Origin of the sequence: Flavobacterium sp. FlaQc-57, from assembly GCF_044007395.1 — a bacterium.
Classification (GTDB): domain Bacteria; phylum Bacteroidota; class Bacteroidia; order Flavobacteriales; family Flavobacteriaceae; genus Flavobacterium.
Genome location: NZ_JBIPDA010000004.1, coordinates 173,015 through 403,700, shown reverse-complemented (window position 1 = coordinate 403,700; position 230,686 = coordinate 173,015). Strand labels below are relative to the sequence as shown.

Below are 230,686 nucleotides of genomic sequence, written 5' to 3'. Positions count from 1 at the left end.
TTCGCGACAGCTTCATAAGCCGGCAAAGAATAAGGATCATTTGCACCGTTACTCGCAACCGGATTGGATGCAAAGCGTACAATAACCATATCTGCTTTCGGATCTATGTAAATAACCTGTCCGTGAACACCACGCGCGCAAAATGCTCCATGATCATTATTTGTTATCCACCACATATCTCTATAACTCCAGCCTTTTAAAAGAGGATAACCTCCTTTAGCAAATGCTTCTTTACTTCCCCCTTTTCTTATATCATCGATCGCCGATTTAGGAATAATTTGCTCAGCACCAGCTTTACCATCATTTAGAATTAATTGACCAAAACGTGCCAAATCTCTCAAACCAAGGCTTAGACCACCACCGGCAAAAGGCGTTCCGATTCCATCAACCAAATAATAACCATCTTGTTCTGTTCCTAGTTTTCTCCATATTTTTTCAGATAAAACCTCTGCTACCGTTTTTCCAGTAACTTTGGCAATAATCCATCCCATAACATCTGAGTTAACCGTTTTATATCCAAAAGCTTCACCATGAACTCCTTTTTTCTTAACCGTTGGAAGATATTCATAATACGTTTTGGGGCCATCAAAATCTTTTGGTTTTGGCAACGGGTTACCAGCCGCAGAGAACTTCCATATATCAGCATTAGGATCTGCATAGTCTTCGCTAAATTGTAAAGAAGTCGTCATATCCAACACCTGCCTTACTGTAGCATCACCAAATGCCGAGTTTTTAAGCTCCGGAACATAGTGAGATACCAGTTTTTCAGGATCGATTAGCCCTTCCTTAACCAGCATAATACCAAGCGTTCCCGTAAATGATTTTGTAACAGACATTGCGGCGTGCTGCCCATCAACAGTCAACGCGCCAAAGTATTTTTCATATACAATTTTTCCGCGATGCATAACAATCACACCATCGGCATATACTTTTTGCAGAGATTCAGCCCATGTAATTGCTTTTGTTTCCCCCAGAGGTACAAATTTGACTTTATCAATACCATTATTAATACTTGATGATAATGGTTTAGAAGCTTCAAGTCCGCGGGACACATTTAAACTAGGTGCAAATTGACGCATATGAGCAACACTCCAACGAAGACCGGGAAACTGAAAAAAACTTCCATCCTCAAAACGAAGAATTCGATCTTCTGGCGGCGGTGAACCTTTCATCCAGCCCATTTTTATCGGATCACTTTGTTCTGCATCTAAATACTTTGTTTTTTCCTGAGCAATCGTAGTATTATCAGATAGTAAAACCAATCCAAAAAATAACACTTGCGAATAAAAATAGACCTGTTTCATATTAAATTAATTTACATTAATGCCGAATAAAAATTCAATTTGGGGTTGAATATATTTTCATACTAAAACAAATAGTCTTGAAGAGAATATTAGAACTACGCTAAGTTAATGACTTAATTTCGAAAGTAACCTTTTTATTACAAATATAATTTTTAGAAAATAATCGTTATTTCACAAAAGAAGTTTCCCTACAAAACAAAACTTTACTAAATTCGTTTCAGATTTAAACAACCTACTAACCTAATCCCAAATTGGTTTATGAAAAAATTATTATTACTATCATTTCTTATCATCACTTGCTCTACTTGGGCACAATCTGCAACTGGCTATTTTGACAAAGCCATGAAAAAGGCCGAAGCCGGAAACACGAAAGGTGCAATAGCCGATTATACAAAAGCCATAAGCATGAATTCTAAATTTGTGGAAGCTTATCAAAATCGCGGAGTTGCCAAACTAAAACTAAACGATCTAAAAGGTGCTCTTGCCGATTTTAGCAAAACAATCGATTTAGATACTATGAACGCAGACGCTTTTACAGGAAGAGCTAATGTAAACTACAAATTACAAAACTATCAGGGAGCAATAGATGACTGTACAGCTTCTCTTGGTCTAAATCCAAAAGATTATATTGCTTACAATCTAAGAGCATTAGCGTATAACAAAATAGGCGATAAGAAAAATGCCTGCAAAGATTTCTCTAAAGCAATTGAATTAGGTAGCCAGAGCGCCATTAAAAACAAAGCTACTTTTTGTAAATAGTAAAAAACGACAAGCAATAAATACAAAAGCAATCTGTAAAAGTGATATTTTACAGATTGCTTTTTTCGTTCCAATAGTATCATAACTTCATTTAAAAGATATCCTTACATTTGTTTTATAAACCAAATTTAATGGCACTTTTAAGAAAAATAAACCATAACGCGCAAACCGATAAAAACTCAGGTTTTGGAACCAATGCAAATAGTTACGGAGGTCGATTTGTAAATAAAAACGGAACTCCTAATATCGAGAAAAGAGGAATGCATTTGCTACGCCGCATCAGTTGGTATCATACTATGATTGATATGCCAAACTGGAAGTTCATGACGATCTTGTTTACTTTTTATATTGTAATCAATTTTGTTTTTGCAATTGCCTATTACGCAATCGGAATTGAACATCTTGACGGAATCGAACAATCACAAAGTGTCCTAACGCAATTTGGACAAGCCTACTTTTTTAGCGCACAGACCTTTACAACTGTTGGTTACGGACACATTAGTCCAACTGGTTTTTTGACTAGTGCACTTTCATCTGCCGAAGCTTTAATTGGTTTATTGAGTTTTGCCATTGCAACGGGTTTATTTTTTGGAAGATTCAGTAAACCAACAGCCTTTTTAAAGTTTTCTCATCACGCATTGATTTCGCCTTATGGAGAAAACAAAGCACTGATGATTCGCCTTGCTCCTTTTAAAAACACCAATTTTACCGATGCTAAAGCCAAAGTCACATTAGGAATGAGCGTGGAAGAAAATGGATTCAAAACCAATAAATTCTACAGCTTAGATTTGGAATTAGATCGAATAAATGCACTTTCTTTAAGCTGGACATTAGTACATCCTATAACAGAAAATAGTCCTTTATATAATTTTACCGAAGAAGACTTCAGAAAAATACATGGAGAAATACTGGTTTTCATTACCACTTTTGATGATATGTTCAGCAATACAGTGGCCGCAAGAACATCGTACACTTTTGATGAAGTAATTTACGGCGCAAAATTCGAAACCATGTACAACAGAAGTAAAGACAACTCAAAAACGATCTTGCATTTAGACAAATTAAACAGTTACGAATCGGTAAGTCTCTAGTAATCTATCATTTTAATCAAGTTTTAAACGTTTTTTCATATTTTGTTCTATTTTTGTTTACCAAATAGCCAATAATGATCAACAACATTAAAACTGTTTTCAGCATAAAAGATCTTGAAAACTTATCAGGGATAAAAGCGCACACAATACGGATCTGGGAAAAAAGATACAACATCTTAGAACCAATGCGAACGGATACTAACATTAGACTTTATAATTTACAAAATCTACAAAAGCTTTTAAACATAACATTACTTCATGAATACGGGTATAAAATTTCTAAAATTGCTACCTATTCTGAAGAAAAAATTCCACAATTAGTACGCGAAATTATTTCAAAGAAAAACTCTCAGAATTATGCCATTACTTCGTTCAAGATGGCAATGATGAATTTTGATCAGGAAATATTTTTCAACACTTTTGATTGGCTGATTTCAGAAAAATCGTTTAAAGAAGTTTTCAAAGACCATTTTCTTCCTTTATTGAAAGAATTAGGTCTACTATGGCAATCCGAGACCATTACTCCTGCAAATGAACATTTCATGAGTCATTTAATCAAACAAAAAATATTAATTTATACAGAGAATCTTCAAATTCAAAAACCTACCAAAACCAATAGGGTTTTTGTACTCTCATTGCCCTTAAATGAAATTCATAATATTGGATTGCTGTATTTGCAATATGAGATTTTATTAAAAGGATACAAAACTATTTATTTAGGAGAAAGTATGCCTATTGAAAACTTGCAGGATTTAACCAAGCATTTTGAGAACATTACTTTTGTTTCTTTTATGACCATTCAACCTGATCGTAGTGTAATCAACCAATACGTAAAATCAATGGGACAAAAATTGCTTCAAAAAAACAATGAGATTTGGTTAATGGGTAATATGACAGAGTATATTGACGACATAAATTTACCTGAACGAATAAAGATTTTTGACTCAATGGAAGAAACAATTAGCATGTTATAATTTTTGTTTAAAGTTTTTGTATATTTGTTAAACAAATGAAAAAAACGATAGCAATAATAGGATCAGGCTTTTCTGCTTTAGCCGCTGCATGTTACTTGGCACAACAAGGAAACAAGGTGACCGTTTACGAAAAAAATGAAACTATAGGCGGTCGCGCCAGACAGTTCAAAAAAGACGGATTTACCTTTGATATGGGACCAAGTTGGTACTGGATGCCCGATGTTTTTGAACGTTTTTTTCAGGATTTCGACAAAAGAACTGCTGATTATTATGAGCTTGTAAAGCTAAATCCGGCGTATCGTGTTTATTTTGGAGTCGATGATTTCATCAATATTTATGATAATTTAGAAGAAATAAAAAGCACTTTTGAAAACATTGAGAAAGGAAGCGGCAACCAACTGGAAGCTTTCATTAAACAAGCCAAAAGCAATTATGATATTGCGATTAAAGACTTGGTGTATCGTCCCGGAGTTTCTCCGCTCGAATTAATCACACGCGAAACAATCTTAAAACTAGATCAGTTTTGCGGTACTGTCAGCAATGATATTCGCAAAAAATTTAAAAACGAAAAACTGATTCAGATTCTCGAATTTCCTGTTTTGTTTCTAGGAGCAAAACCTACTAAAACACCGTCTTTTTATAATTTTATGAATTATGCCGATTTTGGATTAGGCACCTGGCATCCTAAAACCGGAATGTTTGATGTGGTTCGCGGTATCCAAAATCTCGCTTTAGAACTTGGAGTTTCAATTGAAACTAATGCTCCGGTAACAAAAATAATTGTAGAAGATAAAATTGCAACCGGAATTATAATTGACGGAAAACCAATAAAAGCTGATATCGTTTTAAGTGGTGCTGATTATCATCATACCGAAACTTTATTAGAAAAAGAAAACCGAGTATATTCTTCCAACTATTGGGAAAGCCGCGTTTTCGCCCCTTCATCGCTCTTGTTTTTCGTTGGCTTTAACAAAAAGATAGAGAACATTACACATCACGCATTATTTTTTGATGTCGATTTCAATCAGCATGCAGCTGATATATACGACAATCCAAAATGGCCTGACGCACCTTTATTTTATGCCAATTTTCCATCAAAAACAGATGAAACTGCCGCGCCGGCCGGAATGGAAAGCGGATTTTTCCTCATTCCGTTAGCTCCCGGAATAAATGACAGCGAAGAACTTCGAGAGGAATATTTCGAAAAAATCATTTCCCGTTTCGAAAAGCTTACGAATCAAAAAATTAAAAATAATATTATCTTTAAAAGATCATTTTGCAAACAAGACTTTGTAACCGATTATAATGCGTACAAAGGAAACGCCTACGGAATGGCAAATACCTTGTTGCAAACCGCTTTTTTAAGACCAAAACTAAAGAGTAAAAAAGTTCGTAACTTATATTTTACGGGACAATTAACCGTTCCCGGTCCAGGTGTTCCACCTGCTTTAATTTCAGGAAAATTAGTAGCTGAGTTAATTCAGAAATCTTTTAGATCTTAAAAAATGAAATCACTATTCGACTCCGTTTCTTTCAAATGTAGTAAGTTGATAACACAAAACTACAGTACTTCTTTTGCCTTAGCCGTCAAAATGTTGTCACCAAGCATTCGTGACGCTATTTACAGTGTTTACGGTTTTGTACGTTTTGCAGACGAAATTGTCGATTCGTTTCATGATTACAATAAGGAAAACCTCATCAATGATTTCGAGAAAGAATATTACAAAGCCATAGAAATGGGAATCAGCCTCAACCCTATTCTTAACTCATTTCAGCATACGGTTAAACAATATAATATAACTGATGATCTTGTTCAGGCTTTTTTAAAAAGTATGAAACTTGATCTCATCAAATCAAACTACAACACTCAAACCGAATATGAAGATTATATTTACGGTTCTGCCGATGTTGTGGGTTTAATGTGTTTGAAAGTTTTTGTTAAAGGAAACAATCAAAAATACGAGCAGCTTAAAAATGAAGCCATGCGATTAGGATCGGCTTTTCAAAAAGTCAATTTCTTAAGAGATCTAAAAGATGATAATTTGGTTTTAAACCGTAACTATTTTCCAGGTGTCGATTTAAACTCTTTTGATGAAAATGCAAAATCGGCAATTATAAAAGAAATCGAGGACGATTTTAGAGTTGCCTATCAAGGAATTATAAAACTGCCTATAGAAGCCCAATTTGGCGTTTACACGGCTTACATATATTACAAAAAACTGCTGCAAAAACTAAAAAACACACCGTATTACGAAATTGGTAATTCCAGAATCAGAGTTTCTAATTATACTAAAGCCGGGCTTTTAGCACAATCATTTGTAACTTATAAACTGAAGCTTGTGTAATTTTTATGTCATTTCGACGAAGGAGAAATCACACTCGTTGATCGACAAAAATTGATGCTTTTCTTTACGGAGTTTCTATTGCGATTTCTCCTTCGTCGAAATGACAAGAACATATAATAATTATAACAATTCAAAACATACAAAATGATTTCTTTTTTAATCTTTTTAAGCGTTTTTCTGTTCATGGAATGTGTCACTTGGCTTACACACAAGTACATAATGCACGGCCTTATGTGGTATTTTCACGAAGATCACCATCAACCTAAATACGAGGACACTTTTGAACGCAACGATATTTTCTTTGTCATTTTTGCCATTCCAAGTATTATTCTTTTCTATTATGGTGTCGAAGGCGGATTCAACTATCTGTTTTTTATTGCTTGCGGAGTTACCACGTATGGCGCATGTTACTTTTTAATTCACGATGTATTAATTCATCAGCGTTTTAAATGGTTTAAAAACACAAAAAACAAATACTTAATTGGCCTACGAAAAGCACATAAAATACACCACAAACATTTAGGCAAAGAACACGGAGAATGTTTCGGAATGTTATTCGTTCCTTTTAAATATTACAAAATGTAAAAGAATTTGGGCGTTCCCTTCGGTCGGGTCTTCCGTTCCCGCTTTTTTGCAGCAGAAAAAAATCTGCCACAAAAAGAGCTCCACTACAACCCCTAACGCAAACGTATTTCGAGAACATTCGTAATAATTGATTTTTATGAAAGTATATAAATTAGAAACAGTACAGCATATAAATTCCAATATCGAAGAATGTTGGAACTTTTTTTCGAGTCCAAAAAACCTTCAAATCATAACGCCTGACAATATGAATTTTGAAATTCAGGATTTCGATGGCAAACGTATGTATCCCGGACAAGTAATTACGTATACTTTAAAACCTCTCTTGGGAATCAAAATCAACTGGATGACTATTATTACTGTTGTACAAGAGAACGAATATTTTGTAGACGAGCAACGTTTCGGTCCTTACACATTATGGCATCACAAACACTATTTTGAGTCAACAGAAAGTGGTACAAAAATGACCGATGTTGTACATTATGCTTTACCGTTTGGGTATTTAGGTCAACTCGCGAATAAGATAATGGTGAAAAATAAACTAAAATCCATTTTTGAATATCGCTATAAAAAAATTGAAGAAACATTTAATTCTTCAAAAAGCAACAAAGATTTCTCCAATTAGTCCAGAATAATTAAACACATAGAAACATAGTTTTTATATAAATAAAAAAGAATTATGAAAGAAAACACGTTTTCTACACATAACCTAACTATGTGCTTTTTAATAAGTGAAACGCCTATTTAAATTTACAAGATCTATGTTTCTATGTGTTTAAAATCTTTCCAATTATAGTAATAAAATAACTTCCACAAAACGGATTTTAATACAATGACAAAACAAAAAGCAACCTTTTTCTGGTTTCGACGTGATTTACGTCTCGATGATAATATTGGATTATTCAATGCCTTGCAATCTGATTTTCCCGTTATTCCATTATTTATTTTTGATGAAGACATCTTAGAAAATCTCCCAAAAAATGATGCGAGAGTTAGTTTTATTTACGATTCACTTCAAAAAATAAACACTGAATTATCTGTAATTGATTCTACTGTTTTAATTAAAAAAGGAAAAACAATTGACGTTTGGAAATCTCTTTTAGAAGAATACGACATTCAACAAATCTTCTTTAATAAAGATTATGAACCGTTTGCGATTCAGCGTGATTTATCAATTTCTTCTTTATTAAAACAAAACAATATCGAAGTGCTTTCATTTAAAGATCATGTTGTTTTTGAAGAAAAAGAAATCACAAAAGCCGACGGACTTCCTTATACCGTTTATACTCCTTATAAGAACAAGTGGATTGAGAAATACCACTTATCAGGACAAGCTGCGGAATACGACACTAAACCGTACTTTTCTAATTTTGCTAAAAACGAGTTCAAGTTTCCAGAATTAAATGAAATTGGTTTTGAGAAAAGTTCTATAAAAGTTCTGCCTCATAACTTAACTCAAATTTCGAATTACAAAGAAACACGAGATTTCCCGGCTCTAGACAGCACTTCATATCTTTCTCCACATTTGCGTTTTGGAACTGTTAGTATTCGGAAATTAGTAAATTGGGCAAACCATAAAAATCAAACTTTTTTAAGTGAATTAATCTGGAGGGAATTCTTTATTCAGATTCTATTTAATTTCCCTAATTGTGTTAATCACAATTTCAAATCAGCTTACGACGGAATTCAATGGAGAAATAACGAAGACGATTTTAAACGCTGGTGTTCCGGAACAACAGGTTACCCAATGGTCGACGCCGGAATGCGACAACTCAATGAAACCGGTTATATGCACAATCGAGTTCGTATGGTTGTGGCGAGCTTTTTATGCAAACATTTATTGATAAACTGGCAATGGGGCGAAGCTTATTTTGCCGAAAAATTATTGGATTTTGAATTGGCCTCAAACGTAGGAAACTGGCAATGGGCAGCTGGAACAGGTTGTGACGCCGCGCCCTATTTTAGAGTTTTTAATCCCGAAATTCAGCAGAAAAAATTTGACGAAAAAGGAATCTACATTCGTAAATGGATTCCTGAGTTTGATTTAGGTTATAATGAACCAATGGTCGATCACGCTTTTGCAAGAGATCGTGCTATTGCAACTTATAAAGCAGGAATTTTGAAGTAGTTCTCTTCGTTTCAGGTTTACTTTGTTTCAGGTTCAGGTTACGTAACTTGAAACCTGAAACTAAATATTTAATACTTCTTAAAATTCTCTACTACAATCTTCGCTTTTAAATCGAACATTAAGTTGTACAAGCCAAAGAAGGTCCTATTCATATAAATAAAATGTTTTGAACCACGATTCCCGTTCATTTTTTTAAGATTCGTATCATTAGAGAAACGCTCTCCTAATTTGGCAATGTTTTCGAAAAAAGTTTCATCGGCAAAATCAAAAGTTTCATCTTGAAATGGTTTCGTGAAAAGTGATAATAAATCATGAAACATTTCAGTAAAATATTCAACTTCAGAAGGTGAATCATCAGGACGAAGAATTTCTAATTCGAACAACTTCTGATTAAAAAGTGTCGGATCTGTGATTACATTTTTATTAATTAATTCGAAATACGGAATATAAAAATCATCTGGAATTTGTTTCATACAGCCAAAATCCAACGCAATTAATTGGTTTTGATCATCAACTAGAAAATTTCCCGGATGCGGATCAGCGTGAACTTTTTTCAAAACATGAATCTGATACATGTAAAAATCCCAAAGAGCCTGACCAATTTTATCACCAACTTCTTGATTCGTATTTAAAGCTGTAAATTCAGAAAGGTGAATTCCTGTCATCCAATCCATTGTAATAATTTTCTCTGATGAAAATTCAGGATAATAACTCGGGAATAATATATTTTCGATTTTACCACAGGCAGCAACAACTTCCTGACTTTGTTTTAATTCTAATAAATAATTGGTTTCTTCAATGAGCTTGTCTTCTACTTCTTTAAAATATTTATCAGAATCTTTTCCTTGCAGATTAAACATTCTGATCGCGATGGGTTTCACCAAAGCTAAATCTGACGAAATACTGTTGGCAACGCCAGGATATTGAATTTTAACAGCTAGTTTTTTACCGTCTTTCTTAGCCAAATGAACCTGACCAATACTTGCCGCATTTACTGAATTTGCATTGAATTCATCAAAGATTTCATAAGGTGTTTTACCAAAATTGGTTTTGAAAGTTTTTAAAACCAAAGGCGCAGAAAGTGGTGGAACTGAAAACTGTGACAACGAAAATTTTTCCACATAAGCCTGTGGCAAAAAATTCTTGTCCATACTCAACATTTGAGCTACTTTTAGTGCACTTCCTTTTAGACTTTTTAATCCGTCATAAATATCTTCTGCATTATTTTCATTCAGTTTATCGCGGGTCAAATCCGGATTCACTATTTTTTCAGCATAATGCTTCACATAATTCACTCCTATTTTTGCACCGGTCTGGACTAATTTACTGGCTCTTTCAATTTTTGACGTTGGTATATAATCGATCGTTTTCATTGTTTGCTGTATATTTTTTCTTTAAACAGAAATTTTCCAAAATCTATCAAATGATTCATTGGCGCAACATTCATTAATTCAAAAGAAGCGTTGACTGATTTTTCGATAAAAATATCTGTTTTCTCAAAAGCGGCTGAAGAATCATCCAACCAGAATTTTATGGTCATCATTAATTGCAGCCAAGCAGATTCCTTAAGGGCTTTTTCCTGAAATTTTTGAAATTTTTCTTGTTCAAGTCTATAATCATCGGTCAGGATTTCAGCAACGTATTCTTTAAATCCTTCACGCAGCGAAGTCAATTGTACTAAATTTTTTATTGGATTTTTGTCAAGTTTTAATGCTTGCAAAACGTAACTTCTGTTGGCGGTTAAAATTTCAAAAAATGTAAAGTAAAAACTCAACATTTTGTTCTTCATATCATATTCGGCATAATCATTATTCTTATGCAATAAATCAATTGTATTGACAAAAAACAGTCTAAAAATCTCTTTTTCTAAACCTTCTAATGTTCCAAAAAAAGTATAAAACTCAGCTTCTGTAAAATCATTTTCTTTGGCAAAATGATAAACCGACTTTGGTTTTTGTCCTTTTTCTAAAACTTCATCCATATATTTTGAAACGATTTCATCTCTTGTAATAGTCTTTTTTTTAGTTGCCATTTCATTAAAATTTAGAATTTGCCTTAAAGGTAAGCAATGTTTAAGTACCTTTACTTTGCCTTAAACAAAATGCACTGTTAAATATATTATAAACTATCATGGCAAAAAATGTTTTATTAACCGGAGGCACTGGATTCATAGGCAAGCATTTAACCAATGTACTTATTGATAATGGTTTTACGGTATCTGTTTTAAGCCGTTCTGCCAGAGAAAACACTCCTTTGATTACTTATTATAAGTGGAATTTAAAAAGTAATTATATCAATGAAAATGCAATTCTAAAAGCTGATTACATCATTCATTTGGCGGGCGAAGGAATTGTCGAAAAAAGATGGTCCAAAAGACGCAAAAGGATTCTTCTGGAAAGCCGTACAAAACCTATTGATCTTATTTTTTCTGTGTTAGAGAAAAACGAAAAAACTTTAGATGCTTTTGTATCTGCTTCGGCAATTGGAATTTATGGCGCTATTACAAGCCATAAAATATGCACTGAAAATACGCCTCCCGCAAATGATTTTTTAGGCACTACTTGTCAGGAATGGGAAAATAGTGTCGATAAATTAAATACTTTGGGTATTCGAACTGCAAAAATTAGAACTGGAATTGTTTTTGGAAAAGACCAAGGTTTTCTTAAAAAAATTGTTCCCAGTTTTAAAGCTGGTTTTGGTGCAGTTTTAGGAACCGGGAAACAATATTTACCTTGGATTCATGTTGAAGATTTATGTCAAATTTATGTCAAAGCAATTGTAGACGAACGATTAGAAGGTCCGTATAATGCTTGTGTTACGGATAATACAACAAACTCAAGATTCTCCAGAACGCTGTCGAATTTGTTCGGATATGCCATTTGGCTTCCTAAAGTACCATCGTTTGTTTTAAAAATTGTTTTAGGCGAAATGAGTGAAGCCGTTTTAAAAGGACAAAGGGTTTCATCTGAAAAAATACAAAAAACAGGCTTTGAATTTCAATTTACTGATTTAGAAAAAGTACTTGTCAGCTGTCTGAATTAATTTTCATTTTAAAGTTACATACACTAAATCTGTGCTTCTTACAACTCCTATAAGCTCGGTGTTTGCCGTTTTTGAAATTTTACCTGCAATTCTGCTGGGAATTCGGATATTAAAATCAGAATAAGAAATTGGAAAATCAGACGTTATTTGAATTCCGTCTCCGATTTTTTTAATCAAAGCGCTGACAACGATTTCCTTCGATTTTCCTTTTAATATAAGTTTGCCTTTTATTTGATATTCTTTCTCCTGTTCGTTTATATCCTTTAAATCAAATTTTTCAATTTTGCCTTTAAAAACGGCTTTAGGATAACGATGACTTTCCATGTAATTTTCGTTAAAGTGATCTTGCATCATATCTAACTTAAAACGAAAATCTTTAACAATAACAGTACAAATAAATGTACTTGTTCTAGGCTCTAAAACAATTGCAACTTGTCTGTTTACAGCTTTTACTTCCTCAAAAAATGGTACAGAAGCTTCAAAATTTATTGTTCCTGTATTGGTGAAAAATTTATCCTGAGCAAGCAAAGAATACGCTGTAAAGAGCAAAATAAATAAAGTAGATTTTTTCATAATCGTCAATAATTAAACAATTATGTCAATCGATTTTCTTGTTTTAAGAAGAGAAAAAAAACTGGACTTAATGTAATAGCGTAAAAATCGAATGGCAGTACTCCGTGAAAAGGTGATAACCAAATGCTTGTACTTAAAGTTACGAAAATTTACTGCTTTTAGTTGCTGCTTTTATGCTAAATATTTGTGAAAAGTTTTTTGGTGTAAGAGATAAAATGTTGTCTGTAAAATGATTGATCTTGGAAACTTATAATTATCCTTTTACTTCAGTACAAATCTCTATTAAAAAACCATCGATATCGCGCACATACGCTACAATTTGTCCCCACGGTTTTTGCTTTGGCTCGGTAATTAATGTTGCGCCTTGTGCCATTGCATTCTGCACTAATTCTTCGACATTATCAGTTATAAACCCAATTTCGATTGCAAAAGGTTTATTTTCTAATTTGCTTTCAATAAAACCTTCTTTTAAATTTTGATTTGCCAGATTTTTTGATGCAAATGAAAGTGTTGTTTCACCAGTGATTAATTCTCCATAATCATTATCCGGACTTATAAATTTTCGCGAAAAACCAAATGTATTTTCATAAAACACAATTGACTTTTCTACATCTTGCACATATAAAATTGTATATCCAAACTTTACCATTTTACTTTATTTTAATTTGATGAAATCTTTAACTAATCTCCAAAAGAACATTGTACTGATCGAGACTTGCTAAATCTTCAATCGAATTGATATTGGCTAATTTTTCGTGTTTGTCGACCTCTTTTTTCAGCTCAATATGTATAATGGCTTTTCTAAAACGGCGAACTTCTTCAAGACTTGATAAAATAAGTCCCGGAACCTGAACACTTTTACCTTCACTGTCTTTGGCAACCATTGTAAAATAAGAGGAATTACAATGCTTTACTACACCAGTCTGAATATTTTCGGCCTCAACACGAATACCAACAATCATAGAACTTCTTCCCACATAGTTTACTGAAGCTTTCATGGTAACTAATTCTCCAACTTCAATTGGTTTCAAAAAATTTACTGTATCAACCGAAGCCGTTACGCAATAGTTTCCTGAAAATTTTGAGGCACTCGCAAAAGCAATTTGATCGAGTAATTGCAAAATATAACCTCCGTGAATTTTGCCGCTAAAATTGGTATGTGACGGTAACATTAATTCTGAAATACTTATTTTTGATGAAGAAACGGGTTTAAAATCTGTAGTCATATTATTTATATTTAAATGGGGAATTCTCTTTTTGGACAGCGGTAATAAAAAAACGGGAATCACCCCACCAGCTGAATGTTTTATATCGCTCAACGTATGTCAATTTCACATACTGCCCCTGAAGTTGATTCAAATCGTCAATTACTTTTTTATCACTATCCAAAACTGAAAATCTAAAGATTTGCGATCCTGAAACGCCCTGACTTAGTTCTCCTTCCCAGGTTTTCATCAGAACACCTTTATGGCTCAATCTGATCAATTCTCCAGAGCGATATCCTTCACTATAGGGAACATAATAAATAAAGGCAAAATAGATTGTAAAAACAAGAACACAAAGGGCGGCAATTATTAATAAAACTCTTTTCATAAAATCTTAATTTAAAGATTGATTTTCATCAGAATTTGAAGCTCTGGCCACTATATTTTCCGGAAGTGCTTTTTTTGCTTTGGCTCCCATTTTCTTTAATTTTTCGACACTCGAAATCAGGTTTCCTCTCCCGTCTACCAATTTACTCATGGCACTTTCGTACTCGGTTTTGGTATCTTTAATTTTATTTCCAATTCTAACTAAATCAGATACAAAACCTTCAAACTTATCGTATAAAGCTCCGGCTTGTCTGGCAATTTCAAAAGCATTTTCTTGCTGTTTCTGATTGGTCCACATGCTATCGATTGTTCGTAAAGTCGCTAATAATGTTGTTGGCGTTACAATGACAATATTCTTATCAAATGCTTTGTTGTATAAAGCTGGGTCATCATTTAATGCGATTGCGAAAGCGGGTTCAATTGGAATAAAAAGTAAAACGAAATCAGGACTTTCTATTTGGTACAAATCATGATAATTTTTGCTTCCAAGTTGTTCTACGTGTCTCTTAATTGAGTTTACGTGCTCTTTAAGGAAATCTATTTTAAGAATCTCAGATTCTTCGTTGATCCATTTTTCGTATGCTACTAAAGAAACTTTCGAATCGACAATCATTTTTTTACCATCTGGCAAATTGATCACAACGTCTGGAAAAACTCTATTACCTTCATTATTGGTAAAACTTTGCTGCACTTCGTATTCGCGTCCTTTCTCTAAACCTGATTTTTCTAAAACGCGTTCCAAAACCAACTCTCCCCAATTTCCCTGCATTTTACTATCACCTTTTAAAGCTTTAGTCAGGTTTAAGGTTTCCTTACTCATTTGCGCATTCATTTCACTTAAACCAACAATCTGCTGACGTAAAGCGGCGTGATAATCGATGCTTTCTTTGTGTGTCTGTTCTACTTTTTTCTCAAAGCCTTGAATTTTATCTTGTAATGGTAACAAGATATTTTTCATGTTTTCACTATTCTGTTCTGTGAATTTAGCCGATTTTTCTTCGAGAATTTTATTCGCCAGATTTTCAAATTCTTTAGTGAATTTTTCCTGCAACTCTGTTATTTCATTCTTTTGCTCTTTATGGCGTTCCCACAAATTCTCAAAATCGACTTCTTTCTTAGAAAGCTGAATTGCTAAACTGTCTTTTTCTGTTCGAATATATTCTTTTTCTGAATTGATCGAATGCACTTGTTTTTCGAAATTTCTTCTTTCATTTTCAAATTGCTCCTTTTGCAGCTGAAGCTGATTTACATTCGCATTTAATCTTTCTTCAAGACTTACTTTCTCTGATTGAAATCTGGCAGAAAACAACAACTTTCCTAAGTATATACCAACAAATAGTGCGATAGCAAAAGCAAACAAATAGGGAAGGAAATCGAACATAACTAGTTTTTTTATTAAGTAAAAGTACGCAATAATACGTAGAAGAAAATCTTAAAAATTGAAATATCACGAATTAGTTCTGATTTGGAACTAAATAAAACATTAAAAAAAAATCAAATAAAAATATTTTTCACGCAACCATTTCAAAAAGAATGCATCTAGTATAATATAACCTAATTTAAAATTTTATCATGAAAAAATTAATGTTAAGCTTGTTTATAGCTTTTGGATTTAGTGCTTGCTCTCTTAATAATGAAGATGTAAATACTGATTGCGGTGCAAGTGAAGATATGGCTTTTACAGGAATTCCACTTTTATGTTCTTACAGTGCTAAAACATTATATACTGAACCAACTGTTCTTTTAATTGGTTCTGAAGAGCGATTGCTTACTACTTTTACACAGAATGACAACACTTGCCCAAACAGCACAAATACACCTATAGATTTTACAAAAGATGCTTTGCTTGCTCTTTTTGCAGGTGTTAAACCTACAAGTGGATATTCTATAAAAATAGCTAGTATTGTACAAAACAAGTGTGATATTTTGGTCAACTATTATGAAAAAGCACCTCAACCTGGTGAAGTTGTAACGGGAGGAACAAGTTACCCTTCAGATTTTATTTTGATTCCAAGAACTTCAAAAGCAGTATTTTTTAAACGCATCACACCAGAAACAACGAACAATATTGTAATTGGTAGTTTTAATAATCAATGTACAGGTGCTGATTGTCAAAAATTCTTTCAAATCAATGATTTTAATATTTTGAAATTCCAAAATGTTGTGGCTGGAGGATATGATTTTAAACAATACAGATATACTGCTGCAACTAAAAAAGGAGATTACACTTTATTCTTGCAAAATGTACCGGCTGAAATTTTAAACTTAGACGGAGAAGCTAAAACTTACGGAACGCCAAATGAAGCGAATCATGGTGGTGTTTATTTTGAATTACGTCAAGGTGCAACTATTACTAAAGTCACAATTGACAATGTAGATACTGCTGATCAAAGTACTGAAATAAAGGCTTTCAAAAAAGCGATTCAGGATAAAATTACAAATCTAAAATAATCTAAATTATGAAAAAGCTATTCTTACTTATTGTTGTGTGTTGTCTTTTTTCAAGTGCATATTCGTTAGAGTCAAATACTACGAATTCTGGTTTGATAATAAACACATGGATTTGGGAAAAATCAATTGGAGGAAACAGTAATCCTTACACGGCAACTCCCAAAACGATCGGATTCAATAAAAAAGTTGTTTTTACAAATAATGGAAGAGTAATCACCTATAAAAACAATGTTGAAATTAGAAATAGCACATATACAATAGAAAAAGGAGTCGGCTTTTTTGACCAATTAGAACACGACTTAATTACTTTTGAAGGGAAGACCTATGTTATAGAAAACATTGACAATCAAAACCTAACAATTGTAAGCAATAACCCAGATGCGTCTCGTACTATTTACAAAAGATAGTTTTATAAGCTTATAAGACCTATTTTTGCCAAACCAAACAATACCACTTTTTGAAAGACGATTTAGAAAAATACATTCGCCTGTGCATAAAAAATGACAGAGAGGGACAACTGAAAATTTATCAGTTGTTCTCTCCTGTTTTATATGGTATTTGCCTAAAGTATATGAAAAATGAAGACGATGCGAAAGATGTTTTTCAAGAAGCATTTGTCATTGTTTTTCAAAAAATCAGGCAATATAAATTTGAAGGAAGCTTTGAAGGCTGGCTAAAACGTATTTTCATTAATAAACTTATTGAAACCTTAAATAAGAAGAAAAAAGAAAGTTTCTTTTTGGATGTTTTTGATCCCGATACAGATTTTATTGAAGAAGAAGAATTAGACGCTATTCCGATAGAACAAGAAAAATTATTAGAATACATTCGAGACTTACCTGATCAATACCGAACGGTTTTTAATTTATATGTTTTTGAAAAAATGAAACATAAGGAAATCGCTGAATTATTAAAGATCTCTGAGGGAACATCAAAATCAAACTTAAATAGGGCCAAGCACATTTTGCAAAAAAGAATACTGAGCATAAAAAATTTTAAAATAGCATGAAAAAGCAAAATATAGAAGATATTTTTTCATCAATGGAAGACTTTTCAAGTGTTCCGCCTCCTGAATTATGGGGTCAGATTGAAGAAAAATTAGACAAACCAAAAAAGAAAAAAAGAGCTATTCTTTGGTGGTCGGCTGCTGCATGCTTATTACTAGGCTTGTTACTCCCTTCTGTTTTACATTTTAATTCTACATCAGGAATCAAAACCATACAAAATAGCGCTGTAGAAAATAATAGCGTTGTTCTTGATGAGAAAAAAGACAATTTAAATACAAACAAAGCAATTGCAGATCCTGAAAATAATTCAGAAAAAATTACGCCTGAACAAAAATCAATTGTTGTTGATGACAACAACTCTTCTGTAAACAATACAAATCAATCTGATAATTCTAAAGAAAATCAAAAAACGGCAGTTGCTTCTTCTGTTAAAGAGAATAGCTTTAAATCAAAGCCTGCTAATACTTTTAATTCGTCTTCAAAAAATCCAGTTTTAAGTAATGATATCAAAGCGGCCAATAAAGCTTTAGCCGAAAAAACTTTTAATTCAGGCAAAACAAATTCATTCAATTCGAATTCAAGAAATAAATTGTCCAATTCTATTTTTGAAGATAAATTGACATCTAAAAACGGTAACAATATTGCATTCAATTCTTCGAACTCATTTTTGAACGAGAATCAGAAAGCGACAGACAAAAATGCTGTAAAACAAAAGAACGAGAATGTATTCCCAAGTAAAGAAATTGCAAGTAATCAAACCAGTAATTCAAAATTTAAAGATGTTTTAAGCAAACAAGATTCTGTACAATTGGCAGAACTTCAAAATTTAGAAAAAGGTATTGTAATAGCTGAAAATCCTTCAGAGAAGAAAAACAAAGCTACTTCGAAAGCTGAAAAATGGGCTGTTGAAGTTTTTGCCGGAGTTGCAAATTCTGAAAATTATAAAAATGACAAAACTTTAGGCAACGTAAATGAATCTAAACAAGGAAGCACTTACGGAGTTAAAACAAAATATAAAATCAACAAAAAATGGGCTGTTGGTTCTGGTTTTAAAATCAATGAATTGGGTCAGAGTATTGCCAATATATCTTATATGGGCACAAAAAATACTGCGTTATTAAGTTCCAGTGACTATTTTAATCAAAACATTACAACTGCCACTCCGCAGATTAGTACCAACTCGGGCTATGTTTTCGTTTCAACAGTTACGACAAATGCGTTAAAACAAAACAACATTCAAAGTAATAATATTCAGACTGGAAACTTAGATCAAAGTTTACGATATGTCGAAATGCCTTTGGAGGTTTCGTATGCTATTTTTACCAAAAACAAAGCAAGTATCAATTTGAATACAGGAGGTTTTGTAGGTAAATTGATTTCTAATAATATGGCTCTTGACGGAAATTCGATTGGTGAAAATGTGAATGCAAATGATTTTGTATATGGTTCAACTTTAAGCAGTACAATACAATATCGCGTATACAAAAAAACAAATGTTTTTGTTGAACCTGCAATGAATTACTATATGAATCCATTAAACAATCAGTCTTTTAATCAATTTCAATGGGGATTAAATTTCGGGCTGAATGTTTCTTTTTAGCGTTCTTTTTATAGTAGTTTTGCAACAAACAACTTCGGAAACATTCGCATAAATGACATTCAACAACAATTGGATTAATCCAGATTCATTACCCAAAGAACTTATTATTGCTAAAGAATCTATCTACGATTCTTGTGGTTTTGAGTGTACACAACCTCAACAAGAAACAGAAAGCAGCGATTACGATGCCTATGTTTTTCAGTTAAACCAAAAGCATATTTGTTATAGATTGGCTAAAATTACACCAACAAAAACGGGTCAGTTTGTAACTTTATGGAAACGAAACAAATCCGGAACAATTGAACCTTTTGATTTTTCAGATGCGATTGATTTCGTTATTGTAAGTGTTCAAAAAGAGGATTTATTGGGGCAATTCGTTTTTCCGAAAGCTGTTTTATTAGAAAAAGGAATCTTTTCTACGGCAGCAAAAGAAGGCAAAAGAGCCACAAGAGTTTATCCGCCTTGGGACGAAACAACGAGCAAGCAAGCGCAGAAAACGCAACAATGGCAGCTGCACTATTTTCATCAAATAACACCTGATTTGGATTTAGATAAATTCAAAGTTTTATTTTAAAAGCATATCATTTTTAAACATAAAAAAAGGCAGTTCAAAATTGAACTGCCTTTTCTGTTTTTTATTTTCTACTTATTTTTTGATGATCTTTCCTTTATAAACCACTTTATTATTTTCTGTCAACGTATAAACATATATTCCGGATGGTAAATAATTTACCGGAATTGCCGTTGTGCTAAAATCTTGCGATGAATTTACTTCAATAGGATTTCCAACTAAATGCCCTGTAATATCATAAAGTTTAAACTTTAGTTCTTTGTCATTGCTGGTTTTAACAAGAACATTGACAACATCTGTTGAAGGATTAGGGAATGCTTGCACAAAATACCCGTTTTTAGTTTCAAAATCAATTGTAGATAGATTATCTGCCTTTAAGTTAAAACGTGCAATTACTGGTCCGTGGTCAGAAGTTGTATTGACATAGTCAGCGATATCTGCTCGTGGATCATATACGGCAATCGAATTTGAGATATACTGATCGTTCAATTCATTAGAAATCATAATATGATCTAAAAATCCGCTAGAACTTAAGTAACTAAAAGCACCAGCCTTACTAATTTCTAAAGTAAGTGCAGTATAATTAGCCGTATCATCAACAAACATTTTATAAGAAGAAGGATTTGGCGTAATTACTGATGCTTTAACATCATCATTATAATCGCCTAAAATGATTAAATTAGAATTTGGATAATATTGATCTAAACTGTCTTTTAATACTTGAGAATCGTATTTACGCATGTTGTATTTACTTATATCAGTTCCGCTATTGGCACGTGCATGAATATCAATCAGATTGATTTCTTTTGTAACTCCGGCAATATTCGTTTCAATTTTCACCATATAAGGCAAACGTCCTGATGAGAAGAAACTTTTACTATTACCACCTGGATAATTTGGTAAAGTTGTTGTTCCTGCTTGCACCTGATCGTATAAATCCTTAAACATTACACGAGTCTTTTTTACAGTTGTAGTTTTAGTATTATAAAGAACAACTAATTTTTGAGGCGGAAAATAGGGATCTGGTACTGTCTCAAAAGAATAAGACCATGATGTTGAGATTGTTTTATCAAATGTTTTTCCGTTAATGCTTATCTTGTCTATCAAATCTTTTAGAGACTGTTCGTCTGAAACTTCCTGAACTACATAAACGTCAGCATCTAGTTTATTCATTACTTTGGCAACATTTTCAACTTGTAGCCCATTATTTGTTGGGCCAAATTCTACATCTTTAGCATCTTTTACTGCAGTACCAAAGAACTCTAAATTGTAAGTTACAACATCAAACGTATCTGCTTTTGGTATAGAAGAACCTGTGAAAGACCCGATTTGTTGATTAATAGAACTTCCTGCTACTGTTAAAACTCCAGAAATGGTTAATGCTTTTACAGAAGGTGCAAATCTTGCATAAATTGTTTTGGTTGCTAATGCATCAGCCGCTGTAACCACAACACTTGACTGAAATACACTATTGTCTAAAGATAATTGATAATCTGCAGGAGCTGTAAGTGTAATATTTCCCTGTCCTTCGGCCTTAAGAGTAAATGTTTGACTTGCAGAAACTGCATTAACATTTACATCTCCAAAATCTAAAACTGGTTTTGTGTCAATGTAACCAGGCTCATTAGTAATAGATATATCATCTAGTGACCATTCGGCAGCATTGTTTAATCCACCAGCTGTTGTGGCATAAACCCACGCCAAATATGTATGACTTGTTTTGTAAGCGTCTAACTTAATAAATTGAGATTTTGTGTATGTTCCCGTTGTAGTTGGAAAATTACCATTAATCTCTACCCAAGTAGCATTTTCAGGATTGCTTTTACCATCATAATCAGTAGAAACCATTAATTTTAAATTAGCACCTGCGTAAAACTTTCGGGAATAAAACGAAAGCAAAGCAAATTTGTCAAAATTCTCTAAATGTAATTTTGGAGAAATCAACCAATCTTTACTCGCTACCGTATCAGAATATCCATTTATCAAAACAGCTCCAGTTCCAGAATTTACATTTCTTGTAACTGTTGTTGCTGCCCATTTGTTTACAGGCCCTGCTAAATCAAATTGTGTCCATCCACTATTTGTTAAAACATTTAGATCGTTAAAACCTTGCTGATAAGCATTAATTCCAACTCCGCTAAGTGTTACAATTCTAGTAGGTCCGCCAGTTGTTGCATGCGCTATTTGTCCTGAAAAACCAGTAAGAGCATTTGGTGTAAACTTTACATAAACCGTTGGTGTTGCATTTGAAGCTAAATCAACAACAGTAAAAGTTACAGAAGAACCAAAAGTAGTATTGTCTTTGGATATTGAAAAATTTGCCGTTGAAGTTAAAACTACATCATTCGTAAGGTTTACAGCCTGAATTTTATAACTTAAAACATCTGACGCAAAATTAGACTGTGAAAAACCTAAATCTAAAGAAGCCACTGAAGGAGATACTAAAGGAGTTGGAACACTTGCAGTAGTAGCATCAACTTTGTTAATTACAGACTGAATGTTTCCGTAAGGATCTTCAGAAACAGAAAAAACAGAATATGAAGTTCCTAAACTTAATCCTGCGAAATTTTTAACAACAGCCTCAGCTGGATTTGTAATATCTAAAAAACCAGACTGTAAAGCAGCTGTTCCGGTTGCATTTTGACCGGCTTTTAATTGTGGAACTGTTGGTTGTGCACTTCCTGACGGTACTAAAACGTAATACGTTTTTGCTACTTCGTTTAGTTTGTTAGAAAAATCAAAACTTTCGCCATAAATATTTTCTGCTTTTGGATAACCCGAAGCTGCAATTGGTACAGTAACATCGCTTCCAATTACAATATTATCGATTGCAAAAGAAGGTCTTGAACCTCCTCCAGACTCTTGTTTTGAAATCCATCTAATTTGAACTAAGTCTTTGTTTTCACATTCAACAGGTAAAACAACTGTTATTGTTTTCAAATTTTGATCTGCTACCCCACTTAGTTGATTATCTGTATTATTTTTATACGCCGTATCTAGTAGATTAATAAAAGGGGCATTATCTCCAATTCTATATTGCAGAATCATTTCATTGATTCGTGTATTACCAGTTTTTGGAGGCACGTCGTAAGGATTTCTAATCGTAATTGCGTCATACTGAACTTTAATATCTGTTTGTCCAATACTTGAAAAAGCAAACCCAAGTGCAAAATTAAATGTTCCTGTATTTAGAAAACCTATTTTTCCGCCATAATTATAAAAGCTTCCTGCACTATTTGCCGCATCTTTACCCGCAATTATTGTTGCATTGGCAGTTAAAGTAGCATCTGTAATATATTGAGTTGGACCAGAAACATTTGCTCCTGCAACCCATCCTTGAAAACCTGGCAAAAAGCTGGTTGCCTCGGGCGTTGCATCATTTGGCCAAGTATCAAATTTTTGCTTGTAAGGCAATGTTTGTTTTGCTGGCATTATTATCTGAGCAAAAAGACTCCCAGAACAACAATAAAAAAAACTTAATAAAGCCATGAGATGGCGAACAGAGTAATTGTTTTTCATACGTTAAAAAAAATAAAGTTTTTAGAAATCAAATTTATGTCGTTTAAAGTTAAGCGAATATTGCGAAAACTTAAACTTATTGTATTTCATTTTATAAACATTCTCTAACAAAACTCAATTTAATTCGGTATTAATTTAAAAATCATCAGGCATATATCGCCTTTACAAAATTATATACTATTGTACGAATTAACGTAATTAAAAAATTTAATAAAACAAATCTTATAATTAATTTTATTAAATGTAATTTATGTAACAAAAAAAGCCATCTCAAATCGAGATAGCTTTTAAATTTTAAATCTAAGTATAAGAAACTTAGCAAAATCCAGAATAGTAAAAAACATCACTCATCTAGTTTCATGTTCCCTCTATCTTCATGATTATCCGGATGTGAATTTGGATAACGATTTGGAGCAACATCAGAATTTCTATCTTTATTTTCAACCGTTTTCTGTGCTTCTTCATCTGTAGCAACACCTCGGTTGACGTTCGGATTATTTGGATCTATTTCATTTGAAATTTCTACAATCTTTTCGTTTACATTTCGTGCCCGATCAACAATTTCTTTATTTCCAGCGGCATCAATTACTATTTCTTTTTTAAGTTTTTCAGCATCTAATTCTGTATTATGAGAAACATTTTTGCCTTTCACTGTATCGTTATCTTTTTGCGTTCCATTTATCTTCTTAGAACCTAAATTATTATTTTCCATGACGTTATATTTTTCATTACTATATAATATTACGAATTTTAATACGAAGAAATAAGTTCTTTAACATAGCTTTTGGTTTAAATGAGGATTTCTAAAAATCCAAAAAACATACGAATCAAAATCGTCATCACTTTACATTGTACACCATTAATCAAAACCTTATTTTTATACGTAACTCTAAAATCAAGTATTATGAATTTTTTCAAAATCAAAACGAGCTGGTCAAATGCCGAATTTTCAATAATAAAACTCTGTATGGCATCTGCCTATATTTTAATTGGAAGTTATTTTCATGATTTTTTCAAAGATTATTATACACCGCTATTAATCGTTTTTGGAGTAACTGTAATCTGGTTTGTTTATCTATGGTTGACAAAAATGAAAAAGGATAAACAGGAATAGTTTAAATTGGTTTTACTTCTGAAACAAAACTATCTTTGCATTCTAAAAAATACAATATGCATCGCCACTTCATTCTTTTTAAACCTTACGGCTATTTGAGTCAATTTATATATGAATTAAAAAGGAAGAAAAAACTTTTAGGTGAATTACACGATTTTCCGCAAGGTACGATGGCAATTGGAAGGCTCGATGAAGATTCTGAAGGATTACTTTTATTAACCACCGACGGAAAAGTAAGCGAACAAGTAAGAAGTAAAAAAGTCGACAAAGAATATTATGTTCAAGTCGATGGCATCATAACTCCGGAAGCCATTGAACAATTGCAAAAAGGTGTCGAAATTGGCTTTGATGGCGGAAAATACATCACCAAACCATGTTCTGCTTTTATAGTAAACGATATACCTGATTTTGGCCCAAGAGCCAAGAAAATACGAGATGAACGTCACGGCCCCACTTCCTGGGCCTCGATAACGGTGAATGAAGGAAAATTTCGTCAGGTTCGTAAAATGACTGCTGCAGTTGGCTTTCCAACATTACGATTAGTCCGTGTTCGTATAGGAAATGTATATTTGCAGAACCTAAAAGCCGGAGAAGTTCTAGAAGTTCTAGATTTTAAAGTAGAAAATTAATTAGATAATGTGTCAATTTGAAAATTAGATAATTTAAATAATTCTCAAATAAACGAATAAACAAATAAACGATAATGCTAAACGTTGTTCTTGTTGAACCTGAAATACCAAATAATACTGGAAATATAGGACGATTATGTGTAGGTACCGAAAGCCGTCTGCATTTAATTCATCCTTTTGGTTTTGTAATTAATGATAAAAACCTGAAACGTTCAGGTTTGGATTATTGGGTACATCTTGATGTTACTGAATATCAAAATATCGAAGAATGGATTCAGCAAATTCCAGATCAATCACGTGTTTTTCTGATGAGTTCTCATGCTGAAAAATCATACCTGGAAACTGATTTTCAAGATGGAGACTGGTTGGTTTTTGGAAAAGAAAGTGTTGGTTTAAGCGCAGAAGTTTTAGCTCGTTTTGAAAATCATTTAACGATTCCGATGTCGAAATTAATTCGAAGTTTTAATATTGCCAATTCGGTGGCTTTTGTGATTGGTGAGGCGAAGAGACAGATTGGGTTGAAAGTTTAATTGTCAAACCGGTTTCCTGCAAGGTTTCTTAACCTTGTAGGATTGGCAAATCGAAATTTAAGTAATTACAAACTTCCCTTTTTCAGCATCAAAAGTAATATGTTCGTCTTTGAACAATGTTGCGAAACTACCTTTCGAAATTAAGTTACAAGGCTCGTCCTGAACTACTAAATCTGATGTCATAATAATCATTTCATCACTTAACTGAATTGCCAAATCGATATCGTGAGTCGAAAATAAAATACATTTTTGAGTTTCCTGAGTCAATTTCTTAAGCAGTTTAAACAGTGAAACTTTGTGTAACAAATCAAGATGTGTTGTAGGCTCATCCAAAATAATTAATGGAGTATCTTGTGCTAAAGCTCTTGCAATTAGAACTTTTTGCAATTGTCCGTCGCTGATTTCAAAATGCTTTTTCTGAGCCAAATGTTCGATTTGAGTCAATTCTAAAGCTTCCTGAACTTTCTCAATATCTGTTTGGTTTAAAGTTCCAATCCAATTTGTGTAAGGCTGACGTCCCAATGCGACTAACTCAAAAACAGACAAATTACTCGGCGGAAGTTTCTCGGTTAAAACTAAACTTAAATTTTGAGCTAAATCTAAGGGCTTAAAACTATTTATATTTTTATCATTCAAAAAAACATTCCCTGATAGCGGCTGCTGAATTCCAGTAATCGTTCTTAACAAAGTCGATTTTCCAATTCCGTTTGCACCTATTAATGAAATCAGTTTTCCTGAAGCTAAATTCAAATTTAGATTTTCAGCAATGGTCACAATCGATTTCTTGGACTTATAGCCAATAGTTAAGTTTGAGGTTTTTAAAATAATTTTCATTTCTTTAAACTTGCTGATTTTTTTTGCCACAGATTTAGATGATTTAAATGATTTAAAAATCTGTGAGAATCTTTTAAATCTGTGGCTAAATTATTTTACTGAAAATTTCTTTTTCTCATTAGCAAATAAACCACAACCGGCGCACCAATTATAGATGTGATTGCATTGATTGGCAATGTGGTGTCTAATCCCGGTAATTGTGAGGCAATATCACAAAACAGCATAATTATTCCGCCATAAAAAAAAGTGCTCCAATATAAGATCGCGTGATTACTGGTTTGAAAAGTTAGCTTTGCAATGTGCGGCACGGCTAAACCAATAAAAGCAATTGGACCCGCAAAAGCGGTTATACTTCCGGCCAAAATACTCGTTGCAAATATGATAACAAGTCGTGCTTTTTTATAATTTAAACCCATACTTTTTGCATAATTTTCGCCAAGAAGTAATGCATTTAAAGGTTTAATACTACTCGCACTCAAGAGCAAACCAAAACCCACACAAACAGCCAAAATAGAAATAGACGTCCAGGAAAGATTTCCAAGACTTCCTAATGACCAAAAAGTAAATTTCTGTAACTGTTCTGCCGAACTAAAATAGGTTAAAACACCCACAATAGCGCTGGTAAAACTGCCAAACATAAGTCCTACTATTAAAATCGCCATTGTATTGCGCAACTTTTGTGCGACTAATAAAACGAGCATCAAAACCGAAATACTTCCTAATGTCGACGCAAGCACAATCCCGTATGGAGATAACAAAACTGAATTTAAAAATGACGGTAAAAAACCTGCGCCCAAAATTACAATTGCTACAGCTAAAATAGCTCCTGAACTCAATCCTAAAACATCAGGACCTGCCAGCGGATTTCGAAATAATGTCTGCATCAACAATCCGCTGATAGCCAATCCAACACCAACCAAGATGGCTGTAATTGCTTTTGGCAGACGATAATTAATAATAATGTATTCCCAAGTTGTTTTGCTTGCCTGACCGCCTGTTAAGCTGGTATAAACTTCTTTGAACGGAATGGTGATCGATCCTAAACTAATGTCTAGAAAAAACATGAACAAAAGTGCTAAACCGAGTACTGAAAACAGGATTATATTTCGCTTTTTATTTATCAATGAACTTAGTTTAATTTAGACGCAAAAGTAAATTCATAGCTCGGTAAAAGATCAGGATGAAAAATCTTAATATAATCTTTTAAAACTAAATCCGGACGGCTTGGCGCCAATTCATAATAAACAGTTCCACCGGTTGCTCCGTATTTACCTTCGAATGTGTACACATTTTTGTTTTTAAAAGCATCAAATTGACTGTAATGCGGATTCGCTTTTTCTACTTCTGCCAAGCTTTTAAATGAACCCGAAGCAATCCAGAAATTTGCAGATTTTGCTTTAACCAATATTTTCTCAAAAGACAAACCTTCGCTTCCGGTTCCTTTCAAATCTGCCCATAAATAATTGGCGTGCGCATCTTTCATAAATTGTGCCACCCAACTATTTCCTTTAGCAACATACCAAACATCTTCATACATAGAACCGTATAAAACTGTCGAAGTTGCAGGTTTATCAGCCACCAATTTTTTAGCCTGATCGTAGCTCAAAACAATTTTATCAAATAGCTCTTTTGCTTTATCTTCTTTGCCAAATAAAGCTCCATAAAGCTTAATCCATTCTGCTTTTCCTAGTGGAGATTGTTCCATCCAATCGGCTTGAATCAAAACACTTAATCCGCTTTTCTTTAAATTATCTAACGCAGGGTTATTATTATCTACTCCAAATGTCACAATTAAATCTGGCGATAATTCTATAAGCTGTTCAATGTTTAATTTTTCATTCTCCCCTACATTTTTTACAGAACCTTTATCTATTAAAGCTCTGGTTTTTTCTGAAGAAATATAATCGGTATGAGGAAAACCAACTAATTTATTTTCAACTTCCAACATTTCTAAAAACGGAATATTTGTAGTCGAAGTCACAACAATAGATTCTAAGGGAACTTTTATTGTAGTATATGATTTTAGGCTATCCGGAACTTTGGCATCTTTTTCTTTTAAGACGTAGGTGAATTTTGCATTGGCATTTGGCCACGGTTCTGTAACTGTTACAATTGAGTACCCTTCTTGTTTTACAATAGAAAGTCCTGAAGCGTATTCGATACTGTTTTTGGCAATTTCAGATTTTCCGACAACTGTAGTTTCATTTTTTTTACATCCGACAAGAAGAAAAAAAGGTAAAATAAAAATCAATTTAGGTAGTAAATGTCTCATATATAGGTTCTATAGTTTTTTAAAGGAAATTCGTTTCGTTTATCTTAATTATGGCATATAATTTGAATCTTTTAAAATTCAAATTTACATTTTCATTAATCGCAAAGGTAACGCAATTTCTATTTTTTTTGTCTACCTTTATTCTTACAAAACACAACAAATACCATATTTGCCCCATGAATACCCTAAAAACAAAAAACTGCTCGAGTTGTGAATCTTCATTTAGTTGTGGAGATATTTCCGAAGAAAGCAAATGTTGGTGTAATGACTTCCCTCCTATTTTTAACATGTCAGAAGGAGGAGATTGTCTTTGTCCAGTTTGCTTTAAGGAAGCTTGCGAAGATAAAATTGACGCTTATGTTGAAACACTTACTCCACAAAGAGCACTAAAAAACAAAGCAATATCTTTGCCCAAACAAGAAAAATTAATAGAAGGAATTGACTATTATATTGAAAACGGAAATTACGTTTTTAAACCCTGGTTTCACCTTAAACGAGGAACTTGCTGCGGAAATGATTGTCGTCATTGTCCGTATTAATAATTATGAATTATAAATTGTTAGTTGTTAATTATGAAAAATAACATTGTAAAAAATAAGACTTTCAATTTTGCTATTCGAATTGTCAAACTATATCAATATTTATGTACTGAGAAAAAAGAATTCACTCTTTCTAAACAACTTTTAAGATCTGGAACAAGTATTGGCGCAATGGCGCGTGAGGCAGAACATGCCGAAAGCAAAAATGACTTCATCCACAAATTTGCAATTGCTCAAAAAGAAGCCAATGAAACAGTTTATTGGTTAGAATTATTAAAAGCTACTGATTATTTAAATGAAAAAGAGTTTGAAAATATTTCCAATGATGCAATTGAAATATTAAAACTAATAACCAGCATCATTAAAACCACTAAAAATCAAATCAACAATAAACAACCTCTTCTTAAAATTAACAACTAACAATTTATAATTAACAATTAACATGATTTACTTAATTACCGGAGGCGAGCGTTCAGGAAAAAGCAGTTATGCTCAAAATCTGGCTTTAGAACTTTCAGATTCTCCAATTTATGTAGCAACTGCCAGAAAATGGGATTCCGATTTTCAGAATAGAATTGACCGCCACCAACTCGAACGCGATGAACGCTGGACAAATATTGAAGAAGAAAAACATTTAAGTAATATTGATTTTTCGGGAAAAGTAGCTTTGATTGACTGTGTAACACTTTGGCTGACTAACTTTTTTGTTGATACAAAAAATGACGTTTCTTTAAGTTTAGAAGAGGCAAAAAAAGAATTTCTATCAATTGCCAATCAAGAAAATGCAACATTGATAATTGTTACCAATGAAATTGGAATGGGTGTTCATGCCGAAACTCATATTGGAAGAAAATTTACTGAATTGCAAGGCTGGATGAATCAGTTTTTGGCATCGAAAGCAGATGAAGTGGTTTTGATGATTTCTGGAATTCCGGTTAAAATAAAAGGGTAGCAATTGCAAAAATCAATTGCAAGACCAAAAAACCATAAGAAGGAAATTCTACTATTTAAATTCTAAATTCCAATAACGTGAAGTATCTTTACATAAATCTTCAATATTGTAATTGATTTTTGTAACTGACATTGAAACTTATGAGCCATTTAGACGATATTTTAAAATCCCGACGCGACACTCGACATTTTACAACTGATAAAGTTCCTGATGAAGTAATCCAAAAAGCATTGCAAGCGGGACATTGGGCACCTTCGGTTGGACTTACAGATGCCACGAGATATTATATCATTAAATCTGAAGAGGTTAAAAAGGCTGTAAAAGATCTATTTTTAGATTACAATAAAAAAGCGGAGGAACTAACTGATAATCCGGAACAAAAGGAGCGTTATAAATCTTTGAAATTGGAAGCGATTGAAGAAGCTCCAATTGGACTTATTATTGCTTACGACCGATCTGTTCTCAACCAATTTACGATTGGAACTGTAGGAAGTAACGAAGCCGTAAAATTTAGTTCAGTTTGTGCTGCACAAAATATCTGGCTTTCGCTTACTGAACAAGGTTACGGAATGGGCTGGGTTTCGATCTTGAATTATTATCAATTTAAAAAAATACTTGATTTACCTGAAAACATTGAGCCTTTGGGTTATTTTTGCATCGGAAAACCAGCAACAAATTATGACAATCAGCCAATGTTGCAACAGCTGAATTGGAAACAAAAATCGGAAACTCCTGATTGCAAAGAGATAAAAAATATATCTGAGAATCCTATTTCAGACTTTCCTAAAAAATCTCAAAATAGAGAAATAACGAAAAGTGATTTCAATACTCTTTTACAAGAAAAAATTGATTCTAAAACCAAACCTATTGGCGCTTTAGGAACTTTAGAAACATTGGCGTTTCAGATCGCAACGATTTTTGAAACTTTAAATCCAAAAATAATAAATCCAAATATTGTCGTTTTTGCAGCTGACCACGGAATTGCAAATCACGGCGTAAGTGCCTACCCGCAAGATGTTACGCGACAAATGGTTGGTAATTTTCTTGATGGTGGCGCGGCAATCAATGTTTTTTGCAAACAAAATAACATAGAATTATCTATTGTTGACGCAGGTGTCAATTATGATTTTCCAACAAATGCTAAATTAATTAATGCAAAAATTGCCAAAGGAACGCAATCATTTTTGCATATTCCTGCAATGAGCGAAACTGAACTGCAATTGTGTTTTGAAAAAGGAAAATTGATTGTTGAAGAAATTGCCAAAACAGGTTCAAACTGTATTGGATTTGGCGAAATGGGAATCGGCAATACCTCAACAGCATCTGTTTTAATGAGTCTTTTTACTGGTTTACCAATTGAAGAATGTGTAGGGAAAGGAACCGGAGTTGAAAACAATAAATTACTCGAAAAACAAAACTTACTTAAAAAAGCTATCGAAAACTATTCTGGTCCAGCCGAATTAAAAGAACAACTTGCCTATTTTGGAGGTTTCGAAATTATACAAATGGCAAGCGGAATGCTAACTGCTTTTGAAAATAAAATGATTATTTTGATTGACGGTTTTATTTGCAGTGTCGCATTTTTAATTGCTTCAAAAATAAATCCCGATATTATAAAAAATACTGTTTTTTGTCATTGTTCTGCTGAACAAGCACATCAAAAACTACTTGATTATTTACATGCAAAACCAATTTTAAATTTAGATTTACGCCTGGGCGAAGGAACGGGCTGCGCAATAGCATTTCCAATTTTGAAATCAGCTGAAGTTTTTTTGAATGATATGGCTAGTTTTGAAAGTGCGGGAATTAGCAGGAAGTAAAAGCTCTGTTTGTCATTAAAAAAGCAAGTTTTTTTCGCAATCTGTATCATTTCGACGAAGGAGAAATCACATTAGAAACTCCGCACAAATGGTCGCCAATCTTTATCGAATTACGGGTCTAATTTCTCCTTCGTCGAAATGACAAAACAAATAAATTTTATATCAAAATCAATGAAAAAAGAACTACATATCTTCTTCACTTCTTTAATGTTTTATACTAGAATTCCTTGCCCAAAAAACATTGATCATCATCCTGATTATTTAAATAAGGCAACACGTTATTTTCCTTTAATTGGGTGGATTGTTGGAAGCATTTCTTTTTTTGCATTCTATCTTTTTTCTCTTTTTCTATCCACAGAAATAGCGGTAATTTTTGCCCTTGTTATTTCTGTTCTTACAACCGGAGCTTTTCACGAAGATGGTTTTGCAGATGTTTGTGATGGTTTTGGCGGTGGATGGACTAAAGAAAAAATCCTGATCATTATGAAAGACAGTGCCATTGGCGCTTACGGAGCAATTGGTATTGTTTTATTATTTTTACTGAAATTTAAATTACTATCTGAATCGATTTTGATTTTTAAGATGGATACTTCTATTTCAATTCTTCAAGTTTTCCTTTTATTTATCTCTGCACATGCTTTGAGCCGATTGGCAGCAATTTCGATAATTTTTACACATGAATATTCCAGAGATGATGCTACAAGCAAAAGTAAACCTATAGCAAAAAATCACACCTGGAAAGAGATTTTAGGTTCATTTTCTTTCGGATTAATTCCATTATTTGTTTTCTCTTATTTTCATTATCAGTTTCTTTTTGCAATTGTTCCGGTTTTTATTACGCGTTATTTTTTAGCTCGATATTTTCAAAAATGGATCGATGGTTACACAGGTGATTGTTTGGGTGCAACACAGCAAGTTTGCGAAGTAGTTTATTATTTAAGCATTCTTTTTATATGGAAATTTATCTAGTACGCCATACTGAGACCATTTGCGAAAAAGGCATTTGCTATGGACAATCTGATGTAGGGTTAATGCAGCCCTTTGAAAGTATTTTTGAAAACATCATCTCGCAATTACCCTCAGAAATAGTACTTTTTTCCAGTCCGTTAAAACGTTGTGTTATTCTGGCAGATTATATTCAAAATAAAACCAACACCGTATCATTCGAAAAAGACGATCGATTAATGGAAATGGATTTTGGTGATTGGGAAATGAAAAACTGGAATGATATTCCTCCCGAACAACTTAATCCGTGGATGGAAGACTTTGTCAATATTACTGTTTCAAACGGTGAATCTTTTGTAAAATTACATGAAAGAGTTGGAGGTTTCTTATCTGATATCATTTCTAAAAACACAACAAAACCAATTGTTGTCGTTGCTCACGCCGGAGTAATAAGAAGTATATTATGTCATCACACTTCATTACCACTAAAAGATGCCTTTAACAATAAAGTAGATTTTGGACAAGTCATCAAAATTGAGGCTTAAAGACGTTTTTGTTTAGAATTTGATTTAAAAAGCAAAACATATTTGAAAATTCGACAATTTTAACTTTATCTTTGCACGAAATTAAGGTTGTGTTATAATTATAAAAAAACACATTAAAAGGGAATCAAGTAGAATTAAAAATCTTGAGCTGTACCCGCAACTGTAAGCTTTGTTCTGAAAAGAATGCTTGTTGTTATCTACAAAACCACTGCTCGCCCCGGCGAATGGGAAGGTAAACAACAAGACGCAAGCCAGGAGACCTGCCTTTGTAACTAATATCGAGCTCTCGGGAAAAAGAGTGTAGAAATTATGACTTTAAATAAACGTTTTGCTTTTTTCTTATTGCTATTGTGCCAGATTATTTCGGCGCAGAATGACTCTATTAATAAACTTAAAGAAGTTGTAGTTTCAGATGCCAATCTTAAGAAATACTCCAACTCTCAATCGGTTCTAAAACTTAATGATTCTGTTATTAATAAGAATGAGGCTCTACTTACTGATTTATTAAACTTCAATTCTACTATTTATTTTAAGGAATATGGACGCGGAATGCTTTCGACAGTTGCTTTTAGAGGCACAACCGCATCGCAAACAGCTGTAATCTGGAACGGAATCAATATTAATTCGCAAATGAACGGAAGTACTGATTTTAATACGATTTCAGGTTCTGATTATAATTCGATTAGTGTAAAAGCCGGTGGAGGAAGTGTACTTTACGGAAGTGGTGCAGTTGGCGGAACTGTGCACCTTAATAATGATTTAGGTTTTTATAAAAGATTCGAAAACAATTTAAAATTAGATTATGGCAGCTTCAATACTATCGGAATCAATTATAAAACTAATATTTCGAACGAGAAATGGAGTGCGCAAATTGGTTTTTCTAAAAACAGTTCGACTAATGATTATAAGTATTTAAACCAATACAATTGGAAAGGTGAACAACGCTGGAACCAAAACGGACAATATGACGTCATTACAATGAGCGCGAATGTTGGTTACAAATTCAATGCAAAGAATAGCCTGAAATTATACAGTCAAACTTCAAATACTGATCGAAATACGTCTTTATTATCAGAATCGGAAACTAAAACACGATATGTAAATGGCTTTAACCGAAACTTATTAGAATACGATGGCGATTTTGGCAAATTTACCACCAATTTAAAAGCGGCTTATATATTCGAAAACTACCAATATTACCCTAATAACGCTATTAATTTTTTCACCTACGGAAAGACGGAAAGCATGATTACAAAAGCAGATTTAGGCTATCAGCTTTCTAAATCGACACAAGTAAATGCAATTCTGGACTACAACAGAACTAAAGGTTACGGAAGTGGTTTTGGTGATCATATTAGAGAAATTAGCTCTGCTGCTTTATTAGTAAAACAAGATCTTTCAGCAGATTGGAAAAATGAATTTGGTATCCGAAAAGAGTTTACAGATAATTACGAATCCCCTGTTTTATTCTCACTGGGATCTTCTTATCAATTTAGCAAATTGTACAATTTAAAATTGAATCTGTCCCGAAATTTCAGAATTCCAACTTTTAATGATTTGTATTGGGAAGAAGGTGGAAATCCGGACTTAAAACCCGAAAGTTCTTATCAGGCAGAAATTGGTAACGTTTTTACTTTTAAAAACATTTCGCTTACACAGACCTTTTATTACATGAAAATAAAAGATCTATTGCAATGGGTTCCTGGGAATAACGGAATTTGGTCGCCAAAAAACACAGATAACGTTAATAGCTACGGTGCAGAAACTTTACTAAGCTGGAAAAAACATTTTGGTAAAAACTACTTTGCTGCAAATGCCACTTACGCCTACACCATTTCTAAAGATGAAGAAACTGAAAAACAGCTCTTTTTTGTACCCTTTCACAAAGCAACGGCATCTGTTTCTTATTCTAGAAATAACATTTCTGCTTATTATCAATTTATGTATAATGGTTTTGTTTACACCACAGGCGATAATAATCCAAAAGACATTGTAAATGATTATAACGTTTCGAACATCGGAATCGATTATGATTTTAAATTTCTCGATTCTTTCAAACTTGGATTCCAGGTATTAAACCTGTTTAACAAAGCGTATGAAAGTCTGGAGTACAGACCTATGCCGGGTCGCAATTTTAATATGTATTTAACCTTAAAATTTTAATATAATGAAGTTTAGCAAATTATTTTTAATAGCACTTAGCGCCTCGTTATTTGTTTCTTGTTCAAATGATGATAACGACGATGCTCCAAAAGGAGTTTATGATAATGGTTTCTTTGTTCTGAATGAAGGAACTACACAAGGTTCTGTTTCGTTTTCAAGTAATGATTTAACTTCTTTTACTAAAGACGTTTATTCGACTGTAAATGGGAATGATATCCTTGGGAAATTTGCCCAAAATATCTTTTTTAGCGGAGACAACGCTTATATTATTTCTGGTGGCGCCAACAACATTACAGTAGTTAACCGTTATACTTTTAAGTTAATTACAAAAATCGAAACTGGTTTAAAAAACCCAAGATACGGAGTTGTTAAAGACGGTAAAGCATATGTTACCAACGCAAATACGTATTCATACGAAAATGCAGCAACAGGAAATACAGATGATTATGTTGCGGTAATTAACCTGGCAACTAACACTTTTGAATCTAAAATCGATTTGAATTCTACTGCTAACAGAGTAGTTTTAGAAAACGGAAAACTTTACATCACAGATTCATATAATGACAAATTATTGATCGTTGATATCGCAACAAAAAAACTGGACGCTCCTGTACAAATTGGTCTTAACGCTGATTGTATTGAAGAAGAAAATGGCGTTTTATACATTTTAAAAGGAGGTTTTGGAAATGCCAGCGAACTTGTAAAAATAAAAATAGCAGACAAAACAACTACTAAAGTTACTTTTCCTGAAAGCTTAAGTGGAGCCGGATTCATGGATATTGAAGACAACAAAATTTATTACACAGTAGGAAGTTCTGTTTATGCGATGAACCTAAATGCTACCGCTGCATCAACAACTGCAATTATCACAACTCCTGCAACATATATATACGGATTCGCAGTTAACGACGCTCGTATTTATGTTGCTCAAGGAAACTTTACGTCTGATGGTAAAGCTTACATTTATAATTTAACCGGAGCATTACAAAAAGAATTAACTACCGGTATAGGAACAAACGGTTTTTACTTTAATGATTAATATCATTATTGTTTTTTAGAAGTAGTTTTTGGATGAGACATTTCTAATAAAAAAGGCTTTCATTTCTGAAAGCCTTTTTTGTTGTTTTTATTTTAATGATCTTAAAAGTCCTTCGGGAGCTTTTTCAAGATACATTTGATTCTTAATTCCACTCATTCCTTTAGAATCTGTAAAAGCTTTTAAAGCAACACCTTTATCCAATTGCACTTTTTTAGAAGTTGCTCCTGTAATTTTAGAAATCGCAACATTCAGCAATGGTTCAGATGCATCACCTAAAACACCCAGATTCGTTATACGTTCTAATTGCTCAAAAGTTGGTGGCAAACCATTAGTATATTCACCAAAATCAGCCGAATTCACAATTTTTAAAACTAAAGGTTGCATCGCATATTTATGATTTGGATTTCTTCCTGCTTTTCCAAAAGTTGGAGAATCATATATTGTAATAGAACCTACATTTTTACCAACCGTTGTCTCCCCTATTTGAGTCACAGAAATATAAGGCGCTAAACCATTTATAACTAATTCACTTGCCGAAGCGGTTCCGCTAGTTGTTAGAATATATATTTTAGTTAAATTTAAACTGTTAATCGCAGCTCCATCCATTTTATCTACAAACCTATTATTTAGCGATTCAGGATCATTAATTTCAAAATAGCCATTAATTTTTGCATTCCATTTTTCTTTAGCAAAAATTTTAGTGGTAAACTGCCCTGTAATCATACTTGCTAAACGTGTTGCCGTTTGTATCGAACCTCCTCCGTTATATCTTAAATCTAAAACAAAATCAGTAATACCTTGTGCTTTTAAATCTGCAAAAGCAGCATTAAGCTGTGCGTCATAATTAGCATAAAAGCCGTTATACATTAAGTAGCCAATTTTATGACTTCCCGAGGTAATTACTTTATTAATAAAAATAGGATTTTCGTCTAAAATTGTTTTTACAAGTGCTACAGATTTTCCGTTCGACTCAAAAGCCACAGTGGTTGCATTAAAGTTAACCATATTTAATGTATAACTATCAGCTGCCAAAAGTGATTGATAATTAGAAACCGTTAATTGTGTTCCATTTACGGCAGTAAAAAGATCTCCACGTTTGATATCTTTTTTAGAAGCATCAGAATTAGGAATTATATATCGAACATAACCTACTAACTCTGTGTTACTGTTTGGCTTATAACTCAATCTAAAATCTACTCCATTATTTTTTGAAGTTCCCTGTAGTTCCTGCTCTAAAACCGTATAATCATCAACAAGCCAGCTAAAACGATCAATCGCTTGTCCTTTTGGAAATTTGCTAATTGGTTTATTCAATAAATCCTGAAACAAATCTTCCGGTTTAGAATATCCTCTTAAAAAAGAATTTAATGCTTCCTGATTATTAAAACGAGTATCTGCCAAATTAGGAACATCGGCTTGCCACAAATAATATTGGTTCAAACCTTTCCAGATAAAATCATCAACTTGTAAAGCTGCCGGAGACTCCACATCGTCTTGATCTTCGCAGGATTGCAAAGAAAAAGCAAGTAAAAATAATAACAGTACGTTCTTAAATATTGTTTTCATATAGTGGTATCTATGTAGTATTAACGTAAAAATAGTATCTTTAGTTTTAACAGTAATTATTTTTTTATGTTTTTTTTAATAAAAAAAACATACACCCTTGTAACAAAAATAATAGTGCCTCGTCTTGACTATATAAGCTAACGAATAACCAATAGATTTTATGAATCAGAATGTGTTTATAGAATTAATAAATCCTTTTAAAGACAAAGTTTTTCGTCTGGCAAAACGATTATTAACCAGCACCGAAGAGGCTGAAGATGCTACTCAGGAAGTAATGGTTAAACTATGGAATAAGAAAGACAATTTAGACGCTTATAATAATATTGAAGCAGTTGCAATGACAATGACAAAAAATTATTGCCTCGATCAACTGAAATCAAAAAGAGCCGGTAATCTAAAAATCGTTCATAATAATTTTACAGATCGTGAGCCGCAATTGGATAAAAAACTGGAAGATTCGAATAGTTTAGAATGGGTCGAAAAAATAATAGGTCAGTTGCCTGAACAACTACAAATTTTAATTCAGTTACGCGATGTTGAACAATATGAATTTGATGAAATTGCGAAAATTGTCAACATGAATGAAACGGCTATTCGGGTAGCACTTTCAAGAGCGAGAAAAAAAATAAGAGAATCAATGGTTAACACACACAGTTATGGAATTAGATAAAATAGAAAATATATTAGAAAAGTACTTTCAGGGAGAAACAAGTATTGCCGAAGAAAATCAATTAAAAGAATATTTTTCTTCATCAGATGTTGCGCAGCATTTAGAACAATACAAATCAATGTTTGGTTATTTCTCTCAGGTAAAACAACAAAAATCGACGCAAGAAATACCACTAAAAGCTAAAAAACGAAATGTAGCGTGGTTATCAATTGCAGCCTCAGTTGTTGTTTTACTAGGAATTGGAACCTATTTTTTTGTGAGCGAAAAAAATGCAGCTCCAGCTGTAGCACAATCAGAACTAGGAACCTACGATGATCCGGAAGAAGCACTTGCCGCAACGCAAAAAGCTTTGGCCTTATTATCAAACAAAGTGAATGTAGGTATTGAAAGTGTACAATACATTCAAGAATACGAACAATCAAAAAACAAAATTTTTAAACAGTAATTAAATCAATCAAAATGAAAAATTTCATCATAACACTAGTTTTAGCATTCGTTACCACAACTTTTTATGCTCAAGGGGCATTTGACAAATTTGATGGTCAGGACGATGTAACATCAGTAATTGTAAACAAAAAAATGTTCGATTTAATGAGCAAAGTAAAAGTTGATGCTTCTGATAAAGAAACACAACAATATATTAATCTGATTAAAAAATTAGATTACTTAAAAGTGTTTACAACGAAAAACCCTAAAATTGAAGCTGACATGAAAGCTTCTGCAGACAAATACGTAAAAACTGCCGGTTTAGAAGAATTAATGCGAGTTAATGACGGCGGAAAAAACGTTAGAATAATGGTAAAATCAGGTGCAATCGACACACAAATTAAGGAGTTACTAATGTTTGTTGACGGCGCAAAAAATGATGAAACTGTTTTGCTTTCTCTAACCGGAAATTTTGACTTAAACGAAATTTCAGTACTAACAGACAAAATGCAACTTCCTGGTGGTTCTGATTTAAAAAAAGCCTCTAAAGGCAAAAAATAAGATGAAAATAAACGTTTTTACCTCAGCCCTTTTAGTTTTAGTAACTTTAATTAGTTGCAAATCTGAACCTTCATTGCAAAAGTATTTTGTAGAGAATACTGACAACAAAGACTTTATTGCGCTTGATCTTTCGTCTAGCATTTTAAACCTTGAAAAAGCAAAGTTGTCAGCACAGCAAAATGAAGCTTTAAAATCATTCGATAAAATGAACATCTTAGCTTTTAAAGCTAATGACAAAAACCAAGCTCAATTTGAAACAGAAAGAGCGAAAGTAAAAGCGATTCTAAAAGATCCAAAATACCAACAATTAATGTCATTTGGTTCAGGTAAAGATGGCGCTTCGGTAAGTTATGTTGGTGCTGATGATAACATTAAAGAATTTATCATTTTCGCGAACAGAAAAGAAAACGGTTTTGCAGTTGTACGTGTATTAGGAGAAAACATGAATCCGAATAACATTATGACTATAATGTCTGTTTTGAAAGAATCAAAAATCGACATGGAACAACTAAAACCTTTACAGGAATTGGTTAAATAATATCATCAATCTTACTTTAAATCAAGAAAGCTCCATAATTGGAGCTTTTTTTTATTTACTGCTTTTTGCTTTTTCATATCGCATCTTCAAACCTTCCAAATAAGGTGCTTTTTGTTCTTCTGCTAGGACTATCGATTTTTCAAAATTAGTTAATGCTAAATTTTTCTTGCCATTGGATTCAAGCATATCACCATAAGCCAGATAAGTCATAGGAGATTTGGGATATAAAACAGTATTACTTTTAAGAATAGATTCTGCTATAAGAGGATTTTTTTTGATATTTTGAGAACCAAAAAAATTAATCTCACTTTCGCCAAATAAATTTAAATCAACTCCTTTTCTAAAAATATCAATTATTTGTTGATCTATTTTTGCAGTATCATTTTCTGAATATTGAGTCTGTTTATCAATAATACGCTGTAATTCTTCATATATGTTTTTTGATTCTGATCCTTTTTTCTTTCTGTAGATTTCTGCTGCCTGACTTGCCAATTCAACAGCTTTAGAATAGGCATTTTCACCTGAAGTTTTGATCTCCGGAATAACGCCGGTTCCTTCCCAATTTGTTTTTGTTATCGAATTTGTACCCGTACCTGTCGGAATAAAGATTTCTAAATCAGAATTTATCTTGAAAACATCTCCTGGGTTTGCGGCACCTCCAGTAACTTCTCCAACTAATGTAGCTCTTTTTTGACTTTGCATGTTATAACTAAATTCCTCAGCTCCCGAAAAAGTTTTTGAACCAGTAATTATAAATAAAGGAATATCAATCATTTTTTTTCCATTAACTTCATGAGTAATAACTTCATTCTTTCGATTTCCTTGTCTAAAATAAAGCGTATTAATCAATAGATTACTCTCTAAAAAATAACTGCATAAATAATTTACCGTATTAGGATTACCACCACCATTATCCTGTAAATCAACAATTACAGCATCTGTATTTACCAGGAGATACATGTACGCGTCAATAGTTTTAGTGGTTTCCGCAAGAAAAAAGTTGATATTTAGATAACCTATATTTCCATTAATTATTTTTACCTCTTTAAAACCGTTGGCTTGTTTTCTGGCATCTGTATAGTTTTTTAAATACATTTGATAATCATCATTTGAATTTTCCTGTTCTTTTACAGGAGCAAAGGCAGGCCATATTCCTAGATGCTTATCCTTATTAACAACTCTGACTTCTTTAGTTAAGGCATGCGCAAACGAATCAAGTAATTCATATTTTTTAAACTTCCCTTCCTTTAGACTTTTATTCAAATGGTCCGCTATTAATTTGGCTTGATCAGGAAAAACGTAATTTTCTTGTAGCAATAAATCAATTTTACCGACAGTTTCTTTTTTAAACTTCTCATTTATTTTTTTCTGTGCAAAGACATCAACTTTAAAAACAATGATAAACAATAGAATATAGATGAAAAATGATTTCATATTTTTCCTTTAGATTTAGTTACAATAAAAATTTTGGAATTGAATTTGTTGCTTATCAAATATAGTTAAATATTTCATTAGCAAATTCAACGTGAAAAAGGTCATAAAAAAGCTTCTTTTTCATGGAGCATTTTAATCGTTTCTATAGCAATACACAGATAAAAAATTAAGAATTTAGCTATATTTGAAAAATCGAAACAAACCACTAACCTTATTTTGCAAGTTAAATTCATGAAACTCAAACTAACTATTTTTTTTCTTTTTTCAGCTCTAACAATATTTGGCCAATCACCAGACGGCTTAAAAGAAATATTGACAATAAAATCAAAAATCTATAACAAAGAAAGAAAAATTGCTATTTATCTTCCTCCAAATTATCAAGAAGTAAAAAATGAAAAACTTCAAGTAGTTTATGTATTTGATGCACAATGGGAACCAATGTTTAACTATGTTTCAAACTCCATAAGCTACTTGTCTGCGATTGGCGAATTAAACAAAATGATTGTGGTAGGAATATATACTGAAAACAGACCAAAAGAATTCGTTCCGATGCCTACCAGTGAAGAAGAAAAAAAGAATTGGGACGAAAAACCTAGTTTTGGGTTCTCAACCCTTCTAGATCAACATTTAACTGAAGAAGTTTTCCCTCTAATTAAGGAAAAGTACAACACTAACGATTACAAATTAGCAATTGGGCATTCTTTAGGAGGAACATATTTACTTAATTCTTTTGCAGAAAACAAACACATCTTCAATTCATATATCGCAATAAGTCCCAATCTGACTTATGATGAAAATGAAATTCAAAAAAAGATCAAAAGATTAATAAACAGTACAAGTGAGATTAATTCTTTTTTAAATATTTCTGTGGGAGATACTGATAAAACAGAAAAATCATTTACAGCCGGAATCAGATTATTGGATACCATTTTACAATCTAAAAAAGTAAACGGACTTAAATTTAAATTCGACTATTTAAAAGATGCTACACACATGTCATCACCTTTTAAAGAAATTCCATTAGCCTTAATCGAATTTTCAAAGACACTACGACAGCCAAATGCTGAAGAAATCTCTAAAATGTTAGAAAACAAAGAGATTACGTTTACTCTTCAATTAAAATCTTATTACCAAAATATATCCAATTGGGTTGGCTATAGCTATTTACCATATGAAGGACAATTGAACAATCTGGCTTATTCTATACTCCTTAAAGATCCTGATGAAGGACTAAATATTATAAATTGGGCTTTAGAATTATATCCAAACGGGATTAATCTATACGACAGCAAAGCTGAGATATTAGAGCAGTTAAATAGAAATCAAGAAGCAAAAGAAACTTTAAAAGTAGGTTTGCAAAAACTAGAAAAACTAAAAATTGATAAAACAGAGTATTCAAATTTCAAGAACATACTTGAAAAGCATTTGAACAAAAATTAGCAATACTTAAACCAAAAAAAAAGCTCCAATTACTTGGAGCTTTTTTTATATCAGGATTTGAGATTATTTACTCAAATACATTTTTCTTCTAGAGTACAATTCGTAGAATTGATCGTCTTTTAAGTCATCAATAAACAAAATACTTTCTCCTGTTGATTTCATTTCCGGTCCTAATGCTTTGTTTACATTATGGAATTTACTGAAAGAGAAAACCGGTTGTTTTATCGCGTATCCCTTTAATTGCGGATTAAAATCAAAGTCTGTTACCTTATTGTGTCCTAACATTACTTTTGTAGCGTAGTTTACATATGGCTCTCCGTAAGCTTTTGCAATAAACGGTACTGTTCTAGAAGCTCTAGGATTTGCCTCAATAATGTAAACTGTATCATCTTTAATCGCAAACTGAATGTTGATTAAACCAACTGTTTTTAAAGCTCTGGCAATTTTAAAAGTATGGTCTTTTATTTGCTGCATTACGAATTCTCCTAAGTTAAAAGGAGGCAATGTAGCATTACTATCTCCAGAGTGAACTCCGCAAGGTTCGATATGCTCCATTATTCCTATGATATACACATTTCCGTCAGCATCACAAATTGCATCAGCTTCAGCCTCAATTGCTCCGGCTAAATAGTGATCCAAAAGCAATTTATTTCCTGGAATTGTTTTCAATAAATTGATAACGTGCTCTTCTAATTCTTTTTTGTTGATTACAATTTTCATTCCCTGACCTCCTAATACATAAGAAGGACGAATCAATAATGGAAAATCTAAAGTATCTGCAAGAGCAGAAGCTTCGTCAGCAGTTTCAGCAATTCCGAATTGAGGGAAAGGAATATGTAATTCTCTCAATAAGTCAGAGAAACGACCTCTATCTTCAGCTAAATCAAGAGCATCAAAACTAGTTCCGATGATTTTCACTCCGTACTTAGATAATTTTTCAGCCAATTTCAAAGCGGTTTGTCCACCTAACTGAACAATAACACCTTCTGGTTTTTCGTGCTGAATGATGTCATAAATATGTTCCCAGAAAACTGGCTCGAAATATAATTTATCAGCTGTATCAAAATCAGTCGAAACTGTTTCAGGGTTACAGTTAATCATAATGGTTTCATAACCACATTCTTTAGCTGCTAAAACTCCGTGCACACAAGAATAATCAAATTCAATTCCTTGTCCAATTCTGTTTGGTCCTGAACCTAGAACTATAATTTTCTTTTTATCTGTTACAATACTTTCATTATCTACATAACGCTCACCATTTGCTTTTTCAATTTCAGCTTCAAAAGTTGAGTAGTAATAAGGTGTTTTTGCCTTAAACTCAGCAGCACAAGTATCAACCAATTTAAACACACGGTTAATATTTTGATCCATACGCAAAGTATGTACTTCGCTTTCAAGACAGTTTACCATGTGAGCAATTTGTCTGTCGGCAAAACCTTTTTGTTTCGCTTCAAGCAAAAGTTCTTTTGGAAGATTTGAGATTTTATAGTTCGAAATTTCTTTCTCTAAAGTATAAAGCTCTTCGTATTGTTTCAAGAACCACATATCGATTTTTGTGATTTCATGAATACGGCTCAACGGGATTCCCATTGCGATTGCATCATAAATTACAAAAACACGATCCCAACTTGCAAAAGTTAGTTTCTCGATAATCTCTTCGTAGTTTTTATATCCTTTTCCGTCAGCACCTAACCCGTTTCTCTTAATTTCTAAAGATTGAGTTGCTTTGTGTAAAGCTTCCTGGAATGAACGTCCAATTCCCATAACTTCACCAACAGATTTCATCTGAAGTCCTAAAGTTCTGTCAGCACCTTCAAATTTATCAAAGTTCCAACGAGGAATTTTTACAATTACATAATCCAAAGTCGGTTCAAAAAGAGCCGAAGTTGATTTTGTAATTTGATTTTGCAATTCATCAAGATTGTATCCTAAAGCAAGTTTAGAAGCAATTTTAGCAATTGGATAACCCGTTGCTTTTGATGCTAAAGCAGATGAACGAGACACACGAGGGTTAATCTCGATGGCAACGATGTCTTCTTTGTCGTCTGGTGAAACTGCGAATTGTACATTACAACCTCCAGCAAAATTTCCGATACTACGCATCATTAAGATGGCATAGTCACGTAATTTCTGGAAAGTAGTATCAGATAATGTCATCGCTGGTGCAACTGTAATCGAATCTCCAGTATGAATTCCCATTGGATCCATATTTTCAATCGAACAGATAATTACAACATTATCATTTTTATCTCTTAAAAGTTCTAACTCATATTCTTTCCATCCCATTAAAGCTTTATCAATTAAAACTTCGTGAATTGGAGAAGCTTCAAGTCCGCGAGTTAAAAGCTCATCAAAATCTTCTTTTTTGTAAACAATCGCTGCTCCTGTTCCTCCAAGTGTAAACGAAGGACGAATAACAAGTGGAAAACCAAATTCCTGAGCAATTTCTTTTCCTTCTAAGTAAGAAGTAGCTGTTTTTGCAGGTGCAGTTGGTACATTAATTCTTTCTAAAAGTTGTTTAAACTGCTCTCTGTCTTCAGTAATATTGATCGCGTTTACATCAACTCCAATTAATTTTACTCCAAAATCCTGCCAGATTCCTTTTTCTTCAGCTTCCAAACATAAATTTAATGCAGTTTGACCTCCCATTGTAGGCAAAACAGCATCAATTTGTGGATGTTCTTTCAGAATTTCAATAATCGATTTTGTAGTTAAAGGTTTCAAATATACATGATCGGCCATTGTAGGGTCGGTCATAATAGTCGCTGGATTTGAGTTTATCAAGATAACTTCAATTCCTTCTTCACGGATAGAACGTGCAGATTGAGAACCTGCATAATCAAATTCGCAAGCTTGACCAATAACAATAGGTCCTGAACCTATTATTAAAACGGATTTTATTGATGTGTCTTTAGGCATTTTGTATGTATTGTGTAGTTATTATATGTATTCAAAAACATTCACAGTGCTTTAGAAACTAGAATGTTACAAATTTTTTACCGACAAGGTATAAAAAAAGGCGATACTAAAAAAGTAATCGCCTTATGTATGTTTATACAAACATTATTTTTTGTGTCTAGGCTCGCTAGAAACAGTTAATTTATGTCTTCCTTTTGCTCTTCTACGCGCTAGAACTTTTCTTCCATTCGCAGAAGCCATTCTGTCCATAAATCCGTGCTTATTTCTTCTTTTTCTTTTCGATGGTTGAAACGTTCTTTTGCTCATTGCTTTGTATCTTTAAAATGGTATCTAATATCTCTTTTTCTGTTTTGGAATATCGTTATTCCAAAACCGAGTGCAAATATACAAAGACTTTTTTTTCTGGCAAGTACTTTAATAAAAATATTTTTAATTCATTTTACTATATTTGCAATCACAAATATACATCTATTATGTTTCACAAAAATATTAAACTTATTTTAGCCGGACTTCTTGTAGTTGCTGGCGTTTGGCAATTTACAGAAAGTAATATCGGGAATGGTATTTTCCTTATTTTACTTACTGCAATTCCAATTTTTCTTTACTTTAAAAACGAATTCATCCTTTTAGCTTTCCTTAAATTAAGAAAACAAGACTTTGAAGGTGCTAAAAAATGGCTGGCATACATTAAAAATCCGGAAGCTGCATTAGTAAGAAAGCAACAAGGATACTTTAATTATCTTCACGGAATCATGTTGTCTCAGACAAATATTAACCAAGCTGAGAAACATTTCAAGAAAGCAATCGAACTTGGACTATCTATGGATATGGATTTAGCAGTAGCAAAATTAAACCTTGCAGGAGTTGCAATGTCACGTCGTAGAAAACTTGAAGCAACTAATTTACTTAACGAAGCTAAGAAATTAGACAAACAAGGAATGCTGAAAGAGCAAATCACAATGATGAAAGATCAAATGAAGAAAATCTAAATTTCTTTAAATAACAATATTCTAAATCCCAAATTCTAATTAATTAGAATTTGGGATTTTTTTTGTCGTTGCGAGAAATGAAGCAATCTCTTTTTTAAATTTAAATTTTTAGCAAGGAGCTATTTCCTGCTATCCGCTTGTATCTTTTATGGCGAACCCCGCCATAAAAGGATACCGCTCCTATCAGGGCTAGGCACTCATTTTCATAAGAAGTTACTTTACGTGTCGTTTGTCATTTCGACCAAAGGGAGAAATCACACTCGTAGATCGACAAAGATTGGTTCTATTCGTTGCAGAACATCTTGTGTGATTTCTCCCTTTGGTCGAAATGACAAGATTGTGCGAAATAACTTTGTGCAAAGATTGCGTTTAAAACTTTGACAAAGGTTACTTACCGTAAAATATTTGAAATTTAATCTTCCAATATAATCGAAGGCAAATTCTCATTCAGCCATTTGTATTTATTGAGAATCATAACATGAGTTCCGCCTTTTACAACAATGCAACTGTTTATATACTTTATAGGAAAAACATCATCCTGATCTCCGTGAACATGAATAACGTTTTTATCAATTTCAGTTCTGTCCCAAAGAATTACTGATTCTACTGCCCATTGCAAATATTTAAGATCACGGACAGCAAGGAATTTCTCGTACAACTTAATACGCTTATTGATTTTTTCTCCAAAAGAATATTTCGCAAGATTTTCAATATTCAAAATCAACTTCATCGGAATCAGCTTGTAAGCTTTTGTAGTTTTTCCGATTTTCATTCTTCTGGGGAATTCTGTATTACTCTTAACACTCGAAATAATAATCACTTTTCGGGTTTCAATATGTTTTGCCATTTCCTGAACTAAGATTCCTCCAAAAGAAACTCCAATCAAAACCGGATTATCATGCTTAATATTCTTAGTAATTCGAAGTGCATAATCAGACAATGCTTCTTTTGGCTTCGGAATTTCCCATTCTAACAAACACATTTCAAAAATAGATTCATCTAATTTGATTCTTTCAAAGATAGCCGGACTTGCAGCCAAACCAGGCATAAAATATACAGGGATTTTACTCATTTGCTAGAAAAGGAATTATGATTACAGATATTAATTCAAGCTAAAATTACTTTTTTTACTAACAAGCACAGCAAATCTTACACCACAATTATTTTTTGAACCAAATAAAATCAAAAAAAAAGCAGATAACCTAAGTAAATAGGCCATTCACAAAAAATAATTCCATATTGAAAATCAAATGATTACCTTTGTTATCCAATCAACTACAATGCAGAACTCTTTTAACAAGAAATTCTACAATGTATTTTTCACTTGTTCTTTTCTATTATTTTTTAAACCTACCGCAAAAAAACATGACTATTATGGAGCCTATTGAAACAACTATGGAAATCAAAGACAACACTTTTGCAAGACAATTTGAAACCATAGTCCCCGAAGGACTACTTTCTGTTGAATATTCTTTTCAGGAAAAGAAAATCTTCTTAACAAAAATCAACACACCTGAGGGTTTTGAAAATCAAGTTTTAATTGATGCATTACTCAAAAACATCATGGAAATCATCATTGAAAAGAAATTCAAACTAATGCCAATTTTTCCAAGAATCGTACTTTTTATCAAAAAAAATCCTGAGTACAAAGAATTACTTCCTCCTGGAATCAGAATTTAAAAATAACCAATAATTCGGAGCCATAAGCCTCCAATTACCATATAGATCAAGAGCATAACCAATCCGGTTATCAATCCTTTGACCCACCAGCTTTTTAAATCGACATATCCGCTGCCGAAGAAAACTGGAGCAGGTCCGTGTCCATAATGCGTTAAAGTTCCGTAGAGTGATCCCACAAAACCAAGCATAAAAGCCAGAAGTAATCCTGGGATCCCAAGAGAAACACCTACACCAAGCAAGGCAGCATACATCGCTGCCACATGTGCTGTCGCGCTCGCAAAAAGGTAATGACTAAAAAAGTACACCAAAACAATAATAGGAAAAGCCATTTGCCAGCTTAAACCTCCTATTTCTGCTTTTACCAAATCACTAAACCAACCTATAAAACCAAGCTCGTTAAGAGAACTTGCCATCATTACTAAAACTGAAAACCAAACAATGGTATCCCAAGCGCCTTTTTCGCCTTTTACATCATCCCAAGTTAGAACTGAGGTTAAAAGTAAAATTACTAAACCTATAAATGCCGTTGTTGTTGCATCAATAGAAAACAAATCACTAGTCATCCAAAGAAACAACAAGATAAAGAAAGTCAACAACATCATCCATTCATTTCGAGTTATTGCACCCATTTCTTTTAACTTTTGAGCAGCAATTTGTGGAGCGTCGCCCGTTTTTTTCAATTCTGGCGGATAGATTTTATACAACACTAAAGGAATTATAAAAAATGCTACTAAACCCGGAACTATAGCGGCTATTGCCCAGGACATCCAAGTAATTTTAATTCCTAAATTAAGAGCAAATTTTTGACACATAGGATTACTCGCCGTTCCTGTTAAGAACATTGACGATGCAATCAAATTTGCATTATAACTACTCAAAGTAAGGTAAGATCCTAATTTTCGATGTGTTTCCGGTTGATCCGGCATTGAGCCAAAACTCATTGACATTGATTTCATAATTGGATAAATAATCCCTCCTCCTCTCGCCGTGTTACTTGGTACAGCCGGCGCCAGAACTAAATCTGCCAGTCCTAAACCATATGCGAGTCCTAGTGAGCTTTTTCCAAATATTCGAATGAATAAAAAAGCAATTCTATTTCCTAAACCCGTTTTTATAAATCCTCTCGCAATAAAAAACGAAATTCCTATAAGCCATATTACCTTATCACCAAAACCTCTTAACGCAAGTGTTATTGATTTTCCTGCATCTCCAGGAGCCAGAACCTGCGAAAATGCCGTTACAGCAATTGCAATCATACACATAGTTCCCATTGGAGCAGCTTTTAAAATAATACCAAGAATTGTCGCTACAAAAATGGCAAACAAATGCCAAGCTTCTACTTTTACTCCTACTGGAGCCGGAATTAGCCATATTGCAATTCCAACTGCTAGAGTAATTAAGGTTTGAGGAATTTTTACTTCTTTCATAAAATAAAATTAGATTAAAGTCTGCACTGAAACTGAATTATAAATAAGTTATCATTGTAACTTGATGTATCTGGAATATTTTTATCGAATCTATCAATTTCGAATCCTAATGAAATACGTCCCGTATAAGCTTTGCCAAACTCAAGACTTGCCATTGGCGTATAAGTCTGCTTCAAATTTGAATCAATTTTATAGCTCGGATCGAAAGATTCGTAACGACAAGACATTTCTAAAGAAGTCAATTTTCCGTAATTGACTGCATATCTAAAATTAGGCATAATGTAATAACCTCTCATTTGATAATCAGAAACATTTGCAGTTCTTGCATCTGTAGGCAGAGAGAAATATAAATTATGATTGGTTCCTTGCTTGTATTCTATCTGAACATCAAAACTCAAATCATCTGTAACTTTAAAATCACCGGCAATATCAGCCCCTAAAGCAAAAACCTCCTGCGTAAAAACCTTTCCTATTCCTCCGTTTAATCCCAAGTTAATTTTATATTTCTGAGACAACCCCAAAACCCATCTTGTAGAATATTGTTTTCCGTTATCTTTATCTTTTTCCTGATTTTTCCCATTTCCATTTAAGATTGAAAAAGCATAATTTAAAGGAATCTTTCCAACATCAAAAGCTCCAGTTGCAGAAGCTCCAATTTGAAAACTAGTCCATCCATTTTTCCCAAATTCGTAATATTGATTTGAGAAATCGAATGATTTTATAATATCCACAGGAACTAATTCTTCGATACCAAAAGCAGGTCTGAATTGACCGCCGGTTACCGCAATATATTTACTAAAAGTATATTTAGCGTATGCATTTTCAAGAACTTTAGTTTTAGGATCTGATTTAAAATCAGCCAAATTCACCAAAATAACAACTTCAGTCTCTTTACTCAGTTTTGTATTAAGCCCAACCCGCATTCTTTTAACATCAAATGAACTTCTGACAACTTCACCTGATGAATGCTGTACGCCCGAAACATCAACATCATCTACAAGACTTTCTAAAAACCGTGCTTGAAAAAGTCCTTTAAATTGAAATTGCGGATATGCTACCTCCTTTTCTTTGGTCTTTTCCTTCAGCGCAACACTTACTGTGTCTTTTGCTGATTGTGCATTCAGAAAAGAAGGCATTATCAAAAGCAGATATACAATTCTAATAAATATAGTTTTCCCCATAAACTTCTTAAATAAAAAATTAACCCTTTATTAATCCTGTATTTAAAATTCAAACTTTAATTTCCTCACCTTCTTCCACCACTTGGAGAGGCTGTTCCCCTACTTGGTGCAGGACTTGCTGCAGGGCGTGTTGGCGCTGGCCTTGTAACAGGAGCTGCAGGACGAGTTGTCGGGCGAGTTGCCGGTATTACCGGACGCGTGGTTGGCGTCACAGGACGTGTCGTTGGCTGCGTTGGTCGCGTAACCGGTCGCGTTGTTGGATTAGTTGGAGTTACTGGTCTGGTCGTCGGATTAGTTGGACGTGTTACTGGCCTTGTTGTCCCTCCAGGCCTCGTCGTTGGATTTGTTGGACGCGTTACTGGTCTCGTTGTCCCTCCAGGTCTGGTCGACGGATTTGTCGGACGTGTTGCTGGTCTTGTTGTAGATGGTCTGCTTGGCCTTGTAGACGTTACAGGAGCCGGTCTTTTATAATCCCTTCCATTATATGTTGTATTATAACGTCCGTTGGCTCTGTTATTTCTAACTACAACTGACGTATTTCTTCTTGACGAATACGTTCTATAATATCTTGGATTTCTTATTGTAGCAGTTCTTCTGTAATAATTATTGCGGTAATAATGTCCGTGATATCCCCAGTAATCATGATAATAAACTGGACGCCAAGGACGCCAGTAAGGAGGATAATAACCCCAATGCCATGGAGATCGATACACTACATAAACAGGAGAAAACAAAAACAGCACTACTGGCCATGCACTTACACTAGTAGTTACATAACTTGGACTAGTTGTGGTATTATAATTATTGGTTGTGTTGTTATTTACGATTACCGTAGCATCTCCTTTATATCCCGGATTTGGCGTTCCTGCAACAGAATCTGCAGGCTCAACTATATAATTTTTTCCATACAAATCTTTATCTCCAATAATCTGAACATGTACATTGTTCTTTTTATCCTTAGTGACTTCAATAACTGCAACGTCTTGTTTCTCTGTAGCACTTACTGCAACCTGAAGAATAATTGCATGAGTATTTCCTTCTTTCTGACTCTCAATTTCAATATAATCTATTTCGCCGTCATTATTTAAGTCTAAATTATTGACTTTACTGTCCTGTTCATTTAGTACTTTTTCAAAATCTTCTAATGTTTTAGATTTTTGAAAAATATCCAATACAGCATATAAATTAAGATTATCTCCCGGTAAACCTAGTGCTACCGGTTCATCATCTGTTTGAGATAATACAGGTTGACTAAACAATCCCGTTATTAAAATAGCAAAAAATAAGACAGTCTTTTTCATACTAATATTTAGTTAATTTCACAATACGCATACTAAGGTATGAAAAAACAGACAATGTCCAACATCACATAATAACTTTACAAAAGATTCTATTTTCCTACTATAAAATACTAAAAAAATATTAATACAATCCTATCTTTTCTTTACCACCAAGGCATTACTGTAAGATTTATATTCTTAACTTTGTAAATACCCGCTTTTTACAGATAGCAATCTCTTTGCCTATCTTACAAAATTTATCTTAGAATTTGTTAATTATAATAGATACAGAATTGCAATGAAAAAACACTTACCTATTTTCCTTTTTTTCCTCTCTTTTACTTATGGATACGGCCAAATAGAAGTTTCTTCAACTCTGGAAGATGCTATTCATAAGGCTATTGAAAAAAGTGCCTCTTTAAAAAACAAGGATTTAGAAATTGAAAAATTAAATCTTCAGGAAAAAGGCGTCTGGAATAAATACATCCCAACGGTTGAAGCCTCTGCCCTGTATTCATATTTCGATAATAAACTAACTGTTGATCTTCCTACGGCCACCATACCCATTGTTAACTATCCTTTATTTGATGGAAAAACGGCTTTCAAAAATTACGGAAACATCTTTAATGGAAGTGTTATGGCTAAAACGGTTCTATTTAGCGGAATGCAAATTCCGAATGGAGCGAAGGCAATTGAAGAAAAAACGAAAGGAACTGTCTTTTTAAAAGAATCAGAGAAAGATCAAATCACAAAAGATGTTATCAATACTTTTGATCAATTAGAATTATTAAAAGAAATTGATAAACTAATAAAAGAAAGCGAAAACAGATTAGAAACCGAAACCAAACGTGTAACTAAAGCTATAGAACAAGGACTTGCAATTCCGTACGATAGAGACAAAATTAAATTGGCATCACTGGAATTATCTTCTAAAAAAATTGAACTTGACGGAAAAAGAAAGCTAGTTTATAAAAAAATACAGTACTTAACCGGTTATTCTATTTCTGAAATAGAGAATGTTCATTACGATTTAACTCCTTATTTAATTACTGATGAAAAATTAAGCGCTCAAAACAAGCAAGAGATAAAGGCTTTAGAATCATTCAAAACCGCTTACGAATATTTATTAAAAAAAGAAAAAGGCACATACCTGCCCACTTTAGGAGCTTTTGGAGGAGTTTCGTATTCCAGCTTGTTTAATGCCAATGCCACAACACCAATAATTACCGGCATCAATCAAGCTTTATATTTAGGATTGAACGAAGCAACTATAAGTAATAATTGGGTTGTAGGCGCCGCAATGAAATGGGAAGTTTTTTCAGGCTTTGAGAGAAAACACAAAGTACATGAAGCCAAAATAAACATTGAACAGGTACAAAACCAAATTGACGACACAAAAGAAAAACTAGAACTGCTCTTAGAAAAAAATCTTGTCGACTACAGTGTGTTAACTCAAAAAATTGACATTACTCAGCAACAGGAAAAAGTGGCAAGTAATAATTTGAATCTCGCCATAAAACAATACAAAGAGGGCCTTATTAATATATCTGAACGTCTTGAAGCCGAAAATGATTCATATAAAGCATCTGTTAATAAAACCACAACTTTGATTGAACAAAGGTTGGCCGCTATTGAAACTATAATTACCACTGGTGATTTATCTAAAAAACTATCCAAATAAAAATTTCTATTTATGAAAAAAGCAATAATCATCATCACTATACTTTTCTTTTTTATTGGATGTCAAGAAGCTAAAAAAGAAAAATTAATTCAGGGAAAAATAGAAAAAGAACAAATTGCTGTTGTTAGTAAGATACCTGGTAAAATTTTAAAAATATTTGTCAAAGAAGGAGACATCGTTAAAAAAGGAGATACTCTTGCCATTCTTGATATCCCAGAAGTTGACGCGAAAAAAAATCAGGCTGAAGGAGCAGTTACATCAGCAAAAGCTCAATATAAAATGGCAGTAAAAGGAGCAACTGAAAATCAAATTAAACAGCTCGAAGCCAAAAAAATGGGATTAAAAGAACAATATGAGTTCGCTCAAAAATCGATTAAGCGATTGACAAATATGCTTAAAGACTCTTTAATATCTCAACAAACCTACGATGAAACTTTTGCTAAATATCAAGGAGCACAAGCCCAATACAATGCTGTTATTGCAGAACTGGATGATGCAAAAAAAGGAGCACGTATCGAACAGCAAACAATGGCGTTAGGACAACAAGATCGAGCTCTTGGAGCTTTGCAAGAAGTTGAAACCGCAGACAAGGAGCGTTATATTATTGCACCTCAAGAAATGAGTATTGAAACCATAACCTTAAACATTGGCGAGCTGGCATTACCTGGTTACACTTTGTTTAATGGCTATATTGCCAACAGCACCTATTTCCGTTTTACAATACCTGAAAACCAACTAGGAAAATTCAAAAAAGGACAAGAACTAACAGTACATGTTCCTTATAAAAAAGAAGATATTAAAGGAACAATTACCACCATAAAACAACTTGGCGCTTATGGAAATATAGCAACTGCATATCCAGATTACGAAATGCAGGAAAGTTTATTTGAAATAAAAATAACACCATCTGCCAACGACGAAACAAAAGATCTGATTACAAAAACAACTGTTACTTTATCTCTTTAACTATGCAAGATTTTTTTTCATTACTTAAAAGAGAGTTCAAATTATTTTGGAGCAACAAAGTCCTCCGATTGCTATTTATTGGTGCGCCAATACTCTATGGCGTTTTGTTAGGATATGTTTACGGCAAAGGAAAAGTGACCGATTTACCTATAATTCTTGTTGATCAGGATCGATCTGAATTGAGCTCAAAAGCAATTCAGATGTTTGAGGATAACGAAGTTCTTCATATTGCTTCAATTCTATATGACCAGAATAATCTTTCTCAAATTGCCATTCAAAAAGAAGCCACTTGCGTTGTTATTATTCCAAAGGATTTTGAAAAAATGACATTGACAAAAAAATATCCGGAAATCACCACTATTGTAAACACCTCAAATGTATTAACAGCAAATTATGCGTCGACTGCAATTCAGGTTTGTCTTGGAACATTAAAAGCCGGAGTACAAATTGAAACTTTAAGAAAACAGGGAGTTCCAGAAAATCTTCTGACCTCACAGTACGAACCTTTCAAAACAACTTTTATAAAAAAATACAACCGAAGTACCAATTACATGTATTTTCTTTGGCCAGGCGTTTTGGCAACAGTTTTACAACAAGTTCTTTTATTAGGTTTAGCACTTTCTTTTGCATCAGAATTTGAAAACGGCACTTTTAGAGGTTTAGTAAAAAGATGTCCTTCCGTTTTAAAACTTCTAACTGTAAAAATTGTTCCTTATTTGATTATGAGTTTTGGAGTTTGGCTTATCTATTGGCTCTTCACTTTTTGGTTTAGACTTCCTTTTTATGAAAATTTGCTTCCGCTTACCTTTATTGCGGGAATTTTTGTGCTCTCAGTTTCTTTCATCGGAATATTAGTGAGCATAGTTGTTCCTAATCAATTAAAAGCAACAGAAATTTTGATGGTAATTGCCACTCCAAGTTTTATATTAAGTGGTTTCACCTGGCCGTTAAGTCAGATGCCACAAGCTGTTCAAGCTATTGCAAACGTAATTCCGTTAACTCATTTTCTAAAAGCTTTTAGAATATTGATTATTGAAAATGGAACTTTTTCGCAAACCACTAAACCAATCTGGAATATGATTATTATAGGTTTAGTTTGTTCGATTGCGGCTTATATTGCCTTATATTTCAAAAAGAAAAAAGTTTCAAAAGAAGCTTAAATCTATCTCATTTAAAACCAAAAAAAAGCACAAGAATGAACTTGTGCTTTTTTATTTTATAATTAAAAATTACTTTTCAATTTCTCTCATAGAGTCCATTTTTTTATGCGCTAAGAAACCGGCAACATCTTCAAAATGTTCTTTCACACGTTTGTTTCCAAATTCGAAAACCTTAGTTGCTAATCCGTCAAGGAAATCACGATCGTGAGAAACCAAGATTAAAGTTCCGTCAAAATCACGCAAAGCATCTTTGATAATATCCTTAGTTTTCATATCTAAGTGATTTGAAGGCTCATCCAGAATCAATAAATTCACTGGCTCCAACAATAATTTAATCATTGCTAAACGTGTTTTTTCCCCTCCAGACAGTACTTTTACTTTCTTGGTAATATCATCCCCCTGAAACATAAAGGCTCCCAAAATATTTTTAATTTGAGTTCTAACATCTCCAACAGCAATATTATCAATCGTTTCGAAAATTGTAGCATTTTCATCTAATAAAGAAGCTTGGTTTTGAGCAAAATATCCAATTTGGGAATTATGCCCAATTTCAACACTTCCTTCATCAATACCAATTTCTTTCATGATCGCTTTGATCATAGTCGATTTTCCTTCACCATTTTTACCTACAAAAGCAACTTTTTCTCCTCTTTCGATCACAATATTAGCATCTTTAAAAACCACATGATCCCCATATGATTTAGAAAGCTCTTTTACTACAACCGGATATTGTCCTGAACGTGCCGCTGGCGGAAACTTCAATTTTAATGCCGAGTTATCTACTTCATCAACCTGAACGATAACTAATTTTTCAAGCATTTTAACACGAGATTGTACTGCATCAGTTTTAGAAAACGTTCCTTTAAAACGATCAATAAATGTTCTGTTGTCAGCAATCATTTTTTGTTGCTCATCGTATGCTTTCTGTTGGTGAATACGACGGTCTTTTCTTAACTCTAAGTAGTGAGAATACTTTGCTTTGTAATCATAAATTCTTCCCATTGTCACCTCAATAGTACGATTCGTAATATTATCTACGAATGCTCTATCGTGCGAAATAACAACAACTGCTTTCGCAGAATTAATCAAAAAATCTTCTAACCATTGAATACTTTCGATATCCATGTGGTTGGTTGGCTCATCCAGTAAAATTAAATCCGGTTTTTGCAATAAGATTTTAGCAAGCTCAATACGCATTCTCCAACCTCCTGAAAACTCAGAAGTCTGACGTGCAAAATCTTCACGTTCAAAACCTAAACCAACTAAAATTTTCTCAACTTCAGCTTCGTAATTAATCTCTTCAATAGCATAGAATTTCTCACTTAAGTCAGAAACTCTTTCAATCAATTTCATATAAGCATCGCTTTCGTAATCTGTACGAACAGTAAGTTGCTCATTAATTTCATCGATTTCAGCTTTCATACTAAAAATTTCACCAAAAGCTTTTGAAGCCTCTTCCATTACAGTCGAACCGTCTTTAGTCAATAAATGCTGAGGCAAATAAGCCACAACTGCATCTTTTGGAGTCGAAATACTTCCGGTAGAAGGTTTGCTTTGACCTGCAATTATTTTTAGAAGTGTCGATTTTCCCGCACCATTTTTACCCATAAGGGCAATTTTATCATTTTCATTTATAGCAAAAGAAACATCGCTAAATAATGTCGTTCCACCAAACTGAACTGAAATATCGTTAACTGTAATCATTTAGATTTTTAGATTTTTATCCCGAAACTTCGGGATTAGATTTTTAGATTTCTTAGCAAGTATTTTTTTAAAAGCGCAAAGATAGATTAATTAGAGTATTAGACAATATTATTTAGATTACTGATGTATCAGTTTTTACAATTTACACCAATATTCCTACATCTTTTAAATTTTAATCTTACCTTGTATAAGAATTTAAAAATCAGTAAAATATGAGAACGAAATTAAACTTGACCGTTTGCCTAATTGCAGGATTACTATTTGGTCTTTCTGCAAATGCACAAAAAACTGTAATAAAAAAAGAAGCTTTACCGGCAAATGCACAAACTTTTTTAAAGACTCACTTTGGATCAAAAAAGCCGAGCTACATCATACAGGACAAAGAAATCCTTTCTACCGAATATAAAGTTCAATTTGATAATAAAATAGAAATTGAATTTGATAAAAAAGGAAACTGGAAAGAGGTTGATGGCAAAAGCGCTAAAATCCCCTCCTCTATTATCCCAAAAAAAATTGCTTCTTACGTAAAAACAAATTTCCCTAAAGAAAAAATAACCAAAATAGAACTAGGAACTTTTGGTTACGAAACAAAACTGACCAACGGTTTAGAATTAAAGTTCAATCTAAAAGGAGATTTTACTAAAATTGATAAATAACATTAATCAAAAAAACAAAACCCGACAAATTTTAAAAATTTGTCGGGTTTGCTATATTATCTAATTTTCAAATTGCCTAATTATCTAATTAAATCAATCTTTTCTCCACTTTTTTGTTTCCTCGAAAATGTGTTCTAATATTGCTGATTCAGTTTCGTCAAAATCTATATTTCTTCGTCCCATAACCAACTTTGCTGTTTCAAAAGCTTTTTTGGTAACATAAGTTGTAAAACCTGCTGCTCCACCCCAAGAAAAACTCGGAACAAAATTGCGCGGAAAACCACTTCCAAAAATATTCGCGCTCACTCCTACTACAGTTCCAGTATTGAACATAGTATTAATTCCGCATTTACTATGATCTCCCATCATTAAACCACAAAACTGAAGTCCCGTTTTTGCAAAACCTTCTGTTTCATAGCTCCATAATTTCACCTCCTCATAGTTATTTTTTAGGTTTGAATTGTTAGTATCAGCTCCAATATTACACCATTCGCCTAAAACAGAATCACCCAAAAATCCATCATGCCCTTTGTTTGAATTTGCAAAAAGTACTGAATTTTTAACCTCTCCACCAATTCTTGATCCTGGTCCAACTGTTGTTGCACCATAAATCTTGGCGTTTAGTTTTACAGATGCATTCTCGCATAAAGCAAAAGGTCCGCGGATTACTGTTCCTTCCATAATTTCAGTATTCCTACCTATATATATAGGTCCGCTTGAAGCATTTAATGTCACAAATTCTAATTTTGCACCTTCTTCAATAAAAATATTTTCGGGCGCAATTGTATTAACGCTTTTTGGGACAGGTTGTGATTTTCTATCTTCTGTTAAAAAATTAAAATCTTCACGAATAGCTGCATCGTTTTTAGAGAAAATATCCCAAGTATGTTCAACCGTCAAACAGTCGTCATTGTATTGAATTATTTCGTAGGAATCAAAATCAACTTCTTCTTGATTTTCAGTTGTAAAAAAAGCAATTACATCATCACCTTTAAAAATTGCCTGATTTTCTTTCAAATCAGAAACCATATCTGCAAGCTTATCATTTGGTAAATATGCTGCATTTATCATTACATTTTCTTCCATTTCTACCATCGGGAATTTGGCAGACAAGTAATCTTCAGTAATTGTTGTTATGGTTGAACCTAAACGTGCTTCCCATTTCTGACGAATCGTCATGATTCCTATTAATATATCAGCAACAGGTCTTGTAAAAGTAAAAGGTAATAAAGCATTCCGGACGGGACCGTCAAAAAGAATGTAATTCATAAATTAAAAAATTTGATACTTGTTAAAATCTTGATTTGGTTATCGGGTTCAAAGTTACAAATATTTTATTTGTTTCATTAAGGGCATTGTTCAACAAATTAATATGGATCAAGACCAAATGTTGTGGGGAAATACAAAAATATATTGCTTAATTATTTTTTACCGCAGAGAACACAAAGATTCTTATCAAAGAATGCTTCTAAAAGCACAAAGTTCACAAAGCTAAGTCAATAAAAAGCTTTGTGAACTTTACTTTTTTATAAAGGCTAAGAGTAAAAAAACTTAGTGCCCTTTGCGGTATTTTTTTTTCTCACTCCACGGCTTTTTGCTTTGACCTATTAATATCAGATAATAAAGAGGCAAAAAAAAGCCTTCCGATTGGAAGGCTTTTGTATAAATAAAAACAGCTTTTATTATTTAGCGTGTTTTGCATATTTAGTTTTGAATTTATCAATACGTCCTGCAGTATCGATAAGTTTAGATTTACCTGTGTAAAAAGGGTGAGATGTTCTAGAAATCTCCATTTTTACAACTGGATACTCAACTCCGTCAACTTCAATTGTTTCTTTTGTATCTGCAGTAGATTTAGTGATAAAAACGTCATCATTTGACATGTCTTTAAATGCAACTAATCTGTAATTCTCTGGGTGGATTCCTTTTTTCATCTTTCTTTTTATTTATTGTTTAGAGCATTTTTATTTTGAAGCTTTTCCATGGTTAGAAAAAGGTGTAAACAAAGGATACTCTTTTTTGTTTAAAAATTTAATTATTTTTGAGTGTGCAAATTTACAATTCTTTTTTAATAAACAAACATTTAGCTCACTTTTTTTAGTAAAATTCAAAAAGCTTTTTTTATCTGTCATATATTGGGAATTGCTATATTTGTGGATTAATTTTAAAACATATAGAAATATGATTAATGAAGTTATAAAAAAGAATGGAATTACTTACGGTATTGTATTAGGCGTTGTTTTAGCTTTAATCACAGCAACCATGTATGCTATTGACTTAAAACTATTTGTCTCGGGCTGGATTGGCGGTCTAACATTTGCTATCTATTTGGTCATTGGTATTTTATTATTGATAAAAACCAGAAACGAAATAAAAGGTATTTTCTCTTTTAAAGACGCGTTCACCACTTTTTTTATAGCTACTATAATAGGTGTTGGTATATCAACAACTTTTAGCATCATATTATTTAACGTGATCGATCCTGAAGCAAAAGCAACTTTAAACGATTTACTTATTCGCTATATGGCCGAAACGTTACAGAAATTTGGAACTCCATCTTCTGCCATAAACGAAGCATTAACCAAAATGAAAGAAAACAGCCCTTTCTCTACTCTAGAACAGTTGAAGGCATTAGTTTTCAGTATTGTTGGTTATTCAATTTTAGGATTAATTTTGGCTGCCTTTTTCAAAAGCAAAACTACTACACAAGAATAAAAATATAAATGAATTTATCTATACTTATACCGCTTCTAAATGAAGAGGAATCACTAAAAGAACTCTACACGTGGATTATTAAAGTGATGCAATCTAACAATTACTCTTATGAAATCATTTTTGTAGATGATGGTAGTACGGATGATTCTTGGAATATTATTGAAAGTTTTTCTAACGAAAATCCTAATGTAAAAGGGATTCGTTTCATGAAGAATTTCGGAAAATCTCAGGCTTTGCATGCTGGTTTTGCAAAAGCACAAGGAGACGTTATTATTACTATGGATGCCGATTTGCAGGATAGTCCGGATGAGATTCCTGGTCTGTATGAAATGATTACGGCTCAAAAATTTGATTTGGTTTCCGGATGGAAAAAGAAACGTTACGACTCTGTTGTAGCAAAAAATCTTCCGTCTAAATTATTTAACTGGGCTGCCAGAAAAACTTCAGGAGTTGAACTGAATGATTTTAACTGCGGATTAAAAGCATACAAAAATACTGTTGTAAAAAACATAGAGGTTTCAGGTGAAATGCACCGATACATTCCTGTTTTGGCAAAAAATGCCGGTTTTAATAAAATTGGTGAGAAAGTTGTAATTCACCAAGCTCGTAAATACGGTGAAACCAAATTTGGAATGGAACGTTTTATAAACGGTTTTCTGGATTTGATTACGATTTGGTTTTTATCCCGATTCGGAAAAAGACCAATGCACTTATTTGGTGCAATGGGTTCACTAATGTTTATTATCGGTTTTTTATCGGCGGGATATATTGGTATTTCAAAATTATACCATATGTATAACGGAATGAAATATAGCCTGGTAACCAGCAACCCTTGGTTCTTTATCGCTTTAACAACTATGATTTTAGGAACTCAATTATTCTTGGCAGGTTTTCTTGGTGAGATTATTTTGAGAACTAAAAGCAACGAAGCGCGTTATAAAGTTGCCCGAGAGGTTAATTTTTAACATGTAACCCTGGCTGATAGCAGAAATCAGCTCCTAAAAAAAAGCTTTTGAAAATGATTATTTTTTTAATATAAATATAAAATGTAAGGATGATGAATATAGCAACGAATATATTAAATGCTGTAAATGAATGGCTAACACCTACGTTCGATGACGAAACACAAGCTGCAGTTAAGGAATTAATGACAACGTCACCAAAAGAACTAGAAGAAAGTTTTTATAGAAATTTGGAATTTGGAACTGGCGGAATGCGCGGTGTTATGGGCGTTGGAAACAATAGAATCAACAAATATACACTCGGAAAAAATACTCAGGGATTATCTGATTATTTACATGAAGTTTTTCCAAATCAACCTTTAAAAGTAGTAATCGCTTATGATTGTCGCCATAATAGCGACACTTTAGCAAAAGTAGTTGCCGATGTTTTTTCGGCAAATGGAATCCACGTTTATTTGTTTTCAGATTTACGACCAACTCCAGAATTATCTTTTGCACTTAAATATTTAGGTTGTCAATGTGGGATCGTATTAACTGCTTCTCATAATCCACCGGAATATAACGGATACAAAGTTTATTGGGAAGACGGAGGACAAATTGTACCTCCACAGGACACTGCTATCATTAATATTATTGAAAACTTAGGTTACGATAAGATTAAATTTAATGCTAACGAAAGCCTGATTCAATATATCGATACTGAAATTGACAAAGCTTTCATAAAGTCATCTATCGAAAACGCAAGTTTTAATACTCCGGCTGAAGCTAAAGACAACTTACAAATTGTATTTACTTCATTACACGGAACTTCTATAAAATCTGTTCCTGACACTTTATCTCAGGCAGGTTACAAAAATGTTCATATTGTACCTGAACAAGCAATTCCTGACGGAAATTTTCCAACGGTAAAATCTCCAAATCCGGAAGAGCCTGAAGCTTTGACTATGGCATTGGCATTAGCAGACAAAACAAACTCTGATATTGTTGTTGGAACTGATCCTGATTGCGATCGTCTTGGTGTTGCAGTTAGAAATAATGAGGGCAAAATGATTTTACTTAACGGAAATCAAACCATGATTTTAATGACTTCTTTTCTATTGAAACAATGGAAAAAAGCAGGTAAAATCAATGGCAAGCAATTCGTTGGATCTACGATTGTTTCTACTCCAATGATGATGGAATTAGCAACAAACTATGGCGTAGAATGTAAAGTTGGCTTGACCGGTTTTAAATGGATCGCCAAAATGATCAAAGATTTCCCTGAACTTGAATTTATTGGAGGAGGAGAAGAAAGTTTTGGTTTTATGGTTGGTGATGCTGTTAGAGACAAAGATGCTGTTGCTGCTACCTTATTAATATGCGAAGTTGCTGCTCAGGCAAAAGCTGCCGGAAGCAGTGTCTATAAAGAACTTTTACAACTTTATGTTGAAAATGGTTTCTACAAAGAATACTTAGTTTCTTTAACTAAAAAAGGAATGGAAGGTTTACAGGAAATCAATCAGATGATGATTGACTTGCGCGAAAATCCTTTGAAAGAAATCAGCGGACAACGTGTAATTATGGTTGAGGATTATCAATCATCAATTGCTTTGAATTTATTGACTGGTGAAGAATCCACAATGGACATTCCGAAATCTAATGTATTAATTTATTATACTGAAGACGGTTCTAAAATTTGCGCAAGACCAAGTGGAACTGAGCCTAAAATCAAATTCTACATTAGTGTAAATGCAGAATTAGATTCAGTTCAAAATTTTAACGCCACAGAAAGTTTCTTAGACGAAAAAATACAAAATATCATTGCAGGAATGCAATTGAAGTAATAAAATACAAGTTCCATAAAAAAAACCCGACGTTGTAAAAAACTGTCGGGTTTTAATGGTAAAATAACATCCATAATAAATGAGTAATTTTAAAAAAATAGTTCCTTTTATATATCCGTATAAAAAATACGCCTATTTAAACATCTTTTTCAATGTTTTATATGCCCTTTTTAGTACACTTTCGTTTGTTGCCTTAATACCAATGCTTCAGGTTTTATTTGATAAAACAAAAGAAAACAGGATAAAACCGGTATTTCAAGGAATTTTAGAACTCCCAAAATACGGCGAAGATTATTTAAGCTATTACATTACCACAACAAAAGGTACACACGAATCTGGCTACATTCTATCCGTAATGGTCGCGATCATAATTTCGATCTTTTTACTTAAAAACTTAGCCGATTATTTAGCTATGTTTTTTATTAATTTTTTACGAAACGGTGTTTTAAGAGACATGCGAAATGCATTGTATAAAAAAACACTTGAACTGCCTTTGGCTTTTTATTCTGAAAAAAGAAAAGGAGATGTAATTTCAAGAATTTCAGCCGATGTAAACGAAGTACAAAACTCATTTTTAGCAATTCTAGAACTTATTGTAAAAGAGCCTTTAACGATTATTTTCACAATAGCTACGATGTTAATCATCAGTCCAAAATTGACTTTATTTGTTTTTATATTCATTCCTGTTTCAGGTTACATAATTTCTTTAATTGGAAAACAACTTAAAAAACAATCTACAAAAGCACAGCAAGAACAAGGTACTTTCTTATCGACTATAGAAGAAACTATTGGCGGATTAAAAGTTGTAAAAGGCTACAATTCTGAAAATTACTTCAATACTGTTTTCCAGAATTCAACTGAACGTTTTTTCAAATTATCAAACAGCATTGGCAATCGCCAAAATTTAGCATCTCCTGCAAGTGAATTTATGGGAATTACCGTAATTGCAATTTTACTATGGTATGGAGGTCAAATGGTTTTAATTGAAAAAACGCTAGACGGGGCTAAATTTATTGCTTATATGGGATTAGCATATAACATTTTAACACCTGCAAAAGCAATCTCTAAAGCTTCATACGGTGTGAAAAGAGGAAATGCCGCTGCCGAACGTGTTCTTGAAATTCTAGAACAGGAAAATACAATTGTTTCTAAAGAAAACGCTATAGAAAAGACAACTTTCGACGACAATATTAGCATCCAAAATATCAACTTTAAGTATGAAGAAACAAGTATTCTAAAAGATTTTTCTCTTCAAATTAAAAAAGGGCAAACTGTTGCTTTGGTTGGACAATCGGGAAGTGGAAAAAGTACCATTGCTAATTTATTGACTCGCTTTTATGATGTGAATGAAGGAACTATTTCTATTGACGGAATCAACATCAAAGACATGAATCTTCAGTCTCTTCGCAGCTTGATGGGATTAGTTACTCAAGATAGTATTTTATTTAATGATACAATTAAAGCAAATATTTCTTTAGGAAAATTAGACGCTACAGACGACGAAATTATCGAAGCGTTAAAAATTGCCAACGCTTATGAGTTTGTAAAAGATCTACCGAAAGGAATTTATACCAATATTGGAGACAGTGGAAGCAAAATTTCAGGCGGTCAAAAACAACGTTTATCGATTGCTCGTGCTGTATTGAAGAATCCTCCAATTATGATCTTGGACGAAGCTACATCTGCATTAGATACTGAAAGCGAAAAATTTGTTCAAATTGCTTTAGAGAATATGATGCAAAACAGAACTTCGATTGTAATTGCACACCGTCTTTCGACAATCCAGAAAGCAGACGTAATTGTAGTAATGCAAAAAGGAAAAATCGTTGAACAAGGAACTCACGACGAATTAATAGCTCTTAATGGTACTTACAACAAATTAGTAACCATGCAATCTTTTGAAGCTTAGATAAAGTTTTCAGCCACAGATTACACGAATTAGCATAGATTTTTTTAAACTTTGAAATAAATCATTTTAATCCGTGTAATCTGTGGCATTTTTTTTAAATTTAATATCAAACTTTAAGAAATGTATCTCAACAATCCGAACATAAAGCTTCCAGATGATCCAGATACAATTGTATGGAAATATCTCGACTTGTCTAAATTTTTAGATTTATTAATGTCTAAGAAATTATTCATGTCCCGTTCTGATAAATTTGAAGATCAATACGAAGGTACTTTTAGCGAACCTACATTTGAAGAGATTAAGAAACTGGCCATAGACAATCCTGACTTTTTAAAATATTACAAAACACATCGCGAACAAGTAGCCATAAGCAGCTGGCATATCAACGAATACGAATCGTTTGCTATGTGGCAGATTTTCACTCAAAACAGTGAAGGATTAGCTATTCAGTCAACAATTGGTAGACTACAGAAAGCACTGAACCCTGAGAATAATTTTGACCAATATATTGGCGAGGTTAATTACATCGACTACAAAAAAGAATATATTCCGTTTGACGATTTATTTTTCCCTTTTCTGTTTAAACGAAAAAGTTTTCAGTACGAGCGTGAAGTTCGTATTATTACAGATACCTCAAAAAGCGTTATAAAACTAAACGACGGTTTAAAAATCAATGTAGATCTTAAACAATTAATTGAGAAGATTTACATTCATCCAAAATCTGAAAACTGGTACAAAAAGCTGGTAATTCAATTGGTAGAACGTTTAGGTTTTGGTTTTGAAATCGAGAAATCTGATCTGGAAAGCGATATTTTGATTTAGTTTCTTTAAAGATTCAAAGTTGCTAAGATTCTAAGGTTCTAAGGTTAAAAGAATCTTCAAAACATGATATAAAGTAAAAAGCCAATTGAGAATTTATAAAATTTTTCAATTGGCTTTTTACTTTATTAAAATTCCAAAAATCTTAGAACCTTAGAATCTTAATCCCTTAGAACCTTAAATAGGTTTATAACTTTTAACTTCCCACTTTTTAACACCCAAGTCAATGTAGTTATAATGCAAAACATCGTTTTTATCGAATTGCCCATTTTGATTGGTATCTTCAATAGTTCTAAAATACAAACGATTTTTAGATTCTATCAAACTCCAATCAACTAATTCCTGAAGATCTTCAGAAACTTTAGTAAAATGCTCTCCGCTGATATCACTTAAATACAATGTTTTAATATCACTTGTATCGATTTTACCATCTTTATTTGTATCAGAATCAGTCAGAGTATAAACCATTACTTTATTCTGAGTTTTATCTGCTACGGTCTTTAAATAAGTTGCTGTTAAGATCAAAACTGGCTTATCTGACAAAGGACGAATGGAATCAGAATCTACTTTTTGAAATTTCAAATTTTGTAAATAACCTGTGATTTCGTACTCTCCCAAATTAGAAATTGTAAAACTCACATCGTTCACACTCGAAGATCCGTAACGTGCTTTTGAACCTTTTTCAAAAACGCGTAAATCTCCTACAGGATGAATTAAATAATTCGTTCCTTCCATCTGAATAGGTAAATCAGCTATTTCAATCTGCGTTGAATCTGTTTTCGCAACAACATTCGTTTTATTGGCAGCATCATAAATCACTTTTGGTTTTTGAGCTTCATCTCTACAACTCACTAATGTTCCGATGATTACTAAGGCTATATATTTTAAGGAATTTTTCATGTATGCGAATTATATTAGAATATCAAATATAGTATTTTTGATTGTATTATTTATTTTTATTGAATTTTACTAAGGCAAAGATATTGAGAAATACAATCACAAGATAACCTAGAAAAATAATCCATTGCTGCCTTAAAAAAGAAACTTGAAAAATGGAGCGTTCTTTTTTTCGGTTTTCTTCCTCCATTCGAAGCGTATTTTTTTCTGAATATACTCCAGTATCACAAAAAAACCTATGATCTTGTTTCTGTTTTGGTTTGCCACTTGCTAACACATATATGTCATCTTTAAATGGAGCCCAAGTTGGAACTTTTTCAGTGGCCAAAATATTAATAACATTTACAAAAGTATTATAATCTGTTTTTAGTCCAAAATGAATTTTGGCGCCATTTATTGTATCATATTTTCTAACTAAATCTCGCACAAAAAACTTTAATTCTTGCATTTTTGGTTCTTGCGTTTTTTCACCGTTAAAAACAAAATCTTTGTACTTTCTTAAGTCTTTAACATTATACTTTTCAAATTCTTCTTTATTCGGAACTAAAGAAATATCTAAGGAACTATAAACTTTAAAAGCGTCTACCTTATAAAAATGATAATAACATAAAACAGGAATAAAAACCAACGAAATCAATCCCGGAACGTAAAAAATTTTCTTTCTTTTTTCACGTTTTTCGATCATAATCTCGCATTAATTTTTACATTAAAAACTCTCGAAGTCATGTAATTTGGAATTGCATATTGATTTTTAGAATACACATCACGAACCCAAGTATTGGTTATTGCATTTTGATTATTGAAAAGATTAAAAATCTCTAGTCCAACAGATAATTCTTTGAAGTTTTTTAACCAATTTGCCTTTGCAGTTTTTGTACTGCTATCTACAAAAACTTTAGCAAAACCAACATCTGCTCTACGATAATCATTCAGTCTGTTTTGGTATAAATACGGATCTGAATATGCCGGAGCTCCGCCAGGCAAACCAGTATTATAGACAACATTCAGGTATAATTTTACACTCGGAATATTTGGCATATAATCCTGAAATAGCATCGCAAATTTCAAGCGTTGATCTGTTGGTCTGGCGATAAATCCTTTGTTTTCGTAGTTTTCTTCGGTTTTCAAATAACCAAAACTAATCCAGGATTCCGTTCCGGGAACAAACTCGCCATTCAATCTAAAATCAAGGCCTTGCGCATATGCGGTTGCATTATTATTGGCGACATATCGAATTCGAACATTATCGATCGAATACACATTTACATCTGAAAGTGATTTATAATAAAGTTCTGTAACCCATTTGAAAGGACGATTCCACATCTTAAAATTATAATCATTACTCAGAACAATATGTACAGATTCCTGCGCTTTTACATTTGGATTCACTACTCCATCAAGATCGCGAAGTTCTCGATAAAATGGTGGCTGATGATACAATCCGCCTGAAAGTCTAAAAACCATATCCATATCCCAATCTGGCTTTATAGCAAATTGAGCACGTGGGCTAAAAACAATTTGATTTTTTCCTTCAACCGCTGCACCAGACACATTCCAACTCTGAAAACGGGCACCAACATTATACCAAACCTGATTTGACCCAAGGTCGGCTTTTTTATTGTATTGCGCGTAACCCGAAAATCTGTTAATTGTGTTGTAATTTGTTGCACGAACATCCTGATAGGGCAAAAGCGGACCAGTATATGGCTGGTAAGGCTGATTGTTTTGAGGTAAAGCAACAATTGGAGGATTTAGAGAAAACCCAGCCGAATCAATCATCTCCCACTCTACAATTCTGTCGCGAATAGATTCACGAGTATATTTTAAACCAAATTCTAATTGGCTGTCATTTTTCCATTCTTTAAAACCTTTTATTTCAGCATTTGCAATCAAAGCATCCAAATCGTTTCTGGCATGACTTAATTGTGAACCAATTCCGCGTGTAAAATCAACCTGAGTAGTTTTGTCTTCTCCAACATTTCCTAAACGATACTGTGCTAAAATATCAAAATGTTCTTGTTCTATAGTATGAAAAAGCGATCCGATAAATTTTAAAGTAAAACTTGACGAAACTTTATAGGTTGTTTTTAAAGCACCAAAGTAAGTATCATATTTATCTCTTTCTTTACCTTCATAATAAACAGCAAGCGCCATTGGCTGATCAATAGTTCCAAATTTTGTCTCACGTGTTAAAGGCTGATATAAGTATTTGTTCTGAGAAATATTTCCCAAAAAACTCACTTGCCATTTTTTTGATATATCATAATTAATATTCGTCTGAATATCTGCAAAAGTTGGCGTATAATTAGTTTGAGTATCCTGACTATTGACTAACAAACTGTTATTTCGATAACGAACACCCGTTACAGCTGACCATTTTTTGTTTTTAGAAACCGCATCAACAGCAACGCTTCCACCAAGTAAACTAGCTTCAAGAGAAGCGCCAAATTGAGTTGGTTTTCTATAGGTGATATCTAAAACTGAAGATAATTTATCTCCAAATTTAGCTTGAAATCCTCCTGCCGAGAAATCAACATTCTGAACCAGATCTGTATTTGTAAAACTCAATCCTTCCTGTTGACCGGAACGAATTAAAAACGGACGATATACTTCTATTTCATTTACATAAACTAAATTCTCATCGTAGTTTCCGCCGCGAACCGCATATTGCGTGCTCAATTCGTTGTTTGAATTTACACCGGGTAAGGTTTTTAAAATATTCTCGATTCCGGCATTGGCTCCAGGAATTTTTTTAATTGTAGCGGCATCAACAGTTGTAATTCCCTGAACACGTTTTTTATTTCTTGAAGAAACAAAAACTTCTCCCATTTGTTCTTCAGAATTACTCATCACGGGGTTGAAAACAAAAACCTCATTGGGTTTCAAACTTACCGTTAAACTCATCATTTTTAATGAAATATGAGTAAAAATTAAAGATACCTTTTTATTAGAAGGAACTTTAATTTCAAAAAAACCATTATTATCTGTTTGTGTGGCATTGCCTGAAGAAGTAATATTTACACCTACAGCGGGATGATTTTCATTATCTAAAATAACTCCTTTTACATGAGCACTCTGAGCAAATGAACCACAAGTAATGCATAAAAAAAGAAAAACGAATATTAACCTAATATTATTCAAACGCTTTGGTTTTATTTTTGTTGACTTCTAAAAAAATGAGTTTCAAAGATAGCAGAATTACCCACATTATCAATTACTTCAATCTTTAAATCATTTGCACCCTCAGCAACCATTGCATCATCAAAAGTATACGTGATTTTTTTTGTTTTATTTTCATATTCGAACAAAACCCAATTTCCGTTTAAATATCCGTTATACGATTTAATTCCAGAAGAAGTATCGTTGATCGTAAAATCAATTTTTTTAACTCCTGTAATCCATTTATCCTGTATTGGTTTTGCAATTCTAATTGTTGGCGCAATGGTATCCAGGACTAATCCAAATTGTCCCAGAATCTTTGATTTTGCGGTATAAACGTCTCCTTTTCTACTTGTTCCGTTGTAACTAGAACTATTCCCGCTTAATCTTGCAATAAAAACTTTATCTTTAAGTGCTTCAGGATACGAACCATCTTTTATTGTAATAGTAAAATTAGAATGAACCGGAACTGTATCATCATGAATATAAATACGGTTATTCTTTACATCGAAATTCAAATTAAAATCATCATAAAAAGTTCCGGCAGGAAAAAATACTGACATATTATCTTTTTCGAAGTTAGAATCTTTATTGACGTTTATAAAATATTTGGAGGTTATTGGTTCTGCTTTTACAATTGGTGTAGCCGAGTCAAATTCAACCGGAACAGTTACTGTGTTTAAATTACCAAAATAATCCGAAACTTCAATTCTATAGGTCGAAGCTAAATTCGGTTCAACCGGAACAATACCTCTAAGCGCGTCAGTTTTAATAATACTTAATGCAAAAGGAGTTTTCATAAACAGCTTTTGAACTCGCAGACCTGATTTTTTGTATCTTCCATAATCGATCAAGGCATTTACATAACGCATTTCATCAAATGAATAAGTATTAAACTGATAGTTATAATTTTGATTTCCGTTTAAAAAAGTAGAAACATTGAACACTCCATTTTTATTAAAAGAGACATCATCAAAATCGACAGCCGCGATTCCAAAACCAATCTTTCCATTCGCTTTTACTTTGCTTGCTAAATATGTTCCATCTTTTTGAAGCGCAACATTTAACAACAAAGGCTGTTTAGACTGATTTACGGTTGAATTATCTAACGGATAAACATAGACACTTGAAATGGTTGGCTTTTTTGTGTCTTTTATATTTTTATCGAATCCAAAAAATATTGGATTAACAACAAATTCTGTTTTAGTATCACGAATTTCAAAATGCAAATGCGGCCCTTCTGATGAACCTGTATTTCCGGAAAGTCCAATTATTTGTCCCTTTGTAACAGGTAATTCATTAGGCTTTGGAAACATTTCAATTTCATACGCCTTTTCTTTATAATGTGTTTTTTTAACATAATCCTGAATTGGACCAACTGCTGTTTGTAAATGTCCGTATACAGAAGTGTATCCGTTTGAATGAGTAATATAAATGCATTTTCCGTTTCCAAAAGTTGAAATTTTTATTCTTGAAACGTATCCATCTGCGATTGCATGTACACTCAATCCTTCTCTTTGATTGGTTTTCAAATCGAAACCTGCATGAAAGTGATTAGGCCTTAACTCCCCGAAATTACCCGAAAGTTGCATCGGAATATCAAGCGGCGGACGAAAATCGTTCTTAGGATATTGGGTTTGAGCAAAGATCAAATGACAAAAAAACAGGGTAAATATTGAAAATCTCATAAGTAACATTTTTGCTAAGATAAAAAATTAACAAGCTAAAACCGAGTAAAAAGCCACAAAAATACAATCGATTGAATTTCATTTAATTGTCTATTTTTAATGCAAAAAAATCGATAAAAAATTGCATTAATAAAAAGGAATACTAACTTTGTATGATTAAGTAATGAATAGGATTTATAATGAGTGTAATTGCCGAAATAATTGATACTCTTGAATATAAAGTCGAAAAGCTTTTTGAGAAATCAAAACACTTGGAGGAAAACAATCAGGTTTTACGGTTAGAACTAGCCAAAGCTGCGCAAATTATCCAGAAACAATCTGAGGAAATGGAGGCTTTGAAGAAGCAATATGAAACACTTAAAATAGCCAATTCGTTGCTCGGCAGCGACAATAACAAGAGAGAGACAAAGCTTAAAATAAATTCATTAATTCGCGAAATTGATTACTGTATAGCGCAACTATCAGATTAGAAAGACATGGACGGAAAGCTTAGAATTAAAATATCAATTGCAGACAGAGTTTATCCTTTAACGGTAGAACCAACTCAGGAGGAAGGACTTAGAAGTGCTTCTAAAAAAATTGATGCTATGATCAAGCAATTCGAAGAAAGTTACGCGGTTCGTGATAAACAAGATGTTCTGGCTATGTGTGCATTGCAATTTGCATCACAAGTAGAACAAAAACAAATTGATAACGCAATCGATGGCGAAGAAACTATCGAAAGAATTAAAAGATTAAATTCGCTATTAGATCAATATCTCGAAAATTAAACGTTCTTTACAGAAACTAAGATACTGCCTACATTAGTTCACAATTGGTAAACTCAACACTAACAATTTAGAATGAGCAAATCGTCGCTACTATAGTATGCCATGCTTCGGCTTGGAAACTTGAACAGTGAGTTAGCTCAAAACTTGTCTTTACGAGTTTATTCAAGCAATTAATGTAGGCTTTTTTTATATATAAATTTTAACAAACATGGACATAATAACGATCATTATTTCAGGTATTGTAGGTATTGCAGCAGGTTTTGCAATAGCTAAAATTATCGAAAAAAGTAATATTTCTAACTTAATTAAAAACGCTAAAAAAGAAGCATCCTCAATTTTAAAAGATGCCAACTTAGAAGCCGAAAATATTAAAAAAGATAAAATCCTTCAGGCAAAAGAACGTTTTATCGAATTAAAATCAGAACACGAGCAAGTTATTTTAGCTAGAGATAAAAAAGTAGCTGAAGTAGAAAAAAGAGTACGTGACAAAGAATCTCAAGTTTCAAATGAACTTTCGAAAGCTAAAAAAGTAAATGACGATTTTGAATCTAAAACTCAGGAATACAATAACAAAATTGAAGTTTTAGACAAAAAACAAACTGAAGTAGATAAACTGCACAAAAGTCAATTACAGCAACTTGAAGTAATTTCAGGACTTTCAGCAGAAGAAGCAAAAGAGCAATTAGTTGAAGGCTTAAAAGCTGAAGCTAAGAGTAAAGCTATGTCTCATATTCAAGATACTATTGAAGAGGCTAAACTTACAGCACAGCAAGAAGCTAAGAAAATTATCATCAACACTATCCAGAGAGTTGGAACTGAGGAAGCAGTTGAGAATTGCGTTTCAGTATTCAATATCGAATCTGACGATGTAAAAGGTAGGATTATTGGTCGTGAAGGCCGTAACATTAGAGCTCTTGAAGCTGCAACCGGAGTAGAAATCATTGTTGATGACACACCGGAAGCGATTATTCTTTCTTGTTTTGATCCAGTTCGTAGAGAAATTGCTCGTTTGGCATTGCACAAATTAGTAACTGACGGACGTATTCACCCGGCAAGAATTGAAGAAGTTGTTGCTAAAACAGCGAAACAAATCGATGACGAAATTATCGAAGTTGGTAAACGAACTGTTATTGACTTAGGAATTCATGGTTTACACCCTGAATTGATAAAAGTTGTGGGTAGAATGAAATACCGTTCTTCTTACGGACAAAACTTGCTACAACACTCTAGAGAAGTTTCTAAACTTTGCGGTATCATGGCAGCTGAATTAGGCTTAAATGTAAAATTAGCAAAAAGAGCTGGTTTACTTCACGATATTGGTAAAGTTCCAGATACGGAAAGTGATTTGCCTCACGCATTATTAGGTATGCAATGGGCTGAGAAATATGGAGAAAAAGAAGAAGTTTGTAACGCAATTGGAGCTCACCACGACGAGATCGAAATGAAATCATTACTTTCTCCAATCGTTCAGGTTTGTGATGCAATTTCAGGTGCAAGACCAGGCGCAAGACGTCAGGTTTTAGATTCTTACATTCAGCGTTTGAAAGATCTTGAAGAAGTAGCTTACGGTTTTAGCGGTGTGAAAAATGCTTACGCAATTCAAGCCGGTAGAGAACTTCGTGTTATTGTAGAAAGCGAAAAAGTTTCTGATGATAATGCAGCAAACTTATCTTTCGAGATTTCACAAAAAATACAAACTGAAATGACTTATCCAGGTCAGGTAAAAGTTACTGTAATTAGAGAAACAAGAGCAGTTAATATTGCTAAGTAATCTCTTTTCCTTATAAACAACAAAGGCTATCTTAAACGATAGCCTTTGTTGTTTATATAAGTTTTTTAAATTATTTCTTAAATATCATTAAAGATAATTTTAAAGCTAGTTCCTACTCCTACTTCACTTTCTACCGAAATACTTCCTTTCATTGCTTCAATTTGATTTCTGGTGATATACAAGCCAATTCCGCGCGCTTCTTGATGTTTATGAAACGTTTTATACATTCCGAATAACAATTCACCATAAACCTTTAAATCAATCCCTAAACCGTTGTCGGTAATCTTTAGCGACTTATGCCCATCCTGCTCAATCGAAAAATCAAAAACAATAACAGGATCACGATCAGGATGCGCATATTTTATTGCATTTGTTGCAAAATTCAACAAAACGCTTTCCATATACGCAGGATTAAAATTAATGGTCAAGTATTTTGGAACATTATTTATAATCGTAACATTCGTTTGTTTATCAAAACCTTTAATTGTCGAAATTGTTTTTTCAATGTATTCGCAAAGTTTCAAAGGAACAACCGCTATATTAATATTACTTTGGGTTTTTACAATTTGCGTTAAATTAGAAATAGTGTCATTTAAGTCATTAGAAACTGTTCTTAAATGTTCCAACATTTCACTAACTGTTTGTTTTCCTATATCTGCATCAATAAAATCTAAAATAGACTTTATATTACCTGCCTGCGTATTTAAATTATGAGAAACAATATGCGAGAAATTAACCAATCGGCTATTTTGATCGCTATAAAGTTTCATCGTTTTTAAAAGCTCTAACTCTTTTTCTTTTTGCAAGGACACATCAGTATGAGTACCAATTACGCGAAGTGGTTTTCCGTTTTCATCTCTTTTAATAACTTTTCCGCGATCTAAAATCCATTTATAATTTCCGCTTGAAGTCATCACACGGTGATAATTTTCGTAATACGGAATCTTATTATCAAAATGTTCTTGTATGTCTGAGTAATACTTTGGAAGGTCGTCAGGATGAACAATTTTGTCCCAACGTTCCGGATCATCAAAAATATCTGCTGATTCTAATTCTAGTATTTTTAGTGATAATGAGGAATAGAAAACATTATTGGTAACCATATCCCAATCCCAAATTCCAGCCGTAGATGCATCCAGTGCAAACTGAAAACGTTCTTCGGAAATTCGTAGTTTTTCTTCTTTGTCTTTTAATTCGGTAATATCAGAGACATGACCGTAAAAACTAACACTTCCATCTTGAGAAGCTTCTGTTTTAGATGAAATTCTAAACCAACGTAAACCTTTTTTAGGTAAAATGGCTCTGAACTCAATTTCCCAAGGCTGTACTTCTTTTTTTGCTTTAACCAATGATTCAAAAAACAACTCTCGATCCTGCGGAAAAATTCGCTCGTAAATATCCAGTTTTGTATTATTTGAGAATTTTTCAGATGTAAGCTCAAAAATTTCATCAGCAGATTTACTGACTAAAGGGAAAGAATAATTATTATCGCTATCAATAACAAACTGAAACAACAAATCAGGCATTTCAGCAAATAATTTTTTATAAAAATTATTCACTTCTAAGCAATCCTCATTTTCATATAAATCAAAAACCATATATCACTTATTTACTCCAAGTTGAATGATAAAAATAATAATTAAAACAAAAGATACTGTTTGTCGATCTTATCTGCCTTTAATAGAAAATATCATACAATATATTAATTTTTGATTAGAAATCAGAACTCTACCAAAAAAATTATTTCCGCGGATGAAAAGAATGCATCACTTCTTTTAAGAAACGTCGATCTAAATGCACATAAATTTCTGTGGTGGTTATCGATTCATGACCTAACATTAACTGAATAGATCTTAAGTCTGCACCATTCTCTAACAAGTGTGTCGCAAACGAATGACGCAAGGTATGTGGACTAATATTTTTATTCAGACCTATTTTTACCGCCAAATCTTTTATAATAGTAAAAATCATCGCTCGTGTAAGCTGATTTCCTCTTCGATTTAAAAATAACGTATCCTCAAACCCTTTTTTAATAGTAAGATTTGCACGAATTTCTTTCTGATAGATCTGCATGTATTTTTGAGTAAGCTTTCCAACCGGAACAAATCTTTCTTTATTTCCTTTTCCGGTAATTTTTATAAAACCTTCATCAAAAAAAAGATCCGATATTTTTAACGAAACCAATTCGGAAACCCGCAATCCACATCCATACAATGTTTCCAGCATAGCGCGATTACGCTCGCCTTCATTTGTACTTAAATCTATGGCTGCAATTAAGGAATCTATTTCCTCAATCGACAAAGTATCAGGTAACTTTCGACCAGTTTTTGGGGTTTCGATTAGTTCTAACGGATTGTCATTTCTGTAATCTTCGAAAACCAAATAATTAAAAAAACTTTTTAATCCAGAAATGATTCGCGCTTGCGAACGTGGATTAACTTCTTTTGAAACAGCATAAATAAACTGCTGAACGGTTTCGTCAGTAATTTTTAAAGGTGAAACTTCGATTTGATTGGTTTCTAAAAAAAGACACAATCGTTCAATATCAAAGCCATAGTTTTCGATTGTGTTTTTAGACAAACCTCTTTCGATCCTTAAATACGATTGATAGTCTTTTATATATCTGTTCCAATTCATATTTACAAAGTAAAACATTTTTAGGCATAAAAAAACCTTCCTTATAAGGGAAGGTCTTTAAATATCTTACTTGAAGAAATTAGAATTTATAAGCTAAAGTCAAAGCTAAAACACTGTTTTTTTGGGCTATCCAAATACTCTTCTGTACTATCAATATCATAATCAGCAATATTAGATAATCCAACAGTATAGCGAAGACCAACAGAAACATTCTCTGTAAAGTTGTAACCGGCTCCAAAATTGAATCCTGTGTCTACAGATTTAAAACCATCTTTGGCATCGTTACCATTATTCTTTGCAGATACTAAAAATCCGATTTGCGGCCCTGCTTCTACAGTAAACTGTTTTGTGATATAAAACTTAGCCAAAACAGGAACATTTATATAATTCAATTTAGTATCAAAGTCAGTCATACCTACTTCCTGTTTAGCTCCTTGAGTAGAAAACAAAACCTCCGGTTGAATTGCCAATCTTTCGATAATTTTAATTTCAGCAAAACCTCCTACTTGAAAACCTACCAAAGATTTAGAGTCATAATAATTTCCTCCTGCAAAACTAGTAAGGTTAAGACCACCTTTTACTCCAAATCTTGTCTGTTGAGCATTCGTAAATCCAAATGCCATAACTGCGATTGCAGCCAAAATAATTCTTTTCATTACAATTTCTTTTTTTGGGTTATAATATTCAAATATAAATATTTACTTCATAAAAACTAATTTTTATTTTAACAAATAAAATAGTAATAAGGTGCTAAATTATTAAATCAGCATAAGTTAGATGTTTTAAATTAATATTAAAACATAAAAACCTCCCTCAAAAATGAGGAAGGTCTTAAAAAACAACTAAATAAAAAAGGTCTTAAAAATGTAATGCAAACCCAACGTTTAATTGGAAAACACTTTTTGAATAATCTTCATTCAAAGAAATATTGTAACGAAGACCTGGTTCAATAGAAATGTTTTTTCCAACAAACCATGCATAACCACCTTGCAAACCTAAAAATGAAGGATTTTCATCAGCATCTTTTATGCTAGACCCAGTGTAAGAAGCTTCCAAAGGAAATTTATTTAGCAAATAATATTTCGCCCCCACTTTGTAAGAAAAAGCACTTAAACTGTGACCTAAATCATTGTAACCTAAACCAGCTTTAACTGCTAAGTTATCAGCAACAAAATAACCTCCCTCAGCACCTAAACTCCATTTTGTTTCACCATCAGAAGAAGATAATTGAAAACCTGTATTACCAACTTGAGTTGCTCCAAAAGAAGTATTAGTTTCTACTAACCATTTTCCTTTAGCAGTTTGTTCCTGTGCGTTCGCAAAACCAAATGCCATAACTGCAATTACAGCAAAAATTACTTTTTTCATGTTTTATTTATTTTAATTACAAAACCGAAAAGTAAAACTATACTGACAAATAAAACTCCTCAATACGTTAGAAAAGTATTAAAATAAGACAGAAATTAATTACAAATAAAAACCTGAATTTCAACCAATTAAACCCAAAAACTTAACAAGACTTTACATTTAAGGTTAAAAAAAATGTAAATTTTAATAATTATATAATGGTTTATATAAAGCAATAAAATCAAAAAAATGTAGTTTTGACTAATAGATAACATTTTTAAAATACCACATTCTAAAAACTTTTTTATGAAGAAAATAATTTTAGCAGCTGTAATGTTCATTGCAACATCAGCTACAATACAAGCACAATTCTTAAAAATTGGTGTAAAAGCGGGGGTTAACTTTGCTAATCAAACAGGAGATGCCTCTTTTAGCGGAATAGATTACAGCAAAGATGGTATCACAAGCTACCATGCTGGTTTAGTTGCAGAAGTTAAATTATTAGAAAAATTTTCTATTCAACCAGAGCTTTTGTATTCAACTCAGGGCGCTACTTACAAAAATGCACTTGGAGAATTTAAAAATGAATTAGGCTATTTATCTATTCCGGTAATGGCTAAAATATATGTGACAAAATCTCTAAGCTTAGAAGTAGGTCCACAGGCCTCATTTTTATTAAGTAATAAAGAAGAATTTGACGCTCAAGATCCTAAAACTTTTGATTTTGCAATTAATGCAGGACTTGGTTTAAAAATTACTGAAGGTATCTTTATTCAAGGTCGTTATGGTTTTGGTTTAACTGAAGTTTCTTCTAAAGCTGATCTTAAAAACTCTGTATTCCAACTTTCAGCTGGAATAATGTTGTTCTAGAAAGAATATCACATACTTTTATAAAAACCGTTCTAATAATTAGAACGGTTTTTTTATTTTTACAAAAATTACATTTATGAAAATCTGCATTGTTAACGGTCCCAATTTGAATCTTTTAGGAAAAAGAGAACCTGAAGTCTATGGAAGTCAAACTTTTGAAGATTATTTTGAAACCTTGCAGCAAAAATTTCCAAACGTCGAACTTACTTATTACCAAAGTAATATTGAAGGTGAATTGATTGGGAAAATTCAGGAAGTTGGTTTTACATTTGATGGTATTATTTTAAATGCAGGAGCTTACACACATACTTCTATTGGCATTGGTGACGCTATGAAAGCCGTGACAACTCCGGTAATCGAAGTTCATATTTCGAACACTTACGCTCGCGAAAGTTTTAGACATCAATCGTATTTATCAGGAAATGCAAAAGGTGTAATTTTAGGTTTTGGTTTAAAGAGCTACGAATTGGCGATTCAATCTTTCCTGTAAAGTATTATTTAACAAATTATTAATAAGCTCGTTTTTAACTTATTCTATTTTTGTGAGAGAAAAAACTTTCATGAGAAACATTACTTTATTTGCCTTTTTATTTTTTTCAATTTCAAACTTTGCTCAAATCAAAGGAACCATAACAGATGAAAAAGGAAATCCCTTGCCTTTTGTTTCTGTTCTTGAAGAAAACACTTATACCAGTACAACCTCAAACGAGCAGGGAAAATACCAGCTTAATGTAAAAGAAGTTGGTAAAAACAAAATTACTTTTCAGTATTTGGGTTTTAAAACTCAAAAAATAACTGTTTCTCCAGACTCAAAAACAGCTCTTTTAGATGTTAAACTACTAGAAGAAAGCTTCGCATTAAACGAAGTTATTATTGATCCTAAAAACAATCCTGCCAATGCAATTATAAAAAGCGCTATCGCAAACAAAAAAGACAACTCCGACAAAACGGGACGCTTTACTGCCGATTTTTATTCTAAGGGAATTTTTAAGGTAAAAGATTTGCCTAAGAAAATTCTAGGACAAAAAATTGACCTTGGCGAGGACATGTCGTCCAATTTAGATTCGACCGGAACAGGAATCTTGTATTTGTCTGAAACGATTTCGAAAATCTCTTTTGAAAAACCCAACAAATTAAAAGAGAAAATTATTGCTTCAAAAATCTCCGGAAACAATAAAGGTTACAGCTACAACACCGCAACTTTATCGACTTATGATTTTTATGAAAATACATTAGACTTCGATGTCAAACTTATTTCTCCGATCGCTGATAATGCATTCAATTATTACAAATACAAACTCGAAGGAAGTTTTTATGATGATAATAAGCAGCAAATTTATAAGATCAAAGTAACGCCAAAACGCGATAAAGAGCCTGTTTTTGAAGGTTATATTTATATCGTTGATGACAGTTTTGCCATTTATGCAATCGATCTGGATATTAAAGGTTACCGTATGAAAAACGAATTTACTGAAATAATGACGCTTAAACAGAGCTTTAGTTATAATTCGAAAAACAAAATATGGTCAAAAAATGCTCAAACACTATCTTTTAATGCCGGTATTTTTGGAATAAAATTCTCCGGAAAATTCAATTATGTTTATTCCAATTATGAATTCCCAGATTCTTTCGAAAAGAAAACTTTTGGAAATGAAATTGTAGCTTTTGAAGCCAACGCCAATAAAAAAGATGATGCTTTCTGGAATTCAATTCGACCAATTCCGTTAACTATTGAAGAAAGTGATGATTACAATAAAAAAGATAGTCTTCAAATAATCAGGAAATCTAGAAAATATACTGATTCGACAGATGCCAAACACAACAAGTTTAAAATTTGGGATGTTGTAATGGGTTACAATTATAAAAACACCTTTAAAAAACAATCTTTTGAATATAAAGGACTACTAAATATAACTTCTTTAAGTTTTAATACTGTACAAGGGTTTAATCTCGACTCTGGCTTTTCGTTTAGAAAGACAAATGAAGAGCAAGGAAAAAGCACTTCAATAAGTACAACTTTTAATTATGGCTTTTCGGATGAGCGTTTTCGTGTTATTGGTACAATTAGTCACAAATTCAATAATATAAATTATGCAACACTTTGGGCTTCCGGAGGAACAAAAACGGCTCAATTTAATGGTGCAGAACCTATAAGCAAATTCATCAATTCTTTAAGCTCTTTGCTTTTTAAAGACAATTATATGAAATTGTATAATTTAGAATTTGCTCAGATTAACTATTCTCAAGACATTTTAAATGGTATAAATCTTAATGCTAAAGTAGCCTACGAGCAAAGAAAACCTTTATTTAATACAACGGACTATTCTTTCTTTAATAGAGATGATGTTTATTCATCAAATAATCCTTTAGCTCCAAATGATTTTACTACCCCGGCTTTTAATCAGCATCATTTGTTTAAAACGGCTTTGAACGCTAGAATTAATTTTGGAAACAAATATATTTCACGACCTAATGGAAGATATAATATTAAAGATGAAAAATACCCTACTATATTTTTAACCTTTGAAAAAGCATTTGCTGCCAGCGAGAAAAAATATGAATTTGAAAGAATTGGTGCCGCTGTACAATATGATTTATCGCTAGGAAACAAAGGTTTATTGGGAATGAATTTTAAAGCTGGAAAATTCTTTAATGCCGAAAATATTTCATTTATCGATTACAGACATTTTAACGGAAACCAAACTCATATTGGAACGAGCAATCGTTATTTAAATGTCTTTAATTTAATGCCTTATTACACCAACAGCACGAATGACAGCTATCTAGAAATGCATTCTGAGTATAATGACACTGGATTTATTATGAATAAAATTCCGCTATTGAATCTATTAAAATCAACTATGAATATAGGATTTCATTCACTGGCAATCCCGGATCGAAAACCATATTCTGAATTTACAATTGGTTTAGACAACTTAGGATTCGGGAAATTTAAATTGTTTAGAGTTGATTATATTCATTCCTATCAAGGCGGAATTCAGCAAAATGGTGTTGTCTTTGGCTTGAAGATTTTGAATTAAGGTATAGAGGAACAAAGTTGAGATACTTTGAAATGCTTCGACTCCGCTCCGTCAGACAAAAAATATCCTATAAAAAATCCGTTTATTCTCTTAAAGAATAAACGGATTTTGTTTTTTTATAAATGCTAAAGAAAGACCTTAGTACCTCAGCATCTTTGTCACTTTGAATCTCAAAATCAATGATAATCATCTGGCTCAATATGAATCAAAACATTGCCCAATTGAGGTATTTTTTCTTTTAAAGTATCTTGTAATTTATGCGATAACTCATGCCCTTCTTTTACCGAAATTTGAGCAGACACAATCGCGTGAAGATCAACATGATATTTCATTCCGGCTTTACGAATAAAGCATTTTTCGGTTCCTAGAATACCTGTAACGGTTAAAGATTTAACTCTGATTTCTTCAACTAAATCGTCATTCAAATTCTCATCCATGATTTCACCAAGTGCAGGTCTGAAGATTTTATAACTATTATATAAGATAAAAAAAGCAGCAAAAAGTGCCGCCCAATCATCTGCAGATTCGTAACCTTTACCCATAATTAGGGCAATCGAAATCCCGATAAATGCTGCTACCGAAGTAATAGCATCACTACGATGATGCCAGGCGTCTGCGGCTAATGAAGAACTATTGGTTTGTTTACTGCGTTTCATTACTAATCGAAAAGAATATTCTTTCCAAATAATAATCAATCCTAAAACATACAAAGTCCACGATTTTGGTAAATCATGCGAAGTCTGAATATTGGCAATACTTTCGTATCCAATAATAGTTGCAGAAGTAATTAAAAATCCAACAACCAAAAAAGTAATTAAAGGTTCTGCGCGACCGTGCCCATACGGATGATTTTCATCGGCTGGTTTATTTGAATATTTAATTCCGAATAAAACCAAAAATGACGAAAAGATATCTGTTGTCGATTCGATTGCATCAGCAATTAAGGCGTAAGAATTGCCAAAAAAACCTGCTAGACCTTTTATAAGGGCCAAGCAGGTGTTTCCAACTATACTAAAGATAGTAGCTTTTACAGCTTTTTGTTCATTTGTCATTATAGAAATATGTATCTACGCTCTCACAATCTTTGCTCCAATTGCTCTTAAACGCTCGTCGATACGCTCGTATCCACGGTCAATTTGTTCTATATTTTGAATTGTGCTTGTTCCTTTTGCAGAAAGTGCAGCAATTAACAATGAAATTCCGGCACGAATATCCGGAGATGACATCGTTGTTGCTTTTAATTGAGATTCAAAATTATGTCCCATAACCACAGCTCTGTGCGGGTCACATAACATAATCTTCGCTCCCATATCAATTAATTTGTCAACGAAAAACAAACGGCTTTCGAACATTTTTTGATGAATTAAAACGTCTCCTTTTGCTTGTGTTGCCACAACCAAAACAATACTCAATAAGTCAGGTGTAAATCCTGGCCAAGGCGCATCAGCGATTGTTAAAATAGAACCATCGATATCTGTTTTTACTTCGTACCCATCTTTATGAGCAGGAATGTAAATATCATCGTTGCGTTTTTCAATCGTAATTCCAAGCTTTCTGAATGTATTTGGAATCAAACCTAAGTTTTCCCAACTTACATTTTTAATCGTGATTTCGCTTTTTGTCATAGCCGCAAGACCAATCCAAGAACCAATTTCGATCATATCAGGAAGAATTCTGTGTTCGCATCCTCCAAGGCTTTCAACACCTTCGATAGTCAATAAATTTGAACCAACTCCGGTAATTTTAGCTCCCATAGAGTTCAACATTTTACACAATTGCTGCAAGTAAGGCTCGCAAGCTGCATTGTAAACTGTCGTTACTCCTTTTGCCAAAACAGCGGCCATTACAATATTTGCTGTTCCAGTAACTGATGCTTCATCAAGCAACATATCCGTTCCTTTCAATCCACCTTCCGGAGATTCTACTCCATAAAAGTGATCTTCTCTATTGTATCTAAATTTTGCTCCAAGGTTGATAAAACCTTCAAAGTGTGTATCTAATCTACGACGGCCAATTTTATCTCCACCCGGTTTTGGAATATATCCTTTTCCGAAACGAGCCAAAAGCGGTCCAACAATCATAATAGAACCACGAAGCGCTCCACCTTCTTTTTTGAAAGCTTCAGTTTCTAAATATCCAACATTAACCTCATCAGCCTGAAATGTAATCGAACCTGGTTCATTGCGCTGAATTTTAACTCCTAAATTACCCAACAAAGTGATTAATTTATTGATGTCAATAATATCGGGAATATTATTAATTTTAACTTTATCTCCCGTTAGAAGCACAGCACACAAAATTTGTAATGCCTCATTTTTTGCTCCTTGTGGAGTGATTTCTCCTTTTAAAGGAATTCCTCCCTCGATTTTAAAAACTCCCATATTTCTCTTTTAGGTTCTGAGGTTCTGAGGTTCTAAGTTTCTTAGCTAAAAATCTTAGTAGCTTAGTATCTTAGTAGCTTAGTACCTTTTTATTTCTGATTATTATTTTTCTGGAAAGGCTTTGGTTTCCCCGGGCCTTTATTGTTTTTGTTGCTTTGAATTTTTGGCTGTCCCGGTGGCGTAATTTTATTTGACATACGTTTATTGGTACGCAATAAATCAGTCGTATTTAAAAGCTCTTCGGTACTTTGCAACAAATTGATTTTACCTCCTGACAATTCATACAAGTGTTCAAAAATCACATCGTCTTTTACTGTGTCTTTATTCCAGCTCAAATAAGACTTTTTCATGTGATTGGCGATCACTAAAACCAATGCGTTTTTCATTTCTCCATCTTCCCATTTGTTAGCAACATCAATCATGTATTTGATATTGTTACCGTAAAACCTGTATTTTGGGAAGTTTTGAGGATATTGTAAAACATCTGGTTTTAATTGCAATACATCGCGGGACGGAATTGGATATGGTGATTCTACATTCAATTTAAAATCAGACATAATAAAAAGCTGATCCCATAATTTGTGCTGAAAATCGGGTACATCACGCAAATGTGGATTCAAACTTCCCATAACCTGAATAATGTATTTCGCAGCTTTGTTGCGCGTTTCATCATCTTCAATAATAGTAGCCTGATCGATCAGTTTTTGCAAATGACGACCATATTCGGGAATAAGTAAACGCTGTCTTTCAGAATTATATTCTAAATTAAAAACAACGTCATTCGCGACTTCTTTTTTATATTTTTCGTTCATAAGTTATAATGAAACTATACCTTCTATAGTAGAAACTTCTTTGTACTTGATGATTACTTCATCAGCACTATGCATGGTAACATCTACAGAAACACTGGTAAATTTACCTGTTTTAGATTTTGTTGTTTTGATAACCGCACCCATACTATCAAAAGCTTTCTCTACTTTTTCGACATTATCACCTACTGAAGGCATAATAAATTTATACAAATATTCTGCAGGCCAAGTATTTGAATTATCTAACTCAACCTTTAATCTATCGTAAAATTCGGCGGTTTCTTTTTCTTTATCGTTTTCCATTCGTAATTAAAAATAAACGCAAATATACGCTTTTGATTTCAGATTTTTTAGATTTTTTATTTCGAAAAAAGGTTCAAAGTTACAATCCCGAAACTTCGGGACAAAGGTGCTAAGAAAAAAGCGACACAAGATTATTTCTTTGTAAATTTTCCTCTTATATTTGAGAAAACATTACTTCTAAATTTACTCTAAAAGTTGCGAACGCACGAAGTTTTCCTTCTAACGTTTCTATAATTTGATTCAGAAACCTCGCAAGATTAAAAATACATTACAATGAAAAAAATCATCTTTTTACTTTTCACCCTTTTAACTCTAATTAATATCCAAGCCCAAGAAGCCAAAACCATGACTTATTTTCAAAATGATACCATCAAACTGGATTTAGATTTGTACTTACCTCAGAAAAAATCGAATGAAAAAACGCCGTTAATCATCTTTGCTTTTGGCGGAGGATTTTCTGGTGGAGAACGTACAAGTGAAAAAGATTTCGGAATATTTATGGCAAAAAACGGTTATGCTGTAGCGAGCATTTCATACAGCTTATATATGAAAGGAAAAGATTTTGGCTGCAAAGGAACTTTGACCGAGAAAATAAAAGCAATCCAAATTGGCGTAAGCGATATGTGGCAGGCGACTTCATATTTAATAGAAAATGCTAATAAATACAATATTGATACTTCAAAAATTTTCATTTCAGGAATCAGCGCTGGTGCCGAAATTGGTTTTCACGCTTCTTTTTGGGACTATAAACTGATGAATTTATACAAAAACAATTTACCTGAAAATTTCAAATACAATGGTTTTATTGGAGGATCAGGAGCAATTCAGGATATTAATTTAATAACAAAAGAAAAAACAATCCCGATGCTATTAGCACATGGAAGTAATGACGACACTGTTCCATACAGCGCAGGCTCGCATCGCTCTTGCCCTACAAATGCTTCGGGCTGGCTGATTCTTTTCGGGTCTTATGCAGTTTACAATCATATGAATGATTTACATAAAGATATTGAACTCATCACTTTCTGTGGTGGCGGACATGAATTTTCGGGTTATCTTTTTCATCAAGGTCAACAATATGTTTTGGATTTTGTAAATGATGTTTTAAAAGGAAAGAAATTCGAATCACATATTATTATTCCTTCGAAAAATAAAGTTCCGAGTTCTGGAAAGTATTTGTTTTGTGAGTAACCTGCTTTAATTTTTAAGTCTATGAATTTTAAAATCATAATGCTATTAGCCTTCTTACTACTGTTTATTCAATGCAAAGAAGAAAAAATAAAAAAAAATGCAGCAAAAGTCGAAATGATTTCGGCTATAAACACATATAATTTTATTGGAGATGCAAGTTTAAAGTTTCAATTATTTTCTGATAGCTCTTATGTTTTTACAATTACAGAAAACGATCTAAATCACGAAAAAAAAGAAAAATTTAAGGATTTCTGTTTTTCAAAAAATGATACAATTTATTTCAGTCGAACTAGATTCCGTTATAACGGAAGTGAGAAAGCAGTAATCAAAAACGGTTTTATAGAGTTTATTGATGGTGAATCACCATTAAAAATAGAAATTAAAAAAAATCTCTTTCATACAAAAGCAAAACTAGATCTTAAAAAATACAACAATTATGCATTCTTTACTTTTAACCCCGAATTTCAAAGACCTAAAAATTATGGTTACAAATCCGGAACTATAAAACCTGCCGATCTAGATCAAAACGAATTAATTGAACTTAATCGCATCCTAAAAATATGCTTCAAAGAAAACGCTTCTAAACTCAAAAACATTAATCAGTATATAAAACAATGTATTGTAGTTTTAAACGAGAAACAAGAAAAAGAAGTTTGGACATTTTGTTATTGCAGAGATCCCTATGATAAAGAATCTTATAAATATAATTTAATGATGGTGAATGATGGCGGAAACTGCAACATAAGTTTAAAAGTGAATTTAACGAAGCACAATTATACCGATCTGAATATTTCAGGAAGCGCATAATTATGCTTCAACTTTTAATTCTTCAAGATTCACAAAACCTCTTATATACTTTCCACAAACTTTATAAAACATTTCTAATATAAACTAAAGTCCAGCCCTACAATATTCGCCGAGCCGACGGCTCTTTTTTGTTTTAGTTCCGGAGGAACAGTTTATTTTGTAGGGCTGGATTTTAATCCAGCACCATAATAATTAGAAAAAAATGCGAAATCGTTCGCTCAAGGCAAAATAATCTTTTTAAATACAATAAGTTTAGGTAAATTTGCGCTTTATTTTACGAAAGTGCAAAAAGAAATCATAGTTCTCATTGGTGGCCCGGGAACGGGAAAATCTACTCTTATTAACGAATTGGTAGCTCGTGGCTACTGCTGTTACCCTGAAATTTCAAGACAAGTTACACTCGAAGCGCAACAGCGCGGTATCGATCAATTATTCCTGGAACAACCTTTGTTGTTTAGCGAAATGTTATTGGAAGGCCGTATCAAGCAATTCGAAAATGCTCTTGAAGAACCTGATAATGTTGTTTTTATAGATCGCGGAATTCCCGATGTTGTAGCCTATATGGATTATATAGGCGATGATTATCCGGCGCATTTTGTAAAAGCTTGTGAGGATTTTAAATATTCTAAAACTTTTATTTTACCACCTTGGGAAGAAATTTACGAAAGCGACACTGAGCGTTACGAAAATTTTGAACAGGCGCAAACCATTCAGAAACACCTTGTTGACACCTATAAAAAATACGGCTACAACTTAATTGAGGTACCCAAAGATACGGTTGAGAACAGAATTCTTTATATCTTAGATAAAATTTAGGCTTATGTTTAAAGTTGCAAAACTAGAAACTGATTTCTAAATTTTTTAACTTTAAAATAAAACTAATGCCTGAAGCGCAAGAAATTCTTTTAAAATACTGGAAACACGACAGTTTTAGACCGTTACAAAAGGAGATTATTGACTCGGTTTTGGACGGTCAGGATACTTTTGCTCTGCTTCCAACCGGAGGAGGAAAATCAATCTGTTTTCAGGTTCCTGCTATGATGCAAGAAGGCATTTGTTTGGTTGTTTCGCCGTTGATTGCTTTGATGAAAGATCAGGTAGCCAATTTACAAAAACGCGATATTAAAGCGATTGCACTCACAGGAGGAATTCATACGGAAGAAATTATCGATCTTTTGGACAATTGCCAATACGGAAATTATAAGTTTCTATATCTTTCACCGGAACGTTTACAATCTGATTGGATTTTAGAACGCATTAAAAATCTTCCTATAAATTTAATTGCAATTGATGAAGCGCACTGTGTTTCGCAGTGGGGACACGACTTTCGCCCAGCCTATTTAAAGATTTCAGAACTTAAAAAATACTTTCCTAAGATTCCGTTTTTAGCTTTGACCGCAACAGCAACCCCAAGAGTTATTGAGGATATTAAAACTGAATTACATTTAAAGAATCCCATACTTTTTCAGCAATCTTTTGAAAGAAAAAATATTGCATACATGGTTTTTGAAATTGAAGACAAACTATATCGTGTCGAACAAATTTTAAAGAAAAACCCACAGCCTTCTATTATATATGTACGAAATAGAAAATCGTGTTTGAATATGTCGACGCAATTACAATCATTAGGTTTTAGTGCAACATATTATCACGGTGGCCTTTCATCAAAAGAAAAAGACAAAAACATGCAATTGTGGATGTCCGAACAAGCACAAGTTATCGTGGCCACGAATGCGTTTGGAATGGGAATCGACAAAGACAATGTAAAAACGGTTATTCATACACAACTGCCTGAAAACTTAGAAAATTATTATCAGGAATCCGGAAGAGCAGGGCGAAATGGCGAAAAGGCCTTTTCGGTTTTACTTTTTAACAATTCAGATGCAACTCAAACGGAGCAGCAATTTTTGAATGTTCTACCCGACAAAAAGTTTCTCAAAACGATGTATGTCAAACTCTGCACCTATTTTCAGATCGCATACGGTGAAGGTTTAGACGATTCATTTTCATTTAAGCTGAATCATTTTTGCAACAAATACGACTTCCCTACTTTAAAAACATATAATGCATTGCAGTTTTTAAATCAGCAGGGAATCATTACAATGTCGCAGGAATTTTCAGAAAAGATCACTTTACAATTTCTAATTGAATCTAAGGAAGTGATTCGGTACATGAGCCTGAATCCGAATGATGAAGAGATACTTTTGGCAATTTTAAGAACTTATCCTGGTGTTTACGAAATGAAAACACCTTTTAATCTTTCGCTAATTGCAAAAAAATCACAACATACAGACGAACAAGTCTTGGCTGTTTTGGAAAAACTGAAAGAAAAAGAAATCATCGAATACAAATCAAAAAATAATGATGCCACTATATTATTTAATGAAGTTCGAGAAGATGATTTGACTATAAATAGAGTTTCGAAATATCTGGAAAAGCAAAATAATTTAAAAGAAGAACAATTACTATCTGTTCTACATTATATTAAAGAAAACAAAACCTGCAAAAACAGATTGATTCTGGATTATTTTGGAGAAGAAACAAATAAGAATTGTGGCGTCTGTTCTTATTGTATTACTCAAAAAGGAAAAATTACTGAAGCCGATTCGATTGCTGATAAAATTCTTCACTTATTAAAATCAGCCGCTTTGACCTCGAGAGAAATTCAATCTCAAATAAAACTGGATGCTAACGATATTGTATCAGTCCTTCAGGAATTATTAGAGAACAATCACATTACCATACTTGCGAATAATAAATACACTTTAAAATCATAATGGAAAAATTGAGAATCATATTTATGGGAACTCCAGAATTTGCTGTCGGCATTTTGGATACCATTATTAAAAATAATTACGATGTTGTTGGCGTTATTACAGCTGCAGATAAACCGGCTGGACGTGGACAAAAAATAAAATACTCAGCAGTAAAAGAGTACGCATTAGCAAACAACCTTACTTTATTACAGCCAACCAATTTAAAAGACGAAAATTTTCTAGCAGAATTAAAAGCTTTGAACGCCAATTTGCAAATTGTTGTTGCTTTTAGAATGTTACCAAAAGTGGTTTGGGAAATGCCAAGTTTAGGCACCTTTAATCTTCATGCTTCTTTATTACCAAATTATCGCGGTGCAGCACCAATTAACTGGGCTATTATTAACGGAGAAACTAAAACAGGAGTAACTACTTTCTTTATTGACGATAAAATAGATACCGGAGCAATGATTTTAAATTCGGAAATCGCTATTGAACCGGAAGAAAATGCAGGACAATTGCACGACCGACTCATGTCACTAGGAAGTAAAACTGTAATTGATACTTTGAAAGTAATTGAAAAAGGAAACGTAACCACTACAATTCAGGAAGATAATGCTGAAATAAAAACAGCTTACAAACTCAATAAAGAAAATTGCAAGATCGACTGGACAAAATCCGGAGCCGAAATCAATAATTTGATTCGAGGTCTAAGTCCGTATCCTGCTTCTTGGTGTTTTTTGAAAGATAAGAATGAGGAATTAAGCATTAAAATATATGAAGCAAAACTGATTTCTGAAGCTCACTCTTATGAGACAGGAAGTTTGATTTGTAGCAAAAAAGAAATCAAAGTTGCGGTTCAAGATGGCTTTTTACAGCTTTTAAGTTTGCAATTACCAGGCAAAAAGAGAATGCAGGTAGCAGAATTGCTTAATGGGATAACTTTTTCTGATACAGCAAAAGTCTATTAACCTCAGTAAAACAGGGGTTTTTACCTGTTTTTAATCGACGAATAACCCGCTTTATGAACAAAAAAAGCAAGTTATTAACAATTTTTGCTAAAATTAAAGAAAACACTTGCAAGGAACGGATTTCCTACTAAATTTGTGTATTAACAATTTTTTTTAACCAACAATTAATAACTAATTATTATGAACAAATCAGAATTAATCGATGCTATCGCTGCTGATGCAGGAATCACAAAAGCTGCGGCAAAATTGGCTTTAGAATCATTTTTAGGAAACGTAGGAGCTACTTTGAAAAAAGGTGGTAGAGTTTCATTAGTAGGTTTTGGATCTTGGTCAGTATCTGCTAGAGCTGCTAGAGACGGTAGAAACCCTCAAACAGGAAAAACTATTCAAATCGCAGCTAAAAATGTTGTAAAATTCAAAGCTGGAGCTGAATTAGAAGGTGCAGTGAACTAAGTAAGAAAGTTCTCTAAACTTATAATATAATCAAAACCCTCCTCATGGAGGGTTTTTTTATGCGCTTTAACGATTTTATTTGGGTTTTTAAAAATTTTATGATTAAATTTAATAAAAATTGTAGCCGTATGATTTCAGAAAAATTAAAAAAAGGACACCTGCTTATTGCCGAACCTTCTATAATTGGAGATTTATCTTTTAATAGATCGGTAATTTTATTAGCAGACCATAACAAGGAAGGATCTATTGGTTTTATCATTAATAAACCTTTAAAGTATACTATTAATGATTTAATACCAGAAATTGATGCTACTTTCAAAATATATAACGGCGGTCCTGTTGAACAAGACAACCTGTATTTTATTCACAATATTCCTGAATTAATCCCGAATAGTGTCGAGATTTCTAATGGAATTTATTGGGGAGGTGATTTCGAATCGACCAAAGACTTAATAAACGACGGATCAATTGGCAAAAACAATATTCGTTTTTTCTTAGGCTATACCGGTTGGGATGAAAATCAGCTTGAGAACGAAATGCAAGGAAACTCCTGGATCATCACCGATAATAGTTATAAAAATAAAATTATCGGAAAATCGACCACTCATTTTTGGAAAGAGCAAATTATAGAACTTGGTGGAGATTATCTCATTTGGTCAAATGCACCTGAAAACCCATATCTGAATTAATTCTCAGATATGGATTCATTTAGTTTTTGCATTAATAAATGAGCCAGACTATTTGTAAACTCTTTTTTTCGATATTTAGTTATCGGCTGTATCCCCATGATTACATTGGTCAGAAATAATTCATCTGCTTTTTGAAGATCAAAGGGTGAAATTATTTCTTCAACTACTTCTATGCCTTCTATTTTTTTAGCCAAAGTTAATATTTGCTTACGCATTATTCCATTCAAACATCCCTCAGAAATTGGCGGTGTAGTTAGTCTTTTACCCACAACCATAAATAAATTTCCTTGTAGTGCTTCTACAACATTTTTAGTATCATTTACTAAAATGCAATTTGCCAGCCCATTTTCATGAGCAAAAATACTTCCGGTAACATTAATGATCTTATTAGTCGTTTTAATCGATGATAATAATTGCTTTGTCACATAGAAGTCTTTATATAAATCAACCTCGTATTCAGCAGTATTTAAAGCATATGCAGTATTCTCAAGTGGCGTTGCGTGAATCAAATACGAAACATCATTGGTTTGCGGCAAATATAAACCTCCATCATTTCTAAAAACGGTAATTCGCGCTCTGGCTGAGGCAGAAATATTTTTTTGCTGAACCAGATTCAAAACTTGTTCCTCAAGATATTCCATTGTAAAGTTCATCGGAATTTCCATTCGAACCACACGCATAGAGGCCATCAATCTAAAATAATGATCTTCAAGAAATAAAATTTTATTATTGACTATTTTCAATGTTTCAAAAACGCCATCTCCATACAAAAAAGCGCGATTTTGAGTTAATACATTATCATCCTGCGCTACTATATTTCCGTTAAAATTGATCATAAAAAAACCCTGAATTTTGTTCAGGGCAAATATAAGGTATAAAATAGAATTTTACTAGACAGAACCTATAAGATGTTTCAGGTCTGAGATCTGATTCTCCCACAATTGTTTAGCTTCTCCTACTTCTTCTTTTTCAGCAAAATCGACAACCATTAATGATACATCTTTTGTTAATTCATCAACCAAGATATGTAATTCAAAAAAATATTCTGTATCCTTACTACTTTCATCAACCCATTTGAATTTTACTTTTTCTCCGGTTTTTTTAGATGCCAAACGCGCTTTTTCCTGCGAGTCATTCCAGATGAAAGTAAAAAATTCGCCTCTTGAATTTACATTGTCTGCAAACCATTCTGACAAACCTGACGGCGTTGATATATATTGATACAATAATTGCGGCGAAGAATTGATCGGGAACTCGATTTCGTAACGTATTTTTGGATCCATGTGCTACTTTTAATTTTTTCGAAATATAAGAATATATGTCCAAAAACAATGCATTTTTAAAAATATTTTTTTTTCTTCATTTTATGCTTGCAAGCTCTAATAATATTTTTATCTTTGCACCCGCAATGAGGAATTCATTCCTAGTCGCAGTCTTGGCGAGGTAGCTCAGTTGGTTAGAGCGCAGGATTCATAACCCTGAGGTCACGGGTTCAACTCCCGTCCTCGCTACAAAAAACAAACCCCTAATCATCAATTGATTAGGGGTTTTTTATTTAAAATAATCCTTAACTTAGTAAAAAATTCAAGTGAGGTATTAGACAAAACAGCAAACTATCACTCTTAAATATAGACAAATGGATATAGTCAAATTTAAAATCACATCAAAAACGATAAAAGTAGAAGTACGAAATTCAAATAATTATGTTTTTAATTTTAATACTGCTCTAGAGATTGAAAAAGAAGACAAAGATGTTTTATTAAAATTGTACCATGCATTAGATCTTCTTTTTAAAAAAGAAAATGCTGTCGAAACAAAAAACTACATTTCGCCCAATCAAACCAATATACTTGACCAAATTTCTGCTGTTGACAATTTAGAACAGGAGAAATAAACAAGTTAATCAATTATATAACAAATTGAGAAGAAACAAGTGCAGATACATTAAAACACTTCACTCACCTTATTTTCAACAAAAACTAAGACACTTCCAAATCAATTGATTTGCTTTTTTATTGAGGTTTTGTTTCGTTAGGAACTTCTTCAACTCTGATTCGAGATAAAAGCATTTCATCCCTATAACAACAAAAAGCCGAGAGGACTCAACTCTCGGCTTTTCTTCAAAACAAATTTAATTAGTGATAAACTAACTCTTTAAAACAACACTAATTACTATCTTAACTTTCACGTTCAATCCAAACATGTTTTTATTAGCTGCTGCTGGATAATTTCTATGTTAATAACCCGGATTCTGATAAATTGCTTTTTCATCAGCAGTCATAATCATCGCATCAAACTGAGATTGTGGAATAGGACGTAAATAATGATACGGTTGAATGGTTCTAGACACGGTTAATGGCGTATGGTTTCCGTATGCAGGACCGCAAATTTGATACGAGCTTGAAAGTTCTGTCCATTTTTGAGTACGAAGTAAGTCGTACCAACGATAACCTTCACCATAATATTCACGTGAGCGTTCTGCTAAAATATAATTAACATCTATAGCTGCTGGTGTTGCCGCAGTCATTACCGCACTATTGTCAGCTGTTTTTGCTACATTCCCATTGTTATCAAATCTCCATTTACCAGCACGAGCACGTAAAACATTTACCAGCTCTCTTGCACTTTTTCCGCCTTGTGGAGCTGCTCCCATTACTGCTGCTTCTGCTGCTATTAAATACAATTCAGACAGTTTAGCCATATTATAAGGACGCGTACTTGCTGCATTAGGCTGACCTAATCCGCCTGCACCATCTGTACGGTATACTCCAAGTTTCCATAATCCAGGATATATAATTCTACTAATACCACTTGGTGCAATTACAAAATCTGATCTTCCTGCCAGAACTCCCGCTCCAACACCTCCATTTGTTGCATTATAGGCAATTGCTGAATTTTCATCATTCAAAAATGACAGTATAGCACCACCTGGAGCAACCGGTAAGCCATTTGCATTATTTAAAGTTGGCGTCGTAATGCCGGCTTTATTCCAGTTACCACGATACACTGTTGTAAATGTTCCATCGTAACGAGAATCATTGGTTTTGTCAGCAAATGTATTTGTGATTACACCGATAGTTGGACACATACGAATATATGGACGACCTAAATGCTGTTCCGCCTCACGTTGTACTGAACTTACGCCTGAACTTCTAATATTAGTATAATTAGGTGTCATCATCCAAACTGCAAAATTTTCTGGTGCGCCACCATTCGAATATGTAAGACTGCTTGCGTTGAAAAATTCGCTTTTTTCAGTATGATCAGCATACAATACAATTTCGCTATTGCGATCATTACTTCCTAAATTTACGTCATAATAAGTTGCTTGTAGTGCAAATGAACCATGAGTATCAATTGCTGTTGCTGCGACATCATAGGCTTTCTGAAAATACCACGCTGCATCGTGTCCATCCGGGTCAACACGAGCAGTTTCCGGATAAGTAGGAATGTTATTTGGATTTTTTAACCACCATGCATAAGTCAAATAAGCCTTCGCCAGAAAAAGTCTGGCAGCAGTTTTGGTTACTCCACCTTTTACTCTTCCAACATCAGGCAATTCATTTACTGCCGTCAATAAATCAGGAAAAATAGCTCTTGTATAAACTTGCGGCACATTATTTCTAACAGAAAATCTTGATGGGCTTGTATTGAATTTAAGTTCTCCTGCACCTAAATCCAACGGAACTCCTCCGAAAGTTTGAACCAATAAGAAATAGTCAAATGCACGAAAAAATCTAGCTTCGGAAATCATCGCATTTGAAATTGTTCCAATTGCCTTAGCATTTTCAATAATACCGCTGGCAGTATTAATGTTAATAAATGCGGGTTGCCATAAAGCATCAGTACGGCTTGAAGAAGGAGTAATTGATCCCACGCCCGAAAGATCCATGTCCTTGAAGTTGGCATCTGCACTTTGTGCGTATGTTGCTTCATCAGTTCCTGTTTCGGTCGTATTGTAGTAATAACCTTGTCCATAGATATAACGCAAATGAGCATACATTGACGTTAATCCTGCAACAACTCCTTTTTCGGTTTTAAAATATTCGGGAGTATAAATACTGCGAGGCTCTTCTTCTAAAACATTAGAACATGCTCCCAGGAACAGCGTTATTACTGCTGCTACCATAAAAGTTTTTATTTGTATCGGTTTCATCGTTATCTTTTTAAAATGTTAAATTAAGGCCCAGTAATACAGTTCGCGTTGATGGCGTGTTTGTACCTAATGTCAGCAAACGCTTTTTATAAAAATCTGTTGTTGCAGCATTTTCATTACCATACGAATTCGTTTCAGGATCCATACCTGTTTCTTTATGGTAAGGTGAATAGATTACAAATGGATTTTGTATGGTACAGTAAAGACGAAATCTGTCCACGCCTAGATCTTTAATAAATTTTTCAGTTACATTATAACCAAGGGTGATCGTGCGAATTTTAACATAAGAGGCATCGAAGTAACCTAAAGTAGATCCATATTTTGGATTGTCATTACTTGTAATTCCGCCCGGTCTTGGATATTTTGCATCTGTGTTTTCAGGTGTCCAGTAATCCACTTTTACATTTCCTCTACGTCCACTTAACATATTAAGATAACCCGATGAAGAGTAAAGAGTACTAATAAGAACTCCACCACTTTGAAAAGCTCCTACTATACTAAGATCCAGATTTTTATACGCTACACGAGTATTAAAACCTCCCTGAAAATCAGGATTCACATTTATTATTTGTCTGTCTGCAGGCCCTATTTGTCTTGTTGGTGTACCATCTGCGTTAAAATCACCGGTATATTTTACCTTAATCATACCTACATTTCCTCCTGGCTCATATTTGGTAAGATTTGCATCTCCTTCTTGCCAAAGTCCAATTTTCTGGTAATCAAAAATTACATCAATTGGGTGCCCTACAAACCACCAGTTGTTTTCATCTCTGTCTTGTCCTGAAGATAATGCCACCAACTTATTTCTGTTGGAATAATAGTTAACCCCAACATCCCAAGACCAACCATTTGGATTGTCTAATATTGCACCATTAAGCGTAATTTCATACCCTTTATTTTGTGTTTGTCCAATATTTGCTGTGTAACTACCCACACCTGATGTTGGAGGAAGATTAACTCCTAAAAGAATATCTTTTGTATCTGTAACATAATATTCTGCTGTACCTGTTAAACGGTTTTTAAAGAATGCAAAATCAATCCCGTAATTCATTGTGGTAGAAAATTCCCAACCCAAATCAGGATTAGGTAACGTAGATACATAATAACCCGTAGTGTTCACATCTCCAAAATTATAAGGTCTTGAAGCCAAACTACCAAGTGTAGAGTAAGGTGCAACCGCCTGATTAGAAGTTTCTCCATAACCTGCGCGTAACTTTAACTGGTCTAACCAGCTAACATTTTGCATGAATGATTCACTTTTAACGTTCCATCCAGCTGATACAGCAGGATAAGTATGCCATTGATGCCCTTTTGCAAGTCGTGAAGAAGCATCTGAACGAACAGTTGCCGTAAGCATATAACGATTGTCATAAGAATACATTCCACGCGCCATATAAGAAATCAATCCACTTTTATAATAATCCTGATTATCCGGGTTAATTGAAATTTCGCCCGCCGCTCTTCCTAAATTGTAAAATTGGAAGGAATCGGAAGGAATGTCCTTAGCAGAAACTTGCGATTTGTTATAAGTAGTTTGCTCTGAAGAGTACATTGCTACTGCATTCACCTGATGTTTTCCAAAAGTACGATCGTAAGTAAGTAAATTTTGGATTGCCCAATTGGTATTAAGAGTATTAGTGATTGAAGCCGTAGAAACTGTCGTTGGATTGATATTAAACACTCCCTCTCCTGTATATTGACCTCCGCTGGTAGAACGGAAATTACCCCCTAAATCAATATGATATTTTAAACCTTCTACACCTGGTATTTTTAACTCTGCGTATAAAGTATTGTAAGAACTATATGCTTTTGTCTGGTCTATCCACTTATCTCCCAAATTTTCAACCGTTTCTCTTGTATATACCCAGTTTTCATCTAATGGCATCTTTACTGTTCTTTTCAAAGTGCCATCCGCATTATACGGATTAGCAAGAGGCGTAGTACTTAAAGTATTATACAAACTTAAATTGCCACCGTTTGAAATAGAATAATTGTTATTTGTAGTGAAGCCAAATTTAAAGTACTTCCCTATTGCCTGATCTACAGCACCTCGTAAAGACAAACGACTGTAGTCTTGTCCAGGTACTACTGCTTCTTCCTTATAATAACTTGCGCCAAAATTATAGTTCCCGGTTTCAGTACCATTTGTAACGCCTATATCATGATTTGTTACTAAACCTGATCTAAAAAGCAATTTTTGCCAATTGGTATTTACGCTATCAGATTCATCGACACCATTTGAATAAAGCGGAGCGGTAGAACCAGGAAGGGTGGCTATTTTACGTAAAGCAGCAAATTCTGTCCCATTCATCATTGGAAATTCTGCAAAAATATTTTTCAACCCAGTATAAGTATTGTAAGTAAACTTAGCTTTTTGCCCCTTTTGCCCTTTATTGGTTGATATCAGAATAACTCCATTAGCACCACGTGATCCATAAATAGCTGTGGCTGATGCATCTTTCAGAATGTCAATACTTTTGATGTTGTCCGGGCTGATATCACCAATTGATCCGGCAAAAGGAATTCCATCTAACACTACTAAAGGATTGTTGTCTGCTGTTAAGGAACGCGTACCTCTAATTCGGATTTGCATTTCGGCACCCGGTTTAGATGATGTTTGTGTCATTTGAACTCCTGCTAAACGCCCTTGTAAGGCTTGCGTAATATTAGCCGATGGTACTTCGCGAATTACATCGCCTTTAATTGACGAAACAGAACCTGTTACTGCTTCTTTTCGCTGCGTACCGTAACCAATAACTACAACTTCTTGCAAAGCATTAGAATTTTCTTCTAATACAACGTTAATTTTATTCTTTCCTCCAACAGGTACTTCTTTCGTTGTTAAACCCAGAAAACTAAAAACCAACACTGCATTTGAAGGAACATTAGCAATAGAATAATTTCCGTCAAAACCTGTAACGACACCTGTTTTCGTGCCTTTAACATTCACATTCGCTCCAGGAATCGGTCCGCCTGCGTCCGAAACTGTTCCAGTAACTGTCGACTGAGCGTTGGCACTCAAAGAAAATAAAAACATCAGGATCATGAACCCTAAACATTTTAAGAGCTTTGGTTTGCTTTTAATAATAAAAAAGTTACTCATAAAAAATAATTTAATTAGTTAATAGTTTGGTTTAGTTAGTTTCAAAAAATGGTAAAAAATTCTCCATTTAATAATTTGTGATCTATTAAAAAAGTCATTTGAGAAACAAATGTAAATAAATTAAAACAATACACAATCGGTTGCGTTAAATTAATTTGATAATTCCGTAAAAATTATACTAAAAAAATATACTATACATAGTTTTATAACTTAAAAAATATCATTTAAACAAAATAACCTCAACTAAAAGTTAACAAATTATACATTTTAAGGCCTTTTGTTCAAAACAGTAAAAAAAACACAAAAAAGAAGATTTTATCATAAACCTTTAAAAATCAAATAAAAAAGTGAAGAAAAACAAATAAGAAAAAATGTCTGCAATGCCTATTCCGAGGCTTAAACCCAACACGTGTTACTTATTTTTAATTACCAAATGTTATCAATAGCTTTTTCAAAAAAGCGCATTTTGACACACAATCGGTTGCTCAAAAACAGCTGTTTTAGCGGATATTAAGTAACTATTTACAATTATCTGCTTCATTATTTTCAGGTAAAAAATTCAAGGAATCCTCATCTAAAACTTTCGGGATACACGAGCGATAATAGGGCCATAAAAAAAATCAAAACTTTTTTTTCATAAATAAGTCCTTAACAACAAAGAGATTATTTACATTTGCACCCGCAATGGTTTAGCTACAACTTTTCAGGTGTAGTTAACGAAGAGGGAATCAGGTGCAAATCCTGAACAAGCCCGTTACTGTAAATTCCATGCAACATTTTGGCAGATTTAAAACTTTTGAGTTTTCGAAATCTAATCTTTTGCCACTGCATTTTCTAATGTGGGAAGGCCGATCAAAATGGGAATAAGTCAGGAGACCTGCCACTGCAATTAACTTCAAGCTCTCGTGGACCAGAGCTTTGAACAAACACACACATCAAACTAACATTTGATTTTAATTTTTCCGTTAATAACTATTTAGTTAAATAGAGTATTTTGCTATGCATTTATGTAATTATAGGCGTTTTCGCCTACTACATGGTGGATTTTGCTTGCTTCTATGGACTTCATTATTGAATCCAATTTATGCACAGGACAATCCATCAAAAAGAAATAAAGAATTAGATTCTTTAAAACCACATACTTTAAAAGAGGTTATTTTAACCACAAGCAAACGTGAGTTCAAGCTCGAATCGCCAATGCCTGTACAGATTTTGTCCGGCAAACAACTGGAAAAACTCAATAGCTTATCGGTTGCAGATGCAGTACGTTATTTTTCGGGCGTGCAGCTAAAAGATTATGGCGGAATTGGCGGCCTCAAAACTATAAATGTCCGAAGTCTGGGAAGTGCACACACAGCCGTTTTTTATGACGGAATGAGCGTAGGAAACGCTCAAAATGGTCAGGTCGATTTAGGGAAATACTCTCTTGACAACATCGAAGCTATAGAACTTTACAACGGTCAAAAATCGACAATTTTTCAGCCTGCCCGAGGTTTTTTCTCGTCGAACACTCTTTTCTTAAAGACTAAAATTCCTGAATTCTCAACAGGGAAAACAGCAAATATTAAAGCTGCTATTAAAACCGGATCATTTGGGCTTTTTAATCCCTCAGTTTTATACCAGCAAAAACTCTCTTCTACTATATCATTGACAGCAAGCACTGAATGGTTAACCGCTGATGGAAAATACAAATACAGGTACCAGAAAAAAGACGGTTACGACACCACGGCTGTTCGCCAAAATGGAGATATTACAGCGTTACGAAGTGAATTGAATTTGTATGCAAAAATGGGTTCAAACGGTCAGGCTTCTCTTAAGGCGTATTATTATGATTCTGAACGCGGTCTTCCCGGTGCAATCTTAGCCAATCGATACAACTATTATCAACGACAATGGGACAGGAACTTTTTTGTTCATGCTTCACTTCAAAACTCTTTTTCTAAAAAATATGAATTGCTCGCCAATGTAAAATTCAGTAGAGATTACAGTCGTTACATCGATCCTGATTACAAAACTACCGAAGGCGCATTAGACAACAAATATTATCAAAACGAATTTTATGCATCTGTAGTTAATCAGTACACTATTAAAGAATGGTGGAAAGTATCACTCGCAACTGATTTTTCTATAAATACGCTCGATGCAAATTTATATCGATTCCCCTACCCAACCCGATATTCCTATTTAGGCGCTTTGTCTACAGAGATGCATTGGAAACGACTTGATATTCAGGCTAATCTACTTGGAGCTTATATTGACGAACAGGTTAAATATTATCAGCAAGGCGATAGTCAACATGTTTTTTGCCCTGTAATCTCCTCATCTTTTCAGCCATTCGATACTAAAAATTTCAGAATTAGAGCGTTTTATAAAGAATCTTTTAGAATGCCAACTTTCAATGATCTCTACTATACTTTTATCGGTAACAGTTCATTACGCCCAGAATTCACGACCCAATATGACTTTGGTGCAACTTACATTATTGAACCCAAAAAGTTTTTACAATCGGCTTCATTTCAGGCTGATGTCTATTATAATCGCGTTAAAGACAAAATTGTTGCCATGCCATCGTCTAACCTTTTTAGATGGACGATGATGAACCTTGGTCTTGTAGACATAAGAGGTTTAGAACTCAATACAAACTTTGTCTTTAAACTTCCTGAGCAAATATTTCTGGATTTAGGATTGAGTTATACGTATCAAAAAGCAATCGATGTTACTCCAAAAGGCACCACATATGGCGACCAAATACCCTATACTCCGGAAAATAGCGGCACGGTTACCTCATCTATAAACTGGAAAAACTGGCAGATGAATTACAGTTTTATTTATACAGGAGAAAGATACAGTCAAAAAGCCAACATTCCTGTAAACTATGTAAAACCATGGTACACCAGTGATATGGCGCTGATTTGGGATGGTAAAGTCTTGAAGCAATCCATAAAAATTGGAGCTGAAGTCAATAATCTTTTTAATCAATATTATGATGTTGTGCTGAATTTTCCAATGCCGGGAAGAAATTACCGTCTTAATCTATCTGTAAAACTTTAAAAAACACTTAATAATTAAATATTCGACCATGAAAACAAATTTTAAATTTTGGCTGTTACTGGCTTTTGCTGCCGTTGGATTTCAGGGATGTCAAGAAGATGATCCTATTATTCCAGAAGAAGTAGAGGTATTACCTCCCGAAATTGTAACTACTGTAGAAGGATTTTATTTGCTTAATGAAGGTAATATGAACATGAACAAAGCTTCATTAGATTATTATGATTATGAATCCGGAAATTACAGACGAAATGTATACGGTCAAGCAAATCCTGACGCTACTTTAGGCTTGGGAGATGTTGGTAATGACATTGGTATTTACGGTTCGAAAGTATACGCGGTAATCAATAACTCTAATAAAATTGAAGTTATGGATGCCAAGACTTCAAAACGACTAAAAGTAATCGACGTAAAAAATTGCCGTTACGTGACTTTTGCCGGTGGAAAAGCATACGCAAGCGCTTATGATGGTGAAGTACAATTGGGCGATAATTCTCCTAACGGATTTGTTGCCGAAATTGACACAACTTCTCTTCAAATTACAAGAACTGTTAAAGTGGGGCGTCAACCTGAAGAAATGGCTGTCGTAGGAAATAAATTATATGTTGCCAATTCTGGTGGATATAGTCCGCCAAATTACGAGCGAACTGTTTCGGTCATTGATTTAAAAACCTTTACAAAAACAAAAGATATCGATGTTGCGATAAATCTTCACAGACTAGAAGCAGATGCTGACGGTGATTTATATGTAAGTTCTCGCGGTGATTACTATAATATTCCATCAAAGCTATTTGTCATCGACACTAAAACAGATAATATCAAAAAGACCTTTGATATTGCCTGTTCCAATCTCACAATTGTGGGAGATAAAGCGTATATAATTGGTTCTGAATTTAGCTATAGTACTTTTGATTGGATCATTAATTATTCTATGATTGATGTTAAAACAGAAACCTTACTTTCCGGAAGCTTCTTACCAAAAGCAGTCAGTGACGAAATCAAAACACCATATGGCTTAGCTGTCGATCCAATTTCACTAAATGTTTACATAACAGATGCAGGCGATTATGTATCACCTGGAAAATTATATTGTATTGATAAAAACGGGAACACCAAATTCACTGTCATTACAGGAGATATCCCTGCACACTTTGCCTTTAAATTAAAGAAAACAATCAAAAACTAATAACCAATAAATATTAAAACATGAAGAAAATTCTACTTGCATTGTCTGTTGTACTACTTTTATCAGGCTGCTATAAAGACGATATTAATGATCTGAAAAATGATGTTAATGACTTAAAAAACCGAATGGCACAATACGAAAACTTACTTGATGTACTCAATAAACGTCTTTATGTAGTAAGTTACGAAACCAAAGATGGCAGCTACGTAATTACGATGAGTGACGGAACTAAATTATCTGTTCGTAACACATCATCTTTTATTAAAATAGGCGAAAACGGTAATTGGTGGATCGATGGTGTTGATACAGGAAGTTCTGCAAAAGGAGCAACCGGCGAAAAAGGCGAAGCTCCAAAAATTGCTATTGGAGCAAATGGAAACTGGACTATTAATAATGCAGACACCGGAATATCAGCATCTGGACAAAAAGGAAAAGATGCTGCCGAAATTACAGCCGTAGCTATTGCAAATGGGGTAATGACTTTTACGTTTGCAGATGGCCGTACTATTAGTATTGTAGCCAGTGCTCCTGAAATTGGAATTGCTATTCCAACCGGAGGTTTTGCCATAGATAAGATGCAATGGTTTAGAGTTCAACCTCAACTGGTGAATGCTGCTGGTGCAACTTATAAATGGTTGGTGAACAATGAAGAAGTATCAACAACTACAGACTTATTTAGTGTATTTGCAACTGCAGGAACTTATACTGTCGAATTTAAAGCTAAAAATGGTGTTGGCGAAAATTCTAAAACTTTTACTGTAACGGTAAATGAAAAAACATACTTAAACAGAATTACTCAGGTATTTGACTTTTTTCCTGCCCCAGGACAATTTACAAACTCATTACCGGCTGCAACTGTTACAGATACAGACGAAACTATGCGTGTAAAAGCAGAAACAGCTTTAACAACAGGAAGCATGGTAAGTCTTGGTGGTTTTGGTGGATATGTTCAATTTGGTTTTGATCATACTATTATTAATAAAGATGGTAATGATTTTGTTGTACTTGGTAATGCATTTACAGACTGGTCTGAACCTGGAATCGTGATGGTTTCTTATGACGCGAACGGTAACGGAAAAGCCGATGACGAATGGTTTGAAATTGCCGGTTCTGAGCATGGAAAAGCGACTACTATCAAAAACTATGAATTGACTTATTACAAACCAGATGCAGAACCTACAAATCCAAATGAACCAAATTATATTCGTTGGACAGATAATCAAGGACAAAGTGGTTATATTTCTAAAAACACTTATCACAAACAAACATACTATCCAATGTGGAAAGGAACAAGTACGGTTACTTTCAAAGGAACTTTCTTAAAATCGAATATCTACGATAAATCTGGAGGAAAAGGAACTAACTGGGCAAATCCTGCTTACGATTGGGGTTATACAGACAACTGGGCAAATGCTGATGTAAGAGGACAAATAGACATTAGTTGGGCTGTTAACGCTAAAGGCGAATCTGTAAAACTAAAAGGTATTAACTTTATAAAAGTGTACAATTCTAACAGAGCCGAAGGCGGATGGTTAGGAGAAGTTTCTACAGAAGTATCTGGATTTAAAGATTTAAATCTGTAATTATTAAATTTTAAAAATATTAGATTTTCAATCTAAAAAACTCAGGGAATTATAAATTCAAAACTAGCGGATTAGCCAAAACTAATCCGCTTTTTTATGCTTTTTAATTAAATCTCAAATTAAATTCGGGTATTTCTACTTAGCAACATAACAGTTATAAAAACGAATTTTGTCTTAAAATGAGAAAAACCGTAAATTATTCTCATTAAACAAATATAAATTAGCTGAAATAAAAATCCAAAACCCTAAAAAACAGAACATTCAATACTTTAATTAAAGAGCAATATGAAAAACCTTTGGTGCTGGCGTTGCAAAATGGAAGTTCCGATGTTAAATACTGAAGAGTATCTGATAGCATCTAAACTTTATCGTACCGGATTTGAAAAAGGAAAATGCAGCATGTCCAGAACTGAACGTTTTAAAGAGCTCCTAAATTATTACGAAGAAGTTACAGGCTATAAAGAAACGGAGCCCAATGCGATTATGCATCACCGAATTGACTTGTATGGTCCGCCATGCGAAAACTGTTCTAAACCTTATAGAACTTCTAAAGCTTCGTTTTGTGCCTCTTGCGGACATAAAAGAGAAACTCAAATAATTAACAACGATCAAAATCATCAAAAATCGCAACAAAAATGGTGGAGAAGATGGTTGGCTTTATAACGAAAAAAATTCAACACATAGAATCATAGCTTTTAAATGTGTAAAAGAATACAAAAAAGAAACTAGTTTCTCACACATAGAGCTATGTTTGTTAATACAAGTGAAGCGCCTTTCATAGGTTTTCATAATCTATGATTCTATGTGTTAAAAATAATTACACCAAATGAGTTGCTATATTAATTTATTAGATCTATAACATTACAAATTTCTCAGAATTTCTTCAATGTCAAAAATGCGTTAAAAAACGCTCCGAATAGCAGTTTTTCGGCAATAAAAAATACTTTTGTGAAAACGAAAACAAAGTGATCCCTGTATCACTTATCAGTAACCGGAAAACATAATGGTATGGATTACGAAAAATTCATCTTCTGCCTCGAAGGCGTTCCTGACGTAGATAATAATGCAGTCACTCAAGTGGTTAAAAATCTTGAAGAAATAGCTATTGACCACGGCATTGCAAGTATCTACAAAACTTGTGATACAATTGAGGGATTAGAAGAAAGCTTGAATGTGTTACTTTATGAAGATCATAATTTTAAAGATTATGAAATTATTTATTTAGTAATGCCCGGCGAACCCAACAACATTTGCCTTCACGATTATTATTACAGTCTTGAAGAAATAGCCGAACTATTTGAAGGAAAGATGAAAGGTAAAATTATACATTTTGCCAATTTAAAAATTTTAGATTTAAATGATGAGGAAGCTCAATATTTTCTGGATATTACCGGAGCAAGGGCTATTTCTGGTTATGGATCTACTTATAATAAAATTGCAAGTTGCAGTACAATCGATAAAGCTTTTTTTAGCTTGTATCAGGAAAATGATGACATTACAGAAGTTGTGGAAGAACTATACCAAAAACATTATGCTTTATGCAAATTATTAGATTTTAGATTGTATTATTAGAACATGAAAAGCAAAACTGATGAAAAAATAAAAACATACGGTCCCAAAGGATTTCGTGAAAAATTTCTTGGTTTAGAAAATCCTTTACAGCTGCTTTTTAAATCCAACTCAGATCATTTCTTTTGTTTAAAAATGGAAGAAATGATGCAGCTTCGATACACTGTTCCTCCATCAAAACATAGTTGCCATACTATTCTTTTTGTAACTTCTGGAATACACATTATAAAAATTGGCTTTGAAGAATATCAGACCAACGCAAATGAGATTATCGTAGTTCCTGCAGGGCAAATTTTCTCTATCGAAAATATCAACACCAGACATGTTGGTTTCATTTGTCAATTTCATCCTGATGTTTTAATTGGAAAATATGGCAACAGCGAAATGTTGCGTGATTTTGATTTTCTTAAAATTGCAGGGAATCCAAAAATTATTGTTTCAGACGACAATTCTCCCTTTGTCACCAATCTTTTTAATCGTTTACAAGCGGCTTATCTTGAAACAGAAATAAATAATTTTGACATCGTTCAATCTTATTTGATGGCTTTGTTTTGCGAAATGAATAAAAACGCGACCAAAACATCTAAAAATGGTACCGCCGCTTCAGTAATTGCAACTAAATTCAAAGAGCTTATTTATGCCAATATCAAGACGCAACATCAGGTAAATTATTATGCTTCTTTGCTTAATATCACTCCCAATCATTTAAATAAATCTGTAAAGTCGGCAACAGGCAAGCCAGCAGCTAAATGGATTGAGGAAACCATTTTACTTGAATCTAAATATTTACTTTTTCAAACCACTCTTTCTGTCAGTGAAATAGCCATGCAGGTAGGACATGAAGATCAATCTTACTTTAGTCGTTTCTTTAAAAAACATGAAGGCATTACTCCTATTCAATACAGAAAATTGATTGATAAGTCCTAATTGTTGCTTGCAAAATCCTATCAATTCAAAATGCTTTTATTGAAATTTGCCAAATAAAAAAAGCAAATTATGATTTATGTTTTTAAAACATCGATTGATACTAAATCGAAATTAGAGTTCGCCAATACACTACTTAACGAATTACTGCCTAATGCTTATTGGAATTTTGACCTTGAAGATTGCGATAATATTTTAAGAATTGACAGCGAAGCAGAAATAAACGAAACGGTATTAAAAAATGATATTTTCGATTGTATCGAATTAGAATAAAACGCTTTTATCCCAAACTACTTTTTAACTTCAACTTATAATTATGGAAGCTGCATTGCACCAAAACAAAACATTTGACACGATTGATTACTCTGATCAAAAATTATCAGATAACGAATTTATAAATTGTGAGTTTATCAATTGTAACTTCTCAAAAAGTGATTTCAGTTACATCGATTTTTTAGACTGCACTTTTAAAAACTGCAACCTTTCACTTTCTACACTTAAAAATACGGGTTTAAAAAACATCAAATTTATTGGATGTAAATTGATGGGATTGGATTTTAGCTCAAGTAACAGTTTTTTATTTTCGATGTCTTTTCAGGATTGTCTTCTTGATTATTCGACTTTTATTTATAAAAAACTAAAGAAAACAAACTTTATTGATTGTTCGCTAAAAGATGTCGATTTCTCAAATACTGATTTGTCTTTGGCCGTTTTTAAAAACTGCGATCTTGCCAATGCTACTTTTCAGGATTGTATTTTAGAAAAAACAGATTTTCGCTCATCCAGAAATTATGCTTTTGATCCTTCTGAAAATAAAATTAAAGGAACCAAAGTATCGCATTCTGCACTTGCAGGATTACTTGAAAAATTTGATTTGGATATTGAATGATTTTTTCAATAAAAAAGGGATGCAAATAAACTGCATCCCTTTCTCAACTAAAAACTTAAATAATTTATTTTATCCAACGTGGATCTCCTACTTTATTGTCTTTTAAAGTTTGGTTACCTATTGTAAAATCTCCAGTCGCAGCACTTGTGAATTGTGGATTCAACGCAGTACCAGATGTATCTGGTCTGTTATTTGCAAGCGGAAGAGGATTCGCATTTAAATTTGGTGAATTAAAATAATTATTATTTGAAAAAGTAGGGTTCGCAGTTACCGCTTCTCTTGTATATGGTGCCGGTGTATTGGCAAACAATGTATTACGAACAACTATTACAGTAGTTACAAAACGTGTATACAAAATTGAATTGGCACTTGTTGCAAGCATATTTGGATTCAATATAGTACAACTATCAATTAACACATTTGAAGTTAAACCTGTAAGTCCCGCATCCATACGGATAAAATGTCTTGCTGCTGCAGTTGAAGATGTACAATTGTTGAAAGTACTGTTCTTAAGTGTAAGCTGTGCTACTTGAGAACCTCTTACGTCAATAAACTCTCCTCCAACTGTCAATATATTTGTAAGAACAGTATTGTCAACAATTATTGAAGTAATTTTAGCAGCAGCTAAATTTGCACTGATCAATGACACTCCATAATCATGTATATTACAACCACTTATTGATAGTGTACCATAAGTAACACTATTATCATTGTATTTAACAACTGAAACCGCAGCTGCGGCAGCTCCTTTGTCTCCTTTTAAATCTAAATCTATCAAACTCACATTACCCGATCCGGTACCTAATACAAAATTCACATGAAGTTTTGGCGTATTAGCAGGACGTAACCCTCTTAATGTAATTGATTTGTTCAAAGTAATTGCTCCAATTTGATTATCAGCAGTATAATCTCCAGGTTCTAAAACTAGTATAGCTCCTGATGCTGCATCTGCAATTTTTTGCATTAAATCATCTGTTGCCTTAACCAAAATACCGGTACCAATATCAATTCCTGTTGTAAAATTCACCACTCCTCTTTTCTTAGCACCATTTAACAAAATAGCTGTATAAGGCGTTTCACTTGTAAGACCAGTTATCGTTGCAACACCTGCAGTTTTTTCTGCCGCAGTAATAGTATGAATTATATTTCCAGGCATAACCGAAATTTGAGTAACCGTACTATTAGGTACCCATCTTAGCGTAACTTGTTTTGAATCAATATCTGCTGGTTGTACCGGGAAGAAAAGTTGCTCAGAAAGTGTTGTTGCCGTTACCACAGACCATTTTGAATCTGCTAATCCGTTTGTGACTGCCTTTACTCTTATCGAATAAGTAGTTTCACCTTCAAGCTGAACTGTTACTGGCAATTGAGATCCCGTAACTTGAAGTGTTTTATAGATCACTTTAAAATCTGGATCATCTGCACTAAATTCTACTGTATAATGATCCGCTTCCGGATTTACTGTCCAGTTAAGTTCAACAAATGTTTGAGTTCTTACTTTTGCTGTAAGAGCGATAGGAGAAAATTCTCTTGTATTTCCTATACCGTCTAACAATCCCTCATTATAACTTTCGCAACTTGAAACTGCAAATGCAAGTACTAATGTGGCTATTAATCCTTTTAGTATATATTTTGTTTTCATCATAATAACTTTATTAATTTTTTCTAAGATCTTAATAACCGTAATCGTTCTTCAATTGACCATTGCTTCCATCAAGAAACACTTGCCATATTGGCCAGAATTGTCTGTTGTCAGGATTAACGCCTGGTTTGTACAATGAATTTATCTTAGCGTCTGCCGCAGTTCCTGTCCAGGTCCAAGCAACAGCAGTATAAGCTATACCGGGATTTGTAGTTTCACCTCTGTTTAATCCGTAGATATCAAGAGATACATTATCTGCTTTAAATTTATAATATAAAGTAGCTGGTACATCTGCATAATCGCCTGTTCGAGTTGATAAAGCTGCCATTTTTACTTTAGCTTCATCTAATTTTACTTTTAACAAATTCCAACGAATTAAATTTTGTTTACGTTCCATCTCGCCAGTAAACTCATATTTATTCTCATTAACAAGAGCATCAAACATTGCTTGCTTACTAGTTAACGCATTTACATAAGCATCTACTTTAACTGCCTGTACTGCAGCAGGGAATGCTCTTCTACGAATTTCTTTTAAATAAGGTGCAGCTGCACCAGGGCCTTCTATTTCGTTAGCTGTTTCAGCAGCAATAAGAAGCACCTCTGCGTAACGCATGTAGATTTTATTAACTCCATCATCGTTAGTAGAAGTAACATAACGTTTCATCCATTCGTAACGGTATTTACCGAAATACCATGTATCTAGCGAACCAATTTCTTGTTTAGCAATATTACTAACTGCTGCTCCATACTTGTAAGGTACACAAGTAACATCTCTACGAGTATCAACTTGATCATAATCGTAAAAAACAAATGGTAATGGTCCCGCTACACCACCACGGTTAGCTCCATTAGCTTGAAATTGATCACTAGCCGCCGTGTGTTTTACAGCAAAAGTAAATAACATTCTACCACGTCCATCAGCAAAAGGAAGTTCCCAAAGAGACTCACCTCCGGCAGTAGTATTCTCCTCATTGTATTTTCTCCAAAATCCTTCAAAAGTAGATTCTAAACGAGCAGCACCACTTTGAATTACTTCACGAGATTCTTTTAATGCCAATGCATACATATTACCTACCGAAAGTTCTGGATCAGTACTTCTTCTTACTCCGTCAGGATATTGTTGAAAACCACTTGCTACCAACGCTAAACGAGCTCTAAATGCTTTTGTAAAAGCTTTATTTACGTGCTCTACAGTACCAGTATATGCAGTTTGATTAGGCCATGCAACTAAAGTTGTTGCTTCTCCTAAGTCTTTAATTAATTGTTTATAGATAACATCTCTACTTGATTTAGGCAAATACAAAGTCGCAGTAGTAATAGGCTCAAAACGAGCTGGAACATCACCCCATGCCTTAACTAAATCAGCGTAATAAATTGCTCTAAGGGTTAAAGCCTCTCCTAATAATTGTCCCATCTCTGTTCCAGGTAAAGGATTTCCATATTGTCGTAAACCCTGAATACAAACATTAGCACGCTCAATACCTGAGTACATCATCGAATAAGCATTATTAGTAGTGTTCATCTCAGTATTACCTGGCTTTGCATCATATACACACAAATCTGCCTTATCTCCTGAGGTTTGCGAAGTGTTATACCATTCTACATCTGTATTTAATCCATAATAAGGTAAAAAGCGCCCTCTGTAAGAGTTAGTTTCGGCAAACGGTACTTTTATTCCATCAATAGCTCCTTTTGCAAGACCTGCTGTAGAGAAAATCAAAGCCGGATCTAATGTTGATTGTGCAGGTGTATCTAGATAATCATCCTCAAATTGTTGACAAGAGCTGAATAAACCAGAAATAATCAATCCTGCTATTATTATTTTATGTTTCATTTTGTAATAATTTAAAATTAGAAATTAAGATTCATCCCAAAAACCATTTGTCTGCTTCTTGGATAAGGACTTGAATCAACCCCAGGTGTAAGTGGATTTTTTCTTCTTGTTGAAACCTCTGGATCAGAACCTGAAAAATTAGTCCAAACAAAAACATTGCTTGCTGTCAGATAGAACCTCAATTTAGAAACTCCAAGTTTAGATGTAAACATCTCAGGGGCTGTATACCCTAATGTTAAAGTATTCAATCTTAAAAACGATGCATCCTCAACTGCCCAATCAGTAAATATTGCACTTCTCATATATGGAGACCACATCGTAGTATTAGCATTAAGAGCCGTTAACGCAGCTGGATCTGTTACTAATTGTCCTGAAACTGGATCTAAATTTGTCCATCTCTTTCCATCAGCCATAGTAGAATTTAAATTTTTATACTGCCCTGAAGCGGTAGCTGTAGTAAATTCAATTTTATCAGCATTATATGTTTCATTCCCAATACTCCAGTTAAAAGCTGCCATTAAATCGAATCCGTAAGCATTTCCGTTAATAACAAAACCACCGGTACTTTTAGGATTCACATTACCAATAACTGTTTTGTCAGTTAAGTCTACCTTACCATCTCCATTAACATCTTTCAATTTCATATCTCCAGGTTTAAGACCACTTCCATCTCCAACTAAAGTAGTAGCAGTACTAACTACGCCACTTTTTAAAACGTATTTTCCTCCAACATAATCAAAGTCCGAAACTTCATATCTTCCATCATTTTTATAACCATACATTGAACCTAAAGAAGAACCAACCTCGATTAAGTAATCATCTCCAATTTGTGACGAAGCCCATCCTGTAGCCTGTCCAAAACTATTCATAACGCCTAATGAGTTAATACGATTTTTGTTTATTCCCATATTGAATGAAAAGTTCAATCCGTATTTAGCTTTTTCAATTGCAACAACATTTATAGTAGCCTCGAAACCTGTATTTTGTGTTTCTCCCATGTTACGATATTGAAAATCGTATCCGGATCCCGGAACTGGAAAATTAATTAATAAATCACTGGTAACATTTTTATAAACGTCAAAATTACCACTTAAGCGATTCTTGAAAAACCCAAAGTCCAAACCAACATTTTGAGTAACTGTTGTTTCCCATTTCAAATCAGGATTAGGCATTGTTTTAGAAGGCGCCCAAACACTAGTAACCCCGTTAATCCAAGTTGTTGATGTAGACTGAAAAATTTGAACTTGTTGTCCAACAGGTATATTGTTATTTCCTGCTTCACCGTAACTAGCTCTTAATTTTAAAAGATTTATAGCACTTTTATCTTTAAGAAAACCTTCCTCTGAAATTTTCCATCCCGCTGCAACAGCTGGGAAATATCCCCAACGATTTTGTTCTAAGAATTTACTTGATCCATCTGCACGAAATGTAGCTGTAAATAAGTATTTATTTTTGTAGTCATAATTTGCACGTCCAAAAAACGATAATAACCTGTCATCAGGACTGTAATAGTTGTCTATTGATTGTGGAGTTCCTTGTGTTGTTAATGTTTTTGCTTTATCAAAATCAAAAAACTTAGGATATCCATGAATTGTACTTGTTACAGTATTAGAAGTATAGTCAATACTTTCTTCACCTATAAGAGCACTTAAATGATGATTATCACCCATTATTTTTTTGAAATCATAATTCAATGTATTGGCATTTCTAAAACGCTGGTCTTTAGTATCACTCATAATCATTGCAGGCATACCTTGTAATGTACCTATTGGAGTGTTAGCTATATAATAAGTAGTTAGTCCGTAAAAACGATAATCTAAATTGCTAAAATTATCCAAACCTAAATCTACTTTCAATTTTAAATTATCTGCAAGCTCCCATCCAAAACTACCTAACATATTGTAGTTTTTACGAAACTGTTGACGATCATTATCAGAAACTGCTCTTAACGGATTTACCAATACATCTGTTCCATCTCCAGAGGTATCGTCTGAAGTTAAACCTGATACAGGAAGTGGCGCATAACCAACAATAGTACGCATACGTGAATCTGATGAAGACTTTTCATTTTGTTCGTTTACACCTCCACCATCAATTTCAGTGTCTGAGTAACGCATCGTAAAACTAACATCAATCTTATCCGTCAATTTACTTTTTAAAGCCAATGAAAGGTTATTACGTTTGTAATCTGAGCCTATCATAATAGCCTTTTCATCATAATGAGCGTAATTAAAATTATAATTAAGCTTATCTGTTCCTCCTCTGATTCCTAAATCACGGCTTTGCACCTCTCCAGTACGTCCAAAAATTTGTTTTTGCCAGTCATTACCTTTTAGTCCTTTGTATAGATCGTGATCTTGCCAATTTCCAAAATACTTAGTGTATGAAGCAGGATCAGAAGCAACTTTTGTTCCTGTTTGCGAAAGCAAAGCATATTCGTATTGCCATTTAGTATAATCTTCCGGTGCCAAAACATCAATTTCATTAGCTATCTTTTTCATACCGTAAAACATGTTGAAACTAACTGCCATTTTACCATTTTTCCCACTTTTAGTAGTAATGATAATTACCCCATTTGCACCACGTGATCCATATATCGCAGTTGAAGCTGCATCTTTCAATACAGTCATTGAGTCAATATCAGATGAAGAAATATCATTCATACTATTTATTGGAAATCCATCTACGATAATTAAAGGTGAAGCATCCTGAGTAAGAGAACCACCTCCACGAACTCTAATTTTTATATCCGCATCTGGAGAACCCTCTGACGCAGTTACCTGTACACCTGCTATTCGACCTGTTAATGCTTCAGCGACATTTGCCACCGGCACTTTTTTCAAATCGCTACCTGAAATACTAGACACAGCACCAGTCAAATCGGATTTTTTTGATGTTCCGTATCCAATTACAACAACTTCATTTAAGCTGTTAGAATCTTCAGTCATGACAATATCTACTTTCGTTTTTCCGGCAACAGCTACTTCTTTCGTTTTAAATCCTATAAAAGAGAAAGACAAAACCGCTTTAGGATTGCTAAGTTTTATCTTGTAGCGTCCGTCAAAATCAGAAGATGCTGCATTTTTTGTTCCTTTCTCTAAAACATTAACACCAGGCAAACCTAGTCCTGCAGCGTCTTTAACGGTACCTTCCAGTGTCACAGTCTGTGCACTCATTTTATTACTTGCCAATAAGCACAGTAAGAAAACAACTGCAAAGCAACAATTTGCTCCTTTGTTAAATAAATCTTTAAAATTCATGGTTGATTGTTTAAGTTAATTAATTTTTTTTCGTTTTGGTTTAAGTGATTTTTTGTGGTTAGTTTCAATTCATTCTTTATATAATTATTAGAGGCTTTTTTATTTCTAAGTTTTAAATCATTCAAAAAATAATACTAATTCTATCATTTTTCAGGCTTTAATACTTAATCGATTTCGGAGTCAAAAAAAATGTTGTAATCGATTACACAAACATAGATATTTTTTTTAAACGAAAAATAAAAATTCATAAAAATTTCATAAAAAAAATTACATATTAGAAATTTTAATGGTTTTTTATATGACATATGTAATTTAAGTCGCATATAAATATTAAATATATTTTTATTATTACTCTATTTGTTGCGATTTTGCAAAAAAAACAATCGATTACACTAAAACTATTTAGAATATCCTTAAGTGTTATTTTTACATTTAAAAAAAGTAAAAACTTAAAATTTCAGTCAATAAATCAAACCCAAAAAACTAAATCATTCAGCTTCATCGCTTATTTTTTCACTTCAAAAACAATATTATTCCTACTAATACAATATTTATTTGACCCGAATTGAAAACTAAACGCGAGAAAACCAAAATTATGGACAAAAAAAAGCCCTTAAACCGTGTTGGTTTAAGGGCTTTATCCTTATCAAAAATAAGCTAACTCATTATGCGCGTTGCAACTGCAAATTACTTTTGTGTTTCTGCATCAATATAAAAGTAATAACCATTCCGATAACAGCCATTCCCAGACCAATAAGATTTGGTGAAGCATAACTATATCCAGCGGTTAAAGGTAAACCTCCTAAAAAAGCTCCTAAAGCATTTCCGATATTAAAACTTCCCTGAAGCGCAGCGGAGGCGATCATCTCTGCACCTTTAGCCGTTTTAATCATCAACATTTGAATAGGCGCAATAACCGAGAAAGAAATAGCTCCGGTTAAAAAAGTCAGAAATAAAGAAACGTATTGATTAGAAGAAAACAAGTAAACCAAGATTAAATCAATCGACATTACAAATAATAAAGCCAACACCGTTGGTGCCGGAGAATATTTATCGGCCAATTTACCTCCTAAGAAATTTCCAACTACCATTCCGAATCCGGCTAAAATCAGGATATACGAAACATCTTCTGGCGAAAATCCAGAGACATTTGTCAATAAAGGCGCGATGTAACTAATCCAGGCAAACAGACCACCAAAACCAATTGCAGTAATTCCTATGATTAACCAGGCTTCCGTTTTCTTAAAAAATTGCAATTGCGTTTTCATATTCACATTTCCGCTTTTCTCTAAGTTTGGCATCCATAAAGAGATAAACAAAAACGTAAGCAAACCAACAACAGCTATTAATACAAATGTGTAACGCCATATAAAATTGTGTCCTATATAAGTACCAATTGGAACACCAATTAAATTAGCCAGAGTTAAACCTGCAAACATAATCGAAATTGCCTGAGCCTCTTTGCCTTTATCAGCCAAACGACTAGCCACTACCGCTCCTACTCCAAAAAATGCACCGTGCGGTAATCCGGAAAGAAATCTTGATGCGAATAGAAAATTATAAGTTGGCGCAATAATCGAAAGAGCATTAAAAACCGTTAACATCAATGCTAATATTAAAAGCATTTTTTTTGGAGCTAAATTTCTCCCTAAGATTACTAATAAAGGTGCTCCAATAACAACACCAAGCGCATAAGCTGAAATTAAATATCCCGCAACGGGAATCGAGACTTTCATATCTGAGGCAATATCCGGCAACAAACCCATCATAACAAATTCGGTAATTCCGATAGTTAAACCTCCTAATGAGAGTGCAATAAGACTTTTTTTCATTTGTTTTTACACGAAAGTAATAGACTTTCTATGGTGCAAATTTAACACCATTCCATTTAAAATAAGTTGTACATTTGTGATATAAACTTGTAAATTTACGTTATGCCTAAATTAAATCAATTCAAAACTCTGGTTATTGATGAATTTGAGGATGAGAAATTTCACCTTCCGCCACACACGCATACCTATTATGAAATTATTTACATCAAAAAAGGAAACGGAGTTCACCACCTCAACAATAACTTATTACCATACAAATCGGGAGATTTATTTGTAATTTCACCAGAAGACGAACATTATTTTGATATTAAAAAAAGCACCCGATTTTTCTATATTAAGTTTACTGACAATTATTTCAATTCTAATAGAAATCTTTTTTGTGATGATATGCACCTCAACACGCCTGAAGATTTTATGCGTGATAAATTACTTAAAGAAACTGTGCTAAAATTAGACGATCCGTGCAAGACGATTTTAAAAAATACAATCGAGAATATTTCGGCCTACAATTGTAAAATTGATGTTTCGACCTCACCAATCGTATTTTATCAAATCCTTTCTATTTTTGGTTTGATTAAAGAAACTATTCGTGGTATGAATTTACAAATGAAATCGACTCATATCGATTACGAGCAAATTGCTTCTTACATCCATCAGAATATTTACAATCCTAAATTAGTTCAGATAAAAGTCATTGCCAATCATTTTAATATCGCCGAAACTTACTTTAGCGCTTATTTTAAAAGAACCTTTGCAATTAGTTATCGTGATTATATTCATAATTTAAGAACTACTTTGATCGAAAAACGAATACATAACAACCAATTACCAATTAAACAAATTGCTTATGAATTTGGTTTTACAGATGAAAGCCACTTGTCTAATTACTTCAAAAAGAGAAAAAACATGAAACCAACTGATTTCAAAAAAACGTAAAATTTGAAATCTAAAATAGATAGTCGCTCTTAAAAAAATGGTTAAATTTGTATTTGTAAAGCACTTTAATTGACAAAAAAGATTCACATAGTATTACTCTTTTTAACGTTTGGCATCTTTTTGATGTCAGGAACGAGTTATGCTTGTGGAAAATCAGCTGAAAAAAAATCCTGCGAAAGCAAAACAACTTCGAAAGAAATAAAAGACGCCTGTCAAAAAGATTGCTGCAAAAAGGACCACAGTACAAATAAAGATCAACACGGCTGCAATGGAAAATGTGATCATTCTGGTTGCACCACTTCTAGCCTATTATACAGTTTGATTGCGATAAATGAATTTGACTTTGATAATAATTTATTCAATTTCTCTGCTGAAAAGCAAATTTCACTTCATAAAACCGCTAGTATTTCAGCCGGTTTTACTTCTATTTGGTTACTGCCAAAGATAAATTAATCACATTTCTGATAGCCATAATTGGGTTTTGTTACGAAAAACTACAAGCTAAAAAAACTTCTATCTCTCTGAATTTGAGAGACAATACTTTTACAAATAAATTATATAACTTAGAGTAAAATTAAACGCTCTATTAAAAATCTTATAAAATGAAAAAATCAATTTCAACTATAGCAGTAGCAATTACCTTATTGTTCTCTGCCAATTTCGTTCAGGCAAATACAATCAAAACAGAAACTACTACAATTGAAGATGCAGATTCTAATCAATTACAATCTGTTTATGATGCCTATTTTATCGTAAAAGACGCTTTAATTAAAAGTGATGCAAAATTAACTTCGGCAAAAGCCAAAGATTTACTAACTGCAATTAGTGCCGTAAAAATGGACAAATTGAAAAGCGACGAACATACTGCCTGGATGAAAGTCATGAAAAAATTGACTGCAGATGCCAAAAGTATTTCGACAACAACAGATTTAAAAAAACAACGCGAAACTTTCAAATCACTTTCAAAAAGTACCTACGAGTTAATTAAAGTTTCAAAATCAGCGCAAGTTGTGTACAAACAATATTGTCCAATGGCAGATGCTGATTGGTTAAGCAAAGAAAAAGCGGTTAAGAATCCGTATTATGGTTCATCGATGTTAACTTGTGGAAATGTGGTAGAAACCATCAAATAAATATGACTCTTTACATCAAAAACATGGTGTGTGGTCGCTGTAAAATGGTTGTGAAGTCTGAGTTTGAAAAACTCGGACTTCAGACTATTTCTGTCGAATTAGGCGAAGTCGAACTGCAAGACCCAATTACTGAAAATCAAAAAGAAGTTTTACTTAAAAACCTTCAAGCTTTAGGCTTCGATTTTATTGATGACAAAAAAAGCAAAACCATCGAGAAAATAAAAAACCTCATTGTCGATTTAGTCCATCATAAAAACAACGATCTCAAAGTTAATCTATCCGATTATTTAGTAGAGAACCTCAATCAGGATTATAGCACACTAAGTAATCTATTTTCAGAAGTTGAAAATACTACTATCGAAAAATATTTCATCAGTCAAAAAATAGAAAAGGTAAAAGAATTATTGATCTATAATGAACTTTCGCTAAGCGAAATTGCTGATATGCTAAACTACAGCAATGTGGCACATTTAAGCAATCAGTTCAAGAAAATCACAGGCTTTACTCCTACTTATTTCAAACAATTGAAGGATAAAAAACGCATACAGATTGAGAATTTGTAATTTTTTTTAAACCGCAAGGAACGCAAAGTTTTACGCAAAGAACGCAAAAAGTTTTTTAAGACAAAGCTTTGCGAACTTTGCGTTTTTATAAAAACTCGCATATCAAAAAACCTTTGCGCTCTTTGCGGTTAAACATTCTTTTTGTAAATCTTGCAAATCATTCTCAAAATTATACAAACCGATATAATCGTTACTTCGGAAATTTGCATTGTAATACTTTAAAAAATAAAAACAATGACACATCAATATGTAATTTCAGGAATGTCGTGCGACGGCTGCCGCAAAAAAGTTGAAAAAACTTTAAACTCGGTGGAAGGAATTCAAGCCGAAGTAACATTAAATCCTCCATTGGCTACTATAACAATGGAAAAACATGTTCCGACAGAAAAATTTCAAGAGGCTTTAACTGAAGCCGGAAAGTATACTATTGAAATGACTTCTCCACAAAAAACCTCAGACACAGCAGTTAAATCTTGTTGTTCAAGTCAGAATAAAGAGAGTCACGCAGGTCATGATCATAAAAAAAAAACAGTTGTAGCTCATAATCACAATACAACCGGCGTTTATTATTGCCCGATGCATTGTGAAGGTGATAAAACCTATGATAAACCAGGAGATTGTCCAGTTTGCGGAATGGATTTAGTTCCGCAAATTGCAGTCACCAACACGCAATTTACTTGCCCAATGCATCCTGAAATTGTTTCAGACGAACCTGGAGATTGTCCGATTTGTGGAATGGATTTGGTTCCGATGCAAGCTTCTGAATCTGAAGAAAACAAAACGTACTCTGACTTACTAAAGAAAATGAAAGTTGCGATTTTATTTACGCTTCCGATTTTCATTATTTCGATGTCAGAAATGATTCCGAATAATCCTCTTTTTAAAATTATGTCTATCGAAAGTTGGAATTGGGTTCAATTTCTATTTTCGATTCCGGTATTATTTTATGCAGGTTGGATGTTTTTTGTCCGTGCCTATAAATCAATTATTACCTGGAATCTAAACATGTTCACTCTTATTGGGATCGGAACTGGTGTTGCTTTTCTATTCAGTATTGCCGGAATGTTTTTTCCGGATATTTTCCCATCAGAATTTAAATCACATCACGGAACCATTCATCTTTATTTTGAAGCTGCAACCGTAATTATAACTTTGGTTTTGTTAGGACAATTATTAGAAGCCAGAGCACACGGACAAACAAACGGAGCCATAAAAGCATTATTGAAATTGGCCCCAACCGAAGCGACTTTGGTAGAAAACGGAAATGACAAAGTAATTTCGATTCACAACATTAAAAAAGGAGATTTACTTCGTGTAAAACCCGGAGAAAAAATTCCGGTTGACGGAAAAATAACAACTGGGGAAAGTAGTATCGACGAAGCTATGATTACCGGAGAGCCAATTCCGGTTGATAAAAAAGTTGGCGACAACGTAATTGCAGGAACTATAAACGGAACCAAATCATTTGTAATGATTGCTGAAAAAGTAGGATCAGAAACCTTGCTTTCGCAAATTATACAAATGGTAAATGATGCAAGCCGTTCGAGGGCTCCAATTCAGAAATTAGCAGATCGAGTGGCAAAATATTTTGTTCCCACAGTTGTCGCTATTTCTATTATTACCTTTTTCGTTTGGGCAAAATTTGGTCCGGAACCCGCTTATATCTACGGATTAATTAATGCCATTGCAGTATTAATTATTGCTTGTCCTTGTGCATTAGGATTAGCAACTCCAATGTCTGTAATGGTTGGCGTGGGTAAAGGCGCGCAATTTGGCATCTTAATAAAAAATGCTGAAGCATTAGAAAACATGAACAAAATAGACGTTTTAATTACAGATAAAACCGGAACTATTACTGAAGGAAAACCATCGGTAGAAAAAATATATGCCGTAAATAATAATGAAGATGTTTTATTGCAAAATATCGCTTCACTAAACAAAAATAGCGAACATCCTTTAGCGCAAGCCGTAGTTAATTTTGCTAAAGCTAAAAATCAAACTTTAGTTGAAGTTCCAGACTTTGAAGCTGTTGCCGGAAAAGGTGTTATTGGAACAATTAATGGTTCAAAAGTAGCTTTAGGAAATAAAAAATTGATGATTGAAGTTAGAGCTTCGATTTCAGAAGACATTGAAAACAAAATTGTAGCTGAACAAAATCTAGGAAAAACAGTTTCTTATATCGCGATTGACAATATCGTACTGGGATATGTAACAATTACAGATGCTATAAAAGCAACCAGCGCTAAAGCGATTAAAGACTTAATCGATCAAGGTGTTGAAGTAATTATGATGACAGGTGACAATGGCAATACCGCAAAAGCTGTTGCCGATCGCTTGCATTTAAGTTCTTTTAAAGCAGATTGTTTGCCCGAAGATAAACTGAAAGAAATTCAGCGTTTACAAGCCGAAGGAAAAATTGTTGCTATGGCCGGCGACGGAATCAACGATGCTCCCGCTTTAGCGCAAGCGAATATTGGAATCGCAATGGGAACCGGAACTGATGTTGCTATAGAAAGTGCTAAAATAACTTTGGTAAAAGGCGACCTAAACGGAATTGTAAAAGCTAAAAAACTAAGTCATTCGGTGATGAAAAACATCAAACAAAATCTGTTTTTTGCTTTTATATACAATGTTTTGGGCGTACCAATTGCAGCCGGAATTTTATATCCTGTATTCGGGATTTTGCTTTCACCAATGTTGGCCGCTTTGGCAATGAGCTTGAGTTCGGTTTCTGTAATTGTAAATGCTTTGCGATTACGCAATTTAAACCTTTAAAAAATCAAGATGAAACTATATACAATTATACTTGTCTTTTTGATCGCCTTTACTGCAAAGGCTCAAAAAGTAGTTCGTTACGATTTACATGTTCGGGACACGATTGTGAATTTTTCCGGAAAAGAAAAACGCGCCCTTACGGTTAACGGACAAATTCCGATGCCGACATTGACTTTTACCGAAGGTGATATTGCAGAGATTTATGTACACAACGATTTAAAAAACGAAGATACCGCCTTGCATTGGCATGGATTGTTTCTTCCGAATAAAGAAGATGGTGTTCCTTATTTAACGCAAATGCCAATAAAACCAGGAACGACTCATAAATATACATTTCCAATTATTCAGAATGGAACCTATTGGTATCACAGCCATTCGGGTTTACAGGAACAAATTGGTTTATACGGACTTTTCATTATCAATAAAAAGAAAGATGATACTACTTTTAGAAAAGGAATTGATGATTTGCCAACAGTTCCAGTCATTTTAAGTGAATGGACTGATTTGAAACCGGAGAATGTTCAGCGAATGTTACACAATGCCAACGATTGGTTTGCCATAAAAAAGGGAACTACTCAAAGTTATGCAGAAGCGATTCAAAAAGGTCAGTTTTCGACAAAAGTCACCAACGAATGGAAACGTATGAATGCCATGGATGTGAGTGATGTTTATTATGAGAAGTTTTTAATTAACGGAAAAAATGAAGATCAGCTTTCGCAATTTAAAGCGGGCGATAAAGTTCGATTACGAATTGCAAACGGAGGTGCTTCAAGTTATTTCTGGCTGACTTATGGAGGCGGAAAAATAACGGTTGTTGCTAGCGACGGAAACGATGTTGAACCTGTAGAAGTCGACCGATTAATTATTGCTGTTTCTGAAACGTATGACGTTGTGGTTACGATTCCTGAAGACAAAAAATCCTTTACTTTTTTGGCTACAGCCGAAGACAGAACAGGATCAGCTTCTTTGTTTTTAGGTGAAGGAACTAAACAACCCGTTTCACATCTTCCAAAATTAAAGTATTTTGAAGGTATGAAAATGATGAATGACATGATGAAGATGAACGGCGAAATGAATGATATGGGAATGAGTATGTCTCTTAACAAAATGGATATGAATGCCGTAATGTATCCTGAAATTTCGGGTGAAGATGAATCTGTAAAAACTGAAGATCATTCTATGCATAGCATGGAAGGCATGAAAATGGACGATATGAAAATGCCAACTGATACTTCTGAAGTTGCAGAAATTACAACTCTGAATTACGGAATGCTAAAATCTCCAACAATAACAACATTGCCAAAAGACGCTCCTGTAAAAGAATTACGTTTCGAATTATCCGGAAATATGAATCGATATGTTTGGAGTTTAGACAACAAAGTGATTTCTGAAACGGATAAGATCTTAATTAAAAAAGGCGAAAATGTTCGAATTGTATTGTACAACGGATCGATGATGCGCCACCCGATGCATTTACACGGACATGATTTCAGAATTCTTAACGATCATGGAGAATATTCGCCTCTGAAAAATGTGATTGATATTATGCCAATGGAAACAGACACAATCGAGTTTCAGGCAAATGCTGATGGAGATTGGTTTTTTCATTGTCACATTCTTTATCACATGATGGCGGGAATGGGACGTATTTTTACTTATGAAAATTCAGCACCGAATCCGTTAATTCATGATCCTAAAATGGCAGACAAAATGCTAAAAATGGACGATAGAATGTTCCACTTTATGGCCGAAAATGATTTTGCTTCAAACGGAAACGACGGAGAAGCTATGCTGGGAAATACTCGTTGGAGCATTGGGACCGAGTGGAGATTAGGATATAATGACAAACACGGTTATGAAACCGAAACACATATTGGTCGTTACATTGGTAAAATGCAATGGTTTATGCCTTTTATAGGTTTCGATTGGCGTTACCGAAAAATGGGAATGGATGAACAAGAACAAAATATGTTTGGTCAGACGAATACAAAAGACAATCGTTCGGTTTTTAGTGCCGGTATGGAATATACTTTGCCAATGTTAGTAAAAGCACAAGTTGAAGTATATACTGATGGAAATGTGAGAGTACAATTTGAGCGAAAAGATATTCCGCTTTCAAGTCGTTTGCGCATGAACTTAATGTGGAATACAGACAAGGAATACATGGCTGGCTTAAAATATATAGTCGCGAGAAACTTTGGAATCACTACACATTATGATAGTGATATGGGAGTTGGTTTTGGGGTTAATCTGAATTATTAAGTATTGAACTACCATGTAATACTTATCTTTTTAATCTGTCATTAAAAAAAATTACGCCCTGAAAAATATTACAAAAACATTAACAAAATTGTAAGAATCAACTCTTAAAAATGTTATTACATTTGAGCCATTAAACGTACCATTTCAACTAAAAAACAATTTAAATTATCTAAAATGACAAAAGTAATTACTGTTCTGACTATTGCTGTGTTTTCAATTGGTGTTAGTGCTCAAGAAACTAAACCTACTAAAAAAGAAAAAGATAAAAAAGAATCGTGCTGTACTAAAAAAGCCAAAACCGAAAAGAAAGATAAAAAAACATGTTGCGTTAAAAAGTAACTCGAAAATATTTCAACAAAAAAGACCTCAAGTAATTGAGGTCTTTTTTTATGTTTAAAATTCTGAATAGCCGTGGTAAAAAAATTATTTCAATCTTACACTCCATTCAAAATCCATTTCAGAAACCTGAATTCCTTCTTCATTTGTTCCAATAGATTTCATCCAGAAAGTTTGCCCCTCGCCTGTTGCAATGGTTCTTTTGATCGCATCTGCAATTAAATGTCCGTCGTTGCAAACAAATGTAATTCTGCCAGTCGCTTTTTTGGTAAAGTTTCCCTTATTATTAGCTACAAGCATCGAGATCTTTTTACCGCTTTCTTGAATTTGCGAAATAACCAATGCTCCTGTTGTTAATTCTGCTGCCATTGCCTGAACTGCAAAGTACATCGAGTTAAAAGGATTTTGATTTATCCATCTGTGTTTTACACTTACCACGCATCTATCTTTGTCGATTGCCTTTACACGCACACCACAAATATATGCCGATGGTAATTTGAATAACACAAATTTGTTGAGTTTTGAAACTGATATTGCCATGGTATTTATTTTTTTATGTAAAAATACAAAAAAACTATGCACGCACAATAAATTCCATTTACTTTCCTAAATCATCAACAAAATCAATACTTGACAATGATTTCCAATCAATTATACAGCATTTTAAAATTTTAACTTTGTTAATATTTTGTTAATATTTGGTACTATGCAAAACAAGATACTGTCTTTTAGACATATATTTGCATAAGAAAATACTATATACTTTTAATCATGGAAACAACAACACCACTCATCATGGAAACGACATCAGAAAGAAACACTGCAACGTTCACACATTTAAGTACTTTGAGTCAATATATTATTCCATTTGGAAATTATATTTTCCCAATATTAATCTGGACGAGTTACAAAGACAAATCAGAATTTGTAAATCACCACGGAAAACAGACCTTAAACTTCCAGTTAAGTTTATTGCTTTATACTTTGGTTTTAGCATTAATTGCAATTCCAATTTTCATAACTGTTTTTCTTCAAAACCTTCCAATGGAAGCTGTTTTTAACGACGAAGATTTCGTTATTAGAAACTTTGATTTTCAAGGAAACATCATGTTATTAAGTATTGGTGCGACGGCAGTTTTATTATTTGGAGTTCTAAAATTTGTTGAATTCTTTTTAGTGATTTATGCTTCAATAAAAGCTTCAAACGGAGAATTATATAAATATCCGCTAACGATTCCTTTTATAAAGTAACACTTCTCCCGAAGCCTCGGGATCGCTCAGTGTGACACAAAAGTTAAAAGTTATAGTCGAAACGTTACAATCAATCAATAAGAATAGTTTCGAATTCAATCATCAATCAATCACCATCAATCAAAAAACGAATTGTTCAATCTAAAAAAAACAAAATGAAATTATGAATATTGAAAACACAAAAGCACAGATGCGCAAAGGTGTTCTTGAGTTTTGCATCTTATCAGTACTAAAAGAAAAAGACGCATATACATCTGAAATATTAGACACTTTAAAAAACGCAAAATTACTAGTTGTTGAGGGAACAGTTTACCCACTTTTAACTAGGTTGAAAAACGACGGTTTGCTAAATTATCGTTGGGAAGAATCGACCTCTGGGCCACCACGAAAATATTATGGATTAACCGAAATAGGACAAACATTTTTAAACGAACTTAGCGGAACCTGGACAGAATTGTCTGACGCCGTAAATCTAATCACCAATCAAAATCAATAAGTCATGAACAAAACAGTAAATATTAACTTAGGCGGTATGTTTTTTCACATCGATGAAGACGCATATTTAAAATTGACACGCTATTTTGACGCAATTAAACGATCGCTAAACAACTCATCTGGTCAGGATGAAATTATTAAAGATATCGAAATGCGTGTTTCTGAATTATTAACAGAAAAACAAAAAAGCGAGAAACATGTTGTAGGCTTAAAAGACGTTGATGAAGTGATTACCGTTATGGGGCAGCCAGAAGACTACATCATTGAGGACGAAGAAAAATCAAATCAAGCTTTCAATCAATACGGTGCAAGAAAACATAAAAAATTATACCGTGATAAAGAAAAAGGTATGATTGGTGGTGTTGCAACTGGTTTAGGACATTATTTTGGAATTGACGCTGTTTGGATAAAAATCATATTCTTAATATTTGTTTTTGCAGGTTTTGGAACTGGAATTCTAGCTTATTTCGTTCTTTGGATTGTAACTCCGGAAGCTGTTACAACTTCAGAAAAGTTGGAAATGACAGGAGAACCGGTTACAATTTCGAACATTGAAAAAAAGGTTCGTGAAGAAATTGAAACATTATCTGATAAATTTAAAAATGCAGATTATGACAAAGTTGGAAACCAGGTAAAGTCGGGAGCTGAGAGAATAAGTAGTTCATTTGGAGACTTTATAATGACGATTTTTAAAATCTTCGCTAAGTTTTTAGGAGTTATTTTGATCATGTCCGGAATTAGTGTTTTGATCATGTTATTGATTGGAGTTTTTACTTTAGGAACAAATCTTTTTATTGATTTTCCTTGGCAAAACTTCGTTGAAGCAGGAAACTTTACAGATTACCCAATTTGGTCATTTGGATTATTAATGTTCTTTGCTGTTGGAATTCCGTTTTTCTTTTTGACACTTTTAGGTTTCAAATTATTGTCTCCTAACTTAAAATCTATCGGAAATATTGCGAAATATACTTTGTTAGCTATTTGGATTATTACAGTTACTATTGCTATCAGCATCGGAATCAAACAAGCAACTGAATTTTCATACGATAATAAAACGGTTGAGAAAAAAGAAATTGGAATTAGCAAAAATGATACACTTTATGTAAAATTCAGATACAATGATTACTACGCAAAAAGCTTAAATCAACACAGAGATTTTGAATTTGTACAAGATTCTGCTAACAACCAATTGATTTATTCTACAGATGTTCGTTTACATGTTTTACATACTGATGAATCGAATGCTTATATACAAATCGAAAAAAGTGCCAGAGGTAATTCATTTACTAATGCCAAAAAAAGAGCTGAAAAAATCGATTATAAAATTCAGCTTAACGGAAATCATTTAGTACTGGACAATTACTTCCTTACAGATGTAAAGAACAAATTTAGAGGTCAGGAAGTTGATGTATATTTGTACTTACCTGAAGGACAATTATTCAAACCAGATTCATCTGTACAAGATTATGACGACTCTGAAGATGATTTTTTCAACTTACACTTTAGCGGTAACTACAACTATAAAGTAGAAGGTTCAAAAATCAAATGTTTGAATTGCCCAACAGAAGAAAATGAATATGGAGATGTAGATTACGACAGTGAAGAAAACGACACAATTGACAATGACACTGTAAAAGAAGTTTCGATTAAAATAAATGGAAAAGAAGTTTTAAACGGAAAAAAAACCAAAGGAAGATTAACCACTGACAAAAACGGAGTCATAATCAAAATTAACTAAGCCATGATAAAAATAATCATTCATATTACAAAATTTATAGTTGCAGGAATCACTGCTCTATTGTTTGCCTCATGCAACTTCAATGTAAATACTATTGAAGGAAGTGGAAATGTTACTACTGAAAAAAGAATTGTGCAGGGAGAATTTAAAAATATCTCTGTAAGCAATGCGATCGATTTAGTAATCGAACAATCAGATTCAACAGAAATTACAGTCGAAGCTGACGACAATTTGCAAAATGAAATTATTACAAAAGTCGAAAACGGAACTTTGATCATTAAATGTAAATACAGCTCTTTTAGAGATATTACAAAGAAAAAAGTAACTGTAAAAATGCCTAAGATAGATAAGCTAGAAGCTTCAAGCGCTTCTACCGTCATGAACACGGGTGTTATTTCTGGCGACGATATTAATCTTGAAACTTCAAGCGCTGCGTCGATGGATCTTAATGTCGAATATGATGATATAACTATTGATTCAGGAAGTGGAAGTACAATAAGTATCAAAGGAAAAGCATTAAAAACCAGAGTCTCAGCATCAAGCGGTTCCAGTATAAATGCTCGCCAATTGCAAGTAAACGAAGTACAAGCAGAAGCTTCGAGTGGCGCAAGTATCCATCTGCATCCAATAGTAAGTTTAAAAGCAGAAGCTAGCAGCGGAGGAAGCATCAATTACGACTCTACGCCTAAAACAATTGAAAAAACTGCAAGTTCAGGAGGAACTATCAGCCAAGGATAAACCCTCTTTATCTGTTAAATATATAAAAAATCATTCACCGAAAGTGGATGATTTTTTTATATTTGCTCAAATCAAATCTAGAATTAATGAAAAAAAATACAGCCTTACTCCTATTATTATTGGTTACGACGTTAACTTTTGCTCAAAAAAGAGAAAAAATAAAAGGATCTAAAATCGTAACCACGTCAGTAAAAGAAGTTGGGGAATTTGATGGTATTGAAGCCGATGATAATTTGGAAGTCTACCTGGAGCGTGGAGAAAAAAACGAAATTAAAATTGAAGCCGACGACAATTTACATGATATCGTTGGCATGGATTTAAGAGAAAAAGTACTTCGTTTATATACTTCAAAAGAAAGTACCATATTCAAAAAATTGGTTGTTCGTATTACCTATACAAGTTCATTAAAAAAAGTAATTGCTAAAAATGAATCTGTAATTTATGCGATTCAGGAACTTCAATTAGACGATATTACTTTTAATACTTTTGATTATTCGAAATTGTTTTTGAATGTAAACGCAAAAAAATTCAGTTTAATAGCCGATGATAAATCAAAAATCGAGCTGAACTTGAAATCTGAAGATGCAAGTTTACAATTGAGCAAAACATCCTCAATAAAAACATTAGTATCTGCAATAAAATTCAAATGTGATTTATATCAAAAGTCAATCGCAAATATTGAAGGAATTGCCGAGAAAGCAACTATTCGTTTAGACAATAATTCAATATTTACAGGAACAAAATTCACTTTGAAAGATGCAAATGTAACTGCTGAAAATTATTCTAAAGGAACTATTTTAGCCGAAACTACAATTGCAATAGCAATTGGAAACAATGCAGAACTTTCTCTATTTGGAAGCCCGGCGATTACACTTACCCGTTTTTCTGAAGAAGCAAAATTGATTAAGAAGATAAAGTAAAATTAGTCGCAGTATTCAGTTTCAGTTCTCAGATTGAAACTGAAAATTAAAGCAAACAAAAAGTCCCAATCTTTACGATTGGGAATTTTTGTTTATAGTCGATTTCACATTCCAATAAAAACGGGAAACAGAAACTGAATACTGCGACTGAATTTATTCTTTTGCAGCCAAATATCTTTCTGCATCAAGTGCAGCCATACATCCTGTACCAGCAGCAGTAATCGCTTGACGGTATACATGATCAGCAGCATCACCAGCTACAAAAACACCATCAACATTTGTTTTAGATGTTCCGGGAACATTAATGATGTAACCGGTTTCATCAAGAGTGATATAATCTTTAAAAATATCTGTGTTTGGTTTATGACCAATTGCAACGAAAAATCCTGTTGCCGGAATATCAAAAACTTCTCCGGTAGTTTTATTTTTTGCTTTTATCGCATGAACAACATTTTCATCACCTAAAACTTCAACAGTATCGTGATTCATTAAAATTTCGATATTTTCAGTTTTACGAACGCGTTCTTCCATAATTTTTGAAGCTCTGAATTTCTCACTTCTTACCAACATTGTAACTTTTTTACAAAGTTTAGATAAATAATGTGCCTCTTCGCAAGCTGAATCTCCTGCTCCAACAATTACAACTTCTTGATTACGGTAGAAAAATCCATCACAAACAGCACAAGCAGAAACTCCGCCACCCATTTGTAAATAATGCTGTTCTGACGGTAATCCTAAATATTTAGCAGATGCACCAGTAGAAATAATAACAGTTTCGCAATGCAATTCGATTGTATCATTAATCCAAACTTTGTGTATATCTCCTGAAAAATCAACTTTTGTAGCCCAACCATCACGAATATCTGAACCAAAACGTTTTGCTTGTTCTTGTAATTGAATCATCATTTCAGGACCTGTAACACCATCAACATAACCTGGGAAATTTTCAACCTCATTAGTCGTAGTCAACTGACCACCAGGCTGCATTCCTTGATATAATACTGGATTCATATTTGCTCTGGCAGCATAAATAGCTGCAGTGTAACCTGCTGGACCAGAACCAATAATAAGGCATTTAATTTTTTCGATTGTATCTGACATAATGTGTATAATTTTTAGTGATGCAAATGTAATCTTTATTATAAAAAATTACACTCAAAACAAATCCTAAATAACTATCTCAGAATAACTTTTATTTATTTTTATTTATTTTCATTTTTTTCTTTTATAAAAGGAATTTATTTCTATCTTTGCATCCGCTTACGGGGTGTAGCGTAGCCCGGTTATCGCGCCTGCTTTGGGAGCAGGAGGCCGCAGGTTCGAATCCTGCCACCCCGACAAAAGTCTTTTCATTTACTTGAAAAGACTTTTTTTTATTTATACCCTTTCCTTTTTTTTCTAATATTCAACACTATATATCTAGTATTTTTAAATTTGGTTTATGGCCAAATATGTCTTTTTATGCCATTAATATAACTTTACCTGTTGCATCAAATTTCTGACAATTGGCTCTCTTTGCGAAAAACTTAGAAACTTTGGAAATAAAAAAAATACTAGTATATATTATTTTTGCAATCACAATAACATCTTACGCTCAAAAAACTTCATCTGTTATAGATGAAAAACCTGAAATTGAAAATAATAAATTATACAAGAAAAATGCTCACGCCTCCTATTATCATGATAAGTTTAATGGAAGAAAAACGGCAAGCGGTAAAAAATTCGACAATAGCAAATTAACTGCTGCCCATAAAAAACTCCCTTTTGGCACAAAACTAAAAATCACAAACGAAATAAATAACAAATCGGTTATTGTAGAAGTTACCGATCGAGGGCCGTTTGTAAAAGGAAGAGAAATTGACCTAACCAAAAAAGCTTTTATGGATATTACTTCAAACAAAAGCGGCGGAGTCGTTTATGTGAAAATTGAAATTATAGAAAATTAACTTCTTCTTCATTAGTAGATACTAAAAAAGGAAATATCAAAAAAAAAACAGACTAATCATCAGAGGCATCTTTTGTTTGGTAAACAACTCAACAAAAAAACTTAAAAGAAATTCAAAAAATTATTTAACTATAAAATATCCGTAAATAACAAAATACTAAGTGATCATAGTAGAAGACAAATCTTTCTTATTATTTTAACATTCAATTCATTTCTACAAAATCTATTTGAGCTTTATTCGTTTTTACTATATAAGTAACAACAAATAGAGAGAATTTTCGTTTACTCTTTTTATAACAACAACGATTAAATTCTATAAAACACGCACAAAACACAGGCTTACCAAGGTTTAGCAAATGTTAACAAAATAGATTTTCAGAAACCATAAATAATTGTATTTTTACGGTTCAAAATTCAGAAAATAAATGGGCAAAATCATTGCGATTGCTAATCAAAAAGGAGGCGTTGGAAAGACTACTACATCTGTAAATCTTGCGGCCTCATTAGGTGTTTTAGAAAAGAAAGTACTATTAATCGATGCTGATCCTCAAGCCAATGCTACATCTGGTCTTGGAATTGACGTTGAAGCAGTTGAAGCTGGAACTTATCAAATTCTCGAACACAGTATAACACCAAAAGAAGCCATTGTAAAATGTACAGCTCCAAATGTTGATGTGATACCTGCTCATATTGACCTTGTTGCCATCGAAATCGAATTGGTCGATAAAGAAAATAGAGAGTACATGCTTAAAAAAGCATTAGAAAGTGTAAAAGATGATTATGACTATATCATTATCGACTGCGCACCTTCATTAGGTTTATTAACCTTGAATGCTTTAACAGCTGCTGACTCTGTAGTTATCCCTATCCAATGTGAGTATTTTGCACTTGAAGGATTAGGGAAATTATTGAACACGATAAAAAGTATTCAAAAAATACACAATCCGGATCTTGATATCGAAGGATTATTACTAACCATGTATGATTCAAGATTGCGTTTATCAAATCAGGTTGTTGAAGAGGTTCAAAAACACTTTAACGATATGGTTTTTGATACTGTTATTCAGCGAAATGTAAAATTAAGCGAGGCTCCAAGTTTTGGAGAAAGCATCATTAATTATGACGCAACTAGCAAAGGAGCAGTTAATTACATTAATTTAGCTCAAGAAATTATAAAGAAAAACAGCAAATAGTTTTTATGACAAAAGCAATTAAAAAACAAGCCTTAGGAAGAGGATTATCAGCATTATTAAAAGATCCGGAAAACGACATTACATCAGTAGAAGACAAAAACGCTGACAAAGTTGTTGGAAATATTATTGAGCTTGAACTAAGTGCTATAGAAATAAATCCGTTTCAGCCTAGAAGTAACTTTAATGAAGAATCGTTACGCGAATTAGCCACTTCTATTAAAGAACTTGGTGTGATTCAACCTATTACTGTTCGAAAATTAGATTTCAACAAATACCAATTAATATCCGGAGAACGTCGTTTACGTGCTTCAACTTTAATAGGCTTGACACATGTTCCTGCCTATATTCGTATTGCTAACGACAACGAATCGTTGGTTATGGCTTTGGTTGAAAACATTCAACGTCATGATTTAGATCCTATTGAGATTGCACTTTCATACCAGCGTTTAATTGATGAAATTCAATTGACTCAGGAGCAAATGAGCGATCGTGTTGGAAAAAAACGTTCTACAATTGCCAATTATTTACGTCTTTTAAAACTGGATCCAATCATTCAAACTGGTATTCGCGATGGTTTTATCAGCATGGGTCACGGTAGAGCGATCATAAACATCGAAGATTTAGATGTTCAGACAGATATCTATCAAAAGATAGTCAGCCAAAACTTATCTGTTCGTGAAACAGAAGCTTTAGTAAAAAATTATCACGAAAGTCTAAAACCAAAAGAGGAAGGAAAAGCAAAAGCGGATTCTTCATTTATGGTTAAAGAAACGCAAAAAAACACTTTCAATGATTATTTTGGTGCGAAAGTTGATGTAAAAGTCGCCGGCAACGGAAAAGGAAAAATCACAATTCCTTTTAATTCTGAAGCTGACTTTAATAGAATTATAAAATTAATAAACGGATAGTGAATAAAATTATCCCCATAAGTCTATTGTTCTTTCTTATAGGAACCGTTTCTCTTTTTGCCCAAGCAAAAAAAGACACGGTTTTGGTTGTTAAAGACACTAGCAAATTACAAGAAATAGACCCGCTAACACCAGCAAAAGCAGCCTTTTATTCGGCAATCTTACCTGGTTTAGGTCAGGCCTACAACAAAAAGTATTGGAAAATTCCGTTAGTATACGGAGCAATTGGTACAAGTTTATATTTTTACATAGACAACAATAAAAAATACCATGATTATCGAGACGAATACAAGAGAAGACTTGAAGGTTATGGCCCTGGAACTGGTGGAAATTACGATTTTCTAGACGACAGCAGACTTATTGCTGGTCAAAAATTCTACCAAAGAAACAGAGATTTGTCTCTACTGTTTGTTGTTGGCTTTTATGCCTTAAATATTATTGATGCCAATGTTGATGCTGCTTTAATTCAATTTAACGTAAATGAAAGGTTATCATTACGTCCGGAAATTTATCCTGACACAGTAACTTTTAAACCGAACGTTGGACTAACTTTTAATTACCACTTTTAAATAGCTTCTGTTATTTAAATTCAAAAAATCACACAAAATGAAAATTGCGCTTTTAGGATACGGAAAAATGGGTAAAGTAATCGAAAGAATTGCTTTAGAAAGAGGTCATGAAATTGTTTTGAAAAAAGACGAATTCAACACTTACGACGGACTTTCAACTGCTGATGTCGCTATAGATTTTAGTATTCCCACAGCAGCCGTTGACAATATATCAAATTGCTTTCATGCCAATGTTCCTGTAGTCTCAGGAACAACAGGATGGTTAGAACATTATGATGAAATGGTACAACTTTGTAATGAAAAACAAGGCGGATTTATTTCGAGTTCAAATTTTAGCTTAGGTGTTAATATTTTCTTTGAATTGAATGAATATTTAGCTAAAATAATGGCTCAATTCGATTCGTATAAAGTAACAATGGAAGAAATTCATCATACTCAAAAACTTGATGCTCCTAGCGGAACAGCGATTTCTTTAGCTAAAGGTGTTATTGAAAACAGTAATTACGCCAATTGGACTTTAGACCAAGCAAAAAACAATGAAATTCATATTGAAGCAAAAAGAATTGGTGACGTTCCGGGAACACACACTGTAACTTACGATTCAATTGTTGACAGTATCGAATTAAAACATACTGCCCACAATCGCGAAGGTTTTGCGCTTGGAGCTGTAATTGCAGCTGAATGGCTTGCTGGTAAAAAAGGAATTTACAGCATGAAAGACGTATTAAATTTAAAATAAACTGACTTAAAGTTTCGAACTCCCAATCGAGTAACCTGAAACTTGAAACATAAAACAAAAAACTATGACACTATATCTTTGGTTTGTATTTTTCTTAGCTGTACAAGTAATTCATTTTATAGGAACATGGAAATTGTATCAGGCAGCAGGAAGAAAAACTTGGGAAGCTGCAATCCCTGTTTACAATTCGATCGTGTTAATGAAAATAATTAATCGACCAACTTGGTGGACTATATTACTTTTTATTCCGATTATCAATTTAATTATGTTTCCGGTTGTTTGGGTAGAAACCTTGAGAACATTTGGTAAAAAATCAACTTTAGATACTATTTTAGGAATCTTTACCTTAGGATTTTATATTTACTATGTAAATTATACTCAAAAATTAGAGTACAACGCCGACCGTTCATTAACGCCTACAAACAAAACTGCTGATACTATTAGTTCATTACTTTTTGCTATTATCGTAGCAACATTAGTACACACTTATGTAGTACAACCTTATACAATTCCTACTTCATCATTAGAAAAATCATTATTAATTGGTGATTTCTTATTTGTAAGTAAAGTAAATTACGGACCTAGAGTACCTATGACTACTATTGCATTGCCAATGGTTCATGACTCTATTCCTTTCACAAAACGTAAATCATATTTAAGCTGGCCACAATTACCTTACTTCAGATTACCAGCCTTAGAGAAAATAAAACGATCTGATATCGTGGTTTTTAACTGGCCAGTAGACACTGTACATTATTTCTATGAGCCAAAAGGAAGACCCGGCGTAATCAAACCTATCGATAAAAGATCAAACTACGTAAAAAGATGCGTTGGTATCCCTGGCGATAGCTTATCTGTTGTTGAAGGATATGTTTTCATAAACGGAAAAAAATTAATTCTACCTGAAAGAGCAAAACCACAGTATTCTTATACGATTGCTTTTGACGGAAAAACACCAGTTGATTTACAATCTCTAATTAAAGAATTAGATATTACAGATGGTGGATATTTCAAAAATGAAGAAAAAAGAGATACACTTGTTTTAGGAGCTTTAACAGAAGCAAGTGCAGAACGTTTCAAAAACACACCAGGAGTTAGTTCCGTTAATAGAATAATCGACAGAAAAGACGACAACAGGATTTTTCCTCACATTAATAAATGGAGTCAGGACAATTTTGGTCCAATTTATATTCCGGAAGCAGGAAAAACGGTTGCTTTAACTAATGAATCTTTGCCTTTTTACAAAGAAATCATTACTAATTATGAAGGAAACACTTTGCAATTGGACGGTTCTAAATTTTTAATAAACGGAAAACCAACAACAACATATACCTTCAAACAAAACTATTATTGGATGATGGGAGACAATCGCCATAACTCTGAAGATAGTCGTTATTGGGGTTATGTTCCGGAAAATCACATTGTAGGTAAACCAGTTTTCATTTGGATGAGCTGGGATACAAACGGAAAAGGAATTAACAAAATTCGCTGGAGCAGAGTCTTTACCACAGTTGACGGAGAAGGACAACCTCAATCGTACTTTAAATATTTCTTATTCATTCTTGCAGCCTATTTTGTGGGAGAATATTTCTGGAGAAAAAGAAAAGAAAATAAAGCATAAATAAAAAAGTTGTTTTAGTTTCAGGTTTCAAGTTTCAGGTTCTGCGCGAACGTTAAACTTGAAACTTGAAACATTTAAAACCTGAAACTATAAAAATGAACTCTTTACTACTTCCTACCTATTTTCCGTCTATTAGCCACTTTGCTGTTATGGCTCAATCTGACAATGTGACTTTTGAAATGGAGGATAATTTCCAGAAACAAACCAACAGAAATCGTACTTATATCTATAGTCCAAACGGAATTCAGCTATTAAACATTCCCGTTAAACATTCAAAAACAAATCATCAAAAAACAAAAGATGTTATGATTGAGAATGAATTTGACTGGCAAAAACAACACTTTAAATCACTAGAAGCAGGATACAGAAGTTCTCCTTTTTTTGAATTTTTTGAAGATGATATTCGTCCTATTTTCGAAAAACAACATACCTTTTTGATGGATCTCAATATGGAAGTTTTAGACATTGTAACAAAGTGTTTGCGCATGAAGCTAGAATTTGGAAAAACCACTGAATATTTTTTTGAAACAGAAAACATTTCAGATTTCAGAGTCTTAGCAAACGGAAAAAAAGACACCAATTCGTTCGAGAAATACACACAGGTTTTTGATGACAAACACGGTTTTATCAATAATTTAAGCGTTTTAGACTTACTTTTCAACGAAGGTAAATTCGCAATGGATTACTTAAAAACACAGAAAGTAATATAGATCATTCCATTTTTAAGAAACGAGTTTTTCTTATTAGACATATAAAAAAGGACTTAGAATTTTATTTAAAATCTAAGTCCTTTTCTTTTTTAAACACCTTAAACGAAGCTTCCATTTATTCTATCGAAAGCCTTGTCATGATTGGATAATGGTCTGAATTTTCAAAATCCGGAAAGCTTTCAAACTCTTTTACTTTCATTTTACTATCTGTAAAAATATAATCGATTCTCGCCGGGTAATAGCGGAATTTATACGTTGCTCCAAATCCTTCTCCAGCTTCCTCAAAGGCATCTTTTAATTTTCCTTTAATATTTCGATACACATAAGAAAACGGACTATTATTCATGTCTCCACAAATAATAATTGGATTTTTACACTTCTTAATATTCTCTTTAAACATTTCAGCTTGTTCTTGCTGTTGTCTAAATCCTTTGCTGATTCGGGTATAAATAAGCTGCGATTTTTCCTGATTAACATTGTCGATATTATTCGATATATCGCTTACGTCGGGCGAAATTTTAATAGACTGCAAGTGCATATTATATACTCTGATAATATCCTTTCCGCGTTTTATATCAGCATAAATGACATTATTATCCGAGTTCGGAAAAATAATATTTCCTTCATACAAAATTGGGAATTTTGAAAAAATAGCCTGACCGGTTTTGATCTTATTTCCTTCAATAAAAATATAACGATGCGGATACACTTTTAAATCTAAATGAGCTGAGTTCGAATATTCCTGAATACATAATATATCAGGATCTTTTTCATCAATAAATGCTTTAATATTTGATGGGATATCATCACGATCCAACCATTTAAAAACATTAAAAAGACGAACATTATAACTCATTACAGAAAAATCTTTGTCATCCTGAACATATTCTTTTGCCGAAAATTTATAAAACTTGCTAATAAAAGTAATACCGGTCAACAATACTAAACCAGACAAAATAAGGCGCTTTTTAAACTGAATTGCCCAATAAACAAAGAATAGACCATTCATAACAAAAAAAGCCGGCATAAAGAGCGTTAATACCGATAATAACGGAAAACTCTTTGGTGCCAGAAATGGTAAAATATAAATACTAAAAGTCAATACAGTCAGCACTATATTCAAAAAGAACATTATTTTATTAAACCATGAAAGGTTTTTCATATTATATTGCTAAAAGGATTATTTTCCAGCTTTAAATAAAAACTCTTTTTCTTCTTTTGTCAGACAATCATAACCTGATTGGCTAATTTTATCTAAAATTTCATCAATTTGCTGTTGCGTTTTGTCTTTTGTAACAATTCTTGATGTAACTTTTTCAGTAGGCTTTTTATAATTCTTATGAACTTTTGTGAAAGGGGTCGAAGGGGATTTTTTAAATAGATTCGTAAAGAAATCTAGTATTTTCGAAATTACAATACTCAAATCAGTACCGTTTTGAAGCGACTTCATATAAATAAATCCAAATAAAGCTCCAGCCAGATGCGAAATATGGCCTCCGGTATTATCTAAGCGAAGCTGCATTAAATCCAGAATCAAAATCACTGCAGTAACATGCCAAAGCTTAACATTTCCAACAAACATCAAGCGCACACCCATTAATGGCTGATAGGTAGTAACAGCCGCTAAAATTGCCATAATTGCTGCAGAAGCTCCTACAATAGGAGCCGAAATATTTAAAACATAATAACTCAAAGTAAATATAATTCCTGAAAAAATAGCCCCGAGAATATATACTCCTAAATATTGTTTTTGCGTAAAAAAGGTTAAAAATAATTGACTTGCAAAATTTAAAACGATCATATTAAAAAACAAATGCAAAAATGATCCGTGAAAAAAAGCATAAGTTAAAAGTGTCCAAGGTTTAAACATAAAAACCTGCGGATCTGATGACAATGCCAACCAGTTTGGAAAATTAAACTGACCAATTGAGAAATCGTAGAAAACTAGAGAAATCAAGAAACAAGCAATGTTCCAATAGATAACACGCATTGCAATGCCACCTAACTTATATTGTAGTTTTAAGTCGTCAAGAATATTCATAATAGCTCCTTTTGGTTTTATTTTATTTTTCGATATTAAAATTAAAAATTAATTCCAACGATTACTATTAAACTGATTTTTTTTCCAATACAACATCATCAAGTATCCTGTCAACGCTCCACCAATGTGGGCAAAGTGAGCAATTCCTGTACCTCCACTTCCAAACAGAGAACTTCCTTTGAAACCTAAAAATAAATCTACCGCAAGAATTCCCGGAACAAAATATTTAGCTTTAATTGGAACAGGAATAAACATTAATGCAAGTTCAGCATTTGGAAACATAAAAGCAAAAGCAGTAAGCAATCCATAGATTGCGCCTGAAGCCCCAACAACGGTTCCAAGATAAGCATCTGTAAAACCACTAAATTGCGAAACAGAAACTAAACTCTGCCATCTGGTATCAATTTTACCTTCTGCCAAAAGCTTCAAAATTTCCTGTTTTTGGAATCCATTTGCTGTCAAAGTACTAATGACATCCTGAAAAGAATAATAGTTTACTGCCGTATGAAGCAATGCAGAACCTAAACCACAAGATATATAAAAAAACAAAAATTTCTTTCCTCCCCAAAAATGTTCCAATGCAGATCCGAAAGATACCATTGCAAACATATTAAAAGCAATATGCATAAACCCACCATGCATAAACATATGTGTTATTGGCTGCCAAGGTTTAAAATTTGGATTTTCCGGAAAAAACATAGCCAAGTATTCGTAAGAAACCGGCACTAATTGTGAGCCCAGAAAAAATATAATATTGATTATCAATAATTGTTTTACTACGGGAGTCATATTCATCATAAGGCAAACTTTTTATCAATATCTTCCACACGCATTGTGATGAAAGTTGGTTTTTGAAAAGGTGAAATATTTGGATCTTTACAGGCAAACAAACCGTTTACCAAATTATCTTGTTCTTTCTCAGTTAAATAAGATCCGGTTTTAACCGCTAAACTTTTTGCCATCGATTTGGCAATTGTATCATTTTGACTGTAACTGCTTGCCGGAATTCCGTCTTGCAAATCACTCAACAATTGTTCAATTACAAGCGAAACTTCACTCTCGGTAATATTCACCGGAATTCCTGAAATTACGATATGATCTGTTTGTGCTTCTTCAAAAACAAAACCAGTTGTTTCTAATGAAGGTTTCAATTCTTCGATTAATTCCATTTCGCCAGACGAATAAAATAAATTCAGCGGAAACAATAATTGCTGACTTGAAGCCTGATTTACGGTCATATTCAGTAAAAATTGCTCATACAAAATACGCTGATGTGCACGTTGTTGATCCACAATTACCATTCCTGATTTTATTGGCGAAACAATATATTTTTTATGAATTTGATAAGTTCCCTGACTCGCTTGTTCAATTTCATTATCGTTGAACAATGACGATGTTACTTCTTCATTTTCAAAAGTAAAAGGTGAACTTTCAATACTTTCTGTATCTAAGCCAACATACAAACTTTCCCAACTTGTTGTTGGTTCTACTCTTTTATTGTAACTCGGATAAGAACTTGATCCCGAGCCCGAACTAAAACTTGAACTTGAACTTGATCCTGAACCAGATCCTGAACTCGTTTTAGCATAATGCTGATTTGTTTTATCATCTGTAAACGGATTAAAAGTTCCATCAACCTGAATCGTAGGCGTTTCAGCTTCTAAATCTTTATAATGATATGGTGTATCTAAATTGGCGTCACGATCAAAATCAAGAACAGGCGAAACATTAAACTGTCCTAAACTATGCTTAATCGAAGCTCTTAGAATAGCATATAAAGCTTGTTCATCATCAAACTTAATTTCTGTTTTTGTTGGATGAATATTGATATCGATTGTATTTGGCGGAACTGTTAAGTACAGAAAATAACTCGGCTGCGATCCATCTTTTAAAAGTCCGTCGTATGCCGCCATTACAGCATGATGCAAGTAACCGCTTTTAATGAAACGATCGTTTACAAAAAAGAACTGTTCTCCTCTATTTTTTTTAGCAAATTCTGGTTTACAAACAAATCCCTGAACATTTATAATCTCAGTATCTTCATTTACCGGAACCAATTTTTCATTGGTTTTACCAGACATTATTCCAACAATACGCTGACGATATCCAGCGGCAGGCAAATTATACATTTCGCTGCCATTATGGTAAAAAGTAAAATGAATATTTGGATGTGCCAATGCCACACGTTGAAACTCATCCATAACATGGCGAAATTCAACCGTATCTGATTTTAAAAAGTTTCGACGAGCCGGAATATTAAAAAACAAGTTTTTAACCGCAAATGAGGTTCCTTTTGGCAAAACAGCTACTTCCTGCGATACAAATTTACTTCCCTCGATAACAATATGCGTTCCAAGTTCATCCTGATCTTGTTTGGTTTTCATTTCCATATGCGCAATTGCGGCAATAGAAGCCAATGCCTCTCCACGAAAACCTTTTGTATGAAGCGAAAACAAATCTTCGGCCTGACGAATTTTTGATGTTGCATGACGTTCAAAACACAAACGTGCATCAGTCACACTCATTCCTTTTCCATTATCAATAACCTGAACTAATGATTTTCCAGCATCTTTTATTATCAATTTAATGTCCGTAGCACTTGCGTCAACGGCATTTTCCAACAGCTCTTTTACAACTGAAGCAGGTCTTTGAACCACCTCTCCAGCGGCAATTTGATTAGCAACATGATCAGGAAGTAATTGAATGATACTCGACATTAAGAAATTTGGGTTAAAGGTTGCCCTTCAATTCTATCAGACATGGCCTGTGAAAATTTGAGGGTAATATTATTAATTTATTTATGATTTTTTAAAACCAAGGCGTACAAATTTAATGAATTTCCGTTGGCTTTTTGAATAAGTGGTATCATAAAAAAAACAAAAAACCTATACTATTTATACACAGTATAGGTTTTAGTATCTTTAAAACAATTGTGTTTTATTCTTTTTCGATTGTTATTGGTGTTTCTTCGATTTGAATTGCACCAGAAGATAACAATGGTTGATTGAATGAGTGCGAAATTGAAGCTTGTTGACGAATGTATGCCATTTTGATTGCTGCAATTGCGGCCTCAGTTCCTTTGTTTCCGTGAACTCCACCACTTCTGTCAATTGACTGCTGCATGTTATTATCTGTTAAAACACAAAAGATAACCGGAATATCTGTTTGAACATTCAGATCTTTAATTCCTTGCGTAACACCTTCGCACACAAAATCAAAATGTTTTGTTTCGCCTTGAATAACACATCCGATAACAATAACTGCATCTACATTTTGTGTTTGCAGCATTTTTTTTGCACCGTAGATCAACTCAAAACTACCAGGAACATTCCATCGAATAATTTGTTGAGCAGGAACTTCACAATCTATTAAGGCGTCAAAAGCACCATTGTAAAGTCCTTCAGTTATAGTTTCATTCCACTCAGAAACAACAATCCCAAATCGAAAGTCTTTCGCATTTGGGATCGTGTTTTTATCGTATTCTGATAAGTTTTTATTTTCAGTAGCCATCTGTATATTTTAGATTTTAGATATTAGACTTTAGATTTCAGATTCTGAAATACAAATCTACAATCTTAAATTTAAAATTCAGGTTTTTTATTGTGCTAATCCAATCAATACATCAACAGAAGCTGCTTCTGGAGTTGCGTCGAAGTTTTCTTTAATATCTGTCAAGTATTTTAAAGCATCCTCTTTTTGACCTAAAGCTAAAGCAGTTTTACCAGCTTTTAATAAGAAACGAGGTGTTGTAAAATCATTTTTGTTAGATCCTGCAGCTTTTACATAATATTCTAAAGCTTCTTTTTGTTGGTTTTTTTGAGAATAAGCATCTCCAATTGCACCAATTGCCAAAGCTCCAACTATTGCATCTTTAGATTTAAAGTTTCCTAAATATTTAATTGCATCATCATATTTACCAATATTCAAAGAAGCAATACCAGCATAGTAGTTAGCTAAATTTCCAGCATCAGTTCCTGAATACTCGTCAGCAATTTTAATGAATCCAAATTTACCTTCAGAACCATTCAAAGCCAATTTATATAATGAATCACTTGCTACACCATTTGTCGCTTGCTCAAAATTTTGTTGAGCAACAAACATTTCACTTGCGGCTTCGTCTTGTTTAGGAGCTTCGATAAATTTTTGGTAAGCCAAATATCCAATAGTAGCAATTGCAATACCAGCAACTAGACCAATAATGATTTTTTGATTTTTAGCAACCCAATCCTCAGTTCTTGAAGCAGTTTCATCTAATTTAGAAAAAACACCAGCTGTTGTGCTGTCTTTTTCGTCAATGATTACCTGTGTTTCTTCATTTACTTCTTTAACTTCCTTCTCCTTTGGTGCTTTATATCCTCTTTTATTGTAAGTAGCCATTTAAAATTAATTTAGTGAACGGCAAAAATAAAATTTTTATTGAAACCGACGTAAAAAAAATCAATTTTATCACTATTTAAAAAAAAATAATTTACCAAACAGTGGTTTCTTTAACAATTACGGCAAAAGCACCCATTTAATATCGTGTTAAAAGTCTAATATTATGGATGTTTTTCAACATTTCACATCCTTAATTTTTCCTCTTGACTAGATTCTTAATCTATAAAAACTATTTTTAGCCACAGATTTCACAGATTCTCGCAGATTAAGCATTTATTGGATTAAATTTGCTAAACAAAAAACCTTTTTAATCCTTTGTCCCGATCGCTATTACGAATGGCAAAAAACTTATCAATAACAGAAATTTTTACTCTCTAAAACTTTAAATTTGCTCTTACCAGTCTCTAAAAAATGTATTTAAACAAAATTTCACTATTCAATTATAAAAATTTCTCCGAAGTCAGTTTTGATTTTGACCGCAAGATCAATTGTTTTGTCGGCAAAAACGGAATTGGAAAAACCAATGTATTAGACGCCATTTATCATTTGGCTTACGGAAAAAGTTACTTTAATCCGTTGGCGGTTCAAAATATCAAACACGGTGAAGAATTTTTTGTTATTGATGCCGAATTAGAAAAGAACAACAGAACTGAACAAATTGTTTGCAGTTTGAAAAAAGGGCAAAAGAAAATCTTAAAAAGAAACGGAAAAGCTTATGACAAATTCTCAGATCATATCGGGTTTATTCCACTTGTTATTATTTCGCCAGCCGACAGAGATTTAATTGTAGAAGGAAGTGAAACGCGTCGTAAATTTATGGATAGTGTCATTTCGCAATTAGATTCAACTTACTTACATCAGCTTATTCAGTATCAAAAAGTAATTGTCCAGCGAAATGCTTTACTAAAGTATTTTGCACTCAATCACACTTTCGACAACGACACCTTATCTATATATAATGAACAGCTGAATAATTTTGGGCAATCTATTTTTGAAAAACGAAAAGATTTCCTCGAAGAATTCATACCTATATTTAATACACATCATCAAACCATAACCGGATCAGAAGAAACGGTTCAGTTGGTTTACGAGAGTCATTTATACGAAAAAGACTTGTTGACACTTTTACAAGAAAACATAAATAAGGATCGCGCCTTACATTATACAAGCGTAGGAACTCACAAAGACGATTTATCTTTTGAAATTGATTCGCATCCAATAAAAAAATTCGGATCGCAGGGACAACAAAAATCCTTTTTAATCGCTTTGAAATTGGCTCAGTTTGAATTTCTAAAAAAACAAAGCGGTGTAAAACCTCTTTTATTATTTGATGACATTTTTGACAAATTAGACGAAAGTCGTGTTGCCAAAATTGTCGAAATGGTCAATAGCGAAACTTTCGGGCAATTATTTATTTCTGATACGCATGCTGAACGTACTGAAGCAATCGTAAAATCAACGCATCAGAGTTATAAGATTTTTAATTTAGGATAAAGTAATGGCAAGTATTGTCGTTACTCGGGATAACAAAATTACACATACTAAATAAAAACAGTAAGTCAATATTTAAAAATTAGACCAATTCGTAAAATTAGTGGTGAACCGATTTTTTTCACTTTCTATTAAGAATTCAAAAATGAAAAATTCATATTTTAGCAAATCTATTTTTAAAAATTCAATCTCATGAAATTCCCCAAAATTTTATTACTATTAGTTTCAATTGTACTCCTTTCCTGCAACGAAAAAAAGACTGCTTCTTTTGAAGAAATTACTCCAAAAGAGTTTGCGGAAAAAATTAAAACTGCCGAAAATCCACAAATTTTAGACGTTAGAACTCCCGAAGAATTCGAATCAGAACATATCGACAATGCCAAAAATGTAAACTGGAACAGTGACGATTTTGCAGCAAAAGCTGAATCTTACGACAAATCGAAACCTGTTTTTGTTTATTGTTTAAGCGGAGGAAGAAGCAAAAAAGCTGCCGCAAAACTAACAGAACTTGGTTTTACGAACGTTTACGAACTTGAAGGCGGTATCCTGAATTGGAATGAAGCCGGATTAGGAAAAGCTTCAACAGCTGAAACCGGAATGTCTTTGAATGATTTTAATGACTTATTAAATACTGATAAAAAAGTTTTAGTAGATTTTTACGCAGAATGGTGTGGCCCATGCAAACAAATGGAGCCGTACATTTTGAAAATGCAAAAAGAAATGGCCGATAAAGTAACTATTATCCGTATTGATGTTGATAAAAACAAAACACTGGCAAATGACTTAAAAATCAACAGCCTTCCAGCTTTATTTTTATACGAAAACAAAGCAGTAAAATGGAAAACAACAGGATTAATTAGTGAACAAGATTTGAAAAAACAACTTCAATAAAATAGTTATGCTAACGAAAGAATCATTGCAATTTTTAGACGATTTAAAAAAGAACAACAATAGAGATTGGTTTCAGGAAAACAAAAAACGATATGAGATTTTCAAAAAAGATTATCACCAATTGGTGAGTGATTTTCTTGATATCATGAAACCGCTTGATCCTTCGTTAGAATTATTGGAAGTTAAAAATTGTACGTTCAGAATTAATCGTGACATTCGATTTTCTAAAGACAAATCGCCTTACAAAGCTCATTTAGGCGTTTGGATGTCAGGCGGGACAAAAGGTTTGAACCGTGCCGGATATTATGTACATATCGAAAAAGGCGCAAGTTTTATCGCTGGCGGATTTTATTCTCCAGAATCGGATGATTTGAAAAAAGTACGTAAGGAAATTGCTTTTTTTCACGATGATTTAGAAGCAATTCTAGCTGACAAAAACTTCAAAAAAGAATTTGGAAGCTTAGATGTAAATGAAACCAATTCACTTAAAAATCCGCCGAGAGGTTATGAAAAAGATCATCCGGCAATTGATTTTTTAAAGCTAAAAAGTTTTACAGCAACTCAAAAATATGATATTTCTGAAGTGACTCAAAAAGATTTCGTTAGCAAAATGAGTCAGAAATTAATTGCTTTAAAACCATTAAACGAATTTATCAATCGCGCTTTGGACACGGATGAATTTTAAAAATATTTTTTTTGCCACAAATTTCACAGATTAACACAGATTAAAATTATCGAGGTTACAGAAAGAATAAATCCTTTAAAAATCTTTTAATCTGTGGCAAAACACAAATTACCGAATGAAAAAAAGAAAAGTACTTTTTCTAGGAGAATCCTATCGCGCCGACGCTATTACATGGATGAAAGGATTGAAAGAATTTGGTGATTTTGAAATTTGCACTTGGGAACTTCAAACTCCAATCACTTCAAAGCTTAATCGGTTCAAGCGAATTTTAGAATATGTGTTCTCTCCTATTTCTATTCGAAAAACAATAAAAAACGAAAAACCAGATATGATTATTGCAGAAAGAACAACCAGTTATGGTTTTCTGGCTGCAATTTCCGGCCTTCATCCAATTGCAATTGCGCAACAAGGCCGAACAGATTTATGGCCGGAAGGTTCAATTTTACTTCCTTTCAAAAAAATCATTCAAAAATACGCTTTTAAAAAAGCCGATTTAATACACGCTTGGGGTCCGGTTATGACAATTTCGATGAAAGCAATTGGAGTTGACATGAATAAAGTTCTTGTAATTCCGAAAGGGATTGATTTAAACCTTTTCTCTCCTTCAATAAATAATTCTACTAAAATAGAAGCTATTGTTACGCGTTCTTTACAACCTGAATATCGTCACGATTCTATTTTACTGGCATTTTCTATTTTGAACCAAAGAGGAATTGATTTTTCATTGACCATTGTCGGCGACGGAACTCGATTACATTATTTAAAAGATTTGGCAAAAAAACTACAAATCGAAAACAAAATAATTTTTACAGGAAGAATCCCTAATACAGAACTTCCTAAGTTATTACAACAATCGAATATTTATATTAGTATGCCAATTACCGAAGGTGTTTCGGCATCTTTATTTGAAGCCATGGCTTGCTGCTCTTATCCTATAGTTTCAGACATTCCGGGAAATCAAAGCTGGATCAAACATCGCGATAATGGACAATTGATTACAATTGACGATAATGAACAATTAGCAGATGAACTAATTTGGTCTTTTGAAAATACTGAATCTCGAAATCAAGCTATTTTTCAAAACAGAAAATTTGTAGAAGAAAATGTTAACTATGATATTAACATGAAGATAATTTCGGACAAATATCATGAGTTGCTAAAAGTTCGACAGACTTAAAGCTTATAAAAACAACCAAATTCTATAGTTAAAGAATGAAAGATTTTTCAGAAAAAATTAAATTTATCTATTTACCTTTTTTAGGAATTACAATTAGTTTTATTGTTGTTTACACTTTTTTACATTGGCTCCTATTTATCAAACTAGAATTATTTTCTATCAAGGAAATATTTTTAAAATTCTGGTTTCCTTTTGGGTTACCGTTTCTACTTGTCTATTTTTTGTTGCGTCCCAGATTAAAGCTTTTAAAATTTAAAAATGACAATAAATCTTTTTTGTTTCATTTCTTGGCTGCTCTAATAATTGCGTTTCCAACTATAATTGCACAAGAATATTTAGTTACAGCGACAGGAAAATTAACACCAATTAAAACCATTTCGGAACTTCAAAATCATGAAAAAACAAAATATTACACTATACAAAAATTCTATATTGACAAAAAGAATATTGGCGTTCTAAATACTAGTGAAATATCCGGAAAAAACAATGCGCATTTTAATATGCTAATTTATATCGCTATACCAATTTTAGAAAAAGCCACAGACACTTCTAAATATGAATGCAAATATTGGTTAGGAAAAAAATATTCATCACAAATAAGCAATCACCTTTCTAATACAGAAAAAAGTATCAGATTTAAAGAATTTGCCTCAACAATTGAACAAGAATTTAAACACACAAACTTTAATCAGTTTACTTATTTAGAAATTACCGGAAACACAGAGGATCATGATAATTTCAACGAAGCAATTGAAGAGAATACTCAATATGATTTTAATAAACCTATTTTATTAGAAGCGCACGAAAAACCTTTTAAAAATCGAAATGGTAAGAAACTGACTTGGTTTTTTGGTACTTTAGGAAGCGGACTTCTCGTTTGGTTAATCATTTTAGTATTTCTCAAGCTTCAGCCCAAAAAAAATAGAAAGTCTCAAATTGAAAAAACGTTTAAAATCTCAAGCCTAAAAGAAACCTTTGATTTTTTGATTCCAAGAGAAGGATTTTACATTACTCCTATTTTAATAAATTTAAATCTTATTATTTTTATCATCATGGTTTTTTCAGGTTTTGGATTTATTTCTTTTAAAGGAAAAGATTTACTAGAATTAGGCGCTAACTTTAGACCACTAGTTGCACAAGGACAATATTGGAGATTATTAACTTCTACATTTCTGCATGGTGGACTTATGCATGTATTGTCAAATATGGTTGGTCTTTATATTGTCGGTCTATTTCTGGAACCCATTCTGGGAAAAACAAAATATCTTTTAATATATGTATCTACAGGCATTTTCGGAAGTTTAAATAGTGTTTGGTGGCACGAAGCAACGGTAAGCATTGGAGCTTCTGGAGCTATTTTCGGACTCTATGGATTATTCATTGCATTATTACTTTTTAAAGTTTTCCCGCCACAACTTAGCAAAGCCTTTTTAACTTTTAGTTTAATATTTGTTGGTTACAATTTAGTAATGGGATTAATGGGCAACATCGACAATGCAGCACACATCGGAGGACTTGTAAGTGGTTTTATTATTGGATGTGCAATGTCATCGCGATTAAGAGAACAAGTTGAGCGTGATAATAACTAAAAACTAAAATGCGATAAATTATCACTTTCAAAAACAAGCGTAACTTTTCTTCCATCTTAACGACATACTGTTTCATTGCATGGTTTAATTTAATCTCAAACAAATATGAATAACAGAAGAAATTGGTTAAAACAAATTGGCTTGGCTACTGTAGGAATAGGATTTTCTTCATTTGAAACATTTGCAAATCCTCCTTTCGAAGATTATATTCTTCCAAATCCAGACAAATCTCCAATATTTTTAAGGTCAAACGAAAATCCTTATGGGCCTTCTCCATTAGCGCGCGCTGCTATGACAAAAAGCGTTAATAGCAGCAATCGATATGGTTGGGATCTTTCATCAGAATTAATCGCTCTTCTTGCCAAGAAGAATAATGTTGCAGACAATAATATTTTATTAGGCGCAGGCTCAACTGAGATTTTAGATTTAGTACTTCAATACACCGCTTTAGAAAAAGGCAATTTTATATTGGCAGAAACCACATACAACTATTGGACATTTCCTTCTGAAAAATTAGGTATAAAAAAAATAACGATTCCGTTAACGAAAGAGAAAAAACATGATTTAACAGCAATGTTGGCAGCAATCGATTCAAATACAAAAATGATTTACATTTGTAACCCCAACAACCCAACCGGAACAATATGCGAGCGAGAAAACCTTGTTTCTTTTATAAAAGAAGCTACTAAAAAAGCAATTGTTTTTGTTGATGAAGCTTATATCGATTTTACTAAAGAACAATCGCTAAGCAATTTTGTAATTGAAAATAAAAATTTAATTATAACCAAAACTTTTTCAAAAATGTACGGTTTAGCCGGTGCACGTATAGGTTATGCAATTGCAAATTCCTCAACAATTGAGCAACTTAGTATTTTAAAATCATCCCCAAATTTATCATTGACTAATGTATCAGCAGCCGCTGCGATAGCATCATTAAGCGACGAAAAATTCATTCAACAAGTATATGAAGCAAATGCAGCAGTCAAAAAATATACTATTGACCAACTTACTCAATTAAATTTAAACTGCATTCCGTCACATTCAAACTTTGTTTATTTTTCTCTCGATAATTACAAAAAAGATTTCTTTAAACAATTGGAAGACCATAATATAATGGGAACAAAAATTTATGAAGAAAACGGAAAATGGACCAGAATTACAATAGGCACAATGAAAGAAATGCAGCAATTTATTGAAGCAATAAAATAAAGCTTCACTAAAATACCTGCCTTTGGCCTTTCTAGTTTATTTTATAGAAAAACTACTCAAATAAATTATAATCGTTACTTTTGAGCTCAGAATTCTTCCGAAATTTCGGAACTCAAAAAAGCCTTTTATTTATGGAAATCCAATCCAATTTTTCTTTAAAAAACCACAATACTTTTGGTATCGAAGCCAAAGCAAAACAATTTGTTGCAGTTCATTCTGTTGATGAATTGAAAACCATTTTAGAAGAAAATAAAAACGAGAAAAAATTCATTCTTGGCGGAGGAAGCAATATGCTTTTAACTAAAGATATTGATGCTCTAGTAATTCATATTGATTTAAAAGGCAAAAAAATCATTAAAGAAGATGATAATTTTGTTTGGGTCGAAAGTCAGGCGGGCGAAACCTGGCACGATTTTGTTCTTTGGACAATCGACAACAATTTTGGAGGCTTAGAAAATATGTCGCTGATTCCGGGAAATGTTGGTACAACTCCAGTTCAGAATATTGGCGCTTACGGAACCGAAATTAAAGACACTTTTGTTTCGTGCGAAGCGATGAATATTGAAACTCAGGAAATGAAAACTTTCACAAATGCCGAATGTAATTTTGGTTACCGAGAAAGCATTTTCAAAAACGAAGCTAAAGATCAATATATTATTACATCTGTAATTTATAAATTGACAAAACGCAATCATAAAATCAACACTTCATACGGAGATATCACAGCTGAACTGACAAAAAATAATGTTATTACTCCAACTTTAAAAGATGTGAGTAATGCCGTTATCGCCATCAGACAAAGTAAATTACCTGATCCTAAAGAACTTGGAAACAGCGGAAGCTTTTTTAAAAATCCGATTTTATTAAAATCTGATTTCGAAAAAATCCACCAGAAGTTTCCTGAAATGAAATATTATGAAGTTTCTGAAACCGAGGTAAAAGTTCCGGCAGGTTGGTTAATTGAACAAGCAGGTTTTAAAGGAAAACGTTTTGGCGACGCTGGAGTTCACAAAAATCAAGCTTTGGTTTTAGTAAATTACGGAAACGCAACCGGACAGGAAATTCTAGCCGTTTCGAGAGATGTCCAAAAAACTGTTTTTGAGAAATTCGGAATTCATATTGAAGCAGAAGTTAATGTGATTTAAAACACAAATTTCGCGAATTAGCACGAATTCCCAATTATTGTGAGACTGAGCGAAGCCGAAGTCCATTAAAAGAACAAAAAACTTTGAACCTTTGCTTCTTTGTGTCTTTGAACCTAAAAACAAAAACATGTATACACCAGATTTATACAAAAACGAAGATCCGGAATCAATCAGAACTTTTTTGAAAGAAAATAGTTTTGGAATTCTAATCAATCAAACTCACGGAAAATTATGTGCTACACATATTCCAATTGAGCTTGAAGTAAATGCTGACGGAAAAGAAATGCTGCAAGGACACCTTTCGAAACTGAATCCGCAAGCAGAAGGTTTTACCGAAAACGATCAGGTTTTAGCCGTATTTACAGGTCCGCATAGTTATGTTTCATCTTCATGGTACGATCACGAAAATGTTCCAACCTGGAATTACATAGCTGTACATGTTTATGGACGCATAAAAATTGTTGACGAAGCAACTTCAATTGAGCAGCTTAAAAAATTGGTCGATAAATACGAAGCGAATTCTGAGAATCCGGTTCGAGTAGAAAATTTATCAACTAAAACAATGCGCGAAGCCAGAGGAATTTTTGGTTTTGAAATTGAAATTGATGAGATTCAGGCGACCAAAAAACTATCTCAAAACAGGGACGATCACAATTATAAAAACATAATATCGGAATTAGAAAAAACCGAAAACCCTCAGGCTATTGCTATTGCAAAAGAAATGTCGAAATGCCGAAAGTAAATCGGTTTTAACCATTGAAAACTGAGAATTCATAAGTACATTTGCACGCGCAAGATTCAGAAATTAAAAGACATTAAAATCAGATGCTTATAACTTTATTTTACTTCTTTATTGCTATTGTTGTTATTCAAATTTTCTACTACTTAGGTGTTTTTGGAAAGTTTGCATTTGGTAAACCACAAAATATTACGCCAAAAAGAATTCCGGTTTCGGTAATTGTTTGTGCTAAAAATGAGGAAGAAAATGTAAAAAAATACATTCCGTTATTGGCAGAGCAAAATTACCCTGATTTTGAAATTGTTTTAATTGACGACGCTTCAAGCGACGAAACCCTAGAAGTTTTTGAGCAATTTGAAAAAGAATATGACAATATTCGTTTAGTAAAAGTTAAAAACAATGAGGCTTTTTGGGGAAATAAAAAATACGCTTTGACTTTAGGTATTAAAGCTTCAAAAAAAGACTATTTACTTTTTACAGATGCAGATTGTTATCCTACTTCAAAAGAATGGATTACAGCAATGACTTCTCAATTTACCATGAATAAAACTATCGTTTTAGGATATGGCGGTTACGAAAAAACAGAGCGTTCATTGTTAAATAAAATTATTCGTTTTGAAACTGTTTTAACTGCAGTACAATATTTTTCGTGGGCAAAACTAGGATTTCCATACATGGGAGTTGGTAGAAACTTAGCGTATAAAAAAGAAGAATTTTTTAATGTAAATGGTTTTATTGAACACATACAAGTTCGTTCTGGCGACGATGATTTGTTTATTAACCAAGCTGCAAATAAAAATAATACAACCATTTCATACACACCTGAAAGTTTCACATATTCAAAACCAAAAGAAACTTACAAAGAGTGGTTTACACAAAAAAGAAGACACATTTCGACTGCACAATACTATAAATCTTTTGACAAAATGCAGCTGGGCTTATTTTTTATCTCACAATTATTTTTCTTTTTGTTAGTTATTATATTATTAGCGTTCCAATTTCAGTGGATTGCTGTATTGGCTATTTTAGCAACACGTTATACAGTAGCCTGGACAGTAATTGGATTTTCGGCAGGGAAATTAAAAGAAAATGATCTTAAAGTTTGGTTTCCTGTTGTAGAAATCGTGCTTATATTCACGCAAATTAATATCTTTATAACTAATATCTTTTCAAAACCTGTATATTGGAAATAAATTCTAAAATAGAAAAAGCTAAAAAAGGTGATCAAATTGCGTTTACTTTTTTATTAGATTATTTTTGGAATGAAGTTTATGCTTTTATGCTAAAGCGTACTGAAAACGAAACTATTGCCGAAGATATTACCATTGAAACCTTCTCAAAGGCTTTTGACAAGATTGCTACTTACAATTCAGAATTTCAATTCAATACCTGGTTAATTGCTATTGCAAAAAACGTTTATATTGATTTGTTACGTAAAAAGAAAACTAATCTTTTTATAGAAATTACAGATGCCGAAGACCAACAGGCATATAATATAGCAGACCCTACTCCGTCTGCTGAAGATGCATTAATTAAAGAGCAAAATCTCTCCAGATTGCTACTTTGCATCAAAGAATTGAAACCCCATTATCAAGAAGTTATTCAGCTGCGTTATTTTCAAGAGATGACCTATCAGGAAATTGCACTCAAGATTGATGAACCTCTAAGCAATGTAAAAGTAAAATTGCTTCGTGCTAAAAAATTATTAGCAGAAATCATCGAACGTAATAGATAATTTATTATCTTTAAGAAAAGAATAACATATCCATGTATTTATTCTTAAAAAAATAAATTATTCACATACTAAAATAGCAATTTCTACGTTGTTAGCTAAAACCAAAACCCTATCGCTTATGATTTAATGTTACTTAACCTTAAAATCCATAAATCATGTCTAAATCAAGCATCTACGAAACCAAGTGGACCGATCTCGTTTTCGAAAACAAAAACAAAGAGTACGGTGCGTACCAATTACGCCAGGAGAATTCAAAAACTACAATTACAGCGCTGTTTATGGCACTGCTATTATTTGCAGGTTTAGGAAGTGTGTCGATGTTGATTAGTAAAATTAAAAGCAATACTATCGTAGAATCACCAACTATTCCAGAAATTCCACCAACTAAGGTAACAAAATTTGACGCTCCAATTCCTGTTGAACCGGAAGCTCCAAAACCAATTGCGCCTCCGCAGCAAAGTGCACCGGCAACTGAAGCAGTTCAATTGAATAATCCGGTTGTAGTTCAAACTAGTCAGGCTACACCAGATGTTATTGCTCCAAACACGCAAAATACAGCTTCTACAGACAATACATCTACAGGAACCGGATCTGTTGTAAACGCATTGCCATCTGGTGGTGGTGGAGATTCTGTTGCACCATCAACAGGAGCAACTAATGATCCTGTAAACCCTGCTATATTAGATAAACTTCCGGAATTTCCAGGCGGAATTAATAAGTTTTATACTTATGTTGGCAATAACTTTCACAGACCTGAATTAGATTCTGAAAGAACATTAAAAGTGTATGTTTCGTTTGTAATCGAAAAAGATGGTACGATGACTGATATCATGGTAAAAAATGATCCGGGATACGGAATGGGAAAAGAAGCTATTAGAGTTTTAAAATCTTTAAAAACAAAATGGAACCCAGGAATATTAGAAGGAAAACCTGTAAGAACAGCATACAAACTTCCAATTACAATTAAAACAGAATTAGAATAATACTATTTATAATATCAAAAAAGCAGAACTTAGGTTCTGCTTTTTTTTGCTTTAATTTCTGATCAAAACTTTAAAAACATTACTTTTAAGTTTATTTCAATCTAAAAATTTAAATGCCATTTACTTTTTCACATCCTGCAATAATTTTACCGTTAAGATATCTACCCAAAAATTGGTTTTCTTTTACTGGTCTTGTAATTGGCAGTTTAACTCCCGATTTTGAATATTTCATCCGAATGAAAGTTCAGAGCAATTATAGTCACACGATACTTGGAATATTCTGGTTTGATTTACCTCTGGCAATCTTACTTACTTTTCTTTTTCATAACTTAGTTCGAGACAGTTTATTTTCTAATTTACCAAAAAGCTTTCAATCCAGAACTTTGATTTTTACTGAATTAGATTGGAATCTTTATTTCAAGAAGAATTGGATTGTGGTATTAATTTCAATATTAATTGGAATAGCTTCGCATCTTTTTTGGGATGGCTTTACACATAATCATGGTTATTTTGTCAACCAATTTTCTGAACTCAAAAATGTCTTACTTCTTTTTGGGAATGAAGTTCCGATTTGGAAAATAACTCAACATATGAGCACTTTAATTGGAGGAGTTTTTATTGTTCTTTCCTATTTAAAACTTCCAACAAAACCCATTATCAAATCTTCAATTTCTAAAAAGTATTGGATCACAATATTTGTTCTTACCGCTTTTATTTTATTTATAAGGTTTTCAATTTCATTTAATGCAAAAGCTTTTGGAAACATAATCGTTTCTATGATTGCTGCTTTTTTAGTTTCATTAATTCTAAGTCCTTTAATAATTAAATCTAAGGTCATTTCAAAAATGTAACAAAATCAATTACTTTTACATCTCCTTAAAAGGAAAATCAAATCTATTAAAATTAAAAACTAAAAAATGGGAATATTTTCAGCTATTCTTGGCAATGCTGGTTCTGTAAGCCAGGAAGATTTACTTAAAAAATACGGACAACTTTTGACCGATAATGAAGAAATTGAAATGGGTTTTAAATTAATCCGTGACACTTTCATCTTTACGAACAAACGATTGATTCTGGTTGATGTACAAGGTATAACAGGAAGCAAAACTGAATATAAATCTATTGCTTACAAAAGCATCACTCGTTTTAGCGTTGAAACTGCAGGAACTTTTGATCTCGATGCCGAATTAAAAATCTGGGTTGCAAGCGAAGTAAATCCAAGTATTGTAAAGCAATTTACGAAATCTGTGAATGTCTATGATGTGCAAAAAGTATTGGCATTTCACGTTTTAGGTTAAATCTCAAAATAAAAACCCGATAAATTTCTGAGAAACTTATCGGGTTTTATTTTATGCTAGAAATTATTATTTCTTTTTTGTTGTAGCTTTCTTTGTAGTCGTCGCTTTTTTAGCCGGAGCCGGAGCTGTATTTACAATTTTTTGTTGCACATAAGGTTTATACAAACCATCTTTCTCTGCTCTTTTCTTAGCATCTTCGGCTCTTTGTTTTGAGTCTGGGTGTGAACTCATCATTTGATCAATGACTGAAGACTGAGCTCCTTCGCTCATTTTAGCCAAAATTCTAAATGCAGATTCTTCAGCATTTACATTGTAACCATTTTTTTTCAGGAAGTTATAAGAAAACAAATCTGCTTCTGCTTCTTGTTTACGGCTAAATTTACTATCAATAATAGCACTTCCTATTTTTCCTAATTGACTATCAGTAACACTTGCAATAGTTGCAGATTGTGATGCCGCCGCATCCATTAATGCTTCTTTTTTATACGCCGCCTTAATTGCATCTCTTGAATCATTATTGGCAACGTGACCAATTTCATGACCAATTACAGCAAGTAATTCATTATCATCCATGATATCCATTAAACCGGTATACACACGAACACTTCCGTCTGCAGTAGCAAAAGCATTCACCTCTTTTAATTTATAAACTTTATAATTCAAAGTATATCCATCACCAGCAGTATATTTTCCAAATACTCTGTTTAATCTTAAAGTGTAAGGATCTGTTGCGGTTGCAACTTCATGTTCAGCATCCATTTTATCAACTGCGGCTTTAGATAATGCTGCTGCATCTGCATTACTAAAGGTGAAACCACTAACTCCTTTTTGAACAGCTCCCAAAGCTTTTTCACCAAAATTGATTTGCGCATTCATTCTAGTAAAACCAAAAGTGGCAAACAAAACTCCCAATACAATAAATTTCTTTTTCATGTTTTATATTATTACAATTTAACAACAAATGTACTACGATTTTATTTTTTTTCTACTTTGATACATGAGTTTTTTTGTTAAATCAAAAAAACAAAACATCTTATTTTTCACAGAACGATAGAACAAAAAACAGAATTATACTGTAAACTCAAAAAACCATCTAGTTTTACCATAAAAATAAATGGCTTTTTTCTTTCATTTTAAACTTCTTTTGCTTTCTTTTACATTAAGATCGTCAAAAAAAACACTCCTAATTAATTTTAATATTATGAAAAGAAACATTCTCTTATTACTTTTTATTAGCTTTCAGGCTAACTCACAAAGCGTAAAGGCAACTTATATTGAAAAGGTACTTAAATCAATTGGAGCAACAAGTACAGACATTTCTAATGAAATCAAACCTAAAACATATACTTATACTTATGCTGATAAAAAATCCCTTTCTGAACTAATCCCATCCCAAAAATCATCTCTTGATACTTCATATTTAGAAATTAAAGGACGTAAGCTCGAAACCTATCATCAAATTAGTCTTCCATCTATTAACACAACATTTAAAAATCTGAATAACAAATCAATACAAAAAGAATATACGATTAGTGATAAAGATTTTAGTGCTAAAGACAAACTTACTGACTACGAATGGACAATAACAGATGAGACTACTATTATCAATGGATATACTTGCAAAAAAGCAACCTCGACAAAATCATTAGCTCCTATCACCGCTTGGTATGCTGAAGAAATACCAGTCAATGACGGTCCAAGTATATACTGGGGGTTACCTGGTTTAATACTAAAAGTAGAACTTGGAGAATATACTGTTATAACTATTGATAAAATTACAATCAGCAAAGAAAACATTGAAATCAAAGAACCTGAAATCAAAAGCAGGCCAGTTTTTATTAGTCAAATGTACAAGGACATCAAAATTTATCTAGATTCAATAAGCCCTTTGACTAAATATAAATAATATTTTGTCTGGATAAAACGTAATACTATAATCTTATTATCAACTTCCGTATCTTTGTACTTTGAATATTGATATATGGAAACAGTCGTTGAAAATGTACCAATCGGAAAACCTAAATGGTTAAAGGTTAAACTTCCAATTGGCCAAAAATATACTGAACTTCGTGGTTTAGTCGATAAATATAGCTTAAACACCATTTGCACCTCAGGAAGCTGCCCAAATATGGGTGAATGTTGGGGTGAAGGAACAGCAACTTTCATGATCTTAGGAAATGTTTGTACGCGTTCGTGTGGATTTTGCGGTGTAAAAACAGGAAGACCGGAAACAGTAGATTGGGATGAACCAGAAAAAGTAGCGCGTTCGATTAAAATCATGAACATCAAACACGCTGTTATTACAAGTGTTGACAGAGATGATTTAAAAGATGGCGGATCTATTATTTGGATTGAAACCGTAAAGGCAATCCGTAGAATGAACCCTAATACTACGCTTGAGACTTTAATTCCTGATTTTCAAGGAATTGAAAGAAATCTGGATCGAATTGTAGAAGCAAATCCTGAAGTTGTATCTCACAATGTTGAAACCGTACGCCGCTTAACACGTGAAGTACGTATTCAGGCGAAATACGATCGTAGTTTAGAAGTTTTACGTTACCTGAAAGAAAAAGGAATCAACAGAACCAAATCCGGAATTATGTTAGGTCTTGGAGAAACTGAAGAAGAAGTTTTTCAGACGATGACTGATTTACGTAATGCAAATGTTGATGTTGTTACTATTGGTCAATATTTACAACCAAGTAAAAAACATTTACCTGTAAAAGAATTCATTACACCTGATCAATTTGCTAAATACGAAAAATTTGGTCTTGAATTAGGTTTCCGTCATGTCGAAAGCGGTCCATTGGTTCGTTCTTCATACAAAGCACAAAAACATATTTTATAAAAGGTTATTTGTTTAACTGTTTGGTCGTTTAATCGCAATGCCATTAAACGACTAAATAGCTGAACGATTAAGCAAATAAACAAAACATTGAAAACTAGAATTGCTATAAATGGTTTCGGAAGAATTGGTAGAAATTTATTTCGTTTACTTTTAAACCATCCTGACATTGAAGTCGTTGCCATTAATGACATCGCTGACAACAAAACCATGTCGCATTTAATTAAATATGACAGCATTCACGGTGTTTTACCATTTAAGGTGAGTCATGATGAAACTGGAATTATTGTTGACGGTAATCATTACTTCTTTTTTCATGAAAAAAGTATTTCTAATTTAGATTGGAAAAGTCACAATATTGATTTTGTAATTGAATCAACAGGAAAATATAAGACGCATGAAGAACTTAATGCGCATATTGAAGCCGGAGCAAAAAAAGTAATTCTTTCAGCGCCATCAGAAGTTGATACTATTAAAACAGTTGTTTTAGGTGTTAACGAAAATATTCTGGACGGAAATGAAAACATTGTTTCCAATGCAAGTTGTACTACAAACAATGCTGCGCCAATGATAAAAATCATCGATGAGCTTTGCGGAATTGAACAAGCATACATAACAACCATTCATTCTTATACCACAGACCAAAGTCTTCACGACCAGCCACATAAGGATTTACGCCGTGCAAGAGGTGCAAGTCAATCAATTGTTCCAACAACTACAGGTGCAGCTAAGGCATTAACAAAAATTTTTCCTAAATTGCATGAGAAAATCGGAGGTTGTGGAATTCGTGTTCCCGTTCCGGATGGTTCATTGACCGATATAACGTTTAATGTAAAACGTGCTGTCACGATCGAAGAAATTAATAAAGCATTTGAAGAAGCCTCTAAAACAAATTTAAAAGGAATATTAGATTACACAGAAGATCCAATTGTTTCTGTTGATGTAATTGGCAATACACATTCGTGTTTGTTCGACGCACAACTAACATCCGTTATTGACAAAATGGTAAAAGTTGTAGGTTGGTACGATAACGAAATTGGCTATTCATCAAGATTGATCGATTTGATTTTACTAATAAGAAAAACATAAAATTCATTGTAAAAGCATTGCCATACATGAAATACCACTTTTTTATTGTTGTTTGTTTATTAAATTCATTTTTGTACTCTCAAACTAAAAAGAGTACGGATAGTGTTTCGTATTACAACAAGATGGTAGACTCCAATCTTAACAATAAAAAATACGATCAAGCTGTTTTTTACACCAAAAAATCGATTGACTTTTCTGAATCAACTCATAGAAATGAGAATCTGGCCAATCAAACTTTTAAGCTTGGGAAAATTTATTACAATCAAAAAAAATACGAAGAAGCACTTAAAAACTTCCACAAAAGCGTTTCCTTATTCGACAACATAAAACCAACTTGTACTAAAGTTTTAGCATTGCATTATATTGGAGTAGCTAATACTGCGCAAGGAGACTATGAAACTGCTGAGATTTATTACAAAAAAGCCGAAGATCTTTTAAATCAGTTAAAAATTACTGATCACGCCGAAGTTTTAAACTATCAAAAAGCGATGGCGCTAAAGACAAATAAAAACTTAGCGCTGGCAGCGAAATCTTTTCGTGAAATCACAAAAAAACCAGACAATCCTTCTTTAATTAAAACCAAAATTGACTCTTATTATCAACTTGGTTTAATTGAAACCCAGCTTAAACGGAATGATTCTGCTATTATTTATTTTGACAATGCTCTTGATTACAATGCTAAAACCAGTAATCTAGCTCAAAAATCAAAAATTATTTTAGCAATCAGTCAATACTATAAGCAGAAAAAAAATTATGATCTGGCTTATTCTTATTTAGACGAACACTATCAAATAGAAAATTACGTTTTAAAATTAAAAAATGCCAAGTTAGATTTTAACGAGTTTGAAAAATTTAAAAAAAATCAAACAATAAACAATACGATAAAACGCGAAAGTGAAGAAAAAATTCAGTTAAAAACCTATCGCTATTCAAAGTTAGTCAGTATTTTGGCTATTGCACTTATATCGATTTTATCACTTTTGAGTTTAGCTTTATATAAAAACAATATTATTAGAAATCAGAATAATTTACTTTTAAGAGAAAAAAATAAAGAACTGATTTTAGCTAAAAACAAAGCTGAAAAAGCATCAAAAGCCAGATCTGAATTCTTATCAACGGTAAGTCACGAACTTCGAACTCCTCTAAATGCTATTAATGGAATCACGCATTTATTACTTGAGGACAACCCCAAAAAAAGGCAACTTAAGTATCTTGAATCTTTAAAATTTTCAGGAAATTATCTGACTACTTTTATCAATGAAATTCTTGAAATTAATAAAATTGATTCCACAAAAGTAGAAGTTGAAAACATAAGTTTCAATTTAAAAGAGTTACTATTTAACATTCAAAGCTCTTTAAAAGAATTAGCAACTGCCAACAAAAACTATTTTAATCTTGAAATAGACGAAGCCATTCCGGACAATTTAATTGGTGATCCAACCAAATTATCTCAAATTATACTGAACTTAATCAACAATGCTTTAAAATTTACTCAAAACGGACATGTTAATGTAATTGCAAAATTATATGCCGAAGAGGAAGATAATGCAACTGTTTATTTTGAAATAGTAGACACGGGAATTGGTATTCCTGAAGATAAATTACAAAGTGTTTTCGAAAGCTTTTCGCAAGGATCTATAGAAGTAAATCGGAAATATGGCGGCACCGGTCTAGGCTTAACAATTGTAAAAAAACTAATTGAGCTTTTGGGCGGCGAAATAAAATTAAAAAGTGAAGTAGGTAAAGGATCTACTTTTACCTTCAAATTAAACTTTAAGATTAACAAAGAACCGTTGGAAGTATTAGAAGAAGCAAAACCTTATAGTGATAAGCAATTGCAAAACAAATCGATTTTACTGATTGAGGACAACAAAATCAATCAAATGATTACACGCAAAATGTTAGAAAACAAAGCGATTCAATGCGAGATTATCGACAATGGCGAAGATGCTGTTGAGCTTTTGAAAGTAAAACGTTTTGACATGATATTAATGGACGTTCACTTGCCAGGCATCAATGGAACAACTGCAACAAAACTCATTAGAGAATTTGATAAAACGACACCAATCATTGCTTTAACGGCTATTTCGCTAGACGAAAACAGAGATATGCTTTTATCCTTCGGAATGAATGATGTAATTACAAAACCATTTGTTCCTGACGAATTTTACAGTACTATTGCTCAATTCTTTGATTAGTCTTTTTTAATCTAAGATTTTAAAATTGTATTTACATATTCCAAAACTGTCGTATCAAAATCTTGTTGGTGATTCAAGAAAGTACTTTTTATTGGTAAATAATACAATTGCGAAACCAATTTAGAATCTTTTAAACGAACATAATCTTTCTCAGTTGTGACGATTTTCTTGTTTAGTGCCTTATTCTGGATCGCATCTAAATCTGCATCAGAAAAATGATGATGATCCGGAAAAGTCAAACATTCGTCTTTTTCATTTTTTAAATAATCAAAGAAAGGTTTTGGTTTTGCAATTCCTGCCAAAAGTAGTTTCGACTCGCTTTTAATCACATTCACTTCAATTTTTTCATTTTCACCATAAATTACATCATCATAATCTATAAAAGTAAAATATAGTTTTTGCGAAGGATTCAATTTTAATTTCAAACGAATTTCTTCTTGTTTTTCATTCGATAAATTGTTCGGGCATTTGGTAACTACAACAATATTTGCTCTGTTAGCTCCACTTCTGCTTTCGCGCAAATTTCCTGTTGGCAGCATAAAATCATCTGCATATAAATCGTCAAAAGAAGTCAATAAAATATAAAACCCAGCTTTTACTTTTCGGTGCTGATAAGCGTCGTCCAGTAAAATAATTTCAGGCTTTTCATTCTGCGAAAGCAATTGTGCAATTCCATTTGTTCTATTTGCATCAACGGCAACCTGAATATTTGGGAATTTCTGATAAAACTGAAAAGGTTCGTCCCCTAGAATTTCGGCATTCGAAGTTGCATCTGCCAAAACAAAACCTTCTGATTTTCGTTTATAACCACGGCTCAAAGTCGCGATTTTATATTTATCAGATAATAATCGAATCAAATATTCGATTTGAGGTGTTTTACCTGTTCCGCCAACACTCAAATTTCCAACAGCAATAACCGGAACATCAAATGAAGTTGATTTTAGAATTCCTTTATCAAAAAGAAAATTTCTAACAGTAGTTATGAATCCGTATAAAATAGCAAACGGAAAAAGGATTTTTCGAAGTACATTCATTTTACGAAAGTATAATATTTTTCGTTAATTTGTTTTATGAAGTCGTTTCAAGTTTTCTCCAACAACATAAAACCTGAAACAAATAAAACCTGAAACAAAAGAATAATGAAAATCAAAGATATATTAGCAGTCCTCGAAGAAATGGCACCTTTGGCTTACGCCGAAGATTTTGACAATGTTGGTCTTTTGGTCGGAAATTCCGAGACTGAAAGTACAGGCGTTTTGGTTTGTCATGATGCTCTTGAAAATGTAATTGAAGAAGCTATTGCCAAAAATTGCAATTTAGTGGTTTGCTTCCACCCGATTTTATTCTCCGGAATTAAAAAAATCACCGGGAAAAATTATGTCGAACGTGCGATTCTAAAAGCTATTAAAAATGACATTGCAATTTATGCCGTTCATACCGCACTTGACAATCATTCTGCAGGTGTTAATAAAATATTTTGCGATGCTTTAGGCTTAACAAATACAAAGGTTTTGATTCCGAAACAAAATTTTATTCAAAAATTAGTTACTTACACAACTCCGGATAATGCTGAAAAAGTTCGAAATGCAATGTTTCAAGCAGGAGCAGGAACGATTGGTAATTATGATAATTGCAGTTTTAATACCGAAGGTTTTTTTACTTTTCAAGGAAATGAAAACAGCAATCCTGTAATTGGCGAAAGAGGAAAATTACATACGGGAACTGAAATAAAAATTGAAGTTATCTTTGAAAAACATTTACAATCTAAAATTTTAAAAGCTCTTTTTGCAAATCATATTTATGAAGAAGTAGCTTATGAAATTTACGATTTACAAAACCCTCATCAAAATATTGGTTTGGGAATGATCGGTGAATTTGAGACTGAAATGGATGAAAATGATTTTCTTCATTTTGTAAAAGATAAAATGATTGCTGATGGAATTCGTCATTCTGCCTTTCTCGGAAAAAAAATTAAGAAAGTAGCTGTTTTAGGAGGCTCAGGAAGTTTTGCTATAAAAAATGCAATTATGGCTGGAGCTGATGCTTTTTTGACGGCCGATTTAAAATACCATCAATTTTATGAAGCTGAAAATCGACTACTTTTAGCCGATATTGGTCATTTTGAGAGCGAACGCTATACAAAAAACTATATTGTTGATTATCTTCGAAAAAAAATCCTTAATTTTGCAATCATTTTATCAGAAGAAAATACAAATCCAGTTAAGTACTTATAGAATATGGCGAATACGAAAGAATTAAGTGTTGAGGACAAGTTAAGAGCAATATACGATTTACAGCTTATTGACTCTAGAATTGACGAAATCAGAAACGTGAGAGGTGAACTTCCTTTAGAAGTGGAAGATTTAGAAGATGAAGTTGCAGGTTTAAGCACGCGTTCAGAGAAACTGAAAAGTGAACTTGAGGTTATTGAAGATCTTATCAAATCGAAGAAAAACGCGATTGATGAGCACAAAGAGGTTATCAAAAAATACACAAAACAACAAGAATCAGTTCGCAATAACAGAGAATTTAACTCTTTGACTAAAGAGGTTGAGTTTCAAGAATTAGAAATTCAATTGGCTGAAAAGCAAATCAAAGAAATGAAAGCTTCTATCGAGCATAAGAAAGAAGTTATTTCTAACTTAAAAGAAAAACTTGACGCTAAAAGTTCGCATTTAAAACATAAAAAATCTGAACTTGACGCTATCATGTCTGAGACTCAAAAAGAAGAAATCTTCTTATCTGAGAAATCAGCTGAATATTCAAGCCAGATTGAAGAAAGATTATTAGCTGCTTATGTTAGAATCAGAACTAGTGTTCGTAATGGTTTAGCTGTAGTATCTATCGAAAGAGGAGCTTCTGCAGGATCATTCTTCACTATTCCTCCACAAACTCAAGTAGAGATTGCTTCTAGAAAGAAAATCATTACTGATGAGCACTCTGGAAGAATTTTGGTTGACAGCGCATTGGCTGAAGAAGAAAAAGAAAAAATGGAACAATTGTTCTCTAAATTCTAAATACTAGTCCCGATTTAATCGGGACTTTTTTTTTACCACAGATTAAAGGAATTAACATAGATTGAAAATCATATTTTTTATCTTTATAAAAAATTATACGTTTTGGCAATCATAAAAGGAATTCGTTTTATTACATTAAAATCGGTTGGACAATATATAAACTTACTAAGTTATGTTCGTCCACAAAAAGCTCTTGAACTTTCCTATACTCTTTTTAGTCAACCCCGAATCGGAAGATTACAAAAAGATCATTTACCCAAAGTTTTAAGAAGTACAGAAACCGAAACTTTTCATTTTAATGAGCATCATTTTCAAACGTATGTATGGAAAGGAAACGAAACTAAAATCTTACTCGTTCACGGCTGGGAAAGCAATTCTTCGCGCTGGGAAAAAACTTTACCACATCTACAAAAATCAGGAAGCACAATTATTGCCATCGATGCACCTGCACATGGACAAAGCAGCGGTAAAGAATTTAATGTTCCTCTTTATGCTGAATTTATCAATAAAGCAGTCGAAAAATATCAGCCCACTATAATTATAGGGCATTCTATTGGCGGTGCCGCTTGCGTTTATCATCAATATTTATTCCCGAATACCAGTATTAATAAAATGGTGATTCTTGGCGCTCCGTCAGATTTAAAAACTTTAATTGACAATTACATTTCAATGCTGAGTTTGAATAATAAGATGTTTTCTCTTCTGGAAACAAAGTTCATGAATCGTTTTAATTTTAAACTCGAAGATTTCTCAGGACAAAAATTCGCGTCAGAATTTAATGTTTCCGGATTAATTGCACACGATGCTTCAGATAATATTGTTGCTTTTGAAGAGGGAAAAAAAATAGCAAGTAACTGGAAAAACAGTCAGTTTATAGAAACCAAAGGCCTGGGTCACGGAATGCATGATGACGAATTATACCAAAAAGTGATCGAGTTTCTTTTTTCTGAAGGTTCTAAGTAGCAAAGGTTTTTTCTGAGGTTCTGAGATACAAAGCTTCTAAGGCTCTAAGCTAAAAAATACAACTTACTTTTTATATAATTTAAAACTCTAAAAAATGATTGCCGTAATTTTTGAAGTCATTCCACACGAAGGAAAAAGAGACGAATATCTTGATATTGCTGCCAGTTTGCGACCTGAATTAGACAATATTGAAGGCTTTATTTCGATAGAACGATTTCAGAGTTTTAGCAATCCCGAAAAAGTTTTGTCTTTGTCTTTTTGGAAAGATGAAGAAAGTATTCAGCAATGGAGAAATCTCGAAATGCATCGTCATGCGCAAGCCAAAGGCCGAAATGAAGTTTTTAAAGATTATCATTTGAGAATTGCCGGCGTTGTTCGCGATTACGGAATGTTTGAAAGAGAAGAAACTCCGAAAGATAGTTCAGAATTTCATTCTTAATGAAGGTTCAAAGTTGCAGAGGTTCAAAGGAACAAAGTTTTTTTTTAGTTTTGTCATTTCGACCGAAGGAAGAAATCACACTAGTAATTCGACAAAGATTGGCGACTTTCTTTACGGAGTTTTTGGCGTGATTTCTCCCTTCGGTCGAAATGACAACATTGCATAAAATTCAAAAAAATCTAAAATTCTAACAATCCAGAAATCCAGAAGTCCAACAATCTAAAGATCTAAAATCTAAGAAGTCTAAATTTTGCTTACTTTTGCAGTATGGAAGAGAATTTAAAACGTCTGAATAAATTTATTGGTGAAACTGGATATTGTTCCCGCCGCGAAGCCGATAAACTTATTGAAGAAGGACGCGTAACAATAAATGGTGTTGTACCTGAAATGGGAACCAAGGTTTCGCAAAACGACGAAGTGCGTATTGATGGAAAATTGATTGTTGAAAAACATGAAAAATTGGTATATCTGGCTTTTAACAAACCTGTCGGAATCGAATGTACTACCAATCTTGAAGTCCGAAATAATATTGTAGATTATATTAATTATCCAAAACGTATTTTCCCGATTGGAAGATTGGATAAAGCCAGTGAAGGATTAATCTTTATGACTAATGACGGTGATATTGTAAACAAGATTTTACGCGCCAGAAATAATCACGAAAAAGAATATACGGTAACAGTAAATAAACCTATCACAGAACGTTTTATTCAACGTATGGGAAATGGTGTTCCTATTTTAGACACGGTTACCCGAAAATGTAAAGTAGAGCAAATTAGTAAATTCACGTTTAAAATCATTTTAACGCAAGGTTTAAACCGTCAAATCCGAAGAATGACAGAATACTTAGGTTATGACGTTACTGCGCTTAAACGTATCAGAATTATCAATATATCGCTTGATATTCCGGTTGGTCGTTATCGTGACCTGACCGATGATGAAATTAAAGAATTAAATCATTTAATTGAGCCATCAAGCAAAACCGAAGAAGCAAGTTTACCAAAACCTGAAGCTCCAAGACGAAGAACAGATTTTATCTCGAAAGATGATGTCCCGAAACGAAGAACTGATTTTATCTCAAAAGATGATCCGAGATTTAAGAAAAAAGGTGATTATTAAATTGATCTCATAAAAAAAATCCATTCGCAACAACGAATGGATTTTTTTATGTACTTGAAAATACTAATGTATCAAAACCATCTTCTTCTTTTAAACAAAAGAAAACCAACTGTAGATAAAATAACTGATATAAATAGCAGAATCCAAATACCATATTTGCTTTCTTCTAAACCATTCGGGACGTTCATTCCATACAAACTGGCAATCAAAGTAGGAATCATTAGAATAATAGAAATTGAAGTCATTTGCTTCATAATATTATTCATATTATTGGATATTACTGATGCATAAGCATCCATCATTCCCGTTAAGATGTTGCTGTAAATATTTGCTGTGTCTTGCGCCTGGCTTATTTCGATATCAACATCTTCTAATAAATCCGGATCAAAATGTTCTCTGTGGGCTTTCAGATTTTTTATTCTGTGAAATAAAACATTGTTTCCTTTTAAAGAAGTTATGAAGAATACCAAACATTTTTCTATTTGTAAAAGTGCCTGTAGCTCTTCATTCTTGATCGACTTCTCTAAATTATCTTCTGCAAGTTTTATTTTTTGATTGATTTGTTTCAAATACTTCAAATACCAAATACTTGAAGACAACAGTAATCTTAGCACCAAATCAAAATTATCTTTTATTATAATATTTTTACGTTTGGTGTATTGTACAAAATCGGCAATAATTTCGGTCTTATAAAAATTAATCGTAACACAAACATCGTCTTTAAAAATCAATCCGATTGGAATTGTTTGAAAAGGCAGTTTTACATCATTACTTTTTATTGGAATACGCATGATAAACAAATTCCACCCATCTTCAGATTCCATACGAGGTCTTTCGTCAATATCTTCAATATCATTATAAAAGGCTTCAGGAACTTTAAGTTCTTCCAGTAAGTATTTTTTTTCTGTTTCTGAAGGAGATTCAATGTTGATCCAGCAGTTTGGAGTCCATTCTTTGATCTCGATTAATCCGTTATTGTTTTTGTAAAAGGCTTTCATTTCAAAATTGCGGGGGTTATCATAGCAATTTGAAAAAAAATCAAAAGCTATTTTTAATTAAATACTAACGAATAATAATCGTCCATTGGAGAAGTTTTTTTTAAAGTGTTGCAAAAGTATCTTTTATTTTTTAGAACCAAAAGTTTAAATGTATAATTAAATACTAAAAACCACCTTCAGTATTTTTACTAAAGGTGGTTTTTGAGAAAAATTACTTTTTATTATTTACAAACTCATAATAGAGGGCTTTCGATAGAAATGGTTTATTCTGGCGATCTTCTATACTATCCACATCCAGATAACCGTATTTTATACCAACAACATTTATGGTTGAAAAGTAAGCATCACGACTTTCATCATTAAAATTCAAACTGCTTAAAAATCTTGGCTCAACTCCTTTATTTACAGAGATATTATAGATTGTAATTAAATTTCCCCAATTTACAAAACTGCACAAAAGTATTGTTCCGTAGAAATACCAAACCATTTGATTGACTAAATAGGCATTTGTTTTTTGTCTTCTGATTTTTAAAAATGTAAATACTAAACCAATTATCGCCAAGATTAAAAAAGCAAAAACACCTAAACGTTTATAAGTTAATCCAAAAAATGAAACATATTCTGAGTTTTTAATGATTGTACTAACAATTAAAATACCATTTAAAACAATCCATATTTTGGCCAATTTTTTAAGAGTAGTTGCTTTTTTATCAAAATTGAATCCGCCCTTAAAAAAGAACATAATTACCCCAACTGCCATGATAATAGAAAAAATTACCGCATTTACTCTTTCGTGTGTATCTGCACTTAGTTTTGTTTTTTCTACAACTTCAAAAAATTGTTCGTAATTATAGGTTACAATAAAAACCAAAAGCATCAGGTTCAGCAATACTAAAGTAATCTCGCCACTTTTTCTTTCGAAATCCAAATCAAGAAATGAAAATGTCTTTTGATTTTTAACTTCTACTATATTACTGAAATCATTGTCCAGCATTTCTTTTTTTTCATAACAAGTCTCCGGCACCCAATAATTCCAAAAACTGAAAGAGATATAAAATCCTAAAATTCCAATTAGAATAACTTGAAAAATATCAAGATCTAAAGTGTAATCTGTTAGCAAAGACGAAAAATGTGCACTCCCGAATGAATAGGCTGTAAAAAAGACGACTAAAAAGATCGCGGGAATAACAAAGTACGCTACTAGTTTTTTAGCAAAATTATTGTGAATTTTTCTTGCGGGAAGCCACTGACTGAACATAAAAACACGTCCCAATGTGGTAAATGCATTTAAGAATATAAGCGGAAAAATCAGTATTATTTTAAGTTGTGAATCCTGAGTTTTGAATTGCAAAAAAAGAACTGACATTGCCAAAGCCAGAAAAGAGGCAAAGTCTCCGTACCAGGCAAAGGCAAGACATGACAAAACTGAAGTTACGACCAGAATCAAATGCGACCTGTCTGTAAACCGATCCTGAAAGAAATAACAGATTGAACCGGTTAATAATAGTCCAAAAATAGCGAGGTTTACTCCTACTGACTCGTTGTAAAAAAGCAGTGTAAAAATCAAACTGCTAGCTAAGATAATTTGGTGTTTTTTCATTGTTTTAGATTTTAAAAGTACTTTGCATTTCAAAGCGTTTAGATAAAAAAATATAGTTATTACGATTTCATTAATTTTTCGAGGTAAGAAAGATGTTCTTTAAAGGCCGCACGTCCTCTAGGTGTAACTTGATAAGAGGTTTTGGGCTTTTTACCCACAAACTCTTTTTTAACCTCGATGTATTCAGATTTTTCAAGCGCTGAGGAATGACTGGCTAAATTTCCGTCTGTGATATTCAGAAGATTTTTCATCTCAGTAAAATCAACCCATTCATTAACCATCAGAATGGACATAATACCCAATCTGACACGGCTTTCAAAATCTTTATTTAGTTTGTCAATAATTCCCATTGCTTGGATTATTTATATTTTTTGAACATTATTAATCCGTACAAGATATGCAAAATACCAAAACCAATGATCCAAAAAACTAAACCATACCCGATATAAAAAAGAGAAATAAATCCTAAAACTAATTCACAGAATCCTAAATATTTAATATCCGAAAATGTATATTTTTCGGCATTTATAAGTGCTAAACCGTAAAAAATTAAAGTTGCCGGTGCTACTAAACCGTAAATTTGATGATACAAAAGAGCTGAACAAAATATTCCTCCCGCCAAAAGTGGAATGGCTAAATTAAACAGCATTTTTTTTGTCGCCGATGTCCAAATAGGTAAATTGTATTTTTTACTTTTTCTGATGGTAAAAAATATTCCAAAAGTAAAAGCACAAACCAAAACGACAACCGCTGTAGTTATTAATTTGTCAACTAAATTAATATTCTCACTATATGAATCTCCATCCATATAACTCGTTCTACCCGAATCAAACAATTGGTAAGCATACAATCCGCCTATTAAAGCTGAAAGTCCGGCAAATACTCCTGAGAGTCCGCTTAGTGATATAAATCTTGAAGAACGTTCCATCATGGAACGAATATGTGCTAAATCTTCTTGGTGCTGCTGATTCATAGTAAAAGTACTTTGTAGTACAAAGTTATATTTTATTTTGAATTGACAAGCGTTAAATTGATTTTTTTTTATCTACAGTAACTTAAATCTACAAGATTTAAAAACCTAGGAGGAATGAGACTCGTTTACAATCTGGTTTGCGTGAGGGATAGGAGCTTGCTACCGAAGTAGCGCGGATATCCCGACCGCATTTGCGAAAGGCGCACATAAGCGGAATGTTAAATAGCGCCTTTTGTAAATGCGGTCACGCCCAAAGTATATAAAAACAACAAAGCCTACTCGATTGAATAGGCTTTGTTTATATTTATTTGAAAAAATTATTTTTTCGCGCTTCTCATTTTTCGTGCTAAAAGCGTATTTTGAAGTAACATCGCAATTGTCATTGGTCCTACTCCTCCGGGAACTGGCGTGATAAATGATGATTTTTTACTTACTCCGTCAAAATCAACATCTCCTTTTATAACATATCCTTTTGGATTTGAAGCATCTTCTACTCGCGTAATTCCAACATCTACGATTACAACTCCATCTTTTACCATGTCTGCTTTTAAAAATTCAGGAACTCCTAATGCTGTAATAATAATATCTGCATTTTTAGTGAACTCAGCTAAATTTTTAGTTCTACTGTGCGTTAAAGTAACTGTTGAATCTCCAGGATTTCCTTTACGGCTCATCAAAATACTCATAGGGCGACCTACGATATGACTTCTACCAATAACAACGGTGTGTTTTCCGGCAGTTTCAACATTGTAACGTTCTAACAACTGCATGATTCCGAATGGTGTTGCAGGAATGAAACTTTCCATTTCAAGCGCCATTCTACCAAAGTTTGTTGGATGAAAACCATCAACGTCTTTATCAGGATCGATTGCTAGTAAGATTTTTTGCTCGTCGATATGTTTTGGCAAAGGCAACTGAACTATAAAACCATCTAGATTATCATCTTCGTTTAGTTCTTTGATTTTATCTAATAATTCAGTTTCAGAGATCGTTTCAGGTAAACTTACCAAAGTTGAATCAAAGCCAATTTGCTGGCAAGATTTTACTTTACTTCCTACGTAAGTTAAACTTGCTCCGTTTGTTCCTACGATTACGGCTGCCAAATGAGGTACTTTTCCTCCGGCATCTTTTATCGATTGAACTTCGGCTGCGATTTCGTTTTTAATGTCTTCAGCTGTTTTTTTACCGTCTAGTAGTTGCATTGTTTTTTGTTTCAAGTTTAATTTTATTTTGTTTCAGGTTTCAGGTTCACGTTAAAACAAAATTGTTATTTATTGAAAAAAGTTTCAAATTTCAGTCTCATAACTTGAAACCTGAAACTTGAAACTTTTTTATCTTTTTATTATCTCGGCATTCCGCCTGGCATTCCTTTCATGCCTCCCATCATTTTCATCAAGTTTTTTCCGCCCGGACCTTGCATCATTTTCATCATTTTGCTCATTTGGTCGAATTGCTTCATTAACTGATTTACTTGCTCGACTTTCGTTCCGGAACCTTTAGCGATTCTGGCTTTTCTTTTTACGTCGATTATGGCAGGTTTACTTCTTTCGATTGGTGTCATCGAATGAATGATTGCTTCAATATGTTTAAAAGCATCATCTTCTATTTCTACATCTTTCATCGCTTTTGAAGCTCCAGGTATCATTCCGACTAAGTCTTTCATGTTACCCATTTTCTTTACTTGCTGAATTTGAGTTAAGAAGTCATCAAAACCAAATTCATTTTTAGCGATTTTCTTTTGAAGTTTTCTTGCTTCCTCTTCATCAAATTGCTCTTGCGCTCTTTCTACAAGAGACACAACGTCTCCCATACCTAAGATACGCTCGGCCATACGATCCGGATAGAAAACATCGATTGCTTCCATCTTCTCCCCTGTACCTACAAATTTGATTGGTTTGTTTACAACCGATTTAATCGAGATTGCAGCTCCACCACGTGTATCTCCATCTAATTTTGTTAAAATAACTCCATCAAAGTTTAAGATATCGTTGAAGGCTTTTGCTGTATTTACAGCATCTTGTCCTGTCATTGCATCAACAACAAACAAGGTTTCCTGAGGCTCAATTGCTTTGTGTACACGTGCAATTTCATCCATCATTTCCTGATCTACTGCCAAACGACCTGCAGTATCGACGATAACTACATTAAAACCGTTTGCTTTTGCATGTTTAATTGCGTTTTGAGCAATTTCAACAGGATTTTTATTTTCTGGTTCCGAGTATACCTCAACACCTATCTGATCTCCCACAACATGCAACTGATTAATCGCCGCAGGACGGTAGATATCACACGCTACAAGAAGTGGTTTTTTATTTTTCTTTGTCTTTAAAAAATTCGCAAGTTTTCCTGAGAAAGTTGTTTTACCAGAACCTTGCAATCCTGACATTAAGATAATGCTTGGATTTCCAGAAAGATTTACTCCTGCAACATCACCACCCATTAATTCCGTTAGTTCATCTTTTACTAACTTCACCAATAATTGTCCTGGTTGAAGTGTTGTTAAAACGTCCTGACCAATTGCTTTTTCTTTTACTTTAGTGGTAAAATCTTTAGCAATTTTAAAGTTAACATCGGCATCAAGTAAGGCACGACGAACTTCTTTTAAGGTATCGGCAACGTTTACTTCTGTAATTTTACCGTGCCCTTTTAATATATGGAAGGCTTTATCTAACTTATCACTTAAATTATCAAACATACTATTTTCTTTATTTGAAGTGCAAAGATAATCTAATTAGACATTTCAGGCAATTTTTATTTAACTGTAAAGTATGTTTTGATTTTATCGCAAAGTGCGCGAAGGTCTACGCTAAGATCGCTATGTTTTTTGCTCGCGATCTCGCAACGTTTATTGCCTCTCGCAGATTTAGGAGATTAGATAGTTTTTTTTATTAGTCATGAAAAATCAACTATATCTGCTAAATCACTTAAAAGAAAAAAAGCGCAAAAGAATAAACCTTTGCGCCTTTGTAACTATGTCCCTTTAAATCTTTTTAATTAAAACTGGAAGTAAATAAAAGGCTGTGAACCGGCAACGGCTGTTGCGTATACAATCCAGTAAACAAATCCTAAAATTATTGCTTTCCCTATCAATGGTGTTTTATCGAAAACAAACTTCATTTTTGATGTAACAACTTCTGGCAAGAAGTGCCAAACATATCCAAACAACATCAATAAAAATACATTTTTATATCCTAATACTATTGCTTGCCAATGTTCCGGCTCAAAAGTTAACTGACCAATATTGTTGATTACTTGTATGGCTGTTTCGAAATCTCTTGCGCGGAAAAAGATCCAACAGAATACCACAAAATGAAATGTAATTACTATCGAAAAGAATTTCCATAAAAAATTAGGGCCTTTACCCTCTTTTTTGGATGGAAAAAGTTCCATGAAAATTTTATGAACGGCTAATGCTAAACCGTGTAATGCTCCCCAAACTATAAACTGTGCTCCAGCTCCATGCCATAATCCTCCTAAAAGCATTGTGGTAAATAAATTAAAGTTGGTTACCAAAGTTTGATTTTTCTTTTTTGAAAGTAAAAATGTCAAACAGAAAACTACAATTGCTCCAATTGCAATTCCCAACGGAATATAACTCTCTGCTACATTTGCGATTCCCCAAAGCAATAATCCGAAGAAAAATAAACTCGGGAATAAAAATCCTGCAAATGTTCCTTCTCTATTTCCTCCAATAGAAATATACAGGAAGTCTTTCAACCAGGTTGATAACGAAATATGCCATCTTCTCCAGAAGTCTGTGATCGAAGTCGATTTATAGGGCGTTCTAAAGTTGGCCGGTAATTTGAATCCTAACAGCAATGCGATTCCAATTGCCATATCTGAATAACCTGAAAAATCACAATAAATTTGAATGGCGTATCCGTAAGATGCCATTAAATTTTCAAACGATGTGTAATTCATTGGTGTATCAAAAACACGATCTACGAAGTTTATTGATATGTAATTTGAAATTACTGTTTTCTTGATTAATCCGCCAATGATCAAAAACAAGGCGTTGTTTACATCTTGTTTGGTCAAATTTAATTTCTGATAAATCTGCGGAAGGAAATCTTTTGCACGTACGATTGGCCCGGCAACTAACTGTGGGAAAAACGAAACGAAAAACAAATATTCAATATAGTTTTTTGTTGGTTTGATTTCTTCACGATAAATTTCGATGATATAACTCATCGATTGAAAAGTATAGAACGAAATTCCGACAGGAAGAAAAACGTCATGAAGCTCATAATTACCATTAAACATATCATTGAACGTCACGATCATGAAGTTCATGTATTTGAAATATCCAAGCAATCCTAAGTTTAGGATTACACTAATTACAAGATAAATTTTCTTTGTACTGTCTTTTGTTGCTTTGTAAATAATCTGGCTCAAACCATAATCTACAACCGAAGAAAGCAATAAGAGTAAAAAATAAATTCCGCTTGACTTGTAATAAAAGAAAAGTGAGAAGAGAATAACATACGTTAATCTTAAATAGAATGTTTTGCGTAAAAAAGCATACACAAAATAAAAAACGAGAAATAACCCTAGGAATAAACCAGTATTAAATAATAATTTCTCTTCCGGATTGTATATAAACCAACTTTTTGCTTGTTCTAAAGTAACTTCACCAAAATTCTGAACAAACCAATTATTTATGCTATCAATTGTAATCAACTTAATTTTTTAATTTAAAATTATCGTATGCTTTTAAAAATGCCTCTGTAAACAAAGTACCTTGTTTTTCGTATCCCTTTTTAGAATAATGTACCCAATCTGGACCGATAAGTCCTGTAACTTTTAAGTTTCGAATTCCATCAAAACCACCAAATTCATTATATAAATCCCAAACTGCAAAACCATCCGTCTCAGCAACGTCAATAATAGTTTTTGCATAATCCCGTACGTAAACATTCGGTTTTCTTGCTTTCAGTAAAGAAGGCGGCGGAGTCATAATAATTATTGGAACATTGATATTTTGAGCTTTTATATTGCTTATAAACTTTCGCAATTCGTTTATATATGCAGAAACTTCCATATGATCATAACTTTCATTTGTTCCCAAAGAAAAAACCAGTAAATCCGGACGCAAAGCTTTTAATTGCTCAAAGAATAACGGATATTTATTGTAATCTGAGAACTTCGCTCCGTTTACTCCAATACTGCTATAAATTACTCCTGAAGTATCATTCTCTAAAATAAGTCCGTTTAATTCGTATTTTGAAGCTTCTTTATTCGGAATCAAATAAATTTTATCCAGCGCTTTATCAGAATTATAATAGTGAGAAAACGAATCCGTTTCAACCTTCAAAGGAACAAATTCTGAACTTGTAATATTTTTAGGCCTTGTTTCGTTCGTTAAAATATTCAATATTCTTCCTGCACGAATGTTATTTGACTTTAAACGATTTTCTCTTTTTATTTCGGCGACCGAAATATTGTATTTATCTGCAATGGTCGAAATAGCTTCTCCTTTTTTTATTTTATGGGTGATTATTTTTCGCTCTGTAGATTGAATTGTCTTTATTTGAGATGATATGGCCAAATCAAACATATTCTGGTTTTGAGGCGTAATGATCTTAATTGAATTAAACTTATAAGCTGCATCTTTTATATTCAATTCAACTGCAAAACCTCCTGCATCTCTCCAAAGTGCAATTCCGCTTAAACCAACTGGAACGTTTTTGAAAGGATGAATATTCCTGTAGCTTTCCCAACTTCTGTTAGAGTAAAAACGCTCATTATAAGAACCATTTGTTTTTGCTAACTGGTACGGAAAAACCAAACCCCGCCCGGCATTCCCAAATTTTTGCTGCAGATTCTTTCTAATTTCATTGGTCATTAAATCACCCTGAATATGAGAATCTCCAATATGTACAATATTTATTTTCTGATTATTATGACTTTCATTCTCTTTCAATTTCTTAAAAAAACGCTCCAAAACTTTCGCATTATAAATCCTTTCTTCAGAAAAAGAATCAACTGCTGCCGTATCGACTTTATGAATCATATTTTTTGTTATTGAAGGTGAATCTGCTTTTTGCGTTTTATCGTTTGCTGAGAAAAAAAAACAACAAAAGAAAATAATAAGTCTACTCATTTACACTATCTTTTTTTACAGATACGGAATCTGTATTTGTTTTCCTGGCTGTTTTCCGCTTACTAACATCCGTTTCTCTATTTTCACGTAACACCTTATATTGCTCGTAGCCTTTATTCAACTGATCGTATAATAATTTACCAATAGCTTTTGCTCCACGTTGGTTAAAATGTGTGTAATCTTTATTGGCTTTTGCCGGAGATTCATCAACCCATTTTACCATTGATCCGTCACCTCCCATTAAAGTGTATAAATTTACAAATCCTGATTCGGTTTCCAGAGCATATCTTTTTTGCGCTTTCATTAAAGGTACCACGGCCGAATCTGTTTTCATTTCCAGATCGTATTTTGTTGATTTATCTGCTGTTGAAATAATCAAAATAGAAACTCCCGGAAAAGATTCTTTAATTTTATTCACTGCCTTTGTCATCCCTCTTTGGTACCATGAATAATTCTTGGTTCCGTAATTTAAAACGTTGGTTCCGTAATGCAAAATAATCAAATCGTATTTCAAACTGTTATTGAATCCTTGCATTACATTGGCATTAAACATAGAAATTGGCAGACCTGAATTTCCTCTTTGCGAGAAATTATCAACGTGAACTCCAATTCCGTTATCAAAATTAAAACCATAAATCGGAATTGAATCGGCATGAATAAAGTTTGCTTTGAATGATTTAATACTTCCTGAAGACACTTTTAAAGTATTGATTAAACTATTTGGAACAAGACTTTTTCGAAGAGTGTCTTTCCCGATAATAAAATTCACATTCCCTTTTTTGGATGATCTTCCGTAAAACAATGTAGGGTTATCGAGCGTTGTGGCATTTTTATTCAAACCTGCTTCATATTGAACCCAAGTTGTATTTACTTTATCATTTGCAAAAAACACATGACCATTTACTCCAAACGGACTTGTTGGATGTTTAACATTTAGATATGATTGTGTTTTCCAGTTTTTGGAATAGAGTGATTTTACAGATCCTCTTGATGCTGAAGATTCTGAAGTGATAGAAACAAAACCAACGCCTTTACCTCCAAATCGTTCCTGATAATTAGATCGAACATCCTGTACAATCAAATCACCATCTGTCATGGAATCTCCATAATAAGCGATTCGGACTTTAGATTGTGGATTTTTCTCTAGTTGATATAATTTTTCGTAAAAAGAAATCAGGTATTGAAATCCTTTATAATTATCAAAAGTTTCTGCTGGAAATTCGATTCCTTCAGCGGGATTAAATGTAATTTTCTCTCCTGCTTCCTTCTTTTCAATTTCGCTAAGACTATCACTTTTTTGTGCCAAAGAATCATTTGCTACTGACTCCAGAAGCAAGCTGTCAATAAGTACATTTTTGGAATCTACTTTACTATCCGGAAAAATTTTATCTGGCAAGATTTGCTTGAATCCAATGAAAGCTACAAATGCTAATGCTACAATTGCAAAAGACTGAAAGAAATAAGATTTTGTATTCACTCGTAATTATAATTTTAAAGAATAGGATTACAAAGAAAAAAATATCATTTCTGTTAATCCTAATAAAAAACACGTGCAAAGATAGGATTAAACATTAATTTTTAATTCTTTTTTAACTATTAAAATAAAAACAAAAAAAGAGGTTAGATTTATCTAACCTCTTTCAAAAAAAAATAAAAAAACAAAGCTAATGATTAACTGAATTAAGTGCTTTCGCATCTATAAATTTATAAATTAGATCATTTTTAGTTTTTAGATTTACAATCTCTATTATTTTAAGATTGCATATTGAAATGTTGGGTGACCTCTTTCTAAATCAGCTTTAGCACCTCCTGTAAATTTCAATTTATAAACATTTCCTGCAGGGTCTCTAATTACAAAGAAACGGTCTGTTCTTAATACAAATTGTGTCATTGGATTTCCATCAGGACCAGGAGCACTTGTGCTTCTCCAGTTTGACCCAATGCTTCTTTGATCTGCAGTAAATTTAGTATTATCAACATTTGCTAATGTAAATGCATCATAAGTAAACGCAGAAGTTAAAACTTGGTAAGCTTTTGCATTACCGTTTAAGTTGTTAGTAACATAATCCGGGTAGAAATATGGTGACATTGCTGCTCCATTAGGAATAACGTTTACGAAAGTTGTAAAGTTAATATCCCATTGATTTTTTTGAGGTTCAACATTTACTACTTTTTTATCGATTAGGCTTAAAAATGTAAAATTGTATGCACTATTTTTAGAAATTACAATTTCTTCGTGAGTAGTCGAAGCAAGATCAGCATATTGAACTTTGTAATCGTTTCCGCTTCTTAAAACTCTAATTTTTTTCCATCCTCTTGTGTCGCCTCCAGCAGCTCCTTCTTTTCCTAAAACTGGTGCGGTAGCAGCTGGTTTGTTACCTAGGTAAAGTAAATATACTTTGTTATCAGAATCTGTAGATGAAACCGCAGCGATAGCCGTTTTTGTAATATCTCCTGCTGAATCATCAACTTGCTCAGGAAATCCTGTTCCTTGTGCAATAATCATAGTTTCGTCAGCAACCTGAACTTCATCAATGTTAGTACTTTTTAATTGTTTTACAGCCATTTTTACAGAACCGTTCAATACTACTCTAAAGTCAGCACCTGAATAAAATCCTAAATCCCAAGAATTTCTAACTACAGATGTCATTTTTCCACTGCTCAAATCAACATAAACCTGGTTTGGTTCTAATGGACCTCCAACTTCTGGCGACAAAACTGTTCCTAAAGATGCTGCTTCGTTAAAGTTTAACTGAATTGTTTTATTACTTGATATCTGTCCACCAAAAGAAGTTCCTGAAATAGTAAAAACTACATTTTTAACCTCAGTTGCAGTTGCATTTTTAATTTTATTAAAAGTAAACTCAACCGAAGTTGCATCTTTTGGAAAAGACACTACTACTTTTTTTGACGCAGCAGCAGGAGTTGTTGTATAATCTGTAGAATAAGCTACTGCAGTTTCAGTAACATCAAGAGTAATCGTTCCAGCAACAGGAGTAGGCTTAGAGAATTTTATTTGAACCGGTGTTGCATCACTTGTCAAATTATACGAAGCTTCTGCAAACGCAACAGCAACATCTGATTGCGGAGCATTATCGTCATTATTACATGCTGTAAAAGCAAGAAAGACGAAAGTAAGAATTAAGATAAAGTTCTTTTTCATAGTATTTAAGGTATTTAGTATATTTAATTAAAATTTAAGTTATAAGTAAGTTTAAGAAAGTAAGAGCGTCCATACCCAAGCATCAAGGATTGCGGACCAGCGGAATGGGTTCCCCCGCCAGAACCTCCGTTACCCTGAGTAATCTGCACATTCGTAATATTGAATAAATTACGAGCTCCAACTGTAACTTCAAATTGATTGTTAAAAAATGATTTTCGAACAGAAGCATCCATCCAGCTGTATGGATTAATTTTGTTTAGATAAAATTTAGCATTGCCGTTTTCATCGGTTCCTGTTGCAAATTGCTGTTGTTGTCCGTTGTATTTATAATAAAGTGCAAACAAAGTATTCCATTTTGGAACGTTGTATGAGATGCTGGAGTTCAACTGTAAAGAATACAAAAATTTATCATCTGAGGTAATACCTAACTCTGCTAAATCAAGTTTTTGAGAAATTCCAACTAGAGCAGCTCCAACTTTTACATTCCAGTTTTTATATGCATATTGCTCTGTGGTCGAAATGTTCCACATTTTATATTTGTTGATATTGATATACTTATATTTTGAAGGTGTAATTTGTGTCAATACCAAATCAATTCTGTCATCAACATCTAAAAAAGTCACTGCCAAATTATTAGCAATCTGTCCGCCCGATTTTAAATCGCAAGTTCTTTTAAAACTTACTTCGTACGATGTACTGTTTTCCGGAACCAAATTAGGATTCCCTTGTACGTTGTGATTAGAGTCAACAAAATAAGTATAGAGCTCATCAAAATTTGGAGTACGATATGATTTACCTAATGAAGCTCTTGCTTCTAATCCTTTTTTGAAAAGATATCTCAAACCTAACGAACTAGCGTATTGATCCTTAAAAGTATTTTGAATTGAGTATCGAAGTCCCGGACGAATTGAAAGTTTATCTGATAAGCTAATTTCAGCAACTGTAAAGATGTCGTAATTTTCTAATCTCTTTCTAACATCTACAGACTGTAGTACATTATCTAAAAAAGTTCCCGCTGCACCACTATAAAAGCCATTTTCATTTGTGATTTCATATCCCAATTGAAAATCTACTTTCTTATTGTTGAAGAAATTACTCAATGTTCCTGTAGAATAAAATACTTCTTTAGATTGATATGTAAATCTGTTATTATTAGATTCTTTTTTTGTTTCCAACTGATAATCAAACAATTCAGCATCACGTTCTTGTTTTTGGTGTGATACAGAAACATTATAATTTAATTTGGAAAAAAGTTTTCCGTTGGCATTCAAATGGTGGTAAAAGCGATTTGTTAAATAACGTTTATCTCTTGCAAAAAAAGTTTCCGGAAAAGGGTAATTATCTTGAGGAACTAACACTGGACTGTAAAAATCTACATTTTCTCCGTAGTAATCAAATTTGTAAAAAATCTTGAAATTATCTTTCTGATAGCCGAGCATTGCATTTCCTACCCATTGTTCTTTTGGCAGCCAAGAATATCCTCTCAAATCATCATTAACGATATAATCTTTTCCTTGTTTATCATCATAAAAACCTTCAAAATTATTATGATTCCCACCAATATTAACATACCAGTTATCATTAAATTTATGTCCTACTTTAAGTGACTGAATATGTCTTCCTTTATCATTAAGTGAATATTCATTACCAACTGTTTCTTCCTGAATAGTTGCGCTGATATCCCATTTATTAGACCCGCCTTTCTTTGTAATAATATTTAAGATTCCGGTCACAGCATTTGCTCCATGAGTAACTCCCATTGAACCTTCGATAATCTCGATACGTTCTACATCGTCAAGATTTACCTGTGTTAAATCAACATTAGTTCCCATACCTGTATCACTTACTAATGGTATATTATCAACTAAAATTTTAAAATACTGTGAATCTAATCCGAACATTGAAACCGTCGAACGCCCATCACTACCACTATTCTGAACTGTAATATTTAAGTATTGATTTAAAACATCTGATAGATTATTTGCCGCTAACTGCTTGATATCTTGTTTAGATATTACGCGAACATTAAAAACAGACTTCTTAATAGACTGTGGTTCAATTTGTCCTGTAACAACTACTTCAGAAAGTTTTTCTCGCGATACAATGGTATCTTTTTGCTGTGCAAAAGAAATTTGACAAAAAACAAAAGCTGCAAAAAGGGTAAAATTTATTTTCATTATTTTTATTCAGTCTTAATAATGATGCAAATATATAACTATTTTTATTTGTTCTAAATAAAATTTCTATATTTGCAAAAATTAAAAACAAAACAAAAAATTATGATTTCAAAAAGCCTCTATTTTTCAGCCGTTATGGCTTTGACTTGTGGTCTTGGTTTTAGTCAGGACAAGAAACAACAAGACATTAAATCAATTAAATCAATGTGTGGTTGCTATGAAGTGAAGTTTAATTTTACCGAAACTTTTCAATATCCAAAAGATTCTCTTACTTATAAACCTTCTCAAACTAAACATGAATCTGCTTTAGAATGGGTAGAATTGTTAGAAGACACTCCAAACAAAATTGTAATGCAGCACTTGCTAATTGTTAGTGATGACATGATCATTAAACACTGGAGACAAGATTGGTTATATGAAAATACAGACTTATATACTTTTGACAAAGGTACTTCCTGGAAATATAAAAAATTAGACAAAAAAGCGGTTAAGGGTCAATGGACTCAAAAAGTATTTCAAGTAGATGATAGTCCAAGATATGAAGGATCGTCAACTTGGGTACATGTAGATGGTCAAGATTACTGGGCAAATATTGCAGATGCACCATTACCTAGAAGAGAGCAGACACACCGTAATGACTATAATGTTTTAAAAAGAAGAAACATTCATGAAATTACTGCGACAGGATGGAATCATGAACAAGATAATGATAAACTGATTAGGGATGATAGTGGTAAAGATGTTTTGCTAGCGCAAGAAAAAGGTATGGATGTTTACACTAAAGTACCGGACATTAAATGTATTGCCGGGCAAAAATGGTGGGTAGCAAACAATGCTCTTTGGAAAAACGTTCGCGATAAATGGCAGACTCTTTTTGACAGACATCAAGACTTAAACTTAGAAGCTAAGGTGGATAGAAAAGCACTTTATTCTCTTTTGTTTGATTTAAAACCAACTGCTACCAAAGCAGAAAGTGATGCGATTATCAACAAATTTGTAAAATAAAAAATGGTTGCGTTAGTTGTAAAAAAGCCGATAGTTTTGACTATCGGCTTTTTTTATGCAAAAAAACCGCCCAGAAATGAATCTGAACGGTTTGCCCTTTTATTATTTCAACCAAAAGTTTACTAATTCAAAATAGATAAAATGATAGTAGGGCTATAATCTTACTGTTCAATGTACACTCAAACTAAATCTAGTTTTTGTCCCAGAATAATTTTGTACTTAATTTATCTCCTCCTATTGCTATCGCTGCGGCATTATAATTTGCAGCGTTTAAAGTTTGCTCTCTAATTGGATAAGTCATTCTTGATGGAATCTGCCCTTCTGCAGCGGCATCAGCATTTGATGGCGGAGTAAGCGTTGGGAAATTAAGCCTGCGCGTAGATGTCCATCCTTCGAATCCTCTATTAAATAAAGCATACCATGCTTGTTCTCCAATTTTTTGCTGCCAAGTTCCTGTTGCTGTAGCATAAGCAACTGTCGATTGAGCCAAATAGGTATCTATATTTGTTTTTGATATTCCCCAATCTTCCATAGAAGCAGTAATTGCATTGGTATAATGCATTGCTGCACTTCCGTTTACAGCAATACCTCTTTCTACAGCTTCGGCTAATAAAAATTCAACTTCGGCATAATCCAAATACGTTCCCCTAAAATCCGGTAATTGAATTACATCTCCAATATGGGTAAATTTCCCAAAACTATTTTTACTTCCAATTACTCCTCCTTTATATGGCAGCGGATTACCATTGGCATCTTTTAAATTTTGAGCGAAATAAACTTTTGTTCTGGGATCATTTTTCATTACTAATGCATCGACAAATGGTTTCGCCGGCACAAAATCATGTCTTCCGCCATAAACTAAATCTACATAAAGAGGATTTGTATTAGGTACATTCGTTTGATATGCAATTTTAGCATTATCATCATTTGAAGTAAAAGCACTACTTGATGCCGAAATAATTGCAGCATCTGCAATCGCATCTTCTAATCCTGAAGCTTTAAGATTAATTCCTAATTTTAGTTTTATACTATTAGCAAATTTTACCCATAGAGACAATTTATCACCATAAATTACATCAGCATTCCCAAATCCGGGCTGAGAAACATCTATGTTTGCAATATTATTATCAAGGCGAACGATCAAATCTTTATAGATATCTATGGCCTTATCATATTTAGGTAAATAATTCCCTGATCCCTTGTGAGCTTCAGAATATGGAATATCTCCAAAAGTATCCACAAGAATCTGATAAGAATAAACCATTAAAATATCAATCATTGCAAGTTGATTTTTCTTAATTGCTGTTTTTGCTGCAAATTGAGGATCTGAACTCAAAATAACCTGATTTTCTAAAAATGATTTTGCTTGTATCAAATCTCCAAGCGAGCCATCATCAGTAGTTGTTCCTGCATAAAAAGCTCCCCAATGATTATCAGAAATTTTTCTGGTTGTCCATTGATAAATAGATTCATCTATATAGGTAGTTTCTGTCCATTGTTGGTTTACTAACCTAAAGATGTTTTTATTAACACTTGTATTGACTACTTGTTCTGCTATACCTTTTTCTGCACTTGTAAATAATGAAGCAGCAGGTACTACTGAAGGGTTTTTATCGTCGTTATTTAAGTCTGTCAAATCACTACAAGAAACCGCAAGTAATGCGATACTTAATAAGAAAATTATATTTTTCATGATATTTCTAATATTAAAATTTAAACGTTAAGTTGAATCCTATATCTCTTGTAGTAGGTAATGATCCAACAGAATAACCTCTGGATTTATTTCCTGATGACAATCCACTTTCCGGATCTGCATAAGGCAACTTTTTGCTTATTATCCATAAATTTGAGCCTATTAAACTTAACGTCGCCGCATTTACAAATGTCCCTTCAAACATTTTTTTAGGGAAATTATACGAAATCGAAACTTCTCTTAATTTAACATAAGATGCATCATAAATAAAAGCTTTTACAGGTGCTGCCAAATATCCGTAATTACTAGAATAAGCTCCTGGACCTGTACTAGGCAAATTATTGGTATTTACTGTAGACACTTTATTGGCCGTACCATCTGGAGCAACCCCGGAATTTACAATTCCAATCTCTCTAATATTTCCAACAGCTGTTTCAGGATATAAACCATTAGCCAGACCATAATACATATCTAATGAGAATATATCTCCTCCTTTTTGAGTATCTATTAAGAAACTCATCGCTATATTTTTATACGTAAATTTATTTCTAACTCCGCCAATCCAATCTGGTGTAACATTCCCTATTGTATTGTCTGATGTTTTAGAGATCATGTATTTACCTGTTTTTTGATCTACAGTTGGCTGACCATTTGTATAGATATAATCTGTTCCTTTTATAGATCCATATGCTTCTCCCGGAGTTGCGTTAATTGTCACACCTCCCTGAAAAGATGCTATTTGTAAATTATCAACTCCTTCTGGTAAAGAAACTACCTTACTTTTATTATTTGACCAGTTTACAATTACATCCCAAGTAAAACTTTTAGTTTTTACAGGGGTTCCCATAAGTTGAATTTCTAAACCTCTATTTTCAATATTTCCTCCATTGACCCACGCATTTGTAAATCCTGAACCAGAGGAAACAGCTGCAGATACAATTTGATCAACGGTATTCGTTTTGTAATACGTAACATCTAAACCTAAACGTCTATCAAACATGCTTGTTTCTAAACCAACCTCAAAAGATTTTGTTCGTTCTGGTTTAAGATCCGGGTTGTTATTCGAATTTGGTAACGTATATATAGACTCTCCTCTAAAGTTTGAGCTTCTTGTATATGTATTTTGCAATTTTAAAGGTTCTGCATCATTACCAACTTCGGCATAGTTTACCCTAAATTTTCCTAAGTTCAGCCATTTTTCTTTTACCAAATTAGAAAACAAAAATGATCCCGAGATTGCTGGATAGGTATATGCATTATTTCCTTTTGGCAATGTCGAAGAAACATCTCTTCTAATAGAGGCATCAATAAAATAGGTATCCATATACCCTAAAGATCCTTGAGCATAAATACCATTTACTCCCCAATTCACTTTACTTTCAGTCGGGAAAGGCAATTCATATCTTGAATTAGATAATGCATATATTCCAGGAGTAACTAACCCGCCAATTGTTGAAGACAAAATATTATCTCGACTATCTCTTCTAATATTTGAACCTAAAACTCCGGTCAGGGATAAATTGTCTCCAAATTTTTTATTGAAGTTTAACATAAAATCATAATTGATTTCCTGAAAATTGATATCAAATCTTTGATATCCAGAATTTTCATCAACTGGAGATAATCCAAAACCTGTTGGCGTAGAGCCTACAGCTCTTCTCTCTTCCTGAAGTTGTTTGTAAGTATCTAATGAAACTCTTCCTAAAGCACTTAACCAACTAGTAATTTCGTAGTTAAGAGATGCATAACTAAACAAACGCGTTTTATCATCTGATGAATAATTCTGATAACGAGTAAAGTATGGATTGTCCCAATAAGCTGGAACTAATTTAGCTGCAGTAGGGTCAGCCCAGTTCCATGTAATATTTTGGCCTCCGGATGCGTTGTATACATTTTGCAATTCTTTTACATCAACGTTGGTCTGCCACCATTGTCTAAAAGTTCCCATTATATTATCATTGTAACCTGTAGAATTTCTACCAACAGTATTTTGTAATGTTACGGCTGCATAAGCATTTGCTGTTAATTTGTCTGTTATCTTTTGACTGAATCTTGCACTAAGTTGATTTTTCTTCAACTCACTATTTGGTAAAATTCCGGTTTGAATTGTATTAACATATGACATTGAAAGGCTTGATCTATCTGTAGCTTTCTCAAGTGATATACTGTTTGTACTTGTTAAAGCGGTTTTGAAAAAAGAAATCGGTCCATTTTGAGCCGCACTCCAAGCCGTAGATTGCCCATAATTCTTAGAATACGGGGTAAAAGAATCCCATTGATAAACTTGTTTTCCTGTAAAAGGATCACCATAAGATGCATCATTTGAAGTATCTACTGTAGGAGTTGGATTTTCTGGGTCTAAAAATGAACTACCAAATCCATAACCTGATCCATATTTATTTTGATACTTTGCAAATGTTGATCGATCAACTGTTCCGACTATTAAATTGCTTGAAAAAGTAAAACCTACTTTATTATCTCCCTTTTTTCCTTTTTTAGTGGTAACCATCACAACTCCGTTCGCAGCTCTCGAGCCATACAAAGCTGTAGCTGCTGCTCCTTTCAAAATATTTATGCTTTCAATATCTTCTTGATTAATATCTGATACATTATTACCATAATCATACCCACCTCTACCTTGAGCCTGAGTATTTGTATTTGAATTTGAATTATCAACGGGAACTCCGTCAACAACCCATAAAGCTTGATTGTTTCCTGTTAGAGATTTATTTCCACGAATTACCACATTTGTGGAACCTCCAAAATTTGTATTTCTGGAAACCTCAACACCAGCAGCTTTTCCAGACAGTAGATTCGCAACATTCTGGTTTCCTGCTCCACCATTGACCAAATCTTTTCCTGAAATTTGCTGAGAAGCATAACCTAATGATTTTTTTTCTCTTTTAACACCTAAAGCGGTTGTAACTACAACACCTTCAAGTTCTGTTGCATTATCAATCAATTTAACGTTTACTACAGAAGAATTTGCTGTTATCTCTTGAGTTTTCATCCCGATATAACTAAACACCAAAACTTGATTTGATGCTGCTTGAATAGAATACTTTCCATCAAAATCTGTTTGAGTTCCGGATTTTGTTCCCTTTACTAATACACTTACCCCTGGCAAAGGTATTCCTGCATTATCAGAAACTGTTCCCGTAATTTTTTTTTCTTGCGCATAAGTTAATTGCAACGCAAGAGCAAAGAAAACTACCAAAAATCCTTTTAATTTTTGTTTCATTATTATTATTATATTTAGTTAAGAGGCGCAACTTATCAAAAAATAATAATTTTAACAAGAATAATACGTTATTTAACATAAATAAAAATAAGAATTTAATTACTTTTACATAAAACTAAATGAGCTAAACAACTCAAAATCAACACAAAAAAAATTAAAAGCAGTGCAGAAAAAAGTAAGAAAAATTTCCTAGAAATAAAATTCAAAGAAAAACTTAATATCAAGGCAATTTTTCAATTTTCTCAATATTTTAATTATGTTTTTTCCTAAACAGATTTAACACGTTTCAGTCCATAAAAAAAGCCGATAGTACTTAAACTATCGGCTTTCAACTATTTTTATATGTAATTTAAAATTTGAATTAATATTACATAAATATTATTTATAACAAAGTATTATTTTGCTTCAACACATTCAGAATAAGTAATGATGTGTTTCGTCAAATCTGTCCATTTTGGCTCAGGGTTTCCAGAAATTACTTTCTCACAACTTCCCCATAAAGGAGTAAACTCTTTTTTGTAATCTTTTTTCTTCAATAAAAATGCTGGTGAATCTTTTTTAGCTACATAATATGATTTTGCATCTCCCCCAACAAATTTTACACCACCAACTCCCAAAGAAGTAGTTTCTTTAGCATAAGGATCACAGTATACTTTGAAGTCTTTACTAAAAGAAGGATTAAGAAGCTGCATTAACAACTTGCTGTTTTTCTTTTTTATTTTCACATCTGCAGTTTCGAAATAAGCATAACCTTGATTTAAGAAATCTTGATTTAACTTATCATCATTCCATTTTTTGAAATCTTCAAGAAAATTTAATTTCTTACCTAAGTTATCCAATCCACTTGGTGGTAAGTACATAAATTTAATATCTTCTGGTTTTAATTTATGTTTTTTTCCAGCACCATCTTGTAATTTAATAAACTCAATTAATCCTTTGTCTCTATCAATATCTTTGATAGTTCCATTGATTTCAGTTCCATCAGCCAAAGTAATATAGGCAGTTTTACTGTGTGAGAATCCATAAGAAGGTGAAATCAAATCTTGTGCATTAATTGTGCAGCATACTAAAAGAAGTACTAGTAATAAAAAGGGCTTTTTAATCATTGTTTTTTGGTTTAAAATTTTGCCTACTCTTACGATTTTCAGCTTCCTCGACAATTTTTATTGGAAAATAAATAACAGAATATGAGTATTTAAAGACTCTCAGTTCTAATTTTTACAAATATTTTTCTTACTGTAAACATAGTTATAAAAACGAAATTTCCAAATCTTAATTTATTTTTTTTACACGAAAAATCAGGTGAAAATCCGATAACCTTTACTTAATAATTACTTCATTTCGGGATGACAAGCATAACTTGCAAAAGCTAAACTCAGCAAAACACTATTTTGCATCCATAAAAAAAGAGCCAATAATTATACAATTATTGACTCTTGATTTGTTATTATTTTTAGCTGAAATTTACATTCTTTCAGGAACTTCGATTCCTAACAGCGTAAATGCTGACTTTATTACCTCAGCAACTTTTTGAGAAAGCTGCACTCTGAATATTTTTTTTGTCAAATCTACCTCTCCTAAAATATGAACTGATTGATAGAATGAGTTGTATTCTTTCACCAAGTCATATGTATAATTAGCGATTAAAGCCGGACTATGATTTTGAGCTGCATTTTGAATTACTTCAGGGAAAAGTTCGATTTGTTTTACCAATTCTTTTTCTTTTTCGTGTAGCTCTTCAGTATTTGTTTCTGCAGAAAAATCGAAATCTGATTTACGGATAATAGACTGAATTCTCGCGTATGTATATTGAATAAACGGACCTGTATTTCCAGCAAAATCAACAGATTCTTCAGGATTAAACAAAATACGTTTTTTAGGATCTACTTTTAATATGTAGTATTTTAGAGCACCAAGACCAATTGTTTTATACAATTTTGCTTTTTCATCAGCAGAATAGCTATCTAATTTTCCTAAATCTTCTGAAATTTGTTGTGCAGTATCTGTCATATCCTGCATCAAATCATCTGCATCTACAACAGTTCCTTCACGGCTTTTCATTTTTCCTGATGGTAAATCAACCATTCCGTATGATAAATGATACAAGCTAGAAGCCCAATCAAAACCTAATTTTTTCAGAATTAAGAATAATACTTTAAAGTGATAATCTTGTTCGTTTCCAACAGTATAAACCATTCCGCCAACATCCGGCATGTCTTTTACACGTTGAATCGCTGTCCCGATATCTTGTGTCATATAAACTGCAGTTCCGTCTGAACGCAAAACAATTTTACGATCCAGACCTTCATCTGTCAAATCTATCCAAACTGAACCGTCAGGATCTTTTTCGAAAACTCCTTTGTCAAGACCTACCTGAACAACATCTTTTCCTAATAAATAAGTGTTGCTTTCGTAGTAATATTTATCAAAATTAACTCCAAGATTTTTATATGTTGTTTCAAAACCAGCATAAACCCATTGGTTCATTTTTTTCCAAAGTGAAATAACTTTTTCATCTCCAGCTTCCCATTTTTGAAGCATTTCTTGCGCTTCAATAATAATTGGCGCTTGTTTTTTAGCTTCTTCTTCGGTTTTTCCAGTTTCTATTAATTGAGAAATTTCAGCTTTATAAGCTTTATCAAACTCAACATAATATTTACCAACTAATTTGTCTCCTTTTAATCCTGAACTATCTGGAGTTTCTCCATTTCCAAACTTTTCCCAAGCCAGCATCGATTTGCAAATATGAATTCCGCGATCGTTGATAATTTGAGTTTTATACACTTTTTTACCCGAAGCTTTAATAATTTCAGCAACAGAATATCCTAACAAATTGTTACGAACGTGACCTAAGTGCAAAGGTTTATTAGTGTTTGGCGAAGAATATTCGACCATTATTGCTTTCTCTTCAGGATTTGGAGTTACATATCCAAACTTAGTATTGTCTTTTATTCCATTAAAGAAATTCAAATAATAACTATCGGCAATTACAATATTCAAGAAACCTGAAACGACATTAAAACGTGCTACTTCAGGAAGATTCTCAACTAAATAATTTCCAATTTTATTTCCTAATTCTACAGGATTGCTTTTAATCACTTTTAGTAATGGAAAAATCACCATTGTAATATCTCCTTCAAACTCTTTTCGGGTAGTTTGAAATTCGATTTTATCAACAGTAACATCAAATAATGCTTGTATTGCTTTTTGTATAGAAGGAGTAAGAATTTGTGATAATGACATGTAAACTTATTTTTAAAGAGTGCAAAGATACTGCTTATTCATCAATTACAGAAAATGAAAAACATATAAAATACAACAAAACAATTAGAAATTGCTAAAAAGGATTTTGTTTTGATTGCAAAAATTATCAAAAAATTAAAACGCTAATCTGTTAAAACACAGCGCTTCTTAAAAAAAATATAATATTTTTTATTTTTTCCTGTAACATATCGATGATAAAAGAGTCTTAATAAGAACTTTGAATTCATTTAAAGCGAAAAAAAAATCTAACAAAACAATCACCATCATCAATCAAATCAAAAAAATCAATTCACTACAATTATGAAATTAAAATTCTTTCTGTTCGCATTACTGGGTGTAATTGCAACAGCACAGGCCCAGAACGCGGGATCGGTCTCTGGAAAAATTACCGAAAAATCGAATAATGCACCTATTTCTTATGCAACTGTTTCAATAAAAGATAACGGAAAAGTAGTTTCAGGAGTGAACACTGATGATAATGGTACTTTTACAATCAAAAACTTAGCATTAAAAAGTTATACAGTAGAAATTCAATATATTGGTTTTAGAAAATATATTGGATCAATTATTTTAAGTGACAATAAAAAAACAGCTACAATTAATGTTTCTCTTGAAGAAGAAGCGACACAACTTAAAGGTGTAAATATTGTAAGTGACCGCTCAACAATAGAACAAAAAATTGACCGAAAAGTAATTACTGTCGGAAAAGATTTAACGACTGCAGGAGCTTCGGCATCTGACATTATGAACAACATTCCATCTGTTAACGTAGATCAGGACGGAAAACTTTCACTTCGTGGAAATGACAATGTACGTGTATTAATTGACGGAAGACCTTCGAATATTGATCCTGCACAATTGTTAAAACAAATTCCATCAACTTCTATCAAAAAAATTGAGTTGATTACGAATCCTAGTGCAAAATACAATCCGGAGGGAATGTCCGGAATCATCAATATCGTTTTACATAAAAACTCAAACACTGGTTTTAACGGAAGTTACAGTGGCGGAATTACTTTTGGAGAAACGGCTAAATACAATCAATCTTTAAACTTGAATTACAAAACCGGAAAAGTAAACTTCTTTGGAAATGTGGGACAAAACTTCGGAACGTATTATAATGACGGTTTCATAAAAAGATTTGATCCAAACGTTGTTCAGAAAATCGATGTTGTAAACGATAATGATTCCTATTTATATAAAATTGGAATGGATTATTTAATTGACGATCATAATACATTATCATTCTATACCAATCAAAATAAATCGAACGGAAAAGGATTTGTTGATACTGGTATTGATTACGATAACGTAACCGGTTCTGATGTAGCCAGTATTTTTCAAAAATCGAAATATTCAGGACCAGACCAAGTTGGAACTTATAATTTAGCGTACAAACACATCTTTAAAAAAGAAGGTCATACTTTAGATTTCGAAGGAAACTACAGTGACAATAAAGACACTCAGTATTCTACTTTTGATACTCAAACAATAAATAACGACAATACCCAAAATAATGTTGTTTATGATGATTATATTAAAGGAACACGTAAACTGACTACTCTGAATGTTGATTACGTAAATCCATTAAACGACAAAACGACTCTTGAAGCTGGTGCAGAAGCAAGAATTACTAAAACTGATAATTATTACCTAACAGGAAACCCTCTTGCAGCGCTTCCAGTTTCTAATTATACTTATGACACTGATATTTATTCAGCTTATGTAACATTTGGTCAGAAATTTAAAAAATTCAGTTACCAATTAGGAACTCGTTTTGAAAGCTATAAAGTAGCGGCAAACTTGAATCAAGGTCTTGAGAAATTCAACGATGATTATATCACTTTATATCCATCAGCTTATTTTACTTATAACCTGACTGAGAAAAACACTTTGCAATTTAGCTACAGCCGTCGTGTTGACCGTCCTAGTTTAGAGCAAACTAAACCTATTCGTGAATTTTCTACTCCGTTAGTGACTTCATTAGGAAATCCTGAATTACGACCTCAGTTTACTAATTCGGTTGAAATAAATTACACTAGAACTCTTGAAAAAGGAAGTTTTACTACAGGTGTTTTTTATAGAAGCATTAATGACCAAATTAGTAGAATTTTATATCCAGACGATACAGACCCAACTGGTAACAAGCAAATCTTGACGTATACAAACTACGATCATAATACATCTTATGGTTTTGAAGTTTCTTTTAACTACAAAATCACAAAATGGTGGGATATTTCACCATCTATTGATTTCTCAAGTATCAATCAGCAAGGTGTTGTATTTGCATACGATCCTGTAACGCAAACAAGTAGTCCACTTGAAAGAAAAGTTACTGTTGCTGCATTTAATGGCCGTATGAACTCAAACTTTAAAGCAAACAAACGTTTAAGCTTCTTATTATTTGGTTTTTACAGAGGTGGAGTTGATGGTCTGCAAAATAACAGTAAAGAAATGTACAAAATGGACATTGGTTCACGTTATACATTATTAGACAACAAAATGAATATTAGTTTACGTTTTAATGACGTTTTCAATACTATGAAATATTCGTTTGATTCGATGTATCCTTATGCACATGAAGGACAATTTAAATGGGAAAGTCAAACGGTTTATTTAGGTTTAACGTATAATTTTGGTGGTGGAAAAATCAAAAATTTACAACGTAAACAAAGAGAAGATAACACTAGTAAAGCTAGCGGTGGTGGAATGTTTTAATCCCGCTTTTATTAGTAGATTTTAATAGTTCTTGTAGAAAAGAAAAGCCTGGAGTTTGCCAACTCCAGGCTTTTTTATTTTTATATCGATTTATAAAAAATTTCGCAATTCTTTAATTTCTTCCGGATTTGCGGTTTCAGTATTATCTGTTATAGCTGACGAATGATAAAATGTTGGTTCTAGTTTTGATTGCAATAATTTAATATTTGAAGATCGCAAACCTCCTCCAGGCATAATTTCGATTCTGTCTTTGGCTAGCTTCTGAATCATTTCTAAATCTGAAATTCCCTCTTCAACATTTTTCCCTCTCCCAGAAGTTAGAATAGTTTGAAAACCACATTCAATAACATCTTCAAGAGATTGCTCAATATCATTTACCACATCAAATGCACGATGAAAAGTACATGAAAGCGGAGTCGCTAAATCAACTAATTCCTGATTTTGTTTTTTATTGACACTCCCATCAGGATTTAATATACCGAACACAAAACCATCAACACCTAATTTCTTCAAGTGTTTTATGTCTTGTTTCATTTCGACAAATTCTTCATCATTATAAACAAAATCCTCTCCACGAGGTCTGATTATAACATGCATTTTAATTGATAATTTTTCACGAACTCTTACTGCCAAAACTGCATTTGGTGTTGTTCCTCCGAGTTGCATATTTGCGCATAACTCAATTCTGTCTGCACCACTTTCTTGAGCAATTACCGCCGATTCGTAATTGAAACAAGCTATTTCAAGTTGATTTTTTTTCATTATAATTTATTTTTTTCACAATTTGTCATTCCTGACTGACTAGTTTGTCATTTCGACGTGAGGAGAAATCACAACAGAAATTCCACAATCAAAATCCGTAATCTTTGCCGAGTCAGAAGTGTGATTTCTCCTCACGTCGAAATGACAAAAAGCGAAGTAATCCAATACGAAAGTATAAAAAAACCTGCTCTAAAAAAGAGCAGGCTTTGAAATATAATGCAAGATGAATTAATTTACCATTTAATAATAGCACTCGCCCAAGTAAAACCACTACCAAAAGCAGCCAGAACAACTGTATCTCCTGATTTGATTTTTCCTTGCTCCCAAGCTTCCGTCAAAGCGATTGGAATAGAGGCTGCAGTTGTGTTTCCGTATTTCTGGATATTATTATGAACTTGATCATCACTCAATTTGAATTTATTCTGAATGAATTGCGAAATTCTCAAATTTGCCTGGTGCGGAATCAACATATCAATATCTGAAACTTGTAAACCGTTTGCTTCTAAACCTTCATTTATTACCTCTGCAAAACGAACTACTGCATTTTTAAATACAAATTGTCCATTCATATACGGATAATAACTTTCGTCATTCGGGTCGTTATCTGCTAAAATATCAGTTACCCAACGTGCTCCCATTCCTGGTGCCTGCAAAGCTAATTCTTCGGCATGTTGTCCTTCTGAATGTAAATGTGTCGATAAAATTCCTTTTGTCAAATCTTCTTCACGACTTAAAACTGCCGCTCCTGCTCCATCACCAAAAATCACAGAAACTCCACGGCCACGAGTAGTCATATCTAATCCTGTAGAATGCACTTCTGATCCAATCACCAAAATGTTTTTATACATTCCGGTTTTAATATATTGATCTGCAACTGAAATTGCATAAACAAAACCAGAACATTGATTTCTTACATCTAATGCTCCTACAGTTCTTAATCCCAAATCACGCTGTACTAAAACTCCGGGACCTGGAAAATAGTAATCCGGACTTAATGTAGCAAAAACTACAAAATCAATATCTTCTTTGGCTACGCCAGAACGTTCTATTGCAATTTTAGCTGCTTTTACTCCCATTGTAGTTGTGGTGTCTTCTCCACGAATGATATGTCTGCGCTCTTGAATTCCAGTTCGCTCTTGAATCCATTCATCATTGGTATCAATAATCTTAGACAAATCATCGTTGGTCACAACATTTGAAGGAACATAATATCCTAAGCCCGCTATTTTTGAATGATACATATTCTTTTATTATTTGTTAAAAAATTGGAATGCAAATTTAAGTATACTTTAAAACATTAACGTCCAAATTAGTGTTTTTTTCGTAATTGACAATTTAATATACTTCAATTATACATCGAATTACGATCATTTGCATTTCGAAAAACCAGTTTTCATACCTAAACAATGAAAAGTATGAAAAATAACGCATAAAATGTAACAAGATTGAAGTACTTTAGTCAAACATTATGAAAACCATTTTTTAAACCCCTAAAATTCAAATTATGAAATTAAAGGTTACACTACTCTTATTTCTAAATATTGGCTTTTTTGCCTTTGCTCAAGAAAATCTTACGTATCAAAAACCATCTAAATCTATCTTAGATTTAGCAGATTACGAAAGAGCTCCAACTGTGTCTATGGATACAAAAAAAGAGAATATGTTATTGATGTATAGAAATACATACAAAACTTTAGACGATTTAAATCAGGAAGAACTTCGTTTAGGTGGATTGAGAATTAATCCTGTAACAAATATTTCAAGCACCGCAACTTACACAATCAATCTTAAATTAAGAAAAATTAGTGGTAAGGAAGAAATTCAGGTTTCAGGTTTGCCTAATAATCCTAAAATCACCAATATTCTATGGTCTCCAAATGACAAGAAAATTTTGTTTTCGCATACTACAAACTCAGGTGTTGAACTATGGGTACTAGATGTTGCAACTGCAAAAGCCAACAAACTTACAGAAGCCACTGTAAATGCAAATCTTGGAAATCCGTTTACCTGGCTTTCAGATAACGAAACGATTTTGGTAAAAATGTTGCCAAAAAACAGACCTGCTTTGTTAGATGCTAAAAAAGATTTACCAACTGGTCCAATTGTATCTAATACTTCTGGAGAAAAATCTCAAAATAGAACGTATCCAGATATGTTGAAAAACAAAAATGACGAAACTAATTTTGAAAACATTATTACATCTGAATTATATAAAATCAATATAAACGGAACTGCAACATTATTTAAAGAAGCTGCTATGTACGCAGGGGAAAGATTTTCTCCTGATGGTAATTACGTAATGTTAACGACTATTCAGAAGCCATTTTCATATGTTGTCCCTTTTAATAGATTTCCATCTCGAACAGTTGTTTATGATGCGAGAGGAAAAGAAATTAAAATCGTTAACGAAGTTCCTTTAAATGAAATAATCCCAAAAGGTTTTATGGCTGTTAGAAAAGGAAAAAGAGAAATGAGCTGGAGAAATGACAAACCGGCAACTTTATCTTATGTTGTAGCTTTAGATGAGGGTAACCCTTCAAATAAAGTAGATTTTAGAGATGAAGTTTTTCTATGGGAGGCTCCTTTTACAAATGATGCAACTACATTAGTAAAGCTACCTCAACGCTATAGCTATATTACTTGGGGTAACGATAATATTGCTTTTATTACTGACGAATGGTATGATACTCGTAACACTAAAACATATTTAATCAATCCGTCAAATTCAGGGCAGCAGCCAAAAGTAATTACAGATAGAAATCAACAAGATGTTTATTCAGATCCAGGAACTTTTGAGACTAAAAAGAATGAATACAATAGAAATGTTTTAGCGATCGAAAAAGACAATGCTTACCGAATTGGTGACGGATACACAAAAGAAGGACAATTCCCTTTTATTGACGAATTCAATTTAAAAACATTACAATCAAAACGTATCTACACTTCTACTTATAAAGATAAAAAAGAAGATTTGTTAGAAATCGAAGATTTTAAAACCGGCAAAGTTCTGGTTCAGATTCAGTCTAAGAGTGAATATCCAAATTATTATTTTAGAAATATTAAAAAACAAAACAGCTTAACGCCAATTACTTCTTTCAAAAATCCATTTGAAAGTATTAAAAATGTGAGTAAAGAAGTAATCAAATACAAACGTAAAGATGGCGTTGAACTTTCAGGAACTTTATATTTACCTGCAGGTTATGACAAAGCAAAAAAAGAAAAACTGCCTCTATTAATTTGGGCTTATCCAGCTGAATATAAAGACAGAAACAGTGCGGGACAATCGACTCAAAACTCAAATGAATTCACTTTTCCTTATTATGGATCATTTGTTTATTGGGTAACTAAAGGGTACGTTGTTTTAGATGATGCCGCTTTTCCTATTATTGGAGAAGGAAAGACAGAACCAAATGACAATTTTATTTCTCAATTAGTAGACAATGCTGCAGCTGCAATTGATGCTGTTGATGCTCTGGGATATATTAACCGTAAAAAAGTAGCCGTTGGAGGACATTCTTACGGAGCTTTCATGACAGCAAATCTATTGACTCATTCTAATCTTTTTGCTTGCGGAATCGCCAGAAGTGGTGCTTACAACAGAACGTTAACTCCTTTTGGTTTTCAAACCGAACAACGTAACTATTGGGAAGTTCCTGAAGTTTACACTACAATGTCTCCATTCATGAGTGCAGACAAAATGAAAACACCTCTTTTATTAGTTCATGGTGAAGCTGACAATAATCCTGGAACTTTTACTTTGCAAACAGAACGTTATTATCAGGCTTTAAAAGGCTTGGGAGCAAATGCAAGAATGGTGATTTTACCTAAAGAAGCTCACAGTTATGTTGCCAAAGAAAACATTTTACACTTACTTTGGGAACAAGATCAATTTTTAGAAAAGTATTTAAAAAACTAGATTACCCCAAATTCAGTATAAAAATAAACCCGACAGATTTCAATATCTGTCGGGTTTACTTTTTAAAAAAATTCTCTAATTGACACATTCTCTAATTAAAGATAGTTTAATCCTAAGAATATTTCCTGTTCGAGAGGTAAATCAATTTCACTTTCAAAAAATATTAGTTGCCTTTTATAAACCGTTTCAATTAAAAAATGATTTCCTCTAAAATAAGTTCTTCTAATTTTTACCGGTAAATTTGATTCTGACACCATTTTAAACTGATGCGGATAAACTAGTGTTTTATGCGTTTGATCTTCATAAGAAAGCAATAAATGTGTTGGCACTTCATTTACTTCTCCAAATAACGAAGCCACATATTTAGTTTCAGGATCTTCGTATATTTTTGTTGGATTACCTTTAACTATCAACCCTCCGTTTCTCATTACAATTGCTTCATCAGCAAACGAGAGCGCATCTGTACTATCATGTGTTGCTATAATACAAGTTATTCCTTTTTGTTTTAGATAGCGAAACAAATTCCTGCGTAGGGCATTTTTCCTAAAAGCATCAATCTGGCTAAAAGGCTCATCCAGCAAAATCACTTCCGGTTCTAGAGCCAAAACTCTTACCAACGCAACTCTTTGTTGTTGTCCTCCACTTAAAAATTTAGCTTTTACATTCGAAAATTGCTCCATTTCGACCATTTCTAACAATTCCTGAACACGAAGTTTTTTCATGTTCGCAAAACCATTGGAAAGAAATTTACCAACATTCTCAGCAACAGTTTCATATGGTGACAAATCAAAATCCTGAGCCAAATATTTCATATAAGGCATTCCGGGAATTAAATTGTATTTGGGGCCTAAAATTGGCTTTTCATTATAAAAAATTTTGCCTTCATCTAAGTTATACAAGCCATATATAAGTTTAAGAAGCGTACTTTTTCCGCAGCCACTTTCACCAATAATAGCGATATTTTCGCCTTTGTTTATAGTAAAAGAAACGTTTTTTATAACAGGGTTTTCGGTGTACGAAAAAGAGATATTTTGAATGTCGAGCATGTGTTCTATTTGAAAGGGCAAATTTACAATGTTTAATTTCTAAAGTCAAAAAAAAAGCTGCTTCATTATGAAACAGCTTTTAAGAAATTTTATTGCGTTTGAAAACTATTTTCCAGCTTGAGCTTTAGCGTCGTTTACCATTTTATCATTTGCAGTAATTGAAAATTCTACGCGACGATTTTGCGCTCTTCCCTCAGGAGTATCATTTGTTGCAATAGGATCAGCAATTCCTAAACCTGAAGTTTTGAAACGGCTTGCTTTTAATCCTTTTGAAACTAAGTAAGCTTGCACAGAAGCAGCTCTTTGTCCTGAAAGTGTTAAGTTATATTCTGGTTTTCCTGTACTATCAGTGTAACCAAAAATTTGAATATCAGTATCTCCGTACTCATTGAATACAGGAACCAATTTATCTAAATTAGCTTTTGCCTGTGCAGTCAAAGTTGATTTATTAGTATCAAAACGAACAGAGTTTTCATTTAAAGTCAAGTGAATTCCCTCTCCAACTCTTTCAACATCAGCACCTGGTAAAGCCTGATCAATTTCACGAGCTTGTTTATCCATTTTATTTCCAATAAGAGCACCAGTTCCTCCACCTACAGCGGCACCAATTGCAGCTCCTAAGGCAGCATTTCCACCACGTCCTAAATTATTTCCTAAAATACCTCCAATAAGACCACCGGCAACTACTCCAATTCCGGCTCCTTTTTGTGTATTATTTGCATTTTTTACTGAATCGCAACTTGTAAAGAAACTTACTAATACAAGTAAACTACTCAAACTTAAAACGGTTATCTTTCTCATGTTTATATATTTTTAATATTAATTGGCTCTTTGAAATTGGTAAGTAACATCTTTAACCTGTCCTCCTACATTAATGTTATCAACTAACTGAAAAGAACTTTCAGTAATACCTGCAACTTTTAGTAAATATCCATCTCTTACTTTTTTTGCTTTTACACCAGCATCAAGAATTTTAAGTATAAACATACCTTGATTATTGATACTCCAAACAATCGGAGAAGAAAACGAAGTACAACTTGGCGCTGTCAATGCCATTGATCCCTTGTTATTATTCGAAATAAAACTCCAAGTACTACCAATAAAACATTTTGAATCAGCAAGATCAAATGAATTTACTTTGATATACTCAGAACCAGGATAAGACACATTGGTAAGAACCCAATTACCTTTTAGCGCTACTTGAGTCGATTTATCAAGTTTAGTCGAAAGCGTTGGTGCTTCTGTTGAAGCAGTTGTAGACGAAGCTGATTTACACGCGAAAAACATCGTGGCGATCATGCAAATGAAAATAATTTTCTTCATTTTGTACATTATTTAAGTTAATACTTACTCGTTTAACAATTATTATACCACAAATATACGATTCAAAGAAACATCTTCAGTTCCAGAATCTAATTATTTTCTTTCAAAATTAACACTTCGGTCATTTTGTCACCCAAAAAACAATTGGTATTCTATTTGAAGGAATGAAAATCATCACATTAAACTAAAAAATTAAAAAATATGACAACAGGTAAAATTAATGTTTCAGTAGAAAACATCTTTCCCTTAATCAAAAAGTTCTTATACAGCGATCACGAAATTTTCTTGCGTGAACTTGTATCAAACGGAACCGATGCTACTCTAAAATTAAAACACCTTATTAGCATTGGCGAAGCTAAAGTAGAATACGGAAATCCCGTTATCGAAATCAAAGTTGATAAAGAAGGGAAAAAAATCCATATTATCGACCAAGGTTTAGGTATGACCGCTGATGAAGTTGAAAAATACATCAATCAGGTTGCCTTTTCCGGAGCTGAAGAATTCTTAGACAAATACAAAGATTCTGCTAAAGATTCTGGAATTATTGGTCACTTTGGTCTTGGTTTTTACTCTGCTTTTATGGTTGCAGAAAAAGTAGAAATCATCACAAAATCATATAAAGATGAACCTGCAGCACACTGGACATGTGACGGAAGCCCTGAGTTCACTTTAGAACCGGCTGACAAAACTTCACGTGGTACTGAAATCATTTTGCATATTGCTGAAGATTCTCTTGAATTTCTAGAAGATTCAAAAATTAGCGGGTTATTGAACAAGTATAACAAGTTTATGCCTATTCCAATCAAATTCGGAACAAAAACAGAAACACTTCCAAAACCGGAAGATGCTCCTGAAGATTATATCAACGAAACTGTTGAAGTTGATAACATCATCAATAATCCTAATCCGGCTTGGACTAAACAACCAACTGAATTATCTGATGAAGATTATAAAAACTTCTACAGAGAGTTGTATCCAATGCAATTTGAAGATCCTTTGTTTCACATACATTTGAATGTAGATTATCCGTTTAACTTAACTGGAATTCTATATTTCCCTAAGTTAGGTTCAGATATGCAAATTCAAAAAGACAAAATTCAATTGTACCAAAACCAAGTTTACGTTACAGATAACGTAGAAGGAATTGTACCTGAATTTTTAACAATGCTAAAAGGAGTTATCGATTCACCGGATATTCCGTTAAATGTTTCTCGTTCTGGTTTACAAGCTGATGGTGCAGTTAAGAAAATCTCAAACTACATTACACGTAAAGTAGCAGACAAATTAAAAGCATTATTCAACGAAAACCGTGCTGATTTTGAAGCTAAATGGAATGATATTAAAATCGTTCTTGAATACGGGATGCTTTCTGAAGATAAATTCTACGAAAAAGCGGGTGCTTTTGTATTATACCCGACTGTAGATGACACTTATTTTACCTTAGAAGAATTAAAAGAAAAACTAAAAGAGAACCAAACTGATAAAGACGGAAAGCTAGTAGTTCTTTATGCTGGAAACAAAGAGGCACAACACTCTTACATCGAAACAGCAAAAGAAAAAGGATACGAAGTATTGCTTTTAGATTCACCAATTATCTCACATTTGATTCAAAAAATTGAAGGTGACAATAAAGATGTAACTTTTGTTCGTGTAGATTCTGATCATATTGATAACTTAATCAAAAAAGACGAAAACACGATTTCTAAATTATCTGATGAAGAAAAAGAAACATTAAAAACTTCATTGGAAGCTTACATTCCAAAAGCATACTCTGTACAATTAGAAGCTATGGATAGTCAAGCTGCTCCTTTCATTATTACACAACCTGAATTCATGCGTAGAATGAAAGAAATGAGTCAGTCTGGTGGTGGCGGAATGTTCGGAATGGGAAATATGCCGGAAATGTACAACCTGGTTGTAAACACCAACTCTGATCTTGCCACTAGTATTTTGAATACTGAAGACAAAACACATCAGGAGCACTTGGTAAAACAAGCTTTAGACTTAGCTAAATTGTCACAAAACTTACTAAAAGGAGAAGCTTTAACTGCTTTTGTAAAAAGAAGTTTTGAGATGATTAAATAATTTCTTGAATCACAAATATGTTATAAAATCCTGTAGGCCTAGCTTACAGGATTTTTTTATTACAATTCATTTTTTTTATTACATTTGATTGACCTATTAACCTAATCAAAAACCCAAACTACTATGAAAAAAACTGTTTTTTTATTACTAACAATTTGTGCCACAGGACTAACCTATGTTTCATGTTCTAGTAACGACGACACAAGTAATCAAGCTGACGTAACATCTGTTGGAGCTTCTATAGCAATTGACGCTGCAAACGAAATGGACATTAAAACCGGATTACTTGTTACATCAAAAACTTCTCCTACTGCAAAAAATGCGGAAACTACACCTGGCATTTGCGCCACGATTACCGTTACCCAGCAAAATGCTGATTCTTATCCAAAAATATTTACGATAGATTATGGAACAGCCGGCTGCACAGACAATCTTTTGACAAGAAAAGGAAAACTAAAGATCACTCTTTCGGGTCCGGTAATTACAACCGGAAGTAAAATGACTATTGAAAGAATCGATTATTCAATTAATGGAATAAAATTAGAAGGAACAATAGAATACACAAATTCAACAACTATTCCGACGGTTCCACAATGGAGCAGAAAAGTGACTAACGGAAAATTCTCAGATTTAGCCGGCAGAGTTTATCTAAATTCCGGAACATGGACTGTAAAACAAACTGCCGGTGTTGACACTCCTTATATTTTAAGTGATAATGTTTACGAAATGACAGAAGGAAGCCATACTATAACAGCAGCAAATGGCACAACATTGACTTTAACAGTTCAAGAATCATTAATCAAAAAGTATTCTTGCGACTTTATTTCTAAAGGAAAATTAAAAGTTCAAGGCGGCTTATTAAACGGAGTTGTTGATTACGGAAACAATGACTGCGACAGCAAATACACCTATACCCATGAAAACGGAACAACTTATAACTTAGTAATGTAACCGTATTATTCTCCAAAAATTACAAATCCCAATTTAGAAATAGATTGGGATTTATTTTTTTACAAAATTTAAACACTACATCATTACATTCAAACTATTTTCTTTATTTTGCAGCAAAATCTAAAAACCAATGAAAAAATCAATTATTGCTTTTGTTACACTTGCACTATTAGCATCATGCAGCAAAAAAGAATCAACTGAGAACTTACACATTACAGGAAATATTAAAGGATTAAAAAACGGAACTTTATATATCCAAAGAATAGTTGATACATCGCTTGTTGCTATTGACAGTATTAAAATCGATGGAAACTCTTCATTCGAGAGAGACATCAAACTAGAATCTCCAGAAATGCTTTATTTATTCCTGGACCGAGGTGTAACAAATTCAATGGATAACAATATTTTATTTTTTGCAGAACCTGGAAACATCAACATTGACACCAACTTAGATAACTTTATCTATAGTGCTAAAATTACCGGATCTAAAAATCAGGAATTATACGATGAATACAGAAAAATAAACTCTCGTTTTAATGAAGAAGGCCTTTCTATGGTTGAATCAAGATTTAAAGCAATGAAGAGACAAGATCAAAAAGCGCTTGACAGTATAAATGCGAAACAAGAATCTAATATTAAAAGAAAATACTTGTACGCTACAAACTTTGCTTTAAACAATAAAGATCACGAAATAGCGCCTTATATTGCCTTGGCTGAAATTTACGACATCAATATCAAGTTCCTTGATACAATTCAAAAATCGATGACTCCAAAAGTAGCCAACTCTCTTTACGGAAAAAAGCTAACAAAATATGTTGCAGATATTAAAAAAGAGCAACAGAAAGAGCCACAAAAATAGTTTTCAAAAAAACTGAACCCAAAACAAAAACGTCCTGAATAATTCAGGACGTTTTTTTATTGAGTAAAATTCTAAACTTTACATTCTAATTTCACAAAATGAATCGGAATTCAGAGTTTAAAATTCAGCTTGTACTTTTCTATCTACCGAACAAAGCACCGATAATACCAAATACAAATATAAGTGCATACAATGCCAAAATAGCCACCATAAAAATACCTATAAACTTATAATGTGATTTTAGATAACCTAAAGAATTACTTAATGCCTCTGAATCATTATCTCTAAATGCTCTTTTAGCGTTTACAGAAAATTTGTTTAAATAATAAACAGGGAAAAAGTAAACGGCAGCAATAAAAACATAGACAAATCCCATTGCCGCTCCAAAAGAACCTCCAAATGCTCCCCCCATGGCACTTCCCATAGACGCAAAAATGGTTCCTGCAAAAACTGCAACTAAAAGCATAAGTCCAATCCCTACAAATCCTACGATTGATAGAAAATAAGCCCATTTAGCGGTTTCTTTTAAAAAGTCTTTCGCAGTTTGATCGAGCTGCAACTCAAATTTTTCAAAAACTGAAGTTTCTTCCATTGTAATATGTTTTCTGGTTAAGCAGCAAACATAAGAAAATTAATGCAATATTTTTTACAAATTAAAAATGTTAAATTCTATTTTACAATTTATTAATTCGGTAGGCAAACAGATTGAGTATTTCGAAGTTCTCATAAAGTAGAATTAGATTTTTAAAAAGAAGATTTCACATTCTATTTACTCAAAAAAAAAAAAAAAACCATCACTAAAAGTGATGGTTTTACGTTGAGCCGGCGGAGGGACTCGAACCCACGACCTGCTGATTACAAATCAGCTGCTCTAGCCAACTGAGCTACGCTGGCGACTCATTACGGGTGCAAATATAAAATGGATTTTTGTATTTTCCAAAATAAATTTACTGCTTATTTTAATAAAAAACCATCACTCGAAGTGATGGTTTTATGTTGAGCCGGCGGAGGGACTCGAACCCACGACCTGCTGATTACAAATCAGCTGCTCTAGCCAACTGAGCTACGCTGGCGACTCATTACGGGTGCAAATATAAAGCGGATTTTCGTTTTTCCAAAATAAATTTGCACTTTTTTATACTTTTTTTTGCTTACAATTCGTTGATTTTAGCAATCAATTGATTAGCAGTTTCTTCCAATTCAACATTGATTTGTTTGAAGTGCGCTTTTTTGTTTTCAACATTCTTAGCATTCACTTTTGTGATCAAAGAATCAAATGCAGCAATAGCCTGATCGATCAAAGCATTCGTTTCTGGAGTAGGATTTCCTGTAGTAGACATTTCAAATAAGTAAATTGCCTCAATAATATCTCCTAATACGAAGTTGATGTCTTTCTTTAAATTTTTAACGTTTGCCATTTTTATTTTTATTTTAATTTGCGTCTGCAAAAGTACACATAATCTTTAGATTAAGTGCTATGAAATGTAAATTTCTAAAATTGAAGCTTTTCCGCTCAAAATAAATTCATTTATCTCAGCCGGAACCAAAACAGTATCACCTTTCATATAAGATTGTTTAAAACCATCGTACTCAATTTCAAAACTTCCCTCAACACACATATAAACGGTAAAAGATTTTCCTGTTTTCGTTACCTCTACTCTATTTTCTAACGGAATAAAATTAGTTGTAAAATAAGGACAATCCACCACAGAATTTGACGTATCAGCTTTCGATTCGTATTTCTTTTGTGTTTCTACCTTATTATAGTTAATTGCGTCAAGAGCTAAATCTACATGAAGTTCTCTTGTATTGCCTTGCGCATCTTTACGATCAAAATCGTATAAACGATACGTAATATCTGATGTTTGCTGAATTTCAGCCACTACCAATCCGGCACCAATAGCATGAACCGTTCCTGTTTCTAAAAAGAAAACATCTCCGGACTTTGCTTTAACATCGTCTAAAATAGAAACCAGAGTTTTATCATTTAAATGTTTCAAATATTCCTCTTTACTGGAATTTTCTTTAAAACCTACAATGATTCTCGAATCAGCATCAGCTTGCATTACATACCACATTTCGGTTTTACCAAATGAGTTATGACGTTCCTTTGCTAACTTATCATTGGGATGAACTTGTATCGAAAGATCTTCTCGCGCATCAAGATATTTAAACAGTAAAGGAAACTGCTTTCCAAAACGCTTATAAACTTCTGTTCCTAAAATTTCATTTGGTGTTTCATCAATAAGCTCCATCAACGATTTCCCTTTCAAAGCTCCATTAGCTACAATACTAACATCACCTTCAACAGTTGACAATTCCCAGCTTTCACCAGTTATTTTTGAAGTAATTGGCTTATTAAGAATTGTTTTAAGTTTTTCTCCGCCCCAGATTCTTTCTTTTAGAATTGGCTCAAATTGTAAAGGGTATGTTTTTGCACTCATTTTTTTCTAACTAATATCTTTAATTAATTTATACAGCTTTAATACTATTATTTTGTTCTACAATACTAATTCTTTGATAGTCTCCATTGCTTTCGGAATGTGCTTTGCGGCATTCATACTATCAAAAATTAAAATAACAACACCATTTTTATCAATAACATAAGTTACTCTTCCTGGCAACAAACCAAATAATGTATCGCGTACACCAAAAAGATGACGTAATTTTTTATCTTGATCTGATAGTAAAATGAAAGGCAATTTATGCTTGTTAGCAAATTTATGATGCGATTTTACACTATCACTACTTATTCCAATAACTTCAGCTCCAAGATCCTTAAAATCTTCATACTGATCTCTAAAACTACAGGCTTCTGTGGTGCATCCGGGCGTATTATCTTTTGGGTAAAAATAAATCACGATTGGCTTTCGACCCAAAATACTTTGGCTTTCAAAAACTTCTCCATGACTATCTTTCGCAGTAAAATTCGGAACTATATCTCCTATTTTTAATGACATTTATTCTTCTCCTTTATAAGTTACAAAATTGCGGTCCGTTTCATTCAAAACAATTTCTAAGTCAAAATCGGGCTGAATTCTTTTTCTAATTTTATTCCATATCACAACAGCTATATTTTCAGCAGTTGGATTCAAATCTTGAAATTCCGGAACATCCAGATTCAGATTTTTGTGATCAAACGGTATTTCTACTTCTTCACGTATAATATCCGCTAATACTTTCACATCTAAAACAAAACCGGTTTCTGGGTCAATTTTTCCTGTAACACTTACTGTTAAACCATAATTATGACCATGAAAATTGGGATTATTACATTTTCCAAAAACAGCATCGTTTTTTTCAAATGTCCAATCTTTCCTGTGCAATCGATGTGCAGCATTAAAATGTGCTTTTCTTGATATGGTTACTTTCATTAGGTTGTTGGTTAGTCTGGTTTAAATTTTGTGATCTTCTAAATAATGATAAAACTCATCAAAAATTATTTTAAACCACACGGTATAAATTTCGGGCTGTTTCTGAATATCTTTTTTTACATCTTCTATTTTCATCCATTTCCAATCTTCCACCTCATCAGTATTAATTTCAGGTTTATCATTGTAATACCCTATCATAACATGATCAAGTTCGTGCTCTGTCAAACCATTGTCAAAAGGAGCTTTATAAATAAAATGAAACAATTCTTTCAATTCAGTTTTAAATCCCATTTCTTCAAACAATCTTCGACTTCCGGCCTCAATATTGGTTTCACCTTCGCGTTGATGGCTACAGCATGTATTTGTCCAGAGTAAAGGTGAATGGTATTTTTGATGAGCTCTTTGCTGTAGCATCATTTCGTTTTTACTATTTAAAATAAAAACCGAAAAAGCGCGATGTAAGACCGCTTTTTCATGTGCTTCTAATTTTGGCATTAAACCAATTTGCTCATCGTTTTGATTAACTAATATTACGTTTTCTTCTATCATACGGCGTTTTGTACAAACAAAAATACGAAAAAAGAAATGGCTTGAAAATCCTAGAAGAGATTGTGAAAAATTTAACGACCATTGCATTTTATACAAAACTGACTCACAACACAATACACTTTAATTAATCTCGAAAAACCTTTAAAAATAAGCTCTAAAAACTGCAAACCCTTATTTTACGTAAATAAGAAAAGTTAAAACATACTTAAAAAAAACTGAATTGTAATCGACACGATATTTCAAAGCCAAAACTCATCGTACCTTTGAAATACTGAAATAAAGCACTTAAAACAATGAAAACAAAAAATCAATTTTTCAGCCTTTGCTTTTTAATACCACTTTTCATCCTGCAGGCCTGTGGCCAAAACACAAAAAAACTACCATCTAAAACTGTTGTAATGGAAAACAAAATAAGCAAACCCGGAAATCCCTATTATTCCAATACAGATACTACGAAACTAAATGTAACAAATGCTGAATGGAAAAAGGTATTGCCCGAAGATGTATATGATGTAATGCGAAATGCGGATACAGAACGACCTTTTACAGGCAAATACTGGAATACCGATGAAAAAGGAACTTACTATTGCGCATCATGCGGCAACAAACTATTTAGATCTGGGGCCAAATTCGCCAGCAGCTGCGGATGGCCAAGTTTTTTTGAGCAAGACAACAAAAAAAGTATTATTTACAAAGAAGATAATTCACTCGGAATGGAAAGAACTGAAGCTCTTTGCGGTCGCTGTGGCGGACATTTAGGCCATCTATTCGATGACGGGCCTCCGCCAACCGGAAAGCGTTATTGCATGAATTCGATCGCTCTTGACTTTGTTCCTGATAATAAATAATATAAACATGAAAAATATATTTCTAATTTGCATTTTTGCCTTATCCTTAAGCGGATTTTCGCAAAACAAAAAAACTTCAAATTTCGAAACTATTACCCTTGGCGGCGGTTGCTATTGGTGCGTTGAAGCCGTTTACGAGAATTTAGATGGTGTGAAATCTGTAGTTTCCGGTTTCTCCGGAGGTAACGTTGCGAACCCTACTTATGAAGAAGTTTGCACCGGAACAACCGGACACGCCGAAGTAGTTCAGATTACTTATGACAAAAACGTAACTGATATAAATGAAATTTTCAAAGTTTTCTTTACTGTTCATGATCCAACAACACTAAACCGACAAGGCGCAGATGTTGGAACACAATATCGTTCTGTAATTTTTTATAAAAACGAGGAACAAAGAAAAGCCGCGCAGAGTATTATTGCTGAACTCAACAAAGCGAAAGTATATAACAATCCGATTGTGACAAAAGTTGAGCCTTTTAAAGCTTTTTATAAAGCCGAAGATGATCATCAGAATTACTATGCAAACAACAAAAACCAGCCTTATTGCAGAATGGTAATTCAGCCGAAAATAGAAAAATTCGAAAAAGTATTTAAAGACAAATTAAAAAAGAAATAGGTTAATATAATTGTTAATTCAAGCTTGCCGTCCATTTTTATGGACGGTTTTTTTGTGTTTTTTTTTGCCAAGAATTACATGATTCTCCAGTAATTTTTCATGTAAAATAGAATTGTAATTTGTAAAAATCGCGGCAAACTCTTTTTTAAAAACCAATTCAAATTTTTCGTATTTTGCACTGATCAAAAAACAAAAACAATCAACCAAAAACCACCAAATGAAGCAATTATTACTGTTACTTGCCTTCTTTACAACAATTTATCAAGCACAATCTCAAGAAAATCTACCTACCGATTATCTGTCCAAAGAATTTCACAAAGATCGAAGAGAAGCATTTAGAAACCTAATGCCTGCTAATTCTGTAGCGGTAATTTTTTCATATCCTGAAAGAGTATTTTCTAATGACATGAATTACAAATTTCATCAAAATCCAGACCTATATTATTTAAGCGGTTACAAAGAACCAGATGCTGTTTTGTTGATTTTTAAAGAAAATCAGGGAACCGGAGAAACCTACAATGAAGTATTCTTTACCCGAGAAAGAGACGCAAAAAAAGAAACCTGGACCGGAAGACGATTAGGCATTGATGGCGTTAAATCTCAACTAGGATTTACAACCGTTTACAACGGAAAAGACTTTAAAAATTTTGACATCAATTTTAAAAAATTCAACAAAGTCATTTACGATAAAATCCCAACAGATCTGGAAGGAAATCAAAGTGGTTTTGATCTTTTTGGCTTACTTCAATCTTTTAAAAACAAGGCTGGAATTACGGCAGACGATAAAACTTCACTCGAACTTTTCGCAGACATTACAAACTCACTGAGAGAAATCAAAACTCCTGAAGAAATGGAATTAATGCGCAAAACTGTAAAACTTTCGTGTATTGCGCACAACGAAGTCATGAAAGCGGTTGGTCCGGACATGGGCGAAAATGAAGCCGAAGGAATTCATGCCTATATTCACAGAAGGTATGGTGCCGAAGGCGAAGGTTACGCGCCAATTGTAGGCGCCGGTGCCAACGGATGTATTTTACATTATGAAGAAAATAATAGCACTAAAATAGACAATCAGTTATTACTAATGGATGTTGGTTCTGAATATCACGGCTATTCTGCCGATGTTACCAGAACAATTCCCGCAAACGGAAAATTCACAGAAGAACAAAAAGCAATTTATCAATTGGTTTATGATGCCCAAGAAGCCGTCTTTAAGATCTGTAAAGAAGGAACACCTCTAATAGATTTAAACGATACAGCTAAGGACGTTTTAGCAAAGGGCTTAATAAAACTCGGAATCATAACAGATCCAAAAGATGTAAAACTTTATTATCCGCATTCATGTTCTCACTTTCTAGGTCTGGATGTTCACGACAAATTAACTTTCAAAGGCCCGCAAAGTGCCTTAAAAGAAAACATGGTCATAACGGTTGAACCTGGAATTTATATTCCGGCAGGTAGTAAATGCGATAAAAAATGGTGGAATATTGGCGTTCGCATCGAAGACGATATTGCAATCAAAAAAGATTCGTACGAAAACCTATCTGCTGATTCACCAAGAAAATGGCAGGATATTGAAAAACTCGCAGCAGAAAAAAGCACTTTCAATGAAATGAAATTTCCTAAAATATAATTTTAACCTTGATGGAAGACTTTTCAAAATTAAAAAAAGAGACTGAAACCTACGCAAATATTGGTTTCACACAATCAGAAACAATAGAACAATTACTAGCTAAAGGTTTTACTTTAGACGAGATTAAAAATGAGATTTTTAACTATTATCCGCTAATTCATAAAAGTGATATTTTAAAATCTTTTTCTTTTATATTCTCCTTTTCAATTATAACAATTCTTTCATTATCTCCATTAATTGGCTACTTTTTTGAAATCAAACATGGTTTTGCACTTGGCTCACTGTTTTTACTAATTACTGCAATTGGATACTATAAACTATTTAAAATAAGCTTCTTTTTATGGATGATTTTCTTTAGTATTCTTATTTTATATATGTTAGTAGCGCTCTACGTAAAAATTTCGGGACATTTTGTAAATATGACTTTTTCATATAAAAATATGATTGCCGTTCTACTATTATCAACTACCAGTTTTACAAGCATTTATCAAACATTTAAAAGTTACCTGCTTTACAAAAAACAATACAAATTCGAATAAAATAAAGAGCCTCGTTTAAATTTAAACGAGGTTTTTTGTACCGTTTACAAAAAGCCAATAAACTTAAACTGATTTTTCATTTACTTTGTAATTCTAAAAATTTACTCATGAAAGCACTTACCTTTTCTTCCTTTGGAAATTCAGATGTTTTGGAATATATCGAAATCCCAAATCCGCAATTAAAAAATGATGAGATTTTAGTTGAAATGAAAGCCATCGGATTAAATTTTGCCGATGTTTACAGACGAAAAGGAAACTATCATTTAAAAGGGAATCCGCCTTTTATTGCTGGTTATGAAGGTGCAGGAATCATTGTCGACACCAATAATCATCCTGAATATAAAGTTGGAGATCGTGTCGCTTTCGCCGATGTTCCATTTGCAAATGCAGAACTGGTTGCAGTAAATACAAATCACGTTTTACCATTACCGGAAGCTGTTTCATTCGAAACGGCTGCCTCAATTTTATTACAAGGTTTAACCGCGCATTATTTAGCGACAGACAGCCATAAAACCACAAAAGATGAAACTGTATTAATTCATGCAGTTGCAGGTGGCGTTGGACAAATCCTGACACAAATCAGTAAACTTTTAGGTGCAAATGTTATCGGTTTAACTTCATCATCAGACAAAGCTAAAGTTGCTATTGAACAGGGAGCAGATCATGTTTTTCTTTATAGTGACGATTGGAAATCGCAAATTTTTAAAACAGCTCCAAATGGCGTCGATGTTGTTTATGACAGCATTGGAAGTACATTAATGGAGAGTTTTGAAGCAACAAAAGAATGTGGTCAAGTCGTTTTCTTTGGAATGGCAGGTGGCGATCCAAAACCCGTTGATCCAAGAATGTTAATGGATACTTCAAAAACCTTAACTGGCGGTGATTTATGGAGCTATTTAAATTCTAAAGAAGAAAGAATCAAAAGAGCCAATCAATTATTTAATTGGGTTATTGACGGAAAAATCAAACTTTCAGAACCCACTTCTTTTAAATTATCAGAAGGAAATTTGGCGCACGATTATCTGGAAAGCCGAAAAAGTACCGGGAAAATTATTTTGATTCCGTAAATGTAGTTTCAGTCTCAGTTTTCACCTTATAGTTTGTCATTTCTTGTTACTCGAAATGACAAGATTGCAGCTAGACTGAGCTTACAACTGATTAATCTCAATCTTCGTCAATTCCGATAATTCTAAGATTCTGCCAACATCATTTTTATTGACAACAAAAAACATATAATTATCACCGTGCGTATCATACGTCATTAATTCAAGATTACGTTTTGCCAAAGCCGTTTGAATATAAGGAAACAAATCATGGCTGTACGTTTCTTCAGGGTATTCGAAATTCAAATCTTCACCGATCATTTCTGAAATGAAATATTCAGCATCTTCAGGATCAAATTTCCAATCACTGTCCCAACAGTCTATATTTTCAAAAAAAACAAAATGTCCCTCAATAATCTCGTGATATTCTTTTGCTTCTTTTTTAAAATTCTTTACAAGCTTTTTTGATTGTTTTTGAAGCACTTTTTCATCGACATTTCCTCGCGAAACTAATTTTATAAACTCTTCAAAAGTTGCCTGAGTCACTTCAATTTCTTCGGATAATAAATTATCGTTTGATTGAAGTTCAACATTCTTAGGAAGTTCTATTTTTAAATATTGACAAATACCCTGCAAAACCTTTTCAAATTCTTTAAATCCTATTTTTTGGATATCGTTTTTAGGTTCATTTATATCAATAAATTCTGCTTCTAAAATTCCTCTTGTATAATCCAGAAAATAACTATTGTTGTAAAGAATTTTAAAATCGTTGGTTTCTAAACTATTAGTACAACAAAAGAAAATGATAAAATTATGCAAAACATGTTTTAGATGTTTTTTCATTTCCGGAGTTGGTTCCGAAAAAAACTGAATATGGATATAATCGTATTCTAATTCCTGAAGCATTTGCTCTTCAGAAATTGGCCCTATATTCATCTTTTTATACAATTCGTTTAATACTTCATAGGCATTACTAAAACCACTTTTCTTAATTTCAACTTTTCCTTCTTCATGATCAAATGACGTTGGAAACGAATACAAATTCACAGAAATCGTATCATGAATTCCTTTCATTTTGAATTCAAAACTATTGTTCTCATTATACAAATGGGTGTAAATAGTATCTATTACATCATAAGATACAATTGATTTTGGATTGTTATTTCTACCGAAAAAATTAGAGAAGAAGTCTTTCATTTCCCTATTATTTTAAAGTCTCCGCAATCATCAAAGCACATTTTTCACCGTCAATTGCAGCCGATATAATTCCACCTGCATAACCTGCACCTTCTCCACACGGATACAAACCTTTTATTTGTAAGTGCTCATAAGTTATTGGATCTCTCGGAATTCTGACTGGCGATGAAGTTCTACTTTCCGGGGCGTGTAAAATAGCTTCATTAGTTAAATAACCACGCATTGATTTTCCGAATTCTTTAAATCCCTCACGCAAAATCTGCGATAAAAATCCTGGAAAAACCTGTCCCATTTCAACCGAAGTTGTTCCAGGAACGTATGAAGTTTTAGGTATATCTGATGACACTTTATTTTGAGTAAAATCAACCATTCGCTGTGCAGGAACTTTTTGAGTTCCTCCAGCCAAATGCCATGCCTTTTGTTCAATACTTTTCTGGAATTCCATTCCGGCCAAAGCACCAAATTTGGCGAAAGGTTTAAAATCCTCCAATTTTAATTCGATTACAATTCCGGAATTTGCTGTAGCCTGATCACGTTTAGATGGCGACCAGCCGTTTGTAACCACTTCACCAGGACTCGTTGCACAAGGCGCAATTACTCCACCCGGGCACATACAGAATGAATACATTCCGCGGCCGTTAACTTGTTTTACAATAGAATATGGTGCCGGTGGCAAATGTTCTCCACGATAATCACAACTGTATTGAATACTATCTATTAATTGTTGAGAATGTTCTGCACGAACTCCTAATGCAAAAGGTTTTGCTTCGATAAAAATTTTCTTCTTATCTAATAATTCAAAAATATCTCGTGCCGAATGTCCTGTGGCTAAAATCAATTTATTAGCAAGAATGGTATCTCCGTTTTGAGTTACAATTCCTTCAACCTCATTATTTTTTACCAGAATATCTGTTACTCGTGTGTCAAACAAAACCTTACCTCCAAATTCGATGATTTTATTTCTAATATCTTCGATAATTTTTGGCAATTTATTAGTTCCGATATGCGGATGCGCCTCCACCAAAATATCTTCAGAAGCTCCAAAAGCAACTAAAAGCTCTAATATTCTGGTAACATCACCACGTTTTTTAGAACGCGTATATAACTTCCCGTCAGAATAGGTTCCTGCTCCGCCTTCTCCAAAACAATAATTCGAATCTTCATTTACAATATGCTCTACGTTTATTGCTTTCAAATCGCGTCGGCGTCCACGAACATCTTTTCCACGTTCAATTACTATTGGCTTTAAGCCTAATTCAATTAATTGCAAAGCAGCAAAAAGTCCGGCTGGACCAGCACCAACAACAATAACTTCCTGAGCCGAAGAAACGTCATTATATATAGGAAGTTCTATTTTGGTTTCCTGAAATGGCTCACCCTGCAAATAAATAATTACTTTCAGATTGATTTTTATCGCTTTTTGACGCGCATCAATAGATCGTTTTAAAACAGAAATATGTTGAATTTCCTTTGGAGAAACCTTTATTTGTTTAGACAAATAGTCTTTAAGCAACAATTCGTTTGCAGCTATTTCTGGCGTTACCTGAAGTAAAAGTTCTCTTGGCATTTTATTTTATTTATTCAATTAGCTTTTCTATCTATGAAAAGAACATGCAAAAATAACATTTTGAAATGAGATTTTATCTTTACTCTAAATTTTCACACAGATCTAAGCAGATTTTGCTCTTAATTTATTTTTAGCCACAGATTATTTGGATTAAAGAGATTTCTTTTCACAGTGTTAGACGCACTGCAGTGCACCTCTACAGAAAAAAACTTAGAATCTCAGAACCTTTTATTAAAAATAGACTTTGTACCTTTGTTCCTCTCAACCTTTTGCACCTTTAAAAAAAATGTCTAGAAAAATAAAATTGATTTGGGATTTTCGTGGTCCAGCTTCTGCAAAAACTGCCGAACATCATGAAATTCATTTAAAAGAGTATATCACAATAGAAAAATTACCTCTAAATATTACAGGTTACAAAATCATAAACGAAATGCAGGCTATTGCTTTTATGGTTGTTACTGATGAAAATATGATTCAGGTAAGAGATGCTTTGAAACCACATCGAGGAGAAGTTTATGGCGAATAATTTAAGTCACAGTATTCAGTGTCAGTTTTCAGTTCTGACTGAGACTGAAAACTGCGACTGAAAACTTTTTTTAATTCGCTACTTCGCTAATAAATTTAATTCGCATTAAGCGTAATTCATCAATATCATAATCGCCATCGAATTCTTTAAGAGCGTCTTCGATTTTATCTGATTCTGATTCCATGAAATAATCGTGAATTTCTTCTTGCTGATCATCATCAAGCATATCATCAACCCAATATTTGATATTCAGCTTTGTTCCTGAATATACAATTTGTTCCATTTCTTTGATCAAAGCATCCATCGAAAGTCCTTTTGCAGAAGCAATATCACTTAAAGGTAGTTTTCTATCAATGTTTTGAATGATGTATAATTTATTTGCGGAGTTTACTCCGGTAGATTTTACTACTAGATCATCTGGACGAACAATATCATTATCTTCAACATATCGACTGATTAATGCTACAAATTCTCCACCATATTTTTTAGCTTTTCCTTCACCAACACCGTGAATATTGAATAGTTCATTTAAATTAATTGGATATTTTAAAGCCATATCTTCAAGCGAAGGATCCTGAAAAACAACAAACGGAGGAACACCTAATTTCTTGGCCACTTTTTTACGCAGTTCTCGTAACATCCCCATTAAAACTTCATCAGCAGTTCCTGATGATTTTGATGCGGTTACTATTGCTTCATCTTCAGATTCATTATATTCATGATCTTCAGACATCATAAACGAAACTGGTTTTTTAATAAAGTTCAAACCTTCTTTTGTAATTTTTACTACGCCATAAGTTTCAATATCTTTAGATAAATAACCTGCTACCAGAACTTGTCGAAGCAGAGCCATCCAGTATTTCTCATCATGATCTGATCCTGAACCAAAAAACGATTGTGTATCAGTTTTATGTGCTTTAATAACGGCATTTACACGACCTATTAAAGTGAATACAATTTCTTTTGATTTGTAAATATGCTTGGTATCGCGAACAATTTCCAATAATTTAACGACTTGATCTTTCGCTTCAACTTTCTTTTTAGGATTGCGAACGTTGTCGTCCATATCTGCACCTTCTCCTGTTTCACTGTCAAATTCTTCACCAAAATAATGCAGTAAGAACTTTCGGCGTGACATTGAGGTTTCGGCGTAAGCCACAACTTCCTGTAATAATGCAAAACCTATTTCCTGTTCGGCAACCGGTTTTCCAGACATGAATTTCTCAAGCTTTTCTACATCTTTATAAGAGTAATAAGCCAAACAATGCCCTTCGCCTCCATCACGTCCTGCGCGACCTGTTTCCTGATAATAGCTTTCTAATGATTTTGGAATATCATGATGAATTACAAATCGAACATCCGGCTTATCAATTCCCATTCCAAATGCGATTGTTGCAACTACAACATCTACATCTTCCATCAAAAACATGTCCTGATGTTTGGCTCTGGTTTTTGCATCTAAACCTGCGTGATAAGGTACCGCGCTAATTCCGTTAACTTGTAAAACTTCGGCAATCGATTCTACTTTTTTACGGCTTAAGCAATAAATAATTCCCGATTTGCCTTTATGTTGTTTGATAAATCGAATAATATCCGACTCAATGTTTTTTGTTTTTGTTCGAACTTCGTAGTACAAGTTCGGTCTGTTGAATGATGCTTTAAAAGTATTGGCATCAGACATATCCAGATTTTTAAGAATATCTTCCTGAACTTTTGGGGTTGCAGTTGCGGTAAGTCCAATAATTGGAACCTGTCCCAATTGTTTGATTATGTTTTTCAGATTTCGGTATTCAGGCCTAAAGTCATGCCCCCATTCTGAAATACAATGTGCTTCATCAATTGCAACAAATGAAATTGGCACACTTTGCAAAAACGCCACATACTCTTCTTTAGTTAAAGATTCCGGAGCCACATAAAGTAATTTGGTCAAACCAGAGGTAATGTCTTTTTTTACTTGTGCGATTTCTGTTTTGGTGAGAGAGGAATTGAGCACATGTGCTATTCCGTTTTCTGAAGAAAGGCTTCGAATTGCATCAACCTGATTTTTCATCAAAGCAATCAAAGGAGAAACAACGATCGCTGTTCCCTCCTGAATTAAAGCGGGTAATTGATAACAAAGAGACTTTCCACCGCCGGTAGGCATAATTACAAAAGTATTCTTCTTGTCTAAAATACTCGTAATGACTTGCTCCTGCAAGCCCTTAAATTGGCTAAAGCCGAAATACTTCTTTAATTCCTTGTGTATTTCAATTTCGTTTGAATTCATTCTTTATATTAATGGATATTTTGTATAAATTTGCAACACATAAAGATACAACTTTCTTTTATACATACAAATTTTAAATATTCTGTTTTGATCACAAAAGAAAATATATTGGCGATCGCCAAAAAAACCATACTCTCTGAAAGTGAAGCAATTACAAAACTAATTGATTTTCTAGACGAAAATTTCTACGAAGCAACCCAACGTATTTATGAAACCAAAGGTCGTTTGATCGTTACAGGCATCGGAAAAAGCGCAATTATTGCTCAAAAAATGGTCGCTACTTTTAACTCAACTGGTACGCCATCTATGTTCTTACACGCGTCAGAAGCTATTCATGGCGACTTAGGAATGATACAAAACGAAGATGTTATCATCTGCATTTCAAAAAGTGGGAATAGTCCTGAAATAAAAGCTTTGGTTCCATTATTAAAACGCTTCGGAAACATTTTAATCGGAATGACCGGAAATGTAACTTCATTTTTAGCCAAAGGTTCTGACTATGTTTTGAATACCACTGTTGAAATGGAAGCTTGCCCAATAAATTTAGCACCAACAAATAGCACAACCGCACAACTTGTAATGGGTGATGCACTTGCCGTTTGTTTAATGGAAATGCGTGATTTCAAACCAGAAGATTTTGCTGTTTATCATCCGGGTGGTGCTTTAGGAAAAAAACTATTGCTTCGCGTAAAAGACATGATTGAACATTCGTTAAAACCAATGGTTTCTCCGGATACTTCAATTAAAAAAGCGATTTTTGAAATCTCTGAAAAACGATTAGGTGTAACCGCTGTAATCGAAAATGATAAAATTATCGGAATTATTACTGACGGAGACATCCGAAGAATGCTAAATGACGTAGATACTATTGCTGACTTAACTGCAAGAGATATTATGTCAAAAAATCCTAAATTAGTTTCTTCAGAAACTATGGCGGTTGACGCCTTAAATATTTTAGAAGATTTTTCAATAACACAACTTATTGTGGCTGACAACGGAGAGTACAAAGGTGTACTACATTTACATGACATTTTAAAAGAAGGAATCGTATAATGGCAAAAAAAAACCTTGGCGAGATGTCATTTTTAGATCATCTTGAAGAACTAAGATGGTTATTAGTAAGAAGCACAATTGCAATATGTATTATGGCTTTTTTCACTTATTTTATAAGTGATTATTTATTTGATCAAATTATTTTAGGTCCAATACGACCTACTTTTTTTACTTATGTCTGGTTTTGTGACTTATCACATCAGTTGGGCTTTGCAGATAGTATTTGCATCACTGAGTTGAATTTCATCATTCAGAATACCGAAATGGAAGGACAAGTAAACATCTTTGTATGGATGTGTCTTCTCGCTGGTTTCATTCTAAGTTTCCCTTTTATTTTATGGGAAATATGGAAATTTATCAGCCCTGCTTTATACGAGAAAGAACGTAAAAACGCAAAACTATTCATATTCGTCTCTTCCTTACTTTTCTTTTTAGGAGTATTGTTTGGATATTTTGTTGTAATTCCGATGTCTGTGAATTTCGTTGCAACTTTCTCTGTAAGTGATGTTGTTAAAAACCAATTCACACTTGATTCTTACATGGGTATGGTTAAAACAAGTATTCTTGGTAGCGCTATGTTTTTTGAATTACCAATCGTTATTTATTTCTTAACCAAATTAGGATTAGTAACACCTATGTTCCTTAGAAAATATTGGAAATATGCCGTAGTAATCATCTTAATTGTTGCAGCAATTGTTACACCACCAGATGTTGTGAGCCAAACGATTGTAGCTATCCCAATGTTGATTATCTATGAAGTAAGTATCCTTATTTCGAAGGTTGTATATAAAAATAAATTGAAAGAAAATGTCTGATATCATACAAGAATTCAACGACTATCGTTCTAAAATGAACGAAAAACTATTGGCTGACAATAACAAAATTGTTAAGCGAATTTTCAATCTTGACACGAATGCTTATGCTCCCGGAGCTCTTGATGTAAAAACAAAAGAACTTTTAGGATTAGTAGCATCTGCTGTTTTACGTTGTGATGACTGTGTAAAATATCACTTAGAAACAAGTCATAAAGAAGGCGTTACAAAAGAAGAAATGATGGAAGCTATGGGAATCGCAACTTTGGTTGGAGGAACAATTGTAGTTCCACATTTACGCAGAGCTTATGAATTCTGGGAAGCTCTTGAAGACGAAGCTGCAAATTAGAAAATGTGGCAATTTGATAATTAGATGATTTCTTGAAATACTCTAATTATTTAATTCTGAAGTACAAATTCTAAATTTTGAAAATGCAATAATTTGTTAATTGATTTATCGGATTGATTATTTTAAACTTATTTTGCCTTTCAAATCAATTTAAAAAATTAAATCTGAGCTAGTTTTTCAATTATCTCATTCTCAAATTATCTAATTATCTAATTAAAAAAATGAAGCTAAGAGCCGATAATTTAATCAAAACCTATAAAGGTCGTAGTGTTGTAAAAGGGATTTCTGTTGAGGTAAATCAGGGAGAAATCGTTGGACTTTTAGGGCCAAATGGTGCCGGAAAAACAACTTCGTTTTATATGATTGTTGGATTGGTAAAACCAAATCAAGGAAACATTTACCTTGACGATTTGAATATTACCGATTATCCAATGTACAAACGTGCACAGCAAGGAATTGGTTATTTAGCACAAGAAGCTTCTGTTTTTAGGAAATTAAGCATTGAAGATAACATTTTAAGCGTTTTACAATTAACTAAACTTTCAAAAGAAGAGCAAATTGCTAAAATGGAAAGTTTAATAGAAGAATTCAGCTTAGAACATATTCGCACCAACAGAGGCGATTTACTTTCTGGAGGTGAACGCCGTCGTACTGAAATTGCTCGTGCTCTGGCGACTGACCCAAAATTCATCTTATTGGATGAGCCTTTTGCAGGAGTTGACCCTGTTGCGGTTGAGGATATTCAGAGAATTGTCGCTCAGTTAAAAAATAAAAATATCGGAATTCTTATTACCGATCACAACGTTCAGGAAACTTTAGCAATTACGGACAAAACATACTTAATGTTTGAAGGAGGAATCTTAAAAGCAGGAGTTCCAGAAGAATTAGTTGAAGACGAAATGGTTCGTCGTGTTTATCTTGGGCAAAACTTCGAATTACGTAAGAAGAAATTGGAGTTCTAAAAAAGTGCGCAGTCGCAGTTTTTAGTTTACAGTTTACAGTTTTACTGAGACTGAAAACTGCGACTGAAAACTGAATACTAAAAACTCACTCCACTGTAATAAATTGTAATTGCTGTAAATCTCCGTTGTAGATATTTACATCAACTCTGTGTTTTATTCCCGGCAAATAAGCTTTTTCTGTAAACTGCCAAAAAAGCCAATCGTCTTCAATTTTCTCTCTGTAAAAATTATAATTAGCAATCCAAAATAGGTACTCACCAAATTCTTCTTTCAGGAAATCGCCATAATAACGTTCTCCTGTATAAATTATAGGACGTACCTGATAATGCTCTTCTACTTTATTCAGCCAACGTTTCAAACCTTTTTTTAAGCTGTCTAAAGGTTGATTTTTAGGTAATCTTTCAATATCTAAAACTGGCGGTAAATCGCCTTTTTGCAATTTCACCGTCTTAATAAAAAGATTTGCCTGTTCAATTGAATTTTCGTTTGGACGATAATAATGATAGGCACCGCGAATAATTTTATGCTTTTTTGCTCCGAGCCAATTATGCATAAATTGCCTGTCAACTCTATCATTTCCAGCTGTTGCACGAATAAAAACAAACTGCACCGGATATTTTTCTTCTAAAATTTCAACTTCGTCCCAATGAACGGTTCCTTGAAATTCTGAAACATCGATACCTATAACTTTCCCTTTGTGATTTTCTAAAACCTGAATATTTCTAACATCAGAAAGATGTTTGTCAACCTCATCTTCATTTAAAACTTTACTTGATTTAAAACCAAGATAATAAGCTAAACCATCGCGATAATGATAAACCGTACTAAAAAAAAGTATTACTAAAAAGGAATAAATAATGAAGCGAAGTCCACTAGCCAAAAACGATCTTTGAGGTTTCGATTTTCGGGAATAAGAGGTTCTTCGTGTAGTCGTTTTTCTTGCCATTAATAAAACTACTTTTTCAAGAAAAGATTATTCACAACCGATAACAACACATAAAAAATGATAATTAACGGGATCGCGATATATTGAAGAAACAATACTAAAACTATGGCCACTAACAAAAAGATCACTTGCAGCACGTTATCTTTTAGATTAAATTTCTTGATTTTTAATGAAAATAAAGGAATTTCTGCATTCAAAATATAGGCACTACATAAAGTTATCGCTAACAATACCCAATGGTTCGTTAAGATTCCGAAAATCACTAAAGAATCAGAATACTCAATAACTAAAGGTAAACTCAAAATAAACAATGCATTTGCAGGCGTCGGCAAACCAATAAATGAATCTGTTTGACGGGTATCAATATTAAAATTAGCCAATCGATAGCAAGAACCTAATGTGACAATAAATCCTAAAAAAGGAATAATAGTCGACGCAATTTCATCCGTAGGATTTGCGCTTTTTAAAAACAAACTATACATTACATAACCTGGCGCAACGCCACTGGTTACCATATCTGCTAAAGAATCCAATTGCAACCCAAGCGGACTTGAAACTTTGAATAATCTGGCAAAAAAACCATCAAAAAAATCAAAAAAGATTCCTAAACAAACCATATAAAAAGCCATTTCGAAGTTGCCTTTAGAAACAAAAACAACTGCGACACAACCGCAAAACAAATTGATTAATGTAATTAAATTAGGAATGTGTTTTTTAATATTCATCTTTTAAATTATTTGATAATGGAAGGAACAAATTTAGCATAATAACTGCAACTAAAAAGGGGTTTTTACAAGAGTTTTTTATTTGGTATTTTGACTTTAGTAATATTTATGAAAAGGAATAAATTTGCTGAGTAAAATATTATATTTTTGGTAAAAATTAAAACAGGCTTCGGTTTGCAAAAAAATATCAGTTGAAGAAAATTCTAGTCTTTTTATTACTTTGTAGCTTTTCACTACAATATGCTCAAACTGTTCGAAAATATTCGAATGAGTTTATGAATATTGGTGTCGATGCAGCCGCTTTAGGAATGTCAGGTGCGGTAGTTGCTTCTACAAATGATGTTAATTCTGTTTATTGGAATCCAGCAGGCTTAACACATCTTGAAGATCATCAAATTTCTTTAATGCACGCCAATTACTTCGCGAATATTGCACAATATGATTACATAGGATACGCAAGCCCGATTGATGATCGAAGTGCCTGGGGAATTTCAATGATTCGCTTTGGCGTTGATGATATTATGGACACGACTCAATTAATCGACAATCAGGGTAATATTGATTATAACAGAATTAGCTTGTTTTCGACGGCTGATTATGGCTTCACTTTTTCTTACGCCAGAAAATTGCCTGTTGACGGTTTTCAATACGGAGTGAATGCAAAGGTAATTCGTCGAATTATTGGAAAATTTGCTAATTCCTGGGGGTTTGGATTTGATATTGGACTTCAGTTTGAACGTAATAATTGGAATTTTGGATTAATGCTTCGAGATATTACGACAACTTATAACGTTTGGAATATTGACGAAAAAGAATATCAGAAGATTGCAAATGCTATTCCGGGTGAAAACAATGAATTACCAGAAAGCACGGAGATAACTTTACCGAAAGCTCAATTAGGAGTTTCGAAAAAATTTGATTTTCATAATGATTACAGTCTTTTGGTTGCCACAAATTTGAATATGAGATTTGAACAGACCAATGATATTATTTCATCAAAAGTAGTTAGCATTGATCCTGCACTTGGTTTTGAATTTGGCTACACTGATCTTGTTTTTTTAAGAGCTGGCGCGGGAAATTTTCAAAATGTAACTCAATTAGACAATACTGAAAAAGTGAACTTTCAACCTAATATTGGATTAGGTTTTAAGTATAAAGGCATTCAGGTTGATTATGCTTTAACTGACCTAGGAAACCAAAGTACGGCTTTATACTCAAATATTTTTTCTTTAAAAGTAGATTTGGGTATCTTTAGATAAAATTTACAAAACCTTAAATTTCTTAAAAATTTTAAATCATGAAAAATGTCATTTTAAAAAAAACACTTTTTAGTTTACTATTATTACTAAGTTTTATTGGTTTTAGCCAAAATTTACCTTTATCAAAAGATGCTAAAATAAGTATTCTGACTTGTGGTCTTGGTAACGAATCATATTCTTTTTTTGGTCACACAGCCATCAGAATTGCTGATCCTGCCAATAATATTGATGTTGTTTATAACTATGGTACTTTTGATTTTAGAACTCCTAATTTTGTTGCCAAATTTACCAAAGGCGACTTACAATATTATGCAACTGCAGCCGCATTTGGAGATTTCGCGAATGAGTATACCGCTGAAAAAAGAAGCATTTTTGAGCAGGAATTACTTATTCCGCAAGAATTGAAGCAAAAGCTTTTCGACAAACTAAATAAAACCATATTTTCTGAAGAACGTTTTTATACTTATAAATTCATTGACAAAAACTGTACATCGATGGTTGTTGATGTTGTCAATTCAGCCTTAAATGGCAACATAATTACTAAAAAAGGAGACACTGATATAACTTATCGCTCTATTCTATTCCCTTATTTTAACGGACATTTTTATGAACAATTAGGAACGAGTATTATTTTTGGAACTAAAGTAGATCAATTGGGAACAAAGATATTTTTGCCTTTTGAATTAAAAAATAGTTTAGAAAAAACTACTTTTCAAAATCATCCTTTAGTAAGTCAAAGTAAAACGTTGCTAAGTTTTGAGAAGGAAACTCCAAAATCATGGTGGAATAACATTTACACTTATCTTATTATACTTGCTTTTGTAATTCTAGCGCATAATAAAATAGTCGATAAAATTTATCTTTTAATCTTATCTTTAATAGGAATCTTTTTTGTTGCTATTGGATTTTATTCTCTTCACCAAGAACTGGCAATGAATTACAATGTGCTTTTATTTAGCCCGCTTTTGTTGATTTTGATTTTCTTTTCAGTTGCACAAAACAAAAGATGGACGTATCGATTTGCAGTCTTGCACTTGATTTTTTTGATCGTCTACACTATTTTTCTAATCAATAAAGCACATTTCTTTATTGTTTTGCCAATGATAATAACAAGTGGATTCGTTTTAGTAAGAGTGGCAATTAGAAATAAAAAACGTATTCCGATTATTATCTAAACTACTGTCCGCGGTAAAATAAAACTGTAGTAATTGTTTTGAAAGTTATGCTCAAATCAAGAAATATGCTACGGTGTTTGATGTAGTATAAATCATATTGAAGTTTTATCAAACTCTCATCAATAGATTCGCCATAAGAATAATTGACTTGAGCCCAACCTGTAAGTCCAGGTTTTATAACATGCCTAGTTTCATAAAAAGGCATTATTTGAGCTATTTCTTTAACAAAAAAAGGTCGCTCAGGTCTTGGTCCAATAACCGCCATATCGCCCATTAAAACATTAAAAAACTGCGGTAATTCATCAATTCTGGATTTACGCATCATTTTCCCGAAAGGAGTTACTCTGTTATCATTTGGGGATGCAAAAACAACACCATTTGTTTCTGAATTTTCAACCATTGTTCTAAACTTATAGATCTTAAAAACAACACCGTTTTTACCTACTCGTTCTTGCGTATAAAACAATGATCCTTTATTTGCTCCTAAATTTAAAATAAAAATAAAAGGAATAAATACAA

The 230,686-nt window shown here is 33.1% G+C and carries 208 protein-coding genes, 4 tRNA genes and 2 riboswitches (2 of these 214 cut by a window edge); of the genes, 124 read left to right on the top strand and 88 right to left on the bottom strand.

Annotation, left to right across the window (positions count from 1 at the left end; translation table 11 throughout):
- On the bottom strand, positions 1–1,304 hold the 5' portion of the coding sequence (locus tag ACHRVZ_RS15265; RefSeq protein ID WP_395423525.1) for a serine hydrolase domain-containing protein. It extends 22 nt beyond the left edge of the window; 1,304 of the gene's 1,326 nt are visible here — the first part of the coding sequence; it begins with the start codon at positions 1,302–1,304; its stop codon lies off the left edge, out of view.
- Between the two features lie 258 nt (positions 1,305–1,562).
- Between ACHRVZ_RS15265 and ACHRVZ_RS15260 the strand changes: the two genes are divergently transcribed.
- The 8 genes from ACHRVZ_RS15260 (at position 1,563) to ACHRVZ_RS15225 (ending at position 9,183) form a co-directional block, all read left to right on the top strand.
- Positions 1,563–2,063 carry a tetratricopeptide repeat protein gene (locus tag ACHRVZ_RS15260; RefSeq protein ID WP_395423522.1) on the top strand — a complete coding sequence of 167 codons (501 nt, stop codon included), beginning with the start codon at positions 1,563–1,565 and terminating at the stop codon, positions 2,061–2,063.
- 131 nt (positions 2,064–2,194) lie between these two features.
- Positions 2,195–3,154 carry an ion channel gene (locus ACHRVZ_RS15255; RefSeq protein ID WP_395423519.1) on the top strand — a complete coding sequence of 320 codons (960 nt, stop codon included), beginning with the start codon at positions 2,195–2,197 and terminating at the stop codon, positions 3,152–3,154.
- Positions 3,155–3,228: 74 nt separating this feature from the next.
- The gene (locus tag ACHRVZ_RS15250; protein WP_395423517.1) at positions 3,229–4,128 is read left to right on the top strand and encodes a MerR family transcriptional regulator; all 900 of its coding nucleotides are present in this window, start codon (positions 3,229–3,231) and stop codon (positions 4,126–4,128) included.
- Positions 4,129–4,163: 35 nt separating this feature from the next.
- Entirely contained in the window at positions 4,164–5,630 is a 1,467-nt protein-coding gene (locus ACHRVZ_RS15245) for a phytoene desaturase family protein (protein ID WP_395423514.1), read from the top strand.
- A gap of 3 nt (positions 5,631–5,633) precedes the next feature.
- Complete coding sequence (locus tag ACHRVZ_RS15240) at positions 5,634–6,473, top strand: phytoene/squalene synthase family protein (RefSeq protein WP_395423512.1); 840 nt, start codon at positions 5,634–5,636, stop codon at positions 6,471–6,473.
- A 144-nt stretch (positions 6,474–6,617) separates the two neighbouring features.
- The gene (locus tag ACHRVZ_RS15235; RefSeq protein WP_395423509.1) at positions 6,618–7,058 is read left to right on the top strand and encodes a carotene hydroxylase; all 441 of its coding nucleotides are present in this window, start codon (positions 6,618–6,620) and stop codon (positions 7,056–7,058) included.
- A gap of 136 nt (positions 7,059–7,194) precedes the next feature.
- Positions 7,195–7,680 carry a hypothetical protein gene (locus tag ACHRVZ_RS15230; RefSeq protein ID WP_395423506.1) on the top strand — a complete coding sequence of 162 codons (486 nt, stop codon included), beginning with the start codon at positions 7,195–7,197 and terminating at the stop codon, positions 7,678–7,680.
- A gap of 207 nt (positions 7,681–7,887) precedes the next feature.
- Positions 7,888–9,183, top strand: a complete 1,296-nt coding sequence (locus tag ACHRVZ_RS15225) for a cryptochrome/photolyase family protein (RefSeq protein WP_395423504.1) — start codon at positions 7,888–7,890, stop codon at positions 9,181–9,183.
- Between the two features lie 68 nt (positions 9,184–9,251).
- Here ACHRVZ_RS15225 and ACHRVZ_RS15220 read toward each other — a convergent pair whose 3' ends face one another.
- Together ACHRVZ_RS15220 and ACHRVZ_RS15215 are read right to left on the bottom strand one after the other, a co-directional pair.
- Positions 9,252–10,556: an ABC1 kinase family protein gene (locus tag ACHRVZ_RS15220; protein WP_395423501.1), complete on the bottom strand. Its 1,305-nt coding sequence runs from the start codon at positions 10,554–10,556 to the stop codon at positions 9,252–9,254.
- Positions 10,553–11,215: a TetR family transcriptional regulator C-terminal domain-containing protein gene (locus ACHRVZ_RS15215; RefSeq protein WP_395423498.1), complete on the bottom strand. Its 663-nt coding sequence runs from the start codon at positions 11,213–11,215 to the stop codon at positions 10,553–10,555. Before ACHRVZ_RS15215 ends, ACHRVZ_RS15220 begins: the two co-directional genes overlap by 4 nt.
- 98 nt (positions 11,216–11,313) lie before the next feature.
- Between ACHRVZ_RS15215 and ACHRVZ_RS15210 the strand changes: the two genes are divergently transcribed.
- Entirely contained in the window at positions 11,314–12,225 is a 912-nt protein-coding gene (locus ACHRVZ_RS15210; protein ID WP_395423496.1) for a TIGR01777 family oxidoreductase, read from the top strand.
- Positions 12,226–12,228: 3 nt separating this feature from the next.
- Here ACHRVZ_RS15210 and ACHRVZ_RS15205 read toward each other — a convergent pair whose 3' ends face one another.
- The 5 genes from ACHRVZ_RS15205 to rmuC all read right to left on the bottom strand — a co-directional run bounded on the left by ACHRVZ_RS15205 (position 12,229) and on the right by rmuC (position 15,771).
- Entirely contained in the window at positions 12,229–12,798 is a 570-nt protein-coding gene (locus tag ACHRVZ_RS15205; RefSeq protein WP_395423494.1) for a YceI family protein, read from the bottom strand.
- Between the two features lie 253 nt (positions 12,799–13,051).
- Positions 13,052–13,447 carry a VOC family protein gene (locus tag ACHRVZ_RS15200; RefSeq protein ID WP_395423492.1) on the bottom strand — a complete coding sequence of 132 codons (396 nt, stop codon included), beginning with the start codon at positions 13,445–13,447 and terminating at the stop codon, positions 13,052–13,054.
- A 28-nt stretch (positions 13,448–13,475) separates the two neighbouring features.
- Entirely contained in the window at positions 13,476–14,024 is a 549-nt protein-coding gene (locus ACHRVZ_RS15195) for an acyl-CoA thioesterase (RefSeq protein WP_395423491.1), read from the bottom strand.
- Between the two features lies 1 nt (position 14,025).
- Positions 14,026–14,391 carry a 6-phosphogluconate dehydrogenase gene (locus ACHRVZ_RS15190; RefSeq protein WP_395423489.1) on the bottom strand — a complete coding sequence of 122 codons (366 nt, stop codon included), beginning with the start codon at positions 14,389–14,391 and terminating at the stop codon, positions 14,026–14,028.
- A gap of 6 nt (positions 14,392–14,397) precedes the next feature.
- On the bottom strand, positions 14,398–15,771 hold the full coding sequence (rmuC, locus tag ACHRVZ_RS15185; RefSeq protein WP_395423487.1) for a DNA recombination protein RmuC: 1,374 nt from the start codon (positions 15,769–15,771) through the stop codon (positions 14,398–14,400).
- A 191-nt stretch (positions 15,772–15,962) separates the two neighbouring features.
- Here rmuC and ACHRVZ_RS15180 point away from each other — a divergent pair, with 191 nt between their 5' ends.
- Genes ACHRVZ_RS15180 through ACHRVZ_RS15160 form a run of 5 tightly spaced genes read left to right on the top strand, consistent with a single transcriptional unit; the run spans position 15,963 to position 20,022 of the window.
- Positions 15,963–16,841 carry a protease complex subunit PrcB family protein gene (locus tag ACHRVZ_RS15180; RefSeq protein ID WP_395423484.1) on the top strand — a complete coding sequence of 293 codons (879 nt, stop codon included), beginning with the start codon at positions 15,963–15,965 and terminating at the stop codon, positions 16,839–16,841.
- A gap of 8 nt (positions 16,842–16,849) precedes the next feature.
- Entirely contained in the window at positions 16,850–17,248 is a 399-nt protein-coding gene (locus ACHRVZ_RS15175; RefSeq protein ID WP_395423482.1) for a hypothetical protein, read from the top strand.
- A 50-nt stretch (positions 17,249–17,298) separates the two neighbouring features.
- On the top strand, positions 17,299–17,850 hold the full coding sequence (locus tag ACHRVZ_RS15170) for an RNA polymerase sigma factor (protein WP_395423480.1): 552 nt from the start codon (positions 17,299–17,301) through the stop codon (positions 17,848–17,850).
- Entirely contained in the window at positions 17,847–19,448 is a 1,602-nt protein-coding gene (locus tag ACHRVZ_RS15165; RefSeq protein ID WP_395423478.1) for a hypothetical protein, read from the top strand. Before ACHRVZ_RS15170 ends, ACHRVZ_RS15165 begins: the two co-directional genes overlap by 4 nt.
- Positions 19,449–19,500: 52 nt before the next feature.
- A complete protein-coding gene (locus tag ACHRVZ_RS15160) occupies positions 19,501–20,022 on the top strand; it encodes a MepB family protein (RefSeq protein ID WP_395423476.1) in 522 nt (173 codons plus the stop codon).
- A gap of 72 nt (positions 20,023–20,094) precedes the next feature.
- Here the strand turns inward: ACHRVZ_RS15160 and ACHRVZ_RS15155 are convergent, their stop codons facing one another.
- Together ACHRVZ_RS15155 and ACHRVZ_RS15150 are read right to left on the bottom strand one after the other, a co-directional pair.
- Positions 20,095–23,451 (bottom strand): choice-of-anchor J domain-containing protein, encoded by a 3,357-nt coding sequence (locus ACHRVZ_RS15155; RefSeq protein ID WP_395423475.1) that lies wholly within the window; start codon positions 23,449–23,451, stop codon positions 20,095–20,097.
- 430 nt (positions 23,452–23,881) lie between these two features.
- On the bottom strand, positions 23,882–24,250 hold the full coding sequence (locus tag ACHRVZ_RS15150) for a hypothetical protein (RefSeq protein WP_395423473.1): 369 nt from the start codon (positions 24,248–24,250) through the stop codon (positions 23,882–23,884).
- 192 nt (positions 24,251–24,442) lie between these two features.
- Between ACHRVZ_RS15150 and ACHRVZ_RS15145 the strand changes: the two genes are divergently transcribed.
- From ACHRVZ_RS15145 to ACHRVZ_RS15135, 3 genes are all read left to right on the top strand, one after another.
- Positions 24,443–24,652, top strand: coding sequence for a hypothetical protein (locus tag ACHRVZ_RS15145; RefSeq protein ID WP_395423472.1), 210 nt, complete (start codon positions 24,443–24,445; stop codon positions 24,650–24,652).
- A gap of 56 nt (positions 24,653–24,708) precedes the next feature.
- On the top strand, positions 24,709–25,281 hold the full coding sequence (locus ACHRVZ_RS15140; protein ID WP_395423470.1) for a pseudouridine synthase: 573 nt from the start codon (positions 24,709–24,711) through the stop codon (positions 25,279–25,281).
- A gap of 74 nt (positions 25,282–25,355) precedes the next feature.
- A complete protein-coding gene (locus ACHRVZ_RS15135; RefSeq protein WP_395423468.1) occupies positions 25,356–25,811 on the top strand; it encodes a tRNA (cytidine(34)-2'-O)-methyltransferase in 456 nt (151 codons plus the stop codon).
- Positions 25,812–25,868: 57 nt separating this feature from the next.
- On the opposite strand, the gene ACHRVZ_RS15130 is transcribed toward ACHRVZ_RS15135, so the two are convergent.
- The 3 genes from ACHRVZ_RS15130 to ACHRVZ_RS15120 all read right to left on the bottom strand — a co-directional run bounded on the left by ACHRVZ_RS15130 (position 25,869) and on the right by ACHRVZ_RS15120 (position 28,917).
- The gene (locus tag ACHRVZ_RS15130) at positions 25,869–26,645 is read right to left on the bottom strand and encodes an ABC transporter ATP-binding protein (RefSeq protein ID WP_395423466.1); all 777 of its coding nucleotides are present in this window, start codon (positions 26,643–26,645) and stop codon (positions 25,869–25,871) included.
- 95 nt (positions 26,646–26,740) lie between these two features.
- Entirely contained in the window at positions 26,741–27,709 is a 969-nt protein-coding gene (locus tag ACHRVZ_RS15125; RefSeq protein ID WP_395423464.1) for an iron chelate uptake ABC transporter family permease subunit, read from the bottom strand.
- A gap of 65 nt (positions 27,710–27,774) precedes the next feature.
- On the bottom strand, positions 27,775–28,917 hold the full coding sequence (locus ACHRVZ_RS15120; RefSeq protein ID WP_395423462.1) for an ABC transporter substrate-binding protein: 1,143 nt from the start codon (positions 28,915–28,917) through the stop codon (positions 27,775–27,777).
- 176 nt (positions 28,918–29,093) lie between these two features.
- Between ACHRVZ_RS15120 and ACHRVZ_RS15115 the strand changes: the two genes are divergently transcribed.
- The 8 genes from ACHRVZ_RS15115 to ACHRVZ_RS15080 all read left to right on the top strand — a co-directional run bounded on the left by ACHRVZ_RS15115 (position 29,094) and on the right by ACHRVZ_RS15080 (position 36,920).
- On the top strand, positions 29,094–29,456 hold the full coding sequence (locus ACHRVZ_RS15115; RefSeq protein ID WP_395423460.1) for a DUF5522 domain-containing protein: 363 nt from the start codon (positions 29,094–29,096) through the stop codon (positions 29,454–29,456).
- Between the two features lie 33 nt (positions 29,457–29,489).
- The gene (locus ACHRVZ_RS15110; protein ID WP_395423458.1) at positions 29,490–29,876 is read left to right on the top strand and encodes a four helix bundle protein; all 387 of its coding nucleotides are present in this window, start codon (positions 29,490–29,492) and stop codon (positions 29,874–29,876) included.
- Between the two features lie 22 nt (positions 29,877–29,898).
- Positions 29,899–30,408, top strand: a complete 510-nt coding sequence (gene cobU, locus ACHRVZ_RS15105; RefSeq protein ID WP_395423456.1) for a bifunctional adenosylcobinamide kinase/adenosylcobinamide-phosphate guanylyltransferase — start codon at positions 29,899–29,901, stop codon at positions 30,406–30,408.
- A 140-nt stretch (positions 30,409–30,548) separates the two neighbouring features.
- Positions 30,549–32,228: a nicotinate-nucleotide--dimethylbenzimidazole phosphoribosyltransferase gene (cobT, locus tag ACHRVZ_RS15100; protein ID WP_395423454.1), complete on the top strand. Its 1,680-nt coding sequence runs from the start codon at positions 30,549–30,551 to the stop codon at positions 32,226–32,228.
- 171 nt (positions 32,229–32,399) lie between these two features.
- The gene (locus ACHRVZ_RS15095) at positions 32,400–33,197 is read left to right on the top strand and encodes an adenosylcobinamide-GDP ribazoletransferase (protein ID WP_395423452.1); all 798 of its coding nucleotides are present in this window, start codon (positions 32,400–32,402) and stop codon (positions 33,195–33,197) included.
- On the top strand, positions 33,182–33,718 hold the full coding sequence (gene cobC / locus ACHRVZ_RS15090; protein ID WP_395423450.1) for an alpha-ribazole phosphatase: 537 nt from the start codon (positions 33,182–33,184) through the stop codon (positions 33,716–33,718). The genes ACHRVZ_RS15095 and cobC overlap by 16 nt, the downstream gene beginning before the upstream one ends.
- A gap of 67 nt (positions 33,719–33,785) precedes the next feature.
- Positions 33,786–34,001: riboswitch (cobalamin riboswitch) on the top strand.
- 26 nt (positions 34,002–34,027) lie between these two features.
- Positions 34,028–35,881 (top strand): TonB-dependent receptor plug domain-containing protein, encoded by a 1,854-nt coding sequence (locus ACHRVZ_RS15085; RefSeq protein ID WP_395423449.1) that lies wholly within the window; start codon positions 34,028–34,030, stop codon positions 35,879–35,881.
- 4 nt (positions 35,882–35,885) lie between these two features.
- A complete protein-coding gene (locus tag ACHRVZ_RS15080; RefSeq protein ID WP_395423447.1) occupies positions 35,886–36,920 on the top strand; it encodes a YncE family protein in 1,035 nt (344 codons plus the stop codon).
- Between the two features lie 87 nt (positions 36,921–37,007).
- On the opposite strand, the gene ACHRVZ_RS15075 is transcribed toward ACHRVZ_RS15080, so the two are convergent.
- Positions 37,008–38,486, bottom strand: coding sequence for a S41 family peptidase (locus ACHRVZ_RS15075; protein ID WP_395423446.1), 1,479 nt, complete (start codon positions 38,484–38,486; stop codon positions 37,008–37,010).
- A gap of 160 nt (positions 38,487–38,646) precedes the next feature.
- Between ACHRVZ_RS15075 and ACHRVZ_RS15070 the strand changes: the two genes are divergently transcribed.
- The 4 genes from ACHRVZ_RS15070 to ACHRVZ_RS15055 are packed head-to-tail and all read left to right on the top strand — an operon-like array spanning position 38,647 to position 40,681.
- Positions 38,647–39,156 (top strand): RNA polymerase sigma factor, encoded by a 510-nt coding sequence (locus tag ACHRVZ_RS15070; RefSeq protein ID WP_395423444.1) that lies wholly within the window; start codon positions 38,647–38,649, stop codon positions 39,154–39,156.
- The gene (locus tag ACHRVZ_RS15065) at positions 39,143–39,601 is read left to right on the top strand and encodes a hypothetical protein (RefSeq protein ID WP_395423442.1); all 459 of its coding nucleotides are present in this window, start codon (positions 39,143–39,145) and stop codon (positions 39,599–39,601) included. Before ACHRVZ_RS15070 ends, ACHRVZ_RS15065 begins: the two co-directional genes overlap by 14 nt.
- Positions 39,602–39,615: 14 nt before the next feature.
- Positions 39,616–40,143: a DUF4252 domain-containing protein gene (locus ACHRVZ_RS15060; protein WP_395423440.1), complete on the top strand. Its 528-nt coding sequence runs from the start codon at positions 39,616–39,618 to the stop codon at positions 40,141–40,143.
- 1 nt (position 40,144) lies between these two features.
- Entirely contained in the window at positions 40,145–40,681 is a 537-nt protein-coding gene (locus ACHRVZ_RS15055) for a DUF4252 domain-containing protein (RefSeq protein ID WP_395423438.1), read from the top strand.
- Positions 40,682–40,732: 51 nt separating this feature from the next.
- Here ACHRVZ_RS15055 and ACHRVZ_RS15050 read toward each other — a convergent pair whose 3' ends face one another.
- Positions 40,733–42,115: a S41 family peptidase gene (locus tag ACHRVZ_RS15050; RefSeq protein ID WP_395423437.1), complete on the bottom strand. Its 1,383-nt coding sequence runs from the start codon at positions 42,113–42,115 to the stop codon at positions 40,733–40,735.
- Between the two features lie 231 nt (positions 42,116–42,346).
- On the opposite strand from ACHRVZ_RS15050, the gene ACHRVZ_RS15045 reads away from it, so the two are divergent.
- Positions 42,347–43,555, top strand: a complete 1,209-nt coding sequence (locus tag ACHRVZ_RS15045; protein WP_395423435.1) for an alpha/beta hydrolase-fold protein — start codon at positions 42,347–42,349, stop codon at positions 43,553–43,555.
- Positions 43,556–43,618: 63 nt separating this feature from the next.
- Here the strand turns inward: ACHRVZ_RS15045 and carB are convergent, their stop codons facing one another.
- Entirely contained in the window at positions 43,619–46,474 is a 2,856-nt protein-coding gene (carB, locus tag ACHRVZ_RS15040) for a carbamoyl-phosphate synthase large subunit (RefSeq protein WP_395423433.1), read from the bottom strand.
- Between the two features lie 144 nt (positions 46,475–46,618).
- A complete protein-coding gene (gene rpmH / locus ACHRVZ_RS15035) occupies positions 46,619–46,780 on the bottom strand; it encodes a 50S ribosomal protein L34 (RefSeq protein ID WP_008464848.1) in 162 nt (53 codons plus the stop codon).
- A 167-nt stretch (positions 46,781–46,947) separates the two neighbouring features.
- Between rpmH and ACHRVZ_RS15030 the strand changes: the two genes are divergently transcribed.
- Positions 46,948–47,463 (top strand): hypothetical protein, encoded by a 516-nt coding sequence (locus ACHRVZ_RS15030; protein ID WP_065451088.1) that lies wholly within the window; start codon positions 46,948–46,950, stop codon positions 47,461–47,463.
- A 412-nt stretch (positions 47,464–47,875) separates the two neighbouring features.
- Here the strand turns inward: ACHRVZ_RS15030 and ACHRVZ_RS15025 are convergent, their stop codons facing one another.
- On the bottom strand, positions 47,876–48,535 hold the full coding sequence (locus ACHRVZ_RS15025) for an alpha/beta hydrolase (protein WP_395423431.1): 660 nt from the start codon (positions 48,533–48,535) through the stop codon (positions 47,876–47,878).
- Positions 48,536–48,828: 293 nt separating this feature from the next.
- Between ACHRVZ_RS15025 and ACHRVZ_RS15020 the strand changes: the two genes are divergently transcribed.
- Positions 48,829–49,143, top strand: a complete 315-nt coding sequence (locus ACHRVZ_RS15020) for a GNAT family N-acetyltransferase (RefSeq protein ID WP_395423430.1) — start codon at positions 48,829–48,831, stop codon at positions 49,141–49,143.
- Here ACHRVZ_RS15020 and ACHRVZ_RS15015 read toward each other — a convergent pair.
- From ACHRVZ_RS15015 to ACHRVZ_RS15005, 3 genes are all read right to left on the bottom strand, one after another.
- On the bottom strand, positions 49,140–50,570 hold the full coding sequence (locus ACHRVZ_RS15015) for an anion permease (RefSeq protein WP_395423429.1): 1,431 nt from the start codon (positions 50,568–50,570) through the stop codon (positions 49,140–49,142). The two genes, ACHRVZ_RS15020 and ACHRVZ_RS15015, sit on opposite strands and share 4 nt — an antisense overlap.
- A gap of 14 nt (positions 50,571–50,584) precedes the next feature.
- Positions 50,585–51,751: a porin gene (locus ACHRVZ_RS15010; protein ID WP_395423427.1), complete on the bottom strand. Its 1,167-nt coding sequence runs from the start codon at positions 51,749–51,751 to the stop codon at positions 50,585–50,587.
- Between the two features lie 65 nt (positions 51,752–51,816).
- Positions 51,817–53,052: a hypothetical protein gene (locus ACHRVZ_RS15005; protein ID WP_395423425.1), complete on the bottom strand. Its 1,236-nt coding sequence runs from the start codon at positions 53,050–53,052 to the stop codon at positions 51,817–51,819.
- Between the two features lie 277 nt (positions 53,053–53,329).
- Here ACHRVZ_RS15005 and ACHRVZ_RS15000 point away from each other — a divergent pair, with 277 nt between their 5' ends.
- Genes ACHRVZ_RS15000 through ACHRVZ_RS14990 form a run of 3 tightly spaced genes read left to right on the top strand, consistent with a single transcriptional unit; the run spans position 53,330 to position 56,838 of the window.
- Positions 53,330–54,712: a TolC family protein gene (locus ACHRVZ_RS15000; protein WP_395423424.1), complete on the top strand. Its 1,383-nt coding sequence runs from the start codon at positions 53,330–53,332 to the stop codon at positions 54,710–54,712.
- Between the two features lie 12 nt (positions 54,713–54,724).
- Positions 54,725–55,678 (top strand): HlyD family secretion protein, encoded by a 954-nt coding sequence (locus ACHRVZ_RS14995; RefSeq protein WP_395423423.1) that lies wholly within the window; start codon positions 54,725–54,727, stop codon positions 55,676–55,678.
- Positions 55,679–55,680: 2 nt separating this feature from the next.
- Positions 55,681–56,838, top strand: coding sequence for an ABC transporter permease (locus tag ACHRVZ_RS14990; RefSeq protein WP_395423422.1), 1,158 nt, complete (start codon positions 55,681–55,683; stop codon positions 56,836–56,838).
- A 69-nt stretch (positions 56,839–56,907) separates the two neighbouring features.
- Here ACHRVZ_RS14990 and ACHRVZ_RS14985 read toward each other — a convergent pair whose 3' ends face one another.
- The gene (locus tag ACHRVZ_RS14985; RefSeq protein WP_395423420.1) at positions 56,908–58,542 is read right to left on the bottom strand and encodes an ABC-F family ATP-binding cassette domain-containing protein; all 1,635 of its coding nucleotides are present in this window, start codon (positions 58,540–58,542) and stop codon (positions 56,908–56,910) included.
- 212 nt (positions 58,543–58,754) lie between these two features.
- On the opposite strand from ACHRVZ_RS14985, the gene ACHRVZ_RS14980 reads away from it, so the two are divergent.
- Positions 58,755–59,198: a PepSY-like domain-containing protein gene (locus ACHRVZ_RS14980; RefSeq protein WP_395423418.1), complete on the top strand. Its 444-nt coding sequence runs from the start codon at positions 58,755–58,757 to the stop codon at positions 59,196–59,198.
- Positions 59,199–59,291: 93 nt separating this feature from the next.
- On the opposite strand, the gene ACHRVZ_RS14975 is transcribed toward ACHRVZ_RS14980, so the two are convergent.
- Together ACHRVZ_RS14975 and ACHRVZ_RS14970 are read right to left on the bottom strand one after the other, a co-directional pair.
- A complete protein-coding gene (locus ACHRVZ_RS14975) occupies positions 59,292–60,467 on the bottom strand; it encodes a GlmU family protein (protein WP_395423417.1) in 1,176 nt (391 codons plus the stop codon).
- A gap of 413 nt (positions 60,468–60,880) precedes the next feature.
- Entirely contained in the window at positions 60,881–61,132 is a 252-nt protein-coding gene (locus ACHRVZ_RS14970) for a type B 50S ribosomal protein L31 (protein WP_072958980.1), read from the bottom strand.
- Positions 61,133–61,379: 247 nt separating this feature from the next.
- Between ACHRVZ_RS14970 and ACHRVZ_RS14965 the strand changes: the two genes are divergently transcribed.
- The 5 genes from ACHRVZ_RS14965 (at position 61,380) to ACHRVZ_RS14945 (ending at position 67,429) form a co-directional block, all read left to right on the top strand.
- Positions 61,380–61,913, top strand: coding sequence for a DUF4199 domain-containing protein (locus ACHRVZ_RS14965; RefSeq protein ID WP_395423416.1), 534 nt, complete (start codon positions 61,380–61,382; stop codon positions 61,911–61,913).
- An 8-nt stretch (positions 61,914–61,921) separates the two neighbouring features.
- Positions 61,922–62,878: a glycosyltransferase family 2 protein gene (locus tag ACHRVZ_RS14960; protein WP_395423415.1), complete on the top strand. Its 957-nt coding sequence runs from the start codon at positions 61,922–61,924 to the stop codon at positions 62,876–62,878.
- Positions 62,879–62,970: 92 nt separating this feature from the next.
- The gene (locus tag ACHRVZ_RS14955; protein WP_395423590.1) at positions 62,971–64,698 is read left to right on the top strand and encodes a phospho-sugar mutase; all 1,728 of its coding nucleotides are present in this window, start codon (positions 62,971–62,973) and stop codon (positions 64,696–64,698) included.
- A gap of 79 nt (positions 64,699–64,777) precedes the next feature.
- On the top strand, positions 64,778–66,607 hold the full coding sequence (locus ACHRVZ_RS14950; RefSeq protein WP_395423413.1) for an ABC transporter ATP-binding protein: 1,830 nt from the start codon (positions 64,778–64,780) through the stop codon (positions 66,605–66,607).
- A gap of 120 nt (positions 66,608–66,727) precedes the next feature.
- The gene (locus tag ACHRVZ_RS14945; protein ID WP_395423412.1) at positions 66,728–67,429 is read left to right on the top strand and encodes a DUF2971 domain-containing protein; all 702 of its coding nucleotides are present in this window, start codon (positions 66,728–66,730) and stop codon (positions 67,427–67,429) included.
- 174 nt (positions 67,430–67,603) lie between these two features.
- Here ACHRVZ_RS14945 and ACHRVZ_RS14940 read toward each other — a convergent pair whose 3' ends face one another.
- From ACHRVZ_RS14940 to ACHRVZ_RS14925, 4 genes are read right to left on the bottom strand one after another with little or no spacing between them, the layout of a single operon-like run.
- Positions 67,604–68,326 (bottom strand): hypothetical protein, encoded by a 723-nt coding sequence (locus tag ACHRVZ_RS14940; RefSeq protein WP_395423411.1) that lies wholly within the window; start codon positions 68,324–68,326, stop codon positions 67,604–67,606.
- 46 nt (positions 68,327–68,372) lie between these two features.
- Positions 68,373–68,960: a hypothetical protein gene (locus ACHRVZ_RS14935; protein WP_395423410.1), complete on the bottom strand. Its 588-nt coding sequence runs from the start codon at positions 68,958–68,960 to the stop codon at positions 68,373–68,375.
- 44 nt (positions 68,961–69,004) lie between these two features.
- Complete coding sequence (locus ACHRVZ_RS14930) at positions 69,005–71,464, bottom strand: carboxypeptidase-like regulatory domain-containing protein (protein ID WP_395423408.1); 2,460 nt, start codon at positions 71,462–71,464, stop codon at positions 69,005–69,007.
- Positions 71,465–71,475: 11 nt separating this feature from the next.
- Entirely contained in the window at positions 71,476–73,170 is a 1,695-nt protein-coding gene (locus ACHRVZ_RS14925) for a M23 family metallopeptidase (protein ID WP_395423407.1), read from the bottom strand.
- A 179-nt stretch (positions 73,171–73,349) separates the two neighbouring features.
- On the opposite strand from ACHRVZ_RS14925, the gene ACHRVZ_RS14920 reads away from it, so the two are divergent.
- From ACHRVZ_RS14920 to rny, 3 genes are all read left to right on the top strand, one after another.
- Positions 73,350–73,640 (top strand): hypothetical protein, encoded by a 291-nt coding sequence (locus ACHRVZ_RS14920; protein ID WP_395423406.1) that lies wholly within the window; start codon positions 73,350–73,352, stop codon positions 73,638–73,640.
- Between the two features lie 6 nt (positions 73,641–73,646).
- On the top strand, positions 73,647–73,940 hold the full coding sequence (locus tag ACHRVZ_RS14915; protein WP_041516860.1) for a cell division protein ZapA: 294 nt from the start codon (positions 73,647–73,649) through the stop codon (positions 73,938–73,940).
- A gap of 208 nt (positions 73,941–74,148) precedes the next feature.
- A complete protein-coding gene (gene rny, locus ACHRVZ_RS14910; RefSeq protein WP_395423404.1) occupies positions 74,149–75,711 on the top strand; it encodes a ribonuclease Y in 1,563 nt (520 codons plus the stop codon).
- 77 nt (positions 75,712–75,788) lie between these two features.
- On the opposite strand, the gene ACHRVZ_RS14905 is transcribed toward rny, so the two are convergent.
- From ACHRVZ_RS14905 to ACHRVZ_RS14890, 4 genes are all read right to left on the bottom strand, one after another.
- The gene (locus tag ACHRVZ_RS14905; RefSeq protein WP_395423402.1) at positions 75,789–77,309 is read right to left on the bottom strand and encodes a PAS domain-containing protein; all 1,521 of its coding nucleotides are present in this window, start codon (positions 77,307–77,309) and stop codon (positions 75,789–75,791) included.
- Positions 77,310–77,451: 142 nt separating this feature from the next.
- Positions 77,452–78,348: a site-specific tyrosine recombinase XerD gene (xerD, locus tag ACHRVZ_RS14900; RefSeq protein WP_395423589.1), complete on the bottom strand. Its 897-nt coding sequence runs from the start codon at positions 78,346–78,348 to the stop codon at positions 77,452–77,454.
- An 86-nt stretch (positions 78,349–78,434) separates the two neighbouring features.
- Positions 78,435–79,004 carry a porin family protein gene (locus tag ACHRVZ_RS14895; protein WP_395423401.1) on the bottom strand — a complete coding sequence of 190 codons (570 nt, stop codon included), beginning with the start codon at positions 79,002–79,004 and terminating at the stop codon, positions 78,435–78,437.
- A 202-nt stretch (positions 79,005–79,206) separates the two neighbouring features.
- Positions 79,207–79,716, bottom strand: a complete 510-nt coding sequence (locus ACHRVZ_RS14890) for a hypothetical protein (RefSeq protein WP_395423400.1) — start codon at positions 79,714–79,716, stop codon at positions 79,207–79,209.
- Positions 79,717–80,001: 285 nt separating this feature from the next.
- On the opposite strand from ACHRVZ_RS14890, the gene ACHRVZ_RS14885 reads away from it, so the two are divergent.
- The 3 genes from ACHRVZ_RS14885 to ACHRVZ_RS14875 all read left to right on the top strand — a co-directional run bounded on the left by ACHRVZ_RS14885 (position 80,002) and on the right by ACHRVZ_RS14875 (position 83,606).
- Entirely contained in the window at positions 80,002–80,565 is a 564-nt protein-coding gene (locus tag ACHRVZ_RS14885) for a porin family protein (protein WP_395423398.1), read from the top strand.
- Between the two features lie 76 nt (positions 80,566–80,641).
- Positions 80,642–81,055 carry a type II 3-dehydroquinate dehydratase gene (gene aroQ, locus ACHRVZ_RS14880; RefSeq protein WP_395423397.1) on the top strand — a complete coding sequence of 138 codons (414 nt, stop codon included), beginning with the start codon at positions 80,642–80,644 and terminating at the stop codon, positions 81,053–81,055.
- A 70-nt stretch (positions 81,056–81,125) separates the two neighbouring features.
- On the top strand, positions 81,126–83,606 hold the full coding sequence (locus ACHRVZ_RS14875; protein WP_395423396.1) for a DUF5686 and carboxypeptidase regulatory-like domain-containing protein: 2,481 nt from the start codon (positions 81,126–81,128) through the stop codon (positions 83,604–83,606).
- Positions 83,607–83,782: 176 nt separating this feature from the next.
- Here the strand turns inward: ACHRVZ_RS14875 and ACHRVZ_RS14870 are convergent, their stop codons facing one another.
- The 4 genes from ACHRVZ_RS14870 to ACHRVZ_RS14855 form a co-directional block, all read right to left on the bottom strand.
- Entirely contained in the window at positions 83,783–84,658 is an 876-nt protein-coding gene (locus tag ACHRVZ_RS14870) for a cation diffusion facilitator family transporter (RefSeq protein ID WP_395423395.1), read from the bottom strand.
- Between the two features lie 15 nt (positions 84,659–84,673).
- Positions 84,674–85,987 carry a UDP-N-acetylglucosamine 1-carboxyvinyltransferase gene (gene murA / locus ACHRVZ_RS14865; protein WP_395423394.1) on the bottom strand — a complete coding sequence of 438 codons (1,314 nt, stop codon included), beginning with the start codon at positions 85,985–85,987 and terminating at the stop codon, positions 84,674–84,676.
- Positions 85,988–86,076: 89 nt separating this feature from the next.
- Entirely contained in the window at positions 86,077–86,799 is a 723-nt protein-coding gene (locus ACHRVZ_RS14860) for a DUF4290 domain-containing protein (RefSeq protein WP_395423393.1), read from the bottom strand.
- A 3-nt stretch (positions 86,800–86,802) separates the two neighbouring features.
- A complete protein-coding gene (locus ACHRVZ_RS14855) occupies positions 86,803–87,099 on the bottom strand; it encodes a DUF493 family protein (RefSeq protein WP_395423392.1) in 297 nt (98 codons plus the stop codon).
- 273 nt (positions 87,100–87,372) lie between these two features.
- Here ACHRVZ_RS14855 and ACHRVZ_RS14850 point away from each other — a divergent pair, with 273 nt between their 5' ends.
- From ACHRVZ_RS14850 to ACHRVZ_RS14820, 7 genes are all read left to right on the top strand, one after another.
- A complete protein-coding gene (locus ACHRVZ_RS14850) occupies positions 87,373–88,290 on the top strand; it encodes an alpha/beta hydrolase fold domain-containing protein (RefSeq protein ID WP_395423391.1) in 918 nt (305 codons plus the stop codon).
- A 21-nt stretch (positions 88,291–88,311) separates the two neighbouring features.
- Positions 88,312–89,097 (top strand): hypothetical protein, encoded by a 786-nt coding sequence (locus ACHRVZ_RS14845; protein ID WP_395423390.1) that lies wholly within the window; start codon positions 88,312–88,314, stop codon positions 89,095–89,097.
- 282 nt (positions 89,098–89,379) lie between these two features.
- Complete coding sequence (locus ACHRVZ_RS14840; RefSeq protein ID WP_395423389.1) at positions 89,380–89,913, top strand: AAA family ATPase; 534 nt, start codon at positions 89,380–89,382, stop codon at positions 89,911–89,913.
- A 65-nt stretch (positions 89,914–89,978) separates the two neighbouring features.
- The gene (locus ACHRVZ_RS14835; RefSeq protein WP_395423388.1) at positions 89,979–91,874 is read left to right on the top strand and encodes an ATP-dependent DNA helicase RecQ; all 1,896 of its coding nucleotides are present in this window, start codon (positions 89,979–89,981) and stop codon (positions 91,872–91,874) included.
- Positions 91,874–92,821: a methionyl-tRNA formyltransferase gene (gene fmt / locus ACHRVZ_RS14830; RefSeq protein WP_395423387.1), complete on the top strand. Its 948-nt coding sequence runs from the start codon at positions 91,874–91,876 to the stop codon at positions 92,819–92,821. Before ACHRVZ_RS14835 ends, fmt begins: the two co-directional genes overlap by 1 nt.
- A gap of 180 nt (positions 92,822–93,001) precedes the next feature.
- A complete protein-coding gene (locus ACHRVZ_RS14825) occupies positions 93,002–93,274 on the top strand; it encodes an HU family DNA-binding protein (protein ID WP_017498096.1) in 273 nt (90 codons plus the stop codon).
- Between the two features lie 128 nt (positions 93,275–93,402).
- Positions 93,403–93,963 carry a YqgE/AlgH family protein gene (locus tag ACHRVZ_RS14820; protein ID WP_072959341.1) on the top strand — a complete coding sequence of 187 codons (561 nt, stop codon included), beginning with the start codon at positions 93,403–93,405 and terminating at the stop codon, positions 93,961–93,963.
- Here the strand turns inward: ACHRVZ_RS14820 and ACHRVZ_RS14815 are convergent.
- Both ACHRVZ_RS14815 and ACHRVZ_RS14810 read right to left on the bottom strand, forming a co-directional pair.
- Positions 93,960–94,799: an aminotransferase class IV gene (locus ACHRVZ_RS14815; RefSeq protein ID WP_395423386.1), complete on the bottom strand. Its 840-nt coding sequence runs from the start codon at positions 94,797–94,799 to the stop codon at positions 93,960–93,962. The genes ACHRVZ_RS14820 and ACHRVZ_RS14815 overlap by 4 nt on opposite strands.
- Positions 94,800–94,853: 54 nt before the next feature.
- On the bottom strand, positions 94,854–95,246 hold the full coding sequence (locus ACHRVZ_RS14810) for an START-like domain-containing protein (protein WP_026984135.1): 393 nt from the start codon (positions 95,244–95,246) through the stop codon (positions 94,854–94,856).
- 154 nt (positions 95,247–95,400) lie between these two features.
- Between ACHRVZ_RS14810 and ACHRVZ_RS14805 the strand changes: the two genes are divergently transcribed.
- Positions 95,401–95,474 (top strand) — tRNA-Met (locus ACHRVZ_RS14805).
- Positions 95,475–95,599: 125 nt separating this feature from the next.
- Positions 95,600–95,857, top strand: coding sequence for a hypothetical protein (locus tag ACHRVZ_RS14800; protein ID WP_395423385.1), 258 nt, complete (start codon positions 95,600–95,602; stop codon positions 95,855–95,857).
- A gap of 342 nt (positions 95,858–96,199) precedes the next feature.
- On the opposite strand, the gene ACHRVZ_RS14795 is transcribed toward ACHRVZ_RS14800, so the two are convergent.
- Entirely contained in the window at positions 96,200–98,119 is a 1,920-nt protein-coding gene (locus ACHRVZ_RS14795; RefSeq protein ID WP_395423384.1) for a RagB/SusD family nutrient uptake outer membrane protein, read from the bottom strand.
- A 10-nt stretch (positions 98,120–98,129) separates the two neighbouring features.
- Positions 98,130–101,222, bottom strand: a complete 3,093-nt coding sequence (locus ACHRVZ_RS14790; protein WP_395423383.1) for a SusC/RagA family TonB-linked outer membrane protein — start codon at positions 101,220–101,222, stop codon at positions 98,130–98,132.
- 668 nt (positions 101,223–101,890) lie between these two features.
- A riboswitch (cobalamin riboswitch) is annotated at positions 101,891–102,122 on the top strand.
- 150 nt (positions 102,123–102,272) lie between these two features.
- Between ACHRVZ_RS14790 and ACHRVZ_RS14785 the strand changes: the two genes are divergently transcribed.
- The 8 genes from ACHRVZ_RS14785 to ACHRVZ_RS14750 all read left to right on the top strand — a co-directional run bounded on the left by ACHRVZ_RS14785 (position 102,273) and on the right by ACHRVZ_RS14750 (position 110,421).
- Complete coding sequence (locus tag ACHRVZ_RS14785; protein WP_395423382.1) at positions 102,273–104,273, top strand: TonB-dependent receptor plug domain-containing protein; 2,001 nt, start codon at positions 102,273–102,275, stop codon at positions 104,271–104,273.
- 28 nt (positions 104,274–104,301) lie between these two features.
- Positions 104,302–105,456, top strand: a complete 1,155-nt coding sequence (locus ACHRVZ_RS14780) for a YncE family protein (protein WP_395423381.1) — start codon at positions 104,302–104,304, stop codon at positions 105,454–105,456.
- Between the two features lie 20 nt (positions 105,457–105,476).
- A complete protein-coding gene (locus ACHRVZ_RS14775) occupies positions 105,477–107,039 on the top strand; it encodes a PL29 family lyase N-terminal domain-containing protein (RefSeq protein WP_395423379.1) in 1,563 nt (520 codons plus the stop codon).
- Positions 107,040–107,324: 285 nt separating this feature from the next.
- Positions 107,325–107,702, top strand: coding sequence for a hypothetical protein (locus tag ACHRVZ_RS14770; RefSeq protein WP_395423378.1), 378 nt, complete (start codon positions 107,325–107,327; stop codon positions 107,700–107,702).
- A gap of 345 nt (positions 107,703–108,047) precedes the next feature.
- Positions 108,048–108,611 (top strand): DUF6642 family protein, encoded by a 564-nt coding sequence (locus ACHRVZ_RS14765; protein ID WP_395423377.1) that lies wholly within the window; start codon positions 108,048–108,050, stop codon positions 108,609–108,611.
- 3 nt (positions 108,612–108,614) lie between these two features.
- Positions 108,615–109,535: a helix-turn-helix domain-containing protein gene (locus ACHRVZ_RS14760; RefSeq protein ID WP_395423376.1), complete on the top strand. Its 921-nt coding sequence runs from the start codon at positions 108,615–108,617 to the stop codon at positions 109,533–109,535.
- Positions 109,536–109,604: 69 nt separating this feature from the next.
- Positions 109,605–109,805, top strand: coding sequence for a hypothetical protein (locus ACHRVZ_RS14755; RefSeq protein ID WP_395423375.1), 201 nt, complete (start codon positions 109,605–109,607; stop codon positions 109,803–109,805).
- A 43-nt stretch (positions 109,806–109,848) separates the two neighbouring features.
- On the top strand, positions 109,849–110,421 hold the full coding sequence (locus ACHRVZ_RS14750; RefSeq protein ID WP_395423374.1) for a pentapeptide repeat-containing protein: 573 nt from the start codon (positions 109,849–109,851) through the stop codon (positions 110,419–110,421).
- Between the two features lie 64 nt (positions 110,422–110,485).
- On the opposite strand, the gene ACHRVZ_RS14745 is transcribed toward ACHRVZ_RS14750, so the two are convergent.
- The 4 genes from ACHRVZ_RS14745 to ACHRVZ_RS14730 all read right to left on the bottom strand — a co-directional run bounded on the left by ACHRVZ_RS14745 (position 110,486) and on the right by ACHRVZ_RS14730 (position 118,989).
- Entirely contained in the window at positions 110,486–112,066 is a 1,581-nt protein-coding gene (locus tag ACHRVZ_RS14745; protein ID WP_395423373.1) for a DUF4957 domain-containing protein, read from the bottom strand.
- Between the two features lie 28 nt (positions 112,067–112,094).
- Positions 112,095–113,897: a RagB/SusD family nutrient uptake outer membrane protein gene (locus ACHRVZ_RS14740; protein ID WP_395423372.1), complete on the bottom strand. Its 1,803-nt coding sequence runs from the start codon at positions 113,895–113,897 to the stop codon at positions 112,095–112,097.
- Positions 113,898–113,914: 17 nt separating this feature from the next.
- Positions 113,915–117,157, bottom strand: a complete 3,243-nt coding sequence (locus ACHRVZ_RS14735) for a SusC/RagA family TonB-linked outer membrane protein (RefSeq protein WP_395423370.1) — start codon at positions 117,155–117,157, stop codon at positions 113,915–113,917.
- 665 nt (positions 117,158–117,822) lie between these two features.
- Positions 117,823–118,989, bottom strand: coding sequence for an MFS transporter (locus tag ACHRVZ_RS14730; protein WP_395423369.1), 1,167 nt, complete (start codon positions 118,987–118,989; stop codon positions 117,823–117,825).
- A 102-nt stretch (positions 118,990–119,091) separates the two neighbouring features.
- Between ACHRVZ_RS14730 and ACHRVZ_RS14725 the strand changes: the two genes are divergently transcribed.
- From ACHRVZ_RS14725 to ACHRVZ_RS14695, 7 genes are all read left to right on the top strand, one after another.
- Entirely contained in the window at positions 119,092–119,925 is an 834-nt protein-coding gene (locus tag ACHRVZ_RS14725; RefSeq protein WP_395423368.1) for an AraC family transcriptional regulator, read from the top strand.
- A gap of 69 nt (positions 119,926–119,994) precedes the next feature.
- Complete coding sequence (locus ACHRVZ_RS14720) at positions 119,995–120,378, top strand: hypothetical protein (protein ID WP_395423366.1); 384 nt, start codon at positions 119,995–119,997, stop codon at positions 120,376–120,378.
- A gap of 149 nt (positions 120,379–120,527) precedes the next feature.
- Entirely contained in the window at positions 120,528–121,058 is a 531-nt protein-coding gene (locus ACHRVZ_RS14715; RefSeq protein ID WP_395423365.1) for a DUF3347 domain-containing protein, read from the top strand.
- Positions 121,059–121,060: 2 nt separating this feature from the next.
- Positions 121,061–121,621, top strand: a complete 561-nt coding sequence (locus tag ACHRVZ_RS14710; protein WP_395423364.1) for a helix-turn-helix domain-containing protein — start codon at positions 121,061–121,063, stop codon at positions 121,619–121,621.
- Positions 121,622–121,855: 234 nt separating this feature from the next.
- On the top strand, positions 121,856–124,396 hold the full coding sequence (locus ACHRVZ_RS14705) for a heavy metal translocating P-type ATPase (RefSeq protein WP_395423363.1): 2,541 nt from the start codon (positions 121,856–121,858) through the stop codon (positions 124,394–124,396).
- 9 nt (positions 124,397–124,405) lie between these two features.
- Positions 124,406–126,658 (top strand): multicopper oxidase domain-containing protein, encoded by a 2,253-nt coding sequence (locus ACHRVZ_RS14700; RefSeq protein WP_395423362.1) that lies wholly within the window; start codon positions 124,406–124,408, stop codon positions 126,656–126,658.
- A 174-nt stretch (positions 126,659–126,832) separates the two neighbouring features.
- Entirely contained in the window at positions 126,833–126,997 is a 165-nt protein-coding gene (locus ACHRVZ_RS14695; protein ID WP_395423361.1) for a hypothetical protein, read from the top strand.
- Between the two features lie 84 nt (positions 126,998–127,081).
- Here the strand turns inward: ACHRVZ_RS14695 and ACHRVZ_RS14690 are convergent, their stop codons facing one another.
- Positions 127,082–127,534 (bottom strand): DUF4442 domain-containing protein, encoded by a 453-nt coding sequence (locus ACHRVZ_RS14690; protein ID WP_395423360.1) that lies wholly within the window; start codon positions 127,532–127,534, stop codon positions 127,082–127,084.
- A 231-nt stretch (positions 127,535–127,765) separates the two neighbouring features.
- Between ACHRVZ_RS14690 and ACHRVZ_RS14685 the strand changes: the two genes are divergently transcribed.
- From ACHRVZ_RS14685 to ACHRVZ_RS14665, 5 genes are all read left to right on the top strand, one after another.
- Positions 127,766–128,245 carry a DUF4870 domain-containing protein gene (locus ACHRVZ_RS14685; protein ID WP_395423359.1) on the top strand — a complete coding sequence of 160 codons (480 nt, stop codon included), beginning with the start codon at positions 127,766–127,768 and terminating at the stop codon, positions 128,243–128,245.
- Positions 128,246–128,408: 163 nt separating this feature from the next.
- Positions 128,409–128,741 (top strand): PadR family transcriptional regulator, encoded by a 333-nt coding sequence (locus ACHRVZ_RS14680; protein ID WP_008464689.1) that lies wholly within the window; start codon positions 128,409–128,411, stop codon positions 128,739–128,741.
- 3 nt (positions 128,742–128,744) lie between these two features.
- Complete coding sequence (locus ACHRVZ_RS14675; RefSeq protein WP_395423357.1) at positions 128,745–130,478, top strand: PspC domain-containing protein; 1,734 nt, start codon at positions 128,745–128,747, stop codon at positions 130,476–130,478.
- Positions 130,479–130,481: 3 nt separating this feature from the next.
- A complete protein-coding gene (locus tag ACHRVZ_RS14670; RefSeq protein WP_395423356.1) occupies positions 130,482–131,216 on the top strand; it encodes a head GIN domain-containing protein in 735 nt (244 codons plus the stop codon).
- A gap of 86 nt (positions 131,217–131,302) precedes the next feature.
- Entirely contained in the window at positions 131,303–132,136 is an 834-nt protein-coding gene (locus tag ACHRVZ_RS14665) for a GIN domain-containing protein (RefSeq protein ID WP_395423355.1), read from the top strand.
- Positions 132,137–132,289: 153 nt separating this feature from the next.
- Here ACHRVZ_RS14665 and trxB read toward each other — a convergent pair whose 3' ends face one another.
- Positions 132,290–133,237: a thioredoxin-disulfide reductase gene (gene trxB, locus ACHRVZ_RS14660; RefSeq protein WP_395423354.1), complete on the bottom strand. Its 948-nt coding sequence runs from the start codon at positions 133,235–133,237 to the stop codon at positions 132,290–132,292.
- A gap of 162 nt (positions 133,238–133,399) precedes the next feature.
- On the opposite strand from trxB, the gene ACHRVZ_RS14655 reads away from it, so the two are divergent.
- The 8 genes from ACHRVZ_RS14655 to ACHRVZ_RS14620 all read left to right on the top strand — a co-directional run bounded on the left by ACHRVZ_RS14655 (position 133,400) and on the right by ACHRVZ_RS14620 (position 139,821).
- A tRNA-Pro gene (locus tag ACHRVZ_RS14655) sits at positions 133,400–133,474 on the top strand.
- Between the two features lie 197 nt (positions 133,475–133,671).
- Positions 133,672–134,082, top strand: a complete 411-nt coding sequence (locus tag ACHRVZ_RS14650; RefSeq protein ID WP_395423353.1) for a septal ring lytic transglycosylase RlpA family protein — start codon at positions 133,672–133,674, stop codon at positions 134,080–134,082.
- 424 nt (positions 134,083–134,506) lie between these two features.
- The gene (locus ACHRVZ_RS14645) at positions 134,507–135,274 is read left to right on the top strand and encodes a ParA family protein (protein ID WP_395423352.1); all 768 of its coding nucleotides are present in this window, start codon (positions 134,507–134,509) and stop codon (positions 135,272–135,274) included.
- Positions 135,275–135,279: 5 nt separating this feature from the next.
- Positions 135,280–136,182 carry a ParB/RepB/Spo0J family partition protein gene (locus ACHRVZ_RS14640; protein WP_395423351.1) on the top strand — a complete coding sequence of 301 codons (903 nt, stop codon included), beginning with the start codon at positions 135,280–135,282 and terminating at the stop codon, positions 136,180–136,182.
- A complete protein-coding gene (locus tag ACHRVZ_RS14635) occupies positions 136,182–136,751 on the top strand; it encodes a DUF5683 domain-containing protein (protein ID WP_395423349.1) in 570 nt (189 codons plus the stop codon). The genes ACHRVZ_RS14640 and ACHRVZ_RS14635 overlap by 1 nt, the downstream gene beginning before the upstream one ends.
- Before the next feature lie 37 nt (positions 136,752–136,788).
- The gene (gene dapB / locus ACHRVZ_RS14630; protein WP_395423347.1) at positions 136,789–137,490 is read left to right on the top strand and encodes a 4-hydroxy-tetrahydrodipicolinate reductase; all 702 of its coding nucleotides are present in this window, start codon (positions 136,789–136,791) and stop codon (positions 137,488–137,490) included.
- 64 nt (positions 137,491–137,554) lie between these two features.
- Positions 137,555–139,111, top strand: coding sequence for a signal peptidase I (gene lepB / locus ACHRVZ_RS14625; protein WP_395423345.1), 1,557 nt, complete (start codon positions 137,555–137,557; stop codon positions 139,109–139,111).
- Between the two features lie 95 nt (positions 139,112–139,206).
- A complete protein-coding gene (locus ACHRVZ_RS14620) occupies positions 139,207–139,821 on the top strand; it encodes a WbqC family protein (protein ID WP_395423344.1) in 615 nt (204 codons plus the stop codon).
- A 115-nt stretch (positions 139,822–139,936) separates the two neighbouring features.
- Here ACHRVZ_RS14620 and ACHRVZ_RS14615 read toward each other — a convergent pair whose 3' ends face one another.
- The 6 genes from ACHRVZ_RS14615 to ACHRVZ_RS14590 form a co-directional block, all read right to left on the bottom strand.
- Positions 139,937–140,983 carry an endonuclease/exonuclease/phosphatase family protein gene (locus tag ACHRVZ_RS14615; RefSeq protein WP_395423342.1) on the bottom strand — a complete coding sequence of 349 codons (1,047 nt, stop codon included), beginning with the start codon at positions 140,981–140,983 and terminating at the stop codon, positions 139,937–139,939.
- Positions 140,984–141,001: 18 nt separating this feature from the next.
- Entirely contained in the window at positions 141,002–141,862 is an 861-nt protein-coding gene (locus ACHRVZ_RS14610) for a rhomboid family intramembrane serine protease (protein WP_395423341.1), read from the bottom strand.
- Between the two features lie 48 nt (positions 141,863–141,910).
- A complete protein-coding gene (locus ACHRVZ_RS14605) occupies positions 141,911–142,660 on the bottom strand; it encodes a rhomboid family intramembrane serine protease (RefSeq protein WP_395423338.1) in 750 nt (249 codons plus the stop codon).
- The gene (gene mutL, locus ACHRVZ_RS14600; protein WP_395423336.1) at positions 142,657–144,579 is read right to left on the bottom strand and encodes a DNA mismatch repair endonuclease MutL; all 1,923 of its coding nucleotides are present in this window, start codon (positions 144,577–144,579) and stop codon (positions 142,657–142,659) included. The genes ACHRVZ_RS14605 and mutL overlap by 4 nt, the downstream gene beginning before the upstream one ends.
- A 220-nt stretch (positions 144,580–144,799) precedes the next feature.
- On the bottom strand, positions 144,800–145,372 hold the full coding sequence (gene ribH / locus ACHRVZ_RS14595; RefSeq protein WP_041519873.1) for a 6,7-dimethyl-8-ribityllumazine synthase: 573 nt from the start codon (positions 145,370–145,372) through the stop codon (positions 144,800–144,802).
- Positions 145,373–145,459: 87 nt separating this feature from the next.
- Positions 145,460–146,239 (bottom strand): tol-pal system YbgF family protein, encoded by a 780-nt coding sequence (locus ACHRVZ_RS14590; RefSeq protein ID WP_395423334.1) that lies wholly within the window; start codon positions 146,237–146,239, stop codon positions 145,460–145,462.
- 411 nt (positions 146,240–146,650) lie between these two features.
- Between ACHRVZ_RS14590 and recF the strand changes: the two genes are divergently transcribed.
- The 13 genes from recF (at position 146,651) to ACHRVZ_RS14525 (ending at position 159,181) form a co-directional block, all read left to right on the top strand.
- Entirely contained in the window at positions 146,651–147,733 is a 1,083-nt protein-coding gene (recF, locus tag ACHRVZ_RS14585) for a DNA replication/repair protein RecF (RefSeq protein WP_395423332.1), read from the top strand.
- 189 nt (positions 147,734–147,922) lie between these two features.
- A complete protein-coding gene (locus tag ACHRVZ_RS14580; RefSeq protein WP_395423331.1) occupies positions 147,923–148,621 on the top strand; it encodes a thioredoxin domain-containing protein in 699 nt (232 codons plus the stop codon).
- 7 nt (positions 148,622–148,628) lie between these two features.
- The gene (locus ACHRVZ_RS14575) at positions 148,629–149,306 is read left to right on the top strand and encodes a DUF2461 domain-containing protein (protein ID WP_395423329.1); all 678 of its coding nucleotides are present in this window, start codon (positions 148,629–148,631) and stop codon (positions 149,304–149,306) included.
- 115 nt (positions 149,307–149,421) lie between these two features.
- Positions 149,422–150,483 (top strand): glycosyltransferase, encoded by a 1,062-nt coding sequence (locus ACHRVZ_RS14570; protein ID WP_395423327.1) that lies wholly within the window; start codon positions 149,422–149,424, stop codon positions 150,481–150,483.
- Between the two features lie 287 nt (positions 150,484–150,770).
- Positions 150,771–152,072 carry a rhomboid family intramembrane serine protease gene (locus ACHRVZ_RS14565; protein ID WP_395423326.1) on the top strand — a complete coding sequence of 434 codons (1,302 nt, stop codon included), beginning with the start codon at positions 150,771–150,773 and terminating at the stop codon, positions 152,070–152,072.
- A 105-nt stretch (positions 152,073–152,177) separates the two neighbouring features.
- Positions 152,178–153,281: a histidinol-phosphate transaminase gene (gene hisC / locus ACHRVZ_RS14560; protein ID WP_395423325.1), complete on the top strand. Its 1,104-nt coding sequence runs from the start codon at positions 152,178–152,180 to the stop codon at positions 153,279–153,281.
- Between the two features lie 131 nt (positions 153,282–153,412).
- On the top strand, positions 153,413–154,426 hold the full coding sequence (gene murB, locus ACHRVZ_RS14555; protein WP_395423324.1) for a UDP-N-acetylmuramate dehydrogenase: 1,014 nt from the start codon (positions 153,413–153,415) through the stop codon (positions 154,424–154,426).
- 127 nt (positions 154,427–154,553) lie between these two features.
- Complete coding sequence (locus ACHRVZ_RS14550; protein ID WP_395423322.1) at positions 154,554–155,168, top strand: FMN-binding negative transcriptional regulator; 615 nt, start codon at positions 154,554–154,556, stop codon at positions 155,166–155,168.
- 83 nt (positions 155,169–155,251) lie between these two features.
- Positions 155,252–156,358, top strand: a complete 1,107-nt coding sequence (locus ACHRVZ_RS14545) for a glycosyltransferase (protein WP_395423320.1) — start codon at positions 155,252–155,254, stop codon at positions 156,356–156,358.
- A complete protein-coding gene (locus ACHRVZ_RS14540) occupies positions 156,349–156,900 on the top strand; it encodes an RNA polymerase sigma factor (protein WP_395423319.1) in 552 nt (183 codons plus the stop codon). Before ACHRVZ_RS14545 ends, ACHRVZ_RS14540 begins: the two co-directional genes overlap by 10 nt.
- Positions 156,901–157,055: 155 nt before the next feature.
- Positions 157,056–157,883, top strand: a complete 828-nt coding sequence (locus tag ACHRVZ_RS14535; protein ID WP_395423318.1) for an energy transducer TonB — start codon at positions 157,056–157,058, stop codon at positions 157,881–157,883.
- Between the two features lie 113 nt (positions 157,884–157,996).
- Positions 157,997–158,734 carry a DUF4184 family protein gene (locus tag ACHRVZ_RS14530; protein ID WP_395423317.1) on the top strand — a complete coding sequence of 246 codons (738 nt, stop codon included), beginning with the start codon at positions 157,997–157,999 and terminating at the stop codon, positions 158,732–158,734.
- Between the two features lie 66 nt (positions 158,735–158,800).
- Positions 158,801–159,181, top strand: a complete 381-nt coding sequence (locus ACHRVZ_RS14525; RefSeq protein ID WP_395423315.1) for a PH domain-containing protein — start codon at positions 158,801–158,803, stop codon at positions 159,179–159,181.
- 66 nt (positions 159,182–159,247) lie between these two features.
- On the opposite strand, the gene ACHRVZ_RS14520 is transcribed toward ACHRVZ_RS14525, so the two are convergent.
- A complete protein-coding gene (locus ACHRVZ_RS14520) occupies positions 159,248–160,114 on the bottom strand; it encodes a M48 family metalloprotease (protein WP_395423314.1) in 867 nt (288 codons plus the stop codon).
- A 268-nt stretch (positions 160,115–160,382) separates the two neighbouring features.
- Here ACHRVZ_RS14520 and ACHRVZ_RS14515 point away from each other — a divergent pair, with 268 nt between their 5' ends.
- The 4 genes from ACHRVZ_RS14515 to ACHRVZ_RS14500 all read left to right on the top strand — a co-directional run bounded on the left by ACHRVZ_RS14515 (position 160,383) and on the right by ACHRVZ_RS14500 (position 165,313).
- Positions 160,383–161,087, top strand: coding sequence for a GLPGLI family protein (locus ACHRVZ_RS14515; protein ID WP_395423312.1), 705 nt, complete (start codon positions 160,383–160,385; stop codon positions 161,085–161,087).
- Between the two features lie 75 nt (positions 161,088–161,162).
- A complete protein-coding gene (lipA, locus tag ACHRVZ_RS14510; RefSeq protein WP_395423311.1) occupies positions 161,163–162,029 on the top strand; it encodes a lipoyl synthase in 867 nt (288 codons plus the stop codon).
- Positions 162,030–162,116: 87 nt separating this feature from the next.
- Positions 162,117–163,115: a type I glyceraldehyde-3-phosphate dehydrogenase gene (gene gap / locus ACHRVZ_RS14505; RefSeq protein ID WP_395423310.1), complete on the top strand. Its 999-nt coding sequence runs from the start codon at positions 162,117–162,119 to the stop codon at positions 163,113–163,115.
- A 26-nt stretch (positions 163,116–163,141) separates the two neighbouring features.
- Complete coding sequence (locus tag ACHRVZ_RS14500; protein WP_395423308.1) at positions 163,142–165,313, top strand: ATP-binding protein; 2,172 nt, start codon at positions 163,142–163,144, stop codon at positions 165,311–165,313.
- An 11-nt stretch (positions 165,314–165,324) separates the two neighbouring features.
- Here the strand turns inward: ACHRVZ_RS14500 and lpxK are convergent, their stop codons facing one another.
- The gene (lpxK, locus tag ACHRVZ_RS14495) at positions 165,325–166,347 is read right to left on the bottom strand and encodes a tetraacyldisaccharide 4'-kinase (RefSeq protein ID WP_395423307.1); all 1,023 of its coding nucleotides are present in this window, start codon (positions 166,345–166,347) and stop codon (positions 165,325–165,327) included.
- Positions 166,348–166,452: 105 nt separating this feature from the next.
- On the opposite strand from lpxK, the gene ACHRVZ_RS14490 reads away from it, so the two are divergent.
- The 5 genes from ACHRVZ_RS14490 to rluF all read left to right on the top strand — a co-directional run bounded on the left by ACHRVZ_RS14490 (position 166,453) and on the right by rluF (position 170,851).
- Positions 166,453–167,547 carry a Nif3-like dinuclear metal center hexameric protein gene (locus ACHRVZ_RS14490; protein ID WP_395423305.1) on the top strand — a complete coding sequence of 365 codons (1,095 nt, stop codon included), beginning with the start codon at positions 166,453–166,455 and terminating at the stop codon, positions 167,545–167,547.
- 3 nt (positions 167,548–167,550) lie between these two features.
- Positions 167,551–168,330, top strand: a complete 780-nt coding sequence (locus ACHRVZ_RS14485; protein WP_395423304.1) for a zinc ribbon domain-containing protein — start codon at positions 167,551–167,553, stop codon at positions 168,328–168,330.
- A gap of 102 nt (positions 168,331–168,432) precedes the next feature.
- A complete protein-coding gene (locus ACHRVZ_RS14480; protein ID WP_395423302.1) occupies positions 168,433–169,293 on the top strand; it encodes an alpha/beta fold hydrolase in 861 nt (286 codons plus the stop codon).
- A 94-nt stretch (positions 169,294–169,387) separates the two neighbouring features.
- On the top strand, positions 169,388–169,732 hold the full coding sequence (locus ACHRVZ_RS14475) for an antibiotic biosynthesis monooxygenase family protein (RefSeq protein ID WP_395423301.1): 345 nt from the start codon (positions 169,388–169,390) through the stop codon (positions 169,730–169,732).
- A gap of 267 nt (positions 169,733–169,999) precedes the next feature.
- Complete coding sequence (rluF, locus tag ACHRVZ_RS14470; protein WP_395423300.1) at positions 170,000–170,851, top strand: 23S rRNA pseudouridine(2604) synthase RluF; 852 nt, start codon at positions 170,000–170,002, stop codon at positions 170,849–170,851.
- Between the two features lie 71 nt (positions 170,852–170,922).
- Here the strand turns inward: rluF and ACHRVZ_RS14465 are convergent, their stop codons facing one another.
- The 11 genes from ACHRVZ_RS14465 to ACHRVZ_RS14415 form a co-directional block, all read right to left on the bottom strand.
- A complete protein-coding gene (locus ACHRVZ_RS14465; protein ID WP_395423299.1) occupies positions 170,923–171,849 on the bottom strand; it encodes a magnesium transporter CorA family protein in 927 nt (308 codons plus the stop codon).
- A 211-nt stretch (positions 171,850–172,060) separates the two neighbouring features.
- The gene (locus tag ACHRVZ_RS14460) at positions 172,061–173,449 is read right to left on the bottom strand and encodes a DUF4153 domain-containing protein (RefSeq protein ID WP_395423298.1); all 1,389 of its coding nucleotides are present in this window, start codon (positions 173,447–173,449) and stop codon (positions 172,061–172,063) included.
- 59 nt (positions 173,450–173,508) lie between these two features.
- Positions 173,509–173,799: a transcriptional regulator gene (locus ACHRVZ_RS14455; protein ID WP_065450961.1), complete on the bottom strand. Its 291-nt coding sequence runs from the start codon at positions 173,797–173,799 to the stop codon at positions 173,509–173,511.
- Between the two features lie 8 nt (positions 173,800–173,807).
- Positions 173,808–174,422 carry a hypothetical protein gene (locus ACHRVZ_RS14450; protein ID WP_395423297.1) on the bottom strand — a complete coding sequence of 205 codons (615 nt, stop codon included), beginning with the start codon at positions 174,420–174,422 and terminating at the stop codon, positions 173,808–173,810.
- A gap of 317 nt (positions 174,423–174,739) precedes the next feature.
- On the bottom strand, positions 174,740–175,624 hold the full coding sequence (locus tag ACHRVZ_RS14445) for a bifunctional 5,10-methylenetetrahydrofolate dehydrogenase/5,10-methenyltetrahydrofolate cyclohydrolase (RefSeq protein ID WP_395423296.1): 885 nt from the start codon (positions 175,622–175,624) through the stop codon (positions 174,740–174,742).
- Between the two features lie 140 nt (positions 175,625–175,764).
- Positions 175,765–177,117: a signal recognition particle protein gene (gene ffh / locus ACHRVZ_RS14440; RefSeq protein WP_041519904.1), complete on the bottom strand. Its 1,353-nt coding sequence runs from the start codon at positions 177,115–177,117 to the stop codon at positions 175,765–175,767.
- Positions 177,118–177,416: 299 nt separating this feature from the next.
- A complete protein-coding gene (locus tag ACHRVZ_RS14435) occupies positions 177,417–179,102 on the bottom strand; it encodes an MBOAT family O-acyltransferase (protein WP_395423294.1) in 1,686 nt (561 codons plus the stop codon).
- Position 179,103: 1 nt separating this feature from the next.
- On the bottom strand, positions 179,104–180,525 hold the full coding sequence (locus ACHRVZ_RS14430) for a GDSL-type esterase/lipase family protein (RefSeq protein WP_395423292.1): 1,422 nt from the start codon (positions 180,523–180,525) through the stop codon (positions 179,104–179,106).
- Complete coding sequence (locus tag ACHRVZ_RS14425) at positions 180,518–182,002, bottom strand: SGNH/GDSL hydrolase family protein (protein ID WP_395423290.1); 1,485 nt, start codon at positions 182,000–182,002, stop codon at positions 180,518–180,520. The genes ACHRVZ_RS14430 and ACHRVZ_RS14425 overlap by 8 nt, the downstream gene beginning before the upstream one ends.
- 270 nt (positions 182,003–182,272) lie before the next feature.
- Entirely contained in the window at positions 182,273–183,688 is a 1,416-nt protein-coding gene (locus ACHRVZ_RS14420; protein ID WP_395423288.1) for an HmuY family protein, read from the bottom strand.
- A 23-nt stretch (positions 183,689–183,711) separates the two neighbouring features.
- Positions 183,712–185,865 carry a TonB-dependent receptor plug domain-containing protein gene (locus ACHRVZ_RS14415; protein WP_395423287.1) on the bottom strand — a complete coding sequence of 718 codons (2,154 nt, stop codon included), beginning with the start codon at positions 185,863–185,865 and terminating at the stop codon, positions 183,712–183,714.
- A gap of 102 nt (positions 185,866–185,967) precedes the next feature.
- Between ACHRVZ_RS14415 and ACHRVZ_RS14410 the strand changes: the two genes are divergently transcribed.
- Positions 185,968–186,870 (top strand): DUF6607 family protein, encoded by a 903-nt coding sequence (locus tag ACHRVZ_RS14410; protein WP_395423285.1) that lies wholly within the window; start codon positions 185,968–185,970, stop codon positions 186,868–186,870.
- A 190-nt stretch (positions 186,871–187,060) separates the two neighbouring features.
- Here the strand turns inward: ACHRVZ_RS14410 and ACHRVZ_RS14405 are convergent, their stop codons facing one another.
- From ACHRVZ_RS14405 to argS, 4 genes are all read right to left on the bottom strand, one after another.
- Positions 187,061–188,563 carry a SusD/RagB family nutrient-binding outer membrane lipoprotein gene (locus ACHRVZ_RS14405; protein WP_395423284.1) on the bottom strand — a complete coding sequence of 501 codons (1,503 nt, stop codon included), beginning with the start codon at positions 188,561–188,563 and terminating at the stop codon, positions 187,061–187,063.
- A 13-nt stretch (positions 188,564–188,576) separates the two neighbouring features.
- On the bottom strand, positions 188,577–191,804 hold the full coding sequence (locus tag ACHRVZ_RS14400; RefSeq protein ID WP_395423283.1) for a SusC/RagA family TonB-linked outer membrane protein: 3,228 nt from the start codon (positions 191,802–191,804) through the stop codon (positions 188,577–188,579).
- A gap of 395 nt (positions 191,805–192,199) precedes the next feature.
- Entirely contained in the window at positions 192,200–192,910 is a 711-nt protein-coding gene (locus ACHRVZ_RS14395; RefSeq protein ID WP_395423281.1) for a hypothetical protein, read from the bottom strand.
- Between the two features lie 358 nt (positions 192,911–193,268).
- Positions 193,269–195,047, bottom strand: a complete 1,779-nt coding sequence (gene argS, locus ACHRVZ_RS14390; protein ID WP_395423279.1) for an arginine--tRNA ligase — start codon at positions 195,045–195,047, stop codon at positions 193,269–193,271.
- 321 nt (positions 195,048–195,368) lie between these two features.
- On the opposite strand from argS, the gene ACHRVZ_RS14385 reads away from it, so the two are divergent.
- Positions 195,369–197,786, top strand: a complete 2,418-nt coding sequence (locus ACHRVZ_RS14385) for a TonB-dependent receptor domain-containing protein (protein ID WP_395423277.1) — start codon at positions 195,369–195,371, stop codon at positions 197,784–197,786.
- A gap of 90 nt (positions 197,787–197,876) precedes the next feature.
- On the opposite strand, the gene ACHRVZ_RS14380 is transcribed toward ACHRVZ_RS14385, so the two are convergent.
- Complete coding sequence (locus ACHRVZ_RS14380) at positions 197,877–198,548, bottom strand: copper homeostasis protein CutC (RefSeq protein ID WP_395423275.1); 672 nt, start codon at positions 198,546–198,548, stop codon at positions 197,877–197,879.
- Between the two features lie 233 nt (positions 198,549–198,781).
- Entirely contained in the window at positions 198,782–199,789 is a 1,008-nt protein-coding gene (locus tag ACHRVZ_RS14375; protein WP_041519914.1) for a 3-oxoacyl-ACP synthase III family protein, read from the bottom strand.
- 263 nt (positions 199,790–200,052) lie between these two features.
- Between ACHRVZ_RS14375 and ACHRVZ_RS14370 the strand changes: the two genes are divergently transcribed.
- The gene (locus tag ACHRVZ_RS14370) at positions 200,053–202,464 is read left to right on the top strand and encodes a prolyl oligopeptidase family serine peptidase (protein WP_395423273.1); all 2,412 of its coding nucleotides are present in this window, start codon (positions 200,053–200,055) and stop codon (positions 202,462–202,464) included.
- A 95-nt stretch (positions 202,465–202,559) separates the two neighbouring features.
- Here the strand turns inward: ACHRVZ_RS14370 and ACHRVZ_RS14365 are convergent, their stop codons facing one another.
- The 3 genes from ACHRVZ_RS14365 to ACHRVZ_RS14355 all read right to left on the bottom strand — a co-directional run bounded on the left by ACHRVZ_RS14365 (position 202,560) and on the right by ACHRVZ_RS14355 (position 204,833).
- Positions 202,560–203,510, bottom strand: a complete 951-nt coding sequence (locus ACHRVZ_RS14365) for an ABC transporter ATP-binding protein (RefSeq protein ID WP_395423271.1) — start codon at positions 203,508–203,510, stop codon at positions 202,560–202,562.
- Between the two features lie 105 nt (positions 203,511–203,615).
- Complete coding sequence (locus ACHRVZ_RS14360) at positions 203,616–204,311, bottom strand: OmpA family protein (protein ID WP_395423269.1); 696 nt, start codon at positions 204,309–204,311, stop codon at positions 203,616–203,618.
- An 18-nt stretch (positions 204,312–204,329) separates the two neighbouring features.
- The gene (locus ACHRVZ_RS14355) at positions 204,330–204,833 is read right to left on the bottom strand and encodes a hypothetical protein (protein ID WP_395423267.1); all 504 of its coding nucleotides are present in this window, start codon (positions 204,831–204,833) and stop codon (positions 204,330–204,332) included.
- Positions 204,834–205,034: 201 nt separating this feature from the next.
- Between ACHRVZ_RS14355 and htpG the strand changes: the two genes are divergently transcribed.
- The 3 genes from htpG to ACHRVZ_RS14340 all read left to right on the top strand — a co-directional run bounded on the left by htpG (position 205,035) and on the right by ACHRVZ_RS14340 (position 208,728).
- Entirely contained in the window at positions 205,035–206,918 is a 1,884-nt protein-coding gene (htpG, locus tag ACHRVZ_RS14350) for a molecular chaperone HtpG (protein WP_395423266.1), read from the top strand.
- Between the two features lie 123 nt (positions 206,919–207,041).
- The gene (locus tag ACHRVZ_RS14345; protein WP_395423265.1) at positions 207,042–207,869 is read left to right on the top strand and encodes a hypothetical protein; all 828 of its coding nucleotides are present in this window, start codon (positions 207,042–207,044) and stop codon (positions 207,867–207,869) included.
- A gap of 130 nt (positions 207,870–207,999) precedes the next feature.
- On the top strand, positions 208,000–208,728 hold the full coding sequence (locus tag ACHRVZ_RS14340; RefSeq protein WP_395423264.1) for a DUF4369 domain-containing protein: 729 nt from the start codon (positions 208,000–208,002) through the stop codon (positions 208,726–208,728).
- A gap of 139 nt (positions 208,729–208,867) precedes the next feature.
- Here the strand turns inward: ACHRVZ_RS14340 and ACHRVZ_RS14335 are convergent, their stop codons facing one another.
- The 8 genes from ACHRVZ_RS14335 to idi form a co-directional block, all read right to left on the bottom strand.
- Positions 208,868–209,320: a hypothetical protein gene (locus ACHRVZ_RS14335; RefSeq protein ID WP_395423262.1), complete on the bottom strand. Its 453-nt coding sequence runs from the start codon at positions 209,318–209,320 to the stop codon at positions 208,868–208,870.
- A 228-nt stretch (positions 209,321–209,548) separates the two neighbouring features.
- Positions 209,549–209,622: transfer RNA gene (locus ACHRVZ_RS14330), tRNA-Thr, on the bottom strand.
- A 105-nt stretch (positions 209,623–209,727) separates the two neighbouring features.
- Positions 209,728–209,801 (bottom strand) — tRNA-Thr (locus ACHRVZ_RS14325).
- Positions 209,802–209,879: 78 nt separating this feature from the next.
- Positions 209,880–210,146 (bottom strand): hypothetical protein, encoded by a 267-nt coding sequence (locus tag ACHRVZ_RS14320; protein ID WP_132036441.1) that lies wholly within the window; start codon positions 210,144–210,146, stop codon positions 209,880–209,882.
- A gap of 57 nt (positions 210,147–210,203) precedes the next feature.
- Positions 210,204–211,172, bottom strand: coding sequence for a type I phosphomannose isomerase catalytic subunit (locus ACHRVZ_RS14315; RefSeq protein ID WP_395423261.1), 969 nt, complete (start codon positions 211,170–211,172; stop codon positions 210,204–210,206).
- A 57-nt stretch (positions 211,173–211,229) separates the two neighbouring features.
- Entirely contained in the window at positions 211,230–211,688 is a 459-nt protein-coding gene (locus ACHRVZ_RS14310) for a peroxiredoxin (protein WP_041516341.1), read from the bottom strand.
- On the bottom strand, positions 211,689–212,102 hold the full coding sequence (locus ACHRVZ_RS14305; protein ID WP_395423260.1) for a 6-carboxytetrahydropterin synthase: 414 nt from the start codon (positions 212,100–212,102) through the stop codon (positions 211,689–211,691).
- A 21-nt stretch (positions 212,103–212,123) separates the two neighbouring features.
- Complete coding sequence (idi, locus tag ACHRVZ_RS14300; protein ID WP_395423259.1) at positions 212,124–212,651, bottom strand: isopentenyl-diphosphate Delta-isomerase; 528 nt, start codon at positions 212,649–212,651, stop codon at positions 212,124–212,126.
- 293 nt (positions 212,652–212,944) lie between these two features.
- Here idi and msrB point away from each other — a divergent pair, with 293 nt between their 5' ends.
- The 5 genes from msrB to ACHRVZ_RS14275 all read left to right on the top strand — a co-directional run bounded on the left by msrB (position 212,945) and on the right by ACHRVZ_RS14275 (position 217,354).
- The gene (msrB, locus tag ACHRVZ_RS14295; protein WP_395423257.1) at positions 212,945–213,499 is read left to right on the top strand and encodes a peptide-methionine (R)-S-oxide reductase MsrB; all 555 of its coding nucleotides are present in this window, start codon (positions 212,945–212,947) and stop codon (positions 213,497–213,499) included.
- Positions 213,500–213,506: 7 nt separating this feature from the next.
- A complete protein-coding gene (msrA, locus tag ACHRVZ_RS14290; protein ID WP_395423255.1) occupies positions 213,507–214,115 on the top strand; it encodes a peptide-methionine (S)-S-oxide reductase MsrA in 609 nt (202 codons plus the stop codon).
- A 217-nt stretch (positions 214,116–214,332) separates the two neighbouring features.
- Positions 214,333–215,748 (top strand): aminopeptidase P family protein, encoded by a 1,416-nt coding sequence (locus ACHRVZ_RS14285; RefSeq protein WP_395423254.1) that lies wholly within the window; start codon positions 214,333–214,335, stop codon positions 215,746–215,748.
- An 11-nt stretch (positions 215,749–215,759) separates the two neighbouring features.
- Entirely contained in the window at positions 215,760–216,287 is a 528-nt protein-coding gene (locus tag ACHRVZ_RS14280; protein ID WP_395423253.1) for a hypothetical protein, read from the top strand.
- 107 nt (positions 216,288–216,394) lie between these two features.
- Complete coding sequence (locus tag ACHRVZ_RS14275; protein ID WP_395423251.1) at positions 216,395–217,354, top strand: quinone oxidoreductase family protein; 960 nt, start codon at positions 216,395–216,397, stop codon at positions 217,352–217,354.
- 81 nt (positions 217,355–217,435) lie between these two features.
- On the opposite strand, the gene ACHRVZ_RS14270 is transcribed toward ACHRVZ_RS14275, so the two are convergent.
- Both ACHRVZ_RS14270 and ACHRVZ_RS14265 read right to left on the bottom strand, forming a co-directional pair.
- Positions 217,436–218,527 carry a hypothetical protein gene (locus tag ACHRVZ_RS14270; RefSeq protein ID WP_395423249.1) on the bottom strand — a complete coding sequence of 364 codons (1,092 nt, stop codon included), beginning with the start codon at positions 218,525–218,527 and terminating at the stop codon, positions 217,436–217,438.
- A gap of 7 nt (positions 218,528–218,534) precedes the next feature.
- Positions 218,535–220,094, bottom strand: a complete 1,560-nt coding sequence (locus ACHRVZ_RS14265; RefSeq protein WP_395423248.1) for an NAD(P)/FAD-dependent oxidoreductase — start codon at positions 220,092–220,094, stop codon at positions 218,535–218,537.
- Positions 220,095–220,380: 286 nt separating this feature from the next.
- Between ACHRVZ_RS14265 and ACHRVZ_RS14260 the strand changes: the two genes are divergently transcribed.
- A complete protein-coding gene (locus tag ACHRVZ_RS14260) occupies positions 220,381–220,620 on the top strand; it encodes a hypothetical protein (RefSeq protein WP_395423247.1) in 240 nt (79 codons plus the stop codon).
- 70 nt (positions 220,621–220,690) lie between these two features.
- Here the strand turns inward: ACHRVZ_RS14260 and recQ are convergent, their stop codons facing one another.
- Positions 220,691–222,886, bottom strand: a complete 2,196-nt coding sequence (gene recQ, locus ACHRVZ_RS14255) for a DNA helicase RecQ (RefSeq protein ID WP_395423246.1) — start codon at positions 222,884–222,886, stop codon at positions 220,691–220,693.
- 87 nt (positions 222,887–222,973) lie between these two features.
- Here recQ and ACHRVZ_RS14250 point away from each other — a divergent pair, with 87 nt between their 5' ends.
- The 4 genes from ACHRVZ_RS14250 (at position 222,974) to lptB (ending at position 226,062) form a co-directional block, all read left to right on the top strand.
- Positions 222,974–223,939: an SIS domain-containing protein gene (locus tag ACHRVZ_RS14250; protein WP_395423245.1), complete on the top strand. Its 966-nt coding sequence runs from the start codon at positions 222,974–222,976 to the stop codon at positions 223,937–223,939.
- On the top strand, positions 223,939–224,754 hold the full coding sequence (tatC, locus tag ACHRVZ_RS14245) for a twin-arginine translocase subunit TatC (protein ID WP_395423244.1): 816 nt from the start codon (positions 223,939–223,941) through the stop codon (positions 224,752–224,754). The genes ACHRVZ_RS14250 and tatC overlap by 1 nt, the downstream gene beginning before the upstream one ends.
- Positions 224,747–225,100, top strand: a complete 354-nt coding sequence (locus ACHRVZ_RS14240) for a carboxymuconolactone decarboxylase family protein (RefSeq protein ID WP_395423242.1) — start codon at positions 224,747–224,749, stop codon at positions 225,098–225,100. The genes tatC and ACHRVZ_RS14240 overlap by 8 nt, the downstream gene beginning before the upstream one ends.
- A gap of 221 nt (positions 225,101–225,321) precedes the next feature.
- Complete coding sequence (gene lptB, locus ACHRVZ_RS14235) at positions 225,322–226,062, top strand: LPS export ABC transporter ATP-binding protein (protein WP_029272155.1); 741 nt, start codon at positions 225,322–225,324, stop codon at positions 226,060–226,062.
- A gap of 85 nt (positions 226,063–226,147) precedes the next feature.
- Here the strand turns inward: lptB and ACHRVZ_RS14230 are convergent, their stop codons facing one another.
- Both ACHRVZ_RS14230 and ACHRVZ_RS14225 read right to left on the bottom strand, forming a co-directional pair.
- Positions 226,148–227,008 carry a glycoside hydrolase family 25 protein gene (locus ACHRVZ_RS14230; protein ID WP_395423241.1) on the bottom strand — a complete coding sequence of 287 codons (861 nt, stop codon included), beginning with the start codon at positions 227,006–227,008 and terminating at the stop codon, positions 226,148–226,150.
- 8 nt (positions 227,009–227,016) lie between these two features.
- A complete protein-coding gene (locus tag ACHRVZ_RS14225; protein ID WP_395423240.1) occupies positions 227,017–227,733 on the bottom strand; it encodes a CDP-alcohol phosphatidyltransferase family protein in 717 nt (238 codons plus the stop codon).
- Positions 227,734–228,008: 275 nt separating this feature from the next.
- Here ACHRVZ_RS14225 and ACHRVZ_RS14220 point away from each other — a divergent pair, with 275 nt between their 5' ends.
- Positions 228,009–228,992, top strand: a complete 984-nt coding sequence (locus ACHRVZ_RS14220) for a PorV/PorQ family protein (protein ID WP_395423587.1) — start codon at positions 228,009–228,011, stop codon at positions 228,990–228,992.
- A 38-nt stretch (positions 228,993–229,030) separates the two neighbouring features.
- Complete coding sequence (locus ACHRVZ_RS14215) at positions 229,031–230,167, top strand: DUF4105 domain-containing protein (protein ID WP_395423239.1); 1,137 nt, start codon at positions 229,031–229,033, stop codon at positions 230,165–230,167.
- Between the two features lies 1 nt (position 230,168).
- On the opposite strand, the gene ACHRVZ_RS14210 is transcribed toward ACHRVZ_RS14215, so the two are convergent.
- Positions 230,169–230,686, bottom strand: the 3' portion of a protein-coding gene (locus ACHRVZ_RS14210) for an exopolysaccharide biosynthesis polyprenyl glycosylphosphotransferase (protein WP_395423238.1). The gene runs 877 nt beyond the window's last position; 518 of the gene's 1,395 nt are visible here — the last part of the coding sequence; its start codon lies beyond the right edge, outside the window — the gene reads right to left on this strand; the stop codon is at positions 230,169–230,171.

What these genes read in the sequence shown, in the direction of transcription:
- ACHRVZ_RS14420 (WP_395423288.1), bottom strand. Translation starts at nt 183,688, where the DNA reads ATGAAAAAGAACTTTATCTTAATTCTTACTTTCGTCTTTCTTGCTTTT.
- ACHRVZ_RS15165 (WP_395423478.1), top strand. Translation starts at nt 17,847, where the DNA reads ATGAAAAAGCAAAATATAGAAGATATTTTTTCATCAATGGAAGACTTT.
- ACHRVZ_RS14890 (WP_395423400.1), bottom strand. Translation starts at nt 79,716, where the DNA reads ATGAAAAAAGTAATTTTTGCTGTAATTGCAGTTATGGCATTTGGTTTT.
- ffh (WP_041519904.1), bottom strand. Translation starts at nt 177,117, where the DNA reads ATGTTTGATAATTTAAGTGATAAGTTAGATAAAGCCTTCCATATATTA.
- ACHRVZ_RS14460 (WP_395423298.1), bottom strand. Translation starts at nt 173,449, where the DNA reads ATGAAAAAACACCAAATTATCTTAGCTAGCAGTTTGATTTTTACACTG.
- ACHRVZ_RS15230 (WP_395423506.1), top strand. Translation starts at nt 7,195, where the DNA reads ATGAAAGTATATAAATTAGAAACAGTACAGCATATAAATTCCAATATC.
- ACHRVZ_RS14820 (WP_072959341.1), top strand. Translation starts at nt 93,403, where the DNA reads ATGATTTCAGAAAAATTAAAAAAAGGACACCTGCTTATTGCCGAACCT.
- ACHRVZ_RS14410 (WP_395423285.1), top strand. Translation starts at nt 185,968, where the DNA reads ATGATTTCAAAAAGCCTCTATTTTTCAGCCGTTATGGCTTTGACTTGT.
- recF (WP_395423332.1), top strand. Translation starts at nt 146,651, where the DNA reads ATGTATTTAAACAAAATTTCACTATTCAATTATAAAAATTTCTCCGAA.
- ACHRVZ_RS15010 (WP_395423427.1), bottom strand. Translation starts at nt 51,751, where the DNA reads ATGGGGAAAACTATATTTATTAGAATTGTATATCTGCTTTTGATAATG.
- argS (WP_395423279.1), bottom strand. Translation starts at nt 195,047, where the DNA reads ATGTCATTATCACAAATTCTTACTCCTTCTATACAAAAAGCAATACAA.
- rmuC (WP_395423487.1), bottom strand. Translation starts at nt 15,771, where the DNA reads ATGTTCGATTTCCTTCCCTATTTGTTTGCTTTTGCTATCGCACTATTT.
- mutL (WP_395423336.1), bottom strand. Translation starts at nt 144,579, where the DNA reads ATGTCGAGTATCATTCAATTACTTCCTGATCATGTTGCTAATCAAATT.
- ACHRVZ_RS14615 (WP_395423342.1), bottom strand. Translation starts at nt 140,983, where the DNA reads ATGAAAAACCTTTCATGGTTTAATAAAATAATGTTCTTTTTGAATATA.
- cobC (WP_395423450.1), top strand. Translation starts at nt 33,182, where the DNA reads ATGGAAATTTATCTAGTACGCCATACTGAGACCATTTGCGAAAAAGGC.
- ACHRVZ_RS14685 (WP_395423359.1), top strand. Translation starts at nt 127,766, where the DNA reads ATGGAAACAACAACACCACTCATCATGGAAACGACATCAGAAAGAAAC.
- msrA (WP_395423255.1), top strand. Translation starts at nt 213,507, where the DNA reads ATGAAAAATATATTTCTAATTTGCATTTTTGCCTTATCCTTAAGCGGA.
- cobT (WP_395423454.1), top strand. Translation starts at nt 30,549, where the DNA reads ATGAGCCATTTAGACGATATTTTAAAATCCCGACGCGACACTCGACAT.
- ACHRVZ_RS14810 (WP_026984135.1), bottom strand. Translation starts at nt 95,246, where the DNA reads ATGGATCCAAAAATACGTTACGAAATCGAGTTCCCGATCAATTCTTCG.
- hisC (WP_395423325.1), top strand. Translation starts at nt 152,178, where the DNA reads ATGAATAACAGAAGAAATTGGTTAAAACAAATTGGCTTGGCTACTGTA.
- ACHRVZ_RS14640 (WP_395423351.1), top strand. Translation starts at nt 135,280, where the DNA reads ATGACAAAAGCAATTAAAAAACAAGCCTTAGGAAGAGGATTATCAGCA.
- ACHRVZ_RS15190 (WP_395423489.1), bottom strand. Translation starts at nt 14,391, where the DNA reads ATGAAAAGAGTTTTATTAATAATTGCCGCCCTTTGTGTTCTTGTTTTT.
- ACHRVZ_RS15180 (WP_395423484.1), top strand. Translation starts at nt 15,963, where the DNA reads ATGAAAAAATTAATGTTAAGCTTGTTTATAGCTTTTGGATTTAGTGCT.
- ACHRVZ_RS14735 (WP_395423370.1), bottom strand. Translation starts at nt 117,157, where the DNA reads ATGAATTTTAAAGATTTATTTAACAAAGGAGCAAATTGTTGCTTTGCA.
- ACHRVZ_RS15005 (WP_395423425.1), bottom strand. Translation starts at nt 53,052, where the DNA reads ATGAAAAAGACTGTCTTATTTTTTGCTATTTTAATAACGGGATTGTTT.
- ACHRVZ_RS14465 (WP_395423299.1), bottom strand. Translation starts at nt 171,849, where the DNA reads ATGAAAGCCTTTTACAAAAACAATAACGGATTAATCGAGATCAAAGAA.
- ACHRVZ_RS14230 (WP_395423241.1), bottom strand. Translation starts at nt 227,008, where the DNA reads ATGGCAAGAAAAACGACTACACGAAGAACCTCTTATTCCCGAAAATCG.
- ACHRVZ_RS14415 (WP_395423287.1), bottom strand. Translation starts at nt 185,865, where the DNA reads ATGAAAATAAATTTTACCCTTTTTGCAGCTTTTGTTTTTTGTCAAATT.
- ACHRVZ_RS15200 (WP_395423492.1), bottom strand. Translation starts at nt 13,447, where the DNA reads ATGGTAAAGTTTGGATATACAATTTTATATGTGCAAGATGTAGAAAAG.
- lpxK (WP_395423307.1), bottom strand. Translation starts at nt 166,347, where the DNA reads ATGAATGTACTTCGAAAAATCCTTTTTCCGTTTGCTATTTTATACGGA.
- ACHRVZ_RS15025 (WP_395423431.1), bottom strand. Translation starts at nt 48,535, where the DNA reads ATGAGTAAAATCCCTGTATATTTTATGCCTGGTTTGGCTGCAAGTCCG.
- aroQ (WP_395423397.1), top strand. Translation starts at nt 80,642, where the DNA reads ATGAAAATCTGCATTGTTAACGGTCCCAATTTGAATCTTTTAGGAAAA.
- ACHRVZ_RS14770 (WP_395423378.1), top strand. Translation starts at nt 107,325, where the DNA reads ATGAAAAACCTTTGGTGCTGGCGTTGCAAAATGGAAGTTCCGATGTTA.
- ACHRVZ_RS15060 (WP_395423440.1), top strand. Translation starts at nt 39,616, where the DNA reads ATGAAAAATTTCATCATAACACTAGTTTTAGCATTCGTTACCACAACT.
- ACHRVZ_RS15140 (WP_395423470.1), top strand. Translation starts at nt 24,709, where the DNA reads ATGCATCGCCACTTCATTCTTTTTAAACCTTACGGCTATTTGAGTCAA.
- ACHRVZ_RS15015 (WP_395423429.1), bottom strand. Translation starts at nt 50,570, where the DNA reads ATGAAAGAAGTAAAAATTCCTCAAACCTTAATTACTCTAGCAGTTGGA.
- ACHRVZ_RS15220 (WP_395423501.1), bottom strand. Translation starts at nt 10,556, where the DNA reads ATGAAAACGATCGATTATATACCAACGTCAAAAATTGAAAGAGCCAGT.
- ACHRVZ_RS14360 (WP_395423269.1), bottom strand. Translation starts at nt 204,311, where the DNA reads ATGAGAAAGATAACCGTTTTAAGTTTGAGTAGTTTACTTGTATTAGTA.
- ACHRVZ_RS15225 (WP_395423504.1), top strand. Translation starts at nt 7,888, where the DNA reads ATGACAAAACAAAAAGCAACCTTTTTCTGGTTTCGACGTGATTTACGT.
- ACHRVZ_RS15175 (WP_395423482.1), top strand. Translation starts at nt 16,850, where the DNA reads ATGAAAAAGCTATTCTTACTTATTGTTGTGTGTTGTCTTTTTTCAAGT.
- ACHRVZ_RS14220 (WP_395423587.1), top strand. Translation starts at nt 228,009, where the DNA reads ATGAATATTGGTGTCGATGCAGCCGCTTTAGGAATGTCAGGTGCGGTA.
- ACHRVZ_RS15115 (WP_395423460.1), top strand. Translation starts at nt 29,094, where the DNA reads ATGAATACCCTAAAAACAAAAAACTGCTCGAGTTGTGAATCTTCATTT.
- ACHRVZ_RS14775 (WP_395423379.1), top strand. Translation starts at nt 105,477, where the DNA reads ATGAAGAAAATTCTACTTGCATTGTCTGTTGTACTACTTTTATCAGGC.
- ACHRVZ_RS14645 (WP_395423352.1), top strand. Translation starts at nt 134,507, where the DNA reads ATGGGCAAAATCATTGCGATTGCTAATCAAAAAGGAGGCGTTGGAAAG.
- ACHRVZ_RS14675 (WP_395423357.1), top strand. Translation starts at nt 128,745, where the DNA reads ATGAACAAAACAGTAAATATTAACTTAGGCGGTATGTTTTTTCACATC.
- ACHRVZ_RS14975 (WP_395423417.1), bottom strand. Translation starts at nt 60,467, where the DNA reads ATGAATTACATTCTTTTTGACGGTCCCGTCCGGAATGCTTTATTACCT.
- ACHRVZ_RS14270 (WP_395423249.1), bottom strand. Translation starts at nt 218,527, where the DNA reads ATGAAAGACTTCTTCTCTAATTTTTTCGGTAGAAATAACAATCCAAAA.
- ACHRVZ_RS14265 (WP_395423248.1), bottom strand. Translation starts at nt 220,094, where the DNA reads ATGCCAAGAGAACTTTTACTTCAGGTAACGCCAGAAATAGCTGCAAAC.
- ACHRVZ_RS14570 (WP_395423327.1), top strand. Translation starts at nt 149,422, where the DNA reads ATGAAAAAAAGAAAAGTACTTTTTCTAGGAGAATCCTATCGCGCCGAC.
- ACHRVZ_RS14780 (WP_395423381.1), top strand. Translation starts at nt 104,302, where the DNA reads ATGAAAACAAATTTTAAATTTTGGCTGTTACTGGCTTTTGCTGCCGTT.
- ACHRVZ_RS14485 (WP_395423304.1), top strand. Translation starts at nt 167,551, where the DNA reads ATGGCGAATACGAAAGAATTAAGTGTTGAGGACAAGTTAAGAGCAATA.
- rluF (WP_395423300.1), top strand. Translation starts at nt 170,000, where the DNA reads ATGGAAGAGAATTTAAAACGTCTGAATAAATTTATTGGTGAAACTGGA.
- ACHRVZ_RS14575 (WP_395423329.1), top strand. Translation starts at nt 148,629, where the DNA reads ATGCTAACGAAAGAATCATTGCAATTTTTAGACGATTTAAAAAAGAAC.
- ACHRVZ_RS14870 (WP_395423395.1), bottom strand. Translation starts at nt 84,658, where the DNA reads ATGACAAATGAACAAAAAGCTGTAAAAGCTACTATCTTTAGTATAGTT.
- ACHRVZ_RS15080 (WP_395423447.1), top strand. Translation starts at nt 35,886, where the DNA reads ATGAAGTTTAGCAAATTATTTTTAATAGCACTTAGCGCCTCGTTATTT.
- ACHRVZ_RS15155 (WP_395423475.1), bottom strand. Translation starts at nt 23,451, where the DNA reads ATGCCAGCAAAACAAACATTGCCTTACAAGCAAAAATTTGATACTTGG.
- ACHRVZ_RS14995 (WP_395423423.1), top strand. Translation starts at nt 54,725, where the DNA reads ATGAAAAAAGCAATAATCATCATCACTATACTTTTCTTTTTTATTGGA.
- ACHRVZ_RS14345 (WP_395423265.1), top strand. Translation starts at nt 207,042, where the DNA reads ATGAAAAAAACTGTTTTTTTATTACTAACAATTTGTGCCACAGGACTA.
- ACHRVZ_RS14845 (WP_395423390.1), top strand. Translation starts at nt 88,312, where the DNA reads ATGAATTTTAAAATCATAATGCTATTAGCCTTCTTACTACTGTTTATT.
- ACHRVZ_RS14695 (WP_395423361.1), top strand. Translation starts at nt 126,833, where the DNA reads ATGACAAAAGTAATTACTGTTCTGACTATTGCTGTGTTTTCAATTGGT.
- xerD (WP_395423589.1), bottom strand. Translation starts at nt 78,348, where the DNA reads ATGAATTGGAACAGATATATAAAAGACTATCAATCGTATTTAAGGATC.
- ACHRVZ_RS14620 (WP_395423344.1), top strand. Translation starts at nt 139,207, where the DNA reads ATGAACTCTTTACTACTTCCTACCTATTTTCCGTCTATTAGCCACTTT.
- ACHRVZ_RS15255 (WP_395423519.1), top strand. Translation starts at nt 2,195, where the DNA reads ATGGCACTTTTAAGAAAAATAAACCATAACGCGCAAACCGATAAAAAC.
- ACHRVZ_RS14305 (WP_395423260.1), bottom strand. Translation starts at nt 212,102, where the DNA reads ATGAAAGTAACCATATCAAGAAAAGCACATTTTAATGCTGCACATCGA.
- ACHRVZ_RS14760 (WP_395423376.1), top strand. Translation starts at nt 108,615, where the DNA reads ATGAAAAGCAAAACTGATGAAAAAATAAAAACATACGGTCCCAAAGGA.
- lipA (WP_395423311.1), top strand. Translation starts at nt 161,163, where the DNA reads ATGGAAACAGTCGTTGAAAATGTACCAATCGGAAAACCTAAATGGTTA.
- ACHRVZ_RS14580 (WP_395423331.1), top strand. Translation starts at nt 147,923, where the DNA reads ATGAAATTCCCCAAAATTTTATTACTATTAGTTTCAATTGTACTCCTT.
- ACHRVZ_RS14800 (WP_395423385.1), top strand. Translation starts at nt 95,600, where the DNA reads ATGGATATAGTCAAATTTAAAATCACATCAAAAACGATAAAAGTAGAA.
- ACHRVZ_RS14895 (WP_395423401.1), bottom strand. Translation starts at nt 79,004, where the DNA reads ATGAAAAGAATTATTTTGGCTGCAATCGCAGTTATGGCATTTGGATTT.
- ACHRVZ_RS14385 (WP_395423277.1), top strand. Translation starts at nt 195,369, where the DNA reads ATGAAATTAAAATTCTTTCTGTTCGCATTACTGGGTGTAATTGCAACA.
- ACHRVZ_RS14455 (WP_065450961.1), bottom strand. Translation starts at nt 173,799, where the DNA reads ATGGGAATTATTGACAAACTAAATAAAGATTTTGAAAGCCGTGTCAGA.
- ACHRVZ_RS14475 (WP_395423301.1), top strand. Translation starts at nt 169,388, where the DNA reads ATGATTGCCGTAATTTTTGAAGTCATTCCACACGAAGGAAAAAGAGAC.
- ACHRVZ_RS14355 (WP_395423267.1), bottom strand. Translation starts at nt 204,833, where the DNA reads ATGAAGAAAATTATTTTCATTTGCATGATCGCCACGATGTTTTTCGCG.
- ACHRVZ_RS14500 (WP_395423308.1), top strand. Translation starts at nt 163,142, where the DNA reads ATGAAATACCACTTTTTTATTGTTGTTTGTTTATTAAATTCATTTTTG.
- murB (WP_395423324.1), top strand. Translation starts at nt 153,413, where the DNA reads ATGGAAATCCAATCCAATTTTTCTTTAAAAAACCACAATACTTTTGGT.
- ACHRVZ_RS14215 (WP_395423239.1), top strand. Translation starts at nt 229,031, where the DNA reads ATGAAAAATGTCATTTTAAAAAAAACACTTTTTAGTTTACTATTATTA.
- ACHRVZ_RS14740 (WP_395423372.1), bottom strand. Translation starts at nt 113,897, where the DNA reads ATGAAACATAAAATAATAATAGCAGGATTGATTATTTCTGGTTTATTC.
- ACHRVZ_RS14340 (WP_395423264.1), top strand. Translation starts at nt 208,000, where the DNA reads ATGAAAAAATCAATTATTGCTTTTGTTACACTTGCACTATTAGCATCA.
- ACHRVZ_RS14730 (WP_395423369.1), bottom strand. Translation starts at nt 118,989, where the DNA reads ATGAAAAAAAGTCTTATTGCACTCTCATTAGGAGGTTTAACTATCGGA.
- ACHRVZ_RS15095 (WP_395423452.1), top strand. Translation starts at nt 32,400, where the DNA reads ATGAAAAAAGAACTACATATCTTCTTCACTTCTTTAATGTTTTATACT.
- ACHRVZ_RS14400 (WP_395423283.1), bottom strand. Translation starts at nt 191,804, where the DNA reads ATGAAACAAAAATTAAAAGGATTTTTGGTAGTTTTCTTTGCTCTTGCG.
- ACHRVZ_RS14795 (WP_395423384.1), bottom strand. Translation starts at nt 98,119, where the DNA reads ATGAAACCGATACAAATAAAAACTTTTATGGTAGCAGCAGTAATAACG.
- ACHRVZ_RS14835 (WP_395423388.1), top strand. Translation starts at nt 89,979, where the DNA reads ATGCCTGAAGCGCAAGAAATTCTTTTAAAATACTGGAAACACGACAGT.
- ACHRVZ_RS14370 (WP_395423273.1), top strand. Translation starts at nt 200,053, where the DNA reads ATGAAATTAAAGGTTACACTACTCTTATTTCTAAATATTGGCTTTTTT.
- ACHRVZ_RS14375 (WP_041519914.1), bottom strand. Translation starts at nt 199,789, where the DNA reads ATGTATCATTCAAAAATAGCGGGCTTAGGATATTATGTTCCTTCAAAT.
- ACHRVZ_RS14715 (WP_395423365.1), top strand. Translation starts at nt 120,528, where the DNA reads ATGAAAAAATCAATTTCAACTATAGCAGTAGCAATTACCTTATTGTTC.
- ACHRVZ_RS15135 (WP_395423468.1), top strand. Translation starts at nt 25,356, where the DNA reads ATGCTAAACGTTGTTCTTGTTGAACCTGAAATACCAAATAATACTGGA.
- ACHRVZ_RS14790 (WP_395423383.1), bottom strand. Translation starts at nt 101,222, where the DNA reads ATGAGTAACTTTTTTATTATTAAAAGCAAACCAAAGCTCTTAAAATGT.
- fmt (WP_395423387.1), top strand. Translation starts at nt 91,874, where the DNA reads ATGGAAAAATTGAGAATCATATTTATGGGAACTCCAGAATTTGCTGTC.
- ACHRVZ_RS14980 (WP_395423418.1), top strand. Translation starts at nt 58,755, where the DNA reads ATGAGAACGAAATTAAACTTGACCGTTTGCCTAATTGCAGGATTACTA.
- ACHRVZ_RS14275 (WP_395423251.1), top strand. Translation starts at nt 216,395, where the DNA reads ATGAAAGCACTTACCTTTTCTTCCTTTGGAAATTCAGATGTTTTGGAA.
- ACHRVZ_RS15110 (WP_395423458.1), top strand. Translation starts at nt 29,490, where the DNA reads ATGAAAAATAACATTGTAAAAAATAAGACTTTCAATTTTGCTATTCGA.
- ACHRVZ_RS14700 (WP_395423362.1), top strand. Translation starts at nt 124,406, where the DNA reads ATGAAACTATATACAATTATACTTGTCTTTTTGATCGCCTTTACTGCA.
- recQ (WP_395423246.1), bottom strand. Translation starts at nt 222,886, where the DNA reads ATGAATTCAAACGAAATTGAAATACACAAGGAATTAAAGAAGTATTTC.
- ACHRVZ_RS15020 (WP_395423430.1), top strand. Translation starts at nt 48,829, where the DNA reads ATGACTATTATGGAGCCTATTGAAACAACTATGGAAATCAAAGACAAC.
- ACHRVZ_RS14450 (WP_395423297.1), bottom strand. Translation starts at nt 174,422, where the DNA reads ATGAATCAGCAGCACCAAGAAGATTTAGCACATATTCGTTCCATGATG.
- rpmH (WP_008464848.1), bottom strand. Translation starts at nt 46,780, where the DNA reads ATGAGCAAAAGAACGTTTCAACCATCGAAAAGAAAAAGAAGAAATAAG.
- ACHRVZ_RS14380 (WP_395423275.1), bottom strand. Translation starts at nt 198,548, where the DNA reads ATGAAAAAAAATCAACTTGAAATAGCTTGTTTCAATTACGAATCGGCG.
- ACHRVZ_RS14990 (WP_395423422.1), top strand. Translation starts at nt 55,681, where the DNA reads ATGCAAGATTTTTTTTCATTACTTAAAAGAGAGTTCAAATTATTTTGG.
- ACHRVZ_RS14965 (WP_395423416.1), top strand. Translation starts at nt 61,380, where the DNA reads ATGATTAATGAAGTTATAAAAAAGAATGGAATTACTTACGGTATTGTA.
- ACHRVZ_RS14225 (WP_395423240.1), bottom strand. Translation starts at nt 227,733, where the DNA reads ATGAATATTAAAAAACACATTCCTAATTTAATTACATTAATCAATTTG.
- ACHRVZ_RS14395 (WP_395423281.1), bottom strand. Translation starts at nt 192,910, where the DNA reads ATGATTAAAAAGCCCTTTTTATTACTAGTACTTCTTTTAGTATGCTGC.
- ACHRVZ_RS14315 (WP_395423261.1), bottom strand. Translation starts at nt 211,172, where the DNA reads ATGAGTGCAAAAACATACCCTTTACAATTTGAGCCAATTCTAAAAGAA.
- ACHRVZ_RS14725 (WP_395423368.1), top strand. Translation starts at nt 119,092, where the DNA reads ATGCCTAAATTAAATCAATTCAAAACTCTGGTTATTGATGAATTTGAG.
- ACHRVZ_RS15000 (WP_395423424.1), top strand. Translation starts at nt 53,330, where the DNA reads ATGAAAAAACACTTACCTATTTTCCTTTTTTTCCTCTCTTTTACTTAT.
- ACHRVZ_RS15085 (WP_395423449.1), top strand. Translation starts at nt 34,028, where the DNA reads ATGACTTTAAATAAACGTTTTGCTTTTTTCTTATTGCTATTGTGCCAG.
- ACHRVZ_RS14520 (WP_395423314.1), bottom strand. Translation starts at nt 160,114, where the DNA reads ATGAAAAAGAAATTTATTGTATTGGGAGTTTTGTTTGCCACTTTTGGT.
- ACHRVZ_RS14945 (WP_395423412.1), top strand. Translation starts at nt 66,728, where the DNA reads ATGTATCTCAACAATCCGAACATAAAGCTTCCAGATGATCCAGATACA.
- ACHRVZ_RS15150 (WP_395423473.1), bottom strand. Translation starts at nt 24,250, where the DNA reads ATGGAAAATAATAATTTAGGTTCTAAGAAGATAAATGGAACGCAAAAA.
- ACHRVZ_RS15195 (WP_395423491.1), bottom strand. Translation starts at nt 14,024, where the DNA reads ATGACTACAGATTTTAAACCCGTTTCTTCATCAAAAATAAGTATTTCA.
- ACHRVZ_RS14405 (WP_395423284.1), bottom strand. Translation starts at nt 188,563, where the DNA reads ATGAAAAATATAATTTTCTTATTAAGTATCGCATTACTTGCGGTTTCT.
- tatC (WP_395423244.1), top strand. Translation starts at nt 223,939, where the DNA reads ATGGCAAAAAAAAACCTTGGCGAGATGTCATTTTTAGATCATCTTGAA.
- ACHRVZ_RS14705 (WP_395423363.1), top strand. Translation starts at nt 121,856, where the DNA reads ATGACACATCAATATGTAATTTCAGGAATGTCGTGCGACGGCTGCCGC.
- ACHRVZ_RS14710 (WP_395423364.1), top strand. Translation starts at nt 121,061, where the DNA reads ATGACTCTTTACATCAAAAACATGGTGTGTGGTCGCTGTAAAATGGTT.
- dapB (WP_395423347.1), top strand. Translation starts at nt 136,789, where the DNA reads ATGAAAATTGCGCTTTTAGGATACGGAAAAATGGGTAAAGTAATCGAA.
- ribH (WP_041519873.1), bottom strand. Translation starts at nt 145,372, where the DNA reads ATGGCTACTGAAAATAAAAACTTATCAGAATACGATAAAAACACGATC.
- ACHRVZ_RS14925 (WP_395423407.1), bottom strand. Translation starts at nt 73,170, where the DNA reads ATGAGATTTTCAATATTTACCCTGTTTTTTTGTCATTTGATCTTTGCT.
- ACHRVZ_RS14310 (WP_041516341.1), bottom strand. Translation starts at nt 211,688, where the DNA reads ATGTCATTAAAAATAGGAGATATAGTTCCGAATTTTACTGCGAAAGAT.
- ACHRVZ_RS14825 (WP_017498096.1), top strand. Translation starts at nt 93,002, where the DNA reads ATGAACAAATCAGAATTAATCGATGCTATCGCTGCTGATGCAGGAATC.
- lepB (WP_395423345.1), top strand. Translation starts at nt 137,555, where the DNA reads ATGACACTATATCTTTGGTTTGTATTTTTCTTAGCTGTACAAGTAATT.
- ACHRVZ_RS14545 (WP_395423320.1), top strand. Translation starts at nt 155,252, where the DNA reads ATGCTTATAACTTTATTTTACTTCTTTATTGCTATTGTTGTTATTCAA.
- ACHRVZ_RS14665 (WP_395423355.1), top strand. Translation starts at nt 131,303, where the DNA reads ATGAAAAAAAATACAGCCTTACTCCTATTATTATTGGTTACGACGTTA.
- ACHRVZ_RS14280 (WP_395423253.1), top strand. Translation starts at nt 215,760, where the DNA reads ATGGAAGACTTTTCAAAATTAAAAAAAGAGACTGAAACCTACGCAAAT.
- ACHRVZ_RS14525 (WP_395423315.1), top strand. Translation starts at nt 158,801, where the DNA reads ATGGGAATATTTTCAGCTATTCTTGGCAATGCTGGTTCTGTAAGCCAG.
- ACHRVZ_RS14260 (WP_395423247.1), top strand. Translation starts at nt 220,381, where the DNA reads ATGTCTAGAAAAATAAAATTGATTTGGGATTTTCGTGGTCCAGCTTCT.
- ACHRVZ_RS15245 (WP_395423514.1), top strand. Translation starts at nt 4,164, where the DNA reads ATGAAAAAAACGATAGCAATAATAGGATCAGGCTTTTCTGCTTTAGCC.
- ACHRVZ_RS14745 (WP_395423373.1), bottom strand. Translation starts at nt 112,066, where the DNA reads ATGATGAAAACAAAATATATACTAAAAGGATTAATAGCCACATTAGTA.
- ACHRVZ_RS14970 (WP_072958980.1), bottom strand. Translation starts at nt 61,132, where the DNA reads ATGAAAAAAGGAATCCACCCAGAGAATTACAGATTAGTTGCATTTAAA.
- htpG (WP_395423266.1), top strand. Translation starts at nt 205,035, where the DNA reads ATGACAACAGGTAAAATTAATGTTTCAGTAGAAAACATCTTTCCCTTA.
- idi (WP_395423259.1), bottom strand. Translation starts at nt 212,651, where the DNA reads ATGATAGAAGAAAACGTAATATTAGTTAATCAAAACGATGAGCAAATT.
- ACHRVZ_RS14755 (WP_395423375.1), top strand. Translation starts at nt 109,605, where the DNA reads ATGATTTATGTTTTTAAAACATCGATTGATACTAAATCGAAATTAGAG.
- ACHRVZ_RS15250 (WP_395423517.1), top strand. Translation starts at nt 3,229, where the DNA reads ATGATCAACAACATTAAAACTGTTTTCAGCATAAAAGATCTTGAAAAC.
- ACHRVZ_RS15240 (WP_395423512.1), top strand. Translation starts at nt 5,634, where the DNA reads ATGAAATCACTATTCGACTCCGTTTCTTTCAAATGTAGTAAGTTGATA.
- ACHRVZ_RS15050 (WP_395423437.1), bottom strand. Translation starts at nt 42,115, where the DNA reads ATGAAATCATTTTTCATCTATATTCTATTGTTTATCATTGTTTTTAAA.
- cobU (WP_395423456.1), top strand. Translation starts at nt 29,899, where the DNA reads ATGATTTACTTAATTACCGGAGGCGAGCGTTCAGGAAAAAGCAGTTAT.
- ACHRVZ_RS14680 (WP_008464689.1), top strand. Translation starts at nt 128,409, where the DNA reads ATGAATATTGAAAACACAAAAGCACAGATGCGCAAAGGTGTTCTTGAG.
- ACHRVZ_RS14915 (WP_041516860.1), top strand. Translation starts at nt 73,647, where the DNA reads ATGGACGGAAAGCTTAGAATTAAAATATCAATTGCAGACAGAGTTTAT.
- ACHRVZ_RS14950 (WP_395423413.1), top strand. Translation starts at nt 64,778, where the DNA reads ATGAGTAATTTTAAAAAAATAGTTCCTTTTATATATCCGTATAAAAAA.
- ACHRVZ_RS14850 (WP_395423391.1), top strand. Translation starts at nt 87,373, where the DNA reads ATGAAAAAAATCATCTTTTTACTTTTCACCCTTTTAACTCTAATTAAT.
- ACHRVZ_RS15130 (WP_395423466.1), bottom strand. Translation starts at nt 26,645, where the DNA reads ATGAAAATTATTTTAAAAACCTCAAACTTAACTATTGGCTATAAGTCC.
- ACHRVZ_RS14985 (WP_395423420.1), bottom strand. Translation starts at nt 58,542, where the DNA reads ATGATTACAGTTAACGATATTTCAGTTCAGTTTGGTGGAACGACATTA.
- ACHRVZ_RS15070 (WP_395423444.1), top strand. Translation starts at nt 38,647, where the DNA reads ATGAATCAGAATGTGTTTATAGAATTAATAAATCCTTTTAAAGACAAA.
- ACHRVZ_RS14335 (WP_395423262.1), bottom strand. Translation starts at nt 209,320, where the DNA reads ATGGAAGAAACTTCAGTTTTTGAAAAATTTGAGTTGCAGCTCGATCAA.
- ACHRVZ_RS14905 (WP_395423402.1), bottom strand. Translation starts at nt 77,309, where the DNA reads ATGGTTTTTGATTTATATGAAAATGAGGATTGCTTAGAAGTGAATAAT.
- ACHRVZ_RS15260 (WP_395423522.1), top strand. Translation starts at nt 1,563, where the DNA reads ATGAAAAAATTATTATTACTATCATTTCTTATCATCACTTGCTCTACT.
- lptB (WP_029272155.1), top strand. Translation starts at nt 225,322, where the DNA reads ATGAAGCTAAGAGCCGATAATTTAATCAAAACCTATAAAGGTCGTAGT.
- ACHRVZ_RS15125 (WP_395423464.1), bottom strand. Translation starts at nt 27,709, where the DNA reads ATGTTTTTTCTAGACATTAGTTTAGGATCGATCACCATTCCGTTCAAA.
- ACHRVZ_RS14535 (WP_395423318.1), top strand. Translation starts at nt 157,056, where the DNA reads ATGTCTAAATCAAGCATCTACGAAACCAAGTGGACCGATCTCGTTTTC.
- trxB (WP_395423354.1), bottom strand. Translation starts at nt 133,237, where the DNA reads ATGTCAGATACAATCGAAAAAATTAAATGCCTTATTATTGGTTCTGGT.
- ACHRVZ_RS14670 (WP_395423356.1), top strand. Translation starts at nt 130,482, where the DNA reads ATGATAAAAATAATCATTCATATTACAAAATTTATAGTTGCAGGAATC.
- ACHRVZ_RS15205 (WP_395423494.1), bottom strand. Translation starts at nt 12,798, where the DNA reads ATGAAAAAATCTACTTTATTTATTTTGCTCTTTACAGCGTATTCTTTG.
- ACHRVZ_RS15160 (WP_395423476.1), top strand. Translation starts at nt 19,501, where the DNA reads ATGACATTCAACAACAATTGGATTAATCCAGATTCATTACCCAAAGAA.
- ACHRVZ_RS14285 (WP_395423254.1), top strand. Translation starts at nt 214,333, where the DNA reads ATGAAGCAATTATTACTGTTACTTGCCTTCTTTACAACAATTTATCAA.
- murA (WP_395423394.1), bottom strand. Translation starts at nt 85,987, where the DNA reads ATGGGAGTTTTTAAAATCGAGGGAGGAATTCCTTTAAAAGGAGAAATC.
- ACHRVZ_RS14320 (WP_132036441.1), bottom strand. Translation starts at nt 210,146, where the DNA reads ATGGCAAACGTTAAAAATTTAAAGAAAGACATCAACTTCGTATTAGGA.
- ACHRVZ_RS14550 (WP_395423322.1), top strand. Translation starts at nt 154,554, where the DNA reads ATGTATACACCAGATTTATACAAAAACGAAGATCCGGAATCAATCAGA.
- ACHRVZ_RS15215 (WP_395423498.1), bottom strand. Translation starts at nt 11,215, where the DNA reads ATGGCAACTAAAAAAAAGACTATTACAAGAGATGAAATCGTTTCAAAA.
- ACHRVZ_RS15145 (WP_395423472.1), top strand. Translation starts at nt 24,443, where the DNA reads ATGAATTTTTTCAAAATCAAAACGAGCTGGTCAAATGCCGAATTTTCA.
- ACHRVZ_RS14960 (WP_395423415.1), top strand. Translation starts at nt 61,922, where the DNA reads ATGAATTTATCTATACTTATACCGCTTCTAAATGAAGAGGAATCACTA.
- ACHRVZ_RS14490 (WP_395423305.1), top strand. Translation starts at nt 166,453, where the DNA reads ATGAAAATCAAAGATATATTAGCAGTCCTCGAAGAAATGGCACCTTTG.
- ACHRVZ_RS14750 (WP_395423374.1), top strand. Translation starts at nt 109,849, where the DNA reads ATGGAAGCTGCATTGCACCAAAACAAAACATTTGACACGATTGATTAC.
- ACHRVZ_RS14610 (WP_395423341.1), bottom strand. Translation starts at nt 141,862, where the DNA reads ATGAATATTCTTGACGACTTAAAACTACAATATAAGTTAGGTGGCATT.
- ACHRVZ_RS14860 (WP_395423393.1), bottom strand. Translation starts at nt 86,799, where the DNA reads ATGAACGAAAAATATAAAAAAGAAGTCGCGAATGACGTTGTTTTTAAT.
- rny (WP_395423404.1), top strand. Translation starts at nt 74,149, where the DNA reads ATGGACATAATAACGATCATTATTTCAGGTATTGTAGGTATTGCAGCA.
- carB (WP_395423433.1), bottom strand. Translation starts at nt 46,474, where the DNA reads ATGCCTAAAGACACATCAATAAAATCCGTTTTAATAATAGGTTCAGGA.
- ACHRVZ_RS14765 (WP_395423377.1), top strand. Translation starts at nt 108,048, where the DNA reads ATGGATTACGAAAAATTCATCTTCTGCCTCGAAGGCGTTCCTGACGTA.
- ACHRVZ_RS14430 (WP_395423292.1), bottom strand. Translation starts at nt 180,525, where the DNA reads ATGAGTAGACTTATTATTTTCTTTTGTTGTTTTTTTTTCTCAGCAAAC.
- ACHRVZ_RS15120 (WP_395423462.1), bottom strand. Translation starts at nt 28,917, where the DNA reads ATGAGACATTTACTACCTAAATTGATTTTTATTTTACCTTTTTTTCTT.
- ACHRVZ_RS15030 (WP_065451088.1), top strand. Translation starts at nt 46,948, where the DNA reads ATGTTTCACAAAAATATTAAACTTATTTTAGCCGGACTTCTTGTAGTT.
- ACHRVZ_RS15045 (WP_395423435.1), top strand. Translation starts at nt 42,347, where the DNA reads ATGAAACTCAAACTAACTATTTTTTTTCTTTTTTCAGCTCTAACAATA.
- ACHRVZ_RS14815 (WP_395423386.1), bottom strand. Translation starts at nt 94,799, where the DNA reads ATGATCAATTTTAACGGAAATATAGTAGCGCAGGATGATAATGTATTA.
- ACHRVZ_RS14530 (WP_395423317.1), top strand. Translation starts at nt 157,997, where the DNA reads ATGCCATTTACTTTTTCACATCCTGCAATAATTTTACCGTTAAGATAT.
- ACHRVZ_RS14590 (WP_395423334.1), bottom strand. Translation starts at nt 146,239, where the DNA reads ATGGCTACTTACAATAAAAGAGGATATAAAGCACCAAAGGAGAAGGAA.
- ACHRVZ_RS14885 (WP_395423398.1), top strand. Translation starts at nt 80,002, where the DNA reads ATGAAGAAAATAATTTTAGCAGCTGTAATGTTCATTGCAACATCAGCT.
- ACHRVZ_RS14855 (WP_395423392.1), bottom strand. Translation starts at nt 87,099, where the DNA reads ATGGAAAACGATAAAGAAAAAGAAACCGCCGAATTTTACGATAGATTA.
- msrB (WP_395423257.1), top strand. Translation starts at nt 212,945, where the DNA reads ATGAAAACAAAAAATCAATTTTTCAGCCTTTGCTTTTTAATACCACTT.
- ACHRVZ_RS14940 (WP_395423411.1), bottom strand. Translation starts at nt 68,326, where the DNA reads ATGAAAAATTCCTTAAAATATATAGCCTTAGTAATCATCGGAACATTA.
- ACHRVZ_RS14955 (WP_395423590.1), top strand. Translation starts at nt 62,971, where the DNA reads ATGAATATAGCAACGAATATATTAAATGCTGTAAATGAATGGCTAACA.
- ACHRVZ_RS14365 (WP_395423271.1), bottom strand. Translation starts at nt 203,510, where the DNA reads ATGCTCGACATTCAAAATATCTCTTTTTCGTACACCGAAAACCCTGTT.
- ACHRVZ_RS14445 (WP_395423296.1), bottom strand. Translation starts at nt 175,624, where the DNA reads ATGCAACTACTAGACGGTAAAAAAACAGCTGAAGACATTAAAAACGAA.
- ACHRVZ_RS14240 (WP_395423242.1), top strand. Translation starts at nt 224,747, where the DNA reads ATGTCTGATATCATACAAGAATTCAACGACTATCGTTCTAAAATGAAC.
- ACHRVZ_RS15055 (WP_395423438.1), top strand. Translation starts at nt 40,145, where the DNA reads ATGAAAATAAACGTTTTTACCTCAGCCCTTTTAGTTTTAGTAACTTTA.
- ACHRVZ_RS15075 (WP_395423446.1), bottom strand. Translation starts at nt 38,486, where the DNA reads ATGAAAACAATATTTAAGAACGTACTGTTATTATTTTTACTTGCTTTT.
- ACHRVZ_RS15210 (WP_395423496.1), top strand. Translation starts at nt 11,314, where the DNA reads ATGGCAAAAAATGTTTTATTAACCGGAGGCACTGGATTCATAGGCAAG.
- ACHRVZ_RS14875 (WP_395423396.1), top strand. Translation starts at nt 81,126, where the DNA reads ATGAGAAACATTACTTTATTTGCCTTTTTATTTTTTTCAATTTCAAAC.
- ACHRVZ_RS14605 (WP_395423338.1), bottom strand. Translation starts at nt 142,660, where the DNA reads ATGATGAATATGACTCCCGTAGTAAAACAATTATTGATAATCAATATT.
- ACHRVZ_RS14690 (WP_395423360.1), bottom strand. Translation starts at nt 127,534, where the DNA reads ATGGCAATATCAGTTTCAAAACTCAACAAATTTGTGTTATTCAAATTA.
- ACHRVZ_RS14920 (WP_395423406.1), top strand. Translation starts at nt 73,350, where the DNA reads ATGAGTGTAATTGCCGAAATAATTGATACTCTTGAATATAAAGTCGAA.
- ACHRVZ_RS14515 (WP_395423312.1), top strand. Translation starts at nt 160,383, where the DNA reads ATGAAAAGAAACATTCTCTTATTACTTTTTATTAGCTTTCAGGCTAAC.
- ACHRVZ_RS15235 (WP_395423509.1), top strand. Translation starts at nt 6,618, where the DNA reads ATGATTTCTTTTTTAATCTTTTTAAGCGTTTTTCTGTTCATGGAATGT.
- ACHRVZ_RS15065 (WP_395423442.1), top strand. Translation starts at nt 39,143, where the DNA reads ATGGAATTAGATAAAATAGAAAATATATTAGAAAAGTACTTTCAGGGA.